Here is a 227,901-nt window from a genome sequence, read left to right as displayed (position 1 = left end):
ACGCCGAACTGATCGCGAAGCACCCCGGCCGCTTCGGAGCCTTCGCGACGCTCCCGGCGGACGGCCCCGACGAGGCACTGGCGGAAGTCGCGTACGCCCTGGACGAGCTGAAGCTCGACGGAGTGGTGCTGACCTCGAACGTACTGGGGCGCTACCTCGGCGATCCGTCCCTCGAACCCGTACTGGCGGAGCTGGCACGGCGCGAGGTGCCGGTCTTCGTCCACCCCGAGGACTGCCCGCACATCGACGTCCTCGGATTCGGCCGGCCGAGCTCGATCGTCGAGTTCCCCTTCGACACCGCGCGCACCATCACCAACGCGCTTTACACCGGCGTCTTCCAGCGGCATCCCGGGCTGCGGCTGATCCTGGCGCACTGCGGAGGGGCCCTGCCCGCGCTCGGCTGGCGGATCGGCGAGCACACCGTCATGGGACGAGGGCCCGCGGACGCGGACATCGATCCCGCTCATGTCGCCGAGGTGCTGCGCGGGCTCTACTACGAGACGGCACTGGCCGGAAGCCGCAACTCCCTGCTGCCGACACTCGAAGTGACCTCGGCCGATCACATCCTGTTCGGCACCGACTGGCCGGCGGCCCCGGAACCCACCGTCGTGCACAACATCGAGAACCTCACGGGCTTCGACGGCTTCACCGAGGACGACCTCCGGGGTGTGGAACGGGACAACGCGCTCAGGCTGTTCCCCAGGTTCGCCTGAGCCCCTGGCGGCGCGGTGCCGTGAGTACCGGGCGGAGCCCCTGCGCGGTGGAAGGCGAATCCGCCGCGGGTCGTCGGTCCGATGGTCGGAACGGTGAATTCGGGACGTGGCAGGACGCGGGGATCCCCGAAGTGTTCACGAGGGGGCAGCATTCACACCACGCGCGCCGGCACTCACCGCACTCCCCGGACGGATGTCAAGTGGCCATCGGGTTCCCGCCGGTTCGGTCGGAAGCCGCGGACATGGGTCGCTGTCCGTAACCTCCAGGGAGGGCTAGTCTGTTCGAACAGGCCCCGGCCCCCGGCACTGACGCGTTGCTCCGCTCCGGGGAGGCCCGCCGTGTTCGTTCTGCTTCTCGTCCTGATCGTGGTCCTGTTCGGCCTCGGCTTTCTCCATCCCCTGTGGTGGGTGGCCGCGGCCGTGTTGATCTTCGGCTTCACCCGCTACGGCCGCGGTCGCGGGGGAGGCCGGATCGACGGCGACGGGTCCGATCTCGGGGACTACCGGGACTACCGGGAGCGCCGGGACCGTCAGGACCGCTGGGACCGCCGCTACAGCCGTCAGAACCGGGCGCGCTGGAGGCGCGAGGACCGTCGGGACGATGAACGCCGCGGGTGACCGGTACACCGGCCCGGCATCCAGAGATTCCCGGGCGCCATGGAGCCACGCGCCGCCGGCGGCCGGTCCTGCAACCGGCGGGCCACGTGCGCATCCCGCGGATGCGGACGGACCAGGACGTCGGTGATCGCGAAGACACCGCCGGGCGCGGTGAGTTGCCCGACTCCGCGCGACAGCGCCGCGTCGATCCCGGGCCGCAGGAAGCTGTCGCTGCGCACCGGGGGAGCAGGAATCCGTCGCCGCGCACCGAGAACAGGAAGCCGTCGCCGCGCACCGGGAACAGGAATCCGTCGCCGCGCACCGGGAAGCCGAACTCGCAGCCCACTAGGCCGTCCGTCGCCGCGATCGCCATGGCGAAACCGGGCCGGCGGATGTCAGCGGTGAGACGGCTGGGAAAGCGCCGGCGGCCGAGACGTCGGCACGCCTCAGGAGACGACGTCCCGCGGGAATCCATGTGCAGATCCGTCAGCGTCCCGCTCAGATGCCGCGCCTGCCGGCGGTCGCCCCGACGCGACCGGACCGCGAGCGGCAAGCGGTTGTGTCCGGTGCGGCGGGACGGGGACGGCCGGGGCCGGGACACCCCCGGGAGGAGGCGGCGGATGGCCGGACGGAACGCCGAGGAGCAGGACCCCGGAGCCGGTCAGGTCGAGTAGCAGGCCCAGTGTCCGTGGCGGATGGTGCAGTCGTAGGGTTCCGCCGGCCTCGGTGGACTTCTGCGCGGCATGCAGGAAGGTGTTGAGACCGCTGCAGTCGCAGAAGGTGACGGGAGTCAGGTCGATGTCGATGGTGCGGATACCGTCGCTCAGACACTGCGCCAGTGCCCTGCGCACCAGCGGGGCGGATTCCAGGTCGATCTCGCCGGCCAGGGTGATGAGTGCCCGTTTCCTTCGGTCATGACGGTAGACGGTGAGCTGAGGGAGGGGCATGACGCCTCGGTTCGCAGGACCGTACGGCAGCGGGCGCGGTGACGCCGGGAGTCCCGGCCTCCTTGGCGCACTGCCGGCCAGGGCGTGGATTCGGCGGAGGTGAAGCAACGGCAGGGTCCGCGGCCCGTGTTGCGGAACAGCGGATCCACCCGATTCCTTCCGGTGATGCGCCGGGTGGCGGACGAAGACTCCGCTCCCCGCAGCCATCTGTGTCGATCAACGACAAGCCGCCGAGGTCTGGGACGTCCGTACGACAGCATAGTCCTCGACCCGGTCCGACGGACAGTCCGAAGCCGTCCGCTCCACGTACCGCGGCGATGCCGGGAGATGGAGCCGCGCGGGCATCTCCCGTTCCCTGTGCGGTACTTGGGCAGGGCGGCCCGCGCGACCCCCGACATGCCGACCCCGGTGCTCACGCTGCCGCAGGCCCGGGCGAGGACGGAGTGCCGTCGAACCATCCGTGACCCCGCACGGGAGCAGGGACAGGCGGGCTGAGCAGCGCCTTCGGCGGCTGTCGGCCGGAATCTGCGCCGCGCTGAGCGGGCCGGGGCCGAGGATCTCCCTTCCGGGATCCTCGGCCCCGGCCCGCAGGCATGGGCCCAGCCCGCCCGCCGGTCGGTCGGTCGGTCGGGATGCCGGCACCGGATCCCGGTGATGACTAGGCCGTGTCGGCGTGACGCCCGGTTGATCCGGGATCCACGCGCGGTGGTCAGCGGGCGCGCTAGCCTGTTTACGACGGGAAGGCGCCCGGGGCCGGGCGACCGGCGCCAGGGTGTCGGGCGCGGATAGCAAGGCGGTCCTTGGACGGTGCCTCCAGCAGCTCCCCGGCTGATCGACCGGGACGATCTCGTCGCTGCCCTCGATCGCGCGGCGGCGGGCAAGGTGACGGTCATCTCGGCTCCGGCCGGCAGCGGGAAGACGACGTTGCTGCGCGCCTGGGCCGACCGGCCGGGCCGGTCACGTCGGCTGGCCTTCGTGCAGGTGCCGCGCGGTCAGCAGGACGCCCAGCAGTTCTGGCTGGCTCTGCTCGGTGCGGTTCGCCGGGCCACCGGCGCGGACGGCGGTGCGGCACTGCCGGCAGCGACACCCGACTTCGACGCGTCGGCGATGGTCGACCGGGTGTTGTCGGAGATGGCCGACGCCCACGGCGGCGTCACGCTGGTCATCGATGATCTCCACGAGCTGCTCTCGCCGGAGGCCCCCACTCAGCTCACCCGGCTGCTGACCAGCCTTCCTCCGCAGGCGCACGCGATACTGACGATGCGCCACGATGTCCGGCTGCGGCTGCACCGGCTGCGCCTGACGGGCGAGCTCGACGAGATCCGCGCCGCGGACCTGCGTTTCTCCGAGCGCGAGACCCGCGCACTGCTCGACGCCTCGGGCATCGCGCTCTCCGACTCCGGGGCGGCGCTGCTGCACCGGCGCACCGAAGGGTGGGCCGCGGGCCTGCGGCTGGCGACGCTCTCCCTGGCCGGCCATCCCGACCCCGAGCGGTTCGTCGCGGAGTTCTCCGGCAGCGACCGCACGGTCGCCGAGTACCTGATCGCCGAGATGCTCGAACGCCGGCCGCCCGACGTCCAGGATCTGCTGCTGCGCACCTCCCTGCCGGATCGGGTCAACGGCGAGCTGGCCGACCTGCTGACCGGCCGTCCGGGCTCGGAACAGATCCTGCTGGGTCTCGAGGACGCGAACGCGTTCGTCGAATCCCTCGACCCCGAGCGCACCTGGTTCCGCTACCACCACCTGTTCGCGGATCTCCTGCGACTGGAGTTGCGCCGGACGCTGCCCGAGGAAGTACCCGCGCTGCACCGGCGCGCCGCCGGATGGTTCACCTCGCGGGGCCAGGTGGCCGAGGCCGTCCGGCACACCCAGGCGGCCGGCGACTGGGCGGACGCGGCCCGGCTCCTGGCCGACCATGCGTTCAGCCTGGCGCTCGACGGGCAGGCGCAGACCATGCAGGCGCTGGTACGGGCCTTCCCGCCGGGCGAGGACCGCCCCGAGCTGGCCCTTGTGCGCGCCATGGGTGACCTGGGCCAGGGGCGCCTGGACCAGGCGGCCGCGCACCTGGCGGTCGCCGAGACGTACGCCGCTACGGCGCCGCCGGAGCGCCGGCGCCGCCTCGGGACGGCGGTCGCGTCGCTGCGGCTGTCACTGGCCAGACGGCGAGGTCACCTGGCCGGCGTCGTCGAGCATGTCAGGTTCCTCGGCTCCCCGGTGTCCGGGCGGTCCGACGAGGACATCGCCCTGGACAGCGACCTGCGCGCGATGGCGCTGATGAATCTGGGCACGGCCGAGGCGTGGTCGCTGGGGCTGCCGGACGCCGTACGCCACCTCCGGGAGGGCGCCGTGCTGGCCCGGGAGACCGGCCGCCCGTACCTGGAGGTCGGCTGCCTGGCGCAGCTCGGGTTCGCGCATATCTTCCATGGCGCCGACCTGCCGGGGGCCGGCGCGTTCACCGCGACCCAGCGCCAGTGCCGCGAGGCGATAGAGCTCGCCGAACGCCATGGCTGGGGCACGGAACCGGTGATCGCACCCGCGCTGGTGACCCTCGTCGGCACGATGGCGTGGCTGGGTGAGTTCGACGAGGGCGAGCGGTGGCTGCGACGCACCGAACGGGCCCTGCGGACAGACACCGGGCCGGACATCAGGCTGCTGCTGCACCAGACGGCCGCGATGCTGCACGCCGGTCGCGGCCGCCGCCGCGAGGCGCTCGAGGAGTTCCGCGCGGCCGAACACCTGGTGTCACGGCTGGAGGGATCGCAGGCGCTGGCGAGCCAGATGACCGGCTGGCTGCTCGCCACGCAAGCCCGCCTCGGGCTGTCCGCCGAAGCCCGCGCCGCCCTCGCGGCGCTGGACGACGAGCGGGCCGGCTCCGGTGAGATCCGTAACGCCCGCGCGGCGATCTGCCTGGCGGAGGGCGATCCGGCCGGGGCCCTGGACGCGTTGCACGATGTTCTCGGTGGTACGGCACCGGTTCTCGGCTACGTCACGGTCATCGAGGCGCACCTGCTCGCCGGGCTGGCCCATCGTGAACTCGGTCACCAGCGCGCCGCGAACCAGGCGACGGAACGGGCGCTGGCCCTGGCGGAGCCCGACCGGCTGGTGCTTCCGTTCGCGATGACAGGCTCCCAGGAGTTGCTGGAGGCACTGCTGCGGCACCGGACGGCACACGGCGCGCTGCTCGCCGACATCCTGGATGTCCTGTACGACTCGTCCCCGGCGGCCGCGGAGCAGCCCTCATCACCGCCGACGGCCGAGCTCAGCCCGGGCGAGCTCAGGGTGCTGCGGTATCTCCCGACGAACCTGTCCCGGCCCGAGATCGCCGGCGAACTGTCCGTCTCCCTGAACACCGTCAGCACGCACCTGCGCAGCATCTACGCCAAGCTCCAGGTTCGTGACCGGTCCTCGGCCGTGCGGCGCGCCCGGGAGCTGCGGCTGCTGGCCGCTCGCCACCGGCCCTAGCCCTGCTGCAGGTCACCGGATCCGGGTGATGCGGGGGCACCTGGACCGGGCCGCGGATCACCTTGATCCGGTGATGCCTCCTCACCTGCCTGGTGGTGATGCTCGCAGTAACCCACCTCCCAGACAGGAGTCCGACATGACCGAGGCGCTCGACTGGAACGCGAAGACCGTCGCGGAGTTCCGAGCGAACGACGGAAGGGTCGGCGGGGTCTTCGAGGGTGCCCCACTGGTCCTGGTGCATCACCTGGGCCGCAAGAGCGGGCGGGAGTACGTCACCCCGATGATGTACCTCCCGCACGACGCCGAGCCGGACATCGTCTACGTCTTCGCGACCAAGGGCGGAGCGCCCACCAACCCGGACTGGCATCGCAACCTGACGGCCGCCGGTGTCGGCGACGTCGAACGCGGGACCGAGACATATCCGGTGACCGTCCGCGAACTGTCCGGCACCGAACGCGACCGCGTCTACGCCGAGCAGGCGCGGCGCTACCCGGGATTCGCCGAATACGCGGACAAAACTGCCGGAGTGCGCACCATTCCCGTGCTCGAACTCCGACGGGCGTAGTCCACCCCCCCCAGTTCAGCCCGTTCACCGGGGCCGGCGCCCCGACGAGTCGCGAAAGAGAGAAAGCATGTCAAAGGCGGTCAGGTACGACGAGTTCGGCGGGATCGACGTGTTGCGGGTCGACGAGGTGGAACGCCCGGTACCCGGGGGTGGGCAGGTCCTCGTGCGCGTGAAGGCGGCCGGCGTCAACCCCAGTGAGGCGGCCATCCGCACGGGGGCGGTGGCGAACCTGTTCCCGTCGACGTTCCCGTCCGGGCAGGGCAGCGACCTCGCCGGGGTCGTCGAGGAGGTCGGCGCCGGGGTCGCCGGATTCGCGCCCGGCGACGAGGTGATCGGATTCACCCAGAAGCGGGCATCCCACGCCGAGCTGGTCCTGGTCGAGGCCGGTGACCTCACGCGCAAACCGGAGAAGGTCTCCTGGGAGGTGGCCGGCAGTCTGTACGTGGTCGGCGTGACCGCATGGGGGGCGGTGCACTCCGTGCGGCTCGAGAAGGGCGAGACCGTCGTCGTCTCCGGAGCCGCCGGGGGAGTCGGCTCGCTCGCCGTCCAGCTCGCGCGCCGTACCGGGGCCACGGTCATCGGCCTGGCGAGCGAGAGCAACCGCGAGTGGCTGGAAGGCCACGGCGTGATCCCGGTCGCGTACGGTGACGGCGTCGCGGACCGGATCAGGGCCGCCGCGCCCGGCGGCGTGGACGCCTTCATCGACACCTTCGGCGACGGGTACGTCGAGCTGGCCCTCGCCCTCGGCGTCGCGACCGAGCGGATCGACACCATCGCCGATTTCGCCGCCGCCCAGAAGTACGGGGTGAAGACGGACGGAGGGGCCGCGGCCGGGCCCGGCGCCGACGTGCTTGCCGAGCTCGCCGGCCTGATCGCCGACGGACACCTCGAGGTGCCGATCGCGAACGTCTACCCGCTGGCGCTGGTCCGCGAGGCCTACACCGAGCTCGAACGCCGCCATACCCACGGCAAGATCGTCCTCGTGCCCTAGGCCGGGACGGCGCAAAAGGAGCCGATCGACAGTTCTGGCACTTTCCCCGACGTGAAGCGTCCACTTATTGACGCGCCATCAAATACGGTCGCAAGAAGGGTCGTTGGCGGTCGTATGGCGATATCGAAAGAACGTACGCGCTCCATTCCTGCGGTGTAGCTTCTACCCGTCAGTAGAGGCTTGAGCAAGGGGGGACGTGTGGTTGCCTCTCCGCAGACCGACAAGTTCGCCGCCCACCTGCGGATGCTGAAGGACCGCAGCGGCCGGGGTTACGACCGCCTCGGCAAGGAGGCGGGCGTCAGTGGTTCCAGCCTGCATCGGTACTGCTCCGGCCTCAGCGTGCCGACGGACTACCGGGTCGTGCACGCCTTCGCCAAGGTGTGCGGCGCCAGTGCGGAGGAGCTCCGCGAACTGCACCGGTTGTGGGCGCTGGCGGACACCGACCGGGACGTACCGGTCACGACCGCCAAGGAGAACCCGGAAGCCGAACCGCGGGCCGATCCTGCCGTGCCCGTGCTGACGAGCCCCGCGCCCGGTGATGTCACCCCGTCGGAGATCGTCCCCGAGGAGAGCGCGACGCCGCGGCGGTCCCGGTTGCCCGAGCGGCTGTCCTCGCGTTCCGCGATCCTGGCCGCCGTGGTCGCGGTGGTGCTGGTGGCGGGCTTCGTGTGGCTGCCCGTCGGAAGCTCCGCCGGTGACGCGCCGGCGACCGGCGGCGAGCTGCTGTACTCACCCGCGTGCAAGTCGGTGAGCATGGGACAGCACGACGAGTGCGTACGCGAGGTCCAGACCCTGTTGACGCGGGCGAAGGGCACGCTCGCCGTCGACGGCGACTTCGGGCCGGAGACCCTGCGCAGGCTGACCGCGTTCCAGGTGCTGGCGGGCCTGCCGGCCACCAACGTGGTCGACGACGCCACCAAGGAGGCGCTCTACGGGCAGAAGGTGACCATGACGACCTGGCCGCCGGCGAAGGTGGCGAAGCGGATCCGTGAGGTGTTCGTCGAGGATCCCGACACCGCCGTCGCCGTCGCCCGCTGCGCGTCGTTCCTCGACCCGCTGTACGTACTGCCCAACACCAACGGCAGCCGCAACTGGGGCGTGTTCCAGATCTCCGACGCCCGCCTGCAGGACCTCCACGGCACCCCGCTGCGGGCGTTCGACCCGGACTGGAACATCAGGGCGGCGCACCAGCTGTGGAGCGTCCGGCACGACTTCCACGACTGGCCCTCCTGCGAGGCGGCGCTGAAGAACACGCCGAAGAGCACGCCCAAGAGCAAGCCGAAGAGCAAGCGCTGAGGCGCTGAAGCCCGGAGCTCCGGGTACCGAAGCGGCGGTACCCGGAGCTCCGCTCCCCCGAGCGCGGCGTCAGACCGTGCCGTTCTCCCACCACCAGGCGCGGCCCAGGTCGGCCCTGCTGTCGACGTGCTGGTGGTCGACGGTGTACGTCTCCAGGCCGGAGAACCCGCAGGTCTCCGCCTTCTGGTAGACGGTCTTGGTGGCCACGCCGGGCACGTCGAGGTCGGCGGCCGTGCCGTACAGGTGCATGCTGTCGCTGGCCCCGCCGATCTCGGCGTTGTGCGCGATGCTGCGGAAGCCGGAGTTGACCGTGATCGGCTTGTCGCCCAGCTTCTTGCGCAGCGCCTCCAGCTTGTACATGCAGCGGCGGACGTTCTCCTTCACCTGCGACGCGCTCAGCTTGCCGCCGTTGAAGGTGCCGTCCGACTGGTTGACGAACTCGCTGAAGTTGAAGTGGAGCGTGGAACCGTCCGACTGCTCCAGCGAGTTGAGCTTCGCCTGGGTGTTGGGGCCGACCTCGGCGTCGACACCGAGACCGTACGCCGCCTGGAACCGGCGTACGGCAGCCGCCGTACCGGGGCCGAAGTCCCCGTCTATGCCGACCCGGCTCTGGCTGGCGCTGTCCGCCGCCCAGCCCGCGATCCGGATCTGCAGTTCGGTCACGTCGGCACCCGTCGCGCCCTGGGTCAGGGTGCGCGACCACGAATAGGCCTGTGCGACGCCCGAGAACAGCAACTGGCCGAAGGCGACGCCGGCACCGGCGGCCAGCGTGCCGCGCAGCATGGTGCGGCGGTCGACGGGACGGAAGGAGGAGGTCATGGTCGTCCTTTCGGTAAGAGGAGGTCAGTAGGCGATCTGGAAGGTCACGTTCTGTGCGTCGATGTCATAGGCGTGCACGCGCAGGATGAAGTGGGTGCCGTCCAGGACGTCGGTGGCGACGGTTCCCCACTCGGTACCGTGGGTGGTGTACGCGTCGCCGTTGTTGCACTTGGTGGTGTGGTCGGTGAACACCACGCAGGCGTCCAGGTACACGCCCGGCTCGTCAGTGATGAGCCGTAGGTTGATGTCGTTGCACCGCGAGGACGTGGTGTAGGTGCCGTACTCCTTGGCGGCCGCCTGGTAGTGGTACGTCAGGGTCTTCGCGCCGCCGTAGCAGCTGGTGGCGGCGGCCGTGGACTGTGCGGAGGCGGGCGCGACGCCCACTCCCAGCAGGGCGGCCGCGGTGATCAGAGCCGCGGGCAGGATCCTGCTCCGGATCATGGTGGTCTCCGTTCCGTGTGAGGGGAGAGGGCAGAGGTCAGAAGGCGATCTGCAGGACGGCGTCGTCGCCCTCCAGGGGCACGCCGTTGGGCACCGTGAACTTGGTGCCGTCCAGGACGTCGGTGGCGATGGTCGTCCAGCTGCGCCCGACCTTGGTCCAGCGGTTGCAGACGCCGGTCTTCGCGAACTTCACGCAGGCGTTCACGTAGTCCGCGGTTCCGCCGGTGACCCGCATGTTGATGTCGATGCAGCGGCTGGTGGTCCAGTAGGGGCCGAAGTCGAGCACGTCCCCGTAGCGCACGGTGACGGCCCCGCCGTAGCAACTCGTGGCGGTGGCGGTGGCGGTGGCGGCCGAGGCCGCGGGTGCGGGAGCGGTGAGGCCCAGGGTGACGAACAGCGCGACGAGGGACGCGCGAGCGAACCGGGGGGTCATGGGGGTCCTCCTTGGTACGGCGGCAGGGCCGGGATCAGCGGTTGGCCAGCCGGTCGAGGTCGGCCTGGGTGCCGTTGAACACGTCCGCGGTCGCCGGTGCCTTGATGCCCGGGAACAGCGCGGCGTCGGTGTACTGCCACATCGCCCAGGTCGTCGAGCCGTTCGGCACCGGCGGCTGGGTGATCGACTGGCGGTAGTCGGCGAGTTGCAGCGGATACCGGGCGAAGGCGGTGGTCGAACCCAGGCAGTCGTCCAGGAAGGACTTCTGCGTGTAGATGATCGGGGTGCGGCCGAAGGCGGCCTCCACCTTGTCGAGCCAGGCCTTGGCGTCGGCCACCGTGCCGTAGGTGGGGCAGCGTCCGGTGCCGTCGTCCATGCGCTCCAGGTCGAACACCGGCGGCAGGTCGCCCGCCCGCTGCCCGGTGTACCCGGTGGCCCGCACGGCGGCGATGAACCGGTCGGCCTGTGCGGCACCGGTGTCGGCCGCGGTGCCCGTGTAGAAGTGGTAGGGCGCGACGGCCAGTCCCGCCGCCCTGGCCGCCGGCAGGTCGGTGGCGAGGTATTCGTCGGTGACGTTCAGGCCCCGGGTGGCCTTGACCGTCGCGAACTCGACACCCGAGGCCCGTACGGCCTTCCAGTCGATCGGCGCGCCGCCGGGGTGCTGGTACTTGGCGGTGTCCAGTCCGTCGATCGGGTAGCCGGCGGGGCGCGGCGGCGTGCAGTACGTGTTGCGGCCGGCCCAGTCCACCAGCTTCGCCCAGGTGTTGGGGCCCACGACGCCGTCGGCGCCGAGGTTGGCGCAGTGCTGGAACTCGATGACCCGGCCCTCGGTGCCGCCCCCGAAGTCGCCGTCGATCGTCAGCGGCGGGTAGTGGAAGGGCTCCATGGCCAGGTTCAGCCGGCACTGCACCTCCTCGACCTCGGTGCCCTTCGCGCCCTTCTGCAGGGTCGGCCGCGTGTCGGTGTGGCCGCACACGGCCGTCTGCGCCGTGCTCGACGTGCCCTGGGTCGCGCAGGTGTGCGGCTGGGCGGCCCAGGTGTTCAGCGCCGCCCAGGTCTGCGGGCCGAGCACGCCGTCCGCGTCCAGCCCGGCGCACCGCTGGAACTCCTTGACCCGCGTCTCCGTCGCCGGCCCGAACGAGCCGTCCGCGGCGATCGGCGTGTACCGGCTCGGCTTCGTCGCCAGATTGAGCTCGCACTGAGCCTCGACCGCCGGGTCCCCCGTCGATCCCCGCTGCAGCGTGGGTTGTGCGCTCGTGTGCCCGCAGACCGCGACCGCGGCGGCCGCGGCGGACTGCGCCGCCTGTACCGCCGTCGGCCCGTACAGGGGCAGGACCGCTGCCACGGCGAGGGTCAGACCCCGCAGAAGCGTCCTCTGTCCCATCTGGTGTTCCCCCTCAGGTTGGTAGCCGGGAGGTCCCGGCACGGATCAGGCTGGCAGGGCTCGTCCCGCAGCGGATCGCCTTCTCCACGGCCGGGACGCCGGGACAGCCGCACGTCTGTGATCTGCGGGGACGGGTCACCGCTGGGATGCGCGTGGGACACGGTGGCTCGGACGGGGCTCCCGGGGCGGACACCGCGGCCCGCCGCGGCCGGACCGGGGAAAGGGGGCAACCGGGACCGGCCCTCACGTGTCTAGTCGGCATCACCCGTCGTCAGGCCCCGCCGTGCGGAGCCTGGTGCGGTCGCCGATCCCGAGGGGAGAACTCCATGCGTATGCGTGCGGTCGTCGTCCTGCTGTCCCTTGCCGCCTGCTCTTTTGCGTCGGTGGCTCCGGCAACCGCCCGGACGGCGGACCGGGCCGCGTCCGGCACCACCACGTTCTCAAACGTCGTCGTCAACGGCGGCAAGGACGTCGTACTCGGCCCGACCACCAGAAAGACCGTGACGATCAGCTGGACGGCCGCGGACCCGGACGGCGTCGCCGCGTCCTGGGCCTACCTGTGGCACGGTCCGAACACCGACGACGCCGACGGCATCCTGCCGCTGTACCCGCCGGCGGGTACGTGCGCCGCGGCCTCCGCCGACCGCACCACCGTCACCTGCGAGGTGAGCTTCGGCGTCGACGCCGCACGGGACTTCGGCCACAACGGTCTCGCCGGCACCTGGAAGGTGCTAGCCGCGGCGCAGGACACCGGCGACGACTGGACGGAGACCGACGTCGCCGGCACGGCCCGGTTCCAGCGGCTGGCCAAGGTGACGGTCAACGCCTCGCCCGAGCCGGTGAAGAAGGGCAGGACCGTCACGGTCACCGGCAGGCTCACCCGCGCCAACTGGGAGAGCGGCGGCTACACCGGCTACCAGGGGCAGTCGGCACGGCTGCAGTTCCGCAAGAAGGGCAGCTCCACGTACACCACCCTGAAGACCGTCACCAGCGGCAGCGGCGGCGCGCTGAGGACCACCACCGAGGCGAAGGCGGACGGCTACTTCCGCTTCCTCTTCACCGGCACCGCCACCACCGGCCCGGCCACCGCCGCGGGCGACTTCGTCGACGTCAGGTGACGACCCGCCGCCGGCCCACGGGGGTCGAGAGGCCCGGCAGGCCCGAGAGGCCCGGCAGGCCCGAGAAGCCCGGGAACGCGAAAGACCCGGCCCCGGGTCCGAAGGCAGGACTCGGGGCCGGGGCCGGGCCGGATGTGTCCGGCGGTGCGGGAGGTGGGGTCAGCCGAGGAGCTTCGTGGCCAGGGTCGAGGCGTTGTACGAGCCCCAGCCGGTGGTGAAGTCCCAGCCGGAGGCCGCCGAGTAGGCGCCGTTGCTGCCACTGGTGATGTCGTGGAAGCCGGTGCCGCTCGCCGCGTAGAGGGCGGGGTTGGCGAAGCCGAGGTTGGCCTTGCCGGCCGCCGCTGCCCGCTGGTTGTAGAGGGCCGCGAACGCCGCCCACTCGGGGGCCGCCGCGCTGGTGCCGCCGACCGAGGACCACGAACCCTGCGAGTAGATGGAGACGCCGGGGCTGGGGTTGGCGTGCGCCGAGACGTCCGGGACCTGGCGGTAGCCGCCGCCCGCGCTCTTCTGGACGGCCGTCTGCCAGCTCGGGATCTTGAAGACGGAGGACTTGCCGCCACCGCCGCCCGACCAGGCCACCTCCTTGCTGAAGGCGTTGGCCGAGGTGACGGTCAGCTTGGTGCCGCCGACGCCCGTGACGTACGGGTCGCTGGCCGGGTAGTCGACGGAGGTGCCGCCGTCGCCCGCGTCGTCGGAGCCGTCGTCACCGGAGGCCGCGTAGAAGCCGAGGCCCTCGGCGGCGCCCGCCTTGAAGACGGCGTCCACCGCGTTGATGTTGGAGGTGGTGCGGGCGCTCTCGGCGGCGCCCCAGCTGATCGAGGTGGTGGGGATGCCGCTGTCGACGATGGCCTGGTAGGTGTCGACCTCGCCGGCGTCGGAGTTGGGGCCCTCGAACACGGTCACGTTGGCCTTCGGGGCGATCGCGTGCAGGACCTCGATGTCCAGCTCGACCTCGACCTGGCCGTCGCCGAGCGAGCCGGAACCGCCGTCCACCTTGGACACGGTCGGGGTGGGCGAACCGAGGCTGTAGTTGGTGTCGTACTTGGTGATGTTGGACTGCTGGAAGCCGTCGAACTCCAGCAGCGCGATCTTCTGGCCGCTGCCGGTGTAGGTGCTGGAGACGTTGTAGCCGCCCTTGAGCTGGGCCGGGGTGTAGCCGCCGCCGGGGCCGTCGTGCGGGGAGACGGTGTGCGGGGTCGCCTGGTGGTGCAGCTGGACGCGGTTGTTGAGGCCCGCCACGTCGCTGACCAGGGAGGCGAGGGAGGACGGCAGCGTCGGCGCGCTGTCGTTGGCGTAGAAGGAGCGGCCCGAGGCGGCGTCCTTCCACGTCGACAGCTCGGTGCCGAAGGCCTTCTGCAGCTGGGCGGCGGTGCCGCTGGCGTCGACCAGCAGGTTGCCCGAGTGCACCTTGCCGACGGTGACCCCCTGCGAGCGCAGGTAGTCCCGGAGCTTCTTCACCTCGGTGTCGGTCCGGCCGAACCGGGCCGCGAACTGCTGCTTCGTCAGGTAGTGGCCGTACGAGGCCGAGTGCGGGTCGCTGACCTTCGCCACGAAGGTGTCGAGGGCCGTTCCGCCGCGCGGAGTCAGGCTGATCGCCACCGATATCCGCTTGCCGGCGGCGACCTTGCCGGTGCGGGAGGCGTTGTGCTTGAGGCCGGGCAGGACGTCCCCGGCGACGGCGGCGCGGGCCGTGTGCGGGGCGTCGGACGCGTAGGCGGCGGGGACGACCGCCGTGACCAGGGCCGGCGCGGCGACCAGACCGAGCAGTTTCAGGCGTGACTTCACCGAAGTCCTCCGGAGGGGGTGGGGGGTGGGGGGTGGGGAGTGCGCCCCGTAAGCGGAAATCCGCGAGCGGAACGGGATCACCGTAGGAACTGCGGCCCTGTCCCCATAAGCGGGGTAACCCTTGCGTTGCGTGTTAATTGCGGGTGTCGAACGCGCGGGGGACGCGCACGCGGGCAGGCTGACTGATCGTCATGTTCGCGGCGGAGGGCCCGGGTTGGTCGTCGTCGATCGCGTCCACCGCCGCTCCGGACGCGAGGACGGCGACCGCCATCGCGTGCGCCAGTGCGGTGCGCGAGCGGACGCCGAACTTGCGGTAGACCCGCGACAGCGCCCCTTCCACCGTCTTGACACTGATGAACAGCTCCGCGGCGACCTCCCTGTTGGTCGCCCCGCCGCCGACCAGTTCGGCGATCCTGGCCTCCGCGGGCGTGAGTTCGGGGCCGCCGGCGCCCGCCTCGCCACCGCGCTCCCCGGCCGCCAGCCGGGCGAGCTCGTCCCGGGCCCGGGACGCGAGCGGGACCGCGCCGATCCGGGTCGCCGTCTCCAGTGCCTCGGCGAGCGCCTCGCGGGCGGCGTTGCGGCGGCGGGCCCGGCGCTCGACCGCGCCGAGCGCGATCAGGGTGCGTACCAGCTCGACGGGGAGCGGGAGGTGACGGAGGCGTTCGACGGCGCCGCGCAGCCGTACCGCCCCCTCCTTCGCCCGGCCAAGGCCCGCCTCGCGCAGGCCCGCCGCCCGCTCCAGCGCCGCCAGTACGCTGCCGGGCGCCGCGTCCGGCAGCCGCGCGTGGGCGTCGTGGAGCACGGCGCCGGCCGCGTCCGTCTCGCCGAGGACGACCAGCGCCTCGGCCAGGTCGGCGTACCAGTGCAGCAGGGGCGGGTCGGCGGCGCACATCGCCTCGCCCAGCTCCTTCACTCGCTCCAGCGCCTCGACCGCGGCCGCCGCCCCGCGCGGATCGCCGCCGAGCAGTTCGGCCTGCCCGAGCACCGCCAGCGCGCGCAGCAGGAACAGCCGGTCGCCGTCGGCCTCCGACGCCTGGACGGCCCGTGCGGCCAGTCGCCGGGCCTCGTCGGCGGCGCCGCCGGTGGTCGCGGCGAGGGCCGCCGCGTACAGCGCCGGGGCCGCCTGGGCCATGGCGCGCGAGCAGCGGGCCGCGGTGCGCAGCGCCTCCCGGCAGTGCCCGGCGCGGACCTGGATGCGGGTCAGCGCCACCAGGGTCGCCACCATCTCCTCGGCCCCGGCCGACCCGCCGGTCTCCGCGAGGAGCCGGACGACCTGGTCGCGGGCCTCGGTCACCTGGTCGGAGTCCAGGGCGAGGATCGCCCGCATCCGGATCAGCCGCCGGCTCTCCGGGCCGCCGTCGGCGCCGCCGACCAGGGCGAGCGCCTCCTTGAGCGCGGCGTCGGCGGCGACCGGCTCCCCGGCCAGGGACCGAACCCGGGCGAGGGTGGCGAGCGCCCCGATCCTGGTCTCCGTGTCGCCCGCCGCGGCCGCCTGCCGCGCCGCCCGCCGGGCCTGCCGGGCCGCCTCCGTCAACTCCCCGCACAGCAGCCCCCGTACGGCGGCCCAGTGGTGCAGCCGGGCCTCGGAGCGCGGGTCGCCGGCCGCGTCCCGGAGGCCTTCCGCGATCAGGTCCCCGGCGCTCTCCAGCGCCTGTCCGGCGCCGAGCAGCAGGACCAGGCGGGCCCGCACCCGCTGGGCCGCGGAGTCCGACCGGGCGAGGACGGCCCCGGCGGCCTCGCCCGCCTCCTCGGGCCGTCCGGCGTCGCACGCGTACTCGGCCGCGGCCAGCAGCCGTTCGGCATGCTCCGCCGGGCGGTCGGCGGGGGTGCGGCGGGCGGCGAGGGCGGCCAGTTCGAAGGCGGCGCCGGGGGAGCCGTCGGCGCGGGCGGACCCGGCCGCGGACATCAGGGTGCGGGCGGTGGCCTCGTCCTCGTACGGGTGGGCGAGCGCGAGGTGGCGGGCCCGCTGCACGGGCTCGGCCGCCGCGTGGGCGAGGCGCGCGTGTGCCTGCCGCCGGCCGTGCTCGGGGGCGTCGGCGTGCACGGCCGCCCGCAGTACGGGGTGCCGGAACCGTACGATCCCCTCGGCGTCGGCCGTCGCGATGCCGAGCCGTTCGGCCTCCGCGAGGTCCGCGGCGGGGTCGGGGATTCCCGCGGCACGCAGCAGGGTCAGGGTGGGGCGGGCGGCGGCGCTCGCGACGAGGAGGGTGAGCCGCACCGACTCCGGCAGTGAACGGGCCGGTTCCAGGAGGAGGTTGCGCAGCCTCGGGGGCACGGGCGGGGGTGTGCCGAAGCCGAGCGCCGCCGGGGCGTGCCGGGCGGCCCGCCCCAACTCCTGTGCGTACAAGGGGTTTCCGGCGGCGGTTTCCTGGACCGCCCGCAGCAGTGCCGGGGGCAGGTCGGTACCGAGGTCGGCGCGCACGAGGCGGGCCGTCTCGCCGTCCGTCAGGGGCGGCACGGGGAGTTCGACGGTGCCGGGCGGGCAGCAGCGCAGCCTTTCGGGCTGTCCGCCGTCGGCCACCCGCTCGGTGGCGAGCATCCGGATGCCGGGACCTTCGAGACGGCGTACGGCGAAGGCGAGGACGTCGGCGGTCGGCTCGTCCAGCCACTGCAGACCGTCGACGACCAGCAGGACGGGGCCGGTGGCGGCCAGGGCGCGCAACGCGTCGAGGACGGCGACGCGCACCGCGAGACGGCCCCGGTCGTCCGCCGGTTCCGGGCCGCGCAACAGGGCTGCCCGCAGCGCTGTCCTGAGCTCGGGCGGCAGGGTCTCCAGGCAGCTCTCCGGGACCCGTGCGAACAGGCCGACCAGGCCCGCGAAGGGGAGCCGGGTCTCCTCCTCGGCGGGCGCGCAGTGCAGTACGGTGGCGGCCGGGGTGTCGGCGGCCAGGGCCGCGGCGAGCGCCGTCACGAGCGTGGACCTGCCGATGCCGGCGGGTCCGTGGAGGAGCACTCCGGGGCGGGTCGCCGCCTGGGCTCGGGCGGCGTCGAGCAGCGCACGGCGCCCGGTCGGAAGCATGTGTTCATGACAACCGTCGATGATCGGCTTGTCAATGACATCGATCACCATGCGACATAAAGGAACAGGCAATGTCTTTTGCCTGAATCCCTCGTTACGGAACGGGAAAGGCTCTTCCGCCCTCCTCCTGTGCGTAGGACATACGCGCGGGCAGGGAAGTCAGGGACTGAACGACATGGGTTTGACCAGTCGAACGACCGTATACGCGACGGTGGTGCTCGCCGCCCTGTGCGTGGCGCTGCTGGTCTGGCTGTGGCCGCGCTTCGCCAGGCCCGGGCTGTGGCAGGTGCTGGGGCGGCTGGCGGCCATCGGCGTCACCCAGGTGACGATCGTCGCGGCGTTCGCGTGCGCACTGAACTCGTCGTACCAGTTCTTCGGTTCCTGGGGCGAACTGTTCGGCGACGTCGACACCGCTCCCGTCGGCGTCACGCAGGCGGCCGGCGGCATCGGCGGCGGCTCGGTGAACGGCATAAGCAGTGTCCACGGCGCGCTCGTCCAGCCCGCGGGCGACCAGCAGTTGAACCGGGTCAGCGGGCTGCCGGACGGGCCGGCCGCGGCCGTCGGCCGGGTGGAGTCCGTCAAGATCATCGGCAGGCGCACCGGCGTGGTCGACCCGGCCTTCGTCTATCTGCCGCCGCAGTACTTCCAGAAGGCGTACCACCGCATGCGGTTCCCGGTGATCGTCGCACTCAGCGGCTACCCGGGCAGCATCTTCAACCTCGCCCAGCATCTGCGGGTCTCGCAGACCGCAGGGGAACTGCAGGGCAAGGGCGAGATGCAGCCGACGATCATGGTGATGATCCGGCCCACGATCGCCCCGCCGCGCGACACCGAGTGCGTGGACGTCCCCGGCGGACCGCAGACCGAGACGTTCCTGGCCAAGGACCTGCCGGAGGCGATCAGGTCCGGCTACCGGGCCGGCCACGACGCCGGCTCCTGGGGTGTCATGGGGTACTCCTCGGGCGGCAGTTGCGCCCTCCAGCTCACGATGCGCGACCCGGGCGTCTACACCACGGCCGCCGCCCTGTCCCCGGACTACAAGGTCAAGGACGACCCCACCACCGGCAACCTCTTCGGCAGCGGTCCGGGCCGCCAGGCGCGGGTCGACGGCCACGACCTGATGTGGCGGCTGAAGCACCTGCCCGTCCCCCAGGTCTCGGTCCTGGTCGCCAACAGCAAGCACGGCGAGAAGGGCTACGCGGAGACCGAGGCGTTCATCAAGGCCGTCAGGGCGCCCATGCGGGTCGTCTCGATCCTCCCCGAGAACGGCAGCCACAACTTCCCCACCTGGGTACGGGAGATGCCCGCCGCCCTGAAGTGGATGAACGGCCAGCTGACCTTCCCGCAGGACGTCGTACCCCGGCACCCCGCGAAGCGGGCGACCGAGGCCGCGGGCACACCCCGGCCGACCCCCACCCCCACCCCCACCCCCACCCCCACCCCCGGCCGCGGCTCGCTCCGCGCGGAGGGCACGGAACCCAGCTCCACCGCCACGGCGCGCCGCTGACGGACGGCCGGGCCACCGGGCAAGGCGGTTTGCCAACTCGCGGCGCTCATGAGGCTTGGAGGTGCCGGTCGCTGGGCATGGCCCTCCTACCGGACGGCAGGCCCGGTCAGGGCTCGGCAAGAGGAGGGCGTCATGGACGGTCGGATCCGCGTGCGCGTTGTTCGTCGGCCCGCTCCCCGAGGACAGGAAATCGACCGCAGGACGCCTTCCGGGCGGATCCTGCCGTACTAGGACGCCGCCTTCCCGGCGGGACGGTTCGTGGTCGGCGTGCACGGGGGCGGCCGCACGCACCGGCAGCAGGGAGGCACCGTGACCGACCCGCCGGCACCGCACGAGGTGCCGTTGCCATGACCGACGTGCCGTCCGGGCCCGTCGTCCAGAATGCGTCGGCCACCCGGCTGCCGCCGCCGGATCCCTTCGTCGCCTCCGTCGCCTCCGTCCTCGACGCCGGGTGCCTCCCCACCGCCGGCACTTCGCCACCGGCAAGGCGCCCCGGATTCATACCGGTTGACCTGCACGTTCGTTTCGCAGTCCGGCCCGGTGGGCAATTGTCGTGCAACGTGGTCCCGGCCACGGCCTCGGCCACGGGCGCGGGAGGGGGACGCGGCGGTGCCTGACCTGGTGCGGACGGCGAACGGACGGCGGTTGCGGGTGGAGGTCTCGGGGGATCCCCGGGGGCGACCGGTGTTCCTCCTGCACGGCATGCCCGGCAGCCGGGTGGGCCCGCGGCCCCGGCCGATGTTCCTGTACCAGCACGGCGCCCGGCTCATCAGCTTCGACCGGCCGGGGTACGGCGGCTCGGACCGCCGGCCGGGGCGGCGGGTCGTGGACGCCGTCGAGGATGTGGCGGCCGTGGCGGACGCCCTCGGACTGGGCCGGTTCGCGGTGGCCGGCCGCTCCGGCGGCGGACCGCACGCCCTCGCCTGCGCGGCACTGCTGCCGGGCCGGGTGACCCGGGCGGCCGCCCTGGTGGGACTCGCGCCGCGGGACGCCGAGGGGCTCGACTGGTTCGCCGGGATGGCACCGTTCAACGTCCTGGAGTTCCACACCGCCTTCACCGACCCGGAGCGGTACGCGGCCCGGATCATCCCGCGCTCGGCCGTCATCCGCAGCAACCCGGCGCAGATGCTGGAGGACCTGCGCGCGGACCTGACCGAGGAGGACCGGCTGATCGTCTCCGACACCAGCATCCGGTCGATGCTGCTGCGCACCTACCACGAGGCACTGCGCACCTCGCCGTACGGCTGGATCGACGACGCGTTCGCGCTGACCAGCCCGTGGGGCTTCGACCCGGCGCACATCGGGGTGCCGGTGCTGCTGTGGCACGGCGCGAAGGACGTGTTCTCGCCCGCCTCGCACTTCTCCTGGCTGGCCGCACGCATCCCGCGCGCCAAGGCCGTCCTGGAGCCGAAGGCGGCGCACTTCGCGTCGCTGCGCGCTCTGCCCGACGTCCTGGACTGGCTGCTGGCGGGGACGCCGAGGGGCTGACGGCACGCCGCCGACGGCGTGCCGCCGGCCGCGTGCGCTCACACGGCCAGCGGCTCCAGGTCCCGGTACACCCGCCGTTCCGCCAGGGCGAAGCGGGTGATGCCGTTGTTCTCGCCGAGTTGCTGGCGCAGCCCTTGCAGCCTCCTGACGGCTTCCTCGCGCAGCGTCCGGGCCTCGTCCAGGCGGCCGAGGGCGCTCAGGGTGAGGGCGCCGTTGTTGATGACGGCCAGGGCCTCGGGATGCTGGGGGCCGAGGTCGGCGCGCAGTGCGTCGATGCTGAGTCGCTCCCGCTCCCAGGCCTCCTCCAGCCGGCCGCTCTCGGCGAGCACGATGGCGTAGTTGGCGGAGCAGAACTGGGTGTGCGGGTGGTGGGCGCCCAGTACCTCGGTCATGCGTTCCAGCACCTTCTGGAACACCGCCTCGGCCTGCTCCGTGTCACCGCAGCCCCAGTGGAAGACGCCGAGGTTGTTCATCGCGGTCTGGGTGTAGGGGTGGGCCTCGCCCGGCTTCTTCACGTACTCGGTGAGCACCTTCTGGGCGACGTCGCGGGCGCCCTCCGGGTTCTCGGCCGCGAACAGGTCGGCGGCGAGGTTCAGTTCGCAGGCGAGCCAGTCCGGGGTGGGCTCGGTGTACTGCGAGCGGTACTGCTCCAGCGTCGCGGACGTCAGCCGCCGCGCGTCCTCCAGCTCGCCCGCCCGGCGCAGCGACACCGCGAGCGACTTCGCGCACCGCAGCGTGCCCGGGAACTCCTTGCCGAGCACCCGCTTGTGCTGTTCGTACGCCCGCGACAGCACGGCCACCGACGCGCTGTACTCGCCGACCTCGCGCAGGTCGCGGCCGAGGTTCTCCGCGGACGAGAGCGTGTAGATGTGATCGGCGCCGTGGACCTGGGTGCGCCGGCTGAGGGTGACGTCGTCGATCTGCCGGGCGTCCCGGTACCTGCCGACCATGCGCAGCGCCAGCGCAAGGTTGTTGGCCGCGTTCAGGGTGCGCGGGTGGGCCTCGTAGAAGAGATCGCTGAAGCCGTCGTGCGCTTCCTTCGCCAGTTCCACCGCCTTGGTGTACTCGCCCAGCGCCGCCAGGTCGCTGGAGAGGCCGGAGGTGGTGATGAACGTGTGCGGGTGCCGGTTGCCGAGCAGCCGGCGCTGCCGGCCGAGCACGTCGTCGTCCATCCTCCGAGCCTCGACGTACAGCCCCTGGGAACGCAGCACGTTGGCGAGCTGGCAGCGCAGGTACAGGTACTGCTCGTCGTCCTCGCCGAGGGGTTCCTTCCAGTGGGCGAGGAGTTCCTCGGCGAGCCGCTGCGCCCGCGGGAACTCGCCACGCTTCCACAGGTAGCGGACGCGGTCGATGAGCAGCCGGCGCGGCTCCGCCTCGGTGCAGTTGCGGATGTCGGAGGCGGTCAGATGCGGCCAGATGATGTCGAACTGCGGCCAGTTCTCGCGGTTGTCGGTGGGTTCGTCGCCTTTGGGACGGGCACCTCTGAGGATCTCGTGCACCGTGTGCCGGGCCTCGCGTCGCTCCTCCTCCGACATCTGGGAGCGGATCACCGCCTGCACGAGCCGGTGCACCTGGATCGAGCGGGAGATCTGGTCGACCTTGGCCAGGGCGAGCTGGCCGATCTCCCGGACCAGTTGGCCGATCAGCAGGCTCTCCGTCAGGCGGAGGGCGGTGAGCATCTCGTCGCTGTCGTAGAGCAGTTCCGAGGAGATCGGCTCGGCGGCGAGGAACGCGCACAGTTGCAGCAGCCGGACCGAGGCGGGCGAGCGTTCCTTCAGCCGCTCGATGGAGATGTTCCAGGTGGCGGCCACCGTCTCGGGGTAGTCGGAGGGCTGGTTGAGCCCCATCACCGCGGCGGTCTCCTCGGTGAGGCGGCGCAGGTACTCGGCCGTGGGCATGGCGGTCTCGGCCAGCCAGGCGCCGGCCTGCTCCACCGCGAGCGGCAGGTCGCCGACGGCCTCCGCGACCTGGTCGGCCTCCGTCCGGCTGAGCCCCGGGGCGCGCCGGGACAGGTGGTCGACGCTCTCCTGCCGTTGGAAGACGTCGACCTGGAGCGTCTGTCCCTTGTCCGACCACGCCTGGTTGCGCGAGGTGACCAGGATGTGGCCGCCGCCGGTGGTGGGCATGTAACCGGCGAGACCCTCCGGGTCGTCGGCGTTGTCGAAGACGAGGATCCAGCGCTTGGTGGGGTTGCCCCGGGACAGCATGCGCACGGTTTCCTTGCTGGCCAGCGCCATGTCCTCGCCGCCGGGTGCGCCGATGCGGGAGCCGAGTTCGGCGAGCGAGGCCACCACGTTGTCGACGTTCTCGGCCGGCACCCACCACACCAGGTCGTAGTCGGCGCCGAACCGGTGCACGTACTCCAGCGCGATCTGTGTCTTGCCGACCCCGCCCATCCCGAACAGCGCCTGGTGCTGGGGCAGTACGGCGGTCATGCCGCTGCGCAGCTGCTCCCGCACCTTTTCGAGGATGTACCCCCGGCCGGTGAAGGTGCTGTTGCGCTGCGGCACGTTCCAGTGGTCGGGGACATGACCGGGGAACCGGGGCGCCGCGGGCCCGCCCTTCGGCAGCTGCGCGGGCAGTTCGAGCGCGCTGAGCAGCGCGGCCTCGCATCCCGCTTCGTCGAGTCCGTGGAGGTCGACCAGGTCGGTCTGGTGCTGGTACGACTCCGGCGGCTGGATCTCGTCGACCCGTACCGGTATCAGTGATCCCGGCAGCCCGTCGCCGCCGGCCGCCGGGCCCAGCAGGAACTCGGTGTGCCGGGAGTCGTACAGCGCCTTGGACCACACCACCAGGGCGCGGGTGCCGGGGGCGGAACTGCTGAGCGGTCCGGTGACCAGGTCGTGCAGGACGACGGCGCAGCCCGCCCGCTTCAGCAGCGACTCGACCCACTCGGCCCACATCCGGTTCTCGGCCGCGTAGGCGATCGCCACCCGCATCTCGGAGGTCTGCGGCCGGCGCCGGACGAACGCGTCCCGGCAGCGCAGCCGCACCGAGTCCGGGATCTGCGGCAGCGCGGTGACCTCGTTGTCGGTCACGAACGCGGTGAGCCGCTCGAACGCGGCCAGCAGCGACTTCGGGTCGCCCTTCTTGTCCCCGACGACCGCGAGCGTCTCCTCGTACGCGTAATAGGGCTTGTACGGTATTTCGACGCTGCCCCAGTAGGCGGTGACCTCGTCGGCGCTCAGCCGCTCCCCGCCCGGCCCTTTCGGGAGCCCGGCGAACTTCGTCCGGGCCACCGCGCGGCCCGCCTCGACCTTGTCCTTCTCGCCGTCGTCGACGCGCATCGGCACGGGCAGCACCCGGATCCGCCGCTTGCGGTGTTCGTCGCCGACGCTGTACGCCACGTCGGCGGCGCCGTCCAGGGCCTGGTCGCTGAACGTGAAGCAGTCGACGAGGAGGTCGGGCATCTGGAGGGTGCAGATGTCCGCGGTGTCCGACCGCCCGGTGCGCGAGTCGATCAGGACGTAGTCGTAGGACCGTTTCATGCTGTCGCGCAGCGCTTCCAGGAACATGCCGCCGCCGAGGCGGTCGTAGAAGTTGTCCCATTCCAGGGAGGACGCCGTGCCCGAGTAGGCGCGGAACTGCTTTCCCGCGGAGAGGAAGTCGAGCGAGCCGCCGTTCTCGAAGCCGAGCCCCTGCCGTTCGGGGGAGAGCGAGACGGCGTGCTGCTCGACGTCCGCGAACTCCAGGTGCCAGGGGCCCGTGCGGCTGATGCCGTCCGTCGCCGCCCAGGCGTAGTCCTGGAGGATGTTGAGGACGCCCCCGGTGGCGGCGAGCACGTTGGGATCCAGGAACGGGTGGAAGAAGCGGTCCAGCCCCGGGGCCTCCAGGTCCCAGTCCACGGCGAGGACGCGTTTGCCGTTGGCGGCGAGGATCCATGCCGTGTTGGCGAGCGCCATCGTCCGTCCGGTGCCGCCCTTGTACGAGTAGAAGGTGATGATGCGTCCGTCTCTTGCGGCCGTCATGCTTCTCCTCCGGGGTCGTCTCCCGTGTCCGGGTCGGACGGCGGGTGGGGGTCCGCCAGACGGGGTCTGGGGACGTGCGGGCCCGGCGGCAGTCGGACCTCCGCGTTCTTCAGGAACTGCCGGGTCGTGTAGGCGACCACCTCGGGCAGCACCCTGGTGAAGGACTTGAGTGTGGGGACGCCGTTGACGGCGATCCGGGTGTCGCTGCGCCGGGCCCGCTCCAGGATCGTCGGCATCACCCGCTCCAGTTCCTCGGCGAGCCGGCGCCCCTGCTCCCCGTGGTTCTGCAGGTCCGTCCGGCAGCGCGGCACGATCGCGCTCACCCACGGGCGGGCGTACGCGTCGAACGTCTTCAGCCTGCTCCGGCGCTCCTCGTCGGTCAGCGCCCACTGGTCCACGAGCAGGATGCCGGGCTGCCGGTCCCCGGACGTCTGCGGCTCCTCCCCGGGGTGCTCGTCGTCGAAGGCGGCGACGGTCACCCGGTAGTCCAGGGAGCGGATCAGTTCCTCGGCATGCGCGGACAGCGCCCGTGTCGACTCGGTCTGGTACGGGTTCCAGTCCAGCGCGTCGTCCCCGTACGGCCCGGTGTCGCGTTGCTCGGGCACGGAGTCCTCGGTGGGAGCGGCCACCGTCAGCCGGATGTGCCGGGGTCCGGTGCCGCGCGGCTTGAAGGCGCTCGGCGTGTTCTCGTAGTTCCGGGGGCGTCCGGGCGGCAGCCCGGACTCGCGGGCCGCCTGCACGATGCGCTCGGCGAGGCCGAGCACGGTCTCGTCGTACTCGTCGTGCAGCCGGCTGAGCTTGATCAGCCCGTAGATCCCCTTGTTGAGGTACCGCCCGCCCGACGACGCGTCCTCGACGTGGATGTGCCTCACGGAGTCCGGGAGTTCGCGCATGTCGACGCGGGTCCACAGGGCGGGCACGATGGCCGAGGCGGTGGCCGTCCCGGTGGTCCTGGCGTTCAGCATCCGCTCGTGGAACGCGTACCACTCGCGGCCGCACATCTCGCTGGTGAAGTAGCGCGGCGAGAACAGCGGCACGAACACCCGGCAGGCGGCGAGGTTCTCGCTCAGCTTCTCGGGCCAGCCCTCCCCGGAACGCATCTCCCGGTCCATGAAGCCGGCCGGGGAACCCCCGGGCAGGTCGGTGAGGGCCATGATGTGGCTGCACAGGTCGTTGAACAGTACCCGTACCCAGTGGTCGGGGTCCCCGCTGTCCGGGCCCCACTGCGGGGTGTGGGCGTACGAGAGGAAGAAATAGGGCCGGTTGTCCGGAACCCGATCCTGCACCCGTTCCCCCATGTCCGCGCGTCCCCCTGCCCGTCGGCAAGCCGCTGGACCGCCCCCGTCGCCGGTGCGTGCCTCCGCCGGACTCAACAATGTGCCCGACGGACGCCGCTTCCGGTTCACTGTTTTCAGGCCAAAGCCCGGCGATATCCAGACATCTGTCCCTTGGCGTGGCCCACCACGTCCCGCATGGCGCAGAGCACGACCGCCCGCGAGGCCCACTCGGCCTCGGCGAGCATGCGGCGCGGCAGCCGGGAGCCGATCTCCCCGAAGTCGCTGTCGTCCAGGGTGAGATCCCGGTACTCGACCCAGTTTCCCTTGTCGCCCACCACACACCGGTACGTACGCCGGGGCGGCCTGGGGCGCGTGAGGTACTCGGCGTAGTGGAACGCGCTGCACACCTCGAACCCGACCCGCAGCAGCAGGATCTGGGCGTCGGCAGCGTACAGCCGCCGCATCGGGGAGAGCCTGCCGAGATGGCTGCGGCGCGGGTGCCACCGCAGCAACTGCCGTGCCCGCGGGCCGAGTCCGGCCAGGGAGGTCTGCGGATGCGCACTGCGTACGGCCCCGTGCGTCGACCACACGCACTCGGCGAGCGCCCCCATCGTCGGGCACCCGGTGGCGTCCGGGTCGAAGGGCGGCATCGTCTCGCGGTACGTGGCCGCCTCCGCCACGCCCATGCCCGCGACGGCCTCCCGGTAGGCCCGGGAGGTGTCGGAGTTCTCGGGCGTGAACGCGGGCACGATCAGGGTGCCCTCGGGGCCGAGCGCGGCCAGCAGCGCGTCCCGGACCAGCTCCGGGGCGGCCCCGGTTCCGCTCAGCGAGGCGTGCACCATCAGCACCCCGCCACGCCGGACGCCCAACGATCCCAGCCGGTGCGCCAGTTCTTCCCTCCGTGCCGCGTCGTTTCCGACGGCACTGGGCTGTTCAGCCACGGCGGCCCGCCCACTGCGACCACATGCGCGCCACCAACACCGCACCCGTCGAGGTCAGTTCGGACTCCGGCAGCAGGGTGAGCGCCGTGAGAGCGCCTGCCGCCGTCTCGTACGCCCGCCGGCCCAGTTCCTCGTTCGCCCGGTCGAGCAGCGCGCCCGCGGGACTGCCCGGCAGATGCAGGTCGGCCGTCTCGCGCAGAGCGGTGAGCCTGGCCCGGCGGCCGATGCGCGGGAGTTCCCGGGCGAACCTCTCCGGGGTCACGTCCACGGCAACGCCCAGCGCGCCGAACCCGTGCGCGCCGAGCATCAGACCACTGCCCGCCTCCAGCGGGGTGAGGACGGTGGGGTGGAACGCGTCCGGGTCGGCGGGCCGGTCCGAAGCCTCCTTCTCCAGCAGTTCGTAGGCCCGGCTCAGCCGCTCGGTGAACTCGCCGCAGGCGAGCGGCGGGGCGACGGGGACGGGATAGCAGTCACGGTAGGGGTCGGCGTCGTCGACGAGCGGCCCGTCCTGGCCCAGCAGCCGCCCGAGCGGGCGCCAGCGCGCGGAGGCCGGGACCTCGTCGAGCCGGACCCAGGTCCCGTCGGGATCCGTGCCGTGCCCGCCCTGGCCGCGCACGCGGAAGGCGTCCGGCGCCACGGTGACCTCGATCCGGCCGGGGGCGTCCAGCCGGTAGGTGCCCCAGGTGGGCAGGTGCAGGCGGGGGCCGGGCTGCTCCCAGGACAGCGTGGCCCGCGCACCTGCCCGCAGGGCCGCGGCGGCGGCCAGGGACATGAACCGGGCCGTGTCGGCGGGGCCGCGCAGGGAGCGCTGGAGACCGGTGCGCACGTAGGGGTGGGCAAGCACCTCGTCCAGCTTCGGGGCGGCCTCGGGGTCGGCGTCCAGGGCCAGCAGCAGCCGCCAGGCGTCCGCCCGGCCCGGCTCGGACGCCAGGTGCTCCCGTACCCGGCGCAGCAGCACCCGGTTCAGCTCGAGCTGGGCCCAGGAGAGCCGGGTGGATCCCAGCACCGCCGGCGAGAAGGAGCGGTCGGTCACCCGGTCGGCGATGCCCTCGACCAGGGAGCGCAGATCCGCGCAGAAGACGCTGGGGTTGTCGAAGCCGTTCTCCGAGCTGTACCGGTGCCCGTACAGTCCGCCGCCGCAGGACCCCACCACCGGACAGCGGCGGCAGGTGTCGCTGATCCCGTCGACGCCCGACTGCCGGGCCCTGACGCCGGGGTGCGCGCCGAACTCCGCGAAACCGTGCCGGAAGACGTCGTACCCCGTCTCGGGAGCTCCCGCGTACGCGGTCTTCAGCCAGTCGGCCTGCTCGAAGGTGCCGTCCGTCTCGATCACGGCGAGGTCGCTGGGCGCCAGCCCCATCGCCTCGGTCAGGGGCGGCCCGCCGCGCAGCGTGCTGAGCACCGAGTCGAAGGTCCGCACCGGCATCGGGCGGCCCTGCTGCTCCCAGCGGTCGAAGACCGCGAGCAGCCAGTCGGAGTAGGGAGCGTCGGTCTGGAACGGGTTGGGAGGCGGGCTGTCCCAGGTGGAGTGCGGAAGCAGGTAGTCGATCCGGGGCGGCGCGAGCTCGGTGAGGGCCTCGTGCACGGCCACGGGGTCGTTGGCCACGTCCACCGTGCACAGTATTCCGCTGAACAGGTGACGGTACTCGGGCTCCTGCAGCAGCCGGATGCCGCGGACCACGCGGTCGTAGCTGCTGCGTCCCCTGCGGTCGAGCCGGTGCCGGTCGTTGGCCGCGCGGTCGCCGTCGAGCGACACGCTGACCCGGACCCCGAACTCCCGGCAGATGTCCAGGTGGCGGCGGTTGAGGGTGACGGCGTTGGTGTGCATGCGCAGGTCGAGCGTGGTCAGCGGGGAGAGGGCGCGGGCGAGCTGTTCGCAGATGTCCCGCAGCCGGGCCGGGCCGACCAGCAGCGGCTCGCCGCCGTGCAGGATCACCGAGACGGACTCCAGGGCCCGCGCGTCGGCGTACTCGGCCAGCCGGGAGGCGACGAGACGCACGGTCTCCGGTTGGATGAAGGTCGGCCGGGACTGCCAGCTCTGGTCGGCGTGCTGATACACGTAACAGTGGTCGCAGAGCAGATCGCACCTGCTGTGGATCTTGAGGACCAGCTGTCTCAGAGGTGGGCTGTCGGGCGCCTGGCTCGTCACCGGAGGCAGTCTGTCAGACTTCCCCTGCCTCAGGCAGGCCAAACCACCTGCCCGGGGGGCGCGTTGACGCCCATCGGCTCATTGACGTGGGTGCGAGCGGTGGGCCTGTCCGCCGGGCGCACCCCCGTCCGTGTGACGTTCTCGCGTCGTCGTCCCGGTCAGGACGCCGAGTTGAACGTGATCGGCCGACCCGAACGGCGGTCGGGGACGTCGGTCACGCGGCCCGCGGTGCGCGCCGTGGCGGCGGCGTGCGGGTCGATGTCCGCCAGACGGGTGCGCCGGTCGGCCGGCGCGGTGGTGCGGGAAGGGTGCCTCACGGGCGTCACGTTGCGCATCATGATGGTTTCGTCGCTCCGGTTCGATGGTGGGAACGGTCGTGGACTCGGGTTTCCCGTCGTGGTGGTCGGCCCTGCGTTGCCCAAGGGAGCGCGAATCGTCGAGCCAGTCCGGTCCCGATGATGCGGACCCTATACCAGGAAGGCCCGGCGAACGTCTTGTGCACGGAGCTGGTTTCCGTACTCATGGAGTTCTCAAGCCGGTTTTTCGGGGGCGCGCGAATGCCTTCGGGGGCGCGCAGGGAATTCGGGGGGCGTCATGGGGGCCGCTGCTACTCCAGTACCGAGCACCACGCTCGGCGATCAGGATCTGCCGCCGTTGTTCCGAGTGAGTGATCAGTGGGCGTTACGCCATCAGAGTGACTCGTTCCGGGCGGTGCGTACGCACCTGATCCTGCTTCTTCTGGCCACCACGGCCGCCGTCCTGACCGAGCAGGCATCCGGTCATGTCATGACGGTGCTCGCCGCCGTGCTGTACGGGCTGACGATCGCCCTCGGCCTGAGTACCTCGCGCCGCCGGTCCCGCGCCCACTGGCAGGCGCACCGAGCAGCCGCCGAGCTGCTGAAGTCGCTGGCCTGGCAGTACATGGTGCACGGCGGCCCGTTCCACTCCCATGTCGCGGACCCGGACGCGGTGTTCGCGGAGCGCCTCGAAGAACGCCTGCGCGAGCTGCGCAAATGCGGCTGGGAGGACTCCCGCGGCGAAACCGTGGAGCGGGGAGGGGGACAGATCACGCCGCGCATGCGCGCGGAGCGCGCCAAGTCGTACGCGGCCCGCCGGGACCTCTACCTGCGCGACCGGCTCCTGGAGCAGGCCGTCTGGTACAAGAACCGGGCCGCACGCGCGCACCACGCCGCGGCCCGCTGGTCGACCGTCACCGCGGCCCTCACCCTGCTCGCCCTGGCGGCGGCCCTGCTGCGGACCGTCGGCCTGCTCGGCGGCGCGGACCTCGCGGGGCTGCTCAGTGCGGCCGCCGCGGGGGGCGTCGCCTGGCAGGAGGTACGGCGGCACGGCCCCCTGACGTACGCCCATTCCCTCATCGAGCAGGATCTGGAGACCGCCCGGATCGCCATGACCACGACGGTCACGGAGGAGGGCTGGGCCGAGGCCGTGGGGGAGGCCGAGCGTCTGATGTCCCCCGCGCACACCGAATGGCTGGTGCGCTTCGGCACCTGATGCCCCCTCACGACCCCACGGCGGGCCCGCGGACCGGCCTCAGTCCCGCCGCACTCCCGGCTGCCACAGCACCGTCACCGGCACCCCCCTGCGCCGCGCATAGGCCACCACGTCGCCGGTGCCGCCCGGGCCGCGCGCCGGGCGGCCGTCCCATACGGCGACGAGGTGGTCGGAGTGATCCACGATCCAGCGGCCTGCCGCGAAGTAGGCCTGTTCGGGTGTCGGCTGGACGGGCAGGTCGACGCGGGTCGTACAGGATCTCAGGATCCTGCGGTACGCGGCCCGCGCCTCGTCGTCGTCCAGATGGGCCTCGTAGTCCATGCCCGGGATCACGGCCGTCACCGGGATGCCGTGGGCCAGGGCGATCTCCGCGAACAACTGGTCGGTGCCGGCGGCGAGGCAGCTCAGCGCCTCCAACTCCACGTCGGGGCGGCTGAATCGGTGCCGCAGGGCGGCGTGGACGAGGGGCAGCACGGACGGGGGGATCGCACGGTGTCCGGTCACGCCGACGCGGGTGACGGTGAGTCGGGGGACCACTGTCGCCTCGGCGAGGTACTCGGTGAGATCGGCTGTCACGGAACGTCCCCTCCCGTCACCATCGGTGAGTCCACCCTAAACGAGGGGTGACAAGGTGCGCAGGGGGCGCATCGGCTCACACCGGTGCCGTGCCCGGTCGTCGGGGGCGGCCGGACCGGTGTTCAGGCGGCCAGCGGGCCCAGTACCAGCGGCTCGATGCGGCCCTCAAGCATCGCGCCGATGCCCTGCACGACGCACACGTCCGGCCGTTCCGCGATGTGCACCGGCATACCGGTGGCCTGCCGCAGCAACTGGTCGAAACCGGGGAGCAGCGCCGAGCCGCCGACCATCATGATCCCGCGGTCGGCGAGATCGGCGACCAGGTCGGGCGGGCAGTCCCGCAGCACCTTGCCGATCACGTCCAGCACCCCGGTGAGCGGCGTCTGGATGGCATCACGAACGGCGGCGGTGTCGACCCGCACGCTGCGGGCGAGGCCGGTGGCCACGTCCCGCCCGTGGATCTCGGTGGAGGCCGGCCCGTACGGGGTGAGGCCGTTCCCGGACAGGGCGAGTTGCAGGGGTCGTACCGACTGGCTCGGCAGCATCAGCGCGTGCTCGTGCCGCAGATGCTGCACGATCGCGTGGTCCACGGCCTCGCCGCCGACGGGCAGCCGCTCGGCGCACACGATCGACCCGAGGGAGAGCACCGCGACCTGTGTGGCCGCCGCCCCGCAGACCAGGATCATGGTCGCCTCGGGCCGCTCCACCGGCATCCCGCATCCCACAGCGGCGGCGATGAGCGTGTCGACCAGCTCCACCTTGCGCGCGCCCAGCCCCGCCAGCGTCTCGATGGTCGCCCGCTGGGCGAGCGGGTCGGCGTCGTGCGGGGTGCAGGCGGCCGCGCGCAGCCGGGGTTTGCGGCGCAGGGATCGGCGGATCTTGTCGCCGAGCAGGTGCCGCAGCATCCGCTGGGCCATCTCGATGTCGACGACGGTACCGCCGGAGACGGGCCGTACGACACGGATGTAGTCGGGTGTCCGGCCCGTCATCTTCTCCGCGAACTCACCGACCGCGATCAGGGCGCCGGTCCGGGTGTTCACGGCGGCCACGGAAGGCTGGTCGACGACCAGGCCCATGCCCTTCACGTACACCCGGGTACGGGCTGCCCCCAGATCGACGGCGAAATGGCAGCGGCGCAACTGCTCCAGACTGACGGTCACGGCAGATCCTCCCGAGTGCGCGGGCCGTACGGGGTGGTACCGCCGGTCGGCGGCCTGCTTCGCATCCTCCGGGGGAATCCGACGGCGCGCCTTCGGGAGGGGGCCGGGCGGGGCGCGGCTGAACGGGGGGTTTCCCGGCCAGTAGGGCGCGGGCGGCTTAGAGGAGGGGACGCGGGCCGGGTTCGCCGCCGGCCTGGAAGCGGCATGGAAGAGGGGAACGCCGGCCTGCCGGGCGCCTGCCGCTCGGCTTCGGCCCGCGCGGGCGCAGGTACGCGGGCGCCGTGCGGGGAGCGCGGTCGGTGACGAGCGCCGAACGCCGGACGCGACACCCCCTGTGCCGGCGCCGTGGCGGAAACCCGCCCGGGCGCCTTCCCGCCAGCACCGCTCAACTCCCTTGCCCCACCGGCACCGTGACACTCTTCCCAGCACTCGACGCACCTGATCGCATCCTTCGAGAAGAGGCGTGGATGAGAAGACGACGAACCATCGGGCGGGGGACGACCCTGCTGTCCGCGGGCCTCGTGATCGGCCTGCTCCCGACAACGGCGACAGCGACAGCGACGACAACAGCGTCGGCGGCCGCGACCGCCGTCCGCTCGCCCGCGAGCGACACCACCGTCACCCTGGTCACCGGCGACAAGGTCACCGTCACTGACGTGGGACAGGGCAAGAAGACGGTCACCGTCCAGCGGCCGCCCGGCGCCACCGGTGCCGTCCGTACCCAGGTGGACGACGGCGACATCACCGTCGTACCCGACGAAGCCCTGCCCTATCTGCGCGAAGGCACCCTGGACCGGCGGCTGTTCGACGTCAGCGGGCTGATCCGGCAGGGGCTCACGGATGCCGGGAGCGATGCCCTGCCGCTGATCGTGACCTACCACAAGGGGGCCACCGCCGTGCGTGGCGCCGAGCGGACCCGGGCGCTGCCCAGTCTGCGCGGGGCCGCCGTCGACGCCGACCGGGGGCGTACCTTCTGGCGGACCTTCACGGCACGCAAGAGCCTCGGCAAGGTCTGGCTCGACGGCCGGGTCAAGGCCACCATGGCCGACAGCAACGCACAGATCGGCACGGCCGCCGCCTGGGACGCCGGCTACACGGGGAAGGGCGTCACCGTCGCCGTCCTCGACACCGGCGCCGACCTCACCCACCCCGACCTGGCCGGCCGGACCGGCGCCACCAGGAGCTTCATCGACGGCGAGGACATCGCCGACCGCAACGGCCACGGCACCCACACCACCTCCACCGTCGGCGGCAGCGGAGCCGCCTCCGACGGAAAGGAGAAGGGCGTCGCGCCCGGGGCCACCCTCGCCGTCGGCAAGGTGCTCAGCGACCAGGGATCGGGCAGCGAGTCCCAGATCATCGCCGGCATGGAGTGGGCCGCCCGGGACGTGCACGCCAGGGTGATCTCCATGAGCCTCGGCTCGACCGAGCCCAGCGACGGCACCGACCCGATGGCCGAGGCCCTGAACACCCTGGCCGCCGAGACCGGCGCCCTGTTCGTCGTCGCCGCGGGCAACACCGGAGCCCCCTCCTCCATCGGCTCGCCGGGCGCCGCAGACGCGGCCCTCACCGTCGGCGCGGTGGACGCGGACGACCAGGCGGCCTACTTCACCAGCGCGGGCCCCCGGTACGGCGACAACGCCCTCAAGCCCGACCTCTCCGCCCCCGGCGTCGACATCCTCGCCGCCCGCTCCCAGCTCACCTCCGGCAGTGGCTACTACACGACCATGAGCGGTACGTCGATGGCGACCCCGCACATCGCGGGGGCGGCCGCGCTGCTCGCCGAGGAACACCCCGACTGGACGGGCGCCCAGCTCAAGGACGCCCTGATGTCCACCTCGAAGCAGCTCGACGCCTCCGCCTACGTGCTGGGCGCGGGGCGGGTCGACGTCGCCGGTGCGGTGAGCGCGCAGGTCACCGCGACCGGCAGCGCCGACCTCGGCTTCTACCGCTGGCCGTACGACGCGGACCAGCCGGTGACCAGGACGCTGACCTACACCAACACCTCCGACGCGGACGTGCGGCTGGACCTGACGGCGCGGGGCGCCCCGGACGGCCTCGTCACCCTCGCCGACGGCACCCTCACCGTCCCGGCGCACGGCACCGCCACCACCACCGTGACCGGGAACGGCGCCGACGCGGCGGTCGGGAACACCAGCGGGCAGATCGTGGCTGCCCTCGCCGGAACCGGGACCCCCGTCGCGCACACCGTCTTCGGGCTGGTCAAGGAGGAGGAGCGGTACACCCTCACCGTGCACGTCAAGGACCGGTCCGGCGCCGCCAGCGCCGCCGACCTCGTCGTACAGCGGCTGGCCGAGGGGTCCGACGCCGAGCCCGCCCAGGTCGGCGACTCCGGCACCCTCAGGCTCCGCCTCCGGCCGGGCACCTACAGCCTCACCTCCTTCCTCGACGTGCACGGCAGCCACGGCGCCGACTCCCTCGGCCTCGGCTTCCTCGCGGCCCCCGGGATCACCCTCGACCGCGACCGCGAAGTCACCCTGGACGGACGCAAGCTGCGGGAGATCAGGGCCGTCACCGAACGGCGCACCGAGACCGACCAGCTGCTCATGGAGTACGACCGGAACGCGAACGGCAGCGACCTCTTCGGCGCGGTCCAGGTGCCGCTCACCTACGACAGCGTCTTCGCCGCGCCGACCGCGAAGGTCACCCGGGGCACCTTCGAGTACCGGACCGTGTGGCGGCTGGCGAAGCCGCTGCTGGCGGTGAAGGGGATCGGCGAGGCGACCGTGCAGTCCGGCGGAACGCTCGTCGAGGGGCGTACCCGGCTGCCGCTCGTCGATGTCGGAGACGGCCCCTTCACCGGTGTGGCGGGCAAGGCGGTCCTCGCCCGTCTCGCCGCCGGCGCCGACCCCACCGCCCTGGCCCGGGCCGCGCAGGACGCGGGCGCCAGGGCACTGTTCGTCACCGATGACACGCCCGGCCGGCTGATGGCCTGGTGGGGCACCGACGACGACGCCGACCGGCCGCTCCAGATAGCCACGGTCAACGCCGCCGACGCGGCCCGGCTGCGGGCGGCCGGCCGGGTGGACATGACCGGCACCCGCAACTCGCCCTATGTGTACGACCTTTCGGAGGGCCACCGGGGCGCGATACCGGACCGGAACCTGACCTACGCCCCCACCCGCCGCCAACTCGCCGCCGTGGACGTGAAGTTCCACGCCGCGCGGCCGGTCGGCGGCGGCGAGTTCCGGTACTCGATCACCGACGCCTTCCCGGTCGGCCTCGGCTTCCAGCAGCGGGTCGACTTCCCGGCCGAGCGCACCGACTACGTCTCCACCGGACCCGGCCAGCGCTGGCACGAGTCGGTGACCGTCGGCGACGGCACGCTGGAGGAGCGCAGCGGACTGGTGACGTACACCGGCGGATCACGGCCGACGCTGAACTGGTTCCGCCCGGTGTGGCATCCCTGGCTCGGCACCGGACTCGGCTGGGGCCAGCAACGCGCCGGGAACGAGCTGCAGTTCAACACCCCGGGCTGGGGCGACTCCGGGCCCGACCACACCGGCTTCGGCGACGCGTGGAGCGAGGACAGCGGGATGACCCAGCAGACCTCGGTCTACCAGGACGGCACCCTGGTCGACCGGCGCACCGGCTCCGGGGCGTACGTGTGGGACGCGCCGGCCGACGAGCACACCTACCGGGTGGTCACCGACACCGCCCTGGACGCCGACAGGTGGCCGCTCGCCACCTGGGGTCACGCCGAGTGGACCTTCCGGTCGGCGGCCACCCCGGACGACCACTGGAGCTACCTCCCGCTGATCAACCTCGCCTTCGACGTCGACACCGACCTCGCGGGGGACGTCAGGGGCGGCCACCGGATCCCGGTCGGGCTCGGCGCCTCGTACGTGGCCGGGGCGACCGGCACCGGGACCCTCGGCGGTCCGCGCCTCGCGGTGTCGTACGACGACGGCGCCTCCTGGCGGAACGTCCCCCTCACCCGTACCGGGCACGGTGTGCTCGCGGTGCCACGCGACGCCGGGTACGTCTCGCTGCGCGCCTCGGCGAGCGACGACCGGGGCGGCTCGGTCACCCAGGAGATCGTCCGGGCGGTGGGAGTGAGGTGACTCGGGGCCGGGGGTGACCCGTGATGCCCCGGATCACCCCCAGCTCCACCAGGTCCTGCGGCCGGATCCGCAGCTGGCCGGCGGTGGCCTCGACCTCCTCCGGAGGTCGTTTGAGGATCGCCGCCGCCAGCTCCGGGGCGATGACCGAGAAGTAACTGTCGGGCGTGGCCCAGGTGTTGCCGGGCGCGGCCAGCGCCAGCGCTCCGCCCGAGCCGCCCTCGCCGATGACCAGGGTGGTGATCGGCGTCCGGGCCGCCGCCACCGCGCCGAACAGCTCCGCGATCGCCGCGCCCGCGCCCTGCCGTTCCGCCTCGGCGTCGTTGGCGGCGCCCGGGGTGTCGACGAGGGTCAGCACGGGGATCCCGAGCCGGTCGGCGAGACGTATCAGGCGGGTCGCGGTGCGGTATCCGGCGGGCCGGGTCGCCGTGCCGGTCTGCGCGGCGAAGGCGACGGTACGGCCGTCCCGCTCGCCGAACCCGCACAGCATCCCGCCCGGATCCGCGCCGCCGCACCGGTCGCCGACGAGGGCGGTCCGGCGGTCCCCGAAGCAGGCGTCCAAGTAGGCCTGGGCGCGCGGCCGTCGCGGAGACCGGGCCCGCTGGACGGCCTGCCATCCGGTGGCGGGCAGGCCGGTGTCACCCAGGGCGTCCGGCGGGTCGGCGGGGGCCGTGGCCGGGTTGGTGAGCAGCCGCAGCCACAGCCCGAGCGCCGCCTTCAGCTCTTCCAGCGGCACCACGGCGTCCGCCGACCCGGCCGCGAGCTGCGCGTGGGCGGTGTACGCCGCCGGGTCCGCGTCCGGCGGCCGGACCCGGGAGCCCGCGAAGCCCACCTGCGCCCCGGGCAGCGCCAGGATCACATCGGCGCCGGCGCCCAGGGTGGCCCAGCCGCCGCCGGTCGTCGGATCGCGCAGGACGGCGATCTGCGGCAGCCCCGCCTCCCGGGTGAGCGCCGACTGCCGTGCCACCCGCTGGAGTTGGGACAGCGCGAGCATGCCCTCCTGCATCCGGCTGCCGCCGGTGGCGACCAGCGGGACCACCGGGAGCCGGTGCCCGCGGGCATGCGCGTACGCCGCCTCCAGCCGGTCCCCGGTCCGCTCGCCCAGCGAACCGCCGAGGAACCCGAACTCGAACACGATCAGCACGGCCGCCGTGCCCTCGACGCGCGCGGTGCCGACGACGACGGACTCCTCCTCGCCGGTGCGCCCGGCGGCGCGGGCGCGCGAGGCGTCGTAACCCTGCCAGCCGAGGGGGCCGTCGGGTCGGGACTCCCGTGCCGGGTGCGGGAGTTCGGCGAAGGTGCCGGGGTCGGCGACGAGGTCGAGGAACTGCCGGGCGGAGAGCCGGACCGGCCGGTTGTCAGCCACCCAGGGCCCGCTTCATGATCTTCCCCATGTCGTTGCGGGGAAGGGCGTCCAGGTAGCGGACGACCCGCGGGCGCTTGTGCGGGGCGAGCCGGCCCGCGACATGGTCCGCCAGCTCCCGTTCCCCGGGCGGGGACAGCGGATCCACCGGGACGATCCAGGCGACGATCCGCTCGCCCAGATCCGCGTCCGGTTCCCCGGTGACGGCGGCCTCCCGCACCCCCGGATACTCCAGGAGCGCGTTCTCGATCTCACCCGCCCCGATCTTGTAACCGCCGCTCTTGATCAGGTCGGTGGCCTTGCGGCCGACGATCCGCACATAGCCGTCCGGCTCACGCACGGCCATGTCGCCGGTGCGGAACCAGCCGTCGGCGGTGAAGGCGGCGGCGGTGGCGTCGGGCCGGTTGAGGTACTCGGTGAACAGGTTCGCACCACGCACCTGGATCTCCCCGACGGTCTCCCCGTCGAACGTGGCGAGCGCCGTCCCGTCCTCCTCCACCAGCCGCAGCTCCACACCCGGCAGCGGCACCCCGACGGTCCCCGCCCGGGCCTCCCCGTCCGCGCGCACACTCGTGTTCATCAGGGTCTCCGTCATGCCGTACCGCTCCACGACCCGGCGCCCGGTCGCGGCCGCGATCCGCTCGTGGTCGTGGACGGGCAGCGCGGCCGACCCGGAGACCAGCAGCCGGGCGCGGCCGAGGGCCTTCGCCAGCGCGGGGTCGGTGGGCAGCGCCTCGGCGATCCGGTGGTACATGGTGGGGACACCGAACAGCATGGTGGCGCCGTCGGTCAGCTCGCGGGTCACGCCTTCGGTGTCGAACCGCCCGAGGTGCCGCACGGAACCACCACGCCGCAACGGCCCGAGAATCCCCAGCACCAGCCCGTGCACGTGGAACAACGGCAGCCCGTGCACCAGCACGTCGTCCCCGGTCCACTGCCAGGCGTCGGCGAGCGCGTCCAGGGTGGCGGCGAGCGCCCGGCGCGGGAGGACGGCGCCCTTGGGCGGTCCTGTGGTGCCGGAGGTGTAGACGACGAGGGCGGGGTCGGTCTCGGTGGTGCGGTCCTCGGGGACCGGGCCGGCGGCCCGCACGTCGACGTCGATACGCGGCAGTCCGGCCACGGCCGCGGGGAGTTCGGCCCCCGGGGCGGCCAGCACCGCGGCCGGGGCGCTGTCGGAGAGGATGTGCGCGAGTTCCTTGTCGCCGGACTTGGGGTTGAGCGGTACGGCGGCCTTGCCGGCCAGCAGGATGCCGACGACGGCGACGGCAGTCTCCAGCTCCGGGGTCGCCCAGACGGCGACCCGGTCGGCGTCCCGGAGGGGGCCGGCGAGGGCGCCCGCGGCGGCGGCGAGCTGCCCGTACGTCAGCGACCGCGCGCCGAACCGCAGGGCGACCCTCTCCCGGACCTCGGCCGGGGGGACCCCCGTCTCGCTGTGCTCGCCCGGACCGCCCACCAGGGCCGGAAACAGAAAGGACACGCGACGACTCCTCACCGGTCGGAACCTCGACAGCCCCTTCCTACACCAGCCGGCGCCCTCCGGGGCCGCCCCACCCCCACTCCACCCACGACCTTGATCACAGCGGGTGGGCGCGTGGTACGACGTCGGCGACGACCGCGCTCACGTTGTCGTCCCCGCCCGCCGCGTTGGCCGCCTCGACCAGCACCCGCACCGCGTCCGCCGGGCCGTCGCCGCTCAGCAACTCCCGGATCCGCTGATCGGAGACCACCCTGCTCAGTCCGTCCGAGCACAGCAGGTACCGGTCGCCGTCCCGGGCCTCGTGCAGTTTCAGGTCCGGTACCGCCGGCTCGCCCCCCGACAGCGCCTTGGCCAGCAGCATCCGCTGTGGATGGGTGGCGGCCTCCGCCGGGGTCAGCCGTCCCTCGTCGATCAGCGCCTGCACCACACTGTGGTCGTGCGTGATCCGGAACAGCTCCCCGTCGCGCAGCAGGTACGCCCGCGAGTCCCCGATGTGCACCAGCGCCAGCCGGGACCCGGTCCACAGCAGCGCGGTGAGCGTCGTACCGGCATCCGTGTCCCCCTCCGCCACGTTCCGCACCGCCTCGTCCGCCGAACGCACCGCGTCCTCCAGCAGGTTCAGTACGGTCCCCGCCGACAGCTCGGCGTCCTCCAGGAACTTCAGCGCGTCCACGGCGGCGGCACTGGCCCGGGCCCCGGCCGCCCCGCAGCCGTCGGCGACGGCCAGCAGCCGGCGCCCCGCGTACACGGTGTCCTGGTTGGCCGGCCGGACATGCCCCCGGTCCGAGTGGGCGGCGTAACGCAACTCCAGCATGGTGGTCGTTTCCCTTCTCGATTCTCCCGACAGGTGGTCGACGAGGAACGCGGCCAGGTCCGCCCGTACGGCGGTCTCCGCCTCGACCCGGGCCCAGTACGCCCGGATCTCCTGAGCGGCCCGGCCGGCAGGCAACCCGCACACCTCGCGGATCCGCGCCAACGGCATCCCCAGCCGCCGCAGCCAGGCCACCAGCCGGGCGCGTTCGAGCTGCTCGACGGCGTAGTACCGGTAGCCGGTGTCCGGGTCGACCCGGGCGGGCCGCAGCAGATCCAGCTCGTCGTACAGCCGCAGTGCCTTCGGCGACAGCCGGCAGGCCTTCGCGAAGGCGCCGATGGTCAGCCACTTCATGCCGTACCTCGTGTTCCTCGACGTCTGCCACCGATGCTGGGGCTTCACCGAAGGTGAAGGTCAACAGGGCGGTCGCGGTTGCGGTACGGCGGGCAGGAGTGGTTAGCCTGCGACGGACCGGAACACCCGCCGCCACCAGGACAAGGGAGCCCCCGCCGTGCCCCGAATAGCCCTCGCCACCTACGACCCCGGCGCGGAGCCGAGCAAGGACCAGGACCTGCCGGTGCTCCTGCGCGCGCTGACCGCCGCGGGGGCGGACGCCGTCGCCCGTCCCTGGGACGACCCCGACGTGGCGTGGGGCGCCTTCGACCTGGTCGTCATCCGCTCCACCTGGGACTACAGCTGGCGCACGGCGGAGTTCCTGCCGTGGGTGGAGCGGGTGGGGAAGGCGACCCGGATCGCGAATCCGGCCGCCGTGGTCCGCTGGAACAGCGACAAGCGGTATCTCGGTGATCTCGCGGCGGCCGGTGTGCCCGTCGTGCCGACCCGGTATCTCGCGCCGGGCGACCCGGTCGAGCTGCCGTCCGACCGCGACTTCGTCGTCAAGCCCACCTTCGGCGCCGGCGCCCGGTTCGCCGCCCGCTACACGCCCGACGAGCACGGGACGGCCGTACGGCACCTGGCCCGGATGCACGACGAGGGGCTGACCGCGGTGGTCCAGCCGTACGTCGCCGGGATCGACGTCAGCGGTGAGCGGGCGCTGCAGTTCTTCGGCGGGCGGCTGCTGCACGCCAGCCGCAAGCGGGCGGTCCTCACCCCGGGCACGGCCTACGACGCGGACAAGGTCGCCCACCCCGACCTGGCGCGGTGGACCCCTGACCCGGCCGAACTCGCGGTCGCGGAGCGTGCGTTGGCCGCCGTGCCGGAGGCGCCCGAGCTGCTGTACGCCCGGGTGGACCTGGTCGACGGGGCGGACGGGCAGCCGCAGGTGATGGAGCTGGAGCTGGTCGAGCCGAACCTGTTCCTGTTCCTGCACCCCGGCTCGGTGGCCGGGGTGGCGGAGGCGATCCTCAGCGCGGCTCGTCGATGACCGCGGTGCGCTGCAACAGGCCCCAGGTGAACTCCGCGACCACCTGACGGCCGTCCGGCACCTTGAAGGTGAGCCCCCAGCGGGTGGGGGCCGTGCCCTCCAGGGGGCGGGCGGGGGCGAACGCGCGGGCGGCCTCGTCGACCGTGCAGGACCAGGGGGCGAGGTCGTCGTAGGACTCCAGCCTCGGGGCGGGGGCGTCGGGGGCGCGGACCAGCCATTCGTTCCAGACCGCGCCGCCGGGGGCGACCATGACCTCGAAGCGCAGGGTGGGCCAGAGGGGGACCGGCCACTGCCAGGCCGCGCACTCCAGGTCGCCGACGGTGCGCTTGGTCTCCCATTGCGGTGGCCCGAGGACCGAGCGGTAGCGGGCGGCCGCCGAGCGGGACCGGGGCGAGCGGGCCATCGCCTGCCACCGTTTGTTGGCCTCCCGCATGTCCGCGATCGACGCGCCCAGCGCGCGCCGGGCGTCCTCGACCAGGTCCGGGTTGTGGTCGGCCATACGGCGCAGCAGCACCAGCTGGAAGTCCAGTTGCATGCCACCCATGGTGCACATACCGCTACCCGGCTGGTTCCCGGCCATTGCCCGGGCAATCCCCGATGGCTAGCCTGTGTTCGTCATGCCGATCGCCTGTTGATATCTCGAACGGCTCCCGCAGCTTCCGACGATATCCGGCGCCTAGACCCAAGGGAGGGGGCCGGACGTGGGACGCCTCGTGCCTGCCGTGACCCGGGCTCTCGACATTCTTGAGCTCTTCCTCGACGGGGACGGGACTCTCTCCGCCCCCGACATAGTGCGCAGACTCCAGCTGCCGCGCACCACCGTGCACGAGCTGGTGACCACGCTCTCCGCCCGGTCGTACATCGTGTCCGTACCCGGACAGCCCGGACGATACCGGCTCGGCGTCCGCCCGTACCAGCTCGGCAGCCGGTACGCCGAGCAGCTCGACCTCGCCGCCGAGGGCCAGCAGGTCGCCCGGTCCGTCGCCGAGACCTGTGACGAGACCGTCCATGTGGCGATCCTCGAAGGGACCGACGTCATCTACATCGCCAAGGTCGACTCCACGCACGCGGTCCGCATGGTCTCCGCCGCCGGCCGCCGGCTCCCCGCCCACTGCACCTCGGTCGGCAAGATGCTGCTGGCCTCGCTGCCGGAGCCGGAGCTGACCGCGCGCATCCCGGACGACGCCGACCTCGTCGCGATGACCCCGAACAGCATCACCGAGCCGGGCGCGCTGCGCGAGGCCCTCACCGGGATCCGGGCGCGTGGCGTCGCCGTGGAGAGCCGGGAGTCCAACCCGGACGTCTCCTGTGTCGCCGCGCCGGTCCGCGACCGTACCGGCCAGGTCGTCGCGGCGCTGTCCATCTCCGTCCCGATGATCCGCTGGAGCGACGAGCGCCGCGTCGAGCTGGAGCAGCTCGCGGCCAAGGGCGCCGCCGAACTCTCCGAGCGCCTCGGCCACCGGAGCGTGGCATGAAGACGGGACGCGGCACGGCATACACGGCGTACGAGGTCGCGGTGGCGGCGGAGGCGACGCTGGGCGAGGGCCCGACGTGGGACGCGGCGACCGGCCGGCTCCTGTGGATCGACGTCCTGGGCGCGCGGATCCACACGTACGACCCGGCCACGGGCCGCCGCACGATCCGCACCGCCGAGCAGCACATCGGCGCGGTCAAGCCCCGCGCGAACGGCGGCCTGGTCCTCAACCTCCGCGACGGCGTCGGCCTCCTCGACCCCGACGACACGTTCCGCTGGCTGCACCGCGAGCCGGTCCCCGGCCGCCGCGCCAACGACGCGGCGGTGGCGCCGGACGGCTCCCTGTGGGCGGGCACCATGCGCTACGACGAGACGGTGGGCGGCGGCACGCTGTCCCGGGTGACCGGTGACGGCTCGGTCACCACCCTGCTGCCCGATGTCACCGTCAGCAACGGGACGGGCTGGAGCCCGGACGGCACCCGCGTGTACTACGTCGACACGCCGACGCGCCGGGTGGACGTCTTCGACTACGACGGCGAACTCCCCGTCGACCGGCGCCCGTTGGTGACCATCGAGGAGGGTGCCGGGTTCCCCGACGGGCTGACGGTGGACGCGGAGGGCTGTGTGTGGGTGGCGCTGTGGGGTGGGGGAGCGGTGCGCCGCTACACGCCCGACGGCGAGCTGGACCGGGTGATCAGCCTGCCGGCGTCGCTCACGACGGCCTGTGCGTTCGGGGGTGCCGATCTGACCGACCTGTACGTCACGACGGCACGGGTCGGGCTGGACCGGCCGCATCCGACGGCGGGGGCGCTGCTGGTGATTCCGGGGGCCGGGAAGGGAGTTGCCCAACCGGCGTTCGCGGGGTAGCGGTTGCCTCGGCCGTCGCTTCGGCTGCGGGTGCGTGGGGGCTGGTCGCGCGGTTCCCCGCGCCCCTGACGGGGCTCGACAGCCGCGGGCAGTCGCGCCTCCCTCAGTGCCTCAAGGGCCTGGGAGGTGCCCCAGGCGGCACGGGTGGGGGTGGCGGCACCCTGCGGGCGCCGGTGAGCGACACCCCCCGCCCCAGCCCACCCGCGCCTACAGAACCCCCGCCGCCTTCAGCTCCTCCGCAGTCAGCGGGGGGCGGGTCAGTTGCGGTCTCAGCGGGCCCACCAGGGCCCCCAGCACCACGCCCGGCGCCATCAGCACCTCCGCGCCCCGCTCCAGCGACGTCACGTCCGTCACTCGGCGGGCGATCCGGCCGTTCCCGGTCGCCGTGTACAGGAGGCGGTTCACATACACCTGCGTCAGCCGGTCCCGCAGTGTCGGTCCGTTCTCCGTCGCGCCGGGGTAGAACACGTCCGCCCCCGTCGACAGCTCCCAGGCCGCCCGCGCCGGCCGGCTCACCGCCTTCTGGAGGGACCGGGCGAGCCCGGGTGCGCCCCACCCCTGACGCCGCATCACGTTCCGCACGGCGAGTGCCCCTTGTGCCGCCACCGACATCCCGTGCCCGTACACGGGGTTGAGCGCGCACACCGCGTCGCCGAGGACGGTCAGGTTCTCCGGCCAGGCCTGCGCCCGTTCGTAGAAGTGGCGCCGGTTGGCCGTCGTACGGGTCATCGACACGTCGGTCAGCGGCTCGGCGTTCGCGAGGAGTTCGGCGATGACGGGGTGGGCCAGTTCCTCCCGGGCGTAGCGCAGGAAGTCGTCGGCGTCGGCGCCCGGTTCGGCGCCCCGGCTGCCGTGGAGGGTGACCAGCCACCGGCCGTTCTCGATCGGCATCAGGACGCCGCCGCGTCCGGGGCGGGCGCCCTGCGGGCTCGCCTGGAGGTTGACGATCGGGAAACCGGTCCGGACCGTCTCCGCCGGGGCCCGGAACATCCGGCTGGCGTAGGCGATACCGGCGTCGACCTCGCGGAACTCCGGTACGGGTAGGCCGAGTTCGGCCAGCCAGACGGGTGTGCGGGAGCCGCGGCCGGTCGCGTCGACGACCAGCCCGGCGGTGCGCACGTGCTCCGCGCCGGAGTCGAGCGCCCGCAGCCGTACGCCCGTGACGGCGAGGTCCGTGCCGAGCAGGCCCACCGCCTCGGTCCGCGGCAGCAGTTCGATCCGGTCGTCGGCGAGCACCCGCTCCCGTACCACCCAGTCCAGCAGGTCCCGGCTGCCCGGCAGCACGAACGCCGACTCCGCCCAGCGCCGGTACCAGCCCTGCGGGGACAGGGCCACCATGTCCGTGGTCACCGGCAGCCGCCGTATCCCCGCCGAACGCAGCCGCCCGATGGTGCCGGGCAGCAGTTCCTCCAGGGCGCGTGCGCCGCCGGACCACAGCTGGTGGACGTGCCGGGCCTGCGGGAGCCCCTTGCGCGGTTCCGGTCCGGCGGGCAGCGCGTCCCGTTCCACGACCACGACCCGGTCCGTGAAGGGGGCGAGCGCCCGGGCCGCGAGCAGGCCGGCGAGGGAGCCGCCGAGGACGACGGCGGTGCGGTCAGTCATGAAGGGCAACGCTCTCTGCTGGGGCGGTCGCACGTTCCCGTACCGCCTCGATCCGGTCGGGGTGGCGCAGCGCCCGGGAAACCGCCGCGATCTCCCGGACGAGGTGGGTGGCGTCCGGGCCGCCGGCCGCGTCGGCGGGCTCTGGGGTACGGCCCCGGGTGCCGACGGCGTTCAGGATGCTGACCGCGGAGGCCAGTGCCCGGGCCTGCTCGGGCGGGTGGCCGAGACCGAGCGCGGCGTCGTAGGAGCGCCGGTCGAGGTCGGCGTCGATGTGCCGGGTCAGGGGCAGCAGCACGTCCCGGATGAACGTCTCGCGCCGGGTCAGTCGCAGCTCGGGCGTGGCGCGCAGCACGAAGGGGATGCCGGCGCCGTGCACGGTCCGGGTCAGCTGGTACAGCGGCCGCAGCTCGTGGTGGGCGAGCCGGACCCGCCAGCGGTCGTGGAGGTACTGGCCGGCGTGCGGGAGGATGAAGCCGACGGCGATGTTGATCGCGGACAGGGCGGCGACGGGCGGGGCCAGGCTGGTGCTGAGCCAGTCCAGGTCCGAGCCGCACCAGCGGGCGGTGACCGCGACCAGCTTGCAGACGTCGAAGATCAGGTTCAGGACGTAGCCGACGCCGAGCAGCTTCAGCCCCCAGCGCAGCCAGGCGTCCAGGCCCTCGGTGCGCACCCAGTTCCAGATCAGCCGTGAGGTGATCAGACAGGCCACGCAGTGGGCGACGAGGTAGAGCAGGATCTCCTCGCGCATGAAGGGGGTGGTGGCGTAGTACGTGTCCAGGTCCCGGAGCCGTTCCACCGGCACGTCGGCGAGCGCGAACAGCAGCCACAGCGCGGCGATCACCGAGGAGTAGCCGACGATCACCCAGCGCATCGCCCGCCGGGTGGCGGCCGAGCGGTCGGAGAGGCCGTTGCGCCAGGCGATGATCAGCAGCAGGCAGGAGCCGCCGAACGCGGTGATGAGCGAGTAGGCCCAGGGCGCGGAGATGTTGGGGACGCCGGTCCACCGGTTCACGGCGGCGATCGTCGACGGCGTGCAGAACACGAACACCGCGCAGGCGAGCAGCAGCAGTCCGCCGACCGCGCGCAGCAGCGGGTCGCGCCACAGCCGGATGATGGTGGGCAGTTTGATCACCAGGGCGGTGGTCAGTACCGCGGTGGGGATCCAGAAGGAGATGTAGAGCTGGCTGAGCAGCCCCGAGGGGTTCGCTGCCGACAAGAGGGTGGTCACCGTGCCGCTCCGCCGCGTCCGCGGTAGCCGAGGGTGCGCTGGACGGGGCCGGACGGAGGGCGCCGCGACTGCTCGACGTAGGGCCGGAAGGCGGTCGCCAGCCGATACCCGAACTCGTCGGCCTCGGCCTCGTCGGACTCCCGGGAGCCGTTGCGCGCGGCCGCCGTCAAGGCCGTGTCCCGCCAGCCGGGCCGGCCGGCCAGCGCGCGTGCCGCCTCCGGGCCGACCCCGTGATGATGGCGGTGGCCGGTGTGCAGATGCCACAGCTCATGACCGAGGATGACCAGTTGCTGCACGGCCTCGGCCCGCTCCTCGACGATGACCAGGTCGAAGTCCTGGAACTCCACCCACAGTCCGGTGACCTCGATCTCGTCCGGGAACCGCTCGAACCGCAGCTCCACCGGCCGCCCGCCGCGCAGTGCGGTCATCTCCTCGCACAGCACCCGGCACAACTCGCCCACCCCGGCGGGCTGTCGGGGCCGGGTGCGGACGGCGGCGGTGAGGCCGGCGGCGAGGCCGCGCATCTGTGCGCCCGGCCGGGCGCGCCGCAGCCTCGCGGCGATCCGGGCCCACCGGTGCCGCGCGCCGGCCAAGTCCATCGTTCCCCCTTCGCCCCGCCCCGCGGCGGGCACCGTGCCGCGTCGGCCCGTCCGAGATTACGCGTCCGGATGTGTCCGCGTCATGCGATCCGGCGACGGTGGTTCACTCCGGAACGACCCCGGAACGGCCCCGGAACGACCGTCGGCGCAGGAAAGTCCCGCCGGACCCATTGACGCGCAAGCGCTTCGATTTTACGGTCCCGTTCGAAGTTACGAGCACAATCCGAAATATCGAACGGGCTGTACCGAGCAGGTTGTACAGGCAAGTTCCTCGAACGTAAGGGCAGGCAATGGGACGACCTGGCCTCAGTCGCAGGCACCTACTGGGCACCGCGGGCGGATTGGCGGCGGCGGCGAGCTTCGGCTTCGCGGCCCTCGGCAGCGGAGCCGACGCGCTCGCCTCCACCGCGCGCACCCGCGTCCGCTACTGGAACCTCTTCAGCGGCGGCGACGGCTACAACATGATCGCGATGCTGGACGCCTTCCGTAAGGCGCACCCGGACATCGCGGTGAAGGACTCCACCCTCCAGTGGGGCAACCCCTTCTACACCAAGCTGGCCATGGCGGCCGCCGGCAACCGCGCACCGGACCTCGGCGTCATGCACATCGGCCGGGTCGCCGGCTTCGCGCCGGGCCGCCTCCTGGACGCCTGGGACGTCGACCTGCTCGCCGAGTACGGCCTGCGGCAACAGGACTACAACCCCCGGCTGTGGCAGCGCGGCCTCATCGAGGGCAAGCTCTACGCCCTGCCGCTCGACGTCCACGTCCAGCTCTGCTTCTACCGCAAGGACGTGCTGAAGAAGGCGGGCCTGCTCGGCGCCGACGACCGGATCGTCCCGATCACGTCCACCGACGACTGGTTCGGTGTGCTCAAGGAGGCCAGGAAGGCGACCCAAAAGGGCCTGCAGACCATCGGCCTGTGGATCAACGACCAGAACTTCCAGTGGTGGTTCTTCGTCGCCTTCTACACCCAGCTCGGCGGCACCTGGTTCGACGACGCCGACACCGAGGTCACCTTCGACACCGACAAGGCCACCCAGGTCCTGGAGTTCCTGCGCCGGCACGTCACCGACGGATACGCCGACCCGACCATGGGCTCCGTCGGCGCCGAACAGTTCATCAACGGCGCCCCGTTCGCCTGGGAGGGCAACTGGTCGGTGCCCGTCTACAACGCGGCGAAGCTCGACTACGGCGCGATCCCGCTGCCGCCCGTCTTCGGCAGACAGGCCACCCACGCGGAGTCCCACTCCTTCGTCCTGCCGCACCAGTCCGACCGCGGCGGCGCCACCGACGAGGCCGCCCACCGGCTCGCCGCCTACGTCGTCACCCACGCCCGGCAGTGGGCGGCCGGCGGCCACATCCCCGCGTACACGCCGACCCTGTCGACCGCCGCGTACCAGAAGCTGTACCCGCAGAACGAGTACGTGTCGGCCATGGACCACCAGGCCAACGAGCCCAAGGTGTGGTTCGCGGGCTCCACCGGCATCCTCGCCCAGCGCGTCGGCCCGATCGTCGTCTCCTCGACGCTCGGCTCCGCCAAGCCCGACGCCGCGGCCGGCCGGATGAAGAGCGAGCTCGCCAAGCTGCTCGCGATGAAGAACCCCATGGACGGCAGGACCGCCGCGCAGGGAGGTACGGCCGCATGACGACCGCCGAGACCGTTCTCGCCCCGGCACGCGCCAGGATCGCCGCCGACAGCGCCACCGTCCGCCGCAGACAGGGTTTCCAGCACGGCGGCTGGTTCGTGGCGCCCTTCCTGCTCCTCTTCGTCCTCTTCGTGATCTGGCCGCTGCTGCGCGGCATCTACCTCAGCCTCACGGACGCCAACATCACCGGTGCGGGAGCGGGCTTCGTCGGCCTCGACAACTACCGCGAGGCCCTCAAGGACCCGCTGATGTGGGACGCCCTCGGCCACAGCGCGTACTTCACGCTGCTGGTCGTGCCCTGCATCACGGTCCTCGCCTTCCTGCTGGCGATGCTCGCCCACCACATCGAGCGCGGGAAATGGCTGTGGCGGCTGTGCTTCTTCGTGCCCTTCCTCCTCCCCTCCACCGTCGCCGGCAACCTCTGGCAGTGGCTGTTCAACCCCGGCACGGGAATGGTCAACCACGTGTTCGGCGTCGACACACCCTGGCTCACCGACAAGTCGTACGCGATGCTCGCCATCGTCATCGAGACCCTGTGGTGGACGGCCGGCTTCAGCTTCCTGCTCTACCTCGCCGCGCTCCAGTCCATCCCCGCCCACCTCTACGAGGCCGCGAAGCTGGACGGCGCGAACGCCTGGCACCGCGCGGTCCACATCACGCTCCCCATGCTGCGCAACATCACCGGCCTGGTGGTCGCCCTGCAGATCCTCGCCTCGCTCCAGGTCTTCGACCAGGCCGTGGTCATGATGGACTTCGGCCCCGGACCGGAGAACTCGACCCGCACCTTCGTGCAGTACACCCTCGAAGAGGGCTTCACCAGCTACCGCGTGGGCTACGCCTCCGCGATCTCCGTCATCTTCTTCGTGATCATCGCCGCCGTCGCGCTCGCGAGGATGTGGCTGCTGCGCAACCGCACCGAGGAGGCCACCCGATGACCACGGCCGTACCGCACCGCAAGTCCGCCTGGACGCCGAGCCAGATCGTCCTCACCCTCCTCGGCACGGCCGTCTCCGTCGTCTTCCTCGCCCCGCTCGCCTGGGGGCTGTTCACCTCCCTCAAGTCGGAGACCGAGGCCGTCGAAGTGCCGCCGCACTGGCTGCCCGAGCACTGGACGGGCCAGGCGTGGCGGGCCCTCTTCGACACCGGCAACATCACCGACTGGTTCGTGAACTCCCTGGTCGTCTCGGTCTGCGTGACGTCGATCGTCCTGCTGGTGAGCGCGCTCGCCGGATACGGCTTCGCCCGCACCGAGTTCCGCGGCAAGGGCCCGCTGCTGGCCCTGGTCATGTCCGGCCTCATGGTCTCCCCGGCCGTCCTCGGCGTCCCCCTGTTCACCACCGTCCAGCAGATGGGCATGGTCGACACCTACTGGGGCATGATCCTGCCCCAGTGCGCGCCCGCCGCCATGGTCTACATCCTCTACAAGTTCTTCCAGGGCGTGCCGCGCGAACTGGAGGAGGCCGCCTTCATCGACGGCGCGGGCCGCTGGCGGGTCTTCTTCACGATCGTCCTCCCGCTCTCCCGCCCCTCCCTCGCCGCGGTCGGCATCTTCACCTTCATCGCCTCGTGGAACAACTTCCTGTGGCCCTACATGGTGACCAACAACCCCGACCTGATGACCATGCCGAACGGCATCGCGACCGTCATGAACTCCTACGGCATCCAGTGGGCCCAGCTCATGGCCGGCGGCCTCATGGCGGGCCTGCCGCTGATCGTCGTCTTCGTCTTCTTCCAGCGCCAGATCGTGGCGGGCGTCGCCCACACGGGCCTGGCCGGCCAGTGAGGAGCCCGAGTTGAAGCGCTTCCCCCGACTCGCCGCCCTGCTCGCGGCGGCGACGATCGCCCTCCTCCCCACCACCGCCTCCGCCGACGTCACCTACCCCGACCCCCTCCCGCTGACCGGCCTGCAGATCATCCACGACCCCACGGTCCACCGGCTCGGCGACGGCCGGTACGTCGCCTACTCCACCGGCGGCATCATCGGCGCCCGCCTCTCCACGAACCTCCGCGACTGGACCGACGCGGGCAACGCCTTCACCGTGCCGCCGAGTTGGTGGTACGACTACAACTCCACCGCCGACCCCTGGGCCCCCGACCTCTCCTACCGCGACGGCCGTTACTGGCTCTACTACGCCGTCTCCTCCTGGGGCACCAACCACTCCGCGATCGGCGTGGCCACCTCCCCGTCCGGCCTCCCCGGCACCTGGACCGACCAGGGCAAGGCGTTCTCGTCGGAGACGACGGACTCCTGGAACGCCATCGACCCGGCGGTCGTCCGGGCCGACGGCAAGCTGTGGATGGCGTTCGGCTCGTACTGGACGGGCATCCGCATGGTGGAGCTGAACCCGCGCACGGGCAAGGCGATCCCCGGCGCCGCCGTCGCCCACCTCGCCACCCGCCCCGACGCCCCCTACGCCGTCGAGGGCGCCTCGATCCTCCACCACGGCCGCTACTACTACCTCTTCGCGTCCTACGACGCCTGCTGTGCCGGAGTGAACTCCACCTACAAGACCAGGGTGGGCCGTTCGACGTCGGTGACGGGCCCGTACGTGGACAGCACGGGGAAGCCGCTGCTGGAGGGCGGCGGCGACCTGCTGCTGGCGAGCCACGGCCGTTACATCGGCCCGGGCGGCGAATCGACGTTCCGTACCCATGGCAAGACCTGGCTGGCGTACCACTACTACGACGCCGACGACAACGGCACCCCGAAGCTGGGGCTCAACCCGCTGAGCTGGACAAAGGACGGCTGGCCACAACTCACTTAGAGTCAGCCGACCCAGGGGCGCGGGGCTGTATCCGATATGCGGCTACCGCCGCGTGAGCGCGACCAGCCATGGACCACCCGCACCCGCCCACGATCGAGAACCACCCACCCCGAAAGGCGAACATTGCGCACCGCCCGCTTCACCCTCGACCCCGCTTTCACCATCGGTGAAGTCAACCCCCGCCTCTTCGGCTCCTTCGTCGAGCACCTAGGCCGCTGCGTCTACACCGGCATCTTCGAGCCGACCCACCCCACGGCCGACGCCGAAGGCCTGCGCACCGACGTCCTCGACCTGGTCCGCGAACTCGGCGTCACCACCCTCCGCTACCCCGGCGGCAACTTCGTCTCCGGCTACAAGTGGGAGGACTCGGTCGGCCCGGCCGAGGAGCGCCCGCGCCGCCTCGACCTCGCCTGGCGGTCGACGGAGACCAACCGCTTCGGACTCGGCGAGTACATCGCCTTCCTGAAGAAGGTCGGCCCGCAGGCCGAGCCCATGATGGCGATCAACCTCGGCACGCGGGGCGTGGCGGAGGCCCTGGAACTCCAGGAGTACGCCAACCAGCCCTCCGGAACCGCCCTGTCGGACCTCCGTGCCGCCCACGGCGACAAGGACCCCTTCGGCATCAGGCTCTGGTGTCTGGGCAACGAGATGGACGGCCCCTGGCAGACCGGCCACAAGACCGCCGGGGAATACGGCCGCGTCGCCGCCGAGACCGCCCGCGCCATGCGCCAGATGGACCCGTCCGTGGAACTGGTCGCCTGCGGTTCCTCCAGCCAGTCCATGCCGACCTTCGCCGAGTGGGAGGCGACGGTCCTCGCGGAGACGTACGACCTGGTCGACTACATCTCCCTGCACGCCTACTACGAGCCCCAGGACGGCGACGTCGACTCCTTCCTGGCCTCCGCAGTCGACATGGAGTCCTTCATCGAGAACGTGGTCGCCACCTGTGACCATGTGGGCGCCAGGCTGAAGTCCAAGAAGAAGATCAATCTCTCCTTCGACGAGTGGAACGTCTGGTACACCTCGAAGTGGCATGCGATCGAGAACTCGACCGCGCGGGACTGGCCCGAGGCCCCCCGCCTCCTGGAGGACAACTACAGCGTCACGGACGCCGTCGTCTTCGGCTCCCTCCTCATCGCCCTGCTCCGGCACGCCGACCGCGTCACGGTGGCCTGCCTGGCCCAGCTGGTCAACGTCATCGCCCCGATCATGACCGAGCCCGGCGGCCCGGCCTGGCGCCAGACGACGTTCTTCCCGTTCGCCCAGGCGTCCCGGTACGGCCGGGGCCAGGTCCTGGACGTGCGAGTCGACTCACCGACGTACGAGACGAAGAAGTTCGGCGAGACGAGCCTGCTGCACGCGACGGCCGTCAGGGCGGAGGACGGCACGGTCACCGTCTTCGCCGTCAACCGCAGCCGGACGGAGGCGCTGCCGCTCGAAGTAACCCTTGGCGGGCTGGGCCTGACGTCGGTGACGGAACACAGCGTCCTGTCGGACGAGGACGCGAACGCCCGCAACACCTTGGAGGAACCGGAGCGGGTGGCACCTCACCCGGCAAAGGGCACGACGTTGACCGACGGCACGCTGACGGCCGTTCTCGAACCCTTGTCCTGGAACATGATCCGACTGGCCTGAGGGGCAGCGCCCCCTTGTTCTCAGGGGCGCGGGGAACTGCGCGAGCAACCCCCCACAACCCGCGCCTAGCGGCCGGGGGAGTCCACCGAAGTCACCGGTACTCCTCCGGCCGCGCTCCCCAGCAACTCCAGCCGCACAACCCCCGGCCCGAACTCGCTCGTCCCGTCCGAAAGCACGGCCAGGGCCAGCGTGTTGGCCCCTCTGGTCCGCAGGATGCCGTTAGGCAGCACGAACGTGTGCTGCGGCCCCACATCGTTGATGTACTGCCCGAGGTTCCAGCCGTTCAGGAAGATCTGCGCCCGGTAGGCCCGCGCCGGATCGTCCTCGAGGACCAGCCCCACCGACGCGTCGACCCCGTCCGGCACGGCCAGTCTGAAGCCGGTGCGGTACCAGGTGACGCCCATGCCCTTGTCCGCGCGCGGGAGTTCGGCCTGTTCCCACCCGGCGTCGGCGAAGCCGGGCAGATGCCAGCCCTGCCGTTCCCCGTGGAGCCCGCCGTTGTTCAGCGGCCCTCGCACCGGATCGGGCGCGCTCTCGCCCTGGATCCGCCAACTCACCTTCGGGGAAGCGCCCTTGAAGGTCACGGCGGTCAGGCCGCGGGCCACCTTGTGGGTGTCCAGGGACCGGCCGTCCATGTCGTGCTGCATCCGCCGCACCAACACGGACAGCACGTGCCGCCGCTGCTCGCGCTGCTCCTTCTCCGACCCTTTCTCCGTACCCTGCTCCGCTTTCTCCGCCGCTTCCTTCTTCCACTTCTTCGTCAGACCGGCGACGGAGAACTCGGCCGTGGCCGCCCAACTGCCCTGCCGGACCGTCTTCGTGTCCGGCACCGGCATCCGGTGCGAACCGAGCGGCTCCCCGTCCAGCCAGGCCATCAGCATGCCCTGGGTGCCCGTGCTGTAGGCGAGGGAGAGGGACTCCAGGTCCTGGAGGTCGCCGTCCACCCGGCCTCGGTACCAGACGTCCCCGTAGTGGAAGCCGTAGTCGTCGGCGAACAGCACCGGCTGACCGTCCGGGACCGGCGTCGTACTGAAGGACGTCTTCTTGTCGGCCACCGTCCACGACGAGTCGTCGAAGGCCGGCGCCGACTCGAGGTTCTCGGTCTTGCGGCGCCAGCCGGCCAGGACCGGCAGCGCCGGCTTCGGCGCCCCGGCCAGGTCCGACGTGGCGACCAGGCTCTCCGAGAGGGCCACCCGGGTCAGTACCGGCCGCCCGTTCCAGGTGACCGAGGAGATCCCGCGCGGCCCCCAGACCTCCAGGCCGGTCGGCCCGACCGTGTCCCCGGTGAGCTGCACGGTCGACCCGCTGAGCTTGGCGTGCCGCAGCAGCGCCGGACCGTAGACCAGCAGGGTGCCGGACGGAGTGTCGTACGGGAACAGCCGTAGTGCGGTCGCGTCGTCGGCGAAGAGCAGGAGAAGCGGGGTGTCGCTCTCGCCGCGCTGGACCAGGACCCGGGTGAGCCCGCCCTGGCCGAGCGGCGCGGTGACGTGCAGGACGCCCTGGTCGTAGACCCAGGCCGCCTCGGCGTCGAGGCGCTGGACGAAGGGCTCGGTCGGGCACTCCAGGACCAGGTGCGCCATCTCGCCGTACCGGCCGGTGAACAGGGCGATGTCCTGCCGGCCGGCGGTGAACACGGCCATCGGCTGCGCGGTGGCGTACCGCAGCTTCCGCTTGCCGAGGGAGAGCCCGGTGGTGATGAGCCGGGCGTCGTGGGCCGGGACGGTGACCTCGATGTCGTCGCCCCCGTCCTGCTTGCGGGTCTTCAGGGTGGACGTCACCTCGCTCGCCCCGTCGTTGCGCAGCACGTACACGTGCGCCTGGGTGTCCGGGTTGGTGAGGTGGTACGTCTTCAGCCCGTCCGCGTGGACGTCCGCCGCGCGCTCCAGCTTGGCGAAGTCCGGGACGCGCTGGAGGAGGTGGCCGAGCTGGTGCATCGGTGCGATCTTCGGGGTGACGTTGCGGGCCTCGTCGATGGCCGCCCCGTAGTCGTACGACGTGTAGACGACCGGTGCGGGCAGCCAGCCCCAGTTCGTGCCGCCATAGGTCATGTAGACGTTGTGCAGGGTGATGCCGTTGGCGAGGTTGGTGAGGTAGAAGCGGCGTTCGTAGGCCGCGTCCCGGGTGCGCCGGGACTCGGCGTACCCCTTGCCGCCGAACTCGACCCCGCCCCACGGATCGAACCAGCCGCCTCCGTACTCCGGCACGAACCCGGGCGTACGGGGACTGGCGGTCGCGCCGCCCTTGAGGCCGCCGATCCCGAAGTCGCCCCAGTCCGGCGGGGTCTGGGTGGGGGCCGGGTAGCCGTCGAAGCCGTACAGCCAATTCCCGGTCTCGCCGCCGGTGTCGAAGGAGCCGGGGATCCAGTAGCCGTTGCGGCCCTTGTCGTTGTGGAAGAGGGGGACGTCGATGCCGTCCGCGCGCACCTTCTTGTACAGGTGGGACATGTAGGCGGGGCCGGCCGGATCGGCGACGTGGCCGTCGTACTCGTTCTCGATCTGGTAGAGCAGGACGGTCCCGCCGCCGTCCGTGTGCTGGTGGCGGCGCACGATGCGGTTGACGGCCGTCAGCCACGCGTCGACGTGCCCGAGGTAGGTCGGGTCGGTGGTGCGGGCCGAGCCCTGCGTGGCGGTCAGCCAGCCGGGGAAGCCGCCGGCGTCGACCTCGGCGTTGATGTAGGGGCCGGGGCGGAGGATGACGTACAGCCCGGTCTCGGCGGCCGTGCGCAGGAACAGGTCCAGGTCACGGACGCCGGTGAAGTCGAACGTGCCGGGCGCGGGGGAGTGGTAGTTCCACGCCACGTAGATGCTGACGGTGTTGTAGCCGTGCGCCCGCATCTTCTCCAGCACGTCCCGCCACAGGGACGGGCTCGGGAGCCGGAAGGGGTGCAGTTCGCCCGACCAGACGACCAGCCGCCGGCCGTCGATCACGAGGGAGTACTGGTCGTAGCCGATCGCGTGCCGCCGCCCGTCGGCGCGCGGCGCGGCGGGGGGCGGCCCGGTCGGCACGGTGCGTGCCGCGTAGGCCGCGGGCGCCCCGGGGCCGCCGCTGCCGCCCAGGGCGAAGCCGAGCGCGGTCGAGCCGGCGAGGGCACTGAAGGTACGTCTGCTGAGCGCCAAGGGATCCTCCCGGGCGATCTTACGGGGCGCGGGTGCGGCCATTGTCCACGGGAGTACGCCCCACAATGGACACATGAGGATCTCGGCACGAGCGGATTACGCGGTACGGGCGGTCCTGGAGCTCGCCGTACGGCAGGACGACGGCCCGGTGAAGGCCGAGGAGATCGCCGGGGCGCAGGAGATCCCGCACAAATTCCTGGAGGGCATTCTGGGTGACCTCCGGCGCGCCGGGATCGTCGACAGCCGGCGTGGCGGGGGCGGTGGCTACCGGCTGGCCCGGGACGCGTCCGCGATCACCGTGGCGGATCTCATCCGGGCGGTGGACGGCCCGATCGTGTCGGTCCGCGGCGAGCGCCCCACGGGACTGGCCTACACCGGCACCGCCCGGCCGCTGCTGCCCCTGTGGATCGCGCTCCGCGCGAACGTCCGCCGGATCCTCGAAGGCGTCACCGTGGCGGACATCGCGGCGGACGCCCTCCCGGAGCCGGTCCGGGCCCTGGCCGCGGAACCGGCGGCATGGGAGAACCCGTAGGGGCGGGGCGAGAGTCGAGGGGGCTGTGAAATCCGCCGTTGTGAATGGCCGGAGTTCGCCCTGACCGCTCGGTGCGGGGGTTCCTACGATGCGAGCGCCTCGTTCTTCACAGGAAACTCACAGGTTCTTCAAAGGTGAACCACATCGAACCTTGAGGGCGTGCGATTCCTGCGGGCCGAGGGTGTCACCCCCCACTCGATCACCGAACCGGAGAAACCATGAAACCCATGAGGCATGGACTCCTGCTCGGCGGAGCGCTCGCCGCGCTGCTCACCGCCGGGTTGCCCGCCCAGGCCAAGGCCTCGTCGTCGCCCGTCTTCGACGACCCGCCGCCGGACAAGATCGTGATCAACGTCGCCACGGTGAACGGCTCCGGCTGCCCGCAGGGCACCACCGCCGTCGCCGTCTCCGAGGACAACGAGGCCTTCACCGTCACCTACAGCGACTACCTCGCCCAGGCCGGCGGCAACTCCGACCCCACCGCCTTCCGGCGCAACTGTCAGCTCAACCTGGTCGTTCATGTGCCGGGCGGTTTCACCTACGCCATCGCCAGCGCCGACTACCGCGGCTTCGCCTCGCTCCAGCAGGGTGCCACCGGTACCCAGCGCGCCTCGTACTACTTCCAGGGCTCGTCCAACACGGCCTCCGCGAACCACCCCTTCCGGGGCCCCTACGACGACAACTGGCAGGCCACCGACACCACCGACTGGGCCCAGCTGGTCTGGGCGCCCTGTGGGGTCCAGCGCAACTTCAACATCAACACGGAGCTGCGGGTGACCGCCGGGAGCGCGAACCCCGGCAAGGTCAGCTTCATGACCATGGACTCCACCGACGGCGAGATCAGCACCGTCTACCACCTGGCCTGGAAGGAGTGCCCCGCCAAGTAGTCCGCGCGTCGGCAAGCGGTCCGCGCGTCGCTCACAGGCTCCCCGGGCGGACCAGCCCGGTCCGCTTGACCCCCGTCAGGATGGGTGTGACCTCGGTCGTCGTGACGTGTTCGAGGGCGCCGACGGTCTCGCTCAGGAAGACGTACAGCGCGTCGAGGTCGGCCGCGGCGACCGCCACCAGCAGGTTGGCCGAGCCGGTGGTCGCCGAGGCGAACCGCACCTGTGGATGGCGGCTGAGCCGCCGGCCGGTCTCCTCCAGGCCGCCGGGGGCCACCGTCATCCACAACAACGCCTCGGTACGGATGCCCAGCCGGGCGAGGTCGACCTCGGTCGCGAGCCGTACGACCAGGCCGTGCGCCAGCGCCTCCAGGCGCCGGCGCACGGTCAGCGCGGAGGTGTCGGCACGGCGGGCGAGCTCCGTGTAGGAGGCTCGCCCGTCCTCGACCAGCCCGGCGATCAGCCGGTGGTCGAGGGGCTGGAGCGGGGTCCTGTCGTGGGCCGCCGGCAGGTCCGGGCGCAGACCGGCCAGCTCCTCCTCGGAGAGCAGGCCGCCGCTCCAGTCGAAGCCGGCCGGGAAGACCCGCAGCAGCGCGTGCGAGGTCCACGTCCGGACCGCCGCGGTGGCCGGGAGGTCGCGCAGCAGCAGGTTGTTGCGGGCGTCCGGGCCGTCCAGGAACAGCACGGCGCAGATCTCGTCGCCGCCGCCGAGGACGTCCACCCAGACGGTGTCGGGGCGGCGGGCCAGGGTGGCGGCGATGGCGCTGATCCGGTCGGGCCTGCACCGGATGCGCAGGGCCAGCGGGACCAGGTCGGGGAAGCACACGGGGTTGCGGACGGCCGTCGCCCGCAGCGTGCCGTCGTGGTAGAGCGGCGCCGCCCGCCGGACCACGGTCCGCTCGGAGACGCCGAGGACCCGGCCGACGGTACGCCACGAGGCACGCGGGGAGGCCATCACCGCGGCGGCGATCCGGCTGTCGGTCTCGTCCAGCTGATGGCGTGCTTTCTCCATATCCATGGATCATATGGCGTACTTCCTTGACAGAAGGCCCACCTTCTGGCTCGTTTCCAGGCTCCCGGTGAGGATCGGAGACATCGCAGCCGAACCGAGAGAGGTGAGCACCTTGGCGGACGTCGAGAACCCGGTCGTGGCCACGGAGCAGGGCAGGGTCCAGGGGATCGCCGCAGGCGGGGCGGTCTCCTTCCGGGGCATCCCGTACGCCGCGTCGCCGGTCGGCGAGCTGCGGTTCGCCGCGCCGCGGCCGCACCCGGGCTGGACGGGGGTGCGGGAGGCGGTACAGGCCGGGCCGGCCGTTCCGCAGGGCCCGTCCCGCCTGGAGCAGGTGATGGGACACCGGGTGCCGGACTGGGACGAGGACGGCAGCCTCACCGTCAACGTCTTCGCGCCGCGCCGGGCCCTGGCGGACGGAACGCCCCGCCCGGTCCTGGTCTGGTGGCACGGCGGCGGCTTCACCAGCGGCTCCGGCGGCTGGGACTGGTACGACGGCGGCCGCCTCGCCGCCCTCGGCGACATCGTCGTCGTCACCGCCAACTACCGGGTGGGTCCGCTGGGTTACCTGTACCTGCCGGAGATCGGCGCCGCCAACCTCGGCCCCCAGGACCAGGCCGCCGTGCTGCGCTGGGTGCGGGACAACATCGCCTCCTTCGGCGGCGACCCGCGCGAGGTGACGGTCGGCGGCCAGTCGGCCGGCGCCTACTCCACCCTGTCCCTGGCGCTCGACCCGGGGACCTCCGGCTTCGTCACCCGGGTGCTCCTGCAGAGCGGACCCTTCGGCCTGGCCCCGCAGGACCCCGAGGACGCGGCCGAGAACGCCGAGGCCTACCTGCGGCTGCTCGGCGTCCCCGCGGACGCGGACGCGCTGCGCGCCCTGCCCGCCGAGCGGCTCCTGTCCGCCTACGGACGGCTCGCGGGCCGGCTCGCCCGCCCCGGCAACGCCGCCCCGCCGATGTACCCGGTGCTCGGCGCCCCCGGCATGCCCCGCACCTGGCAGCGGGCGCTCGCCGACGGAGCCCTGGAGGGCAGGCCGCTGCTCATCGGCACCACCGCCGACGAGGCGACGTCCTTCTTCGCCTTCGACCCGGCCATTCAGCACCTGACACCCGCCGGTGTCCTGGACCTCCTGTCCGCCCAGGCCGGCGACCGGGCCCGGGAGATCTACGACGGGTACGCCGCCCGGCTCCCGCGGGCCACCCCCGCGCAGATCTGCACCGCGATCGGCACGGACACGCTCTTCCGCGACGGCTCGCTGGAGATCGCCGACCACCACGCGGCCGGCGGCAACGCGACCCGCGTCTACCGGTTCGACCACCGCCCGGCCGAGGACCCGCACTCCCTCGGCGCCGCCCACTGCGCCGAACTGCCCTTCCTCTTCAACACGTTCGACGCCTACCCGGACAGCCCGATGCTCGGCAGGGTCGGAGACGCCCAGCGCGCCCTGGGACACGAGTTCGCCACCGCGGTTGCCGAGTTCGTCCGCACCGGATCGGTGCACGACTGGCTCCCCTACGCACCCGGGACCCCGGCCCGCATCCGCCACTTCGGCTGAGCGGCCGGCCCGGCCGATTCGGCCGATCGACCCCGCCCCGGCGCTGTGCGAGGGCCGGAGCGGCCCGGTTCAGCCCCCGGCCGTCGCGGTCGCCGTCGCCCGGAACGTGTTCCGGTACGCCTGCGGGGACACCCCGATCGCAGCGTGCAGGTGCTGCCGCAGGGACGTGCCGGTGGCGAAGCCGACCTCCGCGGCGATCCGGTCGATCGCCAGGTCGCTGGTCTCCAGCAGGTGGCGGGCCCGGTGCACCCGCTGCTGGATCAGCCAGCGGCCGGGACTGACCCCGGTCTCGTCCAGGAAGCGGCGCGCGAAGGTGCGCTGGCTCATCCGGGCATGCTCGGCCAACTCCCTTAGAGCCAGCGGCCGTTCCAGGTTCTCCAGGGCCCAGGCCCGGGTGGCCGCGGTCCCGGTGGCGCTCTCGTCCGGCACCGGCTGCTCGATGTACTGCGCCTGGCCGCCGTCCCGCCACGGCGGTACGACGCACTGCCGGGCCACGCTGTTGGCGACCGCGCTGCCGTGGTCGGAGCGGACGATGTGCAGGCAGACGTCGACACCGGAGGCGGCGCCCGCGGAGGTCAGCACCTCACCGTCGTCGATGAACAGCACATCCTGATCCAGGGCGACCTGCGGGAACATCCGGCGGAACCGGGGCGCCAGCGCCCAGTGCGTGGTCGCGGGCCGCCCGTCGAGCAGCCCGGCGGCCGCGAGGGTGAACGCCCCCGTGCAGATGGAGACGATCCGCGCACCGGGCCGGATCCGCGCGAGCGCGGCGGCGACCGGCGCGGGCAGCTCGTCCGTGATCCGTGACATGTCGTACGGCGGTACGACCACGGTGTCCGCGCTCTCCAGCACCTCGGGCCCGTGGCCGACGGTGACCGTGAAGTCGGCGTTGGTCGCCACCGTACGGTCGTCGGTCGCCGCGCAGGTCAGCACCTCGTAGGCGCCCGGGACGCACGGGAAGACCCGGTTCGGGATGCCCAGCTCGAAGGGGTAGACCCCGTCGAGGGCGAGCACGACGACCCGGTGGGGGCGGGTCTTCAGGAAGTCGATATCGGGCATGGCACGATTCTATCGCTCACCGCCTGTCCGGCCATCGCCCGCAACGCCGCAGCCGTACGCGCGTCCGCCGGGAAGAAGGTCTCGATGGCGATCTCGTCCAGGGTCACGTCCCGCGGGGAACCGAACACCGTGGTGGTGTAGAGCAGGGCGAGGTCGCCGTGGTCGGAGGACAGACGCAGGGGGACCACCAGGTCGTCGTAGGCCGATCCGCTGTCCCGGGGCTCGTCCGGCCCGGGGGCCGGGTAGCTCTCCAGTTCCGTGAGGAGTTCGGCGAGTCCTGCGGCCGAGGTACGGTCCAGCTGGCGGCGGACCCGGCGCAGTACGTGCGCACGCCACTGCGCGAGGTTCCGGATGCGTCCGGAGAGGCCGTCGGGGTGCAGGGTCGCCCGCAGCACGTTGAGCGGCGGACCGGTCACGCCCGGCGTGACATCGCCGAGGAACAGCCCCATGGCACGGTTCGCGGCCAGCAGCTCCCACCGCACGTTGACGGCGAGCGCCGGATTCGGCTCGTGCCCGGTGAGGACGGCCTCCACCGCCGCGCGTGCCGCGCCCAGATCGGCATAGGTGCGTTCGCGGTGCACCGGGGCGAAGCCGGCCGCCAGATAGAGCGCGTTGCGCTCCCGCAGCGGCACGTCGAGTTCGTCGCACAGCCGCCGGATCATGTCCCGGCTCGGGTTGGCCCGCCCGGTCTCGATACAGCTCAGGTGCCGGGTCGACAACTCGGCGGCGAGCGACACGTCCAGCTGCGAACGCCGCCGCCGCTCACGCCAGCGCCGCACCAGCACCCCGACCGGCTCGGTTGTGGTCGTCGTCATGCACCTCAGGCTGCCCGGCGGCGCGGGCCACGGCAATGACCTCGCAGGTCATCGACAGTACGCGCCCCGCGCCTCCAAAGTCGTGAGCAGACAGCCCACTTCACCGCGAGGGGACGACCATCATGACCGAGACCGCAGAACGTCTGGACGAGTACGTACGGTTCTGGAACACCGGGACCGAGCAGGAGCAGCGCGCACACGCGGCGGCCGCCTTCGCCGACGGCGTCGAGTACCGCGCCCAGATCGGAGTCCTCAACGGGACCCAGGCGCTGATCGACTTCCGCAACCAGTTCGCCGCCCACATGGGCCCGGTCACGCTCCGCCTGCGCGACCAGCCCCAGGTCCACCACGACCGCGCCCGGCTCCGGTGGGAGATCCTCACCGGCGACGGCGCGGACACCTCCTTCGCCACCGGAACCGATGTGCTGCACCTCGACGGGGACGGCCGGATCAGCTCCGTCACGGTCTTCCTCGACCGGGCGCCCGAGGGGTTCGACCCGGCGGCGCACGACTAGACCATGTCGGGCTGCCGGGTCCGGCTCTCCTTCGGTCCTGCCCGGGACGTGGTCCTGGTCCACGGCACCGCGCGCATGCTGACCCGGGAGGAGCTTCCGAAGGAGGTGGGCGACGCCTTCGCCGCCAAGGACGGCTGGGACCCTCGCGAGGACCACCCGTCGTATGTCTTCTTCCAGGTCACCCCGCAGGTGCTGCAAGCATGGGGCACCGTTGCGGAGTTGGCCGGGCGGACCCTGATGCGCGACGGGAAGTGGCTGGTCTAGGGCTTCAGCCGGTCACGGGCTTGCCGAGGCGGATCCGGGTGTCGCAGCCGATGTCCTGGTGGTACGTGGTGGAGCCCTGCCGGTACTCGTAGTGGCAGGTGGTCAGGTCCCCGTGCACGGCGCCGGTCACCTTGACCCGGGCCTCGTAGTACAGGTCCGACAGGGCGTGCGCCTTGATCTGGATCGAACTGCCCTTGTGATCACCGGCACGGTCGACGTCTTCCGCGGCACCGACGGGCGTCGCCCCTATGGGGTGACCGCCGATGCCGCCGGAGCTGTTGATCCGGTACCCCGTGATCCGCAGCCCGGCCGGCACATGGACGATCTTCCCGCTGAGGACGGTGAGCGGCTTCCCCGACTTGTTCTCCATCTGCAGCATGCTCACCCAGTACTCCTTGCCGACCTGGGCGTGCTCGTACCCGGAGATGCCGTAGGCCTGCAGGCTGCCCTCCAGGGCCGTACCCCCGCCGTCGGAGCACGAGGTGAGGGCGGTGGCGCTCAGTGCCAGGAACACGGCGAAAAGGCGTCTGGGCATGGCTGGATCTCCCCGGTGGACTCGCAGTACCGGGATCAAATCACGCCGTTCACTGCATGTGGAGGTCGGGTGGAGGAAGAGTGCCGGGCGATGCGTGCGGCCACCCGGTCATCCAGTTCCTGGTCGTTGGGAATCGGAGTCGATCACTCGCCCAGCGGCTCATTGCCACCCCACGCGACGCCCGCCTCGCCCGCCATCTCGCCGTCGCCCAACTCCACGTGTGGGGCGGCCCGTTCGCCTCGGCCGAAATCGTCGACAAGGTCGGCGTGGTCGTCGCGGAGCTCGCGGCCAACGCCGTGACGCACGGGCGGGTGCCGGGGCGGGACTTCGAGTTGCGGGTGTCGCTGGTGGCGGGGAGCGTGCGGGGCGAGGTCGCGGACACCCTGGCCGAACGGCGGCCGCCCGCACCCGGCGTCGTACGGCCGGGCGGGCCGCTGGACGACGGCGGGCGCGGGCTCGTGCTGGTGGGCGCGCTGGCCGATCGGTGGGAGGTGCTGAGCAGGGACTGCGCCGACGCACCGGGCAAGACCGTACGGGCCGAGGTGGACCTGCCTTTTCGGCGCAGACCCTGAGGGTCAGCTGGAGACGCCGAGGGTGAGCGTGCCGGTGTAGCCGGCGGTGGTGGAACCGGTGACGGTCAGCAGGCCGGAGGAGGCGCCGCCGTCGTCGTAGATGGAGTCCTGGGCGAGGGTGGTGCGAGTGGTCGTGTTGGTCGAGTAGGGCGAGACCTTGGCGACGGCCGTGGTGATGGTCTCGTTGATGAAGAGCTGGCCCGTGTGCACTGTCCTGCCGCCGGTGAAGGAGCCGTCGGACGTCAGGGTGACGCCTGTATGGACCTTCACGTGGATGTGGATGCAGCGGCCCCGGTACCACCCGGGGTAGATGGTGGTGATGTTGGCGACGCCGCTGGAGTTGGTGAGCACGCCGCCGCGCAGGAAGGTCCCGTCGTCGGCCTCGTTGTGGCCGTTGTTGCCGACGTAGCCGGAGTACTCGCCGAGCGCGTCGGTGTGCCAGACCTCCACCAGGGCGTTGGGGATGACGGTGCAGGCGGAGTTGACGACGGTGAGCGCGAGCTTGAACGTGATGCCGGGCTTGCCCTCGGTGATGTCGGTGCGCACCAGCGCCCCGTCGAGGTAGTAGGGGCCTTCGGTCATCTCCTCCGTGAGTGTGCAGACCACCGCGGCGGCGGCCGGCTTGAGGTCGGGGGCGGCGGCTGCCGCGGGGGCCTCGGTCGAGACCGCTGCGCCTACGGCCAGGGCAGCGGCGGTCGTCCCGGTGGCGACGAGTACGGTACGGCGCCCGACGGAGCGGGCACCTTCTGAGGTGTCTGTCATGGACACGGCACCGTAGGGACGGTTGCTGTCGGAAAGCTGTCAGTTCGGCAAAGTGGACACCCGTCAAGTCCTGAGTTGAGACAGCCGAACGGGCAATCACCCTTCGACACCGCGGAACTCGAAGGCACCGGGCATGAAGAGGGCCATTGGTGTAGTTCACCGCGACGAGGGCACCCCCTGAACGGCGAGGGCTCGACGGAATCGGCACGGAAACCGGTTCTAATCGCACCAGAGAACCGAGATGTCCCGCAGTGCCGGAGGAAGATGTTCCATGGCTGCCAATCCGCTTCTGCCGACGCCGTCCGGCCCCTACCTGGGCAAAGGGCTGCTGCCCGCCGATTTCTATTCCTTCGAGGAACTGCTGACGGACAGCGAGCGGGAGAAGATCGGGCGCGTCCGCGAATTCCTCGACACGCAGGCCGCTCCCCTCGTCGACGACTACTGGGCCCGGGCCGAGTTCCCCTTCCAGCTCGTGGAGGGATTCGGCGGGCTCGGGCTGGTGGACTGGGCGGACCCGGCCTCCACGGAATCCAAGCCGAGCAATCTCCTTTCGGGATTCCTGGCGCTGGAATTCGCGCATGCCGACGCGTCCTTGGCGACCTTCTCCGGCGTGCACACGGGGCTCGCCATGGGCTCGATCCTCGCCTGTGGCTCCGAGGAGCAGAAGCAGCGGTGGCTGCCGGCGATGAGCCGCTTCGAGAAGATCGGAGCCTTCGGGCTGACCGAGCCGCACGGGGGTTCCGACGTGGCCGGCGGCCTGCGGACCACCGCGCGCCGCGACGGCGACGGCTGGATCCTCGACGGGGCCAAGCGGTGGATCGGCAACGCGACCTTCGCCGACCTGGTCGTCATCTGGGCGCGGGACACCGAGACCAACCACGTGCTCGGCTTCGTCGTGGAGAAGGACACCCCCGGGTTCACGGCGACGAAGATCGAGAACAAGATGGCGCTGCGGATCGTGCAGAACGCCGACATCGTGCTCGAAGACTGTCGCGTCCCGGAGGCCAACCGGCTGCAGAACGCGAACTCGTTCAAGGACACCGCCGGCATCCTGCGCCAGACGCGCAGCGGGGTGGCCTGGCAGGCCGTGGGGACGATGTTCGGCGCCTACGAGATCGCGTTGCAGTACGCGAAGGAACGCGAGCAGTTCGGGCGCCCGATCGGCGGCTTCCAGCTCGTCCAGGACCTGCTGGTGAAGATGCTCGGCAATGCCACCGCCTCGTGCGGGATGGTGGTGCGCCTGGCCCAGTTGCAGGACGCCGGGATCTTCAAGGACGAGCACTCCGCCCTGGCGAAGGCGTACTGCACCGTGCGGATGCGGGAGAGCGTCGGGTGGGCCCGGGAGCTGCTGGCCGGCAACGGCATCGTCCTGGACTACAAGGTCGGCCGCTTCGTCGCCGACGCCGAGGCCCTCTACTCGTACGAGGGCACGCGGGAGATCCAGACCCTGATCGTGGGACGCGCCGTCACCGGCGGCCTGAGCGCCTTCGTGAAGTGATGACGATGACCACCGAATCCGTCTTCACCGGCCTGAAGGTCCTCGACGCGTCCTCGTTCATCGCGGCACCGGCCGCGGCCACCGTGCTCTCCGACTTCGGAGCGGACGTCATCAAGATCGAGCCGCCGGGGGCGGGCGACCCCCAGCGGCGGCTGAGTTCCGTGCCGCCCAGTCCGCAGGCGAAGGCGAACTACAGCTGGCACCTCGCCAACCGCAACAAGCGGGGCATCGCGCTGGACCTGAAGTCGCCTTCGGCCGTCGAGGTCCTCAAGCGGCTCGTCGAGTGGGCCGACGTGGTGATCACCAACTTCCCGCACGGCACCCGCGAGAAGCTGCACCTCGGCTACGAGGAGGTGTCCGGCTGGAACCCGCGGGTCGTCTACGCCGACCTCACCGGCTTCGGGGACGCGGGCCCCGACGCCCGGCAGCCGGGCTTCGACCTGACCGCCTTCTGGTCCCGCAGCGGCCTGCTGGCCTCCACCCGTGACGCGGGCGCCCCGCCGACCGTCCCGGTCTGGGGCAGCGGCGACTACACGACGGCGATCGCCATCTACGCGGCGATCACGACCGCCCTCTACCGCCGCGAGCGAACGGGACAAGGGGCCAACGTCGGGACGTCACTGCTCGCCACCGGCGTCTGGGCCACCGGAACCCTCGTGGCCGGCGCCCTCGCCGACGGCACACCCTTCGAGCTGCACGACCGGAAGGCACCGGCGAACCCGCTGAACAACCCCTACCGGACCGCGGACGGCGAGTGGCTCATGCTGGTCGCCTCACCCGCGCGCTGGCAGGGACTGGCACGCGCCGTCGGACACCCCGAACTGCTGGAGGACCCCCGCTTCGCCGACCTGGAGGGTCTGGTCCGGCACGCCTCCGCGCTGGCCGAGCTGCTCGACACCGCGTTCCGCTCGCGGCCCTTCGCCCACTGGAAGGACGCGCTGGACCGGGAACGCATCACCTACAGCCTCATCCAGACGCCGGAAGAGGCCGCGCGGGACCCGCAGCTGCGCGTGAACGACATCGTGGTCCCGCTGGAGGGGGTCAGCGGGCTGGCGGAGACCGTCAGCAGCCCGGTCAACCTCCGAGGGGTGCCGAAGGTGCCGGCGAGACGGGCGCCCGACCTGGGCGAGCACAACGACGAGATCCTCGCCGAGCTGGGCTTCGGCCCCGCCGAGATCACCGAACTGCGTGCCCGGGGAGTGGTCTCCGGAGCGACGGAGACGGAACCGGAGTAGCCGGGTGAGCACGGCGGCCTCGTCGGAGGAGTCCGCGGGCCGGGACGTCCGTCCCCCTTCGTCGCGGCCTTCGTCGCGGCCTTCACCTCGGCCTTCGTTGCGGCCTTCACCTCGGCCTTCGCCTCGACTTCGCCTTGAAGTCACCTGGACGAAGGGGTCCGGCCGGTCGGCGTTCGCCGGATGGGACAGGGGGCGTTGGTAGCGTCGGCGTACCCCGTGCCGTCCGACCGAGAGAGACCTGATGCCCCCGACGATCCGCAGGGCCGTGATCCCCGCCGCCGGACTCGGCTCCCGTCTGCTGCCGCTGACGAAGGCCACGCCGAAGGAGATGCTCCCGGTCGGCGACAAACCGGTGATCGAGCACACCGTGCGGGAGCTGGTGGACTCCGGCATCACCGACATCACCATCGTCGTCTCGGGCGGCAAGAGCCTGATCCAGGACCACTTCCGGCCCAACCCCGGGCTCGTGGAACAGCTGCGCGCCGACGGGAAGACCGCCTACGCGGACGCCGTCGAGGAGGTCGCCGAACTGGCCCGCCGCGGCCACATCACCTACCTCGACCAGTACGGCCCCTACGGCAACGGCACGCCCGTGCTGAACGCCGCCCGTTCCTTCGGCGACGAGCCGGTCCTGGTGCTCTGGCCGGACGACGTGTTCGTCGCCGACGTCCCCCGCTCCCAGCAGCTGATCCGCGCCTACGAGCAGACCGGCTGCCCGGTGCTGGCCCTGCTGCCGATGGACCCCGCCGACTCCCAGCGCTACGGCGTGCCCATAGTCAAGGAGGACCTCGGCGACGGCCAGCTGCGCATCACCGGCCTGGTGGAGAAGCCCGCGCCGGCCGACGCCCCGTCCCCGTACGCGGCGATCGGCGGTTACGTCATCACCCCCGGCATCGTCGACGAACTGCGTGAACAGACCCGCCGCTGGTACGAGCACCGCACCGGCGAGGTCTACCTGACCGACGCCATCAACGCCTACGCCGCCAGCCGGGCCGTCTACGGGCAGGTCATCCAGGGCCGCTGGTACGACACCGGCAACCCGGCCGACTACCTAGTCGCCCAGATGGCCTTCGCCCTCTCCCACCCCGAGTACGGGCCCGTCCTGCGCGGCCTGGTCCGCGGGCTCGACGAGGAGCTGGAGGGCGCGCCGGATACGGTATGATCGTTTCAGAGCTGGTCGCCGCAAATCCCGGTGGCTGGTGCTGCGTTGGTGGTCCAAGGAAAGACGCCCCGCTTCCTGCGGGGAAATGCAGGTGCAAGGCCTGCCCGGCGCTCCATCCGGTGCCCGTCCGCATGATTGCGGACGGGCACCGCGGCGTTTACCCCGGCCTTTTGACTCCTCGCGATCCTCGGCCACCCTTTCGGGCTAATCATCCCGCTTCAACCCGCTTTGGCCGCCTGTATCCAGGATTCGGCTGATATGAAACCTCCTGGCAAGAAGGAAACGTCGGGGGCGGGTATGACAACAGCACAGGTCGGTGTGGTGATCGTCGGCGCTGGACCGGCAGGGCTCGTGCTGGGGAACCTGCTCCTGGACCGCGGTGTCGACTGCGTGATCCTGGAACGGCGCGCCCGGGAAGCGGTGGAGGGCCGGGCCAGGGCCGGTTTCCTCGCCCCCCACTCGGTACGGATCCTGACGGAGAACGGCCTGGCGGCCGGCCTGCTCGCCCGCGGGCAGACTCACACGACCTGCCTGTTCCGCAGTGACCGGGGCGAATTCACCCTGGACTACGGAAAGTTGGGCCTCGGCGAGCCGCACACCGTCTACCCCCAGCAGGAACTCGTACGGGACCTGATCGCCGAGTACCTGCGGCGCGGCGGGGAGATCCGGTTCGGCGCCGAGGCCGAGGAGGTCACCGACGGCCGGGTACGGGTGCGCGGCGGCACCGACGTCACCGGGCGGTACGTCGCCGGATGCGACGGACACCGGGGGATCGGCCGCACCGCGATGACGGCCCATGGCACCCGGACCGCCCGCTGGGACCACGGCGTCTCCTGGCTGGCCGTCCTCGTCGCGGCCCCGCCTAGTCTGTCGGCCGTCGGATACGCCCTGCACGCGCGGGGGTTCGCCGGCCACATGGCCCGCACCGCCTCCGTCACCCGGTACTACCTGCAGTGCCCGCGCGGCACCGACCCCGCCGAGTGGAGCGAGGACCGGATCTGGACGGAGCTGGCGACCCGGATGCGGACGGCCGAGTTCGGGCCGCTGCGCGAGGGCGCCGTCCTGGAGAAGACGCTCGTCGACCTGCGCTCCGACGTACTGGAGTCCCCGGGCACCGGACGGCTGTGGCTGGCCGGTGACTCCGCCGGGCTCATCAGCCCGTCCGCGGCCAAGGGCGCCAACCTCGCGATCCTGCAAGCCGAGTTGCTCGCCCGCGCCCTTGCGCGAGCTGTGGCACACGGCGACGAGGCCGGCCTCGCCCGGTACGCGGGCGACTGCCTGCCCCGCGTCTGGCACGCCCACGAGTTCTCGCAGTGGATGAGCACCCTGCTGCACGGCCCCGACGGCGACGACGCCACGGCCCGCTACGGGCGGGCGCTGCAGCACGCCCGACTGGAGAGCCTCCGCACCTCCCGCTCCCACCAGGACTTCTTCGCCGAGAACTACACCGGCATCTGATCCCCGGGACCCACAACGCCCGGTTCTCCCCACCCCACGATCAACGGGAACCCTTCATGAACCTCTCCGTCGTTCAAGCATGTCTGACGGAAACCGACCTGGAACGGATCCGGCACGCGGCCGGTCACGTCCGCGACCACGACACCGACCGGGTCCTCGCCGACCTGCTGCCCGATCTGACGGCCGAGGAGCGGGCCGACGTCGCCCGCCATCTCGTCTACGACCACACCGCCGTGCTGGTCTTCCCCGCCTCCCTCGACACGCTCCCCGACGAACTGCGGCGCGCCGGGCTGGAACCGGGACCCCTCACACCGAGCGTGGTGGTACGCGGACGGCTGGCCCGGCGCTATGGCTCGGCGGTCGCCGACAGCCCGGTCGCCATCGTGCACGTGCCCGTCGCCGGGCGGACCGTGGAGATCTTCGCGCTGCCCGTGCCGCCCGGCTCCCCACTGGAGACGGTCGCCGCCGACGAACGCGCCGCCGGCCACGAGTCCCACCACGCGTTCGCCGTGACCGCACCGGGACGGGTGATCCCGGCCGGACTGCGCACCCTGCTGACCGAACGCGCGGGCGCGGTCCCGGACGGCGGCGGCTACAACAAACACGAGAACGTCACCGTCCTCTACTTCCGCACCGCCCACCACCGCCGCTTCGAACTGCGCCTCCCCGGCCGCCACGACCCCGTGCCGGACGCGACCCTCTCCCTGCTCGGCGTGATGACCGGCGCCTGGGCCACCCAGGCCGTCCGCACCATGGCCGAACTCCGCATCGCCGACCACCTCGCCGCCCGGCCGGGCCTGGACGCCGACACCCTCGCGGACCACACCGGCACAGACCCCGACGCGCTGCGCCGGCTCCTGCGCTACCTGGCCACCCTGGGCCTGCTGACCGCCTCGGCCGACGGCACCTACCACCTCACCGCCCTCGGCGAGCCCCTGCACACCGGCACCGGGTTCTCCCTGCACCCGCTCGCGCTGCTGTACGGCGGCCCTTTCTACGACTCCTTCGCCGGCCTGACGTACGCCGTACGCACCGGGCAGGAAGCTTTCGCCCACCGCTACGGACAGCACCACTTCCCCTACTTCGCCGAGCACCCCGAACTCGGCGACCTCTTCCACCGGGCGATGGCCGCGAGCGCGGAGATGTTCACGCCGGTCCCCGACCTGGTCGACTTCTCCGGCGTACGGCGGGTGGTGGACGTCGGCGGCGGCAACGGCGCGCTGCTCGGCCGGGTGCTGCGCGCCCACGGCCATGTCGAGGGCGTCCTCCTGGAGCGACCGGAAGCCCTGGAGGCGGCCCGGACCGAACTGGCCGACCTGACCGGCCGCTGCACCTTCGCCGCCGGGGACTTCACGCAGTCCGTACCCGAGGGCGGCGACGTCTACCTCCTGTCCCGCGTCCTGCACGACTGGGACGACGAACGCTGCCGCACCATCCTCACCCGGTGCGCCCAGGCCATGCGCCCGGGCGCCGAACTCCTCCTGGTGGAACGCCTGTTGCCCACCAGCACCGCGGCGGCCTGGGACCTCCACATGCTGTGCAACGTGGGCGGCCGGGAACGGGAGGAGTCCCACTACCGGCAACTGCTGGAGGAGACGGGCTTCCAACCGGTGGCCTGCCACGAACTCCCGTTGGGCGCCTCACTGTTGCACGCCGTGCGGATCAGCGCCCCGTAAGGGGCGCGGGGAACTGCGCGACCAGCCGCAACGGCGCCGCACCCGACCACGCACTGCCCCCTACGGCGCCTAACCGGCCTGCCCCATCCCCGCCGCGTTGGGCCAGCTCTGCGCGTTCGGCCACCCCGTGGCCGGCGCCGGGGCCAGCTCGGGCGCCGGAGGCGCCGGCGCCGTCATCCCCCGTACCTGCGCGGCGGTCAGCCCACCCCGCGCAGGAACCCCGGTCGGGGTGGGCCCGGCCGGAGCGGACGGCGGCATGGACATCGGTGCCTGCATGGGCATCTGCATCGGGGCCTGCATGGCCGGCTGCATGGGCGGCTGCATCTGGGCCACCATCGGCTGAGGCTGCTGCAGGACGGGCGCTGCCGCCGGCATCGGCATCCCGGCCGGCGGACCGGCGACGGGGAGCGGCATGCCGACACCGGCGGCGGGAGCGGCGGCGAGACCCGGTCCCATCGCGGGCGCCGCGGCCAGACCCGGTCCCATGGCCGGCGCCGCGGCCAGACCCGGCCCCATGGCCGGTGCCGCGGCCAGACCCGGGACGGGCCCCATGCCGACGGCCTGGGCGAGTTGCATGCCCGCTCCGTTGGTCTCGCTCACCAGCCGGTCCACCGCCGCCGTACCCGAGCTGTAGCTGGTCCCATTGCCCAGCTCGGGCACGGCGGCTCCCCTCCTGGACCCGTAGAGCACCTGCTCCATGGCGGACACCAGGCGACGCACGTCCACCTCGGGGCGCACCACGAGCCTCAGGAAGCGGCTGGACGAACCGATCTTGTTCCCGCACTCGCGGACCAGGATGCGGTGCTCGGTGAGCATCCGGTCCCGGACCACCGTGCCTTCGGCACCGACGGGAAGTCGTACGAAGAGAAAGTTGCCCTGCGAGGGGTAGACGGTCAGACCCGGCAGGACGGAGAGCTGGCTGGCCATCTCCAGCCGGTCCTTGCGGACCTGGAGCAGGCTCTGCGCGTACTCGGCGCCGTGCTCCTTGAGCATGAAGACGACGTACTCGGCGAACGCGTTGAGGTTCCACTTCGGCAGCATCGAGCGGACCTTGCCGGCCAGCGAGGGGTTGGCGACCATGTAGCCGAACCGTATGCCGTGCAGACCGAAGTTCTTGCCGAGGCTGCGCAGCACGATGACGTTCGGCCGGAGCATCGCCTCCTGGACGACGCTGGGCTCGGCCTCGGCGTCGGCGAACTCCAGGAACGACTCGTCGATGACGATCAGGTCCAGGTCGGCCATGGCGTCCATGAACTGCACCAGGGCCTGCTTGTGGAGGAAGCCGCCGTCGGGGTTGTTGGGGTTGCAGATGACGGCGACCCTGGTGCCCCGCTTGCGGATGAACTCGGCGTACTGCGCGAGGTCCAGGGCGAAGCCGTTGGACTCCTGGAGCGGGAACATGTCGACGCGCTTGCCGGTCTCCATCGGCTGGTCGGTCCAGCGGCCGAAGGTGGGGACGGGGATGGCGAGGGACTCGCGGACCAGCAGGTGGTCGATCCAGGTGATCAGCTCGGTGGAGCCGTTGCCCATGGCGACGGCCTGCGGCGGGAGCTGGAGGAGCTGGCAGAGCTCGGCGGTGATGGTGTCGGCGCTGCTCGGATAGAACGTGATGATGTCCTTCAGTCTGGACGCCATCGTTTCCATCATCGCCGGGGTGGGGAAGTACGGATTGCAGGGAATGCAGAAGTCGACGGGACCGGCCCCCTCGCCCCCCTCGCGGGTCAGCGCCGCCATCGACGGGCTGTGCGCGCCGCTGCGGAACAACGAGGTGACGTTGCCTGCCATTGAACCTCCGTATGAGGCGGGCCCGGTGGGGACGACCGGGCCCGTCGTCTTGGGTGGCCCGCGCGGGGGAGCACGGGCCGCCCTTGAGTACGGAGGCGGGTGTTGCGCTGTTCAAGCGGTGTGAAAAAAGTGTGAGTGTACGTTTCCTCTCGGCACCGGGCTGTGCGGCGCCCCGTCAGGGGCGCGGAGCTGTGCCGATATGCGGCTCCGCCGCGTGGGCGCGACCGGCCCCTTGCCGGCCGCGCCCACGCCGACTCACCTCAGGCCCCGAACGAATGAACCGTCCGTGTCCGGTAGACCTGCCCCGGCCGCAGCACCGTCGACGGGAAGTCCGCGTGGTTCGGCGAGTCGGGGAAGTGCTGCGTCTCCAGGCACAGTCCGTCGCCCTGCCGGTAGGTGTGGCCGGAGGTGCCGATGAGGGTGCCGTCGAGGAAGTTGCCCGAGTAGAACTGCAGGCCCGGCTGGTCCGTGGCGATCTTCAGGGTACGGCCGGAGCGCGGGTCGCGCAGGGTGGCGATGTGCTCCGGCTCGGCCGTGACGCCCTTGTCGAGGACCCAGTTGTGGTCGAAGCCCTTGGCCTGCACCTGCTGGGGGTGACCCGCGCGGATGTCCCGGCCGACCGGCTTGCCCTTGCGGAAGTCGAAGGGGGTGCCGGAGACCGTGGCCCGTTCGCCCGTCGGGATCAGACCCGAGTCGGTGGGCGTGTAGCGGCCGGCGGCGATCGTCAGCTCGTGGTCCTCGATCGTGCCCGTGCCCTCACCGGCGAGGTTCCAGTAGGTGTGGTTGGTGAGGTTGACCACGGTCGGCTTGTCGGTGGTGGCCTCGTAGTCGATGATCCAGTCGCCGTGCCGGTCGAGGGTGAACGTGACCTTCGTCCTGAGGGTGCCCGGGTAGCCCATCTCGCCGTCGACGCTCGTGTAGTGCAGGCGCAGCCCGACGTCGGAGCCCGAGGTGAAGCCCTCGATGTCCCAGACCTTCGTGTTGAAGCCCTTGGCGCCGCCGTGCAGGCTGTTGACGCCGTCGTTGACGGAGAGCTGGTAGCTCTTGCCGTCGAGGGTGAACCGGCCCTTGGCGATCCGGTTCCCGTACCGGCCGATGGTCGCGCCGAAGAAGGTGGTTCCGGCTACGTACGCGGCCAGGTTGTCGTAACCGAGCGACACGTTGGCGTACCTGCCGTGCCGGTCCGGGATCTCCAGGGACTGGATGATGCCGCCGTAGGAGAGGACCTTGAGGCGGGTGCCGCCGTTCTCCAGGGACCAGCGGTGGACCTTCGTCCCGTCGGCGAGGGTACCGAAGAGCTCCTTCACCGGCTTCCTGCGTCCCGAGGAGGCCTCGGCGGTTCCCGTGCCGAGGGTGGTGGCGGCTATCCCCGCCGCCGCGGCTCCCGCGATGACCGTGCGTCTGTTCAGTTCCATCTAGCGGCTCCTTGAAAAGAGAGTTGAAAGGCGCCCGCTGGATCCCGCGCCCCGTAGGGGCGCGGGGGTGTGTCGAACGTGCGGCTGCCGCCGCGTGGGCGCGACCAGCCCCCACCGGCCCGCAGTTTTCATTCGGCCTTCCAGCGGAGCGCCTGCGCTGACTACGAACCGGACTTGCGCTTGTTCCACACGTCGAATCCGACCGCCGCGAGGAGGGCGAGGCCCTTGATGACCTGCTGCCAGTCGGTGCCGACGCTGAGGAGGTTCATGCCGTTGTTCAGCACGCCGAGGACGAGACCGCCGATGATGGCACCGAGGATGGTGCCGACACCGCCGCTCATGGAGGCGCCGCCGATGAACGAGGAGGCGATCGCCTCCAGTTCGAAGCCGTCGCCCGCCTTCGGCGAGGCCGCGTTCAGCCGGGCGGCGACCACCAGACCGGCCAGGGCCGCGAGCACGCCCATGTTCAGGAAGACGTAGAAGGAGACCTTCTTGTCCTTGACGCCGGACAGCTTGGCCGCCGGCAGGTTGCCGCCGATCGCGTAGATGTGCCGGCCGAAGACCGCGTTGCGCATCACGTAGCCGTAGCCGACGACCAGCGCGCCCAGGACGATCAGGATGATCGGGGCGCCCTTGTAGCTGGCGAGCAGCAGGGTGAGGGCGAGGATGGCGGCGATCAGCGCGGTCAGCTTGAGCAGGAACAGCCGGGTGGGCGGCACGTCCAGGGCGAACTCCTGCTGGCGGCGCCGGTCCCGGAACTCCTGCCAGACCACGGCGGCGATCAGCACGACACCCAGCAGCAGCGTGATGTTGTGGTAGTTGGTGTGCGGGCCCACCTCGGGGAGGAAGCCGTTGCCCAGCTTCTGCAGGCCGTTCGGGAACGGGCCGATCGTCTGGCCCTGGAGCAGGATCTCCGTGAGACCGCGGAAGAGCAGCATCCCGGCGAGGGTGACGATGAACGACGGTATGCCCAAGTAGGCGATCAGCACGCCTTGCAGCGCGCCGGCCACGGCACCCATCGTCAGGCACAGGAGCAACGCGACCGGCCAGGGCACTCCGTGATTGACCGTCAGCACGGCCGCGAAGGCGCCCACGAACGCCGTCAGCGAGCCGACCGACAGGTCGATGTGGCCGGCGATGATCACCATCATCATGCCGATGGCGAGGATCAGGATGTAGCTGTTCTGCAGGACCAGGTTGGAGACGTTGCGCGGCAGCAGCAGGTCCCCGTCGGTCCACACCGCGAACAGGGCGACGATCAGACCGAGTGCGATCAGCATGCCGTACTGGCGCATGTTGCGGCGCAGTCCGTCGAGCACCAGCCGGATCAGGCCGGTGCCGTCTGCCGATCCGCTCCTGCCCGGCGGCGCGGGCGCCGGGCTCTTGGCGGTGACATCCGTGCTCATCGCGTTACCTCTTTGTCCTTCGTCATATGGCGCATCAGCACTTCCTGCGTGGCCTCGGCCCGGGGCACCTCACCGGTCAGCCGGCCGGCGGCCATGGTGTAGATGCGGTCGCACATGCCGAGCAGCTCGGGCAGCTCGGAGGAGATGAAGACGACCGCCTTGCCCTGGGCGGCGAGCTGGTCGATGACCGTGTAGATCTCGTACTTGGCGCCGACGTCGATCCCGCGGGTCGGCTCGTCCAGGATCAGCACGTCCGGGCCCGCGAAGATCCACTTGCTGAGGACGACCTTCTGCTGGTTGCCGCCCGACAGCTTGCCCACCGGCTCGAAGACGGTCGGAGCCTTGATGTTCATGGACGTGCGGTAGCCCTCGGAGACCTGCCGCTCCTCGTGCTCGTCCACGATCCCGCGCTTGGCGACCTTGTTCAGCGCGGTCAGTGAGATGTTGCGGTTGATGGTGTCGATGAGGTTGAGGCCGTAGTGCTTGCGGTCCTCGGTGACATAGGCGATGCCGTGGCCGACCGCCTCGGCGACCGACTTGGTACGGATCTCGGTGCCGTCCTTGAGGACCGAGCCGCCCGCGTACCGGCCGTAGGACCGCCCGAAGACGCTCATCGCGAGTTCGGTCCGGCCCGCGCCCATCAGGCCCGCGATACCGACGATCTCGCCGCGCCGGACATGGATCGACACGTCGTCGACGACCTTGCGCTCCTGGTCGATCGGGTGCCGCACCGTCCAGTCGCGGATCTCCAGAGCCGGGGCCGCGTCCTCCTCGCCGTCGTACGCGGTCCGTTCGGGAAAGCGGTGGTCCAGATCGCGGCCCACCATGCCCGCGATGATCCGCTCCTCGGTCGTCTCCCGCGCCTTCACGTCGAGGGTCTCGATGGAGTGGCCGTCACGGAGGATCGTCACCGAGTCGGCTACCCGGCGGATCTCGTTGAGCTTGTGCGAGATGATGATCGAGGTGATGCCCTGGTTCTTCAGCTCCAGGATGAGGTCGAGGAGTTTGCCGCTGTCCTCGTCGTTCAGAGCCGCGGTCGGCTCGTCGAGGATGAGCAGCTTCACCTTCTTCGACAGCGCCTTCGCGATCTCCACCAGCTGCTGCTTGCCCACGCCGATGTCGGTGACGCGGGTCTCCGGGTGGTCGTCCAGACCCACCCGGCGCAGCAGCTCGGTGGCGTGCCGCAGGGTCTCCCGCCAGTCGATGAACCCGCCCTTGGCGTGTTCGTTGCCGAGGAAGATGTTCTCCGCCAGCGAGAGGTACGGCGACAGCGCCAGCTCCTGGTGGATGATCACGATGCCGCGCTGCTCGCTCGCCCGGATGTCACCGAACCTGCACAGCTCGCCCTCGAAGAGGATGTCGCCCGCGTAACTGCCGTGCGGGTGGACGCCGGAGAGGACCTTCATCAGGGTCGACTTGCCGGCGCCGTTCTCCCCGCAGATGGCGTGGACCTCGCCCTGACGGACGGTCAGGGTGACGTCCGAGAGCGCCTTGACACCGGGAAAGGTCTTGACGATCGAGCGCATTTCCAGGACGGGTCCCGCCATGGTCTGCCTTCCAGTCAGTGATGGTCGATCAGGGGCCGGCGGATTACTTGAGCTCGGCGTCGGTGTAGTAGCCGCCCTTGACCAGGACGTCCTCGTAGTTGGACTTGTCGACGCTCACCGGCTGGAGCAGGTAGGCGGGGACGACCTTGGACCCGTTGTCGTACGTCTTGGTGTCGTTGACCTGCGGGGTCTTCTTGTTCAGGACGTCGTCGACCATGGTCGCGGCGACCTTGGCGAGCTGCCGGGTGTCCTTGTAGACGGTCTGCGTCTGCTGGCCCGCGATGATCGACTTCACCGAGGCCAGCTCGGCGTCCTGCCCGGTGATGACCGGCAGCGGCTGGCTGCTGGACCCGTAGCCGTCCGACTTCAGCGCGGCGAGGATGCCGATCGAGATGCCGTCGTACGGCGAGAGCACCGCGTCGACCTTGGCGGACTTGTAGGAGGAGGTGAGGATGTCCTCCATACGCGCCTGCGCGGTCGCGCCGTCCCAGCGCAGGGTGGTGACCTTGTTCAGCGCGGTCTGGCCGGACTTGACCACCAGCTCCTTCTTGTCGATGTACGGCTGGAGCACGCTCATCGCGCCGTTGAAGAAGTACTTGGTGTTGTTGTCGTCGTTCGAGCCGGCGAACAGCTCGATGTTGAACGGACCCTTCTTGCCGCTGTCCAGACCCAGCTTGTGCACGATGTACGTGCCCTGCTCGACACCGACCTTCTCGTTGTCGAAGGACGCGTAGTAGTCGACGTTCTTGGTGCCGAGGATGAGGCGGTCGTAAGCGATGACCGGGATGTTGGCGTCCGCGGCCTCCTGGAGCACGTTGTTCAGGGACTTGTTGTCGATGGCCGCGATGATCAGGCCCTTGACGCCCTGGGTGATCAGGTTCTCGATCTGCGAGACCTGGGTCTCCGGGTCGTCCTCGCCGTAGACCAGCTGGGTCTTGTAGCCCTTGGACTTCAGGTTCTTGACGACGTTGTTGCCGTCGGCGATCCAGCGCTCGGAGGACTTGGTCGGCATCGCGATGCCGATCGTGCCGCCCTTGGCGCTGCCGCCGCCCTCCTTGCTGCCGCCTTCACCGCTCTGCCCACAGGCGGACAGGGTCAGGGCGAGGGAGGCGGCCCCGGCTATGAGGGTGACGGCGCTTCTACGAGTACGCATGTGATCGGTCCCTGTTCTTCTCGTCGTTGAGAGGTACTTGCGAGGTCTGTTGAGCGCCCCGAGGGGCGCGGGGCTGTACTGGACTGCGGCTCCGCCGTGTGGGCGCGACCGGCCGCACACGACCCGCAGTGGCAGGCGGCCCGCAGTCCCCATCCGTCATCCGGCGGAAGCTTCGACGGGGAATCGGTTCAGACGTCCCGGCAACCGGGACCCCAGCGGCGCCATCTCCCCGTCCGCCCCGTGCCGCGCCAGCAGGTCCAACGCGAGCCGACCCCGCCGCACCCGCTCCCGCGCGGTGTCCAGGGTCACGTCCCGCAGATGGGTGCCCCACGGGTAGATGCCGGGCGCCTTGGACAGGCCGAACTTCAGGTAGATCGGTGCGCCGCGCCGGATCAGCTCGGCGACCTCGTACATCCGGACGTAGCCGCCGAGGTCGTCGGGGGCCTCGATGTACATGTCCATGGGGGCGCCGGACACCCGGCGGATCTCGGTGAGGTGATCGAGCGTCAGGTCGCTCGGCACGTTGACGGAGTCGGCGCCGAGGTGCTCGAAGACCGAGTACGACGCCGGGTTGACCGGCCCGACGAGCGCGGACACCTTCAGCGTGGTGTCGGCCGGGATGATCCCCGCCCGCCGGGCCCGGTGCAGCGTCCACAGCACGCCCTCGTCGGCGACGAGCAGGCACTTGACGCCCAACTCCGTCGCCCGCACGGCGTCTTCGACGCATCCGGCGACCGCGTCATGGCCCCGCGCGCGCAGTCCGGCCCCCCGCGAGTCGGAGCGCACGGAGCCGCCGATGTCCCAGGTGCCGCGCGGGCCGGTGAACAGGCAGAGCTCGATGTCACGCGCGTTGGTCGCCTCGACCATCTCGGTGATCTCGGCGTCGGTGAGCATCCACACGCCGCTGCCCTGGCTGATCCGGTGGATCGGCACGTCCAGCCGCGAGGACTCCTTGAGCACGACGGCCAGCGCCTCGGGACCCTCGCAGGAGGGGATCTCGGTGCGCCACTTGCCGCCGCCCGGGAAGCTGTGGGCGGAGGCGTCGGCGGGGTCGAGGGCGGGCGCACCCAGGCCGAGGGCGGCGAGTGCCTGCTCACCGGGTCGGCGGGCCGCCGTAACGGAAGCGTCGGTCGTCACAAGCTGTCCTTCACGTTCGGTATTTCGGACAAGGTTCGCGGCTCGGGGCAGAAAAAGCGGCTTGGTGGTACGCCGGCCACGGCGAGGTCAGGGCACGCCGCGACCGGCGTACGACTAGGGGCGGAGCAGCACCTTGCCCACCTTCGGATCGCCGGCCCCCACCAGCTCGATGGCGTGCGGGAACTCGGTCAGCGGCAGCTCGTGCGTGACCAGCGGCAGCGGATCGAGAAGCCCGGCCCCGAAGACCCGCACGGTGTGCGACCAGGCGTCCGGCGGCGCCCCGAAGACGGTGTGCACCTCCAGCTGCCGTACGACCAGATCGGTCGGGTCCAGACCCTCGGCACCGGCGGCCGGGATACCGGTCAGGACCAGGCGCCCGCCGCGCCGGAGCAGTCCGGCGGCGGTGCGCGCGGCGGACGCGGACCCGGCGGTCTCGACGACGACGTCGAAGTCGTCGGGAAGCTCCTGGTCCCTGGTGCGGAAGTCGGTGGCGCCGAACTGCCGGGAGAGCGCCTCCCGGTCGTTCCGGGTCCCGACCACCAGCAGCTCGCCCGGCGAGATCGCCCGCAGGAACTGCACGGCGAACATGCCGAGCGTCCCGGTGCCGACCACCGCGACCCGCTCACCCGGCCGCGCGTTGCCCTTCAGCGCGGCCGCCGCGATACAGGCGGCCGGTTCGAGGAGGGCGGCGGCGGTCAGGTCCGCGTCGTCCGGCAGGGCGTGCAGCAGCCGGGCCGGGAGCGTGAGCGTGGCGGCCATGGCGCCCGGCTGGGTGAACCCGGTCTCCTCGTACCCGTCCGTGCACAGGGTGGTCTCGCCGGCGTGACACCGGTCGCACACCTGGCAGTTCCGGAAACCCTCGCCGACGACCTTGCGGCCGACGAGCGAGGCGGGGACGCCGGGGCCGATCCTCTCGACCGTCCCCGACCACTCGTGTCCCGGCGTCAGCGGGTACCGGACGTACCCCTCGGGCCGGTTCCCCTGGTACACCTCGCGGTCGCTTCCGCAAATACCGACCGCGTGCACGGCGACCAGAGCCTCGCCCGGACCGGGCTCGCGAGGCGTGTGCTCCTCGACCCGGTGGCTGCCCGGCGCCTCGACGACGACCTGGGTGCTCACTTGGTCCCCTTGGGCTTGCGCTGCTCCCAGCCGTCGGCCCAGAGGTCGAAGCGGGCCTGCTGCTGCGGGAACTCGGCGGCGGCGTCGGTGTCGAACTCCACCCCGAGGCCGGGTGCGTCGGACAGGTGGAAGTACCCGTCGACGACCTCCGGCGCGCCCTTGACCACCTTCTTGATCTCGGCGTCGGCGAAGTCGTTGAAGTGCTCCAGGATCTTGAAGTTCGGGGAGGTGAACCCGACCTGGAGGGAGGCGGCGGTCAGCACGGATCCGCCGACGTTGTGCGGCGCGACCAGTACGTAGTGCGTCTCGGCGGTGGCGGCCAGCTTCCGCGTCTCCCAGATTCCACCGATATGGCCGACGTCCGGCTGGATGATGTCCACGGACTGGCTCTCGAAGAGCTCGCGGAACTCGATGCGGTCGTGGATGCGCTCACCGGTGGCGACCGGGATGTCCACCTTGGCGGCGACCTTCTCCAGCGCCTTCAGGTTCTCCGGCGGGCAGGGCTCCTCCAGCCAGGCCGGCTTGAAGGGCGCCAGCTCGCGCGCGAGCCGTACGGCCGTCGCGGGGGAGAAGCGGCCGTGCATCTCCAGCATCAGCTCGGCCTCCGGCCCGATGGCGTCCCGCACGGCCTCGATCAGCGACACGGAGTACAGCGTCTGCTCGTGGTCGAGTTCGAAGTGCCCGGTCCCGAACGGGTCGATCTTCAGCGCCCGGTACCCGCGCTCGATCACCCCCTGGGCGGCCTTGTGGTACGCCTCCGGCGTTCGCTCGGTCGTGTACCAGCCGTTGGCGTACGCCTTGACCTTGTCGGTGACCTTCCCGCCGAGCAGCTGCCACACCGGCACGCCCAGTGCCTTGCCCTTGATGTCCCAGCAGGCCATCTCCACCACGGCGATGCCGGACATGACGATCTCGCCCGCCCGGCCGTAGTCGCCGTACTTCATCCGGCGTACCAGGTCTTCCACTGCGAACGGGTCGGAACCGAGGATGTGGTTGGCCTCGGCCTCTCGCAGATAGCCGATCAGCGCGTCGGTGTGACCGAGCATCCGGGTCTCGCCGACTCCGGTGATCCCTTCGTCGGTGTGCACCTGGACGTACGTCAGGTTGCGCCACGGCGTCCCGACCACGTGTGTGCTGATTCCGGTGATGCGCACGGCAGTTGCCCCTCAGCTGTTCGAGATTTCGTCACACGTTCGAAATGCTGGCGTGACAGTAAGGATGGGACGGCGGGGGTGTCAATGGGGCGAACAGGTAACGGTTTCGGCAAGGCTTTCGACAGCTTTTTCGGTCCCCCACAGAACCTTCACAGGGCCGGGTGGTTAAGTGACCGGTGGGGAACTTAGTCTTCCCGCGTCATGGACTACTGCCACCCGTGCCGACGGCACCTCAACGGCGCCCTCGCCTGCCCGGGGTGCGGCGCTCCGGTCGAAACGCTACGCGCGTCCGCGCCGGAAGCGACGGCCCCCGACCCGGCCGCGACCGGTCAAACCCCTTACCCGGAGCCGGATTTCCACGGCCACGGCGGCACCGGCACCGACGGCGGCTACGACGGCGAGGGCTACGACGGCGAGGGCTACGACGGCGACGGCTACGACGGTGAGGGCGACGAGCCCCTGCCGGGTGGCCGGGCGGACCGGCGACGGGCGGCGCGCGGGCGTGGCGGCCGCAGCCGGGGGCGAGCCGCCGAGAGCCTCTCCGAGGGCGTCGAGGAGCCGTCCGGGGCCGACGGCAGCCGTCGTGACCGCAAGGCCGCGGCCCATCGCCGGCGGCGCCGCAGGATCCTGCTCGTGAGCGCGGCGTGCGTGCTGGCGGCGGGCGCCCTGAGCCTCACCGAACTCGGCACCGACGCCATACCGTTCACCAGCCCCGGCCCGGCCTCGGCGGGCGCCGACACCGCCGACGGCGGCACGTCGACGTCGTCCCCGGGTACGACGGCCGAGCCCCTGGGCGACACGTCCGGCGCGAGCGGCCCGGCGAGCTCGGCCTCCACCGACCCTTCCGCCTCCCCGTCCCCCTCCGCGTCGAAGGACAAGGCGTCCGGCTCCCCGTCGGCGTCCCCGAAGGGCACCTCGGCGCAGTCGGCGACGACGGGTGCGGGCACCGGCCCGCAGACACCGACGGCGGACCCGACCTCTTCGGCGCCCTCGACGCCGACGGCGGACCCGACGACCTCCGACCCGAGTCCGACTCCGTCCCAGAGCCACTCGTGCACACGGTTCCTGTGGTGGTGCTCCTAAAGGAGCCGCACGTGGAAGAAGCGTCCACCGAAGCGCCCCGCAAGGGGCGCGGGGAACTGCGCGACCAGCCCCCACCGACCCGCAGCCGAAGGTACACCGAAGCAAACCCAGCAAATCCCCGGTCGCCCTGTCACATCCGCAGAACCCGCTCCGTCATAGGTGTGCATCCCGCTGAACCCAACGGAGGAACACACCATGGAAGCCCGTCTGAACCTCTTCGCCAGCCCCACCGCCAACAAGCTGATCAAGGCCTTCAACGGCGCGGGCAGGGCCGCTGAGGGGACGTCGATCCCCGCCGCCACCCTGGAACTGGTCAAGATCCGTGCCAGCCAGATCAACGGCTGCGGCTTCTGCCTCGACATGCACACCAAGGACGCCTCGGCCGCCGGCGAGACCCAGCAGCGCCTCCACATGGTCGGCGCCTGGCGCGAGGCGACCGTGTTCACCGAGGCCGAGCGCGCCGCGCTGGAACTGGCCGAGCAGGGCACCCGGATCGCCGACGCCGCGGGCGGGGTCCCCGACGAGGTGTGGGAGAACGCGGCCAAGCACTACACCGAAGAGGAACTCGTCGCGCTGGTGGCGACGATCGCCCTGATCAACGCCTACAACCGGCTGAACGTCATCTTCCAGCAGCCGGCCGGCGACTACCGTCCCGGCCAGTTCGCGTAACCGTCCGAGGGGGGCTGCCGGCCGACCTCGGCGGCGGCCCCCCTACGCGTCCAGCATCCGCCGCAGCAGATCCCGCAGCGACAGCCGCTCCGCGTCCGACAGCCCCGCCAGCGGCTCGCGCGCGAAGCGCAACCCGTCGCGCAGTTCGCGGGCGACCCGGCTGCCCTCGTCCGTCGCCGCGGCCAGCTTCACCCGGCGGTCGGTCGGGTCGGGCCGCCGCTCCGCGAGTCCCCGTGCCTCCAGCCGGTCCACGATCCCCGTCACGTTCGACGGCTCGCACTTCAGCTTCTGCGCCAGCTTCCGCATCGGCAGCGGCTCCAGCGAGAGCAGGCTGAGCAGCCGCGCCTGCGCCCCGGTGAGCGCGTGCTCGCCCGCCGCCTCCTCGTAGTCCGCGTAGAAACGGGACACGACATCCCCGATCAGCTCGACGACCTCCAGGGTCAGGGCGTCGGGGCGCCGGGTCTTCGCTGGGCTGGACTGTGAGGACGACATGCGCCCAAGAGTACCCCGTTACTTGACATCCTGAAATATTAAGGAGCATGGTTGTTTCAGGTACTGAAGTAATTAGGAAAGGCGCACGTCATGATCAACCGCGAGTGGCACCTGCTGAGCCGTCCCGTCGGCTGGCCGAAGCCCGAGGACTTCGCCCTGGTCGAGGCGGAGGTCCCGGCACCGGGCGAGGGGCAGGTGCTCGTGCGGAACAAGTACCTCTCCGTCGACCCGTACATGCGCGGCCGGATGAGTGCCGCCAAGTCGTATGCCGCCCCCTTCGAGCTCGGCAAGGTCATGCAGGGCGGCGCGGTCGGCGAGGTCGTCGAGTCGAACGCCGAGGGCATCGCGGCCGGCGACCACGTCCTGCACTTCTTCGGCTGGCGCGAGTACGCGGTCCTGGACGCGAAGAACGCCGTCAAGGTCGACGCGGCGGCGGCGCCCCTGTCGACGTACCTCGGCGTCCTCGGCATGACCGGCCTCACCGCCTACGCGGGCCTGCTGCGCACCGCCTCCTTCAAGGAGGGCGACTCGGTCTTCGTCTCCGGCGCGGCCGGCGCGGTCGGCAGCCAGGTCGGCCAGATCGCGAAGCTCAAGGGCGCCTCGCGGGTGATCGGCTCGGCCGGCTCCGACGAGAAGGTCAAGCTGCTGGTCGAGGAGTACGGCTTCGACGCGGCCTTCAACTACAAGAGCGGCCCGGTCGCCGAGCAGCTGCGCGCGGCCGCGCCCGACGGTGTCGACGTCTACTTCGACAACGTCGGCGGCGACCACCTGGAGGCGGCCATCGGCCAGCTGAACCGGGACGGCCGGATCGCGGTCTGCGGCATGATCTCCGTCTACAACAACACCGAGCCCGCCCCCGGCCCGAAGAACCTCGCCCGTCTCATCCAGACCCGCGGCCGGATCGAGGGCTTCCTGGTCGGCGACCACTACGACCTGCAGCCGCAGTTCGTTGCCGAGGTCGGCCCGTGGGTGGCCTCCGGGCAGCTGAAGTACGGCGAGACGGTCGTCGAGGGCATCGAGAACAACGTGGAGGCGTTCCTCGGGGTCCTGCGCGGCGACAACACCGGGAAGATGATCGTCAAGCTGTAGGACTGCCTACTCATTCCGGCATGCGGTAACTTCTTTCCGAAACCGCCGTCGACCGTGGGCGCGAGTCGCGGCGGACCGAGGAGAGAAGAAACCGCATGCCCATTCAGCAGTCCGACGTCCTGTACACCGCCGTCGCCACGGCCGAGAACGGCCGCGACGGCCGGGTCGCCACGGACGACGGCCGGATCGACGTCGTCGTGAACCCGCCGAAGGAGATGGGCGGCAGCGGGGCCGGGACCAACCCGGAGCAGCTGTTCGCCGCCGGGTACAGCGCGTGCTTCCAGGGGGCACTGGGGGTGGTCGCCCGACAGGCCGGGGTCGACGTCTCCGGTTCGACCGTCACCGCGAAGGTGGGGCTCGGGAAGAACGAGGAGGGGTTCGGGATCATCGTCGAGATCTCGGCGGAGATTCCGGGCGTCGACGAGATCGTCGCCCGTGACCTTGTCGAGCAGGCGCACGGAGTGTGCCCGTACTCGAAGGCGACGCGCGGGAACATCAGCGTGACGCTGGCCTGACGTCGTCGTTGCCCTGTGGGGAGGCCGCACCCTTGGACGTGGGGTGCGGTCTCTCGTCTGCCGGGTGGGGAATCAGTGCGGGTGCGGGTGCGTGGGGGCTGCTCGCGCCCACGCAGGGGAGCCGCACATCGCCACAGCCCCGCGCCCCTTGGGTGAGTGGCGCTCAGCGGGTTTCAAGCGCCGCCTTGTGCACGGCGTTCGCCAAGGCGTTGTTCTCGGGTGCCGCTCCTCCCGGGAAGGCGAACCTCCGTCGCGTGTAGCCGTAGGCGACCCCGCTTCTCGGGTCCGCGAAGGCCTGGGAGCCCGCCGCGCCGCTGTGGCCGATCGTGCCCGCGCCCAGGAACGGGTGCCAGGTGTCCGCCGTCGCCTGGAAGCCCAGGCCGTACGACTTGTGGGCGCGCGCCACCAGGTCGTACCCCACCGAGTGGAACTGGCCGAACTCCGCGACCGTGTCCTCCTTCAGCAGCGGCGCCTTGCCGTCGATCTCGCTCAGCAGCGCCGCGTACATCCCGGCCAGGCCGCGCGCCGACGCCACCCCGCCGAAGGACGCCGGGCCCCTGGCTCGGACCCGCGGGTCGTTGGGCAGGGCCGCCAGGTCCACGGGCTCGGCCGCGTGCTCGTTGAAGGCGATCCCGGCGAGCGTCCGCGGGCCGGACGGGAGGGCGTCGAGCAGCGCCTGCTGCTCGGACGTCGGCCGCATCGGCTGGGCCGTGCGGAAACGCGGCTCGTGCGCGGCCGGCAGGCCCAGGAAGAAGCCGAGGCCGTACGGTGCCCGGACCCGCTCCTCGTACACGTCCTGGAGGGTACGGCCGGTCGCCCGCCGTACCACCTCGCCGGTGAGCGCCCCGATGACGAGGGCGTGGTAGCCGAAGGCGGTGCCGGGGCGCCAGAACGGCCGCTGGTCGGCGAGGCGTTCGGCCATCGCCCGGTCGTCGGTCAGCTCCTGCGGGCTGAACCCGGTGTCGGTGCCGACCAGGCCCGCCCGGTGCGCGACCAGGTCCCGCAGGGTCAGCGTGCCCTTGCCCTCCGCGGCGAACTCCGGCCAGTAGTAGGTGACTTTACGGTCCAGCTCCAGCGTGCCGTCCTGCACCAGCATCGCCACGACGAGATGGGCCGCGCCCTTGGTGGACGAGAACACGCCGTAGAGGGAGTCCCCGTCGGCCCCCTCGCCGGCCCACAGGTCGACGACCCGCCGGCCGTGGACGTACGCACACAACTGTCCCTCGTGGTCGGCCGGTTCGCCGGCGACGAAGGCGGCGAACTCCTCGCGCACTCCCTCGAAGCCCTCCGCGACCGTGCCCCGGACGGTGATCTCCTGCGTCATCCGCTCTCCTCAACCGAGCCGCCGCAAGCAGCTCCCATGGTGAACAACGCCCTGCCCTCTGGTTCCTGAGAATCGGTACGGCGGGATGCACCCGTTCGACTCAACAGTGGCCAGGGGTCTTGGCGGCACCGCTGCCCCGGTGGCTCCATGCCCCCACTGCGCCCCGGGACCGCACCGGTAAAGTTTTCGCCATGCGTGATCTCGGGGTGGGCTTCGGATATCTGCTCAAGGGCCAGCGGTGGGTCGGCCGGCACGGCAAGCAGTACGGTTTCGGTCTGCTGCCCGGCCTGATCGCCCTCGTCCTCTACGCGGCGGCGCTGGTCGCCCTCGCGATATGGGGAGAGGACTTCGTCGCCTGGGCCACCCCGTTCGCCGACGACTGGGCCAGCCCCTGGCTCGGCCTCTTCCGCGGCTTCCTCACCGCCGTGCTCTTCGCCCTCGGCCTCCTGCTCGCGGTCCTCACCTTCACCGCCGTCACGCTGCTGATCGGCCAGCCCTTCTACGAGAACCTCTCCGAGAAGGTCGACGCGGACGTCTCGCCCGACGGCACCGCGCCCGAGTCCGGGCTGCCGTTCTGGCGCGAGCTGTGGATCTCGGCCCGCGACAGCCTGCGCGTGCTGCTCCGGGCCGGCCTGTGGGGCCTGCTGCTCTTCGCCCTCGGCTTCCTGCCCCTCGTCGGGCAGACCGTCGTACCGGTCGTCGGCTTCTTCGTGACTGGCTTCTTCCTCACCGAGGAACTCGCCGCCGTCGCCCTCCAGCGCCGGGGCGTCGACCTGCGCGCCCGGCTCGCCCTGCTGCGCTCCCGCAAGACCCTGGTGTGGGGCTTCGGCACCCCGCTGGGCCTCGCCTTCCTGGTCCCCTTCGTCGCGGTGTTCCTGATGCCGGGCGCGGTCGCGGGCGCCACCCTCCTCGCCCGCGACCTGCTGGGCGAGGAGACGGCGCAGGAGGACCCGGATCAGGACCGGGACCAGGGCCGGGACCAGGGCTGGGACCAGGGCCGGCGGGTCACTTCCTGAAGCTCGCGTCCGCCGCCACGGTCACGATCGCCCGCACCTGGTCGATGATGTCCACCCGGTTGCGCACGAACTCCGGATCGGTCACCTCGGTGGTGTTCCCGGCCCCGAACTGCAGCACCGGCGTGTGCACATGCCCGCCGGGCAGGCTGTCGTGCAGCCCCAGCCGGTCGCGCAGCAGCGTGGCCCGGTAGGCGATCTCGTTGGACAGATAGTCCCCGCCGCCCCCGGCCCGTGCCGTGGACCCGGGAGTCGGCCCGTCCGCCCGTACGACGGCCTCCGTGCTGCCTGCCGGGATCTCGGTCACCTCGGTGTGGTCGTACACCGGGAACCGGCCGGTCGGCGCCGCCACGATCGCCGCGTACGGCAGGGTCGTGGTCGTCCACTGCGGCTGCGAGGCCGGATCGGCGACCGGGACGGTCTCCGTCCGGCTCACGTTCTCGTTGTCGGGGAACCCGCCCCGCCAGGCCCCGTTGGTGCGCTCCACGTCGAACCGCCCGACCCGCCCCTGGCTCACGGTCGTGAACAGGTCCACCTTCGGCAGATACGGCCGCAGTGTCCGCTCCACGGTCCCCTGCGCGAAGTCGTCCCACCGCACCGGGAAGACGGCCGTCTCCACCCGCGCGGGCCCCTTTGCCGTCTGTACGACCGTGCCGTCGAGGGCCAGCGCACTCGCCCCGGACGGGTTGGAGATCCTGATGTCCCGGTCGAGCGTGAACGGGTCGAACCCGGTGACCAGGATCCGCCGCACCCCCTTGCCGGGATACCGGATGTCGGTCTGCCCGCGCGAGGTCCGCTCCAGCACGTCGAGCAGCGCCGCCCGCTGCCGCTCGCTCAGCGCGAACGCCGGCTCCCAGGTACGCACGGCACGGGTCGTCCCGAGCCGCGCCCAGTACAGCGGCCGGTCGTCGTCCCGGCTGATGTCACCGGAGACCGGCCCCCGTCCCTGCGCCCGGTCCACGGCCCGCCGCCACAACGCGGACCCGTGCCGCACGACGATCCGCCGGGCCTGCGCGTACGACCGGGCGCCGTCGAGCGCCCGCGCGAACTCCGGTGCCACGGCGTCGAACCCGGACCGCCGGAGTATCTCCTGCGGCACGGCCCGGTCCAGCCGCTGCTCCTCGACGGTGGGGGAGGGCGCGGTGGCCGCGTGTGCGGCGCCCGGGGCAAGCGCCCCGGCGAGCAGGGCGATTCCCAGGACACCGATCCGAACGCGCAGCGAATTCAAGAGAGTTGGCCTTCCGTCGCAGTGGGGTGCGTGGTGCCGTTCGGGCCGCAGTATCGCTTGCGGGACGCGGTGTGGTCTATGCCAGGGGGAGCGACCGGGCCACCTCCCGGAGCACGGTCACGAACGCTTGTCCGGACAGGGCCGGGGACCGGCCGCGTACCGTCGCCGCGTACACGGCCCGTGCCGGGGCGCCTTCGTCCAGCACCGGCAGCAGCACGATGTCCGGGCGTACGGCGGTGGCCGCCAGTGCCGGCACCAGGACCACCCCGAGCCCGGCGGCGACATACCCCTGCTTGGCGGTCCACTCGGCGACGACATGGGCCACCCGCGGCCGGAAACCCTGCCGCAGGGCCGCGTCCAGCAGGGTGCCCTCGGGCCGGGGGCTGCCGGAGATCCACTCGGCGTCGGCGAGCTGGGCAAGCCGCACCGCACCGGAGCGCGCCAGCGGATGCGCCGCCGGGACGGCCACGTACAGCGACTCGTCGAGCACATGATGGAGGTCGTACGCCCCCAGCGGGGCGTCGCCGGTCGTCGAGACGATCGCCAGGTCCAGCCGCCCGGCGGCCAGCCGGTCCAGCAACGCCGGAGTGAGGCCCTCCTCGCGCCGCAGCACCACGCCGGGATGGCGGGCGCGGAAGACGGCCAGGGCGCGGGGCACGAGGGCCGCGTCCGCCGTCGGGAACGCACCGAACCGCAACCGCCCGCCGGTCAGTTCACGCAGCGCCGTCAGCTCCACGACGGCCTCGTCACCGTACGCCGGGAGTTCCTCACCGGCACCCCGCCGACCAGCATGACGTTCGAGGTGTCCCGGCTGTTCCGGCCGGAGGCGATGGTGGAGGTGGAGGCCGTGGCGGCGGTGGCCGGCTGAGGCCGTGCCCGGGGCGCCGGCGGGGTCCCGCGGCGGGCGTCCGGGATGTGGGACGGCTCGTGGGTGTTTGTGAAGGGTTCGTACGGGATACCTGTGGGGAGGGCGGTCACCGGCCGTCGGCCCACAGCCGCGGCTAGGGTCTGAGCCGGGACGTGTCCCCCCTGAGCAGCCCCGGTCCGGGACCTGACCCCTGGACCGGGGCTTGCGGCTGTCCGGGTCAGTCCCGCACCCCGAAGCCGTACACCGTCTCCGAGCGGAACACCGTGCCCGGGTCCAGGCGGGTGCTCGGGAACTCCGGGCGGTTGGGGGAGTCCGGGAAGTGCTGGGTCTCCAGGGCGATGCCGTCGCCCGGGGCGAACGGGCCGCTCAGGTGCTCGGCCGTGTAGAGCTGGACGCCGGGTTCGGTGGTGGCCACGGTGAGGGTGCGGCCGGAGCCCGGGTCGTGCAGCTCGGCGATCTCGGCGGGGGAGTCGGTGACGCCCTTGTCGAGGACCAGGTTGTGGTCGTAGCCGGAGCCCACCTTGCGCGCCGTACGGAAGTCGAAACGGGAGCCGGAGACGTCCGCCAGGACCCCGGTCGGGATCAGGTCGCCGTCGACGGGGGTGTACCGGGAGGCGGCGATCCGGAGTTCATGGCCGCCCGCGTTCCCGGAGCCCGCGAGGTTGAAGTAGCTGTGGTTGGTGAGGTTCACGACGGTCGGCGCGTCGGTGACCGCCTCGTAGGAGACGTGCAGCGCGCCGGACGCGTCCAGCGTGTACGTCGCCGTGAGCTCCAGCCGCCCCGGGAAGCCCTCCTCCCCGTGCGGGCTCACCCGCGTCAGCCGTACCCCGTGCTCGACGCCCTCGGCCTCCCACACCCGCTTGTCGAAGCCGCCGGCGCCGCCGTGCAGGGAGTTGGGCCCGTTGTTCGGCTCCAGGGCGTAGGTCACGCCGTCCAGCGGGAAGCGGGCGTGCGCGATCCGGTTGGCGTAGCGGCCGACCAGGGCGCCGAAGTACGGGCCCGGATGCTCCAGGTAGCCGTCCAGGCCGGGGAACCCCAGCACCACGTCCGCCGTCCGCCCGTCCCGGTCCGGGACCTCGACCGACTGCACGATTCCGCCGTACGACAGGATCCGCACCCGGGTCCCCGCGCGCTCCAGCGTCCAGCGGTGCACCTCGGTGCCGTCGGAAAGTGCGCCGAAAAGTTCGCTCATGAGGGAAACCCTAAGCCAAGGGTCTAGTCCACCGGATCCGCCGCCGTGATGGTCCGGTAGGCGATCGCGGCGAGCTTCGACTGGCCGTCGGTGCTGGGATGGAACCAGTCCCAGCGACTGAGCTGATCCGTGCCGAAGCGGTACGCGTACACCGCCCCGCCGTCGAAACGGCACCGCCGGTCCTTGGCGCAGACCTCCGCCAGCACCTTGTTGTAAGCCTCGACCCGCCGCTGCACCCGGTCCCGGCGCACGGTCGCCGCACTGGTCAGGTTGTCCGCGTCGGCCAGCATCGACGGGCAGATGCCCAGCCTCCAGATCTGCTTGCCCAGCGGACTGGTCCGCCCCTGCGACCACAGCCGCTTCAGATTCGGCACGCTCGACACGTACACCTGGGTCTTCGGCAGCGACTTCCGCAGGGTGTCCAGGGCGTCCTCGAACTGGGCGCGGAAGGCCGTCACGGACGTCATCGCGGACACCGACCTGCGGCAGGCGTCGTTCGCCCCCGCCATCACCGTCACCAACTGCGGCCTGCGCGCGACCGCGTCGGCCATCTGCCCGGACAGGTCGGCCATCCGGGCGCCCGTCACCGCGTAGTTCCAGCTGTGGTCCGCCGCATTCGCCCGCCCCAGCAGCCGTACCGCCAGGCTGTCCACCTGGTCGCTGGTGCCGGTCGCCCAGGAAACCTCCGGGCAGTCCGAGAGCACCGTGCACGCGTCGAAGCCACGGGTGATGGAGTCGCCGACGGCCGCGATCGAGGCCGGGCTGCGGTCCCACACCGACACGGCCCGGGGAGCCTGCTTCCGGCCGCCGTCACCCGCAGAGGACGAGCCGCCGATCACGTCGCACCCGGCCAGCGCCAGCGCGGCGGTCGCGGCGACGACACCGATCAGGGCACGCGAACGTCGGCGTCGCTGCTTGCGCATACCCCGCTGGTCCTCTCCGTCGGCTGGTTCGTCCCCCTTCATAACAACGCACGGGAGTTCCCACCCCCCGCCCTGCAACGGTCCACCCCCGTACAAGCGTCCCCCTGGGTGAATGGCAGGGGTTTCCTGGCTGTGGGACCGACGGTACGTCACACTCCTTGCACCGCCGCACGGTAGCCTCGCCATCAACGCGGCCTTCGTGTCACTGCCGCCACCCAGCCAGCAAGATGTCCCGCTCTGCCCGGAGGTTCCGGTGACGACACGTGGAGTTCTGTACGTGCACTCCGCGCCGCGCGCGCTGTGCCCGCACGTCGAGTGGGCCGTCGCCGGGGTGCTCGGCACGCGCGTCAACCTCGACTGGATCCGGCAGCCGGCGGCCCCCGGCACCTGGCGCTCCGAGTTCTCCTGGCAGGGCGAGGTCGGCACGGCCTCCAAACTCGCCTCCGCGCTGCGCGGCTGGCACCTGCTGCGCTTCGAGGTCACGGCCGAACCCTGCGCGAAGGCCGAGGGCGAGCGCTACAGCTGCACCCCCGATCTGGGCATCTTCCACGCGGTCACCGGAATCCACGGCGACATCCTGATCCCGGAGGACCGCCTGAGGGCCGCGATGACCCGCTCACAGCGTGGCGAGACCGACCTGGAGGCCGAGATCGCCAAACTCCTCGGCAAGCCCTGGGACGACGAACTGGAGCCTTTCCGCTACGCGGGAGAGGGCGCCCCGGTCCGCTGGCTCCACCAGGTGGTCTGAACGCCGCTGGAAGTGCCGCGACCGCCCGCTGCCGACTGCGGCGCCGTCGTGGCTGGTCGCGCAGTTCCCAGCGCTCCTGAAGGGCGCTGCCGAACGCCCCGTAAGGGGCGCGGGGAACCGCGCGACAAGCCCCCACCGGCGATCCGCCGACAACGAAACGCACTGTGGCCCAAGCTCCGTCACCGGAGCTTGGGCCACAGGCCTTAGAGCAACGTTTCTCACACGGTCCGGAACGCCAGCGCCACGTTGTGCCCACCGAACCCGAACGAGTCGTTCAGCACCGCGATCCGCCCCTCGGGCAGCGCACGCGTCTCACCCCGCACCACGTCCGCGTTGACCTCGGGGTCGAGGTTGTCCAGGTTGATGGTCGGCGGAGCCGTACGGTTCACCAGCGCCAGGATCGACGCGACGGTCTCGATGCCGCCCGCACCGCCCAGCAGGTGACCCGTCATCGACTTGGTCGCCGAGATGGCCATGTGGTCGACGTCGTCGCCGAACACCTTCCGCAGCGCCTTGATCTCGGCCACGTCACCCTGCGGCGTCGACGTCGCGTGCGCGTTGACGTGCACGATCTCGGCCGGCTTCAGATCCGTGTTGTCGAGCAGGTTCTGCAGCGCGTGCGCGATGCCGTTGCCCGAGGGCTCCGGCTGCGTGATGTGGTGCGCGTCGGCGGAGATGCCCTGCCCGACCGCCTCCACGTAGATCCGCGCCCCGCGCGCCTTCGCGTGCTCCTCGGACTCCAGGACGATCACGCCCGCGCCCTCACCGAGGACGAAGCCGTCACGGCCGGAGTCGTAGGGACGCGACGCGCCCTGGGGGTCGTCGTTGTTCTTGGACATCGCCATCATGTTGCCGAACGCGACGATCGGCAGCGGGTGGATCGCCGCCTCCGTGCCGCCGGCCACGACGATGTCCGCACGCCCGGTGCGGATCATCTCGATGGCGTACCCGATGGCCTCGGCGCCGGAGGCGCAGGCCGACACGGGCGTGTGCACACCGGCCCGCGCACCCAGCTCGATACCGACGTTGGCGGCCGGCGAGTTGGGCATCAGCATCGGCACGGTGTGCGGGGAGACACGGCGTACGCCCTTCTCCTTGAGCACGTCGTACTGGTCGAGCAGGGTCGTCACACCGCCGATGCCGGAGGCGATGACGGCGCCGACCCGGTCGGGGTTGGCGGACGAGTCCTCACCGGCCTTGGCGGTGAAACCGGCGTCCTTCCAGGCCTCCTGGGCGGCGATCAGCGCGAACTGCGCGGACCGGTCCAGCTTGCGGGCCTGCGGGCGAGGGATGATCTCGCCCGGTTCGACGGCGATCTGCGCCGCGATACGGACGGGCAGCTCGGCCGCCCAGTCCTGCTCCAGGAGGCGGACACCGGACTTGCCGGCGGTCAGGGCCTCCCAGAACGAAGCTGCGTCGCCACCCAGCGGTGTGGTTGCGCCGATACCGGTGACGACCACGGTGCGATTGGTCGGGCTCACGGGAATTCTTTCTCCAACGGATACGGGATTCGACGGCGCCACCGCCGGGTGGCGGGGCATTACAGCCGGAGGCTAGTGAACGCCTCAGTCCTGGTTCTTGAGGATGTAGTTGGTGGCATCCCCGACGGTCTTCAGGTTCTTGACGTCCTCGTCCGGGATCTTGACGTCGAAGCGCTCTTCGGCGGCGACGACGACCTCGACCATGGACAGCGAGTCGACGTCCAGGTCGTCGGTGAAGGACTTGTCCAGCTGGACGTCCTCCACGGGGATCCCGGCGATCTCGTTCACGATCTCGGCGAGACCGTCGACGATCTCCTTCTCAGTGGCGGCCATGTCAGGCGCTCCTTCTTAGATGTTCCAGACGGTTGCTGCGGTGTTGCTGGCGGCGCTTCCGGTACCGGATGCATGATCCGGCACGGAGTGCCTAGGGGAGGGTAACGACAGTGGCGGCGTAGACGAGACCCGCCCCGAACCCGATGACGAGCGCGGTGTCGCCGCTCTTCGCCTCGCCGGTCGCCAGGAGCCGCTCCATCGCGAGCGGGATCGAGGCGGCCGAGGTGTTGCCGGTGGTGCGGATGTCACGGGCGACCGTGACGTGCTCCGGCAGTTTGAGAGTCTTCACCATCGAGTCGATGATCCGCACATTGGCCTGGTGCGGGATGAAGACGTCCAGGTCGTCCGCGCTGATTCCGGCCGCGTCCAGCGCCTGCTGGGCGACCTTCGCCATCTCGAACACGGCCCAGCGGAACACCGCCTGGCCCTCCTGCGTGATCGCGGGGAACTTGATGTTCCCGGCGCTGTCGAGGGGGAGGTTGGTGACGTCGCCGACGTGGAACCGATCCCAGGGCACGGTCTGCTTGATGGTCTCCGACTTGTCGCCCTCGGAGCCCCACACCGTCGGGCCGATCGCCGGCTCCTGCGAGGGGCCGACCACGACCGCGCCCGCGCCGTCGCCGAACAGGAAGGCCGTGGCCCGGTCCTCCAGGTCGGTCAGGTCGCTGAGCCGCTCCACGCCGATGACGAGCACGTACTCGGCGGAACCCTCCACCACCATGCCCTTGGCGAGCGTCAGGCCGTAGCCGAAGCCCGCGCAGCCGGCGGAGATGTCGAAGGCGGCGGCCTTGTTCGTGCCCAGCTTGTCGGCGATCTCGGTCGCCACGGCCGGGGTCTGGCTGAAGTGCGAGACGGTCGAGACGACCACGGCGCCGATCTGCTCGGCGGAGATGCCCGCGTCGGCGATCGCCTTGCCGGACGCCTCGATCGACATCGCGGCGACCGTCTCCTCGGGGCCCGCCCAGTGCCGGGTCTCGATGCCGGAGCGCGACCGGATCCACTCGTCGGACGAGTCGATCGTCTCCAGGATCACCTCGTTGGGCACCACGCGGGTCGGGCGGTAGCCGCCGACGCCGAGGATGCGCGCGTACGGGGCACCCTTGCTGGGCTTGATCTTCGACATCGCAGTGGGCTCCTAATTCAGCTGTGCTCGGCGATGAGCTCGCGGGCCGCGTCGAGGTCGTCGGGGGTCTTCAGCGCCAGCGTCTTCACGCCGGGCAGCGCGCGCTTGGCCAGGCCGGTCAGGGTGCCGCCGGGGCACACCTCGAGCAGGGCGGTGACGCCGAGCTCCTTGAAGGTCTCCATGCACAGGTCCCAGCGGACCGGGTTGGCGACCTGACCGACCAGCCGCTCCACGATCTTGTCGCCGGAGGTGACGGCCCGGCCGTCCCGGTTGGAGACGTAGGTGAGCTTCGGGTCGCCGGGCGCGAGCTCCTTGGCGGCCTCGGCCAGCTTTTCGACCGCGGGCGCCATGTGGTGCGTGTGGAAGGCGCCTGCGACCTTGAGGGCGACGACCTTGCGGACGCCCTCGGGCTTGTCCTCGCTCAGCGCGGCGAGCTGCTCCAGGGTGCCCGCGGCCACGATCTGACCGGCGCCGTTGATGTTCGCCGGGGTCAGGCCCAGCTTCTCCAGGTGCGCGACCGAGACCTCCGGGTCGCCGCCGAGCAGCGCCGACATGCCGGTCTCGGTGATCGCGGCGGCCTCGGCCATCGCCAGACCGCGCCTGCGGACCAGGCGCAGTGCCTCGGTGTCCTCCAGGACGCCCGCGAAGGCGGCGGCGGTGATCTCACCGACGCTGTGCCCCGCGACCGCGCCCGGCGCGATGTCCGTCATGGCACCGAGTGCCGCACCGGACAGCAGCCCGGCGGCGACGAGCAGCGGCTGCGCGATCGCGGTGTCCCGGATCTCGTCCGCGTCGGCGTTCGTGCCGTAGTGCACCAGATCGAGCCCGATGACGTCGGACCAATCACGCAAACGGTCCTGGGCACCGGGGAGTTCGAGCCAGGGGGTCAGGAAGCCAGGCGTCTGGGCGCCCTGGCCGGGAGCGACGAGTACGAGCACTCTCACACTCTCTCTTGGGGAACCCCACGGCCGCCCGTGGGGACAAGGACGAAGAACACGAGGGGGTTTTGTGGACCCCCGACAAAATCCTATGGCTGGGGATCTCCATCGACCAGACGCCCCAGGATCAGTGCGATCCGCAGCGTGAAGGCGGATCGTACATCGGACGGCGACCATCCGGTGACGTCAGTCACACGTCGGAGCCGGTAGCGCACGGTGTTCGGGTGGACGAAGAGCATCCGGGCCGCGCCCTCCAGGCTGCTCGCCTGTTCCAGATAGACGCTCAGCGTTTCCAGCAGCGCCGAGCCCGCTTCTTCCAGCGGTCTGTAGATCTCCTCCACCAACTGCTCGCGCGCGCCCGGATCGCCCGCCATGGCGCGTTCCGGAAGCAGGTCGTCCGCCAGCACCGGCCGCGGCGCGTCCTGCCAGGCGGAACAGGCCTTCAGCCCCGCGGCGGCGGCCTGCGCGGACCGGGTGGCGGCCAGCAGATCGGGTACGACGGGCCCCGCGACCACCGGCCCGGCGGCATAAGGGCCGATCAGCGACTTGGCGACGGCCAGCGGGTTGTCGTTGCCGCCCGCGATGACGACGAGCCGGTCCCCGAGCACCCCGGTGAGGACCTGCAGCTTGGCGTGCCGGGCGGCCCGCCGGATGGCCTCGACGGTCAGCTCGCTGTCCCCTTCGGGGGCGGTACCGAGTACGACACACACATGCTCGGGCGAGTTCCAGCCCAGCGCGGCGGCCCGGCTCACCGCCCCCTCGTCGGCCTCCCCGCTCAGCACCGCGTTGACGACCAGCGACTCCAGCCGGGCGTCCCAGGCACCCCGTGCCTCGGCGGCCTGCGCGTACACCTGGGCGGTGGCGAAGGCGATCTCCCGGGCGTAGACCAGCAGCGCCTCGCGCAGCACTCTCTCGTCGCCGGGGGCCGCCACCTCGTCGATGGCGCTCTCCATGACCTCGATGGTCGTCCGCACCATCTCCACGGTCTGCCGCAGGGTGATCGCCCGGGTCAGCTCACGCGGGGCGGTCCCGAAGACGTCGGTGGAGATGGCCTGGGGTGCGTCGGGGTGCCGGAACCACTCGGTGAAAGCCGCGATACCCGCCTGGGCGACGAGCCCGATCCAGGAGCGGTTCTCCGGGGGCATGGCCCGGTACCACGGCAGGGTCTCGTCCATCCGCGCGATGGCCTGGGCGGCGAGGCTGCCGGACGACTTCTCCAGCCGCTTCAGGGTCGCGGAGTGCTGGTGGACTGCATGAGCCGAGGGGTCGGACTTGCGGGTTACGGGTTCGGGCACGGGGACAAGACTGCCTTATCCGGACGGGAGCATGCGCCGCCGGGTGCCGACTGCGGTCTACGGTGGCTTCGTGATGGACGTGAGGCGCGCCGCGGAGCGTTATCCCGGAGGAGACCCGGCGGCCGGGATCGAGTCCCGCCACGCCTTCTCCTTCGGGCCGCACTACGACCCCGACAACCTCCGCTTCGGCGCGATCATCGCGTGCAACGAGGAGCGCCTGGCGCCGGACGCCGGCTTCGATGAGCATCCGCACAGCCACACCGAGATCGTGACCTGGGTGGTCGAGGGCGAGCTGACCCACCGGGACTCGGCGGGCAACGAGACGGTGGTGCGCCGGGGGGACGTGCAGCGGCTCAGCTCGGCGGGGGGCGTCCGCCACGTGGAGCGCAACGACGGGGAGCTGCCCCTGACCTTCGTCCAGATGTGGCTGGCACCGGTGCGCCCCGGCGGCGAGCCGTCGTACGACATCGTCCGCGGCATCGCCGACTCCACCCCGTACGCGGTCCCGGAGGCCGGCGCGATGCTGCACGTCCGCCGTCTGGGAGCGGGGGAGCGGACGGCGGTGCCGGACGGGGCGTATGTGTACGTGCACGTGGTGCGGGGGGAAGTGCGGGTGGGCGGGGAGCAGTTGGAGGCGGGGGACTCGGTTCGGGTGACGGAGGCGAAGGACCTGGAGGCGCTCGGGATCACGGCGGCGGAGGTGTTGCTGTGGGAAATGGCGGGGTAGCTGCGACCGTCCGTCGGCTGCGGCCCGGTGGGGGCCGTTCGCGCAGTTCCCCGCGCCCCTTACGGGGCGTTGAGCGTCCCCACCCCGCCCCCGCCGGCCTCAGCCGCGCAGCTCCGTCAGTACCGAGTCCGTGAAGGGCGGCCACGCCTCCACCGCCCAGGGGCCGAACGCACGGCCCGTCAGGGCCACGGAGGCCACGCCCGCTTCGGGGTCCACCCACAGGAACGTCCCCGACTGGCCGAAGTGACCGAACGTCCGCGGCGAGGACAAGGACCCCGTCCAGTGCGGGGACTTGGAGTCCCGGATCTCGAAGCCGAGGCCCCAGTCGTTCGGGTTCTGGTGGCCGTACCCCGGCAACACGCCCTTGGTCCCGGGGTATTGGACGGTCAGCGTCGCCTCCGCCACCGTCCGCGGGTCCAGCAGCCTCGGCGCCTGCAGCTCCGCCGCGAAGCGGAGCAGGTCGGAGACCGAGGAGACGCCGTCCTTCGCCGGTGACCCTTCGAGAGACGTCGACGTCATGCCCAGCGGCTCGAGGACCGCCTGCCGCAGATACTCGCCGAACGGCATCTCCGTCGCCTTGGCGACATGGTCCCCGAGCACCTCGAACCCGGCGTTGGAGTACAGCCGCCGCTCCCCGGGCGGCGCCGTCACCCGGTGTTCGTCGAAGGCCAGCCCCGAGGTGTGCGCGAGCAGATGCCGTACCGTCGACCCCTCGGGACCGGCCGGCTCGTCGAACTCGACCGCCCCCTCCTCGTACGCGACGAGCACCGCGTACGCGGCGAGCGGCTTGGTCACGGAGGCCAGCGGGAAGCGCTGCCCGGCCGGACCGTGGGTGCCCAGCACCGTCCCGTCGGCCCGTACGGCACCCGCCGCCGCGGTGGGGACCGGCCAGTTCTCGATCAACGCAAGGCTCTGCAAGGACATGCCGACGAGCCTAAGCGGATCAGAGCGTCAGGGTCATCGTGGGGTCCGGCTTGTGGACGAAGCCGAGCGCGGCGTAGAGGGACTCGGCCTCGGCGGACGCGGTCAGCATGACCTGCCCGGCGCCCCGCTCGCGGAACCAGGCCAGCAGTTCCGCCATGCACGCGCGCGCGTACCCGCGGCGACGCGCGTCCGGGTCGGTGGCCACGCTGAAGACGTACCCGGAGCGCCCGTGCGGACTGGAGGCCTTGCCGATCCGGTAGTCGAGGGTCCCGACGACCAGCGCGGCCAGCGCCCCCGGCCGGTCCGGGTGGTCGACGACGAAGGCGGCGAAGTCCCCGTCCGGCTCGCCCAGTCTCCCCCGGAGCCCCGGCAGCGCCAGGGCGTGCCAGTGGGTGGTGGCGTCCCCACCGGGCAGTGCGTCGATCATGATCTGGCGCAGACGCAGCACTTCGGGTGCGTCCTCGGGCCTGGCACGGCGTACGAGACTCATACCCGCGCACGGTAGTCAGCGGCCGTCCCCCGCGTCGCGCGGATTTCTCACCGTCTTACCGGGTTCCGCTTGCTTCGAGCGCACTCCAAGGTCATAGCGTTGGGTCATGACGGTGATGCAGACCTCGACCGCGGCGCCCACTCAGCAGTCCGACCGCGCACCCGCCGACATCTGTTCCGCTCCGCCCCGCCGGCATCCGCGCCCCGAGGGCCAGGACCACTACACGATCAGCGAGGTCGTCGCCTTCACCGGACTGACCGCCCACACCCTGCGCTGGTACGAGCGGATCGGGCTGATGTCCCACATCGACCGCTCCCACACCGGCCAGCGCCGCTACAGCAACAGCGACCTGGACTGGCTGGACTTCGTGACCAAGCTCCGGCTGACCGGGATGCCGGTGGCGGACATGGTCCGCTACGCGGAGCTGGTACGGGAGGGCGACGGCACCTACCTGGAGCGCCGGGAGCTGCTGGAACAGACACGCAGGGACGTCGTGGCACGGATCGCCGAGCTGCACGACACCCTGTCGGTGCTGGACCGGAAGATCAGCTTCTATGGGACGAGCGGGAGCTGAGGCGCCCTCACAGCTCGGCCAGCAGCTCCGCCTTCTTCGCGGCGAACTCCTCGTCGGTGACCAGCCCCGCCTCGTGCAGTTCGCCCAGATGGCGAATCCGCTCCGCGATGTCGGCGGGGTCCCGCCGGCCCGCCGACGCCGGCAGTGCGGCCCCGCCCTTCGCCCGTACCGCCTCCAGGACCGCCGCGGCGAACGGCAACGACTCGTGCACCGGCCCGTACCCGAGCCCGAACACCACGGTCGCGGGGTCCTGGTCGGCCGGGACCGCCGGCGCCGCCCCCGTGAGGTCCGCGCGGCGCAGCAGTCGTAGGTGCCCCTCGAAGACCTCAGGGGACCGCCACTCCACGCCCCCGAGGTCGGCCACCGCGAAGCGCTGGTCGCCGGCCTTCCACTTGGCCGTCGACGCGCCCGTCCACGACCAGCGGAAGTGCACGGCCCGGCCGTCGAAGCTCGCCTTGCCGTCGTACGCCTTGAACTGCCGGGGTGCCTCGGGCGCGGGCACCAGGAACCTTTCGGCCGGCTCGGACGCGGACTCGGTGAGCAGCGCGCGCAGTTCGTCGGCGTAGTACTCCGCGAGGGTCTCCCGCTCGGCCGGAAGGACGAGCCGGTAGGGGTCGCTGCCGTCCTTCAGCTGCCCGGCGGCGGCCTCCATCAGGGGATCGGCGCCCGGCCGCGGCTCGGCTCGCAGGACCACGGTGCCCCGTTTGCCGGGAGCGAGCGTCACCCCCGCGAGCGCGGCGAACGGCAGCCGGCGTTCTCCCAGCGTCTGGAAGAGCCTGGGTGTGCGAATCCCCCGTTCGTAGCGGATGAGCACGGAGTCGGACTCGAACTCCCAGGCGGCATGAAATCCGGCCAGTACGTCACCCATGCGGCTCATCGTATGCGGCACGTGCTTCCCAGTCCCATCCCCGCGCATACCGCACTTCCTGCTGTCTCTACGCGCGTCCGGCCATCAACGTGCCGGACAAACCCGTCCGGCACCCGTCATCGTCGTGGGCACACGTCACCGCGCCGTACGCGCCAACCCCGATGTCGGCGAGATTGCCCAGGCTGTCCGTGCCCGGCTCGAAGTAGCCGGCGTGTCCCTGTGCGTCGCGCGCCGACAACACCCGTGCCCCGAAGGAGGAGGAGACGGGGTCGGCGCCGTGGCCGAGTCCGCCGAACTCCATGTAGGGGACGTCCTGGATCCAGTCGGTGGCGTCCCGCATCGCCCACACCCGGGCCGAGGTGTCCAGCTGGGAGGCGTTCTCGACCCGCATCCCGGGGCTGGCGGCCACCGCTATGTCGGACACCCGGTCCGGCATGTCGTGCGCGGCCACCCCGCAGACCACCGAGCCGTAGCTGTGGCAGAACATCGACACCGGCGCCTCGCCGGGCAGCGCGCGCAGCAGCGCGTTGAGGCGTACGGCGCCCCGCGCGGCGGCCGTGCCGGTCGCCGCGCCCACGCCGAGACCGTCGGGCGCGGTGTAGTCGGCCCAGGCGATCACCGCCGTACGGGTCGAGGGGCTCGCCGTGCGCTCCGCCTTGTACAGCGCCTTGGCCATGCCGACCGGCGCGGTGTACTGACGGTTCGTCCGCTGGAAGGTGAGCAGGTCGGTGTCGACGCCGGGGACGACGACGGAGATCCGCTCGGCCCTGGTGAGGTCGCCGAACACCTCGGCGACCCGGCCGCTGCCGTCCGGGTCGAAGGCGAGGATCTGCCGGCCCTTCGCCATCAACGCCTCGTAGCGGTGCATCCGGTGGCCCGCGTCCTGCTGTCCGGCCGCGGTGAGCCGTGGGTCGTGCATACGTTTCTTCTCGACGGCGCGCTGCTGGTCGAGGGCGATGTGGTTGGCCCGGTAGCGCAGGGCGGCCGGGGCGCCGTTCATGTTGCCGAGCGCGAGCGGGTAGCGGTGCACGAGCCGGTCGCGCTCCCGCACGGTGAGCGTGGCGAAGAAACGGGTGAGCAGCGCGGGGGACGCCTCCGGGTCCGGCAGGTGGAGACCGCGCAGTCTGCCGTGCTCCCACTTGTCGAGGGAGGTCTGCAAGGCGGTGGTCTCGCGGTGCGTGCGCATGGCCGTCCAGCCGGTGGTCGCGAGCATCACGAACACCACGGCCAGGGCGAGCAGCGCGCGCCAGACGTTCAGTGGCGGGGAGGTGTCGAAGGAAGTCACTGGGAGGACACACTAGGAGAACGAAGGGGTCTCGCGGTAACCGAGTGACAGTTATCACGTTTCGGCAAACGTGTGGTCCATCACGACGCGTGCGGCCTGTCTCAGCTCGCGGGGTGCTCGCGCCAGTTCCCGGTGAGCGCCGGTCCCACTTGATCGAGGTACGACGAGGTGAGTGCGCGGATCGCCGTGACGCTGAAGTCGTCACCGACCGACCAGTGCCGCTCGGTGACCCGGATGACCGCACCGAACACGGCGACCACGAGCCGGGGCCGCGGGTCGGTGTCCGGGTCGACGCCCTCCCGCTCGGCGATGATCCGCGCGATCTCCTCCTCCGTCTCCGACTGGCGCCGCAGATGGGCGGCGAACAGCACCGGCGTCGCCTCGATCATCTTGTACGTGCGCATCAGCAGTTCCACCGGGACATACCGCTCGATGGCCTCCTCGATGCTGTCCCAGCTGTCCATGACGGCCCGGCGCAGCGCCTCCAGCGGGGTCTCCTCGGCCGGGCGCCGGCGCACCGCCTCGACGTAGTGCGCCTCGGTGAGCCGTGGCACGAAGAAGGCCACGTCCTCCTTGCTGGCGAAGTAGCGGAAGAAGGTGCGCTGCGAGACGTCGACGGACTCGGCGATCTCGTCGACGGTGGTGTGCTCGTAGCCCCGGGTCACGAACAGCTCCAGCGCGTTGCGCAGCAGCGCGTCCCGGGTGCGCTGTTTCTTGCGTTCGCGCAGCGTTTCCATGTCTGACAGTTACTGACTAGTGATTTCGTTTGTCAACTGTCAGTCGCTGTCACTAGCCTCGATCGTATGACTAGTCAGACCACGATCGACACGGCGGGGTCGGGGGACGTAACACCTGCAGCCCTGCCGGAACAGCCGCCGGCCGCCGGCCTGCGCGGCCATCCCTGGTTCACCCTGATCACCGTCGCCGTCGGGGTCATGATGGTCGCCCTCGACGGCACCATCGTGGCCATCGCCAACCCGGCGATCCAGAAGGACCTCGGCGCCACCTTCGCCCAGGTGCAGTGGATCACCAACGGCTACTTCCTCGCCCTCGCGGTCTCCCTGATCACCGCGGGCAAGCTCGGTGACCGCTTCGGCCACCGGCAGACCTTCCTGATCGGCGTCGTCGGCTTCGCCGCCGCCTCGGGCGCCATCGGCCTGTCCGACAGCATCGGCCTGGTCGTCACCTTCCGGGTCTTCCAGGGCCTGTTCGGCGCGCTGCTGATGCCGGCCGCGCTGGGCCTGCTGCGAGCCACCTTCCCGGCCGAGAAGCTCAACATGGCCATCGGCATCTGGGGCATGGTCATCGGCGCCTCCACCGCGGGCGGCCCGATCCTCGGCGGTGTGCTGGTGCAGCACGTCAGCTGGCAGTCGGTGTTCTTCATCAACGTGCCGGTCGGCCTGCTCGCCCTTGTCCTGGGCGTGCTGATCCTGCGCGACCACCGCGCGGAGAACGCCCCGCGCTCCTTCGACCTGCTCGGCATCGCCCTGCTCTCCGGCGCGATGTTCTGCCTGGTCTGGGCGCTCATCAAGGCGCCGAGCTGGGGCTGGGGCGCCGGCCTGACGTGGACGTTCCTCGCCGTGTCCGTGCTGGGCTTCGCCCTCTTCTCCTTCTGGGAGACCAGGGTCAAGGAGCCGCTGATCCCGCTCACCCTGTTCCGCTCGGTCCCGCTCTCCGCGGGCGTGGTCCTGATGGTCCTGATGGCCATCGCCTTCATGGGCGGCCTGTTCTTCGTGACGTTCTACCTCCAGAACGTCCACGGCATGGACCCGGTGGACGCCGGCCTCCATCTGCTGCCCCTCACCGGCATGATGATCGTCGGCTCCCCGCTGGCCGGCGCCGCCATCACCAAGCTCGGCCCGCGGATCCCGCTGGCCGGCGGCATGGCGGCCACCGCGATCGCCATGTACGGCATGTCCACCCTGAAGGCGGACACCGGCAGCGGCGTGATGTCGATCTGGTTCGCCCTGCTCGGCCTCGGCCTCGCGCCGGTCATGGTCGGCGCCACCGAGGTCATCGTCGGCAACGCGGCGATGGAGCTGTCCGGGGTGGCCGGTGGTCTCCAGCAGGCCGCGATGCAGATCGGCGGCAGCCTCGGTACGGCCGTGCTGGGCGCCGTGATGGCCTCCAAGGTCGACAGCGACCTGCCGGGCAACTGGGCCGACGCGGGGCTGCCGAAGCTGACCGACGCGCAGCTGGCGCAGGCCTCCGAGGCGGTCCAGGTCGGTGTCGCGCCGGTCGCCGAGGGGACGCCCGCGGAGATCGCCGCGAAGATCTCCGGCGTCGCCCACGACACGTTCATCTCCGGCATGAGCCTCGCCTCGTTGGTCGCGGCGGGTGTGGCGGCGGTCGCGATCCTGGTCGCGCTGCTCACCAAGCGCGGCGAGAACGCGGACGCCGGCGCGGGCGTCGGGCACATCTGACGCGGGTTCAGCGCACCGCTCAGGCCGATATATCCGGTTTCTTTTGCTGGATTTCCCCTATCCGGGTGACTCCGCTAAAGGTTCCTCGCCCTCGGCACGCGCCGCAGGTCACAGTGGGTCAAGTCCTCCGCAGGGCATGGGAGGGCAGCCGGGCCGCGGCGCGCTGCTGGAGGGGGGCAGCGCGCGGGCAGGTCTGCGGACGCGGAACAGGGGTACCCGGTCATCGCACCCGAACAGTCCATGGAGACCAGGGAGTTGATGATGGCGAGCTTCGGCCAACGAACACGTGGGTACCCCCGTTCACGCGGCCGCGCAGGTATGCGGGACGGGCTGGACCGTGGCACGCTCGGAATCATCGGCACGATATTCGCCGTGGTCGGCTTCTTCGCGCTCGGGATCGTGCTGGGGCCGGCGGCACTGGTGTGCGGCTGGCTCTCCATGGGCCGGGCATGGAACCCGAGGAGTTCCATACCGGCGCTGGTGGCGGTGGTGCTGGGGGCGATCGACACGCTGCTGGCGTTGCTGTGGCTGGGCGGCGTATCGCTGTAGCCCGCGGGCCGGTGGGGGCCGCTCGCGCCCGCGCGGCGGAGCCGCAGATCGACACAGCCCCGCGCCCCTTACGGGGCTTGCTCAGCCGCGGGCGGTCGTGCCTCCCTCAGAGCCCGAAAGGCCTGGGGGCACCCCCGTGCGGCACGGCTGGACGCAGCGGCACCCCGCCGGCGCCGGTGAGCGCAACACCGTCACCTCAGCCCCCACCCCGTCCCGCAAAGCAGCCATCTCGGCTCGCAGCGCCCGTACTTCGTCCGTCAGCAGTGCGATCGCCTCCGTCTGCCGGCGCTCCTCCACGTCGTCCTTCTCGAACCGGGCGATGAACCACGTCGCGATGTTCGCCGTCACCACACCCAGCAGGGCGATCCCGGACAGCATCAGGCCGACCGCGATCATCCGGCCCAGCCCGGTCGTCGGCGCGTGGTCGCCGTACCCCACCGTCGTCATCGTGGTGAACGACCACCACAGCGCGTCACCCAGCGTCCGGATGTTCCCGTTCGGGGAGTCCCGCTCCACCGAGAGCACGGCCAGCGACCCGAACATCAGCAGTCCGACGACCGCGCCCACCACGTACGTCGTCAGCTGGATCTGCGAGGCCATCCGGGCCCGCCGCCCCACCAGCGTCAGCGTCGCGACGAGCCGCAGCAGCCGCAGCGGCTGGAGCAGCGGCAGCACCACCGCGCACAGGTCTATCCAGTGGGTCCTCACGAACTCCTTGCGCCGGGGCGCCAGGGTCAGCCGTACCAGGTAGTCCACGGCGAAAGAGCCCCAGACCACCCACTCCGCCACCGTGCAGACCGCGGTGAGGCCGTGCCCCGCGGAACTGTCCACGATCGGCAGGGCGTAGGCGACGGCGAAGGCCACCGCGAGCGCCAGCAACGGCCGTTGGGTCAGCTGCTCCCAACGCACCTGCGCGGACTGTGGCTCCATGTGGGCATCGTAGGCACTGTCCGCGCCCCGAAGGGGCGCGGGGAACTGCGCGACCGGCCTCCGCCGGACCCGCAGCTCCCCACCGCCCGCACCGCCCGCCCCGGCCGAAGCCGGGCGCAGCGGCTACGCGTCGCCGCCCGCCGCGCCCGGGTGCGCCGCGGTCACGTCCAGCAGCTGGTACCGGTCGATGGCCTGCTTGAGCACCGAGCGGTCGAGCCTGCCCTCACGGGCCAGCTCGGTCAGCACCGCGACCACGATCGACTGCGCGTCGATGTGGAAGAACCGGCGTGCCGCACCGCGCGTGTCGGCGAAGCCGAAGCCGTCGGCGCCCAGCGACTGGTACGTGCCCGGCACCCAGCGCGCGATCTGGTCCGGAACCGATCGCATCCAGTCGGACACGGCCACGAACGGACCCTCGGCGCCGCTCAGCTTGCGCGTCACGTACGGGGTGCGCTGCTCCTCCTCCGGGTGGAGGAGGTTGTGCTCCTCGCAGGCCACGGCCTCGCGCCGCAGCTCGTTCCAGGAGGTGGCGGACCAGACGTCGGCCTTCACGTTCCAGTCCGCGGCGAGGATCCGCTGGGCCTCGATCGCCCAGGGGACCGCGACACCGGACGCCATGATCTGCGCCGGGACGGTGCCGTCGGCGCCCGCGCTGATCCGGTGGATGCCCTTGAGGATGCCCTCCACGTCCACGCCGGCCGGCTCGGCCGGGTGCTGGATCGGCTCGTTGTAGACGGTCAGGTAGTAGAAGACGTCCTCGCCGTGCGGGTGCTCGGCGTCGCTGCCGTACATGCGGCGCAGGCCGTCCTGGACGATGTGCGCGATCTCGTACGCGTACGCCGGGTCGTAGGCCACACAGCCCGGGTTCGTCGAGGCGAGCAGCTGGGAGTGGCCGTCGGCGTGCTGGAGGCCCTCACCGGTCAGGGTCGTACGGCCGGCGGTCGCGCCCAGGACGAAACCGCGCGCCAGCTGGTCGGCCATCTGCCAGAACTGGTCGCCGGTGCGCTGGAAACCGAACATCGAGTAGAAGACGTAGACCGGGATGAGCGGCTCGCCGTGGGTGGCGTAGGCCGAGCCCGCCGCGATCAGGGAGGCCGTGCAGCCGGCCTCGGAGATGCCGTCGTGCAGCATCTGGCCGGTCGGCGACTCCTTGTAGGCGAGCAGCAGGTCGCGGTCGACCGCCTCGTACTGCTGGCCGAGGGGGTTGTAGATCTTCGCGCTCGGGAAGAAGGAGTCCATGCCGAAGGTGCGGTACTCGTCCGGCGCGATCAGTACGAAGCGGCGGCCGAGCTCCTTGTCCCGCATGAGGTCCTTGAGGAGACGGACAAAGGCCATGGTGGTCGCGATGGACTGCTGGCCGGTGCCCTTCTTCACGGTCGCGTACGTCTTGTCGTCCGGCAGGGCGAGCGGCTGGGAGCGTACGACGCGGGTCGGGACGTAGCCGCCGAGCCCCTTGCGCCGGTCGTGCATGTACTGGATCTCCTCCGAGTTCCGGCCCGGGTGGTAGTACGGCGGCAGGCCGGACTCCAGCTCCTGGTCGGAGATCGGCAGGTGCAGCCGGTCCCGGAAGCCCTTGAGGTCGGCGACCGTCAGCTTCTTCATCTGGTGCGTGGCGTTGCGGCCCTCGAAGTTCGGGCCCAGCGTCCAGCCCTTGATCGTCTTGGCCAGGATGACCGTCGGCTGGCCCCGGTGCTCGGTGGCCGCCTTGAACGCCGCGTAGATCTTGCGGTGGTCGTGGCCGCCGCGGCCCAGGTGCAGGATCTGGTCGTCGGTCATGTGCTCGACCATCGCGCGCAGCCGCTGGTCGTCGCCGAAGAAGTGGTCGCGGATGTACGCGCCGGACTCGGTGGCGTAGGTCTGGAACTGACCGTCGGGGGTCGTGTTCATCTTGTTGACCAGGACGCCGTCGCGGTCCTGGGCGAGCAGCGGGTCCCAGGTGCGGTCCCAGACCAGCTTGATCACGTTCCAGCCGGCGCCCCGGAAGACCGACTCCAGCTCCTGGATGATCTTGCCGTTGCCGCGTACCGGGCCGTCGAGCCGCTGGAGGTTGCAGTTGACGACGAAGGTCAGGTTGTCCAGGCCCTCGCGCGCGGCGATGGACAGCTGGCCGAGCGACTCCGGCTCGTCCATCTCGCCGTCGCCGAGGAACGCCCAGACGTGCGACTTCGAGGTGTCGGCGATCCCGCGCGCGTGCATGTAGCGGTTCATCCGCGCCTGGTAGATCGCGCCGATCGGGCCGAGGCCCATCGACACCGTCGGGAACTCCCAGAAGTCCGGCATGGAGCGCGGGTGCGGGTAGCTGGAGAGGCCGTTCGGGTATTTCGACTTCTCCTGGCGGAAGCCGTCCAGCTGCTCCTCGCCGAGCCGGTCGAGCAGGAACGCGCGTGCGTAGATACCGGGGGAGGCGTGGCCCTGGAAGAAGACCTGGTCGCCGCCGTGGCCGTCGTCCTTGCCGCGGAAGAAGTGGTTGAAGCCGACGTCGTAGAGGGACGCTGAGGAGGCGAAGGTGGCGATGTGGCCGCCGACGCCGATGCCCGGACGCTGGGCGCGGGAGACCATCACGGCCGCGTTCCAGCGGGTCGCGTTGAGGACCTTGCGCTCGATCTCCTCGTTGCCCGGGAAGAACGGCTCCGCGCGGGTGGGGATCGTGTTGACGTAGTCCGTGCTGCGCATCTCGGGAACGGCCACCCGCCGCTCGCGGGCGCGCTCGATCAGGCGGAGCATCAGATAACGGGCCCGTTCCCGGCCGCGCTCGTCCACGGCGGCGTCGAGCGAGTCGAGCCACTCCTGGGTTTCCTCGGGATCGAAGTCAGGAACCTGACTCGGAAGGCCGCCAATGATGATCGGGTTGCGATCGGATCCGGAAGCCACGCTGTTCCTTACCTGTCAGAGGGGCACTGATTCCCTGCGTTTCCCTGCACCGCTGTCCATCGTCCACCTCGGGGCAGCGCACGTCATCTCTACCGTGAGGTAACTCGGTCCCGGCCAAAACGCAACGATACGCCCGGGGTGTGACGTGTTTGGCAAACTCGTTCGACCGTCGTATGTGAGGATGATTCCGAAAGGAACATAGCGGGCAAAAGGGAGTGGTGTGAGCCACACCTGTCTGCGATACGGTGCCGGGAGTTGCGGCGACACGGCCGGGATCGTCACCGTTTCGGCGGTCTGAACGGCCGGGTACTTGCGCGATCGGTCCCGCCCGTGTGGACTACGGCCAATGCTTCGCGCACGCGCGTGGCTGAGTTAATCAACAAGACATGATCAGGAGGCAACCCGTGAGCGCGACCGCGGACCACGCGGAGGAGCGGACCACCCCTGCCGTCAGGCTGGGGTTCCAGCCAGACCAGGTGGTCCAGGAGATCGGCTACGACGACGACGTCGACCAGGAACTCCGCGAGTCCATCGAAGACACCATCGGCACCGAGTTGGTGGACGAGGACTACGACGACGTGGCCGACGCCGTGGTGCTGTGGTTCCGTGAGGATGACGGCGACCTGACGGACGCGCTGGTGGATGCCGTCACCTACATGGAGGAAGGCGGCTGGATCCTGCTGCTGACTCCGAAGACGGGCCGTGACGGCTACGTCGAGCCGAGCGACATCGGCGAGGCGGCGACGACCGCCGGCCTCTCGCAGACCAAGAGCGTCAGCGTGGGCAAGGACTGGAACGGCAGCCGGCTGCTGACCCCGAAGGGCGCCGCCAAGAAGCGCTGAGCCCCGACCGGCGGACGGACCGTTCCCCGGTCCGTCCGTCGGCCTGCCGTGATCGCCGCGCGAGGGTCGCCGCATAGGGTGTCCTCACCCGAACAGCCCCTTACGAAGGGATGCAGCGATGGCGATCCAGGTCGGCGACAAGGCGCCCGACTTCGAGCTCAAGGACAACCACGGCCGGTCCGTGAAGCTGTCCGACTTCCGCGGCGAGAAGAACGTCGTGCTGCTCTTCTATCCGTTCGCCTTCACGGGCGTGTGCACCGGTGAGCTGTGCGAGTTGCGCGACAACCTGCCGCAGTTCGAGGACCGCGGCACCCAGCTGCTCGCCGTCTCCAACGACTCCATCCACACCCTGCGGGTCTTCGCCGAGCAGGAGGGCCTGGAGTACCCGCTGCTCAGCGACTTCTGGCCGCACGGCGAGACCTCGCGCGCCTACGGCGTCTTCGACGAGGCCAAGGGCTGCGCGGTCCGCGGCACCTTCGTCATCGACAAGGAGGGTGTCGTGCGGTGGACCGTGGTCAACGGACTGCCGGACGCGCGCGACCTGAACGACTACGTGCGGGCGCTCGACGCCCTGTAGACCGCTCCGCGGGCCGCCCGTCGATCCCCTAGGGGGCGACACGGCCGACACCCGGTAATTCTTCGGGGTCCAGGGCCTGCGGGGGGCGGGAACCCGTCACTAGGATCGAATCGTTGATCCGGTATCCGAAGCACGACGGGGGCTCCCCGCCCCTGGACACCACAAGGGAGGACTCGTGGGAGTCAGCCTCAGCAAGGGCGGCAACGTTTCGCTGACGAAGGAGGCCCCGGGCCTGACCGCGGTCCTCGTCGGTCTGGGCTGGGACGTCCGGACCACCACCGGCGCCGACTTCGACCTGGACGCCAGCGCGCTGCTGCTGGACACGGCCGGCAAGGTCGCCAGCGACCAGAACTTCGTCTTCTTCAACAACCTCAAGAGCCCCGACGGCTCGGTCGAGCACACCGGTGACAACATCACCGGTGAGGGCGAGGGCGACGACGAGGTGATCAAGGTCAACCTGGCCACGGTCCCCGCCGACGTCGACAAGATCGTCTTCCCGGTGTCGATCTACGACGCCGACAACCGTCAGCAGTCCTTCGGCCAGGTCCGCAACGCGTTCATCCGCGTGGTGAACCAGGCCGGCGGCGCCGAGATCGCCCGCTACGACCTGTCCGAGGACGCCTCGACCGAGACCGCGATGGTCTTCGGCGAGCTGTACCGCAACGGCGCGGAGTGGAAGTTCCGTGCCATCGGCCAGGGCTACGCCTCCGGCCTGCGCGGCATCGCCCAGGACTTCGGCGTCAACGTCTGAGCCCATCATCCGAGGGCCTCGGCACTCGCACGTCCGCTCTGTCCGGCGCCGCACCGTTTACGGTCGGCGCCGGACGCGCAGGACAACCGGAGAAGCACCACTAGGGGAGGACCATCACCATGGGCGTCACGCTCGCCAAGGGAGGCAATGTCTCCCTCTCCAAGGCCGCACCGAACCTCACCAACGTCATGATCGGACTCGGCTGGGACGCCCGCTCCACCACCGGCGCCCCCTTCGACCTGGACGCCAGCGCGTTGCTGTGCAAGGACGGCCGGGTGCTCGGCGACGAGTGGTTCGTCTTCTACAACCAGCTCAAGAGCCCCGACGGCTCCGTCGAGCACACCGGTGACAACCTCACCGGTGAGGGCGACGGCGACGACGAATCGATTCTGGTCGATCTGCCCAAGGTGCCGGCCGAGTGCGACAAGATCATCTTCCCGGTCTCCATCCACATGGCCGACGAGCGCGGCCAGACCTTCGGCCAGGTCTCCAACGCGTTCATCCGGGTCGTCAACCAGGCCGACGGCCAGGAGCTCGCCCGCTACGACCTCAGCGAGGACGCCTCCACCGAGACCGCCATGATCTTCGGTGAGCTCTACCGGTACCAGGGCGAGTGGAAGTTCCGGGCGGTCGGCCAGGGCTACGCGTCCGGGCTGCGGGGTATCGCGCTCGACTTCGGTGTGAACGTCTCGTAGTACCCGTCACAGCCGGATGTGGGGCCCGCGCGAGCCGCAGGACACCGACGCCCTCTAGACTCCGTGGTCAACAGTGAGTAAAGCCGAGTACGGCGCGGGAGAGACCCGTACCACACCATGATTGGGTAGCCAGTGCTTCTGAAAACCTTCGGCTGGTCGTTCGCGATCACCGCGCTCGGCCTGGTCGCCGCGGTCTTCTACGGGGGGTGGGAGGCCTTCGGCATCGTCGCGATCCTCGCCGTCCTCGAGATCTCCCTGTCGTTCGACAACGCGGTCGTCAATGCCGGAATCCTGAAGAAGATGAGTGCCTTCTGGCAGAAGATCTTCCTCACGGTCGGTGTTCTCATCGCGGTCTTCGGCATGCGGCTGGTCTTCCCCGTCGTGATCGTCGCGGTGACCGCCAAGATGGGCCCCATCGAGGCCGTCGACCTCGCGCTCAACAACAAGGACCGCTACCAGGAACTGGTCACCGACGCCCACCCGGCGATCGCCGCCTTCGGCGGTATGTTCCTGCTGATGATCTTCCTCGACTTCATCTTCGAGGACCGGGACATCCAGTGGCTGCGCTGGATCGAGCGCCCGCTGGCCAAGCTCGGCAAGGTCGACATGCTGGCGGTCTGCATCGCCCTGATCGTCCTGCTGGTCACCTCCTTCACCTTCGCCACCCACGCCCACCAGCACGGCGGCGGCCACGTCGACAAGGCGCAGACGGTCCTGATCGCGGGTATCGCCGGTCTGATCACCTACATGATCGTCGGCGGCCTCTCCGGCTTCTTCGAGGACCGGCTGGAAGCCGAGGAGGAGCGCGAGCACGAGGAGGAGGAAGAGGCCGAGCGCACCGGCAGGAAGAAGTCGGCGGTCGTCCTGGCCGGCCAGGCCGCCTTCTTCATGTTCCTCTACCTGGAGGTCCTGGACGCGTCCTTCTCCTTCGACGGCGTGATCGGCGCGTTCGCCATCACCAACGACATCGTGCTCATGGCCCTCGGCCTCGGCATCGGCGCGATGTACGTCCGGTCGCTCACGGTCTACCTGGTCCGGCAGGGCACCCTCGACGACTACGTCTATCTGGAGCACGGCGCCCACTACGCGATCGGCGCGCTGGCGGTCATCCTGATGGTCACCATTCAGTACCAGATCAACGAGGTCATCACCGGTCTCGTCGGCGTCGTCCTGATCGGCTGGTCGTTCTGGTCCTCGGTGCGACGCAACCAGCGGCTGGCGGTGGCCGAGGGAAAAGCGGGGACGGACGAGAAGGCTGAGGTCTCGTCCGGCGTCTGAACCGGCTCACCGGGCCGAAAACGGAGGGTGTGACACCCTTCTGGACGAGGAACGCTCTGTTCGGGGCGGCCGGCACGGCCGGCCGCCCCGCGGCGTCGGCAGAAGTCTCTGGGGGCGGGAATGGGTTTCTTCGACGGGCTGCTGGGCGGAAGGGCGGCCGAGTTCGACTCGGGCAGCGCCGCGTCCAACTCCATCGAGCTCACCAAGCGGCACCAGCAGGTGTCCCTCACCAAGCAGGGCGCGGCCACCGGCAACCTGCGCGTCAACCTGAGCTGGCGGATGCGGACGTCCGACTTCGACGGCGAGCAGCGGACCAGCCTGTTCCGGCACCCCTTCAAGGCGCTCCGACCGCCGGAGGTGGTCGGGCACGGGCAGAGCATGGTCAACGTCGACCTCGACCTCGGGGCGCTGTACGAGCTGACCGACGGGAGCAAGGGGGTCGTACAGCCGCTCGGCGGCCTGCTCGGGGACGTCAACGCACCGCCGTACATCAAGCTCAGCGGCGACGACCGGTTCGGGTCGGCGTCCGGCGAGACGATGTACGTCAACCTGGATCATCGCGATGACATCAAGCGGTTGCTGGTGTTCGTGTACATCTACGACCAGACGCCGGCGTTCGACCGTACCCACGCGATCGTGACGCTGTACCCGAGCAACGGGCCGCGGATCGAGATAGGCCTGGACGAACGGCATCCGCAGGCCCGGTCCTGTGCGGTGGTCATGATCGAGAACTTGAAGGGCGAGCTGGTCGTCCGGCGCGAGGTGAAGTTCGTGTACGGGTTCCAGGGGGAGCTGGACCGCCTGTACGGGTGGGGGCTGCAGTGGGGGCGGGGTTACAAGACGAAGGTGGAGAAGTAGCCCCCTGGGCAGCTCCCGTCACCGCCCGATGAACTGCGGGCCCTGCGGAGGCAGCCGGAAGTCCGCGTTCGGGACCGTCGCCACCGGGATCGGGGCCGGTGGGGGGTACCCGTAGCCCGACTGGGGCTGCTGCTGGGGGTAGCCGTAGGCCGGCTGCGGGGTGGGTGAGGTCGGCTGCGGGTAGCCGTACGCCGGCTGGGTCGGGACCGAGGTCGGCTGCTCGGGCGGCAGCGGCTGGGAGGCCTGGGGCTCGTCCAGCGTCTCCGACTCGTCCACCGAGATGCCGAAGTCGGTCGCCAGGCCCTTGAGGCCGTTGCTGTAGCCCTCGCCGAGCGCGCGGAACTTCCAGCCCTCGCCCCTGCGGTACAGCTCGCCGCAGATCAGGGCCGTCTCGGCGCCGGTCTCCGGCTTGATGTCGAAATGGGCCAGCGGCTCGGCGTCGGGAGCCGAGGCGTCGTACAGCAGGATGCGCAGGGCGGGTACGTGTTCGAAGGGGATGTCGTCCGCCGACGCGACCAGAAGGATTCGGCCGACATTGGGCTCGACACCGGGGAGATCTGTCTGGATCGTGTCGGTGAGGCCTTCGGCCACCCGTTTCTTGCCGAGCCGCCAGACTTTTCCGGACGGGTGCCGGGGCTGGTTGTAGAAGACGAAGTCCTCGTCGGAGCGCACACGTCCGTCGGGGCCGAGGAGCAGCGCCGAGGCATCCACGTCCGGAACTCCCTGCCCGGGTGTCCAGCGCAGCACGGCCCGGACCGTGGTGGCTTCCAGCGGGACGTTCGACCCCTTCAGCATCGCGTGCGTCATGCGGTCATCCTGCCCTCTCGGTCCTGGTCACGACAACGCGGGGGGCTCCCCGACCGACACAGGCGGGTTACCTGGAATTCATGCCCGGCGGGAACCCTCGACATGGCTTTGTACGTACTATTACCGGCCACCCTTTACCCATTCCACAGGCTAGGCCCACGCCACGGGGGAGTTCTATGCGTCATTTCGGGCACATCGCACCTGAGGTGCGCCAGCGCCTCTTCCATCAGGAGCCGTGCGAGTTCACCGCCGACTCCCCGGCCCGGCTGCTCTCCGCGGCCCTGGGCGCCACGCTGTACAGCCCGGCCACCCGGGAGCGGCTCGCCGACGACATCGTCAAGCAGGCGGGACTCGGCGTGGTCTCGATGGTGCTGTGCCTGGAGGACTCCATCGGCGACGAGGACGTGGTGGCGGGCGAGGAGAACCTCGTCCGGCAGTTCGCCGACCTGGCCGCCCGGGTCCGGGAGGGCGTGGAGCCGCCGCTGCTCTTCATCCGGGTCCGCGAGCCCGAGCAGATCCCCGATCTCGTACGACGGCTCGGTGACAGCGTGTCGCTGCTGTCCGGTTTCGTGTTCCCGAAGTTCACCGAGGAGCGCGGCATCCCCTTCCTGCAGGCCCTGGACGGCGCCGAGGCGCGCAGCGGCCGCCGGCTGTTCGGGATGCCCGTCCTGGAGACACCCGAACTGATGTACCGCGAGACGCGTGTGGACGCCCTGGAGGGCATCGCCCGCGCCGTCGACAAGTACCGTGACAAGGTGCTGGCGCTACGCCTCGGTGTGACCGACTTCTGCTCGTCGTACGGGCTGCGGCGGGCACCCGACATGACCGCCTACGACGTGCAGATCGTCGCCTCCGTCATCGGCGACGTGGTGAACATGCTGGGACGGGCCGACGGCACCGGGTTCACGGTGACCGGACCGGTCTGGGAGTACTTCCGGGTGCCCGAGCGCATGTTCAAGCCGATGCTGCGGACCAGTCCCTTCCTTGAGGAGCAGGCCGTGGAACTGCGCAACCGGCTCATCGAGCACGCCATGGACGGCCTGCTGAGAGAGATCTCCCTGGACCAGGCCAACGGGCTGCTCGGCAAGACCTGCATCCATCCCTCGCACGTCATCCCCGTGCACGCGCTGTCGGTCGTCAGTCACGAGGAGTTCTGCGACGCCCAGGACATCCTGCGGCCGGAACGGGGCGGCGGGGGTGTACTTCGCTCGGCGTACACGAACAAGATGAACGAGGTGAAGCCGCACCGCGCCTGGGCCGAGCGGACCATGCTGCGGGCCGAGGTGTTCGGCGTGGCCAACGAGGACGTCGGCTTCGTGGAACTCCTCGCCGCCGGAATCCCCGGCTGACGGGCCCAGGGGACGACACAGGAAGCGCATGAACATCGCAGTGAACAACGAGGACTGGTCCGGTAGCTGGGTCGCCGAGCGGCTCGGCGTCGAACTCGTGGGCGACGACGGCCTGCGGGCCCTCCTCGGACTCGCCCTGCGCCGCAACCCGAAGCGGGCCCACCTGCTGGTCTCCAACGTGCTCGGCAAGCACGTGCCGCAGTCGCCGGCGGTGGTGTACGGCCACGGGTTCGGTCTGGGCCGACGGGTACGCGAGCTCCTCGGTGACGAGGAGGCGGCCCGGGCGGTGGTGGTGGGCTACGCCGAGACGGCCACGGGCCTGGGGCATTCGGTGGCCGACGGTATCGGCCTCGCCCCGTACCTGCACTCCACGCGGCGGCCGGTCCCGGGCGTCACCCCGGCCGGCGGTTTCGAGGAGTCCCACTCCCACGCGACCTCGCACCTGCTGCTGCCGGAGGACCCGGAGCTGCTGGCCGGCGAGGGTCCTCTCGTTCTGGTCGACGACGAGTTCTCCACGGGTAACACGGTCCTGAACACGATCAGGGACCTGCACGCCCGTTATCCGCGGAAACGTTACGTCGTGGTGGCTCTGGTGGATATGCGGTCACCGGAGGATGCGGGGCGCCTCGCGGATCTCGCCGGTGAGATCGGCGCGAGGGTGGACCTGGTGGCCGGCGCATCCGGCACCGTGAAGCTGCCCGAGGGTGTCCTGGAAAAGGGGCAGGCGCTGGTGGCGAAGTACGAGGAGAGTGCCGCGGCCGCTGGTGGGCCGGGTGCGGCGCCGTCGGGGCTTGTCGCGCAGTTCCCCGCGCCCCTTACCGGCGCTGCCCGTGACCCCCTAGGGGCGCGGGGCTGTGTCGAATCTGCGGCTACCGCCGAGCGGGCGCGAACGGCCCCCGCCGGCCCGCAGGCGGCCGACGACCGCACCACCCCCCACGTCACCACCATCGACCTGCACTGGCCGCACGGCCTCCCCGACGGCGGGCGGCACGGCTTCACCCCGGCCCACCGAATACGCCTTGAGACGGCCCTCCCCGCCATGGCCGCCCGCCTCGCCGAGGCGCTGCCCCCCGACGCCCGCCGCGTGCTCACGCTCGGCTTCGAGGAGCTGATGTACGCCCCCCTCAGAGTCGCCCGTGAGCTGGAGCCCCTCGTCGCCGCCGAGGTGCGGTACTCCACCACCACCCGCTCACCCGTGCTGGCCGTCGACGACCCCGGTTACGCCATCCGCAGCCGGCTCGTCTTCCCGGCCCACGACAACCCCGCCGACGGCCCCGGCGAGCGCTACGCGTACAACGTGGCCGGCGCCGGCTTCGACGCGGTGGTCGTCTTCGTCGACTCGGCCGGCGACACCCCGGAACTCCACGCCCCGGACGGCCTGTTGGCCCGGCTCGGCGCGCATGCCCCGCATGTCCTGCTCGCGGTTGTACCGTCGTACGTCCCCGCGCTGACCGAAGAGAGCCCCGCCATGCTGCCCGAGCCCCTCCGCGGCCCCGCCTTCTCCTCGTACCCGCCGGAGGACGTCGGCTGGCTGCTCCAGGACCTCTCGGACGTCACCCTGGAGGCGCCGACCGAGGAGCGCGAGGAGGCGATCCAGAGCGGCGGCGCGCACTACGCGGAGTCGCTGCCGGTGGAGTACCAGCCGAGCGAGCGGTACCAGGCGCTCTTCCACGCGGCCCTGGAGACCTCGGCCGCCCGGATCGCGCAGGCGGTCGGAGTCGTGACGGAGACCGTGCTGGCCGAACGGGCGGCCCGGCCGGTGCTGGTCTCGCTGGCCCGCGCCGGGACCCCGGTGGGCGTGCTGATGCGCCGCTGGGCGCGGTTCCGGTACGGCGTCGAGCTGCCGCACTACGCCGTGTCGATCGTGCGCGGCCGCGGTATCGACGCGAACGCGCTGCGCTGGCTGGCCGCGCACCACGACCCGCGGGACGTGGTCTTCGTGGACGGCTGGACCGGGAAGGGCGCGATCACCCGGGAACTCGCCGACGCGGTCGAGGAGTTCGAGGAGCGGGAGGGCGTCTCCGGGTTCGACCCGGAGATCGCGGTGCTCGCGGACCCCGGGTCGTGCGTGCGGACGTACGGCACCCGGGAGGACTTCCTGATCCCCTCCGCCTGTCTCAACTCGACCGTCTCCGGGCTGATCTCGCGGACCGTGCTGCGGGCCGACCTGGTGGGTCCTGACGACTTCCACGGCGCGAAGTTCTACCGCGAACTGGCCGGGGCCGATGTGTCGGTGGCCTTCCTGGACGCGGTCGCCGACCGGTTCGGGGAGGTCGTGGACGCGGTGGACGCGGCCGTGAAGGAGCTGGCCGTCGCCGACCGCACGCCGACCTGGGAGGGCTGGGCCGCCGTCGAGCGGATCAGCGAGGAGTACGGCATCCACGACGTGAACCTCGTCAAGCCGGGCGTGGGGGAGACCACCCGGGTGCTGCTGCGCCGGGTGCCCTGGAAGATCCTGGCGCGGGCCGGGGCGGGCGCCGACCTCGACCACGTACGGCTGCTGGCCGAGCAGCGCGGTGTGCCGGTCGAGGAGGTCGGTGAACTGCCGTACACCTGTGTCGGGTTGATCCATCCCCAGTACACGCGCGGGGCGACCGGCGCCGACGGCAGGGCGGTGAACGTCTGATGGCGGTGCTGGTGGCGAGCGACCTCGACCGTACGCTCATCTACTCGGCGGGTGCGCTGGCGCTGACCATGCCGGACGCGCGGGCGCCCCGGCTGCTCTGTGTCGAGGTGCACGAGAGCAGGCCGCTGTCGTACCTGACCGAGACGTCCGCGCAGTTGCTGACCGAGCTCGGGGACGCGGCCGTGTTCGTGCCGACGACCACCCGGACCCGCAAGCAGTACGAGCGGATCAACCTGCCGGGGCCCGCGCCGCGCTACGCCATCTGTGCCAACGGCGGGCATCTGCTGGTGGACGGGGTGTCCGACGGGGACTGGCACGGGCAGGTGCTGGCGCGGCTGGCCGACGAGTGCGCGCCGCTGGACGAGGTGGAGGCGTATCTGACCGAGCACGCCGACCCGGTGTGGCTGCGCAAGCTCCGGGTCGCCGAGGACCTGTTCGCCTACCTGGTGGTGGAGCGGGAGCTGCTGCCCGAGGAGTGGGTGAAGAGCCTCGCGGTGTGGGCGGAGAACCGCGGCTGGACGGTGTCGTTGCAGGGCCGGAAGATCTACGCCGTGCCGAGGCCGCTGACGAAGAGCGCGGCGATGCGGGAGGTCGCGCGGCGGACCGGGGCCGGGCTGACGCTGGCCGCCGGGGACTCGCTGCTCGACGCCGACCTGCTGCTGGCCGCGGACCGTGGCTGGCGGCCGGGGCACGGCGAGTTGGCCGACGCCGGGTGGGCCGGGCCGGCCGTGGTCGCGTTGCCGGAGCGCGGAGTGCTCGCCGGAGAACGAATCCTGCGGGAATTCCTGAAGACGGTCCGTACGGAGGGCTAACCGCAGCAGCCGCCGCCGCAACAGCCTCCTCCGGAACCCCCGGTGGAGCCGGCGGCGGGCGCGGACGCCGTGCCTCCCACCGCCACCGTCGACAAGAGCTTCACCGTGTCTTCATGCCCTTCGGGGCATGCCGCCGGGGCGGACGACTCGGCCATCGGGCGGGACAGTTCGAAGGTGTCGCCGCAGGCGCGGCAGCGGTACTCGTAGCGGGGCATGAGGACAGGCTAACGGGAGCGACGGGATCCAGGCCGAAGTGATCGGGTCGTGGCGCGAGGGCACACAGACCACACCATTTCCTGACGCATCCTCACCACAGCTTCACGAGAACGCTCTTGTCCGAACATGATCCGACGGGAACGCACCAGTAAGCTTGACGATCATTTTTGTGAAATGCGGCTGGACTGTGAAGATCCACGGCCTGTATCTCTTGTGTGATCTTGGGCGCCGCTTGCGCCCGGACATACCAGAGGAGTCCCGTGAGGACCAGTCGCACAAGCCGTTCCCGAAAAAGACCGAACGGCTTATCCCTGTCCGTCTCACCTCGACAGGTGACAACGGCAACGGCACTGGCGCTGTTGCTTGTCGCCGAAGCGGCCGTAACACTCTCGACCACTGGACAAGCCTTCGCCACCCCCGCTCACGAGGCGCGCACCACCTCGGCGGCGAAGCACCACGCCACCTCCAGCGGGCCGCTCTCGGCTCCTGACGCGGCGTCGGCACTCGCGACGGCCCGACTGCGCAAACGCAAGGTCGAGATCCTCGACCAACTCACGGCCAAGACCACGACTTGGGCCAATCCGAACGGCTCACTGACCACCCGGTCGTATGCCGCGCCGATCCGCTTCAAGCGAGCCGGGCAATGGGTCGACGTCGATACGACCCTCCACATGACTGCCGGTGGCTCTGTCGCGCCCAAGGCCCAGTCGAATGGTCTGGTTCTCGCGCCCGGTGGCAAGAACGCCGTGCTCGCCGGCATGGGTTCGGGCAAGCATCGGGTCGCGGTTGGCTGGAAGGGTACGCTTCCCAAGCCGTCGATCAAGGGTACCACCGCCACCTACGCGAACGTCACACCGGGCGCGGACGTGACCGTGCAGGCGACGCGGACCGGCTTCGAGGAGAACGTGATCCTCAAGTCGCGCCCCAAGGCCGGTTACAGGGTGACCGTTCCCGTCTCCGCGAAGGGACTGACGGCCAAGCAGCGCAAGAACGGCTCGATCACCTTCACCGACGCCCACCGCAAGGTCGTCGGCACCATACCGGCGCCCGTGATGTGGGACGCGCAGGTCGACGCCAAGTCCCTGGAGCACCCGCACCGTGCCCGGGTGAAGATGACCATGTCCCAGTCCGGTGACACGGTGAATCTCACCCTGACCCCGGACGCGAGGTTCCTGGCCGACCCCAACACGCAGTACCCGGTCACGGTCGACCCCTCCACGAGCCTTTCTCCCCTGCTGGACACGTTCGTGGAGAACACCGACACGACCGCCGAGTACACCTCCACCGACCTGAAGCTGGGCACCTACGACAGCGGCACGGACGTCGCCCGCTCGTTCCTGGAGTTCCCGGTCCTCCAGCTCGACAACACGCAGATCCTGTCCTCGTCGCTGAACCTGTACGAGTACTGGGCCGGTGGCTGCGTCCAGTCGCCGTGGGAACTGTGGGAGTCCGGAGAGTCCTCCACGGACACGGTCTGGTCGAACCAGCCGGTCTGGAAGTCGAAGTACGCCACGACCTCCCAGACCAAGGGCTACTCCAGCGACTGCACCACCTCCAGCGCGGAGGGCTGGGTCTCCATCGACCCCTCGACCTTCCTCCAGTACGCCGGTGACAACGGCTACGACGTCGCCTACATGGGCTTGAGGGCGTCCGACGAGACGGACAGCAACAGCTGGAAGCGTTTCTACTCCGCCAACGCCTCCGCCAACGTGCCCTACCTGTCGGTGACCTACAACTCGTACCCGATGCCGTCCGCCCCCACCGTGGCGCCCGGAGTCTCCTCCGTCTCCGGCTCCACCACGACTCTCTTCACCAACACGACCACTCCGCAGCTCCAGTCGACCGTCACCGACGCCGACGGCGGCAACGTCATGGCCCAGTGGAACGTCTACGACACCACCGGTGGCGCCAACACCAAGGTCATCTCCAACCTCAACGGCTCCTACACCGCCTCGGGAGGCATCTCCAGCGCCTCCGTCCCGGCCGGAACACTGGTGAACGGTCACACCTACACCGCGTGGCCCTACGGGTACGACGGCTCCCTGTGGTCGCGTCAGACCGTCCCGAACGGACTGGTCTTCACGATCGACACCACGAAGCCCGGCGCGTCGACGGTCGCCTCCACGGACTACCCCTCCGGCGGCTGGGGCAAGGGCGCCGGACAGAGCGGCGCATTCACCATCACCCCGCCCTCCGGCGGCACGGACACCTCCGGCGTCGTCTGGCAGCTCGACTCCGGGGCCCAGAACTCCGTGGCGACCACCGGTAGCGCGGTGGGCGTCAGCGTCACCCCGTCCACGGACGGCCCGCACACCCTGACCGTCGCCACCCGCGACAATGCCGGCAACCTGTCCGCATCGACGGTCTACAGCTTCAACGCGGGCAACGGCGCTGTCACCTCACCCACCGACGGCACCAGGACCGCGCGGCGTGTCACGCTGACCGCCGCCGCAGCGTCGTCGACGTGGCAGTCGGTGAAGTTCCAGTACCGGCGATCCGCAACGGACAGCTGGACCACCATCCCGGTCGCCGACGTGACGTCCGGCGGCAACGCGGTGAGCAGTTGGCCGGTGGCCGTCACCAGCGGTGCCAACTCCCCGCTCGTCTGGGACGTTTCCAGCACCTTGGGCGACGACGGCTCGGTCCAGGTCCGTGCCGAGTTCACGGACACGTCTTCGGCAAGCCACGACACCTCCGCGGTGACCGTCACCCTGGACCGCGCGGCCACTCAGACCGCCAGCGCCCCGGTCGGACCGGGCACGCTCAACCTGTCGACCGGCAACTACACCCTGTCCGGCCCGGCAACCTCCGTCCTCGGAATGTCGGTCGGCCAGACACTCGATTCCCGCACCCCCCAGGGGACCCCGCCGGCCGGTCAGATCGCGCCCTTCGGGCCCGGCTGGCAACTGGCGGGCGCTTCCGCGACGGCGCTGACGGACTACACCGAGATCCGTCCGGTGACCTCCACCGCCGTGGAACTCGTCGGCTCGGCCGGCTCACAGGTCTCGTTCACCAAGACCAGCAGCGGGTCCTGGACTCCGGAGCCCGGCGCTGAGGCGTACACGCTCAGCTACAGCAGCTCCGCGGACACCTACACGCTGACCGACACCTCGGGAACGACGACGGTCTTCGCCAAGTCCTCCACCACGGCGGGTGTGTGGGCCGTCGCCTCGTCGAGCCCGCCGGGCAGCGGCACCTCGGTGCGCTACCGCTTCGACTCCGTGACCAGCGGCAGCACCACCACGATGCGCCTGGCCCGGATGGCGGCACCCACGTCCGCGATCTCCGACACCAACGCGTCCTGCCTCACCCCGACGACGCCGGCAGTGGGCTGCCGGGTCCTGCAGCTGAGCTATGCCACCGCAACCACCGCGACGGGCACGACCAGCGGTACGTTCGGCGACTACACCGGCCAGGTCAGCATGATCGTCATGTGGGCCACCGACCCGGCCACGGGTACGGAGACCTCCAAGACCGTCGCCCAGTACGCGTACGACTCCACCGGCGCCCTCCGCCAGGAGTGGAACCCGCAGATCACGCCCAACCTCGTGACCGCGTACACCTACACCTCGGCCGGCCGGGTGGCCACACTCACGCCTCCGGGCCAGCTCCCCTGGACGTTCGCCTACGGCACCGCGGGCACCAACGGCGACACCAACGCGGGACGCCTGCTGAGCGTCTCCCGCCCGACCCTCACCCCGGGCTCCGCGTCGTCGACCAACGGCACGGCAACCACCACCGTCGTCTACGACGTGCCCCGCACCACCTCGGGGGGCGGCCCCTACGCGATGGGCGCCTCGGACGTGGCCTCGCTGGCTCAGGCCGATGCGCCGACCGACGCCACGGCGATCTTCCCCCCCGATCAGGTTCCCACCTCCAACACCGGATCCGGGAACCTCACCTCCAGCTCCTACACCCGCGCCGAGATCCACTACCTGGATGTCAACGGGCGTGAGTCCAACACCGCCACTCCCGGTGGGCACATCACCACCACCGACTACGACGCTCTCGGGAACGCCGCTCGCCAACTCACCGCCGCCAACCGTGAACTCGCCCTGGCCGCGAGCACCGACACCGAGCTCAACGTGCTCGGACTGGCAGCGATGACCACCGCGCAGCGTGCCACCCTGCTGTCCACGGTGAACGTCCGCGACAGCAGCGGCCAGCTCCTGACCGACATGTACGGCCCGCTGCACCAGGTCACTCTGGAGCACGCGTTGGCCGCCTCGGGTACCAGCGCCGCCCGTGCGGCCGGCTCCGTCGTAGCCGCCCGGACACACGTCCACAACACCTACGACGAAGGCCGTCCCACCGACGGCTCCGCGAACGCGTCCGGCCTGGTGACCACTGCCGTCACCGGCAGCACCATCGCGGGCTACGCCACGGACGCCGACACGCGCACCACCAGGACCACCTACGACTGGACGCTGGGACAGGCGACCAGGACCACGGTCGACCCGTCAGGCCTGGCGATCACCACCGCGACGGGGTACAACTCCGCCGGCAAGGTGACCTCCAACTCCCAGCCGTCCTCTACTACCGGCTCCGACGCCGGCACCACCACGACCACCTACTACACCGCTACCGGAAGCAGTCCCTGCGGAGGCCACCCCGAGTGGGCCGACCTGGTCTGCCAGACCGCTCCCGCCGGCGCCATCACCGGTGGTGGCTCCAACCCGAGCCAGCGGGCCACCACGACGACCACGTACAACCTGTACGGCTCGCCGAGCACGGTGACCCAGACCGCCAACGGCGTCACCCGTATCAGCACCACCACCTACGACGCGGCGGGCCGCAAGAGCACGGTCGCGGTCTCCGGCGGTGTCGGCCAGGCCGTGCAGACGACGACCACGGCATACAACGCGAGCAACGGTCAGCAGTCCAAGGTCTCGACGCCGGACGGCGCCTCGAACACCTGGAGTTACGACCAACTCGGCCGTGGGATGTCGTCGACCGACGCGGACGGGAACACCGTCGCGGTCCAGTACGACGCACTGGACCGCCCCACGCAGACCACCGACACCGCGCCGTCGACCACCACCTACACCTACGACACCAGCAAGGACCCGCGCGGTGTGCCGACGACGCAGACCGACTCCAACGCCGGGGCCTTCAGCGCCACCTATGACGCCGACGGCAACCTGAGTACGGAGTCCCTGCCGGGGTCGATCACCCTCAAGACCACCACGGACGAGACCGGACAGGCCACCTCCCGGGTCTACACCGACGCGAACGGGAACGTGCTGCTCTCCGACCAGGCGGGGTACTCCGGAACCGGGCTGGAGGTCAGCCGGGCCCAGTCCACCACCGGAGGCCTCGGCGTCAACAACACGTACTCCTACGACGCCGCGACGCGCCTCTCGGACGTCAGCCAGACCGTCCTCACCACCAGCGCCGGCACTGGCGCGACCAGTACCTGCACCACGCGGCACTACGCCTTCGACAAGGACTCCAACCGCACGGGCCTGACCACGGCCGTCGGCGCTGCCAAGGCGGCCTGCCCCACCAGCGGCGGAACCACGGTCAGCCACAGTTACGACAGTGCCGACCGTCTGGTCGACAGCGGCTACACCTACGACGCCCTCGGCCGCACGACCGCTGAACCGAGTGGGACGACGACCGCGTACTACGCCAACGACCTGGCCTATCAGCAGACCTCCGGCAGCAGCCGCGTCACCTGGCAGCTGGACCCCGCAGGCCGCATCCGGTCCTACACGTCGGAAACCAACACGTCCGGCACCTGGACCCAGAGCGCGGCCCGCACCAACCACTACGACGGCACCTCGGACTCGCCCTCCTGGATTCGGGAGAGCACGAGCGCCTACACGCGCAACATCAACGACATGGCTGGAGACCTCAGCGCCATCTACTCCTCGGCGACGGGGCACTTCCAGCTGCAACTCACCAATCTGCACGGTGACATCAACATGGTGCTGCCTGTCAACGACAGCGCCACCCCGGTCCTGGTGATGGCGGCCGACGAGTACGGCAATCCGCTCACCGGTACCAGCACCTCGCGTTACGGCTGGCTGGGCGGCAAGCAGCGCTCCAGCGAGACGCCCACCGGGGACCTTCTCATGGGCGCCCGCCTCTACGTACCGACCGCAGGACGGTTCCTCACCACCGACCCGGTCTTCGGAGGCAGCGCCAACGCCTACGATTATGTGAGCCAGGATCCGGTCAACGCCCTTGACCTGAACGGCTTGTTCAAGATCTACCGGAACAAGCCGTACATCGCACTGGTCCTGAACACGGCCGACCAGCGTGCGATCGCGCAGGGCGCGGTCTGGGGCATCGCCGGAGCGGTGGGCGGATTCTTCGCGGGCGCCGTCGCGGGCCTCCTCAGCTCGTACATCGGCGACCACTGGTCGCCCCGGCAGAAGGTGTTCATCTTCAAGTACGGCACCCATCGCAAGTGGGGCATTTCCTGGCCCTACTTCATCCTGGTCTACTACGGATACTGGTGAGGTGACGATGGCATCCAGCGCTGGACGCATCCTGCTTTTCGTACTCGCAGGTGTCTGTGGCGCTTTGATCGAGGGCTTCATCACCGACAGGGGACTGCCGTCGACGCGGTCGCTCCTGGTGTGCCTGTGTGGCGGCGCAGTGGCGGGCGGTGTGGCGGAGCTGATCCGTCACCTGCGCAGTTGACCGGGCGGCGCTCCACCGACACCGTCCTGCCATGACGGGGACGGCCCGGGAGGATTTCGTCTTCCCGGGCCGTCCCCGATGCACGGCCCGGCGTCCCAGGCGGCAGTCATTACGGCACCTGAGCTTCTGATCCGGCCCGCTGCTCCGCCTCGGGGTGGCGGGCCCGCCAGTACGGGTTGTCGTGCGGCAGGTTCGTGCTGACCCTGCCGTACATCCCGAACACCATCAGCACGAGGCCCACCACGAAACTGAACAGCACGTTCTGGATCCCGAAGGCCAGGAAGTTCGAGTCCGTGCCGAGCAGGCCCAGGAACAGGAAGCCGTTCAGGATGAACAGCACGCCGAGCACCATGTTCAGCGTGGAGGCGAAGTTCCCGCCGATCACCATGCCGACGAAGAGCAGCAGCCCGACACAGATCGACAGCACGCTCAGCGCGCCGTTGGTGTTCAGGCCGATCGCGGTGTTTCCGCCCGTGTCGAAGAAACCGATGTTGTTGGTGAGCCCGAGGATCCCGAAGGCCACCAGGAACAGGCCCATCAGGCCCGCACCGATCCGGTAGATCCTGTTCAGGCGGTGGTCGACGGGCAGTGCCTCGTCGAACATGATCCGCCGCCGTGTCCCCGGGTGCGCTGCGTGTGAGTGTGAGGCCATCTCCGCCTCCTGCTCTCGAATGCGGGTCGCCTTCCAATATCCGCCCGGTGCGGGTCATCGGCAAACGCCTCAGTGAGGGGTGCCCCGGTCCTCCCGGATCTGCCCGACCACCCGCGCGACCGACTGCCGTACCGCTTCCGTCTCCGTCAGGAAGTGCCAGTAGTCGGGATGACGCCCCTCCAGCGACCCGGCCGCCCGCTCCAGCCGGGCCACCGCGTCGTCCAGCGGCCGCGCGTGCCGCGGATCCGGGCTGGTCCGCCCGGCCATCGCCAGCCGCTGCGCGTCCCGGATCGCGAACCGGGTCCGCTCGATCTCCGCCCGCGGATCCTTCTGTACGGCATTCAGCCGGGTCAGCCGGTCGCCGGCCGCCGACACCGCCTCGTCGGTGCCGTTCAGCAGCGCCCGCACGGTCGACAGCAGCGAGGTGGCGTCCGCCCACTTCTGCGCGTCCCGCGCGGCCTGTGCCTCCTGCAGCTTCTGCTCGGCCTGCCGGACGTTCTCCACGGCCTGCCGGGGTACCTGCTGCAGGTCCTGCCAGCAGGCCGCCGAGAACCGTCGCCGCAGCTCGCTCAGCACCGGGTCGACCTGCCCGGCCCGGGTGGTCAGCGCCTGCGCGCGGGTCCGCAGGCTCACCAGCCGGTGATCGATCTCGGCGGCCTTCTCCGGCAGCCGCTCGGCCTCGACCCGGATGGCCTCGGCCTCCCGCTGCACCCGCCCGGCCCGCTCCAGCGTCGTCTGTACACCATGCTGTCCGGCGCCCTGGTTGAGCTTGGTCAGCTCGGGCGCGAGCGCGGCCAGCCGGGCCGCCAGATCGTCGGCCCTGATCTGGGTCTTCCGTACGGCATCGAGCGCGTTGCTGGCCGCCAGCAGCGCCTGCCGGGCCCGCTCCACGGCGGGCGCGAGCCGTGCCAGCTGCGTCTCGGCCTTGCCGAGCAGCGGCCCCAGCGACTCCCCGAACCGGTCCAGCTCCCCCTTGACCCGGACCAGCTCGTCCTTGGCCCCGGAGATCTCCCCGCGCGCCCGCGACGCGACCGAGGCCTCCAGGTCGTCGCGGTCCAGGTCGTAGGCGTCGATGGCCTGGATGTACCGGTTGCTGACCTCGTCGATCCGCCGTCCCAGCGCCTCGAAGTCGGAGACGGCACGACGGGCGGCCGGAGTGTCGTCGACGGCGGAGATGGTCTCTATGGAGATCCGCAGATCCCGCTGGGCGGTGTCCAGCTCGTAGAAGGCGTTGGCCGCGGCGTCCCTGGCCGCCTGGGCCTCGGCCCGCTGACTCTCGGCCCGTCCCCCGAACCACCGCCGGGTGCCGCCACCGGCGAACGCCCCGGGCACCACGAGCACGGCCAGCAACGGCAGGCTCATCAGGCCGAGGACATCCCGGAGCGGGGAGCGCCGGGCCTGCACGGGACGCGAATACGACTGCTCGGATGCCGCCGAAGTCGCCGATGTCGCCGTCACTTCTCCCTCTCCCGTGCCGTGGTGCGCCCCTGTGTGCTGGCGGTGCTGACATTCTCCCACCCAGGAAAGGCGAACACACGGGTCGGTCAGTTCGCGGTTCGCGTGATCACTTCGCCGGCCAGGAGGCGATGGTTCCGACCACGGACTCGATCCGTGCCGCTCAGCCCATGGAATCGCTGCGCCTGCCCGACCCGGAAAACGGAATTGCGGGACTGAGTCCGGGACGATGTAGGCTGTCGAATCGTCTCGGGTGCGTAGCTCAGGGGTAGAGCGCCTGCCTTACAAGCAGGATGTCGGCGGTTCGAAACCGTCCGCGCCCACTTCGAAGAAGACCCCGGCCGGATCGGCCGGGGTCTTCTCGCGTTCTCAGCCCTCCCCGTGTGCGTGCTTGAGGCGGCTTCGGGCGTCGATGCGGTCCGGTGCCGTTATCTCCGCCCAGAAGCGGTGGCCGCTGACGAACACCGCGAGTTCGTGTTCGCGGCGGCGCAGCTTCTCCACTTCGGCCTGTTCGTCCTCGGTCCAGCCCGGGGAGGCGGGGCGCTCCACCTTGCGCCAGCCGCCGTCGTCACTGAAGCCGTCCAGCGGCTCGACCGACCAGGGGAGCCGCTTCAGCAGGGCCGACAGCTCGGCCCGGACCTGATGCAGCTCCTCCTGACCGGCGAGGAGGTCACTCGGAAAGTCATAGGTCGCAGCCACGCGGCAATGGTACGCCTGTTCGAATTTGAGAGGCGAGCTCGTCCATGGGGTTCATGTGTTCGAGCATGGTCGGGTGGCCGGGGACCAGCGCTGGTCCCCGGCGTCCCGCAGAAACGGACGTGCGGTGCCGACCGCGTCCGGCTCAGGCGGGCCCCGCGAGCTCTCCGGGTCGGCAGGGATCGAGCGGCTGCTCCGGGCGCGGCCCCGTCGGGCTCACTTCTGGGCGTTGCAGTCGTAGAGGGTGAAGCTGCCGCCGGCGCTGCGGCCGTAGGCGGTGGGCTGGACACGGGCGCAGTGGGACTTCACCCAGGTCGTGACCGCGGTGGTGGGGCGCTGGCTGGTGAGCAGCGCGTAGCGCAGCTGGTGGGCGGCGACGAGGCTGCCGAGCTGCCGGGCGGTGGGGAAGGGGGTGTTGCCGGTGAAGCCGCCCATGACGAGGATGGGTTCGGACTTCGCACGCAGCAGGGGCTCGGCGCCGTAGGCGGCCTGGGTGGCCAGCAGGTACTTCTCGCCGTGGCGGTGCTCGGTCAGGTAGTCGAGCAGGGCGGTGTCGCGGGCGCTGGGCTTGTCGAGACCTATCCGCTGCGGAGCGTGGTGCTGACGGACGCTGTCGTAGTACGCGTTGCCGACCGGACCGGCTATCGGCGCGGTGGCGGCGCCCGCGTAGAGCGGGTCGAGGCTGGAGGCGGCCCAGCCGGCCGGTGCGACCAGGATGGCCGCGATTGCGGAGGCGAGGGCCGCGCGGACCATCCGTGAGGAGGTGCGCGGGCCACGGGTCCACAGGCCCACCACGCCGCACAGCGCGAGCATCACGGCGATCGGCAGCAGCCAGGAGACGAATCGGGTGGGCCAGTCGAGCACCAGCGCCCATGCCGCCGTCAGCACGATCGCCGCCGGCAGCGCCAGGTGCCGTCGGCCGCCCGATTCGCCCTCGGACCGGGGTTCCGATTCGTGCGCCGACCCGTGCTCGGATTCGTACGGTGACACGTGCGGCGACCAGCCCTGCGAACCGTACGCCGGCAGGTACGGCGACCAGGGCTCCGGCTCGTGGTCCGATCCGTGGTCCGATGCCTGCTCCGGCTCGTACTCCGATCCGTGTTCCGGTTCGTGCCCCGACCCGTCCTTCGGCGCGTACGCCGACTCGTACTCCGACCGGAAGAGCGCGAGCCCGCCGCCGGCCAGCGCGGCGAGCGCCGGGGCGATGACGGCCATGTAGTAGGCGTGGTTGCCGTTGGAGGCGCTGAACACCACGGCGTGCACGGCCAGCCAGCCGCCCCACATCAGAAATCCCGCGCGCAGCATGTCGGTTCGCGGCTGACCGGCGCGCCAGACGATGCCGAGGACCGCGGCGAGCACGGCGAGCGGCAGGAACCAGGCGACCTGGGGGCCGACCGTCTGGTTGATCAGCATGTCCCAGCCGGTGTTGCCGGTGGTGCGGCTGGTGGCGGTGCCCGCGACGGCACCGAACGCGGTCGAGTCACTGCTGAAGCGGCTCAGGCCGTTGTAGCCGAAGACCAGGGCGAACGGGTTGTTGTCGGACGTTCCGTCGAGGTACGGGCGGTCGGCGGCCGGTGTCGCCCAGGCGATCAGCACCCAGAAGCAGGAGACCGCCAGCGCGACCGCACCGGCCAGCAGGACGCGCAGAGCCCGCTTCAACGGCGTTCCGGGCGCGACGACCAGGTACACCGCGGCGAAGACCGGCAGCACCAGCCACGCCTGCAGCATCTTCGCCTGGAAGGCGAGCCCGACCCAGATCCCGCAGGTGATCAGCGGCAGCAGCCGCTCGGTGCGCACCGCCTTCTGCAGTGCTCCGGCGGCCGCCACCAGGAGCAGAGTGAGCGCGGTGTCCGGGATGGTGGCCCGGTTGAGGACCACGGTGACCGGGGTGACGGTGAGCGCCAGCGCGGCGATCAGCGCGGCGAACGGCCCGGCCCAGGCCCGTACGATCCGGTGCAACAGCCATACGGTGAGCACGCCCTCGACGACCTGCGGAAGAGCGGCCGCCCAGGTGTGCGGGCCGAAGAGCCAGACGGAGACGGCGTCGGGCCACAGGGCGCCGGGCAGCTTGTCGATGCTGACCGAACCGCTGGTGTCGAGCCCGCCGAAGAAGAAGGACCGCCAGCTGCCGGCCATCGACCGTATCGCCGCACCGTAGAAGGGGTGGAGCGCGGCGTGCCCGATGCCCCAGGAGTACAGCAGCGTGGCGACGGCCAGCACCGCGGCGAGCGCCGGGCGCTCCCAGCGCGGGGCGTCTTCCGGCAGGCCGGATCGGCGGTTCGCCGCCCGGCGGCCTCGGTGCGCGCCGGTGGGCCGGGCGGCGGGGATGGCGGTCATGGCAGTGGTCCTTGGATCAGCAGGTCAGGTGGAGCCGCGGTGCACTGGCGGCGGGATCACAGGCGGCGGGCGGACCGGAAGCCGCGGGCGTAGAAGTCGGTGCCGTCCAGCAGCGAGCGGCCCGACAGGTCGCCCAGGGTGGGGCCGTTGGCGGCGGAGCGGCTGGAGTAGAAGCGGTGCCGGCCCTGGTCGTCGAGGCCCATGTATATGCCGCAGTGGTCGATGAAGTCCGGCCGGTCCTTGATGATGGCGAAGAACACCAGATCGCCGGGTTGCAGGATGCCCAGGTCGGTGGCCTGCTTCGTGCCGGTGTGCGGGATCACCAGGCGGCCGGGACCGTAGGCGGCGATGGCGAAGGCGCGGCGCGGCAGGCCGGTGCCCTTGGTGTTGGTGTTGTGCAGGGGGATGCCCATGCGGTAGCCCCACACCAGACGCTGGAAGCCGGAGCAGTCGACGTCGCCGTAGCGGGCCTGCTCCGGCTGCACGCGGGAGCCGTCCGGGAAGGTCCAGGGAACGCCCAGATAGTCGTAGAAGTCGGACTGTTCGTCGTGGTAGGCGAAGTCCAACGGGTTGTTGACCTCGGAATTGCGCGGGCCGAAGTGCGCGGTGCCCGCGTAGCGCACACCCTTGGCGTTGTGCTTGTCGGGCGCCCCGGCGCTGCTGTACTGGAACGCCACCGCGAAGACGTCCGGGCTGGTGTCGCCGAGCGTCTTGTCGAACCAGCCCTCGAACCAGGCGGACTTCTCCATGCCCCGCTGCCACGGGTGCGGCAGCACCCGTACCCAGGCGTCCGTGGTCACCTTGGCCTCGGTGGTCCGCGGCTCGCTGAAGCTGCGGGTGCGCCCGGTGAGCACGGCCGTACGGGCTCCGTCGGTGAACGTGGCGAGGGTGCCGCCGTCGGCGGCACGGACCACGGTGCGGTCGGGGGCGGACAGCCGCTCGAAGGTCCGCTTCCCGGCGCTCGAACCGGTGCCCGTGCCGTCGGCGGCCGTGCCGTCGCCGTCGTCGCTGCTGCCGTGCCCGAGGCGGTTCCAGGCGTACCCGCCCGTCACCCCGGCGGCCGCCACGCCCGCGATCGTCCCGAGCAGAGCACGGCGATTCGGGCGGCTGCCTCTGCCGGCGGAGTGGGAGTGCATGGCCGATCCTCCTGGAAGTACGGGGTGTGAGGGTGGTGGGCAGGTCACCCGGTGGGCAGGACGCCGATGAGCAGACCGGAGACCAGCACCACGTACGTGGCCAGCGTCACGGCCGTGGTCGAGATGACCGTGGCCGCCATCGGCTGACGGACCATCTGGTAGGAGACCAGACCGGGGACGATGAAGCCAAGGGTCTGTGATGTGTACAGCAGCGGGAACTCGTGGCTGAGGGCGAGCATCACGGTGGTCTGTATCAGCACCGCGCTCAGCACCACGGCGGCGAACAGCCGCTTGCCGTAGAGAATCACGGTGCGCTGCAGCAGCTTCGTCGTGAAGTACGTGAGCACCGCCACGACGACCATCAGCCCGGCCAACTGCACGTCGGTGACGAGCGTGAGGGCGATCCAGCCCGGGGTGATCATGCCTCCCGGGGAGAGGTTGGTGGTCAGGTAGCAGACGAGCGAGAAGACCAGCCCGAGGGCGATCCCAAGTGCGGCGGTCTGTGCGGTGAGATGGGCGGGGATCACGGGTTCCTCGTGGACTGGGGCTGATCGTAGGAGTGGCGCGGGTCGTCCGTGGTGCTCTGGCTGTCGGGCCGGCCGTGGCGGGCGGCGAACTGGCGGGCGAGTTCCCGCTGATTCGGGATGTGGAAGCTGTGGGTCGTCTCCAGCGGTGCCACCCAGCTGTACGGCTCCGGCTCGGGCGGCCGGCCCATCGCGACCTGCGGCCGGACCAGCGCGATCTGCATGGTCTCCTGGTCCAGGCCGTCGCCCTGGGGAACGGCGTCGAACGGATCCTCGGACTCGTCCAGCGGCAGCCCGGCGAGGCATTCCAGGAACAGCTCGCCCTGGCCGTGGATGTTGCCGATCGCCACCATCGAGGAAGTCGGGCCGAGTTCCGCGAGGATCGCCTCGGTCACCTCCTCGGGATCCCGGCGGTCGCCGCCGAGATCCACCACCCGCCCGGTGAAGCCGGCCGGAATCGCGTCGCGGGCGCTCTTGGTCGGGTGGCCGATCAGGAACACCGTCTCGGGGGCGAGGCCGGGGACGATCGCGCCCATCTGGCCGTTGCGCTCCACCCGGTCCGGGCGGCAGTTGATGACCACGTTGAGAGGCCGTCGGATCGCGCCCAGATCTTCCAGCTGCTGGACGTTCATCAGCGTCGACTCGGGGTCGTTGGCCGCGAAGACGTTGGCGAACCGCAGTTGCTTGCCTTCAGGGGTGACGTAACGTTCCACCGACAGCACGCCCGGGTCGGGCGGCGCGTCCCACATGCCCTGCATCGCGGTCTGCCGCTCCACGCCGAGCAGTTCGGCGACGGCCAGCGCGATCGCCACGTTCTCCTTGAAGGTGAACCAGCTGAAGCCGCGCAGCTCGGCGTCGGTCACCGACTCCGGATCGACCGCGATCAGACGGCAGTTCCGCTTGTCGGCCTCCTCCTGGAGGATGTGCAGCCGGTCCTTCTCCGCCGTCACGCACACCCCGCCCACCGGCATCGAGCGGGAGAGCGAGCGGGCGACATCGTCCAGCGTCGGCCCCATCTCCTCCAGATGGTCCTCGCGCACGTTGCACAGCACGCCGATCGTGGAACGGATCAGCTTCTCCTGATTGATCTCCTGCAGTGCGGGCATCACCGCCATGCACTCGATCACCAGCGCGTCCGGCCGGTAGGCCGCCGCCCGCCGCACGATGCCGATCTGCTCGACGACGTTGGCCAGCCCGAACTTGCGGTACACCGGCTCCTCGGTGGCATCCGGATGGATGAACCGGGCCGCGGTGCCGGTGGTCTTGGCCACCGTGACCAGGTCGCCGCCGCGCAGCGCGCCCGCGCACAGCCGGGTGATCGAACTCTTGCCGCGGATGCCGTTGACCAGCACCCGCGTCGGTATCTGCTCCAGCGAGGCGAAGTGCCGCCGCTGCTCCATGATTCCGGCGACCCACAGCCCGGCGCAGCACAGCAGGACTATGACATAGAGGAAAAGCATGCCGATTCCGTCCTTCTACCGCTGGAGGGTGGTCTGAGGCAGGGACGGGAAGGGCCCGGCGGCCTGGCCGGATCTGGCCGCCCGATCGCGGTCCGCCAGGGCCTGGCGCATCAGTTCCAGGCTGCGGGTGACCGAGCCGATCTCGTCGTGGTTGACCGGGTGCAGCACGGTGCGGCGGTCTCCGCCGGCGAGCCGCTCGACGAGCACCGCGACCGAGCGCAGCGGCCGGACCACCACGACATGCAGCCAGCCCAGGCAGGCAGCGCCCAGGGTGAGGCCGAGGATCCCCGCGAGCATGGTGCGCTGCTCGGCCTGCACCGCGGGAATCTGGAGTGCTGCCGCGGGTTCCGCGGTCACCACGTGCCAGCCGAGTCGGGCCGTCGGACCGCTCTGCGCCAGCGGCGCGGCGGCGTCGACCGAGGGGCCGGAGGATGTGCGGAGCACTCGCGAGGTCGCGGTGCCCGCGGTCCCCGGGGCGCCCTGGGTGGCGCGGGCGAGACGGCTCAGACCGGAGTCGGGCAGCGACTGGAAGGCGCGGTAGCCCACGTTCGCCGCCAGCACCTTGTCGTCGCCGTCCGTCACCCAGACGCTGCCCAGTTTCGGTCTGGACAGAATGGAGTTGAGTGCCTTCACGTCGATCTCGCCGAACAGGACCACGCCGGCCGCCGGGGTCTTGCCCTTGGCGGCCCGGACCTGGGTGTAGGCGGCGATCGCCGGGATCCGGCCCGAGGTGTTGACGGTGGTGATCCCGCCGCCGCCGGGCACGTGGGCGATGGTGCGCAGCGGTGACCCGCCCACGCGCAGCGAGATGCCGCCCGAGCTGTCCAGGAGATACAGCGAGCGGAACTGCTTGTGGTCGGCGAGGGTGCGCCGCAGCGCCTCGGTCTGGGCGGCCCGGTTGCTGCCCGGCAGGCTTGCGGCCGCGTCACTCAGGTCGGTGTACAGCTGGTCGAGGGACTGCCGGACCCGGTTCGACGCGATCTCGGTGCGTGTCTGCTGGACGGCGAGGACCGAAGCCGGCACCGCGGTCGCGGTGTCCGCCCGGTTCAGCACGAAGATCATCGGCGCCGCCCAGCAGACCAGCACCAGCACGCCGACCCCGGCCAGCGCCCGGTAGCCCGGTCCGCGCCGGACCGGGAACTCCTGCGGGCCGCTCTCGCCGAGCAGCTGCCGGCGCAGCGACTCCAGTGCCCGCCCGATCCGGGCCAATTCCCCGAAGCCGTTCACCGGCACCGGCCGGGACAGCTCCTCCCACGCGGTCGGCCCGGCCTCGGTCGCGCCCCGGGCCAGACGGCCGGCGGACAGGTAGAGCCGCAGCAGCGGCCGCTGCAGGAAGAAGTGCAGCGCCAGCCCGAGCAGCAGCGCGAGCACGACCAGCGCCCCCGCGGCCTGGAGCGCGAAGCCCGAGTAGTCGACGGCGGTGGTCGTGGCGGGCACCGCGCGGAAGGTGAGCACCACCAGACCGAGGCCGTCGGTGTCGCCCGGGCCGGTCGTCGAGGCGACCTGGGCCCAGCCGGCCACCGTGCGCCGGTTGCCCGTGGCGGCGCCCAGCAGGCTTCCCGAGGCGTCGGTGTCATGCCCCGACCCCTTCGCCGCGCGGGCCGCCGCCGAGGGCAGACCGCTGTCGGCGGCGGCCGGCGACGCCGTGCCGTGGGACGCGGTGGCGAGCGCGGTGCCGCTCGCGTCCAGCACCTCGGCGGTGCGTCCGTCGCCGTACGCCGTGGGGGCGGGGAGCGCCTCGGAGACCACCAGCAGCCACTGCCGGTCGGGCCCGCTGGGGACCTGGTTCTGGTCCTGGTTGGCGTCCTCCTGCTGCGCGGGCAGCGTGACCTTGGCGAAGTACAGCAGTTGCCGCGTCCCGTCCGACGTCACCAGCCGGGGCGGGATCGCCCCGTGCCCGGAGGCCGTCCTGGCGACGTCCACCCCGGCGAGCTGCACCGTCTTGCCGCCGACCGCCAGCAGTTTGCCGGTCTTCGGGTCGAGCAGCGCACTGCCCAGGATCCCCTTCCTGGCAGAAGTCAGTGCTTTGAGCGTGGTCGCGGGGGTCGATGTGCTCGTCGCCGGGTACGCCTTGGCCGTACGGCGTACCGTCCTCGCCTCGGCGTCGATCGTGGTGCGCATCGACAGCGCGGTGTCGGCGGCGATCTGCTGCTCCCCGTCCGACACCGCCTGCGGCACACCCGCGGAACGGATGCCGTCGAGGGCGATCATGGTCAGGGCGGCGACCACCAGCAGGAGTACGACGAGTGAGGCGATCGGCGGGCGCACCCCGCCGAGCATCGGCATATCGGCGCGGCGGCGGGTGCGGTGTCGGCGCGGCGCCCGAGGGGCGGAGGGCAGGGCAGGAGGTCCTTTGTCAATTGGCGCCGGGCGCCCGAACGTTCTACAGCTCGAACACTCTAGCGCCACGCGATTACATAACCGTCACACTTTCACGCCTGTTTCGTACGTGTGAACCAGGCCGCCGGATATGACGGCCGACACATGCGGGCCCACGGCGAGCCGAAGGGCGGACCCACGAGCAGGATCCGCCCTTCGGATGTCCGGCCGGCTGTTCGGTCAGGGGACGAAAGAGATCTCCGGGTACTTGCTGCTGGACCCGTCGAGCAGGGTGCTGTGCTGCTTGCGCAGCTCTTGGTCGAAGAAGGCCGCGAGGTAGACACGCTGGACCGCGATCGCGCGGTTCGGGTCGATCGTGCCGTACTGCTGCTGGATCTGCGCCTGCGAGAGCCCGAGCAGGCGCGCCTCCTGCGGGATCATCCACTCGTTGTCGCTGAAGGACAGGTGCGCCGCGCCCTTGAGCTTGATGTCGACCTTGTAGCCCTTCAGGTGCGACCACAGCGTGCGCCACGACGAGTCGTTGTTGCGGTTGTGGCTGCCGGAGCTGAAGAGCATGAAGGGGCGCTTCAGGTCCTTGCTCGGCGCCGTCCCGAAGAACTGGCCGTCCAGGTTGGCACCGGCGTCGATACGGCTGTCGAGCTGCATGGCGGTGTCGACCGCCGCGCCGCCCAGCGACCAGCCGAACATCCCGATGCGGGACATGTCGACCGACTTCGTCAGCCCGGAGGGGAGCGTGGCCTTACCGGCGTCCGGGTTGCCGCCCGTGCTGAGCGTGTTGAGCTTGTTGATGACGAACTTGATGTCGGCCGCGCGCACCTTGAGCGTGTCGGAGGAGTGGGCGCCCGCCGGCATCTTGTTGACCTCGAGCCGGCTCTTCGGGAACTGCACCTCGTTGGCGTCGTGGGTGTGGTCGACGGTGACGACGAGGTAGCCACGGCTGGCGAGGTCCTGGACGAGCGCGGTGCCCATCGCGCGGTCCGAGTGCAGCCCGGTCGAGTACAGCAGGACGGGCAGCTTGCCGAGCGTGGTGTTCACCGGGGCGAGCACATGACCCGCCGTGGTCGGCAGCGTCACCTGCTGCGGCGACAGCCCGCGCGTGGCGAGGAAGTGGGCGCCGGAGATCGACGGCATCCACGGCGCCTGATAGTGCCCGGACGTGGAGGTGGCCGGATACCAGAGCGACACCATCAACTCGCGAGTACCGCCCACGTACGGATCCGTACGGGACGTGTCGACGAGGTGCAGGCCGACCATGCCCACGCTGTACTTCCCCGACGGTGCGGGCATCTTGAGCTGAAGAGCGTTCGAGGCCGTGCGGCCGGCCGCGAGGGTCTTGGGCTGCAGGGCCTTGTGGCGGCCCAGCGGCGCCTCGTCGTTCTCGGGTGCCCAGGGCGTGCTCGGGGCGGACGAGGACGCGGTGGGCGCAGGCGTGGCGGACGACGTCCCGGTGGCCATCGCCGAGGTCAGCCCCACACCCAGTGCAACGGCCAGCGCACCCGCCGAGCCGACCGCTACGGCGATCATTCTGCGGCGGTGGCGCAGGCGGCGGTGATTCATGAAACCCCCTCGTGGGTCAGCGATCACAGAACAGGCGATCGACTGCCGCACACCGTACCGTGACAGCGGCCTACGGACGCGCGCGCCCCGGACGCCCCTGTAGTGACGTCAAGTACCGGATATCGAGCGGTCGGTGTCGTCGCTGCTCAGTGGCCCGCCCGCCGGAATGCCCGGCTGAGCGCCCTGGACATCGTCCAGGGCGCTTGACACCGAGACGGCAGGCTCAGCCCCTACGGCCGCCCCAGGTCCACCCGGACCGTCAGGTACGGCTCTCCCGGCCCCGGAGGCCGGTTCCACGGGCGGGTGCGGAAGGTGTGCAGGCGGCCCCGGGTGAGGGCCAACCGTGGCAGGCCGACGTGGAGTTCGGCCGTGAGAGCCGCCAGGGCGCGGCGCTGCCGGGCCTCGGCGGACGCGCCCGCGGGGGAGAGGAACGCCTCCGGTACGGGACCCCGGGTGTCGGACCTGGCGTCGCGGAGCGTGCAGCCGTAGCGTTCCGCGCCGTTCTCCGCGACGGAGAGGTGGAAGACGGGCGGGTGTCCGTGGCCGGATTCGCTCCACACCGTCACCACGCGGGTGTCCGCGGAGGCGGCGAGGCCCGGGGAGACGAACCGACGTTCGTCGAACCGTCCGCCCGGGCTCGGTGCGAAGGCGAAGCTCCAGCCCGGCCCCGCCCGGCCCACGGCCGTCAGCGCCCGGTCGGCCCAGGGGGGAACCTCCTCACCGCCCCGGAAGCGTTGCCGCGCCTCCCACAGCGTCGCGGGGTCATTGAGGACGGCGGCCCGGTCGGCGCCCAGCAAGGCGGGCAGCTCGGCCGGTGCCACCCCCTCCACGAGCAGGAAGCGGTACGACGTCAGGAAGTTCCCGGGGTCTCCGTCCGCCAGCCAGGCCAGACCCGGCGGGTCCAGGTCGGCGGTGGGCGGTGGGGCCTCGCCCGGCTGTCCGGCCCGGGGCGTCGCCAGCAGCTCCCGGCCGCGCTCCGGGGTGATCAGGGGTGCCAGGAGCGGGTCGGCGCACAGGCCGAACGGGGCGAGATGGTCGGCGCTGAGCGGACGCCACTCGGGCAGCGCGGCGCGCAGGGTGTGCCAGGCCGCGTCCGTCTCGCCCCAGCGCGCCTGTTCGCGCGCCTCCTCGACGGCCCGTCCGAAGAGGCCCTCGGCGGTGTAGCGGAAGGTGCCCGCACGGATCCGGCGCAGGATCCCGCCCGCCGCCTCGCGCACCGCGTCCGACGCGCCGGGCAGGTCATAGGGCGACAGCTCCTGGTCCCGGCGCATGCGCGCGTGCTCGGCCACAAGCACGGGCACGGCCTCCGGAACATACACGGGGTCGGCCGCCAGGCCGCGGAAGTACACCATGTACGTCTCCCCGAGCAGCCGGCGGAGCTGGTCGCGCAGCCCCGCCGCCCGCGGCCTGCCGTACGACAGCGCCTCCGCCAGCGCGGCCTCGGCCCGCTCGTACCGCCCGCCCAGCGCGTCCAGCCGCGCCGCCTCGACGGCCGCGTCCTGGGCCCGGGTGGTGGCGTTGACGAACTCCGTCCCCGTCCCCGCCCGCTCCGGGCCGCTCGCCGCGAGACTGTGGAACTGCCGGTACATCGCCGCCATGAACGCGCCGAACGAGCCGTACCGCGTCGGCTGGTCCGCGTGCCAGGGTGCCCAGGTGTATACGGCCCACTCGCCGGAGGCGTCCACGTCCCCCGGGTCCAGCAGGACGTAGGTGGCGTCCGACTCCACGTCCACCTGCAGCGCGCGCCCCCACATCCCGGCCAGCAGTACGTCCTCGGGCGTGGGGTCCTCGTCGAGCTCCCCGGGGAAGTACTCGGAGAGCCCCGACGCGTCCTCGTGCCACCGGGCCTGGTCGGTGCCGGCCAGCAGCCAGACGAAACCGCCCGCGTGCCGCCAGCCGTCGCTCACCGCGAGAAACGTCCGGTACGACGGCGGCAGCCGCTGCCCGAGCCGCTCCTCCATCGCCCGTATCCGCTCCTCGGGCGCGGGCGGGAAGCCCAGCCACCGCGTCCGCAGCGGTTCCTCGTCCCGCGCCGGCCGCCCGTCCTCCGGCGTCTCCCCGTCCCGCGCGTCCGCCCACTCCTGGCTCCACCGCACCAGGAGCGACCGCCACTCCTCGATCGTGTCCGTCATGCCGGTGATCCTGGCAGCCGGCACTGACAGTGCCCCGCCCGTGAGTGAGAGCCTGGAGGCGGAGATCGCGTTCCCGCCCGGCGGGAGAACGGAGCACAGGACAGGATGAGCGGGCAGCAGTCGACGTTCGTGAAGGTGTGCGGGCTCACCCAGGAGCAGCAGATCGACTGGGCCGTCGAGTTGGGATACGACGCGGTCGGGATCGTGGTGACCCCGAAGAGCAAGCGGTACTGCCCGCCCGAGCGGGCCGTGGAACTCGCCGGGTACGCCCGCGGCCGGATCCCGGTCTTCGCCGTGGCCCTGACCTACGCCGAGACGGCCGAGGTCGCCGAGCACTTCGACACCGTCCAGATCTACGAGACCGCCGCCGTCCCGAACCTCGCCCTCGCCTCCGGCACCCCGCCCGAGCGGCCGGAGGCGCTGCAGTACTTCTTCTACGACGCCAGCGCGGGCAGCGGCGTGTTCGCCGATATCCCCGCCTGGGTCGCGGACGTGCCCGGGAAGGTCGTCATCGCCGGCGGCCTCGACGAACACAACGTGGCCGGTGTCATCGAGGCCTTCGGCCCCTACGGCGTGGACGTCTCCAGCAGCGTCGAGACCGCGCCGGGGGTCAAGAGCCGCGAGAGGATGGCCGCCTTCATCGCCGCGGCCAGGACCCCCGGGCGGGACGGCCGCTGAGCGCTTCGCCGGAGGCGCCGTGACGTGCAGTCGTTCGGCCGCGGTGCCGTCGTGGCCGGTCGCACCCCACGCCCCCTCGGGGCGTCACCGCACCGCAGCCGACTTCGCTCGACCCGCTCAGTGCCCGGCTTCGCGCAACTCGCGCACGATACGGGCCGTCACCGGCACGGGTACCCCGTGGCGGTCCGCCGCGCGCAGCAACGCGCCCCCGATCGCGTCGAGTTCGAGGGGCCGGCCGGCCTCCGCGTCACGTTGCATCGAGGACTTGGCGGCGGGCGGGAAGGCGTCGTAGCGGGACAGGGCCTGGGCCGGGTCGACCGGGGCGCCGCAGGCGCGGCTGACCGCGGCCGTCTCCGCGACCAGCGAGGCCAGTTCGTCGCGGTGCCGGGTGCGGGCCTCGCCGAGGGGGAGACCGTAGCGGGTGGTGAGCAGGGCGAAGGGCGCGAGGAACGACATCTTCGCCCACAGGGCCGTGGTCTCGTCGTCCAGGACGCGGGTGGCCGGCCCGGCCGCGGTGAGGGCCGCGGCCAGGTCCTCCAGACGGGGGCGGGGGACCTTGGCGCCGGTCAGGTCGATCTCCGCGAAGGGGCTGGTGTGTTCGACCAGGCCGGGGGCCGTGCGGGTCGACTCGACGCGGATCACGGAGGGGGCCACGCGGTCGGGGGCGTAGCGGGCGCGCAGCAGCGCGGGGTGCTCCACGCCGTTCAGGAACGGTACGAGGAGGCCGTCGCCGAGGGCCGTGGGCGGGATGCGGGTGAGGGCCGCGTCCAGGGCGGTGGCCTTGACGGTGATCAGGCAGGCGTCGACCGGTTCGCGCAGGGCCGTGTCGGCGTCCACGGCGGCGGTGAAGTCGCCGAACAGGGCGCTGCGGACCTGGATTCCGGCGGTACGCAGGGTGTGGGCCGTCTCCTCGCCGGCCAGGCACAGTACGCGGTGGCCGGCCCGGGAGAGCAGGGCCGCGAGCAGGCCGCCCACGCCGCCGGGACCGAGAACGGCGACGGTGAGCCGGGCACCGGGCGGACTGTCCGGGCTGTCCGGCGTGTTCGGGGTGTTCGTCATGGGGGCTGTCCTCTCGTCGGTCGGCCCCGGGAGCGGTGGCCGCCTCAGGACGATCCTCGCAGGAAGGAAGGGGACTGCGGGAGACTGGGGACATGTGCCGGAGTATCAAGACCCTGCGTCCGCCTCAGCTGGCCGAGGAGGCCACCGAGGACGAGATCCGTGCTGCCGCGTTGCAGTACGTACGGAAGGTGTCCGGGTTCCGGGCGCCCGCCGCGCACAACCGGGAGGTGTTCGAGCGGGCGGTGGACGCGGTGGCGGAGGCCACCGCCGCGCTGCTCGGGGGGCTGGAGGTGCGGGGGCAGGCGGTGCGCGAGGCCGCCGGCTGAGGCCGCTGGGCTCCCGGGCGCTCCCGGACCCTCGAAGTGCTGGGGGAGGCAGGGTTCAGGCCGGGCGTCTTCGCAGCGCTCCCGGACCCTCGAAGTACTGGGGAAGCAGGGGTCAGGCCGGGCGTCTTCGCATCAGGAACCCCGCTCCCGCGCCGGCCCCGAACAGCGCCACCACCGACACCGCCGTCGCCAGCCAGGTCGCGCCCAGCCACTGGGCGCCCAGGTAGCCGAGGGCGACGCTGTAGACCGCCCAGCTGAGGCCCGCCAGCGCGGACCAGGGGAGGAACTCGCGGACGCGGCGGTGGGCGGCGCCGGCGCCCAGGGAGACGATCGAGCGGCCGGCCGGGGCGAAGCGGGCCAGTACGACCAGGGCGCCGCCGCCCCGGGACAGGGCCTCGCCGAGACGTTCCTGCGCGCTGCTCAGCCGTCGGGAGCGGGCGATCGCACGGTCCAGGCGGGCCCCGCCGCGCCAGGCCAGCCGGTAGGCGACCAGGTCGCCGAGGACCGACGCGGCGGCGGCGCAGAAGGTCAGCGCGAGGATGTCGGGTATGACGTGCGGGACGCGCCCGGGAGCCGCCCCGGTGCCCGCCGCCGCTGCCGTGGCCGCGGTGATGACCAGCACACCGCTGGGCAGGACCGGCAGGAACACATCAAGCAGCACGGAGAGGGCCACCATGGCGTATATCCATGGCCCGGCCTCCAGCGACCCCATGCTTTCCCACACGACGGTTCCCCCGTGATTGTCCTGTTGCGCCCCCCGACGTCAGCCATACAGCGTACGCGGAGGGTGTGACAGGAGTTTCACGGGGGGTTTGCGAAATCCGCAAAGGATTAAGCGGCCACCGGCGTGTCCCGCCCGGCGTCCCGCGCCGCCCGCTCCGCTCCCGGCTGCTCTTCGGACCTCGGCGTGGCTGTTCGCAGGACCGCTCGTGCGATCGCGTCGGCGTCCGACAGGGTGACCGAGTCCACGCCCGGCCGGGCGCCCGCCGCGGTCACCCAGTGCACGCCCTCCGTGGGCACGCCGAAGGCGAACCGCCTCGGGTGCGGCAGGCCGTCGCGGTCGCTCAGCCGGTACGGGCGCGGTGTCACGTCCAGCCCCCCGGTCTCGTGGCCGTCCACCCGGTGCGGGCGGCACGCGCCCTCGCGCCGCAGCCCGGCCAGCAGTTCGTCGGCGGTGCGGCGCAGGTCCGGCTCCGGGAGGCGGGCCTCTATGAGCGTGGTCACCCGGACCGCCGAGCCGGGGACCTCCGGCGAGTGCGCCAGCCACGCGCCGTCGGCCCGGTCCACCTCCAGACCGGGGCCCAGCACCGCCACCACGTCCGCCGCCAGCAGCGCGGTCAGTTCCTCGACGCGGCGGCGGGGCGGGCCGATGGACAGGAACGCGTTGAGCGGGGTGTACCAGCCGTCCAGGTGGGCCCGCCGGGAGGCGCCGGTCAGGCCGCCGTGGTCGACGACCAGCCGTATCTCGTTGCGCAGGTCGCGCAGCACGTCCAGGGCCGCCTTGAGCGGGCCGCGCACATTGCCGAGGGCGGCCTGTGCCGCGTCCTCGCGCAGGTGCCCGCGGAGCCAGTCGCGCCAGTCCGCCGGATCGGCGAACTCCCTTTCCCCGTACGGGCGCTGGAGGCGGTCCCAGGACCAGCGGTCCGCCGTCGGGACACCGGCCGCGTCGAGTACGGCGGTCTCCGCGGGCCGGCCGTCGGCCGTGAGGAAGCGCTCGGTGAGGTCCGGGTCGCCGGTCAGGACCGTGTAGTAGACCGTCTCCACCTCCTTGGCGACCAGCGGCCAGACCTCCGCGAGGAAGTCGGGTGCCTCGCCGGAGTCCGCGCGTTTGCGCAGGCTCGCGATCACCTCGGGGGTGAGCAGCAGTGGGGTGTGCCGCCCGTACGGACCCTTGGCGTTGTCGCCGCGTGCCTGGTAGGGGACACCCCGCCGGGAGCCCGCGTACAGGCGGGGCTCGCGGCCGGAGGGCGTGTAGCGCAGGGCGCCGTCGGGGGTGCGGGCGAAACGGCCGCCCCGGCCGGTGGTGAGCAGGGCCAGGTGGTCGAAGAAGTTGAGGCCGAGGCCGCGCAGCAGCACCGGTTCGCCGGGGGCGATCGGGGTGAGATCGACGTCGGCCGGGTTGGCGGGCGGGATGTGGCGCAGGCCGTGCCGGGCGGCGTGTGCCAGGTGGCGGTGGTCCTCGGGGGTCGCCGTCGCCGGCAGGTGGCCCTGGGCCAGCACCACCGCCGCCAGACCGGGCAGGGCGCGGCCGTCGTCGAGGGTGAGCGTCTGGCGGCCGTCGGGGTCCTCGGCGAGCCGTACGGCACGGGCGCGGTGGGTCTCCACGCGGACCGCCTCCGGTGCCCGGGCGACCGTCCTGGCGAACACCCACTCCAGGTAGCGGCCGTAGTGGGCGCGGGTCGGGTAGTCGTCGGGGCCCAGCTCGCCGGCCGCCCACTCGTACAGGCTGGGGCCGGGCCGGACCGGGCCCGAGCACTCCACGCTGTCGTCGGTGAACAGGGTCACCTGGCTCGCCACGGTGTTCATCAGCAGCTCCGCCGACTGCGCCGTGCGCCAGACCCGGCCCGGGCCCGGCGGCGCCGGGTCGATCACATGGACCGTCAGGCGCGATCCCGGGGGCAGCAGCTCGGGTGCGGAGGCGCAGAGGCGTTCCAGGACGCTGGTGCCGCGCGGGCCGGCGCCGACCAGGGCGACGGCGACCGGGGCGGATTCCTGGGGCGAGGCAGACAACGACGTGACTCCCGGGCGTGTGGGGCGCTGGGCAGGAACACCGCCCGCACGGGATCAGGAAGCGGACGGTCCGCCTCATCATGCCGTCGCGATTAACAGAAGCCAACGCGCGCCCCACTCGCCTCGGATGTCCCTCATGGGGCGGTGAGGGTGGACTCCTCCACGGTCTCCAGCGTCCCGTTCCGCCGGGCCCGCTCCAGCCGCAGCCGGGCCGAACGGCCGTGCAGGGTCAGCGTCATGAGCTGGTTGCCGAACCACGGGCCGCCCCGCTTCCGCCAGGTCACCGGCGGTCGCGCACAGCGTCCGTGCCGGGTGAACCGCCGTCCGAGGAACCGGGCCAGGGCGCTCCAGCCGAACCGGAACCCCACCCGGATCGTCGGCGGCACCGAGTTGTGGACCGGTGAGCAGGTGAGTTGCAGCACACGAGCGGCGGGCCCGGTGCCGGCCGGCCACACGGGCTCGGCGACGTAGGCGTGGTGGACGTCCCCGGAGAGCACACAGATCGACGCGGGTGCCCCGGGACCCGAGCCGGTGCGGGCGATCAGGCCGGCCAGTTCGGCGAAGGAGACCGGGAAGGCCGCCCAGTGCTCCAGATCGGCCGCACGGCGCAGCCGCTCCCCGAACCCGGCCCAGCGGGCGCCCCGTTCGCCCCTACACAGGGCCGCGTCCCAGGTCTCCAGGTCGTGTATGAGATGCGGCAGCAGCCAGGGCAGCGAGGTGCCGACCAGGAGATGGTCGTACGACTCCCGGTCGGCCAGCGCCTGTTCGCGCAGCCACTCGGCCTCGCCGGGGTCGAGCATGGCGCGGTTGCCCTCGTCCAGTACCCGGGCCGCCCGGGTGTCCACCATCAGCAGCCGCACCCGCCCGAAGTCGCGCCGGTAACTCCAGCGCACCGAGGACGGGTCGGTGTCGGCCCTGGCCGCGAAGGCGCGCAACTCGTCCGTGCCGTCGGGGGACGCGCATACGGCCGTGTACAGCGGGTCGGCGGCCAGTTCGGCGGGGGAGAGGTTCCCCAGGTGCTGGTGCACCCAGTACGACATCAGCCCGCTCAGCAGCCGCTCCTGCCACCAGGGCGTGGCCCGTACGTCGGCGAGCCAGGCGGCGGAGGTGTTCCAGTCGTCCATGACGTCGTGGTCGTCGAAGATCATGCAACTGGGCACGGTGGACAGCAGCCAGCGCACCTCGGGGTCGAGCCAGGACTCGTAGTAGAGGCGGGTGTACTCCTCGTAGTCCGCTACCTCGGCGCCGGGCGGCTCCGACAGGTCGCGGCGGGCGGCCAGCCAGTGGTGGGTCGCCGCCGAGGTCTCGTCGGCGTACACCTGGTCGCCCAACAGCAGCAGGACGTCCGGCCGTTCACCGCCGGCGGCGACGCGTGCGGCCAGGCTGTCCAGGGCGTCGGGGCCGACCGGGTCCTGGCCGTCGGCCGGGGGAGCGGCCCAGCGGCAGGAGCCGAAGGTCACCCGCAGCTCGTCGCCCTCGGCGGGCGCACGTATCACCGGGGCCGGGAAGGGGGAGCCCGGCAGCGGCCACACCCGCGTGCCGTCCAGGACCACCTCGTACGGCGTGGAAGTCCCCGGTGTCAGCCCGGTGACCGGGACCAGGGCGTAGTGGTGGCCGGCCACCTGGAAGGTGCTCGTGCTGCCGCCGGCCCCGTCCGGGCAGCGCACCTCGGCGGTGCACGGACGGCTCGTCTCGACCCAGACGGTCGCCGACGAGCCGTCGGTGTACCTCAGCAGTGGTCCCAGGCGCAGTCCGGCCACGTTCGCCCGCCCTCTTTCCCGGTCGGTTCGCCTCCGTCGCCCCGTACGGTACGGAACGGCGGAGGTCGGCGGGGAGGCTTCGACACGGGAAAGAGTGCGGGAAGGGGGGTGGAGCGTGGCCGGAACGCGGGGGAAGCGGGACCTTCTGTGCGCCCGGCTGTCCGCCGGGCTGTCCGCCGGTCGGGTCAGCAGCCGGAGAGGTAGCTGGTGAGCGCGCTCTTCTCGGCGGAGTCGACCGAGAGGCCGTAGTAGTACTTCACCTGGACCCAGGCGCGGACGTAGGTGCAGCGGTACGACGTCAGCGACGGCATCCAGGTGGCCGGGTCCTGGTCGCCCTTGGACTGGTTGACGTTGTCCGTGACGGCGAGCAGCTGCGGGCGGGTGACGTCGTTGGCGAAGGCCTCGCGCTGCGCGGTGGTCCAGTTGCGGGCACCGGAGTCCCAGGCCTCGGCCAGCGGCACGAGGTGGTCGATGTCGACGTCGGAGGCGGCGGTCCAGGTGGCGCCGTCGTAGGGGGAGTACCAGCTGCCGCTGGTGGCGGTGCAGGCGGAGTTGGTGACGACGTTCGAACCGTCCCGCTTGAGGATCCACTCGCGGGTGTTGCAGGTGCCGCTGATGGTGTCCCAGGTCGGGAAGAGGTCGCGCGCGTAGCCGGTCCTGACCTCGGTCGCCACGGTGAGCGAGGCGAGGTAGGTGCGGGCGGTGGACGCGCTGACCGGGGTGGGGAGGGCGGCCGAGGCGCTCGGGGAGTTGAAAAGGGCGACGGAGGCTATCAGGCCGGTGAACGCCGCGAGTATGCTGAGGCGTCGACGCGCGTAGAACTTCGGCATGGGAACTCCCTTGTGGGGGTGGGATGTTGGAGCGCGGGCGAGGGAATGCTCGCGCCGTCGTGTTGCCGGGGAGTGAGCGTTGGGTAAGAAGCTAGTGACGTGTGCATGACACGACAAGGTGTGCGACGTGACTCACAGGCGGGATCTTCGGCCTTGGAAATCGGTGTGGTGGTCACGTACCGTGGAGGGCGTTGAAGGGGAGTAGCTCTTCGCCGGACCGTCGACATACTGCTCAGCCCGTCTGAGCCGGCGCCCGGAGGCGGACCTCGATCACGAGGCCGCCAGCGAGACCTTCGGCAAGCAGTGCATGCCTGTGCCGTACAGCGGCGCGGGTGATCCATGTGTGCTGCCGTGCCGAGGTGTCGTGTGTTCCGCGCGAAGTGCAGCACTCTCGGTGGGGTGGCCCCGACCGATTGAGGACCCTTGATCAGCATCACCGTGACGGCGCTCGTCTTCGGCGTCATCTTCCTCGCCGAACTGCCCGACAAGACCGCGCTCGCCGGCCTCGTCCTGGGCACGCGCTACCGGGCGTCCTACGTCTTCGCCGGCGTCGCGGCCGCCTTCCTCCTGCACGTCGTGCTCGCCGTCGCGGCCGGCAGTGTGCTGACCCTGCTGCCCCAGCAGATCGTGCACGCCCTGACCGGCGTGCTCTTCCTCGGCGGCGCGGCCGTGCTGCTGCTGAAGAAGGGCGAGGAGGAAGAGGAGGTCCGCAAGCCCGCCGACCAGTCCTTCTGGAAGGTCGCCGGTACCGGGTTCATGCTCATCCTGGTCGCCGAGTTCGGTGACCTCACGCAGATCATGACGGCGAACCTCGCGGCCCGGTACGACGACCCGCTCTCCGTCGGCCTCGGCGCGGTGCTCGGCCTGTGGGCGGTGGCCGGACTCGGCATCGTCGGCGGCAAGGCGCTGATGAAGAAGGTGCCGCTGCGGCTGATCACGCAGATCGCGGCCGTGCTGATGCTGGCGCTGGGCGTGTGGAGCCTGTGGGAGGCGATCGCGGGCTGAGCCGGACGTGCCCTGTCGGGGGGCCGGCGAGCTGAAGAATCGGTGAACGGTCGGCGACGGCGGTGGCCAGATGGCCGCTCCGTTTTGTACCGTGGAGAAACAAAGTGGCTCCCGCTCGTTTTCCCTGACCGGCGGGCGGGGCCGCTCTGTTTTGCTTTGCCCGGCCTGCTTAGGAGCTGCCCGATGACGGCCACCGTCCTCACCGCCCGCGCCCTCCTGCTCGACATGGACGGCACCCTCGTCAACTCGGACGCCGTCGTCGAACGCATCTGGCGGCGCTGGTCCGAGCGGTACGGGCTGGACGGCGACGAGGTCATGAAGGTCGTCCACGGGCGCCAGGGGCACGCGTCGATGGCGGTGCTGCTGCCGGACCGGCCGGTCCAGCAGAACCTCGCGGACAACGCGCGGATGCTGGCCGAGGAGACCGCCGACATGGACGGCGTGGTCGAGGTCCCGGGCGCCGCGGCCTTCCTCGCCTCCCTGGACGGGCTGCCGCACGCCCTGGTGACCTCGGCGGACGTGGCGCTGTCCACGGCGCGGATGGCGGCGGCCGGGCTGCCGCTGCCGGCGGTGCGGATCACGGCGGAGTCGGTGGGCGCGAGCAAGCCGGACCCCGAGGGTTTCCTGAAGGGCGCGGCCGAGCTGGGCGTCGCCCCGGCGGACTGCGTGGTCTTCGAGGACTCGGGCGCGGGGATCGCGGCGGGGCGCGCGGCGGGGATGCGGGTGGTGGGCGTCGGGGCCCGGGCGGGCGTGCACGGGCCGGACGCGGTGGTGCGGGACCTGACGGGGGTACGGGTGGAGACCGCGGCCGACGGCTCCCTGCGGGTGTATGTCGGCTGAGGCGGCGGTGGGGGTGGTGCGGTTGTGGGCGAGTGCGGGCCCGGTGGGGGCTGGTCGCGCAGTTCCCCGCGCCCCCAGGGGGGTTGTCCTCGAAGTCGGCTTCAGGATCAATGCCGGGAAGGGGCGCGGGGAACTGCGCGCTCTGCCCCCACCCACCCGCACCTGACCGACAACCGCAACCACCCCCTCCCTACGGTTCCGTCGTCTCCGACTCCAGGGCCGTCCGGGTGGCCGTCCCGTACACCCCCGACTCGTCCGTCAGGATCCCCCGCGCCAGCTGGTACGTCCGTACCGCGTCCTCGGTCTCGCGGTCGTAGTGGCCGTCGGCCCTCCCGGACAAGAGCCTCAGCTGCGCCAGCCGCAACTGGAGCTCCGTCACCTCGGCGCCGCTGTCTCCGAGGCGCAGGACCGGCGCCGACGTGGGCTGGGCGGAGGCCGCCGTGCCGGTCGTCGACGCCGACCGGGTCGGCGTGGCGGAGCGGGACGCGGTCGCGGACGGACTCGCGCTCACCGTCCGTGCGGGCGAGGCCGTCGGCGAGGCGCTCGCGTCGGCGGACGCGGCCGGTACGGCCGGCGCCGGCGCCCTCGCCGATGTCACCGGCGCCGCCGCCGAAGGCGACCCTGTGCTCGGCGTCACGTCGGGAACGCTCGCCCGGACGTCCTTCGGCGCCGCCGTGTCCCGTGCCGGCGTCACATGGGAGAACAGCCCGCTCGCGAAACCGGCCGCCGCGAGGATCCCGAACACCGCCCCGGCGATCGACAGGACCAGCACCCACCGGGGCCGGCGCCGAGGGGCCTCTCCCCGGCCGGGAGAGGCGACGGAAGCCTCACCGAGCTCCGCACCGGCGCCCGCCGGCTCCCGCACCACCCGCAACGCCGTCGTCGCCGACCCGACCACCGTCGGCGGCTGGGTTCTCCCCCCATCGGCCCCGGCATCACCACCACCCCTGGCTCCGTCCCTGGCGTCGGCCCCGGCTTCCGTCCCGGCCTCCGTCCCGGCTCCAGCCCCGGAAAGATCGACGTACGGCCGTATCCGCAGTGGGTCGAAGTCCTCCGCGGCCGCCTGTTCGGCCGTACGGGCGTCGCGCAGTGCGTCCGATGCTCGTCGGGTGCAGTCGCAGGAGGGCGTGTTGTCCGCCCCTCTCGGCGCCCCGCACTCCGGGCACCGGTGGCCCCCGGTCGTGTCCGTCACGGTGTTCGTCCCCTCCCCTCGGGTCCCCCGCGTCCCCTCACGAACTCCACAGGTTATGCCGCACACCCACACGTACGTTCGCCGGATCCCCTTGTCTCAGAGGGGGCGAAGAGGGTTCGACGGGCCATACCGGGCGACAACCTCCACGATGGAAGATGGCTGAAAGCACTCCGGGAGGTCTCCATGGCCCTGGACATGACGCACACCCAGGCGAAGGACGCGGAGCACGTACCCGGCAACGTGCTCGTCCCGATCGGTGCGCTGCTGCTCGGCCTGCTGCTGGCCGCGCTGGACCAGACCATCGTGTCGACCGCGTTGCCGACGATCGTCAGCGACCTGGGCGGGCTCGAGCATCTGTCGTGGGTGGTCACCGCCTACCTGCTGGCCTCCACGGCCGCCACCCCGCTGTGGGGCAAGCTCGGTGACCAGTACGGGCGCAAGCGGCTCTTCCAGGCGGCGATCGTGATCTTCCTCGTCGGGTCGGCCCTGTGCGGGATGGCCCAGAACATGGGCGAGCTGATCGGCTTCCGCGCCCTGCAGGGGCTGGGCGGCGGCGGGCTGCTGGTGCTGTCGATGGCGATCGTGGGGGACCTCGTGCCGCCGCGTGAACGAGGGCGCTACCAGGGCCTGTTCGGTGCCGTCTTCGGCGCTACGAGTGTGCTGGGGCCGCTGCTCGGCGGGGTGCTCACCGAGCACCTGAGCTGGCGCTGGGTGTTCTACGTCAACCTGCCCGTCGGCGTGGTCGCGCTCGCCGTGATCGCGGTCGCGCTGCACATACCGCGCAGGACCGCCCGCCACCGGATCGACTATCTCGGCACGCTGCTGATCGCCGCCGTCGCCACCTGCCTGGTACTGGTGGCCTCGCTGGGCGGGACGACCTGGCGCTGGGGGTCGCCGCAGATCATCGGGCTGGCGGTGCTCGGGGTGCTGCTCGCCGTCGCCTTCGTGGCCGTCGAGCGACGGGCCGCCGAACCCGTGCTCCCGCTGAAGCTCTTCGGCATCCGCACCTTCACGCTCGCCGCCGTGATCAGCTTCATCGTCGGCTTCGCGATGTTCGGCGCGATGACCTATCTGCCGACCTTCCTCCAGGTCGTGCAGGGCATCTCGCCGACCCTGTCGGGTGTGCACATGCTGCCGATGGTGATCGGCCTGCTGCTGTCCTCCACCCTGTCCGGCCAGATCGTCAGCCACACGGGCCGCTGGAAGGTGTTCCCGATCGCCGGCACCGCCGTCACCGCCTTCGGCCTGCTGCTGCTCCACCGGCTCGACGAACACAGCTCGACGCTCGAGATGAGCTGCTACTTCTTCGTCTTCGGCCTGGGCCTCGGACTGGTCATGCAGGTGCTGGTGCTGATCGTGCAGAACTCCGTCTCGTACGAGGATCTCGGCGTCGCCACCTCCGGCGCGACCTTCTTCCGCTCCATCGGCGCCTCCTTCGGCGTGGCGATCTTCGGCTCGGTCTTCGCGAGCCGCCTCGCCGACAAGCTGGCCGACGCCTTCCGGGGCGTCCGCCTCCCGGCCGGTGTCACCCCGGACGCCCTCAAGGCGGACCCGCGCGGCATCACCGAACTGCCGCCCGCGCTGCGCCCGGCGGCCCTGCACGCGTACGCGTCCTCGATCACCGACGTCTTCCTGTACGCCGCCCCGGTGGCCGCCCTCGGCTTCGTCCTGGCCTGGTTCCTCAAGGAGGACCGGCTGCGCGGCTCGGTCACCGCGCCGGACGTGTCGGAGACCATCCCGCCCAACCCGGTGCAGCGCTCGTCGTACGACGAGTGCTGCCGGGCCCTGTCACTGCTCGGCACCCGCGAGGGCCGTCGGGAGATCTACCGGAAGATCAACGAGCGGGCCGGGGTGGACCTGCTGCCCGCCGCGGGCTGGCTGTTGCTGCGGATCCGCAGGTACGGCTCGGTGGAGCCGGGCCGGCTCGCCGAGCGCGGGGTCGTCCCGATGACCGTCGTCCTGGAGGGCGCCCGCCAGCTGGAGGAGCGGCACCTCGTCGACCGCCTGGGCCTCGACCTGACCCTGACCGAGCAGGGCCGTGCGACCGCCGAACGGCTCGCGAAGGCCCGCGAGGAGTCCCTGGCCGACCTGCTCGGCGACTGGTGGAGCTCCGACCGGTCCACCGACCTGGACCGCCTGGTGCGCGACCTGACCGACGAACTGTGCGGCACCGAACGCGAACAGCCCCAGAACCCGGCCCCCCGGCAGGTCAGTTGACGAGTTCCTTGCGGAACCAGTGCTCGGCGTAGACGTCGTCGTTGTGCGGTTCGCTCTCGGTGTAGCCGAGCCGCGCGTACAGGGCGCGGGCCTCGACGAGGTCGGTGCGGGTGTCCAGCACGAGCCGCCCGGCCCCGAGCGCGCGGGCCGCGTCCTCGGCCGCCGCGACGAGGAGCGCGGCGCCGCCCCTGCCGCGCATCCCCTCCTGCACGAAGACCCGGGTGAGTTCCGCGGTGGCCGGGTCCAGGAGCCGTACGCCCGCACTGCCGGCCGGCGCACCGTCGTACCGTGCGATCAGCAACCGCCCCGCGGGCGGGGCGAGTTCGGATCCCGGGTGGGCGGCGATCTCGCGTTCCAGCTCGGCCGGGTCGGTGCGCCGGCCCTCGTGGCGCAGGTACCAGCGGTCGCTGACCTCCGTGTAGTACGCCCGCCACAGGGCGGCGGCCACGGGTGAGTCGGGGCGTTCCGGGGTGATCGTCCAGGTGGTCATGGACGGCAGTCTCGGGTGGGTCCGGGGGGTTCGTGCAACCGAATTCGGTGCGGGCCCGGTCCGGCCGCACGGTCCGGGGCTGTTTGCGGGGCGCTGTACGGGTCACCCGGAGGGCGAGCCGGCCCGTCGGGCCGAGACACCGGAAGGCAACCATGTCCACAGGCTTGATCATCGCGATTGTGATCGTGGCCGCCGTGGTCGTCGTCGCGGCCGTGCTGGCCGCGCGCTCCAGGAGCCATGGCCCGCACGGCCTGAAGCAGCGCTTCGGGCCCGAGTACGAGCGGGCCGTGGCCCGGCACAACGGCGACACCAAGGCGGCCGAGCAGGAGCTGGCCGAACGGGTGCAGCGCCACGGCGACCTGAACGAGCGGCCGCTGGAACCGGCGGAGCGCGAACGTTACGCGGCCCGCTGGACGACCGCACAGGAACACTTCGTCGACTCGCCTCGGGAGTCCGTGACCGAGATCGACCGGCTGCTCGCCGAAGTGGCGGCCGCCCGCGGCTTCCCGGCCGGTGCCGAGTACGACGACCAGCTCGCCGCGCTGTCCGTGCACCACGCCGACCACGTCGACGGCTACCGACGCGTCCACAGCGCCGCCCAGGCGCCCGTGGACGGGGCCCAGCAGAACCAGGCGGGCACCGAGGAGATGCGTACGGCCATGATCGAGGCCCGCTCCCTCTTCGACGACCTGGTCGCCCCGTCGGCCGACGACACCGGCCGGCACCACGCCGGGGTCGGTGCCGACACCGGCCGCCATCCGCATCTGCCCTGGTCCGCCGACCGGAGCCGTCCGAAGGAGAGCTGACCGACATGACCGACGCGAGGACAGAGAAGGGCCGCCCGCAGGGGAGCGGCGACATATATCCCGGCGACGAGGCGATGCCGGGACGGGAGGAGCGCACCGCCGAGCGCTCGACCGACCGGGGCGACGCCTCCGTCAGGGGGGTCACCCCCGGGCGCGAGGACATCGCGCCCGAGCGTGGGGCCGACCGGGACCAGGCGTCCGGGCCGGCGGTGCTGGTGGCCGGCCAGGGTCCGGGCCATGCGCCGGACGCGGCCCGCGCCGACCGGCCGGGGCGCGACGCCGACCGGCGGATGCCCGACGACGACCGGCGGATGTCCAAGGACGACCCGGCGCGTGACGAGCGGCTGATGCCGAACGAGGAGTGCGGGCAGCTGGAACGGCGCCTGCAGCACGCGGTCACCGGTTTCGTCGACGAGCCTCGCGCGGCCGTGGAGGAGGCCGACCGGGCCGTCGAGGAACTCAGCGCCCGCTTCACCGACGCCGTCGACCGGCGCCGCCGTACCCTGCGCGGCAGCTGGCAGGAGACCGACCGGGACCACCCCGGCACGACCGACACCGAGCAACTCCGGCTGGCCCTGCGCGACTACCGCGAACTGGCGGACCGGCTAATGCACATCTGAGTCACCCGAGTCACCCGAGTCACCTGAGCCACCTGAGTCCGGTTCCGACCCGGCCGCCGCCCGGCGCTCCCGCCACTCGCGTACGACCTCATCGACGTCGTACGGCTTCTTGCCCAGCGGGGGCCCGGGCGGCGGCTTGAACATCATGTCCCGGATCTTCACGTTGACCTCGGTGATGATGCCGCGGACGAGCCGCTCCGAGGGGGCCGCGTAGGCGGCCGCCAGAGCGTCCTCCGCCTCCTTGCGCAACGCGAGGGCCGGGGGCAGCATCGCCAGGCCCTCCCGGGCCATCTTCCGTTTGATCCACCACAGTTCGTCGTACGGCGTGTCCAGGTCGGCCGGCAACGGCTCGCCCGCGCCGGTGAGTTGATCGAAGTCACCGCGCTGCTGCGCATCACGGATCTGCTTGTCGACCCAGGACTCGAACGGTACCCCGGGTGGCTTTCGCTCGGTCATGACTTCATTGTGCCGGACGCCACCCCGCCGGGCGTTTTATCATGCGCCGGAGATCCAGGAACGATTCAGGAACCGCGCAGGGGGAACGCACGTGCTCGAACTCACCATGGCTTCCGTGTCCGGAGACGCGGGCGAGACGGCCGGGATGCTCATGGCCGACGCGCCCAGCGAGCCGGGCGCCGTGCTGCGAGTGGGCCGCGATGCCTCCGCCTGCCGGCTCACCACGCCCGACGACTGGCTGTTCGTCTCCCGGGTGCACCTGGAGTTCCTGTGTGGGCCCGAGGGCGGCTGGCAGGTCACCTGGCTGCGCGGTTCCCAGGCCGAACCGTCCTCCGAGGTGCTGCTGACCGTCGGCGAGTACGCCCAGGCCATCGGGTACGGCGGCACGGTCGCACTGCCCCGGGGCGGCTCCGGCGAGATCGTCGTCCGGGACCGCACCGCCCCGCGCAGCGTCAACGTGGGCTTCTACCACGAGGGTTGAGCGGCACCCCTCAGTCGAGCACCCGGGCCAGGGCGAAGCCGTCGTAGCCCTTGCTGCCGACCGTCTGGATCGCCGTGCCGCTCAGCCTCGGGTGGGTGGCGATCAGCTCGATCGCGGCGCGGGTGCCGACCACGTCCGGTTCGCCGCTGTCGGCGTCGGCGACCCGGCCGCCGCGCACCACGTTGTCGACGACGATCAGGCTGCCGGTGCGGGTGAGCCGCAGCGCCCACTCCACGTAGTGCGGGTTGTTGGCCTTGTCGGCGTCGATGAAGACCAGGTCGAAGGGGGCCGGGTTCTCGTCGGCGAGTTTGGGCAGCGACTCCAGGGCGGGGCCGACCCGCACCTCGACGAGCCGCTCCAGGCCGGCGCGGGCGATGTTGCGGATCGCGACCTCGGCGTGCCGGGCGTTGTACTCCAGCGAGATCAGCCTGCCGTCCTCGGGCAGGGCGCGGGCCAGCCAGATGGTGCTGTAGCCGCCTAGGGTGCCGATCTCCAGGATGCTCCGGGCGTCCTGGATCTGCGCGAGGAGCTGGAGCAGCTTGCCCTGGTTGGCGGTCACGCTGACGTGCGGGAGGTCGTTGGCCTCGCTCTCGCGCAGGGCCGCCTGGAGCGCCTCGTCGTCCGGCGAGAGGTGGCTGGTGAAGTAGAAGTCGACGTCGTCCCAGAGCTGAGAGCCGCTCATGCGTCCGCTGCCTTTCGGATGTCCGGTAACTGCCCTCTGACAGCTATCTGCTTAGCACTACTTAGGCGACGGGTGCCTCGGTGATCCACCGCCCCGGTACCGGACGGAACTCAGCCGATCGGCGCAGGGGGCCGGGCCGGTGGCGGTGGCGGCCGCACCGGCGGTGGTGGCGGCGGGGCCGGGCGGCGGGAGCGTCGTACGGCCGCCACGGAGGTGACCGTGACGGCCAGCAGCAGCGCGCCGCCGACCGTCAGCAGCCACAGCGGGATCCCGGCCGCCTCGCGCAGCCGGTCCTCGTAGACGACCTGCTGGAAGGGGGTGTCCGAGGAGGCCCGGCGCAGCACGTGGTCGCCGGATATCCGGGACGGGTACGGGAACTCCTGGCCGATGGCCGTCAGATACGGGGTGCCGGCGGCGAGTTCGCGCAGATCGCCGGCCGGACGGCTGAGACGGCCGGCGTAGACGACCCTCGGGGGTTCGCCGCCGATCGCCGAGCGCGGCTCCATGCGGTGCGCGGCGAGCACGTACAGGCCCAGTGACTGCGGGGTGGCCGCGAGCCTGGACAGCCGCATCGGGTAGACCGGCCGGTCGCTGGCGAAGGCGAGGCGCAGCGGGTCGAGGGCGCCGTTCAGCGTGGAGCCCGCGGTCTCGGGGGCGAGCCTGACCGCGACGTACTCCCAGCGCTGGTCGACGTAGGGCCGCAGCGCGGTGTCCAGGCGGGGCGGTGACGGGAAGCCGTTGCCGCGCAGCCAGCCGTCCAGGGCGCCGGGGTCGGTGGCGGTCAGCTGGGCCACGTCGAACGGGCCGAGCCGCAGGCGGTCGACCACGCCGACGCGGGGGGCCTGCGCGGCGCCGCCGGGCGGGCCTGCGGGCGTGGTGCCCCCGGTGGTGAGGGGCCAGTCGCCGTTCTGGGGCCAGAGGTGGTACCGGGTGCGGTGCACCGGGGCGGTGAGGGTGTGCAGCTCGTCGAAGAGGGCCGGGTCGCCGAGGGCGACGGTGGCGCGGTGCGGGACGGGCATGATCCAGGCGGCGTGGTCGGCGTCGCCGTCGACCGTCAGGCGCATCACGATCTCCTCGCGGGTGCCGTCCCAGCGCAGGACCGACTCCTCCCGGCCGACGGTGACCTGCTGCCGGTCGCCGGGGACGAGGGCGCCGCAGCCGCAGGCGAAGGCGGGGGCGGCGAGCCGGCTCAGCTGGATGCCGAGGAGTGTGAGCAGGACCACGAGAACACGTGCGCGCCCGACCATGAACCGTTGCCCTCCGCCCGTGTGTGGATCACCGACTGCAGACGGTATAGCGGAGGGCATGGTTCCTGGGCCTGTTCCGGACAGCCACCGTCTGTCTACCGACGGTACGCGCAGGGAGTGCGGAGCGTTCGAACAGCGCAGGTGGGTGGGGCCGAGCGCGCCCGCGCGGCGGAGCCGCACATCGACGCAGCCCCGCGCCCCTAAAGGGGCGCTTCGACCGACGGCGCGGAACCAGGCAGCGGCTTGCCTGCTGTCTCTGTCATGCGCCAGGCCGCGAAGCCGCCGATGACCGCGGCCGCCATCATGTAGTACGCGGGCATCATCATGTTGCCCGTCGCTCCGATCAGGGCCGTCACCACCAGCGGGGTCGTGCCGCCGAAGAGGGAGACCGAGACGTTGAAGCCGATCGACAGGGAGCCGTAGCGGACCCGGGTCGGGAACAGGGCCGGGAGGGCCGCCGGCATCGCCGCCGTGAAGCAGACCAGGAGGAGGCCGAGGGCGCCCATGCCGAGGGCGACCGCCAGCAGGCTGCCCTGGCGGATCAGGAGCAGGGCCGGGACGGAGAGCAGGAGGAAGCCCGCACAGCCCGCGGCGATCACCGGGCGGCGGCCGACGCGGTCGGTCAGGGCGCCGGCGAACGGCTGGACGATCATCATCAGGGTCATGACGGCGAGCACCACCAGCAGGCCGTGCGTCTCGTCGTACTTCAGCTCGCTGGTCAGATAGCTCGGCATGTACGACAGCAGCATGTAGTCCGTGACGTTGAAGACCAGGACCAGGGCCATGCACAGCAGCAGGGCCTTCCACTGGCCGGTGATCATCTCGCGCAGCGGGACCTTCGGGCGGGACTGCTCGGCCTTCTCGACCTCCGCGGTGAACGCGGGGGTCTCCTCCAGGCGCATCCGCAGGTACAGGCCGATGATGCCCATCGGGCCCGCGATCAGGAACGGGATGCGCCAGCCCCAGGAGGTGAGGTCGCCGTCGGAGAGCAGGGCCGTCATCAGGGTGACCAGGCCCGCGCCGCCGATGTAGCCCGCGAGCGTGCCGAACTCCAGCCAGCTGCCGAAGAAGCCGCGCCTCTTGTCGGGCGCGTACTCGGCGATGAACGTGGACGCGCCCGCGTACTCGCCGCCGGTCGAGAAGCCCTGCACCAGGCGGGCGGCGAGGAGCAGGATCGGGGCGCCGACGCCGATCGTCGCGTACGAGGGGATCAGGCCGATCGCGAAGGTGCCGGCCGCCATCATGATCATGGTGACGGCGAGGACCTTCTGGCGGCCCACGCGGTCGCCGAGCGGGCCGAAGACCATGCCGCCGAGCGGGCGGACCAGGAAGGCCGCGGCGAAGGCGCCGAACGTGGACAGCAGCTGGGCGGTCGGGTTGCCGGACGGGAAGAAGACCTTGCCCAGGGTCACCGCGATGTAGCTGTAGACGCCGAAGTCGAACCACTCCATGGCGTTGCCGAGCGCGGCCGCCTTCACGGCGCGCTTCACCAGCGCGGGGTCGGTGACGGTCGGCGCGGGCGCGGCCGTGCGGGGGCCGGGGATCTTGACGGACGGGGTGACGGCTGTGGCGGTCGCCAAAACGGGGCTCGCCTACCTTTCGACGGGGACGGGGGCGCGGCCCGTACGGCGCCGGACGGGTCGAAAAGCGACGATAGGAGGACTTGGGCCCGTCACGTCGCGTACACGCATCCGTGCATTGTGCAGCTAAATGCGGTGTATGCAGGGACGTATGCCCGCTCCCGCGCCCGTATGCGGACCCCGCACTGTGATCCTTGTCGCGCTGCACACGGGCAACCGCACCCCTTTCGCGCTGTCGCCTTCCGGACAAAACGCGGCCGGACGTCAGGTGGCGAGGGGGCCGCCCGCGTCTCTCACAGAAAGGAATGGGAGCCTCGTAGGGGTTCTCAGGGTTCTCAGAGCGGACGAGCGGGGCGGGAGGCCGGCGCGGCGTGGCGAACGTGGAACACAGTGGGAGACCGGGAGACGCGTTCGGGGGAGCGGAGCCAGGGACGCGGTTCAGAATGGCCCGGCTCGGCCTGTGGGCGGTGGCCGCGATCCTCGCCGTACGGCAGCTGGCCGTCGTCCTCGGCACGCCGAGCGGGGACCGGCTGACGGATCTGGAGACCTGGGTCGGCCCGGAGGGCGTGCTGCACGTCAAGGGCTCGCTCTACGACTCGACGCAGTTCACCGGGTCCCCCTTCGGCGGGCTGGTGCTCAAGCCGCTCACCAGAGCCGCCGAGCAGGCCCTCGGCTGGGGCTGGACCTTCGGCACGCTGCTGCTGGTGGTCGCCCTCGGCCTGGTCGCCGCCCGCGCGCTGCCGCAGCCGTTGAGCCGCCGTACCGCGCTGCTGGCCACCCCGGTCGCCATCAGCCTGCTGATGCTCTCGCTGCCGGTCCGCAACACCCTCTGGCTCGGCCAGACCAGCATCATCCCGGTGCTGTTCGTCCTGCTCGGCTGCTTCGCCGCCCGCGGGCAGCGCGACGGCGGACTGTGCGTCGGCCTGGCCGCCGCGCTCCAGCCGGCCCTGTTGCTGTTCGCCCCGCTGCTCTGGTTCACCGGCCGCCGCCGGGCGGCCCTCGCCTCCGGCGTCACCTTCGCCGTGTGTACGGCGCTGGCCTGGGCGGCGCTGCCGCACGACTCGTCCACCTACTGGATCCACCACACGGCCGGCGTGGGCCTCGGCGGCGAGGCCGACGCGCTCGCCAACCAGTCGCTGCACGGCGCCCTGCTGCGGTTCGGACTGAGCGGCCCGCTGGAGATCGTCCTGTTCCTGGCGCTCGCCGCGGCCGTGGCCGTCCTAGCGCTGCGTCGCGCGGTCCGTTACGCCCGGGACGGGCAGCTGCTGCTGGCGGTCGCGATCACCGGCTGCGCGGTGGTGGCGGTGTCGCCGGCCTCCTGGCAGCACCAGCTGCTGTGGGTGCTGCTCGCGGTGGTCGGCCGGACCGGACGGCGCGCCGCCGACCGGTCGGTGTGGCCGGTCGTGGTGGTCATGGTGATGACGCTGCCCGCCAAGGCACTCCTGCCGAACCAGCCCCTCTTCGTCCCGGTGCGTGACAACGTCGTCCTGCTGGCCGCCCTGGCCGCGGCCACGGTCGTACCGTTCCTGTCCCGCACCGCCCCGGAGTTCGCCCGTCCGATCCCGACGGACTACGCGGAGCCGGTGCCGGCCCGCTTCCGCCGGGTGCCGTTGGCCTCCGGGCTGCGCCGGGTCCTGACCCGGCCGAACCTCTTCCTCGAACTGGTCGTGATGCGGCTGGTCTACTTCGCCTACCAGCAGGTACGGCTGGCCGCCGCCGGGGACGGGGACGGTACCTCCGGGCGGGCCCGGGCCGAGCACCACGGGCACCAGATCCTCGGCATCGAGCGGTTCCTGCACGTCGACATCGAGCACTGGGCCAACCACACCGTGCAGGGCATCGGCTGGCTGCGGGACTTCTTCGACTTCTACTACGAGTCCTTCCACTTCGTCGTCCCGCTGACCGTTCTCGCGGTCCTCTACGTCCGCCGCCCGGTCGACTACCGCTGGGCCCGAACCGCCCTGGGCTTCGCCACCGCCTTCGCCCTGATCGGCTTCTGGCTCTACCCGCTGGCCCCGCCGCGTCTGATGCCGGGGCTCGGCATCATCGACACCGTTCACGGCCCGCAGAACTTCGCCAAGCCCGACTACGGCACCTTCACCGAGCTGACCAACCAGTACGCGGCGATGCCCTCGCTGCACTTCGGCTGGTCGCTGTGGTGCGGGATCGTGATCGCCGTCGTCGCCCCGAAGTGGTGGCTGAAGGCCCTCGGCCTGCTGCACCCCCTCCTGACGGTCTCGGCGATCATCGCCACCGGCAACCACTGGGTCCTGGACGCGGTGGGTGGCGCGACGGTGGTCGGCGCGGGCTTCGGCGTCGGCTACCTGCTCCAGGGGCCGCGGGCCCGGACGGTGAGGGCGGTGGTGCCGGAGAAGGCGCGGGAGCCGGTGCCGACACCGGCTCCCGGGTGAGGTCCTAGAGCCGCTGGATGATCGTCCCGGTGGCCAGGCCGCCGCCCGCGCACATGGTCACCAGGGCGAACTCCTTGTCCGTGCGCTCCAGTTCGTGCAGGGCGGTGGTGATCAGACGGGCCCCGGTGGCCCCGACGGGGTGCCCCAGGGCGATGGCGCCGCCATTGACGTTGACCTTGTCCAGACTCTGCTCGAAGACCTGGGCCCAGCTCAGCACCACCGACGCGAACGCCTCGTTGATCTCGACCAGGTCGATGTCCCTGAGGGTCATGCCGGCCTTGCCGAGCACGGCCCGGGTCGCGTCGATCGGGCCGTCGAGGTGGAAGTGCGGGTCGGCGCCGACCAGGGCCTGGGCGACGATCCGGGCCCGCGGGCGCAGCTTCAGGGCGCGGGCCATCCGCTTCGACGCCCACATGATGGCGGCCGCGCCGTCCGAGATCTGGGACGAGTTGCCCGCGGTGTGGACCGCCGTCGGCATCACCGGCTTCAGGCCGGACAGCGCCTCCATGGACGTGTCGCGCAGACCCTCGTCCCTGTCGACCAGCCGCCACATGCCCTGCCCGGCGTGCTGTTCCTCCTCCGTGGTCGGCACCTGCACGGCGAAGGTCTCCCGTTTGAAGCGTTCCTCGGCCCAGGCGTGTGCGGCCCGCTCCTGCGAGAGCAGCCCGAGCGAGTCGACGTTCTCCCTGGTCAGGCCCCGGTGGCGGGCGATGCGCTCGGCGGCCTCGAACTGGTTGGGCAGATCGACGTTCCACTCGTCGGGGAAGGGCTTGCCCGGCCCGTGCTTGGAGCCGGAGCCGAGCGGCACCCGCGACATCGCCTCGATCCCGCAGCTGATCCCGACGTCGATGACCCCGGCGGCGATCATGTTCGCGGTCATGTGCGAGGCCTGCTGCGAGGAGCCGCACTGGCAGTCGACGGTCGTGGCCGCGGTCTCGTACGGCAGCCCGACGGTCAGCCAGGCCGTACGCGCGGGGTTCATGGACTGCTCGCCGGCGTGGGTCACCGTGCCGCCGACGATCTGCTCGACGCAGTCGGCGGGGATGCCGGTGCGGCCGAGGAGTTCACGGTAGGTCTCGCCCAGGAGATAGGCGGGATGGAGATTGGCGAGCGCGCCACCGCGCTTGCCGATGGGGGTGCGTACGGCTTCGACGATCACGGGTTCCGCGGCCATGGGGGCTCGGTCCTCTCCTCGGTCACCCGCGCGGCGCAGGGGCGTCCCGGCCCGGCCCGCCACGCAGAACTAGAACGCGTACTAGTTCTGTGTGCAGTCTGCTGACAGCCTGTCCGCAACCGCAAGGGGGGTGCACGCAATTGGGGTGACCGCACCCCTTGCGACTTGTAGAACCCGTTACTACCTTCACGGCAACCGGCCTCATCTGATGGACCGTCAGATGGGTCTCGCACGACATACGCATCCAGGTTCGTACACGGTGGGAGTGAGTCGCCATGCCCTGTCCCGCACTGCCCGACGGGTTCGACCTCACCGACCCCGACCTGCTCCATCACCGGGTGCCGCTCCCGGAGTTCGCCGAGCTGCGCCGGGCGGAACCGGTGCGCTGGATCGAACAGCCGCACGGCATCGCCGGCTTCGCGGACGACGGCTACTGGGCCGTCACCCGGCACGCCGACGTCAAGTACGTCTCCACGCACCCCGAGATCTTCTCGTCCTGGCTCAACACCGCGATCATCCGCTTCACCGAGCACATACCGCGCGACGCGATCGACGCCCAGCGCCTGATCCTGCTGAACATGGACCCGCCCGAGCACACCCGGGTCCGCCAGATCATCCAGCGCGGCTTCACCCCCCGCTCCATCCGCGCCCTGGAGGACCGGCTGCGCGCCCGCGCCCTGGCGATCACCGACGCGGCCCGCGCCCACTCCGGCCCCTTCGACTTCGTCACCGAGGTCGCCTGCGAGCTCCCCCTCCAGGCGATCGCCGAACTGATCGGCATCCCCCAGGACGACCGGGCCAAGATCTTCGACTGGTCCAACAAGATGATCTCGTACGACGACCCGGAGTACGCGATCACCGAGGAGGTGGGCGCCGAGTCGGCCACCGAGCTGATCGCCTACGCGATGAACATGGCCGCCGACCGCAAGCAGTGCCCGGCCAAGGACATCGTCTCCACGCTGGTGGCGGCGGAGGACGAGGGCAACCTGAACTCCGACGAGTTCGGCTTCTTCGTGCTGATGCTCGCGGTGGCCGGAAACGAGACCACCCGCAACGCCATCACCCACGGCATGCACGCCTTCCTCACCCACCCCGAGGCCTGGGACCTCTACAAGCGGGAGCGCCCCTCGACCGCCGCCGAGGAGATCGTCCGCTGGGCCACCCCGGTCAACTCCTTCCAGCGCACCGCCACCCAGGACACCGAGCTGGGCGGCAAGCTGATCCGCAAGGGCGACCGGGTCGGCGTCTTCTACGCCTCGGCCAACCACGACCCCGAGGTCTTCACCGACCCCGACACCTTCGACATCACCCGCGACCCCAACCCCCACCTCGGCTTCGGGGGCGGCGGCCCCCACTACTGCCTGGGCAAGTCCCTCGCGGTCCTGGAGATCGACCTGATCTTCAACGCGATAGCCGACGCGATGCCGACCCTGCGCCTGGTCAGCGACCCGGACCGGCTGCGCTCGGCGTGGATCAACGGGGTCAAGCATCTCCAGGTCACCACGGCGTAACCCCTCGACCCGGGCCGACGGCTCCCGGCGCCGCCGGCCCGCCCCGAGGGAGGCAGGAGCAACCCCCTCCCTACGCCCCGTTCCTGCCTCCCCCGAGACACCGGTGCCGCTCACCGCCGTCGCTCCGGTCACTCCCGTCCGGACGCCACCACCGCCAGCACCCCGGCGACCACCGCCGCGACGAGCAGCGGGATCCCCAGGTTCTCGTGGAGGACCAGCCAGGCGCCCAGGACCGCGCCGGCGATCAGCGCGAGGACCGCGGCCACGCGGCGCGGGGAGTGCGGCCTGGTGGCATCGCCGAGGTGCGACTCGGAGACCAGGCCGGTCAGGGTCGTCGTCAGGACCGTGGTCGCCGTCAGGTCGGGGATCGCCAGCTTGCGGACGTTGGCGTTGCGCAGTCCCATCGCGAAGGCGGTCAGCGCGATCAGGGTGTATGTCGTCGCCGTGCCGCCGGGCCGGGCGAAGGCCACCACGGCCGCCCCGGCCACCACGACCGCCTCCGCGGCCAGGATCACCCGCATCCACCGTCGGCGGGAACCTCCGCCGAACCGGGCCGTGAGCCGGCCGCCCGTCGCCGCGCCCACCAGGAAGGCGGCCAGGGAGGCCGCCGAATGGGGCACGGAGAAGCCGGGCGCCCCGGCGGCCGCGAAGCCCAGGACCACCACGTTGCCGGTCATGTTCGCGGTGAAGACATGGCCGAGGCCCAGATAGCTGACGGCGTCGATCAGGCCGCTCAGCACGGTCAGGGCCAGCAGCACGAAAACCAGCCGCACACCGCGGGTCTCGGGATCGCGGGGCGGTGTCGCCGTGGGCATCGCTCCTCCGGTGGGTCGCGCCGGACCGGGCGGCTCGGTGGGCCCGGGGTCGGGTGGCTCCGGGGGATCAGTCCACCACGTCCGGACATGCGTCGGCACCCTCGCCCGGGAGGAGGGGGGCGAGGGTGCCGAGGTGCGGGGGGAGCGGGTCGGCCGGCTCAGTACCAGCCGTTGGCCTGCCAGAAGCTCCAGGCGGCCGTCGGGCTGCCGTAGCGGGAGTTCATGTAGTCCAGACCCCACTTGATCTGGGTGGCCGGGTTGGACTTCCAGTCGGACCCGGCGGACGCCATCTTCGAGCCCGGCAGGGCCTGGACCAGGCCGTAGGCGCCGGAAGAGCTGTTGGTGGCGCTGGGGTTCCAGCCGCTCTCATGCGAGACGATCTTGCTGAACGCGTTGAACTGTGCGGCGTCCGGGATCATCTTGTGCGCGATCGCCTGAGCGGAGGAGGCCGAGCCGGTGGCGGCCTGGGCGGGCGCCGCGCTCAGCGCCATACCGGCGGTGGCGGCGGCCACGGCGGCGGCGGTGAGGACCTTCTTCGGGGAGGCGATGCGGCGGAAGATGGACACGGACACGGAGAACCTCGTTCGTCGGGGACAGGGAGTCGCCGCGCTCCGGAACCACCCGTGGGCGGTGGCCGTGTGCGTCGGCTCCGTGGCCCGCTGGGAGCCGGTGGTGCCTGGCGACGTCGTCCAGAGAAGCAGGCCGCAAACCCGTCCGCAATCACCCCTTTTACTAGTTGTGGTCGCATAGGCGGTGATGGCCCGTTGTGTGACGCGGCTCTCAAAGTGCAGGTCAGAGGGGTTAGTAAAACGGACATTCAGGAAAAGCCTGACTACTAATCCGGGCCGTAGGTGACGTGCGTCATGTGGGGTGCTTCACCGGTCACGTCACCGGGTGCGTACGACGCCTCACGCCCCGGGGTCGTCGAATGTGACCGCGGTCTCGAAGGCGGCCCGCCTGGTCGCCCGGCGCAGCGCCCGCAGCAGGGCGGGCCCGAGGACGAGGGTGAGGACGACCGTGCACAGGGCCCGGCCCAGGTTCCAGCCCATGGCGGTGGCCAGGCTGTAGGCGAGGAACCGGGCCAGATTGGCGCCGGGCCCGGCGTGCGGGTCGAAGGCGATGTTCGAGGCGGTGCCGGCCAGCAGCGGCCAGCCGGCCAGATCCACGACCATGCCGTAGCCGAACGCGGCCAGGAATCCGTAGCCCGCCAGCAGCGCCAGCTCACCGCGCCCGCGCAGCCGCCCGGCCCCCGGCAGCAGCCCGGCGCCCATCGTGAACCAGCCCATCGCCAGCATCTGGAACGGCAGCCACGGCCCCACCCCGCCGGTGAGCAGCGCCGACGCGAACATGGTGAGCGAGCCGAGGGTGAACCCGAAGCCCGGCCCCAGCACCCGCCCGCTCAGCACCATCAGGAAGAACATCGGCTCGATCCCGGCGGTGCCCGCGCCGATCGGCCGCAGCGCCGCGCCGGTCGCGGCCAGCACGCCGAGCATGGCGACCGCCTTCGGACCGAGCCCCGACTCGGAGATCGTCGCCCCGAGCACGGCGACCAGCAGGAGCAGCAGGCCCGCGAAGAGCCAGGGCGCGTCCTGGGCGTGCGAGGTGATCCGGGAGCCGGGCGGGGCGAGGAAGGGCCAGCCGACGGCGACCACGCCGACGGCACCGACGAGGAGCAGGGCGGCCAGCGAGCGGGGGCCGAGCCGTACCGGGCCGGTCATGCCAGCGCCCTGCGCACCTGGGCCACGGTCAGCCACCGCTGCGGCGCGAGGACCTTCGTCACCTGCGGCGCGAAGGACGGCGAGGAGACCACGATGTCGTCCGTCGGACCGTCCGCGATCACCTCGCCCTCCGCGAGCAGTACGACCCGGTGCGCGATCTCGGCGGCCAGCTCCACGTCGTGGGTGGCCAGCACGATCGCGTGCCCGTCGGCGGCGAGCCCGCGCAACACGCCGACCAGCCGGGCCTTCGCCGCGTAGTCGAGGCCCCGGGTCGGCTCGTCCAGCAGGAGCAGCGGCGGCCGGGCGGTCAGTACGACGGCCAGCGCCAGCGCCAGCCGCTGCCCCTCCGACAGATCGCGCGGATGGGTGGCGTCGGCGACCCCGGGGAGCAGCCCGGACACCAGGTCACGGCAGGTTCCCGGGGCCGCCCCCGCGTCCCGGTCGGCGGCCGCGCACTCGGCGCCGACCGTGTCGGCGTACAGCAGGTCACGGGGTTCCTGCGGGACCAGGCCGACCAGGCGTACGAGGTCACGCGGGCGGGTGCGATGCGGCACCGCCCCGCCGACCCGGACCGTCCCGGAGCCCGGCTCCACCAGCCCGACCAGGGCGCTCAGCAGCGTGGACTTCCCGGCGCCGTTACGGCCCATGAGGGCGACGGTCTCGCCGGGCGCGACGGTGAGACCGACACCGCACAGCGCGTCCACCCGGTCCCGGCGGACGGCGAGGGCACGGACCTCGGCGAGCGGAGCGGCGGGGGCCGCGGCGGCCCCGTCGGCGGCCGCCGGGGCGGCGGGTCCCCGGGTTCCGGGCCGCCCGGCGCGGGGTGAGGCGGTGGTGGGCGCGGGGGGCGCGGAGTCGGTGGGGGTCGGCTGCTCCGGGGCCCGCCCGGCGAGGCGCTCCCGCAGCCCGCCCGCCCGGCGCCGGGCGTCCCGGACGGTCATCGGCAGCGGCGACCACCCGGCCAGCCGCCCCAGCTCCACCACCGGCGGACACACCGGCGACACGGCCATCACCTCGGCCGGAGTGCCGCACACCGGCGCGGCCCCCGGCTCCGGGAGCAGCACGACCCGGTCGGCGTACTGCACCACCCGCTCCAGCCGGTGCTCGGCCAGGAACACCGTGGTCCCCAGGTCGTGCACCAGTCGCTGGAGCACGGCCAGCACCTCCTCGGCGGCGGCCGGGTCGAGTGCGGAGGTCGGCTCGTCGAGCACCAGGACCGAGGGATGCGGGGTGAGCACCGACCCGATCGCGACCCGCTGCCGCTGCCCGCCCGAGAGCGTGGCGATCGCCCGGTCCCGCAGTCCGTCGAGCCCCAGCAGATCGAGGGTCTCCTCCACCCGCCGCCGCATCACGGCCGGAGCGATCCCCAACGACTCCATCCCGTAGGCGAGTTCGTCCTCCACCGTGGCGGTCACGAAGTGGGCGAGCGGATCCTGCCCCACCGTGCCGACGACGTCGGCGAGTTCACGCGGCTTGTGCGTCCGGGTGTCCCGCCCCGCGACGGTGACCCGGCCGCGCAGGGTGCCGCCGGTGAAGTGCGGCACCAGCCCGCTGACGGAGTTCAGGATCGTCGACTTGCCGGTACCGGACGGGCCCACCAGGAGGACGAGTTCACCTTCCGGCACCTCGAAGTCGACGCCCCGGACGGCCGGTCCGGCCGCGCCCTCGTACGTCACGGAGACGTCCTCGAAACGGATCACGACGGCTCCTTCGGCACGACGAGGGCGGGCAGCAGGCCGAGCAGCACGGCGGCCGCGGGCCACAGCGGAAGCGTGGGGGCGACCAGCGGTACGACCCCCGGCTGCAGGGCGTCCGGATCCCGCACCGCGGCCAGCGCCAGCAGCCCGGCGACGGCCGCACCCGACCCGGACACCAGCCAGGCCCGCGCGTCCCACGCGTCCGGCCGGTAGCGGGTGCGCAGCGAACGACGGCCGCCGAGCCGCAGCCCCGCCAGCGCGGCGACCACCCCGGCCAGCAGCAGGGGCAGCCCGTAAGCGCCGCCCTCGGCGGTGAGCAGCCCGTACGTTCCCGCGCACACGCCGAGCAGCCCGCCGAGGGTCAGCGCGGCCGTCGTACGACGGACCCGGTCCGGTACGTCGGCACTGCGGCCGTAACCGCGCGCGTCCATCGCGGCGGCGAGGGCGACCGAGCGCTCCAACGCGCCCTCCAGGACCGGCAGTCCGACCTGGAGCAGACCCCGGATGCCGGAGTCGGGACGGCCGCGCAGCCTACGGGCGGCGCGCAGCCGCTGGACGTCGGCGATCAGGTTCGGCGCGAAGGTGAGGGCGACGACCACGGCCACGCCCAGCTCGTACAGGGCGCCGGGCAGCGACTTGAGGAGACGGGCCGGATCGGCGAGCGCGTTCGCGGCGCCGACGCAGATCAGCAGGGTGGCGATCTTGAGACCGTCGTAGAGGGCGAAGACCAGCGCCTCGGCGCTGACCCGGCCACCTAGCCGGATGCCCTGCGCCCAGTGGGGGAGCGGGATCTCGGGGAGGGTGACGAGGGTGTGCGAGCCGGGGACGGGGGAGCCGAGGAGGACGGTGAAGACGAGCCGGACGATCAGCACGGCGAGGGCGAGCCTGGCGAAGGCGGAGTAGGCACGGGCCCCCTGCGTCCGGCTCCGGCAGGCGGCCACGACGTAGCCGGTGACCGTGACCAGAAGGGCGAGAAGGAGCGGGTTGGTGGTCCGCGAGGCGGCGACCCCGAGCGAGAGCGCCCAGAGCCACCAGGCACCGGGGTGCAGCGTGCGGGTACGCCGGGACCGGGGCACGGGGGGTTTCACCCGCCCGCGCGTGCGCCCCGTCAGGGGCACGGGACTGTACCGGTCTGCGGCTCCGCCGCGGGGCGCGACCAGCCCCCGCACACCCGCACCGTGACGATCACGCATTCTTCCGCCGCCGCGCCTGCCAGAAGGCGCCCGCGGCCACCACCACGACCACCCCCGCCCCGGCCAGCAGCCCCAGGGACGGCCCGCTGTCCGACGCGCCCTTCGCCGATATCTCCTCCCCGCACCCCTTCTCCGGATACCCCCCGATCGCACACAGCAGGGCGTTCGTGTCGTACCGCAACGGCTTGGCCACCGCGGCCAGCGCGTCCGCGGCCGTGGCGTCGTCCGGCACCACCGCGCACGCGGTCCGCCGCGCCGGTGGCCGCCGCGCCGACGGCGCGTCCGCCGTCGTACCGAAGTCGATGACCAGCCCCACCCGCTTCTGCCCCCGGACCGCGGCCGTGTCGGCACAGATCGTCCCGAAGTCCGCCGTCCCGCGCGGCTGCGACGCGTCCCCCGAGTCCTCGCTCACCGCGAACCGGAACCCCTCGACCGCGCCGTCGTCCGGCCGCGCCGTGGCGGGTCCCTGCGTGGCGTACGTCCACCGCGAACCGTCCCGCTCCCAGAAGGACCAGTAGCGGTAACCGGCGGCCTCCGCGGGCGCCGCGGCCACCAGCAGGGTCAGCGCGGCCATCACCAGCAGCGCCGCACGGCGGACGCGGACGCCGGTCACGGCTGCCGCTGCTTCCGGCGCCCGCTGAACAGGAAGCCGATGCCGATGCCGGCGACGAGCCCGGTACCGACGATCCACCAGACGCTGGTGCCCGACGACTCCTTCTTCTTCTCGGTGTGCTCGGCCGCGGCCGCAGGGGCGGGCCCCGTCGCGTTGAGCGCCGTCACCAGGTCCGTGCCGCCGAAGTCGCGCGGATCCGCGCCCATCGCGTGCGCCGCGAAGATCAGCTCGGCGTAGGCCGCGGGTCCGCTCTGCTTGGCCCACGGCACGGCGTGGGCCTCCAGCCAGGCGTACGGCTTCCGCGCCGGCTTGGTCGAGCCCTGCGCGGCCATGGCCACGACCGCGTCGGCGGTGTTGCCGTAGTCCGGCTGGGGCTTGGCGCCGGCGAGCGCGGAGACCAGGTGCCCCTGCTCGTACATGGTGAGCCCCAGATACGCGGCGCCGTTGCGTGCCGCGTCCGCCGGCGTCAGCGCCTTGTCGGAGTTGGCGCAGTAGCCCGTCTCCGGGGCCTTCCCGGCCGTCGCCGCGAACCCCTTGCCGAGCAGACCGAGCACCCCGGCGGCCGTCGCGTCCGCGTTGGCGGCCAGCTTCCCCTTCTTGTCCGGCTGGTAGGCGAGGCCGCCGCCACCCGCCTCGTCGCAGCGGAGGGACCACTTGGCGAGGAGGTCGGCCGCCGCCTTGTCCGGGCTCTCGCCGGCCGCGGTGAGCGCGCCGATCACCACGCCGGTGGAGTTGGTGTCGCTGGGCGAGCCGGGGGAGTAGCCCCAGCCGCCGTCCTTGTTCCGCTGCGCCTTCAGCCAGGTCACCGCCTTGCCGACGGCGTCGTCGTGCCCGCCGACCGCCGCCAGCGCCTGTACGGCGGCGGCCGTGCTGTTCGTGTCCACCGTCACCTTGGCACCGCAGGCCACGGTCGGCTCGGCACGGAACGCCGCGTACGAGCCGTTCGCGCACTGCTGCCCGGCCAGCCAGTCCACCGCCTTCGCGGCCGAGGTCAGGCCCACCGTGTGCTGGGCGAGCAGGGCGAGCGACTGGCGCCAGACACCGTCGTACTTGGGGTCCGTACCGCCGAACAGCCCCGACGGGAGCACCGTCGAAGCGGACGGGGACGGGTCGTCGGCGGCCGTCGCGGTCATGGCGGGCGTGGCGGCGCCGATGACGGCGGTGGCGGCCAGCACCGCGGCGCTGCGGCGGAGGACGGTCATGATCGGCGGGTGCCTCTCCCTGCGGGGGAGCCGGGCGGCACGGGACACCCCGGCTGCTCGGCTCCGTGAACCTCGACGGTGCCGTGCGCCGACGGGTGCCGGCGCACATGAGCCGATCAACGTCCCGCGCGGGGCGGTCCGGCTCACCGTCGGTGCGACGGTTCGCGGGCAGGGGTGTCCCCCGGTTCGGGCGAAGCCGGGAACCGGGGAAGGAGCGGCGCCGGGTTTGCACCGGCTTTCCCCCGTACGGGTGATGACGACCCGGCTACCTTACCGGCCGCCGAATCGAAGCTGAGGGGCGGCTGTGGGTCGTCGCCGCTGGTTATGGTCATGCCATGACGGGGAGACTGCTCGGTTCGGGGCGTTCGGCCGACGTGTACGAGATCGACGAGGCGTGGGTGCTGCGCCGGGACCGGGACGGCTGGGGGGACGCGGCCGCCGAGGGCGCGGTGATGACGTACGTACGGGAGCACGGGTACCCGGTGCCCCGGGTGCGGCCCGCCGGGTCCCGTACCGACCTGGTCATGGAACGGCTGTCCGGGCCGACCATGCTGGCGGCGCTGCTCGCCGGGGAGATGGGCCCGGCGGAGGGCGGTGCGCTGCTCGCCTCGCTGCTGCGCCGGCTGCACGCCGTGCCCGGGCGGGACCCGGCCGACCCCGGTTCCCGGGTCCTCCACCTGGACCTGCATCCGGACAACGTGATGCTGACCCCCGACGGACCCCGGGTCATCGACTGGACCAACGCCGAGGACGGGCCGCCCGGCCTCGACTGGGCCATGTCGGCGGTGATCCTCGCCCAGGTCGCGGTGGGTGAGCTGCCGGTGGCCCGCGAACTGCTCGCGGGCCTGCTCGCCGATCCGGGCGAACTGACCGAGGAGGGGCTGGCGGAGGCCCTGCGGCGACGGGCGGCCAATCCGACGATGAGCCGCCGGGAGGTCGAACTGCTCGGCGCGGCGGAGAAGTTGATACGAACCTTGACGTAACCGCGGGTCGGACTCGGTGCCCTAGGCCGCTGTCACGACCGGGGCGATGCCCGCGGACAGGTGGCGGCCCATCCGGCGCAGGGCGTCGTCGCAGGCGGCGGGGTCCTCGCCGACGGCCACCCAGAGCGCCAGCCGGTCGTCGACGGTCGCGTGCGGCCCGGCGGTGACGTGGTGGCCGGCGTCCTGGGTGAGGATCATGCGGTCGGCGCCGGGTTCGCCGGCCGCGTCGGGGGAGAGGGTCAGGTGGTCGAGGCGGCCGGTGGCGGCCGGGTAGGCGAACCGGATCGCGGCCGCCCGCTGCCGGGTGGGCGTGGTGTCCGGCACCTCGCCGGTGGCCAGGGCGGCGGCGACCTGCGCGAGGTCGACGCCGGTGGCGCGTTTGACGAGGAGCGGGATCAGGTCGCCCGGGAGGCACGGGGTGACGTCGGTGACCCGGGGGCCGCGGTCGGTGAGCCGCAATCCGATGTGCAGCACACCCCGGGTGAGGCCGAGGGCGTGCACGGCGCGGTCGACGGCCAGACGCAGGAAACGGTTGTGCAGCAGGCCGTCGTGGGCGTGCACGGTGTGCCGGAGCGGCTGCCGGGCGGGCGCCGGGCCCAGGGTCGTACGGGTGATGGCGACGATACGGATCTCGCCGTCCAGGACGACGGTCTCGGCGCAGACCCTCGGTGTACCCGGGTCGTCGACGGGGACCGTGCCGACGGCGAGCGAGGCACGCAGTACGGCCGGGTCGGCGCAGGCGGCGGCCGTGGCGGGGGAGGGGCCGGGCAGCCCCAACTGCCCGGCGATCCTGGCCGCGGCGACCGTGTGACCGGCCGAGTGGGCCAGCACCCCGCGGACCCGGTGCCGGGCCGCGAACCGCACCACCGCCGACGCCGTCGCCCCGTCCTTGCCGGGGTCCGCCGCCAGGTGACCGGCCAGGCACGGATGTGCCCAGTCGGGCGGCGCGGCGTCCACCAGCACCACGGGGCGGGCCGCGGCGATGCGCGTCAGCACGAACTCGTCGTACGCGCACCGGCGGCCGGCACCGAGGAGCAGGACGGGCTGCGACATCCGTTCGCCTCACCTTCCGGGAGGAGGCGGGGCGGCTGGTCGCCCCGGATGCCGCTCCCCCATAGGCGGCACCCGGGGCGGGTCGGTTCGACCATGGCCTGGTGACGTGATCGTTCCCGATCCTTTCTGGCGAGTCGTCATATGTCAACGATTGCTGCCCCGTTCCGCAGTGACCCTTGTCATGTCTGGTGGCCGGATGGGGGAATTCGATAGCCTCGCGTCTGCTCGGCCGACCGACTGCTCGGCTGACCGATCGGTCAACGACGTGTCTCCTGGGGGACCTTGGTGAGTGACGCCCATGCCCCGCTGACCGGCGTACTGGCACGGCTCGGGGAGCTGACCGGACGGCCCGGGCGGCTGTCCGAGGTGCTGGACGTGGCCGATCTGTCCCACCGCACCGGGATCCCCGTCGGGACCGTCGCCGAACTGCTCGCCGGCGGGACCGCGCCCGAGGCGGGGCTGGCCGAACGGGTGCGGCAGCGGCTGGACTTCATCCGTGAGAACCGGCGCCGGCCCGACGGCAAGCGGTACTCGCTGGGCGAGCTGGCGGCGATCGCCGGCACCAGCAGGCAGTGGCTGAGCGAGTGGCGCAAGAGCGGCATGCCGGGCCTCGAACACACCGACCGGCTGAGGAGGTTCTTCGGGCTGCCGCCCGGCTTCTTCACCGCCGACGAGCCCGAGGCACTGTACGAGGCGCTCCAGCCGGTGTTGCAGGGGCTGGAGGCACAGGCCGACCCGCTGTCCCGGCTGCGCGAGAGCGGCCTGGTCCGGCTGGCCGCCCGCGCCCCGCAGATGAACGCACGCCAACTCACCACCCTCGCCGACCTGGCGGAGATGCTGATCACATCCGAGGCGGCCGTCAACCAGCCCGCCAACCAGGTCTGAACGGGTCCGTCCTACGACTCCGAGGACCGCCGGCGGGCCGCTGTGACAGGAGGTATCCGTCCGTCCTCGTGCCCGACACGCCTGACGGCGGGGGGCTCCGCTACACCGCCACGTAGGTGGCCGGCTCGCTCCCCGTCACCGGCTCCACGAGCCCCAGTTTCACCAGGCGCCGCAGATGGGCCTCCGCCTCCGAGACGGCGATGTTCCGCGATCCGTAGGGGATCTGCTCCCAGGGCCGGTTCCACTCCATGCGTACCGCCAGCTCCCAGAGAGTCAGGGGCTGTTGCAGGAGGGTGCGGAGGGCGGTGAGGCGTTCCTCGTGGTGGGCCAGGAGCTCCCGTACCCGTGCCGGCGCGTCGGTGAAGGTGTACTGGTGGGCCGGGAGGACCTCGGCGGGGGCGAGACGGCCGATGCGTTCCAGGGAGTCGAGGTAGTCGCCGAGGGGGTCGGTGACGGTCGCGTCGTCGGGATCCTCGTAGAGACCGATGTGCGGGGTGATCTCGGGGAGCAGATGGTCGCCGGAGAACAGGCGCCCCAGGCCCGGGAGCCGGGCCGGGTGCTCTTCCTCCAGGTGCAGGCAGACATGGCCGGGCGTGTGCCCCGGCGTCCAGATGGCGCGCAGCCGGCGGCCGGGCAGGCCGAGCAGTTCACCGGGGAGGATCTCCCGGTCGGGAAGGGCGGGGGACAGGCCCGGCGGAGAGCTGCGTCGCCGGGGTCCGCCGTGCAGCGGTGCCACGTGTTCCTCGGGCGCACCGGCGGCCGTCAGCTTCGCCGCCATGTAGGTGAACCACCGCTCGGGCCGGGTCTCCCGGGCCCGCCGCACGATGGCCGCGTCGGCCGCGTGCATGGCGATCCAGGCCCCGGAGGCGTCCCGCACCCGCCCCGACAGCCCGTGGTGATCGGGGTGATGGTGGGTGATGACGACCCCGTGCACCTCGCCGACCCCCGCACCGCACGCCGCCAGCCCCGCCACCAGCACGTCCCACGACCCGGGATCGTCCCAGCCGGTGTCGACAAGGACCGGCCCACGATCGGTGTCCACGACGTACACCAGCGTGTGGCCGAGGGGATTGTCCGGAATGGGAACCTCGACGGACCGTACGCCCCCGCCGTGATCGTGAACGGTCACCTCCGGCCGCACCGCCGCGGACTCGTCCCGCTCGCCCTGACTGTTCGCCATTCGTCGCCCTCCGCCCCCGCACCGCCTCACGGCCATTGCTCACTATAACTAGAACTGGTTTCAATGGGTGCTCAAGTCGACCGACACTATGGGATGTTGGGCTGACCTGCGCTGATGTCCGCACCACCTGTCGCCGCTTGTCGACGTTGGTCACTGCCGGACGGCCCAGATACGGCCCAGCCCGCGAAGCGGTGGTTGCTGCACTGACTGCTGTACGGCATCTGTGGTCCGGCGCTTAGAAGATGCGGGCATGCCCTGGTGAGGCGGTCCGCTCGTTCTATGCCGGCACCGTGCCGGGTTGCCGAGTGCCGCTGCCGTCCGCCGTCGTTGCCGCCAGCACCGCCGTCACTGCCGTCGGTGGCGCCGCCGTGTGACCACCGCATTAGGAGTTCGATCACGCGCGCGGTTCGGTCCTGCTCGCGGGTGCTATCTCGCCCTGGTCGGCCCGTCGATCAGTGCCGGGGTCCGTGTCTGTTCGCCCTCGTTGATGTCAGCCGTGGATTTCACAAGCCTTCTGATCCGTAGCTCAAAGTGGATCGGTCAGAAACGGTCATTGTGGTTGCTGCGCGGTCCTGCACGGTGGCTACTGGACGGAGGCGGTCGCTGTGGTTGCTGTACTTCCGTGCTGTACGGGGCGCGGCAGCTACCCCGCTTGCTCAAGGGCCAAGCCGCTGCGAGTGGGCTCGGCTCGCCACATGGCAGCCAACTGAGGGTAGGACTCGATGAACCGACGCATCTCTCCCAGCGCAGCCGTCCTGGGCGCTCCGATCTCGTCGTAGTCGAACCCGGTGTCTTGATGTCCCAAGCTGTCAATATCCGCCCACGCCGGGTCCTCGGCGAAGATGAGCTGCAGCTCCACTTTCCAGTACTCCGGCTGCCAGTCGGGGTCATCACGGTCGCTGGCATCGTTGACGGCAAGCAGTCGCCCGAAGGACAGCGAAGGTTGGTCGTCGTTCCAGCCCCACCTGCCCCACTCGACGATGAAGCCGTCACCGTCGTTCTCGGTCCGCTCGATCCCTTGGACCTCGATCTGGAGGAACTCGCCGAAGGCATCCCAGGCGGCGTCGACATCGCGTACGGCATCGGGCTCGATCGCACGCTGCTTCAAGATGCGCGCGAAGACGTCCACGCTGGATCTCCATGGAATGGGCATGCGGGATGCTAGCGCGCTGCTTCAGGCGGCGCAGGGCCCGTCCAGGAAACGTGACGTAGGGCGCACGCTTTCCAACTGTGTTGGTGGGGCGGTGGGTCGCGTGCAGGGGTGTTCAGCTGGGTTCATGGGAGGCCGCTCGTGGGTTGCAGCCGACTCGTGGTTTCGCCTGAACGGTCTTGAACGGCGCTGAATGAGACGGAAACTGAGACGGAGCGGGGGCCGACCTTCACGCCCTGATGGTGTCGGTCCCTCGTGCCATCATCAATTAGAGAGCGGGGGCACGTCGAGACGGAGTAGCTTGGTCCCGTGATCTCCGGCTATCACCTCAAGTGCCACGGATGTGGCGAAGCATTCGTCGCCCGGCTGGGCGTGGAACCGACCCGCGGAACGCGCTTCTATCTGCCGTGCCCGCATTGCGGACTGCCGATCCGAGGCTCGATGTCGGGCACTGAGCTCCAAAACCACCGTATCGACATCGAGTGCGAGGTGCTGAGCGGCTCCGCGCCAGAATCTCCTGATACACGCGTCGTGACTATCAATCCGTTTGTGCCGTCGCGCTACGATGCCGACTCGTTCACCCCGAACGGGGCCTTCCCAACGCTGACGCTCGTCCAGGCCCTCGGCGACGACACCTTCATGGAGTTCAGGTCCGAACGGCATGCGGCGCTCGAGGCGGGCCAAGTCATGTGGCCCAAGGTTCGCATGCTGTTTCAGTACTATCTCCAGGGCAACACCGATATGTTCGCTCGCATCGCACAGCAGCAGCTTGGGCTCAAACGGCAACCGAGCACGAGCCACGAGCGAACGACTGTCGCTTACCAGGCCATGGGAACAGTGACGACGGTGATCACGGGGACCACGGGGACCACCAGCGCGAACGTGATCAGCCGATTCTCGCGGAAGCACTCGGCAGCGATCGAACGACACAGGGATCACCTTCTGACCTTTCGGCGTCGAGGACAGTCCTCGGCGAGTCTGGAGCGAGATGTCTTCACCGAGTTGAACCGTTTCGTAGAGCATCACGAGTCCTGGGAGATGGGGCTCCTCGGGAGGTTCTTCGGGCCGGGCGACAAGGATGCCTTCGACGAACTAGTGCTCTATCGTGACGAGTTCTCGCTGGTGAGGGACCTCTACCAGCACGGATTCGAGCTCGCATGTAAGTGCCTGTGGCCGCTCGTCGCAGCTCAGAACTCGGTGAAGCGCGGGAACCCTGACGACTTCGGCAACGTCCACCCCGACCGTGTACCCGAGAAGCAGCGCCCCAAGAACCTCGATAAGTTCGACAGACTATCCAATGCCTACAAGATTGCATATGTGGCACAAGTGCCAGGATGGGAATCATTTGAGAGCTTGCTCAATAATCGCCGCCGGAACACGATTGGGCACGCGACAGCACATCACGACCTCCAGACAGGCCGCGTCGTCAGCGATGAGAGCCCCTCAGGGATGACGTATCTCGAGTTCCTCAGCGAGGTCCTTGGTGTCTTCGAAGCGCTTTCGACCCTTGCCCAGGTGCTCCGGACCAGCCGTGTTGCTTCCTCGCCAGACTTCGACCTCTGACGCCAAAGATCATTTCGTTAGGAATTCTAACTGATCACGTCAGGATGGATGGGCCGATGGAGTGCATAGAGGTCGAGTTGTTCACCAATGGCGTCAACGATGCTGTGGTTCGCATGCCGGGTAGACGGTTTCCCAGGGTCGTGATGTAGGGCGACTCTCTTCGCATCCCGCGCGGTGACGTGGTCGAGGCGGCGGAGGCATGTGCGCGGGGTGACGTGGATGAGACTCGAGACTGTGCCGGCCTTCTTCTGGCGAACCTGGATGCTCTGCTGACGCGGTACGAGGCTGCGTTGGATGAGCAAGAGATTCCGCGGCCGTACTGAGCTGTCGGACCATCAGCTTGGGAAGCTTGGGTTTCTTGGCGACGGTTGCTGCGCTGACCTGCGGCGGAGTGATGCTGGAGTCCTGGTCGTACCCGGGGCGAGTTCCCGCTGTTCCCCGTGATTCCCCACCGGATCTGGCACGCGAATGGCACAGTGCCTTCGTCTCGAACGTTCCTTGGCGGAGCTGGGCCCAGGAGTGTCTGAGCCTCAGCCGACGACAGTCCGCCACGATGGCGGGTCAGCCGACCGCGCAGGCGCGTGTGCCTCGCTATACCCCTACCGGCCTGGGCCACGCTGTCGGCCGTCAACCAGAGCAAGTCTCGACGGAGGATGCGATGGGTTGCACCTTGCGCGATGACCTCTTCGTCTCGAAGCAACTTGGATGGGGCTCTGCCCTTGAGGTGGTGTCCTCTTCACCTGCGCTGGTGGTCCGCAGACGTTCGCGCTTGTCCGCCGGTGTTCGCAGGCGTTGTCACGCAGTTGGACACTCACATGATGCCGCGTCGTCGCATAGTTCACCGGCTGGGTTGTCGCGCCCGCGACTTCGGAGGCCGCTTGGGTCTCGGGCAACGCAGCAGGTCACGCCCCTGCCAATGGCAGACCAGGGGGAACCAGTCACGGATGGTCCACGGCTCGATGACCACTGATGAGTTGGCGGCGAGTTGTACATCCGACGTCGAATGTGGGACGCGACACTAGGACTACTTGCTTCACGGTGCAGCCTGGGCTCGGAGAGCATGGGCGAGGTTGATGCGGCTTTGCACGGTGTGGGGATGGTTGCCGCCGAGTACCTGCTCGCGCTGCGCGAGTGTGGTTTGGTATAGCGGGATTGCTCGTTCGAGGTATCCCGCCCGCTCGTAAGCGATGGCGAGGTTGTTGCGGCTAATCAGGGTTTGAGGGTGGGTGTCGCCGAGTATCTGCTCGCGCTGGGCCAGAGTGGTCTCGCACAGCAGAATTGCTTGTTCGAGGTATCCCGCCCGCTCGTAAGCCATGGCGAGGTTGTTGCGCCTGACCAAGGTGTCGGGGTGCGTGTCGCCGAGCACCTGCTCGCACTGGTCGACGTTAGTCTCCATCAACGAAATCGCCTGTTCCATATTCCCTATCTGCTGGTAGATGTTGGCGAGGTTGTTGCGGCTGGTGAGGGTCTGTGGGTGGGTGTCGCCGAGCACCTGCTCGCACTGGGCGACGTTAGTCTCCATCAATAAAATTGCCCTTTGCAGATCCATCGCTTCGTAAAGAGCAACAGCGAGATTTCCGCGGCTGATCAGGGTGTCGAGGTGGGTGTCGCCGAGCACCTGCTCGCACTGGGCGACGTTGGTCTCCATCAATGGAATGGCCAGCTTGGACTTCCCCGCCTGTTGGTAAGCACTGGCAAGATTGCTGCGGCTGACCAGAGTCTCGCGATGGGTCTCGCCGAACACCTGCTCACACCGGGCGACAGAATTTTCCATCAACGAAATTGCCTCTCCTAGATTTCCTGCCGACCAATAGGCGCCAGCAAGGTTGCTACGAGCGGTCAGTGTGTCGGGGTGGGCGTCTCCGAGGGCCTCCTCGCACTGGGTGAGAACCTCTGTGCGCAGTGTGGTGCTGTGGGCGTCGCGGCCTTGCCGGTACAGGTACTGGGCGGCCTGGAGATAGGTGTCGGCGGTTTCGGCGGAGGCGGTGGTGTCTGCTGGTGTGGACTCGGCCAGGGCGAGGATGTGGGGGAGCAGGCGTTCCCACAGGGGGGTGTCTTCGGGCTGCGAGTCCTGGGGTGGGGTGGGCAGGGCGTGCCGGACGGCTTGTTCGGCCTCCGTGCGGCCGGGGGCCGGGGGGTGGGTGCCGTTCTGTGGTTGGGGAGGGGTGCGGTTGCGTAGCACGGTCTGGACGAGTCGGTGGACGGTGACGCCTTGGCGGTCGGCGGTGAAACCGATCATGTTGTAGCTGTGCAGTTCACCCAGGGCGTTGCCCAGGACGATCGGGTTGGGAGCGAGGGGCGAGAGGAGGGTGCGGGGGATGTCGTCGGGGGCCAGCCATGCCATGGCGTGCAGGAGGGTGACGGCCAGGGGGTCTCGGTCGGTGATGGCGGTGAGGGTGTGGTCCCAGATCCGGGCAATGGTCCGCTCTGGGCTTGGGACGTCGCGGTCGTCGTCCAGGACGAGGGCGAGAGAGGTGCGGTAAGTGTCGAGGTCGGTACCGGTGCGGTAGGCGTAGGCGCCGGCCTGTTCCAGGGCCAGGGGCAGCCGCCCGAGGTCTTCGGCGAGCCGCTTTGCCGCCTCGCGCTGGCGGCCACTGGCGGCACCGTTCTGGAAGGCGATGGCACACAGTAGGTCGGTCGCCTCGTCCGGAGGTAGCAGACCCAAGGACAGGACGGGGGCCAGGGCGTGCCATCCGGTGGCCCTGCGACTGGTGGCCAGGTGGTGTCCGGTGGGCAGGGTGCCCAGGTAGGGGCCGAGGTGTTCGGGGTCCTCGACGTTGTCAAAGATCAGCAGCCAGCCGGGGTGGGCCTGGAGCCAGGTGATCGCCCATGCCGCCCGCTCGTCCGGCTCGGCGGTGTTGGCCCATTGCGGGCACAGCCGTTCGGTGATCCCGGCGAGGCTGGTCAGGATCGACTCGGGGGAGTCGGCGGTGATCCACCACACCAGTGTGTAGGTGCTGCGGTAGCGGGCGGCGTAGTGCAGGGCCAAAGCGCTCTTGCCCACGCCTCCGAGCCCGGTGATCGTCTGCGCCGACGTCCGCTGCGGCTGCACCACCGCCACGGAGCCCTCGCCCGTCAGCCTCTTCCGCAGCTCGGTCAGCTCCCGCTCACGGCCGACGAACACCCCTGATGTCGCTCTCGGCAGGAACCCGGCCAGCGTTGGCGCTGTCACGGTCTGGGCCGAGTTCACGGCCTCTTTCGGCAGGACCACGACCCGTGTGTTGTCGCCGCTGACCGCGACCTGGATCGACTCGGCCCCGATCGGCCGCTCCCCGGACACGTTCACCCGGGCTGGCTCCCGCGGGGCTGGCGTGCTCACTGCCGCGGCGGATGGATCGCAGTGTTGTCACCGGAAGCCGCGATACCGATGTGCTGCGCGCCGATCGCCCGCGTCCCCGATACGTTCACCGTCAACCCACCCTGCGCTGGCAGCAGCGCCGCCAGCTCACGTGCCAGCTCCGCGTCCTCCCGCAGAGCTCGCTTGATCTGCTGCCGCAGCGCGGCCGCCGCATCCGCGTCCTCCGGCTCCTCGGCGGCCTCCCGCACCGCCGACTCCAGCGCCGCCCGGCCCTCCTCGTCCCGCCGGTGCCACACGAGCTGAAGAATCCGCCGCCCCAACCCCGCCGTGCCCTCGACGGCAGCATCCACCATCACGCCTCCGGCTCGCACGAGCACCGCTGCCCCGTACGCGCCCACCGCAGCCGACAGATACGGCCCGGCCTCCTCTACCAACTGAACGATCTCCGCGCTCACGAACACTCCTGACTGCCCGTCACCCAAAGCTGCTGGAGGCCAAGCGTAGGAACATACGACGTCCCGTGAGTAAAAAACAGCAAAATCACCCGCCGAGGTCCTGTAGCCCACCCCGCGTCCCTCACCACTGCTCGCTGTGGCGCACCGGAGTAGAACACAGAGCCAGGCTCTCTTCGCCACCGACTGAGTGCGATGTTGGCCTGGCAGACACCTACGGAGAGAGTGGGAAGCCGAGTGGAGTTACATGTGGGGGCTACTTCTTCTTGCCCTGGGTGTTGCCGGGGATCTGGGTGAGCTGGGTTTTTGCTGGTCAGGGGCGGCGGGCTCGTGCGCCTGGTGGTCGTCGTTGGTCGTCCTTGGCCGCTGTCGAGCGACCTCGGACGGCCCAGGGACGGCCCAGACAGGGGCGCGGCGGCCCGTTCGGCGGACTACGCGCTGATGGGCAACTCTCGGGCTCGATGGCGTGCTTGGGCCCGTAGCTCCTTCAGGTGACTGTGAAACGCGTTGTGGCGGTTCTGGTCGAGGTTCAACGGTAGGTCGAGCTGAGAGATGAGCTGGGACTCCAGGTCCCATGGTTCGCTCTGCTCGATCCAGCACACTCGCGCGTTGTCCGCCATCCACTGGCTCAGGCTGGCTTCGCCGGACTTGCCGAAGGTCATTCGCTTACCGCTGCCCACGCGGCGCAGCTCAAGTCCGAGCAGACATCCGAGGGTGAGCCGCAGCGTTGAGCCGGCCGCGTTGCCCCGGTAGTGGTAACGCACCCGCTTGCGCAGGTTCTGGGTGCTGGCGCGGTTCGCCATGTGCCGCGGGGCTATCCCGACATACAGAAGGCGCCCGGCGTCCAGGTCCGCATAGGGAGATTGCTTGAAGTGCCACCCGTAGACTCCTGCCGTCGCTGGGACAGGGCTCGGGCGCATCAAGACCTCCTGCGCTGACCACAACCGATCAGGACTGACGAGAGCGGTAGCTTCCACGAAGCCTCCAGGCGTGCCACGGCTGATCGTCGCAGGTTACTGGTCGACGCTGACGGAGCGTCCCTGGCCTGCGTAGCTCGTGACATCAGCTTGGGAGCTGCGAGCGTTTGGGGGCGGTTCGGGTGCTGACCTGGGGGAACGGCCCAGAAGAGACCTCCTCGCGCTCGACCGCTTTCACCGTGGTTCCCCGCCCTATCTGGTGCGGCTGTGGTGCGGTGGACCAGGCTCCCACGGTGCTTACCGCCACTGGGCGGCCTGAAGGCCGGCAACGCCGAAGGACGCCAGACTACTGACGTCGGCAGTCTGAACCCGGTGGGTGCTAGCGCCCGTGAATGACGCCTGCATATTGGGCAGGAGACGTAAGACTGCATCGCTGCCAGCGTGGCATGCGTTGACTGACGTGCGCGGACCCCCACGATCAACAGCGAGAGACGTCAACCAGAGCCGCGGATCATACACCCAGCTAGCCCAAAGGTTCCAGCAACCCTCGTGACGGCGACCTCCAGTGTGAAGTAACGTGTGAAGTATGGGAGCCCGTCAACTTAGCCAACCGTTCGGCGACGAGCCGTACGAAGAAGTACGTCTGCCGGATGCACCCCTCGTGAGGGTGCTATCCCAGCTTCGATTCGAACGCATGTCCGTACTGCAGTCGCCGTCGGCATCCGATGCGTTCGCTGCGGCACTAAGCGACGCATACCCATACTCTGATTCGTCTACTGAGCTCAATCTCCTCGTAGGCGGAGGACAGGTAGCCTCACAGCCCACGTCACAGACCGTTTGGCGTTTGAGGTCAGCAGATAAGACCAGAACGGTTACACTGACAAATGGGGCAATTTCCCTTGAAACGACCGCTTATGTCGGTCGCGGGGATTTTTGCAAGGAATTGCTTTCCGTGGTGGAAGTATTGCAGCGAATCGCGGCGATTCCTTCGTTCGATCGGATTGGAGTCCGATACACCAACCAGCTCACAGGCACCTCCTTGCTTCACCTAGGAGATCTCTTCCGTTCGGAAATCCTTGGCCTCTCCTCTGCATCACTCGGCAACGCCCAATTGCAGCATGCGGTCTCACAAGCCTCATTTCTTCTAAATGACGGCACGGGACTAGTTGCCCAGTGGGGCAACCTTCCCGAGAATTCCGGCTTCGATCCTGGTTTGCCAGTAATTCCAGAGCGCAGCTATGTTCTCGATCTAGATGCATATCGACAGGGCGGAGTAAGCGGTTCTTCGCCTGCAGCCATCCAGGCTGAGGCATTGCAACTTGCAGAGAGGTCCTATCGGTTCCTCAGGTGGGCTGTCACTCTGAAATTCCTAAGAGAATTTGGGGGCGACGTATGATCGAGATCAGCACTGCGGCCGGAGACGGTTCGGCTTGGGACCTTGACGTTGAATCGACCTCAAGCGCGCTTCCTTACACCGCATCGCATCCAGTGCATCCTGCTCCCAGGATCTGGGCTACGGGCCTCATCCTTGCAGCGTCCATGACGACGTCCTGCTTTATCGGTGCTCCGTCGGCTGATGCCCTGACCTTGGGCGACCATACGACTCGCCCAATCGACGCCGTAGCGGAATTCAGCGTTCCGATTGGTGATGTTTCCGTCAGCGGCACGGCCAGTGATGCGCCCAACGCTGAAGGCGAGGACACCCCCAAACCAGACACCGCTGAACTCATCCGAGAGCTGCACGACCAGTCTGGGCTGACGTGGGAGCAACTTGGCAAGATCCTCGGGGTGAGCCGCCGGTCCGTGCACCTGTGGGCTTCTGGCGGCCGGATGAATGCTCGTCATGTCGAGCTGGTCACCAACCTTGCCACGTTGGTTCACCGTGCACCCGTTAGAAGTCCTGAACGCGTGCGCACCTGGCTCCTTGCACCCAACCCCAACGGGCCTAGCCCCGTGGAGGCGTTCAAGGCTCGGCATCGTCCGTCTGGGACAGTAGTTAATGAAGTCGGCTACACTGCAAGCCAGCTAATTGGACAGGATGCTGACTGAACGTCGGGGGTTCGCCGCAGCATGGGTGAGCAAGGCCGTACACCGAGGCAGCAGCCCGGTGGTGAATCAAGTGTCAGGCGCGCACCCTCGCTGATAAAAAGGATCTTCAGCCTGGGGCGAAGGATCTCAGAATCGACCTCCGCTGAAGTTCAGTCCATACCGACGGCATCCATGCCGGACGATCTGGATAAATATCGACAGGGCGACGTACTTGATCTCGCATACGTTCCCGTCTTGACAAATGATGGTCTCGTTCGCGAAGAGCCTACTCCTGAAGGTGTAGTAGTAGTTACGCAGACGTGCGACCTCGTTCTTCGGAAACGCCCCACCCTGCACGTGGCTCGCATCATCTCACTCAACGATATCGACGCTAAGCCTGCAAGAAACGGGCGGCAGCCCAACCTTGTCCACATTCCCGAGTTGGGCGAAAAAAGCTTCGCCGACCTCACTTTTGTGGCAACTCTCGATAAATCTATTCTTTCGCAGGTCAGTGCTCGGCCGGGTGTCTTGCAGATCGATGACGTGAGACGTTTTGGCCAAAGGGTGGGAAGACGCTTTTCGCGGTTCGCCTTTCCTGACGAAGTTGTCCCTTGGCTTCGACCTCTGCAAAAAATTGTCGAGGGAAAGGACGGGAATCTCGACAGTCCGGTAGGATGGGCACTTGATCATGTCGTTTCACTCCGCTTGGAGTGCGAAGAGGGGTGGAAAACTACCCCATACGCCCTGACGCTATGTGTCGTACTAAATCCGGGTGTTATTGCTTCCTTTGAACCTGACGAGCTCCCCGAGTTTCCAGGAGATCTGGCCGGCTGGCTCTACGACAACGAAGGGAACCTTCGTAGGAAGGTTGCAGAGATCGCTCTCCGCTTGAAAGGCGGAGAAAAGCTCATGGGTGCGGCTGAAAGGTACTGGCTTTGGGGGGGCTTCGCGGATGCACTTGCAGCCTTGTGTATCCCGCCAGTAAGTGAGCCTTCTTCCGTCCGCACGGCTGTGGAGGAAGGGCGGATCCGAGGCGATCTCTCAACGAGCGAAGAGTTCTCGTTCGAGCGATACAGACGTAGTGACGAAATCGACCTTGATCATCTATCGCCCCCGCTGCCTCTACGTGAGGCTAAATAATCTAGGTCGGCGGAGCGGCTTTGGGCTGGAGCTGCTTTGGCGCGAGTGATCATGGCCCCGTAAGCTTCCGGCGCGTCGGGCAGTCTGTGGACCTGCCCGGTAAAGCACGACGTTGGGGCCGTGATCTTCGAGGCTCGCGCCAAAGTGGCTGCCTAAAGCCGCGGAGCCGACCGCCCCAGCCACGACGTAGCCCCTCTCTGGCGTCAGGTGGCTGATTGCTCTGAGCGCGGTACGGGCGCCGGCCGGGCTGGAGCGGGGCGGAGACAGGAGCGAGCCGCACTTGATGAAGTAGGGAAAGTTGTACCGCACCCATTGATCGAAACCGCTCGATCGTGGCCTGTCGGCTCAGCACTCGCCTCGGCTACCGTTCCAGGCATGCCTTCTGCACTGGACACGCCGCAGGGAGCGGCCGAGCTCGCCGAGTCTCTGCTTCCCCAGCTCGGGAACCGTTGGCTGCACACTCAGGCTGTAGCCGCACGCGCTCAAGAGGCTGCCGCGGCTGTGTCGGAGGCTGATCGTGATCTTCTCGTCGCCGCAGCGTGGCGGAGCGGTACAAGGAAGCCCGCTAAGACGGCATGCACGCGCTACGGCACTTCTACGCCTCGGTGCTCCTCGACTCCGGGGAGAGCATCAAGGCCCTGAGCGCCTACCTCGGCCATGCCGACGCCGGGTTCACGCTCCGCACCTACACCCATCTCATGCCGAGCAGCGAGACGCGTACACGCAAGGCCGTCGACGAGATGTACCGGACGGCCCACAAGGGCCCGACGGCCCCCTGACGGCCCACGGCTTTCGCACCCGCCCCTGATCATCGGGAAACCGCTGGTCAGGGGCATTCTTGTCCTGTCCGTGGACTACTTTAACTAGAACTGGTATCAGTTCTGAAACATCGTCAGGAAGGGTGGCGGGGCGCCATGACCGAGTTCCTGGAACATGGGCAGCTGTTCATCGGCGGGGAGTTGGCCGACCCGCTGGGCAAGGACGTCATCGAGGTGGTGTCGCCGCACACCGAGGAGGTCTTCGGGCGGGTGCCGCATGCCTCGCGGGCGGACGTGGACCGGGCCGTCGGGGTCGCGCGGCGGGCCTTCGACGAGGGGCCCTGGCCGCGGATGAGCCTTGCGGAGCGGGTCGAGGTCGTCACTCGGATCAAGGACGCGATCGCCGTACGGCACGAGGAGATCGCGCGGGTGATCTCCTCCGAGAACGGTTCGCCGTACTCGTGGAGCGTGCTCGCGCAGGCGCTCGGCGCGATGATGGTGTGGGACGCGGCGATCAGGGTGGCACGCGACTTCACGTACGAGGAGACGCGCGACGGGGCGCTGGGGAAGATCCTGGTGCGGCGGGAGCCGGTCGGGGTCGTGGCGGCCGTCGTGCCCTGGAACGTGCCGCAGTTCGTGGCCGCCGCCAAGCTCGCCCCCGCGCTGCTCACCGGCTGCACGGTGGTGCTCAAGCCGTCCCCGGAGTCGCCGCTGGACGCCTACATACTCGGTGAGATCACCAAGGAGGCCGGACTGCCGGACGGGGTGCTGTCCATCCTCCCGGCGGACCGCGAGGTGAGTGAGTATCTCGTCTCGCATCCGGGCGTCGACAAGGTCTCCTTCACCGGCTCGGTCGCGGCCGGCAAGCGGGTGATGGAGGTGGCCGCGAGGAACCTCACCCGGGTGACCCTGGAGCTGGGCGGCAAGTCGGCCGCGATCGTCCTGCCGGACGCCGATGTGGCCGCCTCCGTCGCCGGGATCGTCCCCGCGGCCTGGATGAACAACGGCCAGGCGTGCGTCGCCCAGACCCGCATCCTCGTCCCGCGCTCCCGCTACGACGAGTTCGCCGACGCCCTCGCGGCAGCGGCGAGCGCCCTGAAGGTCGGCGACCCGCTCGACCCGGCCACCCAGGTGGGCCCCCTCGTCGCCCGCCGCCAGCAGCAGCGGAACCTGGACTACATCCGGATCGGCCAGGAGGAAGGCGCCAAGATCCTCACGGGCGGCGGCCGTCCGGCGGGTCTGGAGAAGGGCTGGTACGTCGAGCCGACCCTCTTCGGCGACGTCGACAACTCCATGCGGATAGCCCGGGAGGAGATCTTCGGCCCGGTGATCTGCCTCCTACCCTACGGCGACGAGTCCGAGGCCCTGAAGATCGCGAACGACTCGGACTACGGGCTGAGCGGCAGCGTGTGGACGGCGGACGTGGAGCACGGCATCGAGGTCGCGCGGCAGGTCCGTACCGGCACCTACTCCGTCAACACCTTCAGCCTGGACATGCTCGGTCCGTTCGGCGGCTACAAGAACTCCGGTCTGGGGCGGGAGTTCGGGCCCGAGGGCTACAGCGAGTTCCTCGAACACAAGATGATCCACCTCCCGGCCGGCTGGGAGGGGTGAGGGGCCGCCATGGGTGACCGCTGGCACGTCGAGGTCGACCGGTCGATCTGCATCGGCTCGGCCCAGTGCGTCAACCGCGCCACCGGGGCCTTCCGCCTCGACTCCGCCATGCAGTCCCACCCCGTGGACCCGGAGACGGACGCCAACGGCAGGATCCTCGACGCGGCGGAGAACTGTCCGGTGGAGGCGATCACCATCACCCTGCTGGACAGCGGGGAACCCGTCTTCCCACCCGAGGAGTAGCCCCCGGCCGGGGGCCGGCTTCCGTCTGGGGGCTGGCTTCCGGCCGATGTCTGGCTTCTGCCCGAGGAGTAGCTTCCGGCCGATGTCTGGCTTCCGCCCGAGGGGTAGCCCCCGGCCCGGGACCGGCTTCCGGCCGCGGACTAGCGAGGTTCGAGAGCGGCGAACAGTGCCCTGGTCCGGGTGCCGTCCGGCTGCTGCCAGGCTCCGGTGACGTACCCGGCCGCGTCGGCGGGCGGCAGCGAGCCGGGGGTCAGTACCCGCCGCAGCCGCAGGACCAGGTCCTCGTCCGTTACGGCGAACTCGGTGCTCTCGTCGGTGTCGACGGGGGCGCCGAGGCCGGGGAGCGGGCCCGCTGCGGCGTACCCACGGGCGACCTCCCGGTCGGGCGTGTCGGTGATGCTCTGTGCCTGCGCCGCGGCACGTCCCTCGATCAGGGCCGCCAACCCGGCCGTCAGCACGGGGTCGTGGCAGCCGTCGTAGGCCCAGCGAGTGCCGAGCACACCGTGCTCTATGGTGCCGAGGAGCGCGTGCTCGGCGCCGTCGAGCGGGGCGCCGCGGTAGGTGAGCGGTACGAGATACGCGTCCGCGCCCGCCGTGACGATCATGAACTCGATCCCCACCTCACCCTCCGGGTCGTCCAGCCGGAACCCGCCGGCCTTCACCAACTCCGGTGCGGCGGGGCCGCGGTACCAGGGGCGGGTGGGGAGCCAGCCGGCGAGGAGTTCGACCTTGGTGGGTTTGAGGGTGGTGCGGTGGATGAGTGCCATGGGGGAGATTCTCCGATCGGGGGCAGGGGTCCGGCCAGAGGCTTTTCGCCCCGGGGACTGATGCGGGGGCTGACTCGGTGGCTGATCCGGTGGCTGATCCGGGGGCTGAGCCGGCAGCTGACGGGGCGGCCTGGCGTCGGCCTGCCAACGGCCGGGCGTGGCCCGTCGGTGGCAGGCCCGGCCTGTCGGTGGCCTGGGATACGCTCCTGCGGTCCGACGGGCCGACCAGGGTGGGGAACGTGCGCAAGACCGAGGCCGAGGGCCTGATCAAAGCGGCCTACGAGGCGTGGGAGGCCGAGGAGTGGCTGTCCGCCGCCGGGCTCTTCGAGCAGGTTCTCGCGCGGTTCCCGGACGAGGAGCGGAGCGCGGTGTGGTGGTACGACGCCGCGCTCGCCCACAAGTTCCTGCGCAACTGGGCCAAGGCCTACGCACTGGGCCGCGAGGCCGCCGCCCGTGCTCCGCGCGGCGAGGGCGACCCGGCCTTCTGGAACCTCGGCATCGCGGCCACCATCCAGGGCGACTGGGCCACCGCCCGGGACGCCTGGGCCGGCTTCGGCATCGAACTCCCGGCGGGGGAGGGGGAGATCGACGGGCGGTTCGGGGCGGCCTGTGTGCGGCTGGACACCGGTGGCGAGCGGGAGGTCGTGTGGATCGACCGGCTGTGCCCGACGCGGGGGAGGGTGATGAACGTGCCGGTGACGGCGGGACGGCGGTTCGGGGAGATCGTCGTGCACGACGGCGAGCCCACGGGGCGCCGGGTGGTCGAAGGCCGTGAGTTCCCCGTCTTCGACGAACTGCTCCTCCTGCGGGCGTCCGGGCTGCCGACCCTGGAGGTGACGGTGAACGCCGGCGAGGCCGCCGACCTCGACGCGCTGGTCGCCCTCTTCGTCGAGCACGACTTCGGCGCGGAACCCGCGAGCAGCCTGGAGATGCTCTGCTCCTGCTGCAGCGAGGGCACCCACGAACAGTCGCGCAAGGTCCACGCGGGGGCCCAGCGGGTGTCCCTGGCGGCCCCGGAGGCGGAGGCCCGGCTGCTGCTGGAGCGCTGGGCGGGGGAGACCGCGCTCGGGCGGAGCTGGAGCGGGCTGCAGACGGTGGGGTAGCGGGCCGGAGCCGGTGGGATCGCGTGCCGGCGGTGGTGGGGTTGCGCGCCGGAGGCGCTCGCACGGGGCGTGTATCAGGAAAAGTGTAAAAAATCCACCATTGGGGTGTTCTATTCCCCTCTGCGCGTTCTATCCTGAAGTCAGCCTACGAGGCGAGTGAGGGAGTCCGAGCGGCGTAGCCGACTCAGGCGTGACGCAGATGCACAAAGCATCCGCCGGTGCCGACGTCGACGGTCGGGCTGAGAGGTCGGAAGGCGGCGGTTTGGCCTGACGGCGACCCCCATCACCTGATCCGGACCATGCCGGCGAAGGGAACCCGTCTCGTAGGTCTTCGCATGCCCCGAGCCCGCGCGGGCTACGGCTTCGCGCCCGGCTCCGTCAGGTCGATCAGCCGGCAGACCGTCTCGATGTCGATCTTCACCTGGGCGATGGAGGCGCGCCCCGACAGCCAGGTGATCAGGGCCGAGTGCCAGGTGTGCTCGATGACGCGGACGGCGGAGAGCTGGGCGGGGGACGGGTCGGTCAGGCCCATCGCGTCCAGGATGATCGCCGTCGTCTGCCGGGAGACCTGGTCCACCTCGGGGGAGACGCTGCGGTCGGCGAAGGTGAGCGCGCGGACCATCGCGTCCGCCAGGTGCGGCTCGCGCTGCAGTGCCCGGAAGGCCCGCATCAGGGTCTCGGCGACCCGCTCGGACGCCGCCTCGCCCGCCGGCGGCTTCTTGCGCAGCGTGCCGTGCATGTGTTCCAGCTGGTCCTGCATGGTCGCGACCAGCAGATGGACCTTGGAGGGGAAGTAGCGGTAGAGCGTGCCCAGCGCCACCTGGGAGGACTCGGCCACCTCACGCATCTGCACCGCGTCGAAACCGCCCCGGCTGGCCAGCTGGGCGCTCGCGTGCAGGATCCGGCGGCGCCGGGCCTCCTGCCGCTCGGTGAGCGGCGGGGTGGCCGATCTGGCGCCGATGTCCACCTTGGCTTCCGCAGGCATGGGTCCCGTCCGTGACAGTCGGTGAGGGCAGTGCTCAGGGCGAGTGATCAGACAGCATGGCAGGGGTCGCGTCGTGGCGCGAATCACCTGATCCACTGCTCACTCCGCCCCTACCTGCCGGTAGATTCAGAGCCTCTTGAACGATCAAGTCTGAAACTTGTTCTAGATTAGCGTCCCGGCGTAATCTCGCGGGAAAGTGCAGGGAGAAGGGGGCCCAGAGTGACCGCTGAGGCCAGGCGGACGGGTACCGACGAGGAACCCGCCGCCGACGGCGAGCGACCGCTCGGCATCGCGCTCCTCACCTATAAAGGGAACCCGTTCTGCGGTGGCCAGGGCGTCTACGTACGGCACCTCTCCCGCGAGCTGGCCCGCCTCGGGCACCGCGTCGAGGTGATCGGCTCACAGCCGTACCCCGTCCTGGACGAGGGCTACCCCGCGCTCACCCTCACCGAGCTGCCCAGCCTCGACCTGTACCGCTCCCCGGACCCCTTCCGGACGCCCGGGCGGGACGAGTACCGGGACTGGGTCGACGCGCTCGAAGTGGCCACCATGTGGACCGGCGGCTTCCCCGAACCGCTGACCTTCTCGCTGCGCGCCCGCCGCCATCTGCGCGCCCGCGCCGGTGAGTTCGACGTCGTCCACGACAACCAGACGCTGGGATACGGCCTGCTGGGGGACGTCGGCGCGCCTCTCGTCACCACCATCCACCACCCCATCACCGTCGACCGGCAGTTGGAGCTGGACGCGGCCGACGGCTGGAAGCGGCGGTACTCCGTACGGCGCTGGTACGCCTTCACCCGGATGCAGAAGCGGGTCGCCCGCCGGCTGCCCTCCGTGCTCACCGTCTCCGGCACCTCCCGCCAGGAGATCGTCGACCATCTCGGCGTACGCGAGGACCGCGTCCACGTCGTCCACATCGGAGCCGACACCGACCTCTTCGCGCCGAATCCCGCCGTACCCCAGGTGCCCGGCCGGATCGTCACCACCTCCAGCGCGGACGTACCCCTGAAGGGGCTGGTCTTCCTCGTCGAGGCCCTCGCCAAGGTACGGACCGAGCACCCCGCCGCCCACCTCGTCGTCGTCGGCAAGCGGCCCACCGAGGGGCCCGTCGCGCAGGCCATGGAGCGGTACGGCCTCGACGGCGCCGTCGAGTTCGTGAAGGGCATCTCCGACGCCGAACTCGTCGACCTGGTCCGGTCCGCCGAGGTCGCGTGCGTGCCGTCGCTCTACGAGGGCTTCTCGCTGCCCGCCGCCGAGGCGATGGCGACCGGCACCCCGCTGCTCGCGACGACGGGCGGTGCGATTCCCGAGGTCGCCGGACGGGACGGGGAGACCTGCCTGGCCGTGCCGCCGGGCGACGCCGGCGCGCTGGCCGCCGGGCTGAGCCGGCTCCTCGGCGACCCCGAACTCCGCGCGCGCCTCGGCCGGGCCGGCCGGGAGCGGGTGCTACGGCACTTCACCTGGGCGCGCGCCGCGGAGGGCACGGTGGCCCGGTACCGCGAGGCGATCGCCCGCTCCGCGGGCGGCACGGACGCCGCTTCCGGCCGCTCCGCGACCGAGGCCGTGGCCCGCTCCGCGCCCCGCAATCCCGGCCGCTCCGCGGCCTCAGCTGGTGTTCGTCACGAGAGTGAAAGCAGGGCCACGTGCTGACCGTCGACTTCTCCCGGTTCCCGCTCGCCCCGGGCGACCGCGTACTGGACCTCGGCTGCGGGGCAGGACGCCACGCCTTCGAGTGCTACCGGCGCGGCGCCCAGGTCGTGGCGCTCGACCAGAACGGAGAGGAGATCCGCGAGGTCGCCAAGTGGTTCGCGGCGATGGCGGAGGCCGGCGAGGCCCCGGCCGGCGCGACGGCCACCGCCATGGAGGGCGACGCGCTGGCGCTGCCCTTCCCCGACGAGTCCTTCGACGTCGTCATCATCTCCGAGGTCATGGAGCACATCCCCGACGACAAGGGCGTGCTCGCCGAGATGGTGCGCGTGCTCAGGCCCGGCGGCCGGATAGCCGTCACCGTGCCGCGCTACGGCCCCGAGAAGGTCTGCTGGACGCTCTCCGACGCCTATCACGAGGTCGAGGGCGGACACATCCGCATCTACAAGGCCGACGAGCTGATCGGGAAGATCAAGGAAGCCGGTCTGCGGCCGTACGGCAGCCACCACGCCCACGCGCTGCACTCGCCCTACTGGTGGCTGAAGTGCGCGTTCGGCGTCGACAACGACAAGGCGCTGCCGGTACGGGCCTACCACAAGCTGCTCGTCTGGGACATCATGAAGAAGCCGCTGGCCACGCGCCTCGCCGAGCAGGCGCTGAACCCGGTGATGGGCAAGAGCCTCGTCGTCTACGCCACCAAGCCGCACCTGCCCCGGACCGAGACGGGGACCGAAACCGGGACCGGCGCCCCGTCGGACGCCGAGGTGGCCGCCAAGTGACCACCCCCCGGACAGAACACCTCGTCCTGCCCGGGGTCCTCACCGCCGAGCAGGCTGCCGCGACCGTCCGCGGGATCCTCGCCGTGCAGCGGGAGGACGGCGCGATCCCGTGGTTCCGGGGGCACCACCTCGACCCCTGGGACCACACCGAGGCCGCGATGGCGCTGGACGCGGCCGGTGAGCACACCGCCGCCGAGCGGGCCTACACCTGGCTCGCCGAGCACCAGAACGAGGACGGCTCCTGGTACGCGGCCTACGCCGACGGCGCGCACGACGACGTCACCGACCGCGCCCGCGAGTCCAACTTCGTCGCCTACATCGCCGTGGGCGTCTGGCACCACTACCTCTCCACCGGCGACGACACCTTCCTCGACCGGATGTGGCCCGCCGTGTACGCGGCCGTCGAGTGGGTGCTGCGGCTGCAGCAGCCCGGCGGCGAGATCGGCTGGCGGCGCGAGGACGGCGGGAGGCCCACCGACGACGCGCTGCTGACCGGGAGTTCATCGGTCCACCACGCGCTGCGCTGTGCGCTCGCCATCGCCGAGCAGCGCGAAGAGCCGCAGCCGGACTGGGAGTTGGCGGTGGGCGCGCTGCGGCACGCGATACGGCGCCACCCCGAGCGGTTCCTGGACAAGGACCGGTACTCGATGGACTGGTACTACCCGGTGCTGGGCGGGGCGTTGACCGGTGCGGAGGCGGCCGCGCGGATCGAGAAGGACTGGGAGCGGTTCGTCGTACCCGGGTTCGGGGTGCGGTGCGTCGTGCCCAATCCGTGGGTGACGGGCGGGGAGTCGGCCGAACTCGCCCTCGCGCTGTGGGCGGTCGGGGAGTCCGACCGGGCGCTGGAGATCCTGCAGTCGATCCAGCATCTGCGGGACGCGGAGTCGGGGCTGTACTGGACCGGATACGTCTTCGAGGACGACGCGATCTGGCCGCGGGAGCTCACCACGTGGACGGCGGGGTCGCTGTTGCTGGCGGTCGCCGCGCTCGGGGGGCATGACGCCACGTGTGCGGTGTTCGGAGGAGGGCGGCTGCCTTCCGGGCTCGAGGTGGATTGCTGCGCCTGAGGGGCGGGGCGGCGGCGTACGGCGGGTGCGGCGCCGTACGGCCGGTTGCGCCACGGGGCGGAGCCGCACGCCGACACGGCCTCGCGCCCCGTGGGGGCGCGGTTCAGTGCCGCTGCATCCGGTTGGCGATCGCGTGGCCGATGAACAGGTAGACGACCGCTGCCAGGCCGTATCCCGCCACCACCCTCGCCCACGCCTCGTCGAAGGTGAACAGGTCGCGTGACCAGCCGGCCAGCCAGGCGGCCGCGTTGTGGATGAACTGGACCAGGCTGTTCGCCCGGTTCGCGTCCAACAGGTACATCATTATCCAGAGGCCCAGTATGAGGGCCATGATGTCGGCGACGACCGCGACGACCGTGCCGGCCTGATTGTGACGATATCGAGGGGACATGCCCTCCGGGTTGCCGTCGATCGGTCCTTGAAACCTGAACCGGGTTCCCCCGAGTGGCGCGGCGCCTCCATCTGGGTGACGCTGCCGGAGGAAGCAACCGCTCGGGGAGGACATCGAGACACACGGGAGGACCCCGTGCCCGTACCGATACGGCGCCTGGTCGTCGCGCTGACGCTCTGCTGCGCACTCGTCGCCGGCGTGACCGCGTGCAGCAGCACGCAGAGCAAGTCCACCGACACCGGCATGGCCGCGGTGCCCGTGGCCGACACGCCCAGTCCGAGTACGTCCGCCGAGAAACAGAATTTCGCCAAGACGCGGTTCGTCGCCAACGCGTCACTCGCGGCCGGTGCCACCTACCAGTGGATCGTCAAGCCCTGGAAGGCGGGCAAGTTCAAGAAGGGCGCCCACGGTCGTACCTTCGCCCTCGTCAAGGCCGGTCTCGCGGGCACCTTCGCGTACAACCGGCTGCAGGCCGCCAAGCGGAACGCCGAGGGCGACCCGCTGCTGTCGAAGGCCGTCGCGCCGCTCTCGTCCGGCATCGACGCGCTGAAGGACCTGCCGTCCAAGCTCCGCAAGGGCGACGGCAACGCGGCCAGTTCGTTCAACGACGTCATCAACAACGTGAAGGATGCCGGAAAGAGCGCCGGTGCCCCGGTCACCAACAAGGTGCCTTCGGCATCTCAACTCACCCACTGAGCAACGTGGTTCGGGTTCGGCGCCGGAGTCCGCGCGTGCCGTTCGCCGGGTGTCCGGCTCGGCCGGGGACCCGGCGCCGTTTCCCGCGCCGCGGCGTCCTGCGTCCGGACGCCCTGCGCGGCCGCCTAGGAGTTGAGCTCCGCGAGCACCCGCAGGGTGTGCGGGTCGGGGGCCAGGGCCAGCAGGTCGGTCACCGGGCCCTTGCGCCACAACTCCAGCCGCTCGGCGATGCGCTCGCGCGGGCCGACCAGTGAGATCTCGTCGGCGAACGCGTCCGGCACGGCCAGCACGGCCTCCTCGCGCCGCCCGGACAGGAACAGTTCCTGGATCCGCCGCGCCTCCTCCTCGTACCCCATGCGTGCCATGAGGTCGGCGTGGAAGTTGCGGGCCGCGTGACCCATTCCGCCGATGTAGAAGCCGAGCATGGCCTTGACGGGCAGCAGCCCGGCGGCCACGTCGTCACAGACCTTCACCTGCGCCATCGGGGCGACCAGGAAGCCCTCCGGCAGCTCGGCCACCGCGGGCCCGTACACCTCGGGCCGGCTCGGTGCCCAGTACAGCGGCAGCCAGCCGTCGGCGATCCGGACCGTCTGGGCGACGTTCTTCGGCCCCTCGGCGCCGAGCAGGACCGGCAGGTCGGCTCGGAGCGGGTGGGTGATCGGCTTCAGCGGCTTGCCGAGACCGGTGGCGTCCGGCCCGCGGTACGGATGGGAATGGAAGCGCCCCGCCGCCTCCACCGGCCCCTCCCGCCGCAGCACCTGGCGCACGACGTCCACGTACTCCCTGGTCGCGGTGAGCGGTGATTTCGGGAACGGGCGGCCGTACCAGCCCTCCACGACCTGCGGCCCGGACAGGCCGAGCCCCAGCATCACCCGGCCCCCCGACAGATGGTCCAGGGTCAGCGCGTGCATCGCGGTGGTGGTCGGCGGGCGGGCCGCCATCTGGGCAACGGCCGTACCCAGCCTGATCGTTGACGTCTGTGCGGCGATCCAGGTGAGTGGGGTGAACGCGTCCGAGCCCCAGGACTCCGCCGTCCACACCGAGTGGTATCCGAGCCGCTCCGCCTCCCGCGCCAGCGGCACATAGTCCGGGGCGGGCCCCCGCCCCCAGTATCCGAGTGCCAACCCGAGCCGCATGCGAGCCTCCTGACGGTATGTCAGATCGAGTTCCGGACTGTACGACAACGGCCCCTCGCCCGGAAGGGAGAGGGGCCGTACGCGGTCCTGTGCGGATCAGCCGCGCTGGATCCCGGAGGTGTCCTGCAGCACGCCGCGGCGGCCGTCCTGGGTCTGCGCCACCAGCGCGCCGCCGCGCTGCTCGACGGCCAAGTACCAGGTGCCGGGCGCCAGTTCGGCGATCGGCGCGGTCGAGCCGTCCTCCCCGAACAGCGGCCGGGCCACCGGGACGGCGAACCAGAACGGCGAGAAGTCGGGTGCGGGGCCGGCCGGCTGCTGCTGTGCGGCGGCCGGGGGCTGCTGCTGGCCGAACGGCTGACCGGCCTGCGGCTGGGCGCCGTACGGCTGGCCGGGCTGCGGGGCGGCGGCACCCGGGTAGCCGTAGCCACCGGGGGGCTGGGCGCCGTAGGGCTGCGGAGCCTGCGGCTTGGGGGCCGGGATCAGGGCCGCCTGCAGCGCCGGGACCAGCGGGGTGGCGATCGCGGCCGCGGCCAGGACCAGCGCCGCGATCAGGCCGAGGATCAGACCGGAACCGGCGCCGATGTCCAGGGTGTTGAAGTCGTCGAACGCGCCCAGCGGGTCGATGGTCGACCAGAACGCGGTCCACACCGAGAACACGGTGAGACCGACGCCGATCTGGCCCAGGTCGAGACCGACGAACTTCAGCGGCTGCGGCAGTGCGCGGGCGAGGACGATCAGGACCGCGCCGGCGATGCCGCCGACGTACATGCTCATCACCAGGCCGAGGTTGTCCCAGGCGTTCGGGGCACCGTTGCCGGACTTGTCGAACGTGTCGAGGAACGACGCGATGAACAGCAACACCGCTGCTCCGATCACCACGCCGTCGCCTCTAGTGAGGGAGCGGATATTCACTTCAGGTCCTTCGTAGGTCGTCTCGTCGGCGGAGGAGGCGTCGCGGGGGTGCCCCTCATCGTAGGAATCGCAGGAAGGACACTATCGTTCGTACGATCGGCGTGTCCGCCCGGACCAGTCCGTCGATGCCTACCCGCGCAGGAAACTCACGATTCCCTCAGAGATTCCCTGCGCCGCCTTCTGCCGCCAGGTCCCGCTCGTCAGGAGTGCCGAGTCCTTGCTGTCGCGCATGTTGCCGCACTCGATGAACACCTTGGGAACCGTTGACAGGTTGAGACCGCCGAGATCCTTGCGTACGTCGAGGCCGGTGCCGTTGCCGACGTAGTTGGACGGAGAACTGCCGGTCGCCTTCGCGAAATCGCTCTCGATGTGCTCGCCGAGGGTGCGCGAGGGGCCGACGATCGGGCGGGTGTCGGCGCTGCCGGAGTGCACGGAGGCCGGGAGGATGACATGGAAGCCGCGGTCGCCCTCGGGTGCCCCGTCGGCGTGGATGGAGATGGCCGCGTCGGCGTGCGCGTCGTTCCCGATCCGGGCGCGCTGGGTCACGCACGGCCCCCAGGCGGGCCGGTCCCCGTCATGGGTCAGCTTCACGGTGGCCCCCTGCCGCTCCAGCAGGGTCTGCAGCCGATGCGCGACGTCGAGCGTGAACCGTGCCTCGCTGTAACCGGCGTTGGTGGCGGTCCCCGTCGTGTCGCACTCCTTCCAGTTCGTCCCGATATCCACCTTCTGGTTGATCTCCGACGTGTGCTGGAAGTTCCCCGGGTTGTGCCCCGGGTCGATCACGACGACCTTGCCCTTCAGCGGCGGGGTCGCGCTCGGGCTCGGCACCTTGGCGTCATCACCGGGCGACACGGGCGCCGACCGAGGCGCCGCCGCGTTCGCCTCCCCGCCACCACTCCCACCGGGCTTCCCCACCTCCTCGAACACCACCCATCCGAGCAGCGCACCGGGCACGAGCGCGGCGAGAGCGACAGCCATGGGCGCTCGCCGGGAGCGCCGCTGCTGCGGGGAATCGAATTCGGGGCCTGTGTACGACACATCAGCCACCCTAGCGGCCGTCCACGGCGTCCACGCGGTCCAAGAGGGCCGATGGGATGACGGCGGTGACAGGTCTCGGGGCGGGGTGAGGGGCGGACGTCGCCTCCTGTCGAGCGTCGCCGCGGCTGCGACCGAGCCCTCAGATCCCCGTCCCCGTCCGCCGCAGCACGCGCAGCGAGTCCTGCGCCGAGACCTCCGTGAACGCGCCCGACTCCAGGGCGCGGAGGTAGACGCGGTAGGGGGCCTGGCCGGTGAACTCGTCCTTCGGGTCCGGGAAGACGTCGTGGATGAGCAGGAGCCCGCCCCGCGCCACATGGGGGGCCCAGCCCTCGTAGTCGGCGGTGGCGTGCTCGTCGGTGTGGCCGCCGTCGATGAAGACGAACCCGAGGGGGGAGTTCCAGAAGGAAGCGATCTGGGGGGAGCGGCCCACCAGGGCGACGACGTGGTCCTCGAGGCCCGCCCGGTGCAGCGTCCGCCGGAAGGTGGGCAGCGTGTCCATCAGCCCCAGCTCCGGGTCGACCGTCTCCGGGTCGTGGTAGTCCCAGCCCGGCTGCTGCTCCTCGCTGCCCCGGTGGTGGTCGACGGTGACAGCGGTGACCCCGGCGGCCCGCGCCGCGTCGGCGAGGAGCAGGGTGGATCGCCCGCAGTACGTCCCGACCTCCAGGAGCGGGAGGCCGAGTTCCCCGGCTTCGACAGCGGCCGCGTACAGCGCCAGCCCCTCGTGCAGGGGCATGAACCCCTTGGCCTTCTCGAACGCGGCGAGCGTCTCGGGCTGGGGCGCGGCCACGGCCATGGGGGTCCCTTCGGTCGTACGACGTTGCGGCCACCCATGCTGCCGCACCCCCTGCCGGAGTCCGACAGGGGGTGCGAAGGAAGTGGCGTGCCCCGTCAGGGGCGCGGGGCTGTGTCGATGTGCGGCTCCGCCGCGTGGGCGCGAGCAGCCCCCTCACGAGCCCGCGGCCAGCCGCCGGACGGCAGGCCGCGGCCTCTCGCTAGGCGTTCACGGTCTCCCCCGGCAACGCGAGATCCAGGTCGACGGCCTGGCCATCCCCCGCATACGACGCCGAGGAGGCCAACGGCCCGTGCCCCGCCGCCTTCGCGGCCAGCACGTACGCCCCGTCGGTGGGCACCGCCAGCGCGTACGTACCGTCGTCGCCGGACAGCGTCGCCCCCGCCTGCCGCCCCCGTCGGTCGATCAGCGTGACCTTGGCGCGGGCCACCGGGACGCCCGCCGCGTCGAGCACGCGCCCGCGGAAGCCGCGCAGCACCTCCTCGGCGTTGGCCAGCGCGACGTCCTCGTCGCTGCTCGCGCGCAGTTGCGTGTGCTGGGGGGCCTCCGCCGCCGTCCGGCTCCGCTTGGGCAGCAGCAGGGCGAGGACCAGGCCCACGGCCACCGCGCCCGTCGCGATCAGGAAGGAGACCCGGAAACCGTGCATGGTCGGGATGGCGACGCCGCCCACGTGGTTCGCCGTGTTGGCCAGCACCATACCGATGACGGCGCTGGACACGGACGTACCGATGGACCGCATCAGGGTGTTGAGACCGTTCGCCGCGCCCGTCTCCGACGCGGGGACCGCACCGACGATCAGCGCCGGGAGGGAGGAGTACGCGAGGCCGATGCCCGCGCCCAGCACCACGGCGATCACCAGGCTCTGCCAGGCCGCGCTCATCAGGCCGAGGCCCGCGCCGTAGCCGATGCCGATGATCAGCATGCCGAGGATCAGGGTGGTCTTGGGGCCGTACTTGGCGGACAGCCGGGCATAGACGGGGGCCGTGAACATCATCGTCAGGCCCAGCGGGGCGACCAGCAGACCCGCGGTGACCATCGACTGGCCGAGCCCGTAGCCGGTGGCCTTCGGCAGCTGGAGCAGCTGCGGCAGGACCAGCGAGACGACGTAGAAGCTGACCCCGACCATGATCGAGGCGAGGTTGGTGAAGAGCACCGCCGGGCGGGCGGTGGTGCGCAGGTCGACCAGCGGGGCCTTGATCCGCAGCTCCATCACGCCCCACAGGACGAGGATGACGGCGGAGGCGGCGAAGAGTCCGAGCGTGGTGCCGGAGGTCCAGCCCCAGTCGCTGCCCTTGGTGATCGGGAGAAGGAAGAGGACCAGGCCCACGGAGAGCCCGATCGCGCCCAGCACGTCGAACGTGCCCGCGGCGCGCGCCGAGGACTCGGGTACCGCGACGAGGGTGAGGACGATGGCGATGACACCCAGGCCGGCGGCGCCGTAGAACAGGGCGTGCCAGTCGGCGTGCTGCGCGACCAGGGCCGCGGCGGGCAGCGCGAGGCCGCCGCCGACGCCGATCGAGGAGCTCATCAGGGCCATCGCCGAGGCGAGCTTCTCGCGCGGCAGCATGTCGCGCATCAGGCCGATGCCCAGCGGGATCGCGCCCATGGCGAAGCCCTGGAGGGTACGGCCCACGATCATCGTGAGCAGTTCGCTGGTGAGTGCGCTGATCAGCGCGCCCACCACCATCACGGAGAGGCTGAATATCAGCATCCGCCGCTTGCCGTACAGGTCGCCGAGGCGGCCCATGATCGGAGTGGCCACGGCGCCCGACAGGAGCGTCGAGGTCAGGACCCAGGTGGCGTTGCTGGGCTCGGTCCCCAGCAGCTGCGGCAGGTCCTTGATCACCGGAACGAGCAGGGTCTGCATCACCGCGACCACGATGCCCGCGAAGGCGAGCACCGGGACCACGGCCCCGCTGGCGCCCCGAGCGGGCTGGTCGGTCGTGTGCGTCATTGAGTGAGGCCTCCGGGCCAAGAGAGTGACGGGCAGAGCGGGGAGAGGCGGGATCCGCCTCGGATAAGTGGTGGGTAAACCTCGTATGCACAGGCAACTATTCCGTTGCTTCGAGCTGCTAACGAATTCTTGACCCTCCCATGGGTTTCTGATCTACCGTCAAGCCCTGGCCAATTTGTGGAACGTGTTCTAGTCTCACGCGCCATGAGTGCCGCGATGAATGCCGTCAGGGCCGCGAAGGCGTATGTCGCCGGGGTCGGAATGACCAGGTTCGAGAAGCCCGAGACCCGTGATTGGCAGTACTGGGACATGGTCCGGGAGGCGGGCGGCTCAGCACTCGCCGACGCGGGGATCTCGTACACCGAAGTGGAACAGGTTCCTGTCGGCTACTGTTTCCAGCCCTCCACCGCCGGCCAGCGCGCCGCCTATGAGCTGGGTCTCACCGGCGTCCCCGTCTACAACGTCAACAACAACTGCGCCACCGGTGCCACGGCCCTGATGCTGGCCCGCCAACTCGTCGAGGGCGGCGCGGCCGACTGCGTCCTGGCCCTCGGCTTCGAGAAGATGAAGAAGGGCGCGCTCGGGAGCGGCGCGGACGGTGGGGCCCGCGGCGGAGCCGCTGATGACTGGAGCGCCACGTCACCCGTCGCCCGGCACTACGGCGTCATGGCCGCCCGGCACGGCTTCGAGGCGACCCCGCCGACCGCGCAGATCTTCGGTGACGCGGCCCGCGAGCACATGGAGCGGTACGGCACCACCGAGGCGCAGCTCGCGGCCGTGGCCGCCAAGAACCACCGGCACTCCGCGCACAACCCGTACGCCCAGTTCCAGGACGTGTACGACGTGGCCGGCATCCTCGCCGCCCGCACCGTCCACCGCCCGCTCACCAAACTCCAGTGCTCGCCCACCTCCGACGGCGCGGCGGCGGCCGTGGTCGTCTCGGAACGGTTCGCCGAACGGCGCGGGCTCACCGGCCTCGTCGAGATCGTCGCGCAGGCGATGACGACGGACACCGAGGAGTCCTTCGCGTCGGGCTCGTGCATCGACGTCGTCGGGCAGCCGATGTCACGGGCGGCGGCCCGCCAGGTCTACGACCGCTCAGGACTCGGCATCGAGGACGTCGACGTCGTGGAGCTGCACGACTGCTTCTCCGTCAACGAGCTGCTGACGTACGAGGCGCTCGGCATGTGCGCGGTGGGCGAGTCGGGCAAGCTGGTCGAGTCGGGGGCGACGACGTACGGCGGGCGCTGGGTGGTGAACCCCTCCGGAGGGCTCATCTCCAAGGGACACCCGCTGGGCGCGACCGGCCTCGCGCAGACCGCCGAACTGGTGTGGCAGCTGCGGGGCACGGCGGGGGAGCGGCAGGTGCCGGGCGCGCGGGTGGGGCTCGCGCACAACATCGGGCTGGGCGGCGCGGCCGTGGTGACCATGCTCCGGAAGACGGCGTAGGCCGCGCGACGGCGATGGACGCGATGCGGGGCGGTGTCGGCCGCACGACGGCGGATGACTCGGTGCGGGGCGCGTAGGCCGCGCGACGGCGATGGACGCGGTGCGGGCCGCGTAGGCCGCACGACGGTGAAGGACGCGATGCGGGGCCGCGTAGGCCGTGCGACCGCGAAAGGCGCGGTGCCGGGCGGTGTAGGCCGTGCGACCGAGGCCAGGTGGGCCGAAAAGCCGATGCAAGGACCGTAACCGGCTTGAGAGCATGACGGTCATGCTCGAAGCCGCGGACACCTCACGAATATCCCGTCGTACCGCACCCCCCACCTGGCTGGTGGTGGCGTTGGCGTGTGCCGGGCAGTTCCTGGTGGTGCTCGACGTGTCCGTGGTGAACGTGGCGCTGCCGTCGATGCGCGCGGACCTGGGGCTGAGCGCGTCCGGCCTGCAGTGGGTGGTGAACGCGTACGCCATCGCCTTCGCCGGGTTCATGCTGCTCGGCGGGCGGGCCGGTGACCTCTACGGCCGTAAGCGGATGTTCCTGGTCGGGCTCGGTCTGTTCACGCTGGCCTCGCTCGGCGGCGGCCTCGCCCAGGACGGCTGGCAACTGCTGCTCGCCCGGGCCGTGCAGGGGCTGGGCGCGGCGGTCCTTGCGCCCTCGACGCTGACTCTGCTCACGGCCGCCGTGCCGGAGGGCCCGGCCCGCGCGCGGGCGATCGCCACCTGGACGGCGGTCGGCGCCGGCGGCGGCGCGGCCGGCGGGCTGGTCGGCGGGGTGCTGGTGGACACGCTGTCCTGGCGCTGGGTGCTGCTGATCAACGTGCCGGTGGGTGCGCTGGTCCTCGCCGGCTCCGTGCTGTGGCTGACGGAGAGCCGGGCCGGGGCCGGACGGCGGCTCGACCTGCCCGGCGCGCTCCTGGTGACGGCGGGCCTGGCGACCCTGGCGTACGGCGTCTCGCAGACCGAGGCCAAGGGGTGGACGTCGGCCGCCACCCTGGTCCCGCTGGCCGCCGGGCTCGCGCTGCTCGGGCTGTTCCTGGCCGTCGAGGCGCGTACGGCGGCCCCGCTGATGCCGCTGGGCCTGCTGGCGCGGCGGACGGTGGCGTCGGCCAACGCGGCCATGCTGGTGTCCGGTTCGGCGATGTTCTGTATGTGGTACTTCATGACGCTCTACGCCCAGAACGTCCTCGGCTACTCCCCGCTGGAGGCCGGCTTCGCCCTGATACCCAGCTCGGTCGCGGTGCTCGTCGGCTCCAAGACGGCGCCCCGACTGATGCGGCGGGCGGGCGCGCGGACGGTGGCGGTGGCGGGCACGCTGGTCGCGGCGACCGGCTTCGGCTGGCAGTCGACCATGGGCCCGCACGGCGCCTACCTGACGGCGATCATGTTCCCCGGGATCCTGATGATGCTCGGCGCGGGCCTGGCCGCGACCCCGCTGGCCGCACTGGCCACCTCCGGGGCGGCGCCGACGGAGGCCGGACTGCTCTCGGGGCTCGTCAACACCTCGCGCACGATGGGCGGTTCGCTGGGGCTCGCGGTGATGTCGACGGTCGCGGCGGCCCGGACCGGCACGGGCGGCGGGGCCGCGGCCCTGACCGAGGGATACGCGCTGGCCTTCCGTACCAGCACCGGGGTGCTGCTGGCCGGGGCGGTGCTGATGCTGCTGTGGCTGCCGGGAAGAATTTCGCCGACGTCTGCCGGATGAGGCAACGGTCCGAGCGGCTCGTGGACTCCTCATTACATCTAGGAGGTGCCCATGGGGGAGCGGGAGAACGCTCGGAACGAGGAGTTCCAGAGTTTCATGACCGGCCGCTGGCCGCGGCTGATGCGTACGGCTTTTCTCCTCACGGGGGAGCAGCACGCCGCCGAGGACCTGGTCCAGTCGACGCTCGAACAGGTCTTCGTGGCCTGGCGCAAGGTCGGCTCGGCCGATGATCCGGAGGCGTACGTACGGCGCGTGATGATCAACGCGCACGCCCGCCGGCACAGAAGGAAACTCAAGGAGTTCCTCGCGCCCAGGGACGACTCGGGCCTGGTCCGCGAGGTGCCCGACACGGGGGACCGGATCGCCCAGGCCGACGACCCCAGCGCCCTGCTCAAGGCACTCGCCCAACTGCCGCCGCGGCAGCGGGAGGCGGTGGTCCTGCGCTACTGGGAGGACCTGACGGAGACCCAGGCGGCGGAGGCGATGGGCTGCTCGGTGGGCACGGTCAAGAGCAACGCGGCCAAGGGGATCGCGAAACTCCGTGCCATACCGGGACTGGTCGAGATGGTGACGCAGGGAGGGCGTGGCTGATGAGCGCGAACCGGGAGAACCACGGCATGACACAGACGGAGTCGGACATCGCCCTCCTCCTCGCGGACGCCGCGGACGAGGTCGAGATCGGCATAGCCCCTGTCCAGGCGGTGATGCGCGGCGGCAGGCGGCGCCGGGCCAGGCGATGGGCGGTGACGGGGGCCACGGCGCTGGCGCTGGCCGTCGGCGCGACGGCGGGGACGCTGGCCGTGACGGGACTGCCGGGCGGGGGGCACGGGGACCGGGGCGGTGAGGTGGCGGTCCGGCCGGCGTCACCGGAGGAGCGCCATGTGTACACGCCCGAGTCGACGGACCTGGCGCTGGGCAGCTACCAGGGCAAGAAGTGGGGCGTCGGGGTCATGGTGTGGGGCGCGCCGCTCACCCGTGCCGAGGCCGAGAGGCAGTGGAAGGCGATGGGTGACTGGGGGCTCGAACCCGCGGACGCGGACAAGCCCGCCGAACTGATCGGCAAGACGTCCTACTTCGTCGCCCGCAGTTACGCCGGATTCCGCCGCCAGGTGGTCATGTTCAACACGGTGCGGGAGGTGGAGCCGCTCTCGGGGACCGACCTGGACGCCGCCGCCGCCCGGCTCGGTGACGATCCGGCGAGCGCCGACCGGCTGGTGGTCGGCAAGGTCGCCACGACCGCCGCGGCGGTCACCTGCCACTGGAAGGACGGCACTTCGACGCGGGTCGAGCGGGTCCCCGCCGACTCCCCGTACTACAGCGGGCAGTCGGGGCTCCGGCCGGTCCGCGACTACCCGGGGGCCGACTGGTTCGTCTGCGTGGCCCCGAAGGGCACCGCCTACGAGTCGGCGGAGGTGACCAAGTAGCGCGGAGCTCGGCGGGAGTTCACAGCCACCCCTGCTGCCGGGCCTCCCGTACCGCCTCCGTGCGGTTGCGGGTGCCGGTCTTGCCGATCGCGGCGGACAGGTAGTTGCGGACCGTCGACTCCGACAGATGCAGTTTCGCCGCGATGTCGGCGACGGTCGCGCCGTCCACCGACGCGTTCAGGACGTCGCACTCGCGGGCGGTGAGCGGATTCGGCCCGGCGCTGAGCGCGGCCGCCGCGAGCGCCGGGTCGACCACGGTCTCCCCGGTGAGCACCTGCCGGATCGCCCGGGCCAGGTCCTCGACCGGACCGTCCTTGACGAGGAAGCCGGCCGCCCCGGCCTCCATGGCCCGGCGCAGATAGCCGGGCCGGCCGAAGGTGGTCAGGATCAGCACCCGGCAGTCGGGCGCCTGGTCGCGCAGCTCCGCCGCCGCGTCCAGGCCGCTGATGCCCGGCAGTTCGATGTCGAGGAGGGCCACGTCGGGCCGGTGGATCAGCGCGGCGTCCACGATCGCGTCACCCGCCGCGACCTGGGCGACGACCTCGATGTCCGGCTCCATCCCGAGCAGGAGGGCGAGGGCCCCGCGCATCATGCCCTGGTCCTCGGCGAGCAGCACCCTGATGGACTTGGCGGGCCGGTGGTCCCGGGGCATCTCGTTCGCAGGCTCGTACACAGCCCAAGCCTAGCCGCGGGCCCGGAAATCAAAGAGTGGTCATTGTTCCGCGCCGCAGGGCTTGACGGCGGTTGACCGTGCTCAAACAATCACCTCTGCAATTCTCTGAATTCCCGGCCAATGGTCGGTATTTCGACCGCTGAATAGGTTCGGTATTTCGGTCGAACGACGTTCGGTATACCGGCCAGCAACCCGCACCGCCCTACGAGGAACCGAAGAAGAGGTGCATCGTGTTCTCAGTGTCCCTACGAGCCCCGCGCTCCCGTCCGTCACGCCTCAGGAGAGCCGCGCTCTGTGCGCTCGCGGCCTTCGCGACCGTCGCCGCGCTCGTCGTCGGGGCCGGCGCCCCGCAGGCCGCCGCCGCGGGTTCGCTGCCCTGTGACCTCTACGCCACCGCAGGCACGCCGTGCGTCGCCGCGCACAGCATGGTCCGGGCGCTGTACTCGTCGTACAGCGGATCCCTCTACCAGGTGCAGCGCGCCTCCGACAGCGCCACCGCGAACATCGGCCCGCTGGCCGCCGGCGGATACGCCGACGCGGCCGCGCAGGACTCCTTTTGCTCCGGTACGACCTGCATCGTCACCAAGATCTACGACCAGTCCAGCAGGCACAACGACCTCACCGTCGAGGGCGCCGGCGGGGCCGGCGCGGCCGATGTCGGGGCCCCTGCGGACGCGCTGCCGGTGACCGTCGGCGGGCACCAGGTCTACGGCCTGGAGATCTCGGCCGGCATGGGCTACCGGGACAACTCCACCTCCGGGGTCGCCACCAACGGCGCCGCCGAGGGGATGTACATGGTCACCTCCGGCACCCATGTCAACGGCAGCTGCTGCTTCGACTACGGCAACGCCGAGACCAACAACAAGGACACCGGCAACGGCCACATGGACGCCATCAACTTCGGCACCGAGTGCTGGTTCGCGCCCTGCTACGGCTCGGGGCCCTGGGTGCAGGCCGACCTGGAGAACGGGCTGTTCCAGTCCAACCTCGGCTACAGCACCAACTCCGCCAGCACGGGCACGGGCGCGACACCTTTCGTCACCGCGTTGCTGAAGAACAACGGCCAGGACCATTTCGCACTGAAATGGGGAAACGCGCAGTCCGGCGGTCTCACCACCACGTATTCCGGCGGTGAGCCCACCACCAGCGGCTACTCGCCCATGCACCAGGAGGGCGCGATCGTCCTCGGCACCGGCGGCGACAACAGCAACGGCTCCATCGGCTCGTTCTTCGAGGGCGTGATGACCTCCGGCATCCCGACCGACGCCGCCGACAACGCCGTCCAGTCCAACATCGTCTCCGTCGGCTACGGCGGCGCGACCGGCTCCACCGGCACGCTCAGCCCCGGCTCGGAGATCTCCCTGAAGGCCACGACGTCCTGCTGCACCACCGACTACGTCCGCCACCAGGCCGACGCGGCCGTCCTCTCCGCCATCACCACCGGCAGCTCCGCCCTGGACAAGAACGACGCCACCTGGATCGTCCGCCGCGGACTGGCCGACAGCTCCTGCGTCTCCTTCGAGTCGCGCAACTACCCGGGCGACTTCCTGCGCCACTACAACTTCAAGCTCCTGCGGCAGCCCATGGACGGCACCGCCACGTTCAGAGCCGACGCCACGTTCTGCCCGCAGACCGGCAAGAGCGGCACCGGCACCTCGTTCGCGTCGTACAACTACCCGACGCGATATCTGCGCCACTACAACTACAACGTCTACATAGCGAGCGACGGCGGTTCCAACGCCTGGGACAGCGCCACCTCGTGGACCGACGACGTGAGCTGGGTCGTCAGTTCGCCCTGGGCACCGTAGTCGCCACCGTCATAGCGGTCAGCAACTCCAGCGACTCGGTGGGGAGTTCCGCGGTGACCGTGAAACCCCCGCGTGGCGACGGGCCGGCTTCGAGAGAGCCGCCCGCCGCCGCGAGGCGCTCGGTCAGCCCCTTCAGACCGGTGCCGCCGACGCCCGCGCGGCGGGGCTCGGCGGCGCCGGCGCCGGTGCCGTCGTCGCCGACGGTCAGCCGGACCCGCTCGGCGCCGCTGTCGACGGTGATCTCGCAGTGCGTGGCGTCGCTGTGCCGGACCACGTTGGTGACCGCCTCGCGCACCACCCAGCCCAGCAGCGTCTCGGTCTGCGGGGCGAGCGGCGTCCCGGTCTGCCTGACGACCGGCTCGATGCTCGCCGCCGAGAGGACCGAGCGGGCCCGGTCGAGTTCCGTGGCCAGGCTGCCCTCGCGGTAGCCGGTGACCGCCTCACGGATCTCGGTGAGCGCCTGCCGGCCCACCGACTCGATGTCGGAGATCTGCGAGAGGGCCGCGTCCATGTCACGGGGGGCGAGGCGCCGGGCCGCCTCCGACTTGACGACGATCACCGAGAGGGTGTGGCCGAGCAGGTCGTGCAGATCCCGGGAGAAGCGCAGCCGCTCCTTCTCCACCGCGCGCCGGGCCAGCTCCTCGCGGGCCGCGCGCAGCTCCCGTACCGCCTCGGACAGGGAGAGGATCGCGGCGGTCACCATGGTGGACAGGAAGGTGCCGTAGGCGACGTTGATCGCGTCCCAGCCCGCCCGGAACACGGAGACCGCCGCCGCGAGGGCGGTCAGCGCGAGGCCGATCTGACCCAGCCGCGGGCCGCGCAGGCAGGCCCCGGTGGCGAGGCCGAGCAGCGGGAAGAAGTACAGCCAGCTGCCGCCGTAGCCGAGGGCGAGACCGCAGGTGATCAGGCCCATCAGAACGAGCGCCACCCGCGTCGAGACGGCCTCGCGCTTCTCCTTCACGAAGGAGCGGAACACGACGTAGATGTAGAGGGAGTTGAACGCGAACAGGCCCAGGCCGCCGATCCAGGGGCTGGGGGTCTTGCCCTGGAGGAGGTTGGAGAAGGAGCCCAGCCCCAGCAGCAGCCACGGCAGCAGGGAGAAGCCGGTCGGCGGCGGACCCGGGTGCTCGGTTTGCTCGCCCGTGCGACGCGCCTCCTTCTGCGCGGCCTTGAAGTCCGCCATGTCGGCCTTCCACTGAGACCGCGCCGCCCGCCAACGGCGTGTCTGGCAGGTGATCCCTCGCATCCAGGACATTTTTTTCGCTCCCCCGGTCACACGGTCCGCCCGGTCCGGCGGTACGCCATCACAGCGTACGAACCGAACGCGAGCAGCCAAGCCGTCAGGACCGCGATCGCGCCGAGTGCCGGGGCGTGTCCGTCGGCGACGGAGGTGCCGAGTTCGGCGAAGCGGTTGGTCGGGGTGTACTTCGAGACGGCGCGCAGCCAGCCGGGGAACAGGCTGATCGGGAACCACAGGCCGCCGACCACGGCGAGCCCCAGGTTGCAGGCCATGTTCGTGACGCCGGTGGTCTGGGCGGTCAGGCCGTAGCCGTTGGCGAGGCCGAGCAGGGTGAAGGGGATCGAACCCAGCCACAGCAGCAGCGCGATCCCCGCCCACTGCCAGGCCGCCAGCCGTACGCCGTTGACCAGGCCGCCCGCCAGGAGCACCGCGAGGATCGCGGGCAGTACGGTCACCGAGCCGGTCAGCGCCCGGCCGAGGACGACCTGGCGCGGGGTCATCGGGGTCACCCGGAGCTGCCGCAGCCAGCCGATCGCCCGGTCCTCGGCGACCCCGCCGCCGGTGTTGAGGGCGGAGCCGACCGCGCCGTAGGCGGCCATGCCGACCATGGCCTGGGTCCTGTACCCGCCGTCGTCGCCGCCCAGGTTGGTGAACAGCAGGTACATCATCACCGGCATCGCGATCCCGCCGATCACGAAGCCGGCGTCGCGCAGGGTCCGGCGTACTTCGAGGCGCAGGTAGTCGAGCATCAGACGGTCTCCGTCTCAGCGGCGGTTCGGGCGGGGGAGGTGTCGTCCGGGGCGGCCGCGCGGGGCAGCGGGTCGGGCAGTACGCCGTCTCCGGTGCGCGGGCCGGACGTCAGGGCCAGGAAGGCGTCGTCGAGGGAGGCGGGGGTGACCTCCAGGCCGCGGATCGCGTTCCGGGCGGCCAGCGCGATCACGGTGGCGTCCGAGTCGTCGGTGCGCAGCAGCGCGCGGTCGCCGCGCACCTCGAGGGAGCGCACGCCGGGCAACCGGGCCAGGCCCTCGGTGGAGCGGCCCGCCAGGTCGAAGGCGACCAGGCTGCCGCCGGCCGCCCGCTTGAGCTGCTCGCCGGTGCCGTCCGCGACGATCCGGCCGCGGTCGATGACGAGGATGCGGTCGGCGTGCGCGTCCGCCTCCTCCAGGTAGTGCGTGGAGAACAGGACGGTGTGGCCGCGCCGGGCGTACGCGCGCATCGAGCGCCAGAACGCGTGCCGCGCCTCCACGTCCAGGGCGGCGGTCGGCTCGTCCAGGACGAGCAGCGACGGGTTCCCGGCCAGTGCCACGGCGAACCGCACGCGCTGTGTCTGGCCGCCGGACAGCCGGTCCACCCGGCGCCCGGCGAGCTCGCCGATACCGGCCAGCTCCAGGGCCTGTGCGACGGGCATCGGGGTCGGATAGCGCCGGGCCACGAAGGTGACCAGCTCGCCGACGGTGACCCGGGGCACCGCCCGCGCCTCCTGGAGCATCGCTCCGACCAGCCCGCTGCGTACGGCCTTCGCCGGCTGCGCGCCGAACAGTTCGACCGTGCCGGCGTCGGGCGTGTTCAGCCCCAGCAGCAGCGAGATCGTCGTCGACTTGCCCGCGCCGTTGCGGCCGAGCAGCGCGACCGTCTCACCGCGCCCTATCTCCAGGTTCACCCCGTCCACCGCGCGTACCGTCCCGAAGGTCTTGACCGCCCCCGCGAAGGACACGGCCCGCTCTGTCCGGCCTGCCGTCCCACCTGTCCATGTCATGCCTACGACGCTACGGAACCCGGGCTCCCGCGCGGCAGATGCGCTTGTACGGACTCGCGCATGACAAATGTCATGGCCCGGCACGGCTGCATCTGACACTGTGTCAGGAGCCTTCACAAGTGTGGAGCGCTCGGCTATACAAGGGGCGCTGGACTGGAACGCGTTCTAGGGACAACCCCCTTGGACCCGCCCCGTGGACGACCTCGGTGCGGCCGACGGTGCGGACGGTCGTGCCGAGGTCTTGAGACACCTCAGGAGCCGTATGCCCATCGACGCAGCCAAGGCCCTCGCCGCCGAACCCCGGTCCGGGGAGATCCACTGGGAGCGCCGGGACGTCCAGCTCTACCACCTCGGCATCGGCGCCGGCCGCCCCGCCACCGACCCCGACGAACTGCGCTACACCCTGGAGTCCCGGCTGCACGTGCTGCCCAGCTTCGCCACCGTGGCGGGGGCCGGTTCGCCCGGGGTGATCAGCGGACTGTCCATGCCCGGCGTCGACGTCGACCTCGCCAAGGTGTTGCACGGCGGCCAGTCGCTCACCGTCCACCGCCCCCTCCCGGTGCGGGGCTCGGCCACCGCCACGGGCCGGATCGCCGCCGTGTACGACAAGGGCAAGGCGGCCGTCCTGGTGATGCGCACCGAGGTCGCGGACGCCGACGGCCCGCTGTGGACCAACGACGCGCAGATCTTCGTACGGGGAGAGGGCGGCTGGGGCGGCGACCGCGGCCCGTCCACCCGGCTCGACCCGCCCGCCGGCGAGCCCGACCGGACCGTCGAGCGGCCGATCCGCGAGGACCAGGCCCTGCTCTACCGCCTCTCCGGCGACTACAACCCGCTGCACGCCGACCCCGAGTTCGCCAAGCTCGCCGGCTTCGACCGGCCCATCCTGCACGGGCTGTGCACCTACGGCATGACGCTCAAGGCCGTCGTGGACACGCTGCTCGGCGGGGACGTGAGCCGGGTGCGGTCGTACGGGACGAGGTTCGCCGGGGTGGTGTACCCGGGGGAGACCCTGCGCATCCGCATGTGGCGCGGTGACGCGCGGGTCCGCGTCGCCGTCGGTGCCGTCGAGCGGGACGACGCGCCCGTCCTCGCCGACACGATCGTCGAACACTCCTGATCCAGCTTGAGCCAGCCTGAGCCGGCTTGAGCCAGCTAGGGCCGGATTGATCCATGTTGTTCCGGAACGCAGTCGAGGGGAGAGCCGCACCATGCGCGCAGCCGTACTGCAGGAGATAGGCCAGGAGAAGCTTGAGGTCCTCGACGACGTCGAGGCGGTCGGGTTCGGCCCCGGCAGGGTGCGGATCCGGGTGCGCGCCACCGGGCTGTGCCACTCGGACCTGTCGGCGATGAACGGGGTGCTGCCGCAGCCGGCCCCGTTCGTGCCGGGCCACGAGGGCGCGGGCGAGGTCCTGGAGGTGGGGGAGGGCGTCACCCGGGTCAAGCCCGGCGACCGGGTCGTCGTCTGCTGGCTGCCGGCCTGCGGGGCCTGTCCGGCCTGCCGGCGCGGGCAGACCGAGCTGTGCCTGGCCGGGTTCATGAACGCCGGCACCCCCAACTTCAGGCGCCCCGGCGGTGACCTCTTCGGCTTCGCGGGCACCGGCACCTTCGCCGAGGAGGTCGTGGTCGACGCCGGGTGCGCGGTGCCGATCCCGGACGACGTGCCCTTCGACATCGCCGCGCTGATCGGCTGCGGGGTCACCACCGGGCTCGGCGCCGCCCTCAACACGGCCGATGTCGAGGCCGGTTCGTCGGTCGCCGTGATCGGGTGCGGAGGGGTCGGGATCTCGGCGATCCAGGGGGCACGGCTCAAGGGGGCGGCCGAGATCGTCGCCGTCGACCCGGTCGCGTCCCGGCGCGAGGCCGCGATCGGGTTCGGCGCGACCCGGGCGGTCTCGCCCGACGAACTGCCCGGCGCCAAGCAGGAGGTCACCGCCGGCGAGGGCTTCGACTACGTCTTCGAGGTCGTCGGCAGGTCCGCCACCGCCCGCACGGCGTACGAGAACACCCGGCGCGGCGGCACCCTCGTGGTCGTCGGCGCGGGTGCCATGGACGACTTCCTCCAGCTCAACATGTTCGAGCTGTTCTTCGACGAGAAGCGGATCCTGCCGTCGATGTACGGCGGCGGCGACGTGGTCGGCTCCTACGAGCGCACGATCGCCCTGTGGCGGGCCGGCCGCGTCGACCTGGAGGGCCTGATCACCCACCGGGTGCCGCTGGCGGAGATCAACGAGGCCCTGGACCAGATGCGCACCGGCACCGCGCTGCGCACCTGCATCGAGATCTGAGGGGCCGTCCCATGTCGGAGAGGTCATTGCCGGAGAGTCCGCTGCCGGAGAAGACGCCGTCGGAGACTCCGCTGTCGGAGAAGCCGCTGTCGGAGAAGCCGCTCGACGGGCTCAGTGCGATCGTCACCGGCGCCGGGCGGGGGCTCGGCCGGGCCGAGGCGCTCGAACTGGCCCGGCTGGGCGCGGCCGTCGTCGTCAACGACTTCGGACAGCCGGGCCGGGACGGCTCGGGGACGGCCTCCACCGGCCCCGCCGAACAGGTCGCCGAGGAGATCCGCGCGGCGGGCGGCCGGGCCGTCGCCCATACCGGAGACATCGCGGACTTCTCGCAGGCGCGAGACCTTCTCACCCTGGCGACAACCCAGTACGGCAAGCTGGACATCCTCGTCAACAACGCCGGCATCCTGCGCGACCGCATGGTCTTCTCCATGACCGAGGGCGAGTGGGACTCGGTGATCCGGGTCCACCTCAAGGGCCACTTCAACACCACCCGCTTCGCGGCCGCGCACTGGCGGGAGCGGTCCAAGGCGGCCGGCGGCGCGAAGGTGTACGGCCGGATCGTCAACACCTCCTCCGAGGCCTTCCTCGCCGGTTCCGCGGGCCAGCCCAACTACGCGGCCGCCAAGGGCGGCATCGTCGGCCTGACCACCTCCACCGCCCTCGCCCTCGCCAAGTACGGCGTGACCGCCAACGTGATCTGTCCGCGCGCCCGCACCCGGATGACCGAGGACGTCTTCGCCGGGTTCGAACGGCCCGCCGAGGGCCTCGACCCGCTCGCCCCCGAGCATGTCGCCCCGCTCGTCGGCTACCTGGCGTCCCCGGCCGCCGCGCGGATCAACGGCCAGCTGCTGGTCGTGCACGGCGGCATGGTCGCGATCGTCGAACGGCCGCGGGTCCAGGCCAGGTTCGACAGCAAGCAGGACACCTTCAGCTACGACGAACTCGACGCCCTGCTCACCCCGCACTACGCCGACCGGCCGCCGGGGGAGACCTTCGCGGCGGCGGAGGTGCTGGGGCTGAAACGGCGGTAGCGGCACAGACGACAGCGGCCCCACCCCACAAGGGCGGAGCCGCTGTCGTTCTTACGTACCGTCAGGCCGTGGTCTCGGCCGGCTCCGGCTTGCGGTGCCGCCCGCTCGGGGCCGATTCGCCGTCCTGGACCGAGACCGGACCACGGTGCTTGCCGTGGCTGTCGGACTCCTGCAGGTCGGCGGACAGGTGCTGAGACGTGCTGGTGTCGCTCATCGGAAGAATTCACCCCGTCAACATGATCTTTCTTACAGCGCGGTGAGTTTAGCCAACCCACCGCGGGGCGAATCCAGGCAGGCACGCCGACCGGTGCTACTTCGTTACAAGCCTTCTCTACTTCGTTACGAGCCGCCCCAGCGGAGCCTGTTGCAAGGGCACCGGCCGGGCCGCGACAGGCTCCGGAGGATCCGTTTCCGCCGACTCCCCGGGCATACCCGACGCCCCGGCAGCCGTGCCGTCCCGAACCGGATCCCCCGGGCCCGCGTCCCCCGGCCCCCCGTGCTCCCCCGTCTCCCCCGAGCCCCCCGTTCCCCCCCAGGGCACCGCGATCTCCGCCACGCCGCACGGGACCTCCCCCGTGGCGTACGGCAGCCGCAGCACCCCGTCCTGCGTCCACAGCCCGGCGCCGGCCAACCACCCCTCCGGCGCCGGGAGATGGCACACCCCGCGGGCACTCGGCCGCCAGGTGCCGACCCAGCTGCCGAGCGGACCGTCCATGCGCAGCGCCACCCCGCAGCTCTCCGGCATCAGCACCAGCCCCGGCTGGATCGCGAACGGCGTCACCGTGCACTCCGCCAGCCGCAGGCTCTCCGGAAAGCGCACCGGCAGCGTGCTGCCGAGGACACCCCAGCCCAACCGTTCCTGCCCGGGGGAGGGCGCGTCCGAGCCGACCAGGATCAGCCCGCTGTCCGGGTCGGCGACCAGCAGCCGGTCGTCGCTGTCCGCCGCGATCTGCAGCAGCGGCGACACCTCGCCGCCCCGCTCCAGATCGACGACGACCGCCTTGGTCCGCCCGCCCAGCTCCCGGTCCAGGGCCAGCATCCGCCCGCCCCGGTCCAGCCAGACCCCGCCCGAACAACGCCCCGGGACCACCGCGAGCCGCTCCGGCCCGAAGGCCCCGCCCGCCACCAGCCACACGGTCGAGGAGTGTTCCCCCACGGTCAGCGCGTACGCGTCGCGGCCGCCGGGCGCGGGTGGCAGCAGCCGGAGCGACGTCCCCGCGTCCGGGCACTCCACCGCGCCCAGCGGCAGCTCACCGGTGCCGGGCCCGGTCGGATAGAGCAGGGCGAAGTGGTGCCGGTCGTCCACCAGCCGGTGGATGAGCACCCGCCCGTCGCCCATCGGCTGCACCTCCGTGCCCGGCTCCTCGGGCTGGTTGCCGGGCAGCGGTACGGCGTACGGCTCGTGGCCGTCCAGCGTCCATCGCTCCGGGTACCAGGAACCTTCCCGCTGGGCCAGCCGGGCCGCGTACGCCCCGTCCGCCGTGATGGTGCAGCCCGCTCTCGGCGCGCTGTCGTCCTCGTCCGCAGCCGAGGGTTCGATCGCACAGACCGTCATCGCTCGGTCACCTCCGGCCACGAAGCTAGTTTTCGCACGCACAGACGGGGGAGCGGCAGGCGACGGCTTCACACATACGGGTGCACACTCGACGATTCGCCTGAGGAAACGGGGACGGCTGTGCTGGGCGTTGCCTCCCGTGGCCGAGCAGGTACGGCCCCGGGGAACAGGCAGGTAGCCTTTCCCCGTGCCCCGTCTGTCAGAAGTCATCGCCGCGCTGGAGAGCCTGTGGCCCGCCGAGCGGGCCGAGTCCTGGGACGCGGTCGGCACCGTCGTGGGCGACCCCGACCAGGAGGTCACCCGGGTCCTGTTCGCCGTGGACCCGGTGCGGGACATCGTCGACGAGGCGGTGAAGCTGGGCGCCGACCTGCTGGTCACCCACCACCCCCTCTACCTGCGCGGCACGACGACGGTCGCGGCGAGCCACTTCAAGGGCCGCGTGGTGCACACCCTCATCAAGAACGACATCGCGCTGCACGTCGCCCACACCAACGCCGACACCGCCGACCCGGGCGTCTCCGACGCGCTCGCGGGCGCCCTGGACCTGCGGGTGGTACGCCCCCTCGTCCCGGACCCCACCGACCCGGAGGGCCGCCGGGGCCTGGGCCGCGTCTGCGAACTGGACCACCCGGTCACCGTCGGCGAACTCGCACGCAGGGCGGCCGAGCGCCTCCCCGCCACCGCGCAGGGCATCCGCGTCGCCGGCGACCCCGAGGCCCTCGTCCGCACGATCGCCGTCAGCGGCGGCAGCGGCGACAGCCTCTTCGACGTCGTACGCGCCGCCGGGGTGGACGCCTTCCTGACGGCGGACCTGCGCCACCACCCGGCTTCCGAAGCCGTAGCCCACAGCCCCCTCGCGCTGCTCGACGCGGCGCACTGGGCCACCGAATGGCCCTGGTGCGAGCTGGCCGCAGCCCAGCTCGACGAGATCTCCGACCGCCACGGCTGGGACCTTCGGGTACACGTCTCCAAGACGGTCACCGACCCCTGGACCAGCCACTCCCCCTCCCTTGGAGCCCCCAACTGAACGCCGCGCCCGCCGACCAGATCCGACTCCTCGACGTCCAGGCCCTGGACGTCCGCCTCCAGCAGCTGGCGCACAAGCGGAAGTCGCTGCCCGAACACGCCGAGATCGACTCGCTGACGAAGGACCTCACCCAGCTGCGCGACCTGCTGGTGGCCGCGCAGACCGAGGAGAGCGACACCGCCCGCGAGCAGACCAAGGCCGAGCAGGACGTGGACCAGGTACGCCAGCGCGCCGCCCGCGACCAGCAGCGCCTGGACTCCGGCGCGGTCACCTCCCCGAAGGACCTGGAGAACCTCCAGAAGGAGATCGTCTCCCTCGCCAAGCGCCAGGGCGACCTGGAGGACGTGGTCCTGGAGGTCATGGAGCGCCGCGAGTCCGCCCAGGAGCGGGTCGCCGAACTGACCGAGCGGACCGGCGCCGTCCAGGGCCGGATCGACGAGGCCACCGCCCGCCGCAACGCCGCCTCCGGAGAGCTCGACGCCGAGGCGGCCACGGTCACCAAGGAGCGCGGGGTCATCGCGGGCACCGTCCCCGCGGACCTGCTGAAGCTCTACGACAAGCTGCGCGAGCAGCAGGGCGGTATCGGCGCGGCCAAGCTGTACGCCCGCAGCTGCCAGGGCTGCCGCCAGGAACTCGCCATCACCGAGCTGAACGAGATCCGCTCGGCCGCGCCTGACACGGTCGTGCGCTGCGAGAACTGCCGCCGCATCCTGGTCCGCACGGCCGAGTCCGGCCTGTAGTAAGGGGCTGACGTGGCAAGGGAGTTCATCGTCGAGGCGGACGGCGGGTCGCGGGGCAACCCGGGACCGGCCGGCTACGGCGCGGTGGTCATCGACGCGGCGACCGGCGAGACGCTGGCGGAGGCGGCCGAGTACCTCGGCGTCGTCACCAACAACGTCGCCGAGTACCGCGGCCTCCTGGCGGGCCTGCGCGCGGCGCACGACCTCGACCCGGCCGCCGTCGTCCACGTCCGCATGGACTCCAAGCTGGTCGTCGAGCAGATGACGGGCCGCTGGAAGATCAAACACCCCGACATGAAGCCCCTGGCGACAGAGGCGGGACGGGTGTTCCCGGCGGACCGGGTGACCTACGAGTGGATCCCGAGAGCCGAGAACAAGCACGCCGACCGCCTGGCGAACGAGGCGATGGACGCGGGCAAGCGGGGCGAACAGTGGTCGGCCGCGGGGTCTACGGCGGAGCTCGACGTTCGATCCGCGGCGACTGCAGCGCCCCGCAAGGGGCGCGGGGCTGAGACATTTGCGGCTCCGCCGCGTGGGCGCGACCAGCCCCCACTCACCGCCACTGTGACGACTGCCGACGCACCCGCCCCCGACACCCGCGCCGCACGCAATGTCGCGACGGCACCTCAGCCAACCTCCGGCTGGGCGTCGCCAGACATGGGCGCCCCGGCCACCTTCGTCCTCCTCCGCCACGGCGAGACCCCCCTCACCCCCCAGAAACGCTTCTCCGGCAGCGGCGGCACCGACCCCGCCCTCTCCGACGTCGGCCTGGAACAGGCGCGCCGCGCCGCCGACGCCCTCGCCCGCCGCGGCACGATCGAGGCGATCCTCGCCTCCCCCCTCACCCGCACCCGGCAGACCGCCGGAGCCGTCGCCGAGCGCCTCGGCCTCGACGTCACCGTCGAGGAGGGGCTCAAGGAGACGGACTTCGGCGCCTGGGAGGGCCTCACCTTCGGCGAGGTCCGCGAGCGTTACCCGGACGACCTGAACGCCTGGCTCGCCGACCCGGAGGCCCACCCCACCGGCGGCGGCGAGAGCTTCGCCGAGACGGCGACCCGCATCGCGGCCACCCGGGACAAGCTGGTCGCGGCCTACGCGGGCCGCACGGTCCTGCTGGTCACGCACGTCACGCCGATCAAGACGTTCGTGCGGCTCGCCCTCGGCGCCCCGGCCAAGTCCCTGTTCCGCATGGAACTGTCGGCCGCCTCGCTGTCGGCGGTGGCGTACTACGCGGACGGAAACGCGAGCGTACGGCTCTTCAACGACACGTCCCACCTGCGTCCCTGAGGCCCGCCGCGGCCCGCGCCAGCGACTCGACGCGGGCCCAGTCCCGGGCGGCCACGGCGTCCGCCGGGAGCATCCAAGTGCCGCCCACGCAGCCGACGTTGGGCAGGGCGAGGTACTCCGGGGCGTTCTCCGCGCCGATCCCTCCGGTCGGGCAGAAGCGGGCCTGCGGAAGCGGACCCGCGAGGGACTTCAGGTAGGCCGTGCCGCCGGCGGCCTGCGCCGGGAAGAACTTCATCTCCCGCACCCCGCGTTCGAGCAGCGTCACCACCTCGGATGCGGTCGACACGCCCGGCAGGAACGGCACCCCGGACGCGGCCATCGCCCCCAGCAGCCCGTCCGTCCACCCCGGGCTGACGAGAAAGCGTGCCCCGGCCGCCACGCACTCCGTGACCTGGGCGGGCGTCAGTACGGTCCCCGCCCCGACCACCGCGTCCGGCACCGCCGCGGCGATCGCACGGATCGCGTCGAGCGCCGCCGGGGTCCGCAGGGTCACCTCGATCGCGGGCAACCCCCCGGCGACCAGCGCCCGCGCCAGCGGTACGGCGTCGCCGGCGTCCTCGATCACGACGACGGGGACGACGGGGGCGAGGTCCAGCACGGAGGTGGGCATGGCCGACATCCTGCCGGGGTGATGCGCACCGCGCAAAGCTCGTTGCGCATGCTGCAATACGCGGCGATATCTGATTGAACCTCGTCAAAGAACCTGGTCCAAGAACCTGGCCGAAGAAGCTACTCAAAGAGCCTCGTCTAATGAACCTCGTCCACCAGCACGTCCAGCGCCCACCCCTGCCCCGCCTTCCCCGGCGCCGCGGCCTCCACCTCGTACCCCAGGTCCCGCAACGCCTCCACCAGCTCACCCGGACCGCTCGGCGCGATCCCGGCGGTCAGCAGACTCCGTACGATCCGCCCCTTCGTCGCCTTGTTGAAGTGGCTCACCACCTTCCGCGTCGGCGCGTGCAGCACCCGCACGGTCGCCGTCCGCGAGGCCACCTCCCCCTTCGGCTTCCACGCCGCCGCGTACGCCGCCGACCGCAGATCCAGCACCAGCCCGGCCCCGGCCGCCTCCGGCAGCACCTCCGCCATCGGCTTGCGCCAGTGCGCCCCCAGCGCCCCGAGCCCGGGCAGCTTCACGCCCATCGAGCAGCGGTAGGAGGGGATCCGGTCCGTCACCCGGACCGCGCCCCACAGCCCCGAGAACACCAGCAGCGACCGCGCCGCCCGCCGCTTCGCCGCCGCGTCCAGGGAGGCCAGGCCGAGGGCGTCGTACAGCACCCCCGTGTAGATCTCCCCGGCCGGCCGTGCCCCCGCCGTCCGCAGCTCCGCGTTCTTGGCGACCTCGCCGCGCAGCCCCTCGCTCAGCCCGAGGACCTCGCGCGCCTTCTCCTCGTCACCGGCGCACAGGTCGACCAGTTCGGCGAGCACGGCCTCGCGGGCGTCCGCGAGCCCCGGCAGGGACAGCGAGTGCGGCTTCAGCGGGGCACCACGGCCCGAGGACGCCTTGCCTTCCGAGGGCGGCAGCAGGACCAGCACACGTACTCCTCTTGACCATCAGGTTCTTCATCGACGCTTCGCGCCAGCGTAGAGCGCCGGACCGGCACGATGTGACTACGCTCGTCGTATGCCCAGCCGCCACATACGCGTCAAGGGCGCCCCCGAGGCTCCCCTCCGGGCCGCGCTCGCCGTGCTCCGGGACGACCTCGGCATCCCGGACGGCTTCCGGCCCGAGGTGCTCGCGGAGGCCGAGAGCGCCGCCAGGTACCCGGCCGTGCCCGCCCACGACGCGACCGACCTCCCCTTCCTCACCATCGACCCGCCCACCGCCCAGGACCTCGACCAGGCGATGCACCTCTCCCGGCGCCGCGGCGGCTACCGCGTCCGGTACGCCATCGCCGACGTCGCCGCCTTCGTCGTACCCGGCGGCGACCTGGACTCCGAGGCACACCACCGTGTGAACACGCTCTACTTCCCCGACGAGCGGGTCCCGCTGCACCCCGCCGTGCTCAGCGAGGGCGCGGCCAGCCTGCTCCCCGGCCAGGCCTGCCCGGCCGTCCTGTGGACCATCGACCTGGACGAGGAGGGACGGACCCTGACAGCCGACGTCCGCCGGTCCCTCGTCCGCAGCCGGGCCAAGCTGGACTACGCCGGCGTGCAGCGGCACATCGACGCGGGGACCGCCGAAGAACCCCTCGCCCTGCTCAAGGAGATCGGCGAGGCGCGCGAACGCCTCGAGGTGGAGCGCGGCGGCATCTCGCTCAACGTGCCCGAGCAGGAGATCGTCGAGTACGACCACACCTACCGGCTCAGCTACCGCGCCCCGCTGCCCGCCGAGTCCTGGAACGCCCAGATCTCCCTGCTCACCGGCATGGCCGCCGCCGATCTGATGCTGGCCCACGGCACCGGCGTCCTGCGCACCCTGCCCACCGCCCCCGACGGCGCCGTCGCGCGGCTGCGCCGTACCGCCACCGCCCTGCACATCGACTGGCCGCACCATGTCTCGTACGCCGCGCTGATCCGCTCCCTGAACCCGCGCCGCCCCCGCCACGCGGCCTTCCTCCAGGAGTGCACCACGCTGCTGCGCGGCGCCGGCTACACGGTCTTCCGGGACGGCGTGCTCCCCGCGATCAGCACCCACGCGGCCGTGGCCGCCCCCTACGCGCACTGCACCGCGCCGCTGCGCCGCCTGGCCGACCGCTACGCCTCCGAGCTGTGCCTGGCGGCGGCGGCCGGCGAGGACCCGCCCGACTGGGTGCTGTCGGTGCTGGACCTGCTCCCCAAGGAGATGGCCGAGGGCGCCCGGCGCGCGGGCACCGTGGAGCGCGAGTGCGTCGACATCGTCGAGGCGGCCCTGCTCAAGGACCGTGTCGGGGAGGTCTTCGACGGGTGCGTGGTGGAGGTCGAGGCGCGTCAGCCGACCGTGGGGAAGGTGCTGTTGCAGCAGCCCGCCGTCATAGGCCGGATCGAGGGCGGCGCGCCTCTTCCGCTGGGCGAGCGGTTGCCGGTGCGGCTGACCCAGGCCGATCCGGGGACGGCGAAAGTACGGTTCGCGCCCGCGTGAGCTGCCGTGCCGCCGTGAGCTGTCGTACGAGACCGGTGGCGTCGTCGGCGTGGAACCGCACGACGCTCACCTCGCGGCGGCGGCCCAGCACCGTGAAGTGGGTGAGGGGCGCGGCCAGTTCGAGGGTGACCGAGGTCTGGGAACCGATCGGCACGTCGAGTCGGCCTTCGGCGTTCCGGTCGTGCTGGTAACGCGTCTCGCGCCGCACGGACTTGATCGCGTCCAGCGGGACGCGCAGGTCGAGCCGGACACCGTTGCGGACGTGCAGCGCGTCCGGGGTCAGCAGGTGCGGGTGGACCACGGAGGCCGCGTGCAGGCCGACGACGAAGAGGACCGTGTAGACGTCCAGGACGAGGACGACGAGGTGCACGGTCGGCCAGTTGCGCAGCAGCACCGACAGGCCGGCCGTCTCGATCACGCACACGAACGCCAGCCCGGACATCATGGCGCCCTGGCCCCGGGCGTACCCGAAGCGCTCCCCGGTCCCCTTCGTGCGCCGGGCGGCCCACAGCACCAGACTCGCCAGCAGCCGCACCTCGTGCCGGAGCACGGCCTTCACGGCCGTTCTCCGCTGATGATGTCCAGCGCCCGGCGGATCGCGGCGGCCTGCGCCGGGGCGAGGTCGGCGTAGAGGGCGCGCAGGAAGCTGTCCTCGTGGTCGACGGCGCCGCCGGGGAAGACCTCGCGCGGGATGCACTCGGCGAGGACCCCGGCGGCCTCGGCCACCCGGGGGTCGCCGAGATCCGCGTCGGCGAGCGCGTCGAGCAGGGCATAGGCCTCGTTGGCCCGGGCCGTAGCCTGTGGCGACCCGGCGATGGCACCGGCGAGGGACAGCAGCCGTTCCCGTGCCGCCGGGTCCGCCACCGTGTCCATCAGGGCGAACACCTCACGGTCCCGGGCGGCCATCGGGGAACCGGCCAGCCGCGGAGCCGTCTCGGCGAACAGCGCGGCCAGTTCGGGCGAGACCGGCCCCTCGGCGGGCAGTTCACCCGCGTCCAGCAGGGCCCGCAACCGCTGCCGCCGCTCCCGGATCCCCGCCTCCTGCCGGGCCAGGTCCTCGTCGAGTTCGGTGAGCACCTCGACGAGGTCCTTGCCGGCGTCGTCCGCGAGCACGTCCCGCACCTCGGCGAGCCCGAGCCCCAGCTCGGTCAGCCGCCGGATCCGGGCGAGGACCACGGCGTGCCGGAGGGTGTAGTCCCGATAGCCGTTGGAGAGGCGCTCGGGCTCGGGCAGCAGGCCCAGGTGGTGGTAGTGCCGCACCGTGCGCGTGGTGACGCCGACGGTGGCGGCGAGTTCTCCGATCCGCATGACACCAGTACAGACGTTGACGTCGCGGCAGGGTCAAACGACGGGCGTCACGCGCCGACGAACCAGCGGGCCAGGGTGTCGTCGAGGCCGTCTCCCTGGTCGTTCCCGTCCGCCCCGTCCGCGGCCCAGGCCACGAACCCGTCGGGCCGCACGAGGAGACCGGTCAGCTCCGGCCGCCCCGGGCAGGCCGCGCCGACGACGTCCACCCGGTCGCCGTACTCCTCCGCCCGGGCGCGCAGCTTCGGGTCGTCGGCGAGGTCGAACAGGACCGCCCGGCCGCCGTGCAGCCGGTCGCCGAGCCGGGTGCCGTCGGAGAACTCCAGGTCAGGGGCGCTCTGCCCGGTCAGCGGGTGCTCGCCGGGCAGGGCGTACCGCTGCCAGACACCGGAGATCTGCTTGACGAGGTACGTCGTCCCGTCCCGTGTCAGCGCGAGATCGGTGACCACCCGGCGCAGGGCGCGGGCGTGCCGGTCGGGCCGCATCACGGCGATCTGGGCGCGGGTCCAGTCCAGCACCCAGGCGCCGACCGGATGCCGTTCGCCGGTGTAGCTGTCGAGCAGGGACTCCGGGGCCCGCCCCCGCGCCACGGCGGCGAGCTTCCAGCCGAGGTTCATGGCGTCGCCGAGCCCGAGGTTGAGTCCCTGCCCGCCGAACGGCGAGTGCACGTGCGCCGCGTCCCCGGCGAGCAGCACCCGGCCCTTGCGGTAGGTGTCGGCCTGCCGGGCGTTGTCGGTGAACCGGGTCGAGGAGTGCACCTCGTGGATGGTCACCTCCGGCACCCCCGACACCCGGCGCAGGGCGGCCTGGAGCTCCTCGGCGGTGATCGGCGCGGAACGGTCGGCGGGCGGCCCGTCGAACTCGACGGTGAGGATCCGGCCGGGGAAGGGCCCGTTGACGTACGTCCCGACGTCCGTGGTGTTCCAGCCCTTCCCCAGCCGCTCACCCCCACTCATCTCGACGACCGCCTGATAGCCGGTGATCTCCGGTTCGGTACCGGGGAAGTCGATCCCGGCGAGCTTGCGGACGGTGCTCCGCCCGCCGTCGCACCCGACGAGCCAGCCGGCCCGAACCGTCTCGGAGGTGCCCAGCCGTACGGTGACCCCGTCCTCGCCGGCGTCGAAGCCGGTCAGCTCCACGCCCCGGCGGACGTCGACGCCGAGTCGCTCGGCGCGGGCGGCCAGGATCCGCTCCAGGTCGGCCTGCGGCACACCGAGGCCGACCCGGTCGGCGGGGCCGATGTCGGCGAACGCCGGGTCGGAGCCGTCGAACAGGTCACCGCGCATCATGATCCCGGCGAAGTGCCCGGCGAACTTCGGGGGAGTCCGCGACGCGTCGGCACCGCGGTCCCCGAGGAAGGCCTGCAACCGCCACCGGTTCCTCTCCCAGGCTTCCGAGAGCTCGGGCAGCATGCCCCGCCGGTAGAGGGCCACCGCGCCGGCCGTGTTGATGCCGCCCGCCTTGATGGTCACGTCCACCTCGGCCAGCCGTTCCACGACCAGCACGCTCGCCCCGCCGAGCCGCAGCTCCCCGGCGAGAAAGAGCCCGACGGGGC

General features: G+C 71.3%; 195 protein-coding genes, 1 tRNA gene and 2 pseudogenes (2 of these 198 running past the window's edge). 89 read left to right on the top strand and 109 right to left on the bottom strand.

Annotated elements, in window-relative coordinates; genetic code table 11:
• On the top strand, positions 1-713 hold the 3' portion of the coding sequence (locus ABZ642_RS23405; RefSeq protein ID WP_360487280.1) for an amidohydrolase family protein. The gene continues 250 nt to the left of window position 1, outside the view; 713 of the gene's 963 nt are visible here — the last part of the coding sequence; the start codon falls outside the window, past its left edge; it ends in the stop codon at positions 711-713.
• A 339-nt stretch (positions 714-1,052) separates the two neighbouring features.
• A complete protein-coding gene (locus tag ABZ642_RS23400) occupies positions 1,053-1,331 on the top strand; it encodes a hypothetical protein (RefSeq protein WP_360487277.1) in 279 nt (92 codons plus the stop codon).
• A gap of 425 nt (positions 1,332-1,756) precedes the next feature.
• On the opposite strand, the gene ABZ642_RS23395 is transcribed toward ABZ642_RS23400, so the two are convergent.
• Entirely contained in the window at positions 1,757-2,257 is a 501-nt protein-coding gene (locus tag ABZ642_RS23395) for an STAS domain-containing protein (RefSeq protein ID WP_360487274.1), read from the bottom strand.
• Positions 2,258-3,064: 807 nt separating this feature from the next.
• On the opposite strand from ABZ642_RS23395, the gene ABZ642_RS23390 reads away from it, so the two are divergent.
• The 4 genes from ABZ642_RS23390 to ABZ642_RS23375 all read left to right on the top strand — a co-directional run bounded on the left by ABZ642_RS23390 (position 3,065) and on the right by ABZ642_RS23375 (position 8,571).
• The gene (locus tag ABZ642_RS23390) at positions 3,065-5,719 is read left to right on the top strand and encodes a LuxR C-terminal-related transcriptional regulator (protein ID WP_360487271.1); all 2,655 of its coding nucleotides are present in this window, start codon (positions 3,065-3,067) and stop codon (positions 5,717-5,719) included.
• A 136-nt stretch (positions 5,720-5,855) separates the two neighbouring features.
• The gene (locus tag ABZ642_RS23385; RefSeq protein ID WP_360487268.1) at positions 5,856-6,284 is read left to right on the top strand and encodes a nitroreductase family deazaflavin-dependent oxidoreductase; all 429 of its coding nucleotides are present in this window, start codon (positions 5,856-5,858) and stop codon (positions 6,282-6,284) included.
• Positions 6,285-6,351: 67 nt separating this feature from the next.
• Positions 6,352-7,275 (top strand): NADP-dependent oxidoreductase, encoded by a 924-nt coding sequence (locus ABZ642_RS23380; RefSeq protein WP_360487265.1) that lies wholly within the window; start codon positions 6,352-6,354, stop codon positions 7,273-7,275.
• Between the two features lie 198 nt (positions 7,276-7,473).
• Complete coding sequence (locus ABZ642_RS23375) at positions 7,474-8,571, top strand: helix-turn-helix domain-containing protein (protein ID WP_360487262.1); 1,098 nt, start codon at positions 7,474-7,476, stop codon at positions 8,569-8,571.
• A gap of 69 nt (positions 8,572-8,640) precedes the next feature.
• Here the strand turns inward: ABZ642_RS23375 and ABZ642_RS23370 are convergent, their stop codons facing one another.
• Genes ABZ642_RS23370 through ABZ642_RS23355 form a run of 4 tightly spaced genes read right to left on the bottom strand, consistent with a single transcriptional unit; the run spans position 8,641 to position 11,648 of the window.
• A complete protein-coding gene (locus tag ABZ642_RS23370; RefSeq protein ID WP_360487260.1) occupies positions 8,641-9,390 on the bottom strand; it encodes a D-Ala-D-Ala carboxypeptidase family metallohydrolase in 750 nt (249 codons plus the stop codon).
• 24 nt (positions 9,391-9,414) lie between these two features.
• The gene (locus tag ABZ642_RS23365) at positions 9,415-9,831 is read right to left on the bottom strand and encodes a hypothetical protein (RefSeq protein ID WP_360487257.1); all 417 of its coding nucleotides are present in this window, start codon (positions 9,829-9,831) and stop codon (positions 9,415-9,417) included.
• 37 nt (positions 9,832-9,868) lie between these two features.
• Positions 9,869-10,264, bottom strand: a complete 396-nt coding sequence (locus tag ABZ642_RS23360) for a hypothetical protein (protein WP_360487254.1) — start codon at positions 10,262-10,264, stop codon at positions 9,869-9,871.
• A gap of 34 nt (positions 10,265-10,298) precedes the next feature.
• Positions 10,299-11,648, bottom strand: a complete 1,350-nt coding sequence (locus tag ABZ642_RS23355) for a GH25 family lysozyme (protein ID WP_360487251.1) — start codon at positions 11,646-11,648, stop codon at positions 10,299-10,301.
• Positions 11,649-11,974: 326 nt separating this feature from the next.
• Between ABZ642_RS23355 and ABZ642_RS23350 the strand changes: the two genes are divergently transcribed.
• Positions 11,975-12,766, top strand: a complete 792-nt coding sequence (locus ABZ642_RS23350) for a hypothetical protein (protein WP_360487248.1) — start codon at positions 11,975-11,977, stop codon at positions 12,764-12,766.
• A gap of 159 nt (positions 12,767-12,925) precedes the next feature.
• On the opposite strand, the gene ABZ642_RS23345 is transcribed toward ABZ642_RS23350, so the two are convergent.
• Positions 12,926-14,551, bottom strand: a complete 1,626-nt coding sequence (locus ABZ642_RS23345; protein WP_360487245.1) for a S53 family peptidase — start codon at positions 14,549-14,551, stop codon at positions 12,926-12,928.
• Positions 14,552-14,684: 133 nt separating this feature from the next.
• Positions 14,685-17,570 carry an AAA family ATPase gene (locus ABZ642_RS23340; RefSeq protein ID WP_360487242.1) on the bottom strand — a complete coding sequence of 962 codons (2,886 nt, stop codon included), beginning with the start codon at positions 17,568-17,570 and terminating at the stop codon, positions 14,685-14,687.
• Between the two features lie 175 nt (positions 17,571-17,745).
• Here ABZ642_RS23340 and ABZ642_RS23335 point away from each other — a divergent pair, with 175 nt between their 5' ends.
• A complete protein-coding gene (locus ABZ642_RS23335) occupies positions 17,746-19,077 on the top strand; it encodes an alpha/beta hydrolase-fold protein (protein ID WP_360487239.1) in 1,332 nt (443 codons plus the stop codon).
• Between the two features lie 609 nt (positions 19,078-19,686).
• Positions 19,687-20,565: an alpha/beta hydrolase gene (locus tag ABZ642_RS23330; RefSeq protein WP_360487236.1), complete on the top strand. Its 879-nt coding sequence runs from the start codon at positions 19,687-19,689 to the stop codon at positions 20,563-20,565.
• Positions 20,566-20,603: 38 nt separating this feature from the next.
• On the opposite strand, the gene fxsT is transcribed toward ABZ642_RS23330, so the two are convergent.
• The 5 genes from fxsT to ABZ642_RS23305 form a co-directional block, all read right to left on the bottom strand.
• Positions 20,604-24,533 carry an FxSxx-COOH system tetratricopeptide repeat protein gene (fxsT, locus tag ABZ642_RS23325; protein ID WP_360487233.1) on the bottom strand — a complete coding sequence of 1,310 codons (3,930 nt, stop codon included), beginning with the start codon at positions 24,531-24,533 and terminating at the stop codon, positions 20,604-20,606.
• Positions 24,530-25,831, bottom strand: coding sequence for a TIR-like protein FxsC (locus ABZ642_RS23320; RefSeq protein WP_360487230.1), 1,302 nt, complete (start codon positions 25,829-25,831; stop codon positions 24,530-24,532). Before ABZ642_RS23320 ends, fxsT begins: the two co-directional genes overlap by 4 nt.
• A 113-nt stretch (positions 25,832-25,944) precedes the next feature.
• Positions 25,945-26,751, bottom strand: coding sequence for an AAC(3) family N-acetyltransferase (locus ABZ642_RS23315; protein ID WP_360487227.1), 807 nt, complete (start codon positions 26,749-26,751; stop codon positions 25,945-25,947).
• The gene (gene fxsB, locus ABZ642_RS23310) at positions 26,744-28,900 is read right to left on the bottom strand and encodes a radical SAM/SPASM protein FxsB, inactivated metallohydrolase extension form (RefSeq protein ID WP_360487224.1); all 2,157 of its coding nucleotides are present in this window, start codon (positions 28,898-28,900) and stop codon (positions 26,744-26,746) included. The genes ABZ642_RS23315 and fxsB overlap by 8 nt, the downstream gene beginning before the upstream one ends.
• Before the next feature lie 158 nt (positions 28,901-29,058).
• Positions 29,059-29,217 carry a hypothetical protein gene (locus ABZ642_RS23305; protein ID WP_360487221.1) on the bottom strand — a complete coding sequence of 53 codons (159 nt, stop codon included), beginning with the start codon at positions 29,215-29,217 and terminating at the stop codon, positions 29,059-29,061.
• Between the two features lie 277 nt (positions 29,218-29,494).
• Between ABZ642_RS23305 and ABZ642_RS23300 the strand changes: the two genes are divergently transcribed.
• Positions 29,495-30,412: a DUF4231 domain-containing protein gene (locus ABZ642_RS23300; protein ID WP_360487218.1), complete on the top strand. Its 918-nt coding sequence runs from the start codon at positions 29,495-29,497 to the stop codon at positions 30,410-30,412.
• A 39-nt stretch (positions 30,413-30,451) separates the two neighbouring features.
• Here the strand turns inward: ABZ642_RS23300 and ABZ642_RS23295 are convergent, their stop codons facing one another.
• Together ABZ642_RS23295 and ABZ642_RS23290 are read right to left on the bottom strand one after the other, a co-directional pair.
• A complete protein-coding gene (locus tag ABZ642_RS23295) occupies positions 30,452-30,988 on the bottom strand; it encodes a hypothetical protein (RefSeq protein WP_360487215.1) in 537 nt (178 codons plus the stop codon).
• A gap of 122 nt (positions 30,989-31,110) precedes the next feature.
• Positions 31,111-32,148: a rod shape-determining protein gene (locus ABZ642_RS23290; protein WP_360487212.1), complete on the bottom strand. Its 1,038-nt coding sequence runs from the start codon at positions 32,146-32,148 to the stop codon at positions 31,111-31,113.
• A gap of 467 nt (positions 32,149-32,615) precedes the next feature.
• Here ABZ642_RS23290 and ABZ642_RS23285 point away from each other — a divergent pair, with 467 nt between their 5' ends.
• Positions 32,616-36,233, top strand: coding sequence for a S8 family serine peptidase (locus ABZ642_RS23285; RefSeq protein WP_360487209.1), 3,618 nt, complete (start codon positions 32,616-32,618; stop codon positions 36,231-36,233).
• On the opposite strand, the gene ABZ642_RS23280 is transcribed toward ABZ642_RS23285, so the two are convergent.
• The 3 genes from ABZ642_RS23280 to ABZ642_RS23270 form a co-directional block, all read right to left on the bottom strand.
• Positions 36,196-37,596: a carboxyl transferase domain-containing protein gene (locus tag ABZ642_RS23280; RefSeq protein WP_360487206.1), complete on the bottom strand. Its 1,401-nt coding sequence runs from the start codon at positions 37,594-37,596 to the stop codon at positions 36,196-36,198. The two genes, ABZ642_RS23285 and ABZ642_RS23280, sit on opposite strands and share 38 nt — an antisense overlap.
• The gene (locus tag ABZ642_RS23275) at positions 37,589-39,046 is read right to left on the bottom strand and encodes an acyl-CoA synthetase (protein WP_360487339.1); all 1,458 of its coding nucleotides are present in this window, start codon (positions 39,044-39,046) and stop codon (positions 37,589-37,591) included. The genes ABZ642_RS23280 and ABZ642_RS23275 overlap by 8 nt, the downstream gene beginning before the upstream one ends.
• 121 nt (positions 39,047-39,167) lie before the next feature.
• Positions 39,168-40,235, bottom strand: coding sequence for a MerR family transcriptional regulator (locus ABZ642_RS23270; protein WP_360487203.1), 1,068 nt, complete (start codon positions 40,233-40,235; stop codon positions 39,168-39,170).
• Between the two features lie 157 nt (positions 40,236-40,392).
• Between ABZ642_RS23270 and ABZ642_RS23265 the strand changes: the two genes are divergently transcribed.
• Complete coding sequence (locus tag ABZ642_RS23265) at positions 40,393-41,265, top strand: hypothetical protein (RefSeq protein ID WP_360487200.1); 873 nt, start codon at positions 40,393-40,395, stop codon at positions 41,263-41,265.
• On the opposite strand, the gene ABZ642_RS23260 is transcribed toward ABZ642_RS23265, so the two are convergent.
• Positions 41,246-41,800 carry a hypothetical protein gene (locus ABZ642_RS23260; RefSeq protein WP_360487197.1) on the bottom strand — a complete coding sequence of 185 codons (555 nt, stop codon included), beginning with the start codon at positions 41,798-41,800 and terminating at the stop codon, positions 41,246-41,248. The two genes, ABZ642_RS23265 and ABZ642_RS23260, sit on opposite strands and share 20 nt — an antisense overlap.
• Positions 41,801-41,966: 166 nt before the next feature.
• Here ABZ642_RS23260 and ABZ642_RS23255 point away from each other — a divergent pair, with 166 nt between their 5' ends.
• A complete protein-coding gene (locus ABZ642_RS23255; RefSeq protein ID WP_360487194.1) occupies positions 41,967-42,740 on the top strand; it encodes an IclR family transcriptional regulator in 774 nt (257 codons plus the stop codon).
• Positions 42,737-43,606, top strand: a complete 870-nt coding sequence (locus ABZ642_RS23250; RefSeq protein ID WP_360487191.1) for an SMP-30/gluconolactonase/LRE family protein — start codon at positions 42,737-42,739, stop codon at positions 43,604-43,606. Before ABZ642_RS23255 ends, ABZ642_RS23250 begins: the two co-directional genes overlap by 4 nt.
• Before the next feature lie 207 nt (positions 43,607-43,813).
• On the opposite strand, the gene ABZ642_RS23245 is transcribed toward ABZ642_RS23250, so the two are convergent.
• Genes ABZ642_RS23245 through ABZ642_RS23235 form a run of 3 tightly spaced genes read right to left on the bottom strand, consistent with a single transcriptional unit; the run spans position 43,814 to position 47,035 of the window.
• Positions 43,814-45,208 carry a pyridine nucleotide-disulfide oxidoreductase gene (locus tag ABZ642_RS23245; protein WP_360487188.1) on the bottom strand — a complete coding sequence of 465 codons (1,395 nt, stop codon included), beginning with the start codon at positions 45,206-45,208 and terminating at the stop codon, positions 43,814-43,816.
• The gene (locus ABZ642_RS23240) at positions 45,201-46,436 is read right to left on the bottom strand and encodes an MAB_1171c family putative transporter (protein ID WP_360487185.1); all 1,236 of its coding nucleotides are present in this window, start codon (positions 46,434-46,436) and stop codon (positions 45,201-45,203) included. The genes ABZ642_RS23245 and ABZ642_RS23240 overlap by 8 nt, the downstream gene beginning before the upstream one ends.
• Positions 46,433-47,035 (bottom strand): toxin-antitoxin system, toxin component family protein, encoded by a 603-nt coding sequence (locus ABZ642_RS23235; RefSeq protein WP_360487182.1) that lies wholly within the window; start codon positions 47,033-47,035, stop codon positions 46,433-46,435. Before ABZ642_RS23235 ends, ABZ642_RS23240 begins: the two co-directional genes overlap by 4 nt.
• A 290-nt stretch (positions 47,036-47,325) precedes the next feature.
• Here ABZ642_RS23235 and ABZ642_RS23230 point away from each other — a divergent pair, with 290 nt between their 5' ends.
• The 5 genes from ABZ642_RS23230 to ABZ642_RS23210 all read left to right on the top strand — a co-directional run bounded on the left by ABZ642_RS23230 (position 47,326) and on the right by ABZ642_RS23210 (position 53,081).
• On the top strand, positions 47,326-48,681 hold the full coding sequence (locus ABZ642_RS23230) for an extracellular solute-binding protein (RefSeq protein WP_360487179.1): 1,356 nt from the start codon (positions 47,326-47,328) through the stop codon (positions 48,679-48,681).
• Positions 48,678-49,616, top strand: a complete 939-nt coding sequence (locus ABZ642_RS23225) for a sugar ABC transporter permease (RefSeq protein WP_360487176.1) — start codon at positions 48,678-48,680, stop codon at positions 49,614-49,616. Before ABZ642_RS23230 ends, ABZ642_RS23225 begins: the two co-directional genes overlap by 4 nt.
• Positions 49,613-50,464: a carbohydrate ABC transporter permease gene (locus ABZ642_RS23220; protein WP_360487173.1), complete on the top strand. Its 852-nt coding sequence runs from the start codon at positions 49,613-49,615 to the stop codon at positions 50,462-50,464. The genes ABZ642_RS23225 and ABZ642_RS23220 overlap by 4 nt, the downstream gene beginning before the upstream one ends.
• 10 nt (positions 50,465-50,474) lie before the next feature.
• Positions 50,475-51,446: an arabinan endo-1,5-alpha-L-arabinosidase gene (locus ABZ642_RS23215; protein ID WP_360487170.1), complete on the top strand. Its 972-nt coding sequence runs from the start codon at positions 50,475-50,477 to the stop codon at positions 51,444-51,446.
• Between the two features lie 123 nt (positions 51,447-51,569).
• Positions 51,570-53,081 carry an alpha-N-arabinofuranosidase gene (locus ABZ642_RS23210; RefSeq protein WP_360487167.1) on the top strand — a complete coding sequence of 504 codons (1,512 nt, stop codon included), beginning with the start codon at positions 51,570-51,572 and terminating at the stop codon, positions 53,079-53,081.
• A gap of 65 nt (positions 53,082-53,146) precedes the next feature.
• Here the strand turns inward: ABZ642_RS23210 and ABZ642_RS23205 are convergent, their stop codons facing one another.
• Positions 53,147-56,197 carry a beta-galactosidase gene (locus tag ABZ642_RS23205; RefSeq protein WP_360487164.1) on the bottom strand — a complete coding sequence of 1,017 codons (3,051 nt, stop codon included), beginning with the start codon at positions 56,195-56,197 and terminating at the stop codon, positions 53,147-53,149.
• Between the two features lie 73 nt (positions 56,198-56,270).
• On the opposite strand from ABZ642_RS23205, the gene ABZ642_RS23200 reads away from it, so the two are divergent.
• Both ABZ642_RS23200 and ABZ642_RS23195 read left to right on the top strand, forming a co-directional pair.
• Entirely contained in the window at positions 56,271-56,729 is a 459-nt protein-coding gene (locus ABZ642_RS23200; RefSeq protein WP_360487161.1) for an Rrf2 family transcriptional regulator, read from the top strand.
• A 227-nt stretch (positions 56,730-56,956) separates the two neighbouring features.
• The gene (locus ABZ642_RS23195; protein ID WP_360487158.1) at positions 56,957-57,616 is read left to right on the top strand and encodes a DUF4360 domain-containing protein; all 660 of its coding nucleotides are present in this window, start codon (positions 56,957-56,959) and stop codon (positions 57,614-57,616) included.
• A gap of 31 nt (positions 57,617-57,647) precedes the next feature.
• Here the strand turns inward: ABZ642_RS23195 and ABZ642_RS23190 are convergent, their stop codons facing one another.
• Positions 57,648-58,625 (bottom strand): Lrp/AsnC family transcriptional regulator, encoded by a 978-nt coding sequence (locus tag ABZ642_RS23190; RefSeq protein WP_360487155.1) that lies wholly within the window; start codon positions 58,623-58,625, stop codon positions 57,648-57,650.
• Positions 58,626-58,737: 112 nt separating this feature from the next.
• Here ABZ642_RS23190 and ABZ642_RS23185 point away from each other — a divergent pair, with 112 nt between their 5' ends.
• Complete coding sequence (locus tag ABZ642_RS23185; protein ID WP_360487152.1) at positions 58,738-60,180, top strand: carboxylesterase family protein; 1,443 nt, start codon at positions 58,738-58,740, stop codon at positions 60,178-60,180.
• A 69-nt stretch (positions 60,181-60,249) separates the two neighbouring features.
• Here the strand turns inward: ABZ642_RS23185 and ABZ642_RS23180 are convergent, their stop codons facing one another.
• Both ABZ642_RS23180 and ABZ642_RS23175 read right to left on the bottom strand, forming a co-directional pair.
• Positions 60,250-61,239, bottom strand: a complete 990-nt coding sequence (locus ABZ642_RS23180; RefSeq protein ID WP_360487149.1) for a helix-turn-helix domain-containing protein — start codon at positions 61,237-61,239, stop codon at positions 60,250-60,252.
• The gene (locus ABZ642_RS23175) at positions 61,218-62,054 is read right to left on the bottom strand and encodes a helix-turn-helix transcriptional regulator (protein WP_360487146.1); all 837 of its coding nucleotides are present in this window, start codon (positions 62,052-62,054) and stop codon (positions 61,218-61,220) included. The genes ABZ642_RS23180 and ABZ642_RS23175 overlap by 22 nt, the downstream gene beginning before the upstream one ends.
• Positions 62,055-62,176: 122 nt before the next feature.
• Here ABZ642_RS23175 and ABZ642_RS23170 point away from each other — a divergent pair, with 122 nt between their 5' ends.
• Complete coding sequence (locus tag ABZ642_RS23170) at positions 62,177-62,569, top strand: nuclear transport factor 2 family protein (RefSeq protein ID WP_360487143.1); 393 nt, start codon at positions 62,177-62,179, stop codon at positions 62,567-62,569.
• 3 nt (positions 62,570-62,572) lie between these two features.
• Positions 62,573-62,833, top strand: a complete 261-nt coding sequence (locus ABZ642_RS23165; protein ID WP_360487140.1) for a hypothetical protein — start codon at positions 62,573-62,575, stop codon at positions 62,831-62,833.
• Positions 62,834-62,837: 4 nt separating this feature from the next.
• Here ABZ642_RS23165 and ABZ642_RS23160 read toward each other — a convergent pair whose 3' ends face one another.
• Positions 62,838-63,368 carry a hypothetical protein gene (locus ABZ642_RS23160; protein WP_360487137.1) on the bottom strand — a complete coding sequence of 177 codons (531 nt, stop codon included), beginning with the start codon at positions 63,366-63,368 and terminating at the stop codon, positions 62,838-62,840.
• 110 nt (positions 63,369-63,478) lie between these two features.
• Here ABZ642_RS23160 and ABZ642_RS23155 point away from each other — a divergent pair, with 110 nt between their 5' ends.
• Positions 63,479-63,940, top strand: coding sequence for an ATP-binding protein (locus ABZ642_RS23155; protein ID WP_360487336.1), 462 nt, complete (start codon positions 63,479-63,481; stop codon positions 63,938-63,940).
• Positions 63,941-63,943: 3 nt separating this feature from the next.
• Here ABZ642_RS23155 and ABZ642_RS23150 read toward each other — a convergent pair whose 3' ends face one another.
• The gene (locus tag ABZ642_RS23150) at positions 63,944-64,702 is read right to left on the bottom strand and encodes an intradiol ring-cleavage dioxygenase (RefSeq protein WP_360487134.1); all 759 of its coding nucleotides are present in this window, start codon (positions 64,700-64,702) and stop codon (positions 63,944-63,946) included.
• Positions 64,703-64,973: 271 nt separating this feature from the next.
• Between ABZ642_RS23150 and ABZ642_RS23145 the strand changes: the two genes are divergently transcribed.
• From ABZ642_RS23145 to ABZ642_RS23125, 5 genes are all read left to right on the top strand, one after another.
• The gene (locus ABZ642_RS23145; RefSeq protein ID WP_360487132.1) at positions 64,974-66,200 is read left to right on the top strand and encodes an acyl-CoA dehydrogenase family protein; all 1,227 of its coding nucleotides are present in this window, start codon (positions 64,974-64,976) and stop codon (positions 66,198-66,200) included.
• A gap of 5 nt (positions 66,201-66,205) precedes the next feature.
• Complete coding sequence (locus ABZ642_RS23140) at positions 66,206-67,435, top strand: CoA transferase (RefSeq protein ID WP_360487129.1); 1,230 nt, start codon at positions 66,206-66,208, stop codon at positions 67,433-67,435.
• Positions 67,436-67,676: 241 nt separating this feature from the next.
• Positions 67,677-68,597 (top strand): UTP--glucose-1-phosphate uridylyltransferase, encoded by a 921-nt coding sequence (locus ABZ642_RS23135; protein ID WP_360487126.1) that lies wholly within the window; start codon positions 67,677-67,679, stop codon positions 68,595-68,597.
• Between the two features lie 297 nt (positions 68,598-68,894).
• Positions 68,895-70,055, top strand: a complete 1,161-nt coding sequence (locus tag ABZ642_RS23130; protein ID WP_360487123.1) for a 4-hydroxybenzoate 3-monooxygenase — start codon at positions 68,895-68,897, stop codon at positions 70,053-70,055.
• 56 nt (positions 70,056-70,111) lie between these two features.
• The gene (locus ABZ642_RS23125) at positions 70,112-71,731 is read left to right on the top strand and encodes a methyltransferase (RefSeq protein WP_360487120.1); all 1,620 of its coding nucleotides are present in this window, start codon (positions 70,112-70,114) and stop codon (positions 71,729-71,731) included.
• A gap of 69 nt (positions 71,732-71,800) precedes the next feature.
• Here the strand turns inward: ABZ642_RS23125 and ABZ642_RS23120 are convergent, their stop codons facing one another.
• The 8 genes from ABZ642_RS23120 to ABZ642_RS23085 form a co-directional block, all read right to left on the bottom strand.
• Positions 71,801-73,516 (bottom strand): aminotransferase class I/II-fold pyridoxal phosphate-dependent enzyme, encoded by a 1,716-nt coding sequence (locus tag ABZ642_RS23120; RefSeq protein WP_360487117.1) that lies wholly within the window; start codon positions 73,514-73,516, stop codon positions 71,801-71,803.
• 260 nt (positions 73,517-73,776) lie between these two features.
• Positions 73,777-74,931, bottom strand: coding sequence for an aldose epimerase family protein (locus tag ABZ642_RS23115; protein WP_360487114.1), 1,155 nt, complete (start codon positions 74,929-74,931; stop codon positions 73,777-73,779).
• Between the two features lie 161 nt (positions 74,932-75,092).
• The gene (gene mmsB / locus ABZ642_RS23110; RefSeq protein WP_360487112.1) at positions 75,093-76,337 is read right to left on the bottom strand and encodes a multiple monosaccharide ABC transporter permease; all 1,245 of its coding nucleotides are present in this window, start codon (positions 76,335-76,337) and stop codon (positions 75,093-75,095) included.
• A complete protein-coding gene (mmsA, locus tag ABZ642_RS23105; RefSeq protein WP_360487109.1) occupies positions 76,334-77,884 on the bottom strand; it encodes a multiple monosaccharide ABC transporter ATP-binding protein in 1,551 nt (516 codons plus the stop codon). Before mmsA ends, mmsB begins: the two co-directional genes overlap by 4 nt.
• Positions 77,885-77,927: 43 nt before the next feature.
• Positions 77,928-79,037: a multiple monosaccharide ABC transporter substrate-binding protein gene (gene chvE, locus ABZ642_RS23100; RefSeq protein ID WP_360487106.1), complete on the bottom strand. Its 1,110-nt coding sequence runs from the start codon at positions 79,035-79,037 to the stop codon at positions 77,928-77,930.
• Between the two features lie 156 nt (positions 79,038-79,193).
• Positions 79,194-80,174 carry a hypothetical protein gene (locus ABZ642_RS23095; protein WP_360487103.1) on the bottom strand — a complete coding sequence of 327 codons (981 nt, stop codon included), beginning with the start codon at positions 80,172-80,174 and terminating at the stop codon, positions 79,194-79,196.
• A gap of 114 nt (positions 80,175-80,288) precedes the next feature.
• The gene (locus ABZ642_RS23090) at positions 80,289-81,293 is read right to left on the bottom strand and encodes an alcohol dehydrogenase catalytic domain-containing protein (protein ID WP_360487100.1); all 1,005 of its coding nucleotides are present in this window, start codon (positions 81,291-81,293) and stop codon (positions 80,289-80,291) included.
• Positions 81,290-82,447, bottom strand: a complete 1,158-nt coding sequence (locus ABZ642_RS23085; RefSeq protein ID WP_360487097.1) for a mandelate racemase/muconate lactonizing enzyme family protein — start codon at positions 82,445-82,447, stop codon at positions 81,290-81,292. The genes ABZ642_RS23090 and ABZ642_RS23085 overlap by 4 nt, the downstream gene beginning before the upstream one ends.
• A 201-nt stretch (positions 82,448-82,648) precedes the next feature.
• Here ABZ642_RS23085 and ABZ642_RS23080 point away from each other — a divergent pair, with 201 nt between their 5' ends.
• Entirely contained in the window at positions 82,649-83,530 is an 882-nt protein-coding gene (locus ABZ642_RS23080) for a hypothetical protein (protein WP_360487094.1), read from the top strand.
• A 195-nt stretch (positions 83,531-83,725) separates the two neighbouring features.
• Positions 83,726-84,199 (top strand): carboxymuconolactone decarboxylase family protein, encoded by a 474-nt coding sequence (locus ABZ642_RS23075; RefSeq protein ID WP_360487091.1) that lies wholly within the window; start codon positions 83,726-83,728, stop codon positions 84,197-84,199.
• A gap of 42 nt (positions 84,200-84,241) precedes the next feature.
• Here the strand turns inward: ABZ642_RS23075 and ABZ642_RS23070 are convergent, their stop codons facing one another.
• The gene (locus ABZ642_RS23070; protein ID WP_360487088.1) at positions 84,242-84,691 is read right to left on the bottom strand and encodes a MarR family transcriptional regulator; all 450 of its coding nucleotides are present in this window, start codon (positions 84,689-84,691) and stop codon (positions 84,242-84,244) included.
• 90 nt (positions 84,692-84,781) lie between these two features.
• On the opposite strand from ABZ642_RS23070, the gene ABZ642_RS23065 reads away from it, so the two are divergent.
• Both ABZ642_RS23065 and ABZ642_RS23060 read left to right on the top strand, forming a co-directional pair.
• The gene (locus tag ABZ642_RS23065; protein ID WP_360487085.1) at positions 84,782-85,780 is read left to right on the top strand and encodes an NADP-dependent oxidoreductase; all 999 of its coding nucleotides are present in this window, start codon (positions 84,782-84,784) and stop codon (positions 85,778-85,780) included.
• A gap of 95 nt (positions 85,781-85,875) precedes the next feature.
• Complete coding sequence (locus ABZ642_RS23060) at positions 85,876-86,295, top strand: organic hydroperoxide resistance protein (protein WP_360487083.1); 420 nt, start codon at positions 85,876-85,878, stop codon at positions 86,293-86,295.
• A gap of 163 nt (positions 86,296-86,458) precedes the next feature.
• Here ABZ642_RS23060 and ABZ642_RS23055 read toward each other — a convergent pair whose 3' ends face one another.
• Positions 86,459-87,619, bottom strand: coding sequence for a serine hydrolase domain-containing protein (locus tag ABZ642_RS23055; protein WP_360487080.1), 1,161 nt, complete (start codon positions 87,617-87,619; stop codon positions 86,459-86,461).
• Between the two features lie 191 nt (positions 87,620-87,810).
• Between ABZ642_RS23055 and ABZ642_RS23050 the strand changes: the two genes are divergently transcribed.
• Entirely contained in the window at positions 87,811-88,635 is an 825-nt protein-coding gene (locus ABZ642_RS23050; RefSeq protein ID WP_360487077.1) for an EI24 domain-containing protein, read from the top strand.
• Here the strand turns inward: ABZ642_RS23050 and ABZ642_RS23045 are convergent.
• Positions 88,625-89,860, bottom strand: coding sequence for a pyroglutamyl peptidase (locus ABZ642_RS23045; protein WP_360487074.1), 1,236 nt, complete (start codon positions 89,858-89,860; stop codon positions 88,625-88,627). The two genes, ABZ642_RS23050 and ABZ642_RS23045, sit on opposite strands and share 11 nt — an antisense overlap.
• A 76-nt stretch (positions 89,861-89,936) precedes the next feature.
• The gene (locus tag ABZ642_RS23040; protein ID WP_360487071.1) at positions 89,937-90,518 is read right to left on the bottom strand and encodes a LysR substrate-binding domain-containing protein; all 582 of its coding nucleotides are present in this window, start codon (positions 90,516-90,518) and stop codon (positions 89,937-89,939) included.
• A 93-nt stretch (positions 90,519-90,611) separates the two neighbouring features.
• On the opposite strand from ABZ642_RS23040, the pseudogene ABZ642_RS23035 reads away from it, so the two are divergent.
• A pseudogene (locus tag ABZ642_RS23035) lies at positions 90,612-90,728 on the top strand (RidA family protein); the annotation flags it as partial.
• A 217-nt stretch (positions 90,729-90,945) separates the two neighbouring features.
• Here the strand turns inward: ABZ642_RS23035 and ABZ642_RS23030 are convergent.
• Together ABZ642_RS23030 and ABZ642_RS23025 are read right to left on the bottom strand one after the other, a co-directional pair.
• Positions 90,946-91,920 carry an aldose epimerase family protein gene (locus ABZ642_RS23030; protein ID WP_360487068.1) on the bottom strand — a complete coding sequence of 325 codons (975 nt, stop codon included), beginning with the start codon at positions 91,918-91,920 and terminating at the stop codon, positions 90,946-90,948.
• A 23-nt stretch (positions 91,921-91,943) separates the two neighbouring features.
• Positions 91,944-92,843, bottom strand: coding sequence for an SGNH/GDSL hydrolase family protein (locus tag ABZ642_RS23025; protein WP_360487065.1), 900 nt, complete (start codon positions 92,841-92,843; stop codon positions 91,944-91,946).
• A 253-nt stretch (positions 92,844-93,096) separates the two neighbouring features.
• On the opposite strand from ABZ642_RS23025, the gene ABZ642_RS23020 reads away from it, so the two are divergent.
• Positions 93,097-93,591 (top strand): DUF3145 domain-containing protein, encoded by a 495-nt coding sequence (locus ABZ642_RS23020; protein WP_123977426.1) that lies wholly within the window; start codon positions 93,097-93,099, stop codon positions 93,589-93,591.
• Between the two features lie 218 nt (positions 93,592-93,809).
• Here ABZ642_RS23020 and fabF read toward each other — a convergent pair whose 3' ends face one another.
• The 5 genes from fabF to ABZ642_RS22995 all read right to left on the bottom strand — a co-directional run bounded on the left by fabF (position 93,810) and on the right by ABZ642_RS22995 (position 98,761).
• A complete protein-coding gene (gene fabF, locus ABZ642_RS23015) occupies positions 93,810-95,072 on the bottom strand; it encodes a beta-ketoacyl-ACP synthase II (RefSeq protein ID WP_360487061.1) in 1,263 nt (420 codons plus the stop codon).
• A gap of 84 nt (positions 95,073-95,156) precedes the next feature.
• Complete coding sequence (locus ABZ642_RS23010; RefSeq protein WP_360487058.1) at positions 95,157-95,405, bottom strand: acyl carrier protein; 249 nt, start codon at positions 95,403-95,405, stop codon at positions 95,157-95,159.
• Between the two features lie 91 nt (positions 95,406-95,496).
• On the bottom strand, positions 95,497-96,528 hold the full coding sequence (locus ABZ642_RS23005) for a ketoacyl-ACP synthase III (RefSeq protein ID WP_360487055.1): 1,032 nt from the start codon (positions 96,526-96,528) through the stop codon (positions 95,497-95,499).
• 17 nt (positions 96,529-96,545) lie between these two features.
• Entirely contained in the window at positions 96,546-97,466 is a 921-nt protein-coding gene (locus ABZ642_RS23000; RefSeq protein WP_360487052.1) for an ACP S-malonyltransferase, read from the bottom strand.
• An 89-nt stretch (positions 97,467-97,555) separates the two neighbouring features.
• On the bottom strand, positions 97,556-98,761 hold the full coding sequence (locus ABZ642_RS22995) for a helix-turn-helix domain-containing protein (RefSeq protein ID WP_360487049.1): 1,206 nt from the start codon (positions 98,759-98,761) through the stop codon (positions 97,556-97,558).
• 73 nt (positions 98,762-98,834) lie between these two features.
• Here ABZ642_RS22995 and ABZ642_RS22990 point away from each other — a divergent pair, with 73 nt between their 5' ends.
• Positions 98,835-99,488: a pirin family protein gene (locus ABZ642_RS22990; protein ID WP_360487333.1), complete on the top strand. Its 654-nt coding sequence runs from the start codon at positions 98,835-98,837 to the stop codon at positions 99,486-99,488.
• 99 nt (positions 99,489-99,587) lie between these two features.
• Here the strand turns inward: ABZ642_RS22990 and ABZ642_RS22985 are convergent, their stop codons facing one another.
• Together ABZ642_RS22985 and ABZ642_RS22980 are read right to left on the bottom strand one after the other, a co-directional pair.
• Complete coding sequence (locus tag ABZ642_RS22985) at positions 99,588-100,412, bottom strand: serine hydrolase domain-containing protein (protein ID WP_360487046.1); 825 nt, start codon at positions 100,410-100,412, stop codon at positions 99,588-99,590.
• A gap of 19 nt (positions 100,413-100,431) precedes the next feature.
• A complete protein-coding gene (locus ABZ642_RS22980) occupies positions 100,432-100,902 on the bottom strand; it encodes an N-acetyltransferase (protein WP_360487043.1) in 471 nt (156 codons plus the stop codon).
• Between the two features lie 106 nt (positions 100,903-101,008).
• Between ABZ642_RS22980 and ABZ642_RS22975 the strand changes: the two genes are divergently transcribed.
• Complete coding sequence (locus tag ABZ642_RS22975) at positions 101,009-101,476, top strand: MerR family transcriptional regulator (RefSeq protein ID WP_360487040.1); 468 nt, start codon at positions 101,009-101,011, stop codon at positions 101,474-101,476.
• Between the two features lie 7 nt (positions 101,477-101,483).
• On the opposite strand, the gene ABZ642_RS22970 is transcribed toward ABZ642_RS22975, so the two are convergent.
• From ABZ642_RS22970 to ABZ642_RS22960, 3 genes are all read right to left on the bottom strand, one after another.
• The gene (locus ABZ642_RS22970; protein WP_360487037.1) at positions 101,484-102,344 is read right to left on the bottom strand and encodes a DUF4429 domain-containing protein; all 861 of its coding nucleotides are present in this window, start codon (positions 102,342-102,344) and stop codon (positions 101,484-101,486) included.
• Positions 102,345-102,411: 67 nt separating this feature from the next.
• Positions 102,412-103,629, bottom strand: a complete 1,218-nt coding sequence (locus tag ABZ642_RS22965; RefSeq protein ID WP_360487034.1) for an alpha/beta hydrolase — start codon at positions 103,627-103,629, stop codon at positions 102,412-102,414.
• 101 nt (positions 103,630-103,730) lie between these two features.
• Positions 103,731-104,366 (bottom strand): TetR family transcriptional regulator, encoded by a 636-nt coding sequence (locus ABZ642_RS22960; protein ID WP_360487031.1) that lies wholly within the window; start codon positions 104,364-104,366, stop codon positions 103,731-103,733.
• A 66-nt stretch (positions 104,367-104,432) separates the two neighbouring features.
• Here ABZ642_RS22960 and ABZ642_RS22955 point away from each other — a divergent pair, with 66 nt between their 5' ends.
• Together ABZ642_RS22955 and ABZ642_RS22950 are read left to right on the top strand one after the other, a co-directional pair.
• Entirely contained in the window at positions 104,433-106,052 is a 1,620-nt protein-coding gene (locus ABZ642_RS22955) for an MFS transporter (protein WP_360487028.1), read from the top strand.
• Positions 106,053-106,313: 261 nt separating this feature from the next.
• Positions 106,314-106,601, top strand: coding sequence for a small hydrophobic protein (locus ABZ642_RS22950; protein WP_360487330.1), 288 nt, complete (start codon positions 106,314-106,316; stop codon positions 106,599-106,601).
• Between the two features lie 81 nt (positions 106,602-106,682).
• Here ABZ642_RS22950 and ABZ642_RS22945 read toward each other — a convergent pair whose 3' ends face one another.
• Together ABZ642_RS22945 and aceE are read right to left on the bottom strand one after the other, a co-directional pair.
• Positions 106,683-107,531 (bottom strand): potassium channel family protein, encoded by an 849-nt coding sequence (locus ABZ642_RS22945; protein WP_360487025.1) that lies wholly within the window; start codon positions 107,529-107,531, stop codon positions 106,683-106,685.
• A 123-nt stretch (positions 107,532-107,654) separates the two neighbouring features.
• Positions 107,655-110,402, bottom strand: coding sequence for a pyruvate dehydrogenase (acetyl-transferring), homodimeric type (gene aceE / locus ABZ642_RS22940; RefSeq protein ID WP_360487022.1), 2,748 nt, complete (start codon positions 110,400-110,402; stop codon positions 107,655-107,657).
• Between the two features lie 404 nt (positions 110,403-110,806).
• Here aceE and ABZ642_RS22935 point away from each other — a divergent pair, with 404 nt between their 5' ends.
• From ABZ642_RS22935 to ABZ642_RS22910, 6 genes are all read left to right on the top strand, one after another.
• Positions 110,807-111,244 (top strand): DUF3052 domain-containing protein, encoded by a 438-nt coding sequence (locus ABZ642_RS22935; RefSeq protein WP_351692127.1) that lies wholly within the window; start codon positions 110,807-110,809, stop codon positions 111,242-111,244.
• 118 nt (positions 111,245-111,362) lie between these two features.
• The gene (locus tag ABZ642_RS22930; protein ID WP_360487018.1) at positions 111,363-111,821 is read left to right on the top strand and encodes a peroxiredoxin; all 459 of its coding nucleotides are present in this window, start codon (positions 111,363-111,365) and stop codon (positions 111,819-111,821) included.
• 175 nt (positions 111,822-111,996) lie between these two features.
• Complete coding sequence (locus ABZ642_RS22925; RefSeq protein ID WP_360487016.1) at positions 111,997-112,572, top strand: TerD family protein; 576 nt, start codon at positions 111,997-111,999, stop codon at positions 112,570-112,572.
• 119 nt (positions 112,573-112,691) lie between these two features.
• On the top strand, positions 112,692-113,267 hold the full coding sequence (locus ABZ642_RS22920; protein WP_360487013.1) for a TerD family protein: 576 nt from the start codon (positions 112,692-112,694) through the stop codon (positions 113,265-113,267).
• A gap of 132 nt (positions 113,268-113,399) precedes the next feature.
• The gene (locus ABZ642_RS22915; RefSeq protein ID WP_360487010.1) at positions 113,400-114,545 is read left to right on the top strand and encodes a DUF475 domain-containing protein; all 1,146 of its coding nucleotides are present in this window, start codon (positions 113,400-113,402) and stop codon (positions 114,543-114,545) included.
• Between the two features lie 120 nt (positions 114,546-114,665).
• Positions 114,666-115,403 (top strand): Tellurium resistance, encoded by a 738-nt coding sequence (locus ABZ642_RS22910; RefSeq protein ID WP_360487007.1) that lies wholly within the window; start codon positions 114,666-114,668, stop codon positions 115,401-115,403.
• An 18-nt stretch (positions 115,404-115,421) separates the two neighbouring features.
• On the opposite strand, the gene ABZ642_RS22905 is transcribed toward ABZ642_RS22910, so the two are convergent.
• A complete protein-coding gene (locus tag ABZ642_RS22905) occupies positions 115,422-116,210 on the bottom strand; it encodes a TerD family protein (RefSeq protein WP_360487005.1) in 789 nt (262 codons plus the stop codon).
• A 176-nt stretch (positions 116,211-116,386) separates the two neighbouring features.
• Between ABZ642_RS22905 and ABZ642_RS22900 the strand changes: the two genes are divergently transcribed.
• Genes ABZ642_RS22900 through ABZ642_RS22890 form a run of 3 tightly spaced genes read left to right on the top strand, consistent with a single transcriptional unit; the run spans position 116,387 to position 120,997 of the window.
• Complete coding sequence (locus ABZ642_RS22900; protein ID WP_360487002.1) at positions 116,387-117,559, top strand: HpcH/HpaI aldolase/citrate lyase family protein; 1,173 nt, start codon at positions 116,387-116,389, stop codon at positions 117,557-117,559.
• A gap of 28 nt (positions 117,560-117,587) precedes the next feature.
• A complete protein-coding gene (locus ABZ642_RS22895) occupies positions 117,588-120,185 on the top strand; it encodes a phosphoribosyltransferase (protein ID WP_360486999.1) in 2,598 nt (865 codons plus the stop codon).
• Positions 120,185-120,997 (top strand): HAD family hydrolase, encoded by an 813-nt coding sequence (locus ABZ642_RS22890; protein ID WP_360486996.1) that lies wholly within the window; start codon positions 120,185-120,187, stop codon positions 120,995-120,997. Before ABZ642_RS22895 ends, ABZ642_RS22890 begins: the two co-directional genes overlap by 1 nt.
• On the opposite strand, the gene ABZ642_RS22885 is transcribed toward ABZ642_RS22890, so the two are convergent.
• Positions 120,994-121,212, bottom strand: a complete 219-nt coding sequence (locus ABZ642_RS22885; protein ID WP_360486993.1) for a zinc ribbon domain-containing protein — start codon at positions 121,210-121,212, stop codon at positions 120,994-120,996. The two genes, ABZ642_RS22890 and ABZ642_RS22885, sit on opposite strands and share 4 nt — an antisense overlap.
• Positions 121,213-121,545: 333 nt before the next feature.
• Here ABZ642_RS22885 and ABZ642_RS22880 point away from each other — a divergent pair, with 333 nt between their 5' ends.
• Complete coding sequence (locus ABZ642_RS22880; RefSeq protein ID WP_360486990.1) at positions 121,546-127,680, top strand: DNRLRE domain-containing protein; 6,135 nt, start codon at positions 121,546-121,548, stop codon at positions 127,678-127,680.
• Between the two features lies 1 nt (position 127,681).
• Entirely contained in the window at positions 127,682-127,864 is a 183-nt protein-coding gene (locus ABZ642_RS22875) for a hypothetical protein (protein WP_360486987.1), read from the top strand.
• A gap of 109 nt (positions 127,865-127,973) precedes the next feature.
• Here the strand turns inward: ABZ642_RS22875 and ABZ642_RS22870 are convergent, their stop codons facing one another.
• Together ABZ642_RS22870 and ABZ642_RS22865 are read right to left on the bottom strand one after the other, a co-directional pair.
• Positions 127,974-128,516 carry a DUF4383 domain-containing protein gene (locus tag ABZ642_RS22870; RefSeq protein WP_360486984.1) on the bottom strand — a complete coding sequence of 181 codons (543 nt, stop codon included), beginning with the start codon at positions 128,514-128,516 and terminating at the stop codon, positions 127,974-127,976.
• A 69-nt stretch (positions 128,517-128,585) separates the two neighbouring features.
• Entirely contained in the window at positions 128,586-129,878 is a 1,293-nt protein-coding gene (locus ABZ642_RS22865; protein ID WP_360487327.1) for a hypothetical protein, read from the bottom strand.
• Positions 129,879-130,222: 344 nt separating this feature from the next.
• Between ABZ642_RS22865 and ABZ642_RS22860 the strand changes: the two genes are divergently transcribed.
• A tRNA-Val gene (locus ABZ642_RS22860) sits at positions 130,223-130,294 on the top strand.
• A gap of 46 nt (positions 130,295-130,340) precedes the next feature.
• Here the strand turns inward: ABZ642_RS22860 and ABZ642_RS22855 are convergent.
• The 8 genes from ABZ642_RS22855 to ABZ642_RS22820 form a co-directional block, all read right to left on the bottom strand.
• Positions 130,341-130,670: a hypothetical protein gene (locus tag ABZ642_RS22855; protein ID WP_360486981.1), complete on the bottom strand. Its 330-nt coding sequence runs from the start codon at positions 130,668-130,670 to the stop codon at positions 130,341-130,343.
• A 213-nt stretch (positions 130,671-130,883) separates the two neighbouring features.
• Positions 130,884-133,004, bottom strand: coding sequence for a glycosyltransferase family 39 protein (locus ABZ642_RS22850; RefSeq protein ID WP_360486978.1), 2,121 nt, complete (start codon positions 133,002-133,004; stop codon positions 130,884-130,886).
• Positions 133,005-133,060: 56 nt separating this feature from the next.
• The gene (locus ABZ642_RS22845; protein WP_351692170.1) at positions 133,061-134,140 is read right to left on the bottom strand and encodes an NlpC/P60 family protein; all 1,080 of its coding nucleotides are present in this window, start codon (positions 134,138-134,140) and stop codon (positions 133,061-133,063) included.
• A gap of 44 nt (positions 134,141-134,184) precedes the next feature.
• Positions 134,185-134,667 carry a poly-gamma-glutamate biosynthesis protein PgsC/CapC gene (locus ABZ642_RS22840; RefSeq protein ID WP_360486974.1) on the bottom strand — a complete coding sequence of 161 codons (483 nt, stop codon included), beginning with the start codon at positions 134,665-134,667 and terminating at the stop codon, positions 134,185-134,187.
• A complete protein-coding gene (gene pgsB, locus ABZ642_RS22835; RefSeq protein WP_360486971.1) occupies positions 134,664-136,124 on the bottom strand; it encodes a poly-gamma-glutamate synthase PgsB in 1,461 nt (486 codons plus the stop codon). The genes ABZ642_RS22840 and pgsB overlap by 4 nt, the downstream gene beginning before the upstream one ends.
• A 15-nt stretch (positions 136,125-136,139) precedes the next feature.
• Positions 136,140-138,392: a cache and HAMP domain-containing protein gene (locus ABZ642_RS22830; RefSeq protein WP_360486968.1), complete on the bottom strand. Its 2,253-nt coding sequence runs from the start codon at positions 138,390-138,392 to the stop codon at positions 136,140-136,142.
• A 291-nt stretch (positions 138,393-138,683) separates the two neighbouring features.
• Entirely contained in the window at positions 138,684-140,021 is a 1,338-nt protein-coding gene (locus ABZ642_RS22825) for a hydrolase (RefSeq protein WP_360486965.1), read from the bottom strand.
• A 230-nt stretch (positions 140,022-140,251) separates the two neighbouring features.
• Positions 140,252-142,153 (bottom strand): SMI1/KNR4 family protein, encoded by a 1,902-nt coding sequence (locus tag ABZ642_RS22820; RefSeq protein WP_360486962.1) that lies wholly within the window; start codon positions 142,151-142,153, stop codon positions 140,252-140,254.
• 105 nt (positions 142,154-142,258) lie between these two features.
• Here ABZ642_RS22820 and ABZ642_RS22815 point away from each other — a divergent pair, with 105 nt between their 5' ends.
• Positions 142,259-142,831 (top strand): hypothetical protein, encoded by a 573-nt coding sequence (locus ABZ642_RS22815; protein ID WP_360486959.1) that lies wholly within the window; start codon positions 142,259-142,261, stop codon positions 142,829-142,831.
• A 117-nt stretch (positions 142,832-142,948) separates the two neighbouring features.
• On the opposite strand, the gene ABZ642_RS22810 is transcribed toward ABZ642_RS22815, so the two are convergent.
• A complete protein-coding gene (locus ABZ642_RS22810) occupies positions 142,949-143,890 on the bottom strand; it encodes a 2-dehydropantoate 2-reductase (RefSeq protein ID WP_360486956.1) in 942 nt (313 codons plus the stop codon).
• Positions 143,891-143,982: 92 nt separating this feature from the next.
• On the opposite strand from ABZ642_RS22810, the gene ABZ642_RS22805 reads away from it, so the two are divergent.
• Entirely contained in the window at positions 143,983-144,216 is a 234-nt protein-coding gene (locus ABZ642_RS22805; protein WP_360486953.1) for a DUF2277 domain-containing protein, read from the top strand.
• 112 nt (positions 144,217-144,328) lie between these two features.
• Here the strand turns inward: ABZ642_RS22805 and ABZ642_RS22800 are convergent, their stop codons facing one another.
• The 4 genes from ABZ642_RS22800 to ABZ642_RS22785 form a co-directional block, all read right to left on the bottom strand.
• Positions 144,329-144,940 (bottom strand): VTT domain-containing protein, encoded by a 612-nt coding sequence (locus tag ABZ642_RS22800; protein ID WP_360486950.1) that lies wholly within the window; start codon positions 144,938-144,940, stop codon positions 144,329-144,331.
• Between the two features lie 107 nt (positions 144,941-145,047).
• The gene (locus ABZ642_RS22795) at positions 145,048-146,946 is read right to left on the bottom strand and encodes an FAD/NAD(P)-binding protein (RefSeq protein ID WP_360486947.1); all 1,899 of its coding nucleotides are present in this window, start codon (positions 146,944-146,946) and stop codon (positions 145,048-145,050) included.
• 134 nt (positions 146,947-147,080) lie between these two features.
• Positions 147,081-148,706 carry an alkaline phosphatase D family protein gene (locus tag ABZ642_RS22790; RefSeq protein ID WP_360486944.1) on the bottom strand — a complete coding sequence of 542 codons (1,626 nt, stop codon included), beginning with the start codon at positions 148,704-148,706 and terminating at the stop codon, positions 147,081-147,083.
• Between the two features lie 185 nt (positions 148,707-148,891).
• Positions 148,892-149,536: an HNH endonuclease family protein gene (locus tag ABZ642_RS22785; RefSeq protein WP_360486941.1), complete on the bottom strand. Its 645-nt coding sequence runs from the start codon at positions 149,534-149,536 to the stop codon at positions 148,892-148,894.
• A gap of 423 nt (positions 149,537-149,959) precedes the next feature.
• Here ABZ642_RS22785 and ABZ642_RS22780 point away from each other — a divergent pair, with 423 nt between their 5' ends.
• Together ABZ642_RS22780 and ABZ642_RS22775 are read left to right on the top strand one after the other, a co-directional pair.
• Positions 149,960-150,541, top strand: a complete 582-nt coding sequence (locus tag ABZ642_RS22780) for a TMEM165/GDT1 family protein (protein ID WP_360486938.1) — start codon at positions 149,960-149,962, stop codon at positions 150,539-150,541.
• A 183-nt stretch (positions 150,542-150,724) separates the two neighbouring features.
• The gene (locus tag ABZ642_RS22775) at positions 150,725-151,381 is read left to right on the top strand and encodes an HAD-IA family hydrolase (protein ID WP_360486935.1); all 657 of its coding nucleotides are present in this window, start codon (positions 150,725-150,727) and stop codon (positions 151,379-151,381) included.
• A gap of 190 nt (positions 151,382-151,571) precedes the next feature.
• Here ABZ642_RS22775 and ABZ642_RS22770 read toward each other — a convergent pair whose 3' ends face one another.
• On the bottom strand, positions 151,572-152,573 hold the full coding sequence (locus ABZ642_RS22770; protein WP_360486932.1) for a peptidoglycan-binding domain-containing protein: 1,002 nt from the start codon (positions 152,571-152,573) through the stop codon (positions 151,572-151,574).
• Between the two features lie 183 nt (positions 152,574-152,756).
• Between ABZ642_RS22770 and ABZ642_RS22765 the strand changes: the two genes are divergently transcribed.
• Positions 152,757-154,790, top strand: coding sequence for an MFS transporter (locus ABZ642_RS22765; protein ID WP_360486929.1), 2,034 nt, complete (start codon positions 152,757-152,759; stop codon positions 154,788-154,790).
• Here the strand turns inward: ABZ642_RS22765 and ABZ642_RS22760 are convergent.
• The gene (locus ABZ642_RS22760; RefSeq protein ID WP_360486926.1) at positions 154,783-155,280 is read right to left on the bottom strand and encodes a GNAT family N-acetyltransferase; all 498 of its coding nucleotides are present in this window, start codon (positions 155,278-155,280) and stop codon (positions 154,783-154,785) included. The genes ABZ642_RS22765 and ABZ642_RS22760 overlap by 8 nt on opposite strands.
• Positions 155,281-155,432: 152 nt before the next feature.
• On the opposite strand from ABZ642_RS22760, the gene ABZ642_RS22755 reads away from it, so the two are divergent.
• Both ABZ642_RS22755 and ABZ642_RS22750 read left to right on the top strand, forming a co-directional pair.
• Positions 155,433-156,086, top strand: a complete 654-nt coding sequence (locus tag ABZ642_RS22755) for a hypothetical protein (RefSeq protein WP_360486923.1) — start codon at positions 155,433-155,435, stop codon at positions 156,084-156,086.
• Positions 156,087-156,091: 5 nt separating this feature from the next.
• The gene (locus ABZ642_RS22750) at positions 156,092-156,706 is read left to right on the top strand and encodes a hypothetical protein (protein WP_360486919.1); all 615 of its coding nucleotides are present in this window, start codon (positions 156,092-156,094) and stop codon (positions 156,704-156,706) included.
• Here the strand turns inward: ABZ642_RS22750 and ABZ642_RS22745 are convergent.
• Complete coding sequence (locus ABZ642_RS22745) at positions 156,692-157,162, bottom strand: DUF1992 domain-containing protein (RefSeq protein WP_360486917.1); 471 nt, start codon at positions 157,160-157,162, stop codon at positions 156,692-156,694. The two genes, ABZ642_RS22750 and ABZ642_RS22745, sit on opposite strands and share 15 nt — an antisense overlap.
• A 91-nt stretch (positions 157,163-157,253) precedes the next feature.
• Here ABZ642_RS22745 and ABZ642_RS22740 point away from each other — a divergent pair, with 91 nt between their 5' ends.
• Positions 157,254-157,643 (top strand): hypothetical protein, encoded by a 390-nt coding sequence (locus tag ABZ642_RS22740; protein WP_360486914.1) that lies wholly within the window; start codon positions 157,254-157,256, stop codon positions 157,641-157,643.
• A gap of 10 nt (positions 157,644-157,653) precedes the next feature.
• On the opposite strand, the gene ABZ642_RS22735 is transcribed toward ABZ642_RS22740, so the two are convergent.
• From ABZ642_RS22735 to proP, 3 genes are all read right to left on the bottom strand, one after another.
• Positions 157,654-158,325: an O-methyltransferase gene (locus ABZ642_RS22735; protein ID WP_360486911.1), complete on the bottom strand. Its 672-nt coding sequence runs from the start codon at positions 158,323-158,325 to the stop codon at positions 157,654-157,656.
• Between the two features lie 110 nt (positions 158,326-158,435).
• Positions 158,436-159,572, bottom strand: a complete 1,137-nt coding sequence (locus tag ABZ642_RS22730; RefSeq protein ID WP_360486908.1) for a DUF2330 domain-containing protein — start codon at positions 159,570-159,572, stop codon at positions 158,436-158,438.
• Positions 159,573-159,772: 200 nt separating this feature from the next.
• Complete coding sequence (gene proP / locus ABZ642_RS22725) at positions 159,773-161,116, bottom strand: glycine betaine/L-proline transporter ProP (protein WP_360487324.1); 1,344 nt, start codon at positions 161,114-161,116, stop codon at positions 159,773-159,775.
• A 407-nt stretch (positions 161,117-161,523) separates the two neighbouring features.
• Between proP and ABZ642_RS22720 the strand changes: the two genes are divergently transcribed.
• Positions 161,524-163,563, top strand: a complete 2,040-nt coding sequence (locus ABZ642_RS22720; RefSeq protein ID WP_360486905.1) for a phosphatase PAP2 family protein — start codon at positions 161,524-161,526, stop codon at positions 163,561-163,563.
• 4 nt (positions 163,564-163,567) lie between these two features.
• Here the strand turns inward: ABZ642_RS22720 and ABZ642_RS22715 are convergent, their stop codons facing one another.
• Positions 163,568-164,737, bottom strand: coding sequence for a steroid 3-ketoacyl-CoA thiolase (locus ABZ642_RS22715; protein ID WP_360486902.1), 1,170 nt, complete (start codon positions 164,735-164,737; stop codon positions 163,568-163,570).
• Between the two features lie 275 nt (positions 164,738-165,012).
• On the opposite strand from ABZ642_RS22715, the gene ABZ642_RS22710 reads away from it, so the two are divergent.
• Entirely contained in the window at positions 165,013-166,248 is a 1,236-nt protein-coding gene (locus ABZ642_RS22710; protein WP_360486899.1) for a cytochrome P450, read from the top strand.
• A 128-nt stretch (positions 166,249-166,376) separates the two neighbouring features.
• Here the strand turns inward: ABZ642_RS22710 and ABZ642_RS22705 are convergent, their stop codons facing one another.
• The 7 genes from ABZ642_RS22705 to ABZ642_RS22675 form a co-directional block, all read right to left on the bottom strand.
• Positions 166,377-167,063, bottom strand: a complete 687-nt coding sequence (locus ABZ642_RS22705; protein ID WP_360486896.1) for a YoaK family protein — start codon at positions 167,061-167,063, stop codon at positions 166,377-166,379.
• A gap of 158 nt (positions 167,064-167,221) precedes the next feature.
• Positions 167,222-167,635, bottom strand: coding sequence for a transglycosylase SLT domain-containing protein (locus ABZ642_RS22700; RefSeq protein ID WP_360486893.1), 414 nt, complete (start codon positions 167,633-167,635; stop codon positions 167,222-167,224).
• A 336-nt stretch (positions 167,636-167,971) separates the two neighbouring features.
• The gene (locus ABZ642_RS22695; protein ID WP_360486890.1) at positions 167,972-168,781 is read right to left on the bottom strand and encodes an ECF transporter S component; all 810 of its coding nucleotides are present in this window, start codon (positions 168,779-168,781) and stop codon (positions 167,972-167,974) included.
• Positions 168,778-170,481 (bottom strand): ATP-binding cassette domain-containing protein, encoded by a 1,704-nt coding sequence (locus ABZ642_RS22690; protein ID WP_360486887.1) that lies wholly within the window; start codon positions 170,479-170,481, stop codon positions 168,778-168,780. The genes ABZ642_RS22695 and ABZ642_RS22690 overlap by 4 nt, the downstream gene beginning before the upstream one ends.
• Entirely contained in the window at positions 170,478-171,554 is a 1,077-nt protein-coding gene (locus tag ABZ642_RS22685) for an energy-coupling factor transporter transmembrane component T (RefSeq protein WP_360486883.1), read from the bottom strand. The genes ABZ642_RS22690 and ABZ642_RS22685 overlap by 4 nt, the downstream gene beginning before the upstream one ends.
• A gap of 109 nt (positions 171,555-171,663) precedes the next feature.
• Positions 171,664-172,245: an SCO2322 family protein gene (locus ABZ642_RS22680; RefSeq protein WP_360487321.1), complete on the bottom strand. Its 582-nt coding sequence runs from the start codon at positions 172,243-172,245 to the stop codon at positions 171,664-171,666.
• A 35-nt stretch (positions 172,246-172,280) separates the two neighbouring features.
• Complete coding sequence (locus ABZ642_RS22675; RefSeq protein ID WP_360486880.1) at positions 172,281-173,486, bottom strand: prenyltransferase/squalene oxidase repeat-containing protein; 1,206 nt, start codon at positions 173,484-173,486, stop codon at positions 172,281-172,283.
• 335 nt (positions 173,487-173,821) lie between these two features.
• Between ABZ642_RS22675 and ABZ642_RS22670 the strand changes: the two genes are divergently transcribed.
• A complete protein-coding gene (locus tag ABZ642_RS22670; RefSeq protein ID WP_360486877.1) occupies positions 173,822-174,469 on the top strand; it encodes a phosphotransferase in 648 nt (215 codons plus the stop codon).
• 21 nt (positions 174,470-174,490) lie between these two features.
• Here the strand turns inward: ABZ642_RS22670 and ABZ642_RS22665 are convergent, their stop codons facing one another.
• Positions 174,491-175,522 (bottom strand): hypothetical protein, encoded by a 1,032-nt coding sequence (locus ABZ642_RS22665; protein ID WP_360486875.1) that lies wholly within the window; start codon positions 175,520-175,522, stop codon positions 174,491-174,493.
• Positions 175,523-175,807: 285 nt separating this feature from the next.
• Here ABZ642_RS22665 and ABZ642_RS22660 point away from each other — a divergent pair, with 285 nt between their 5' ends.
• On the top strand, positions 175,808-176,407 hold the full coding sequence (locus ABZ642_RS22660) for an XRE family transcriptional regulator (RefSeq protein ID WP_360486872.1): 600 nt from the start codon (positions 175,808-175,810) through the stop codon (positions 176,405-176,407).
• A gap of 100 nt (positions 176,408-176,507) precedes the next feature.
• Here the strand turns inward: ABZ642_RS22660 and ABZ642_RS22655 are convergent, their stop codons facing one another.
• Positions 176,508-177,587, bottom strand: coding sequence for an MBL fold metallo-hydrolase (locus ABZ642_RS22655; protein ID WP_360486869.1), 1,080 nt, complete (start codon positions 177,585-177,587; stop codon positions 176,508-176,510).
• 643 nt (positions 177,588-178,230) lie between these two features.
• Positions 178,231-178,716, bottom strand: coding sequence for a hypothetical protein (locus tag ABZ642_RS22650; protein ID WP_360486866.1), 486 nt, complete (start codon positions 178,714-178,716; stop codon positions 178,231-178,233).
• 330 nt (positions 178,717-179,046) lie between these two features.
• Here ABZ642_RS22650 and ABZ642_RS22645 point away from each other — a divergent pair, with 330 nt between their 5' ends.
• Entirely contained in the window at positions 179,047-180,300 is a 1,254-nt protein-coding gene (locus ABZ642_RS22645) for a hypothetical protein (RefSeq protein ID WP_360486863.1), read from the top strand.
• Between the two features lie 1,033 nt (positions 180,301-181,333).
• Here ABZ642_RS22645 and ABZ642_RS22640 read toward each other — a convergent pair.
• The 3 genes from ABZ642_RS22640 to ABZ642_RS22630 all read right to left on the bottom strand — a co-directional run bounded on the left by ABZ642_RS22640 (position 181,334) and on the right by ABZ642_RS22630 (position 184,853).
• Positions 181,334-183,586: a tetratricopeptide repeat protein gene (locus ABZ642_RS22640; RefSeq protein WP_360486860.1), complete on the bottom strand. Its 2,253-nt coding sequence runs from the start codon at positions 183,584-183,586 to the stop codon at positions 181,334-181,336.
• 29 nt (positions 183,587-183,615) lie between these two features.
• Entirely contained in the window at positions 183,616-184,053 is a 438-nt protein-coding gene (locus ABZ642_RS22635; RefSeq protein ID WP_360486857.1) for a hypothetical protein, read from the bottom strand.
• Positions 184,054-184,481: 428 nt separating this feature from the next.
• Positions 184,482-184,853, bottom strand: a complete 372-nt coding sequence (locus ABZ642_RS22630) for a GIY-YIG nuclease family protein (protein WP_360486854.1) — start codon at positions 184,851-184,853, stop codon at positions 184,482-184,484.
• A gap of 700 nt (positions 184,854-185,553) precedes the next feature.
• Between ABZ642_RS22630 and ABZ642_RS22625 the strand changes: the two genes are divergently transcribed.
• From ABZ642_RS22625 to ABZ642_RS22600, 6 genes and pseudogenes are all read left to right on the top strand, one after another.
• Positions 185,554-186,363 carry a TIGR04255 family protein gene (locus tag ABZ642_RS22625; RefSeq protein ID WP_360486851.1) on the top strand — a complete coding sequence of 270 codons (810 nt, stop codon included), beginning with the start codon at positions 185,554-185,556 and terminating at the stop codon, positions 186,361-186,363.
• Positions 186,360-187,016 (top strand): helix-turn-helix transcriptional regulator, encoded by a 657-nt coding sequence (locus ABZ642_RS22620; RefSeq protein WP_360486848.1) that lies wholly within the window; start codon positions 186,360-186,362, stop codon positions 187,014-187,016. Before ABZ642_RS22625 ends, ABZ642_RS22620 begins: the two co-directional genes overlap by 4 nt.
• A 171-nt stretch (positions 187,017-187,187) precedes the next feature.
• Complete coding sequence (locus ABZ642_RS22615; RefSeq protein ID WP_360486845.1) at positions 187,188-188,135, top strand: hypothetical protein; 948 nt, start codon at positions 187,188-187,190, stop codon at positions 188,133-188,135.
• A 569-nt stretch (positions 188,136-188,704) separates the two neighbouring features.
• Positions 188,705-188,914: pseudogene (locus ABZ642_RS22610) on the top strand (tyrosine-type recombinase/integrase); the annotation flags it as partial.
• A 135-nt stretch (positions 188,915-189,049) separates the two neighbouring features.
• On the top strand, positions 189,050-190,507 hold the full coding sequence (locus ABZ642_RS22605; RefSeq protein WP_360486842.1) for an aldehyde dehydrogenase: 1,458 nt from the start codon (positions 189,050-189,052) through the stop codon (positions 190,505-190,507).
• A gap of 9 nt (positions 190,508-190,516) precedes the next feature.
• A complete protein-coding gene (locus tag ABZ642_RS22600) occupies positions 190,517-190,750 on the top strand; it encodes a ferredoxin (RefSeq protein WP_360486839.1) in 234 nt (77 codons plus the stop codon).
• A 140-nt stretch (positions 190,751-190,890) separates the two neighbouring features.
• Here the strand turns inward: ABZ642_RS22600 and ABZ642_RS22595 are convergent, their stop codons facing one another.
• Entirely contained in the window at positions 190,891-191,517 is a 627-nt protein-coding gene (locus ABZ642_RS22595; protein WP_360486836.1) for a 1,4-alpha-glucan branching protein, read from the bottom strand.
• A gap of 239 nt (positions 191,518-191,756) precedes the next feature.
• On the opposite strand from ABZ642_RS22595, the gene ABZ642_RS22590 reads away from it, so the two are divergent.
• Positions 191,757-192,620 (top strand): tetratricopeptide repeat protein, encoded by an 864-nt coding sequence (locus tag ABZ642_RS22590; RefSeq protein WP_360486833.1) that lies wholly within the window; start codon positions 191,757-191,759, stop codon positions 192,618-192,620.
• A gap of 355 nt (positions 192,621-192,975) precedes the next feature.
• On the opposite strand, the gene ABZ642_RS22585 is transcribed toward ABZ642_RS22590, so the two are convergent.
• Positions 192,976-193,605: a TetR family transcriptional regulator gene (locus tag ABZ642_RS22585; protein ID WP_360486830.1), complete on the bottom strand. Its 630-nt coding sequence runs from the start codon at positions 193,603-193,605 to the stop codon at positions 192,976-192,978.
• A 219-nt stretch (positions 193,606-193,824) separates the two neighbouring features.
• On the opposite strand from ABZ642_RS22585, the gene ABZ642_RS22580 reads away from it, so the two are divergent.
• From ABZ642_RS22580 to ABZ642_RS22570, 3 genes are read left to right on the top strand one after another with little or no spacing between them, the layout of a single operon-like run.
• Positions 193,825-195,255 (top strand): glycosyltransferase family 4 protein, encoded by a 1,431-nt coding sequence (locus ABZ642_RS22580; RefSeq protein WP_360486827.1) that lies wholly within the window; start codon positions 193,825-193,827, stop codon positions 195,253-195,255.
• The gene (locus tag ABZ642_RS22575) at positions 195,249-196,031 is read left to right on the top strand and encodes a class I SAM-dependent methyltransferase (RefSeq protein WP_360486824.1); all 783 of its coding nucleotides are present in this window, start codon (positions 195,249-195,251) and stop codon (positions 196,029-196,031) included. Before ABZ642_RS22580 ends, ABZ642_RS22575 begins: the two co-directional genes overlap by 7 nt.
• Entirely contained in the window at positions 196,028-197,098 is a 1,071-nt protein-coding gene (locus tag ABZ642_RS22570) for a prenyltransferase (protein WP_360486821.1), read from the top strand. Before ABZ642_RS22575 ends, ABZ642_RS22570 begins: the two co-directional genes overlap by 4 nt.
• A gap of 103 nt (positions 197,099-197,201) precedes the next feature.
• On the opposite strand, the gene ABZ642_RS22565 is transcribed toward ABZ642_RS22570, so the two are convergent.
• On the bottom strand, positions 197,202-197,489 hold the full coding sequence (locus ABZ642_RS22565; RefSeq protein ID WP_360486818.1) for a hypothetical protein: 288 nt from the start codon (positions 197,487-197,489) through the stop codon (positions 197,202-197,204).
• A 135-nt stretch (positions 197,490-197,624) separates the two neighbouring features.
• Between ABZ642_RS22565 and ABZ642_RS22560 the strand changes: the two genes are divergently transcribed.
• Positions 197,625-198,185, top strand: coding sequence for a hypothetical protein (locus ABZ642_RS22560; RefSeq protein ID WP_360486815.1), 561 nt, complete (start codon positions 197,625-197,627; stop codon positions 198,183-198,185).
• A gap of 125 nt (positions 198,186-198,310) precedes the next feature.
• On the opposite strand, the gene ABZ642_RS22555 is transcribed toward ABZ642_RS22560, so the two are convergent.
• From ABZ642_RS22555 to ABZ642_RS22535, 5 genes are all read right to left on the bottom strand, one after another.
• Entirely contained in the window at positions 198,311-199,321 is a 1,011-nt protein-coding gene (locus ABZ642_RS22555; protein ID WP_360486812.1) for an LLM class F420-dependent oxidoreductase, read from the bottom strand.
• A gap of 96 nt (positions 199,322-199,417) precedes the next feature.
• On the bottom strand, positions 199,418-200,233 hold the full coding sequence (locus tag ABZ642_RS22550) for a hypothetical protein (RefSeq protein WP_360486809.1): 816 nt from the start codon (positions 200,231-200,233) through the stop codon (positions 199,418-199,420).
• 129 nt (positions 200,234-200,362) lie between these two features.
• Positions 200,363-201,271: an N-acetylmuramoyl-L-alanine amidase gene (locus ABZ642_RS22545; protein WP_360486806.1), complete on the bottom strand. Its 909-nt coding sequence runs from the start codon at positions 201,269-201,271 to the stop codon at positions 200,363-200,365.
• Positions 201,272-201,410: 139 nt separating this feature from the next.
• Complete coding sequence (locus tag ABZ642_RS22540) at positions 201,411-202,064, bottom strand: class I SAM-dependent methyltransferase (protein ID WP_360486803.1); 654 nt, start codon at positions 202,062-202,064, stop codon at positions 201,411-201,413.
• 199 nt (positions 202,065-202,263) lie between these two features.
• A complete protein-coding gene (locus tag ABZ642_RS22535) occupies positions 202,264-204,015 on the bottom strand; it encodes an MFS transporter (protein ID WP_360486800.1) in 1,752 nt (583 codons plus the stop codon).
• 204 nt (positions 204,016-204,219) lie between these two features.
• On the opposite strand from ABZ642_RS22535, the gene ABZ642_RS22530 reads away from it, so the two are divergent.
• The 4 genes from ABZ642_RS22530 (at position 204,220) to ABZ642_RS22515 (ending at position 208,581) form a co-directional block, all read left to right on the top strand.
• On the top strand, positions 204,220-205,464 hold the full coding sequence (locus tag ABZ642_RS22530; RefSeq protein ID WP_360486797.1) for a lipid-transfer protein: 1,245 nt from the start codon (positions 204,220-204,222) through the stop codon (positions 205,462-205,464).
• Positions 205,465-205,729: 265 nt separating this feature from the next.
• Positions 205,730-207,157 (top strand): MFS transporter, encoded by a 1,428-nt coding sequence (locus tag ABZ642_RS22525; RefSeq protein ID WP_360486794.1) that lies wholly within the window; start codon positions 205,730-205,732, stop codon positions 207,155-207,157.
• Between the two features lie 51 nt (positions 207,158-207,208).
• Positions 207,209-207,748, top strand: a complete 540-nt coding sequence (locus ABZ642_RS22520; RefSeq protein ID WP_360486791.1) for a SigE family RNA polymerase sigma factor — start codon at positions 207,209-207,211, stop codon at positions 207,746-207,748.
• Positions 207,748-208,581 carry a hypothetical protein gene (locus tag ABZ642_RS22515; protein WP_360486788.1) on the top strand — a complete coding sequence of 278 codons (834 nt, stop codon included), beginning with the start codon at positions 207,748-207,750 and terminating at the stop codon, positions 208,579-208,581. The genes ABZ642_RS22520 and ABZ642_RS22515 overlap by 1 nt, the downstream gene beginning before the upstream one ends.
• A 19-nt stretch (positions 208,582-208,600) precedes the next feature.
• On the opposite strand, the gene ABZ642_RS22510 is transcribed toward ABZ642_RS22515, so the two are convergent.
• Positions 208,601-209,233: a response regulator transcription factor gene (locus tag ABZ642_RS22510; RefSeq protein WP_360487318.1), complete on the bottom strand. Its 633-nt coding sequence runs from the start codon at positions 209,231-209,233 to the stop codon at positions 208,601-208,603.
• A 260-nt stretch (positions 209,234-209,493) separates the two neighbouring features.
• Between ABZ642_RS22510 and ABZ642_RS22505 the strand changes: the two genes are divergently transcribed.
• The gene (locus ABZ642_RS22505) at positions 209,494-211,062 is read left to right on the top strand and encodes an alpha-L-arabinofuranosidase B (protein ID WP_360486786.1); all 1,569 of its coding nucleotides are present in this window, start codon (positions 209,494-209,496) and stop codon (positions 211,060-211,062) included.
• On the opposite strand, the gene ABZ642_RS22500 is transcribed toward ABZ642_RS22505, so the two are convergent.
• From ABZ642_RS22500 to ABZ642_RS22490, 3 genes are read right to left on the bottom strand one after another with little or no spacing between them, the layout of a single operon-like run.
• Entirely contained in the window at positions 211,040-212,317 is a 1,278-nt protein-coding gene (locus tag ABZ642_RS22500) for a sensor histidine kinase (RefSeq protein ID WP_360486783.1), read from the bottom strand. The two genes, ABZ642_RS22505 and ABZ642_RS22500, sit on opposite strands and share 23 nt — an antisense overlap.
• Before the next feature lie 17 nt (positions 212,318-212,334).
• A complete protein-coding gene (locus ABZ642_RS22495) occupies positions 212,335-213,051 on the bottom strand; it encodes an ABC transporter permease (protein WP_360486780.1) in 717 nt (238 codons plus the stop codon).
• Positions 213,051-214,058, bottom strand: coding sequence for an ABC transporter ATP-binding protein (locus ABZ642_RS22490; RefSeq protein WP_360486777.1), 1,008 nt, complete (start codon positions 214,056-214,058; stop codon positions 213,051-213,053). Before ABZ642_RS22490 ends, ABZ642_RS22495 begins: the two co-directional genes overlap by 1 nt.
• A 262-nt stretch (positions 214,059-214,320) precedes the next feature.
• Between ABZ642_RS22490 and ABZ642_RS22485 the strand changes: the two genes are divergently transcribed.
• From ABZ642_RS22485 to ABZ642_RS22475, 3 genes are all read left to right on the top strand, one after another.
• The gene (locus ABZ642_RS22485) at positions 214,321-215,178 is read left to right on the top strand and encodes a MaoC/PaaZ C-terminal domain-containing protein (protein ID WP_360486774.1); all 858 of its coding nucleotides are present in this window, start codon (positions 214,321-214,323) and stop codon (positions 215,176-215,178) included.
• A 91-nt stretch (positions 215,179-215,269) separates the two neighbouring features.
• Positions 215,270-216,346, top strand: a complete 1,077-nt coding sequence (locus ABZ642_RS22480; RefSeq protein WP_360486771.1) for a Zn-dependent alcohol dehydrogenase — start codon at positions 215,270-215,272, stop codon at positions 216,344-216,346.
• Between the two features lie 11 nt (positions 216,347-216,357).
• Entirely contained in the window at positions 216,358-217,377 is a 1,020-nt protein-coding gene (locus tag ABZ642_RS22475; protein ID WP_360486768.1) for a 3-oxoacyl-ACP reductase, read from the top strand.
• 61 nt (positions 217,378-217,438) lie between these two features.
• Here the strand turns inward: ABZ642_RS22475 and ABZ642_RS22470 are convergent, their stop codons facing one another.
• Both ABZ642_RS22470 and ABZ642_RS22465 read right to left on the bottom strand, forming a co-directional pair.
• Positions 217,439-217,591 (bottom strand): hypothetical protein, encoded by a 153-nt coding sequence (locus ABZ642_RS22470; protein ID WP_360486765.1) that lies wholly within the window; start codon positions 217,589-217,591, stop codon positions 217,439-217,441.
• A gap of 117 nt (positions 217,592-217,708) precedes the next feature.
• The gene (locus ABZ642_RS22465) at positions 217,709-218,932 is read right to left on the bottom strand and encodes a hypothetical protein (protein ID WP_360486762.1); all 1,224 of its coding nucleotides are present in this window, start codon (positions 218,930-218,932) and stop codon (positions 217,709-217,711) included.
• 187 nt (positions 218,933-219,119) lie between these two features.
• Between ABZ642_RS22465 and ABZ642_RS22460 the strand changes: the two genes are divergently transcribed.
• From ABZ642_RS22460 to ABZ642_RS22450, 3 genes are read left to right on the top strand one after another with little or no spacing between them, the layout of a single operon-like run.
• On the top strand, positions 219,120-219,959 hold the full coding sequence (locus ABZ642_RS22460) for a Nif3-like dinuclear metal center hexameric protein (RefSeq protein ID WP_360486759.1): 840 nt from the start codon (positions 219,120-219,122) through the stop codon (positions 219,957-219,959).
• Positions 219,956-220,699, top strand: a complete 744-nt coding sequence (locus ABZ642_RS22455) for a C4-type zinc ribbon domain-containing protein (RefSeq protein ID WP_360487315.1) — start codon at positions 219,956-219,958, stop codon at positions 220,697-220,699. The genes ABZ642_RS22460 and ABZ642_RS22455 overlap by 4 nt, the downstream gene beginning before the upstream one ends.
• A gap of 12 nt (positions 220,700-220,711) precedes the next feature.
• Positions 220,712-221,986, top strand: a complete 1,275-nt coding sequence (locus ABZ642_RS22450; protein ID WP_360486756.1) for a bifunctional RNase H/acid phosphatase — start codon at positions 220,712-220,714, stop codon at positions 221,984-221,986.
• Here the strand turns inward: ABZ642_RS22450 and ABZ642_RS22445 are convergent.
• Complete coding sequence (locus ABZ642_RS22445) at positions 221,958-222,605, bottom strand: bifunctional 4-hydroxy-2-oxoglutarate aldolase/2-dehydro-3-deoxy-phosphogluconate aldolase (protein ID WP_360486753.1); 648 nt, start codon at positions 222,603-222,605, stop codon at positions 221,958-221,960. The genes ABZ642_RS22450 and ABZ642_RS22445 overlap by 29 nt on opposite strands.
• Positions 222,606-222,733: 128 nt before the next feature.
• On the bottom strand, positions 222,734-223,516 hold the full coding sequence (yaaA, locus tag ABZ642_RS22440; protein ID WP_360486750.1) for a peroxide stress protein YaaA: 783 nt from the start codon (positions 223,514-223,516) through the stop codon (positions 222,734-222,736).
• An 88-nt stretch (positions 223,517-223,604) separates the two neighbouring features.
• Between yaaA and ABZ642_RS22435 the strand changes: the two genes are divergently transcribed.
• Positions 223,605-225,041, top strand: a complete 1,437-nt coding sequence (locus ABZ642_RS22435) for an RNB domain-containing ribonuclease (protein WP_360486747.1) — start codon at positions 223,605-223,607, stop codon at positions 225,039-225,041.
• Here the strand turns inward: ABZ642_RS22435 and ABZ642_RS22430 are convergent.
• The 3 genes in view from ABZ642_RS22430 to ABZ642_RS22420 are tightly spaced (at most 47 nt apart) and all read right to left on the bottom strand, a layout consistent with a single transcriptional unit that may run on beyond the window.
• Positions 224,932-225,600 (bottom strand): hypothetical protein, encoded by a 669-nt coding sequence (locus ABZ642_RS22430; RefSeq protein ID WP_360486744.1) that lies wholly within the window; start codon positions 225,598-225,600, stop codon positions 224,932-224,934. The two genes, ABZ642_RS22435 and ABZ642_RS22430, sit on opposite strands and share 110 nt — an antisense overlap.
• Positions 225,597-226,349, bottom strand: a complete 753-nt coding sequence (locus tag ABZ642_RS22425) for a MerR family transcriptional regulator (RefSeq protein ID WP_360486741.1) — start codon at positions 226,347-226,349, stop codon at positions 225,597-225,599. The genes ABZ642_RS22430 and ABZ642_RS22425 overlap by 4 nt, the downstream gene beginning before the upstream one ends.
• Before the next feature lie 47 nt (positions 226,350-226,396).
• Positions 226,397-227,901, bottom strand: the 3' portion of a protein-coding gene (locus ABZ642_RS22420; protein WP_360486738.1) for an FAD-dependent monooxygenase. It continues 64 nt past the right edge of the window; the window shows 1,505 of its 1,569 coding nt (coding positions 65-1,569); its start codon lies beyond the right edge, outside the window — the gene reads right to left on this strand; its stop codon occupies positions 226,397-226,399.

The sequence above is a fragment of the Streptomyces sp. NPDC007157 genome, assembly GCF_040634235.1.
Lineage (GTDB): Bacteria > Actinomycetota > Actinomycetes > Streptomycetales > Streptomycetaceae > Streptomyces.
The sequence above is the reverse complement of the archived record's forward strand: the minus strand, read 5'-3'. Positions and strand labels throughout refer to the sequence as shown.

Coding starts and splice junctions, on each gene's coding strand:
- ABZ642_RS22530 (WP_360486797.1), top strand. CDS start 204,220: ATGAGTGCCGCGATGAATGCCGTCAGGGCCGCGAAGGCGTATGTCGCC.
- ABZ642_RS22475 (WP_360486768.1), top strand. CDS start 216,358: ATGTCGGAGAGGTCATTGCCGGAGAGTCCGCTGCCGGAGAAGACGCCG.
- ABZ642_RS23195 (WP_360487158.1), top strand. CDS start 56,957: ATGAGGCATGGACTCCTGCTCGGCGGAGCGCTCGCCGCGCTGCTCACC.
- ABZ642_RS23115 (WP_360487114.1), bottom strand. CDS start 74,931: ATGGAACTGAACAGACGCACGGTCATCGCGGGAGCCGCGGCGGCGGGG.
- ABZ642_RS22665 (WP_360486875.1), bottom strand. CDS start 175,522: ATGTCGCAGCCCGTCCTGCTCCTCGGTGCCGGCCGCCGGTGCGCGTAC.
- ABZ642_RS23365 (WP_360487257.1), bottom strand. CDS start 9,831: ATGATCCGGAGCAGGATCCTGCCCGCGGCTCTGATCACCGCGGCCGCC.
- ABZ642_RS22865 (WP_360487327.1), bottom strand. CDS start 129,878: ATGAGCCTGCCGTTGCTGGCCGTGCTCGTGGTGCCCGGGGCGTTCGCC.
- ABZ642_RS23175 (WP_360487146.1), bottom strand. CDS start 62,054: ATGACGACGACCACAACCGAGCCGGTCGGGGTGCTGGTGCGGCGCTGG.
- ABZ642_RS22980 (WP_360487043.1), bottom strand. CDS start 100,902: ATGAGTCTCGTACGCCGTGCCAGGCCCGAGGACGCACCCGAAGTGCTG.
- ABZ642_RS22710 (WP_360486899.1), top strand. CDS start 165,013: ATGCCCTGTCCCGCACTGCCCGACGGGTTCGACCTCACCGACCCCGAC.
- fxsT (WP_360487233.1), bottom strand. CDS start 24,533: ATGACGGCCGCAAGAGACGGACGCATCATCACCTTCTACTCGTACAAG.
- ABZ642_RS23165 (WP_360487140.1), top strand. CDS start 62,573: ATGTCGGGCTGCCGGGTCCGGCTCTCCTTCGGTCCTGCCCGGGACGTG.
- ABZ642_RS22890 (WP_360486996.1), top strand. CDS start 120,185: ATGGCGGTGCTGGTGGCGAGCGACCTCGACCGTACGCTCATCTACTCG.
- ABZ642_RS22755 (WP_360486923.1), top strand. CDS start 155,433: ATGTCCACAGGCTTGATCATCGCGATTGTGATCGTGGCCGCCGTGGTC.
- ABZ642_RS22920 (WP_360487013.1), top strand. CDS start 112,692: ATGGGCGTCACGCTCGCCAAGGGAGGCAATGTCTCCCTCTCCAAGGCC.
- ABZ642_RS22620 (WP_360486848.1), top strand. CDS start 186,360: ATGATCGAGATCAGCACTGCGGCCGGAGACGGTTCGGCTTGGGACCTT.
- ABZ642_RS22985 (WP_360487046.1), bottom strand. CDS start 100,412: ATGTCCTTGCAGAGCCTTGCGTTGATCGAGAACTGGCCGGTCCCCACC.
- ABZ642_RS22885 (WP_360486993.1), bottom strand. CDS start 121,212: ATGCCCCGCTACGAGTACCGCTGCCGCGCCTGCGGCGACACCTTCGAA.
- ABZ642_RS22495 (WP_360486780.1), bottom strand. CDS start 213,051: ATGCTCGACTACCTGCGCCTCGAAGTACGCCGGACCCTGCGCGACGCC.
- ABZ642_RS22750 (WP_360486919.1), top strand. CDS start 156,092: ATGACCGACGCGAGGACAGAGAAGGGCCGCCCGCAGGGGAGCGGCGAC.
- ABZ642_RS23200 (WP_360487161.1), top strand. CDS start 56,271: ATGAGGATCTCGGCACGAGCGGATTACGCGGTACGGGCGGTCCTGGAG.
- ABZ642_RS23065 (WP_360487085.1), top strand. CDS start 84,782: ATGATCAACCGCGAGTGGCACCTGCTGAGCCGTCCCGTCGGCTGGCCG.
- ABZ642_RS22535 (WP_360486800.1), bottom strand. CDS start 204,015: ATGACGCACACGACCGACCAGCCCGCTCGGGGCGCCAGCGGGGCCGTG.
- ABZ642_RS23060 (WP_360487083.1), top strand. CDS start 85,876: ATGCCCATTCAGCAGTCCGACGTCCTGTACACCGCCGTCGCCACGGCC.
- ABZ642_RS22775 (WP_360486935.1), top strand. CDS start 150,725: ATGACGGCCACCGTCCTCACCGCCCGCGCCCTCCTGCTCGACATGGAC.
- ABZ642_RS22960 (WP_360487031.1), bottom strand. CDS start 104,366: ATGGAAACGCTGCGCGAACGCAAGAAACAGCGCACCCGGGACGCGCTG.
- ABZ642_RS22680 (WP_360487321.1), bottom strand. CDS start 172,245: ATGGCCGCGCTGACCCTGCTGGTGGCCGCGGCGCCCGCGGAGGCCGCC.
- ABZ642_RS22605 (WP_360486842.1), top strand. CDS start 189,050: ATGACCGAGTTCCTGGAACATGGGCAGCTGTTCATCGGCGGGGAGTTG.
- ABZ642_RS22850 (WP_360486978.1), bottom strand. CDS start 133,004: ATGACCGCCATCCCCGCCGCCCGGCCCACCGGCGCGCACCGAGGCCGC.
- ABZ642_RS22445 (WP_360486753.1), bottom strand. CDS start 222,605: ATGTCGGCCATGCCCACCTCCGTGCTGGACCTCGCCCCCGTCGTCCCC.
- ABZ642_RS22515 (WP_360486788.1), top strand. CDS start 207,748: ATGAGCGCGAACCGGGAGAACCACGGCATGACACAGACGGAGTCGGAC.
- ABZ642_RS23340 (WP_360487242.1), bottom strand. CDS start 17,570: ATGCTTCCGACCGGGCGCCGTGCGCTGCTCGACGCCGCCCGAGCCCAG.
- ABZ642_RS22670 (WP_360486877.1), top strand. CDS start 173,822: ATGACGGGGAGACTGCTCGGTTCGGGGCGTTCGGCCGACGTGTACGAG.
- ABZ642_RS23005 (WP_360487055.1), bottom strand. CDS start 96,528: ATGTCGAAGATCAAGCCCAGCAAGGGTGCCCCGTACGCGCGCATCCTC.
- ABZ642_RS23070 (WP_360487088.1), bottom strand. CDS start 84,691: ATGTCGTCCTCACAGTCCAGCCCAGCGAAGACCCGGCGCCCCGACGCC.
- ABZ642_RS22805 (WP_360486953.1), top strand. CDS start 143,983: ATGTGCCGGAGTATCAAGACCCTGCGTCCGCCTCAGCTGGCCGAGGAG.
- ABZ642_RS22425 (WP_360486741.1), bottom strand. CDS start 226,349: ATGCGGATCGGAGAACTCGCCGCCACCGTCGGCGTCACCACGCGCACG.
- ABZ642_RS22760 (WP_360486926.1), bottom strand. CDS start 155,280: ATGACCACCTGGACGATCACCCCGGAACGCCCCGACTCACCCGTGGCC.
- ABZ642_RS22625 (WP_360486851.1), top strand. CDS start 185,554: ATGGGAGCCCGTCAACTTAGCCAACCGTTCGGCGACGAGCCGTACGAA.
- ABZ642_RS23130 (WP_360487123.1), top strand. CDS start 68,895: ATGACAACAGCACAGGTCGGTGTGGTGATCGTCGGCGCTGGACCGGCA.
- ABZ642_RS22485 (WP_360486774.1), top strand. CDS start 214,321: ATGCCCATCGACGCAGCCAAGGCCCTCGCCGCCGAACCCCGGTCCGGG.
- ABZ642_RS23225 (WP_360487176.1), top strand. CDS start 48,678: ATGACGACCGCCGAGACCGTTCTCGCCCCGGCACGCGCCAGGATCGCC.
- ABZ642_RS23075 (WP_360487091.1), top strand. CDS start 83,726: ATGGAAGCCCGTCTGAACCTCTTCGCCAGCCCCACCGCCAACAAGCTG.
- ABZ642_RS23380 (WP_360487265.1), top strand. CDS start 6,352: ATGTCAAAGGCGGTCAGGTACGACGAGTTCGGCGGGATCGACGTGTTG.
- ABZ642_RS22555 (WP_360486812.1), bottom strand. CDS start 199,321: ATGCGGCTCGGGTTGGCACTCGGATACTGGGGGCGGGGGCCCGCCCCG.
- ABZ642_RS22695 (WP_360486890.1), bottom strand. CDS start 168,781: ATGACCGGCCCGGTACGGCTCGGCCCCCGCTCGCTGGCCGCCCTGCTC.
- ABZ642_RS23160 (WP_360487137.1), bottom strand. CDS start 63,368: ATGCCCAGACGCCTTTTCGCCGTGTTCCTGGCACTGAGCGCCACCGCC.
- chvE (WP_360487106.1), bottom strand. CDS start 79,037: ATGCGTACTCGTAGAAGCGCCGTCACCCTCATAGCCGGGGCCGCCTCC.
- ABZ642_RS22585 (WP_360486830.1), bottom strand. CDS start 193,605: ATGCCTGCGGAAGCCAAGGTGGACATCGGCGCCAGATCGGCCACCCCG.
- ABZ642_RS22950 (WP_360487330.1), top strand. CDS start 106,314: ATGGCGAGCTTCGGCCAACGAACACGTGGGTACCCCCGTTCACGCGGC.
- ABZ642_RS23385 (WP_360487268.1), top strand. CDS start 5,856: ATGACCGAGGCGCTCGACTGGAACGCGAAGACCGTCGCGGAGTTCCGA.
- ABZ642_RS22465 (WP_360486762.1), bottom strand. CDS start 218,932: ATGACGGTCTGTGCGATCGAACCCTCGGCTGCGGACGAGGACGACAGC.
- ABZ642_RS23120 (WP_360487117.1), bottom strand. CDS start 73,516: ATGGCAGGCAACGTCACCTCGTTGTTCCGCAGCGGCGCGCACAGCCCG.
- ABZ642_RS23335 (WP_360487239.1), top strand. CDS start 17,746: ATGGGTTTGACCAGTCGAACGACCGTATACGCGACGGTGGTGCTCGCC.
- ABZ642_RS23080 (WP_360487094.1), top strand. CDS start 82,649: ATGGACTACTGCCACCCGTGCCGACGGCACCTCAACGGCGCCCTCGCC.
- ABZ642_RS23010 (WP_360487058.1), bottom strand. CDS start 95,405: ATGGCCGCCACTGAGAAGGAGATCGTCGACGGTCTCGCCGAGATCGTG.
- ABZ642_RS22970 (WP_360487037.1), bottom strand. CDS start 102,344: ATGGGTGACGTACTGGCCGGATTTCATGCCGCCTGGGAGTTCGAGTCC.
- ABZ642_RS23395 (WP_360487274.1), bottom strand. CDS start 2,257: ATGCCCCTCCCTCAGCTCACCGTCTACCGTCATGACCGAAGGAAACGG.
- ABZ642_RS23125 (WP_360487120.1), top strand. CDS start 70,112: ATGAACCTCTCCGTCGTTCAAGCATGTCTGACGGAAACCGACCTGGAA.
- ABZ642_RS23150 (WP_360487134.1), bottom strand. CDS start 64,702: ATGACAGACACCTCAGAAGGTGCCCGCTCCGTCGGGCGCCGTACCGTA.
- ABZ642_RS22500 (WP_360486783.1), bottom strand. CDS start 212,317: ATGTCCTGGATGCGAGGGATCACCTGCCAGACACGCCGTTGGCGGGCG.
- ABZ642_RS23180 (WP_360487149.1), bottom strand. CDS start 61,239: ATGCCCGATATCGACTTCCTGAAGACCCGCCCCCACCGGGTCGTCGTG.
- ABZ642_RS22810 (WP_360486956.1), bottom strand. CDS start 143,890: ATGACGAACACCCCGAACACGCCGGACAGCCCGGACAGTCCGCCCGGT.
- ABZ642_RS23135 (WP_360487126.1), top strand. CDS start 67,677: ATGCCCCCGACGATCCGCAGGGCCGTGATCCCCGCCGCCGGACTCGGC.
- ABZ642_RS22825 (WP_360486965.1), bottom strand. CDS start 140,021: ATGAATCACCGCCGCCTGCGCCACCGCCGCAGAATGATCGCCGTAGCG.
- ABZ642_RS23350 (WP_360487248.1), top strand. CDS start 11,975: ATGCGTATGCGTGCGGTCGTCGTCCTGCTGTCCCTTGCCGCCTGCTCT.
- ABZ642_RS22470 (WP_360486765.1), bottom strand. CDS start 217,591: ATGAGCGACACCAGCACGTCTCAGCACCTGTCCGCCGACCTGCAGGAG.
- mmsA (WP_360487109.1), bottom strand. CDS start 77,884: ATGGCGGGACCCGTCCTGGAAATGCGCTCGATCGTCAAGACCTTTCCC.
- ABZ642_RS22595 (WP_360486836.1), bottom strand. CDS start 191,517: ATGGCACTCATCCACCGCACCACCCTCAAACCCACCAAGGTCGAACTC.
- ABZ642_RS23320 (WP_360487230.1), bottom strand. CDS start 25,831: ATGGGGGAACGGGTGCAGGATCGGGTTCCGGACAACCGGCCCTATTTC.
- ABZ642_RS22565 (WP_360486818.1), bottom strand. CDS start 197,489: ATGTCCCCTCGATATCGTCACAATCAGGCCGGCACGGTCGTCGCGGTC.
- ABZ642_RS22785 (WP_360486941.1), bottom strand. CDS start 149,536: ATGCCGAAGTTCTACGCGCGTCGACGCCTCAGCATACTCGCGGCGTTC.
- ABZ642_RS22735 (WP_360486911.1), bottom strand. CDS start 158,325: ATGAGCGGCTCTCAGCTCTGGGACGACGTCGACTTCTACTTCACCAGC.
- ABZ642_RS22990 (WP_360487333.1), top strand. CDS start 98,835: ATGGACGTGAGGCGCGCCGCGGAGCGTTATCCCGGAGGAGACCCGGCG.
- ABZ642_RS22905 (WP_360487005.1), bottom strand. CDS start 116,210: ATGACGCACGCGATGCTGAAGGGGTCGAACGTCCCGCTGGAAGCCACC.
- ABZ642_RS22600 (WP_360486839.1), top strand. CDS start 190,517: ATGGGTGACCGCTGGCACGTCGAGGTCGACCGGTCGATCTGCATCGGC.
- ABZ642_RS22675 (WP_360486880.1), bottom strand. CDS start 173,486: ATGACCGTCCTCCGCCGCAGCGCCGCGGTGCTGGCCGCCACCGCCGTC.
- ABZ642_RS23235 (WP_360487182.1), bottom strand. CDS start 47,035: ATGGACTTGGCCGGCGCGCGGCACCGGTGGGCCCGGATCGCCGCGAGG.
- ABZ642_RS22945 (WP_360487025.1), bottom strand. CDS start 107,531: ATGGAGCCACAGTCCGCGCAGGTGCGTTGGGAGCAGCTGACCCAACGG.
- ABZ642_RS22845 (WP_351692170.1), bottom strand. CDS start 134,140: ATGCACTCCCACTCCGCCGGCAGAGGCAGCCGCCCGAATCGCCGTGCT.
- ABZ642_RS23250 (WP_360487191.1), top strand. CDS start 42,737: ATGAAGACGGGACGCGGCACGGCATACACGGCGTACGAGGTCGCGGTG.
- ABZ642_RS22615 (WP_360486845.1), top strand. CDS start 187,188: ATGCCGGACGATCTGGATAAATATCGACAGGGCGACGTACTTGATCTC.
- ABZ642_RS22435 (WP_360486747.1), top strand. CDS start 223,605: ATGCCCAGCCGCCACATACGCGTCAAGGGCGCCCCCGAGGCTCCCCTC.
- pgsB (WP_360486971.1), bottom strand. CDS start 136,124: ATGCTTTTCCTCTATGTCATAGTCCTGCTGTGCTGCGCCGGGCTGTGG.
- ABZ642_RS23025 (WP_360487065.1), bottom strand. CDS start 92,843: ATGCGCAAGCAGCGACGCCGACGTTCGCGTGCCCTGATCGGTGTCGTC.
- ABZ642_RS22745 (WP_360486917.1), bottom strand. CDS start 157,162: ATGACCGAGCGAAAGCCACCCGGGGTACCGTTCGAGTCCTGGGTCGAC.
- ABZ642_RS22820 (WP_360486962.1), bottom strand. CDS start 142,153: ATGACGGACACGATCGAGGAGTGGCGGTCGCTCCTGGTGCGGTGGAGC.
- ABZ642_RS22520 (WP_360486791.1), top strand. CDS start 207,209: ATGGGGGAGCGGGAGAACGCTCGGAACGAGGAGTTCCAGAGTTTCATG.
- ABZ642_RS23220 (WP_360487173.1), top strand. CDS start 49,613: ATGACCACGGCCGTACCGCACCGCAAGTCCGCCTGGACGCCGAGCCAG.
- ABZ642_RS22900 (WP_360487002.1), top strand. CDS start 116,387: ATGCGTCATTTCGGGCACATCGCACCTGAGGTGCGCCAGCGCCTCTTC.
- ABZ642_RS22930 (WP_360487018.1), top strand. CDS start 111,363: ATGGCGATCCAGGTCGGCGACAAGGCGCCCGACTTCGAGCTCAAGGAC.
- ABZ642_RS22955 (WP_360487028.1), top strand. CDS start 104,433: ATGACTAGTCAGACCACGATCGACACGGCGGGGTCGGGGGACGTAACA.
- ABZ642_RS23270 (WP_360487203.1), bottom strand. CDS start 40,235: ATGAAGTGGCTGACCATCGGCGCCTTCGCGAAGGCCTGCCGGCTGTCG.
- ABZ642_RS23300 (WP_360487218.1), top strand. CDS start 29,495: ATGGGGGCCGCTGCTACTCCAGTACCGAGCACCACGCTCGGCGATCAG.
- ABZ642_RS22910 (WP_360487007.1), top strand. CDS start 114,666: ATGGGTTTCTTCGACGGGCTGCTGGGCGGAAGGGCGGCCGAGTTCGAC.
- ABZ642_RS23355 (WP_360487251.1), bottom strand. CDS start 11,648: ATGGGACAGAGGACGCTTCTGCGGGGTCTGACCCTCGCCGTGGCAGCG.
- ABZ642_RS23370 (WP_360487260.1), bottom strand. CDS start 9,390: ATGACCTCCTCCTTCCGTCCCGTCGACCGCCGCACCATGCTGCGCGGC.
- ABZ642_RS22540 (WP_360486803.1), bottom strand. CDS start 202,064: ATGGCCGTGGCCGCGCCCCAGCCCGAGACGCTCGCCGCGTTCGAGAAG.
- ABZ642_RS22815 (WP_360486959.1), top strand. CDS start 142,259: ATGAGCGGGCAGCAGTCGACGTTCGTGAAGGTGTGCGGGCTCACCCAG.
- ABZ642_RS22480 (WP_360486771.1), top strand. CDS start 215,270: ATGCGCGCAGCCGTACTGCAGGAGATAGGCCAGGAGAAGCTTGAGGTC.
- ABZ642_RS22715 (WP_360486902.1), bottom strand. CDS start 164,737: ATGGCCGCGGAACCCGTGATCGTCGAAGCCGTACGCACCCCCATCGGC.
- ABZ642_RS22510 (WP_360487318.1), bottom strand. CDS start 209,233: ATGCCCCGGGACCACCGGCCCGCCAAGTCCATCAGGGTGCTGCTCGCC.
- ABZ642_RS22630 (WP_360486854.1), bottom strand. CDS start 184,853: ATGGCGAACCGCGCCAGCACCCAGAACCTGCGCAAGCGGGTGCGTTAC.
- ABZ642_RS23360 (WP_360487254.1), bottom strand. CDS start 10,264: ATGACCCCCCGGTTCGCTCGCGCGTCCCTCGTCGCGCTGTTCGTCACC.
- ABZ642_RS23030 (WP_360487068.1), bottom strand. CDS start 91,920: ATGAGCGAACTTTTCGGCGCACTTTCCGACGGCACCGAGGTGCACCGC.
- ABZ642_RS22705 (WP_360486896.1), bottom strand. CDS start 167,063: ATGCCCACGGCGACACCGCCCCGCGATCCCGAGACCCGCGGTGTGCGG.
- ABZ642_RS23050 (WP_360487077.1), top strand. CDS start 87,811: ATGCGTGATCTCGGGGTGGGCTTCGGATATCTGCTCAAGGGCCAGCGG.
- ABZ642_RS23230 (WP_360487179.1), top strand. CDS start 47,326: ATGGGACGACCTGGCCTCAGTCGCAGGCACCTACTGGGCACCGCGGGC.
- ABZ642_RS22730 (WP_360486908.1), bottom strand. CDS start 159,572: ATGGTCGGGCGCGCACGTGTTCTCGTGGTCCTGCTCACACTCCTCGGC.
- ABZ642_RS22490 (WP_360486777.1), bottom strand. CDS start 214,058: ATGACATGGACAGGTGGGACGGCAGGCCGGACAGAGCGGGCCGTGTCC.
- ABZ642_RS23170 (WP_360487143.1), top strand. CDS start 62,177: ATGACCGAGACCGCAGAACGTCTGGACGAGTACGTACGGTTCTGGAAC.
- ABZ642_RS22870 (WP_360486984.1), bottom strand. CDS start 128,516: ATGGCCTCACACTCACACGCAGCGCACCCGGGGACACGGCGGCGGATC.
- ABZ642_RS23190 (WP_360487155.1), bottom strand. CDS start 58,625: ATGGAGAAAGCACGCCATCAGCTGGACGAGACCGACAGCCGGATCGCC.
- ABZ642_RS22975 (WP_360487040.1), top strand. CDS start 101,009: ATGACGGTGATGCAGACCTCGACCGCGGCGCCCACTCAGCAGTCCGAC.
- ABZ642_RS23245 (WP_360487188.1), bottom strand. CDS start 45,208: ATGACTGACCGCACCGCCGTCGTCCTCGGCGGCTCCCTCGCCGGCCTG.
- mmsB (WP_360487112.1), bottom strand. CDS start 76,337: ATGAGCACGGATGTCACCGCCAAGAGCCCGGCGCCCGCGCCGCCGGGC.
- ABZ642_RS23145 (WP_360487132.1), top strand. CDS start 64,974: ATGGCTGCCAATCCGCTTCTGCCGACGCCGTCCGGCCCCTACCTGGGC.
- ABZ642_RS22765 (WP_360486929.1), top strand. CDS start 152,757: ATGGCCCTGGACATGACGCACACCCAGGCGAAGGACGCGGAGCACGTA.
- ABZ642_RS22895 (WP_360486999.1), top strand. CDS start 117,588: ATGAACATCGCAGTGAACAACGAGGACTGGTCCGGTAGCTGGGTCGCC.
- ABZ642_RS23140 (WP_360487129.1), top strand. CDS start 66,206: ATGACCACCGAATCCGTCTTCACCGGCCTGAAGGTCCTCGACGCGTCC.
- ABZ642_RS23055 (WP_360487080.1), bottom strand. CDS start 87,619: ATGACGCAGGAGATCACCGTCCGGGGCACGGTCGCGGAGGGCTTCGAG.
- ABZ642_RS22525 (WP_360486794.1), top strand. CDS start 205,730: ATGCTCGAAGCCGCGGACACCTCACGAATATCCCGTCGTACCGCACCC.
- ABZ642_RS22655 (WP_360486869.1), bottom strand. CDS start 177,587: ATGGCGAACAGTCAGGGCGAGCGGGACGAGTCCGCGGCGGTGCGGCCG.
- ABZ642_RS23285 (WP_360487209.1), top strand. CDS start 32,616: ATGAGAAGACGACGAACCATCGGGCGGGGGACGACCCTGCTGTCCGCG.
- ABZ642_RS23260 (WP_360487197.1), bottom strand. CDS start 41,800: ATGCAACTGGACTTCCAGCTGGTGCTGCTGCGCCGTATGGCCGACCAC.